This window comes from Nonomuraea sp. NPDC050783, assembly GCF_040802095.1.
GTDB lineage: Bacteria > Actinomycetota > Actinomycetes > Streptosporangiales > Streptosporangiaceae > Nonomuraea.
The window spans coordinates 363,028-587,732 of sequence record NZ_JBFAHK010000003.1 but is presented as its reverse complement, the minus strand read 5'-3'; the positions used below and the strand labels follow the sequence as shown (position 1 = coordinate 587,732).

At 73.5% G+C, this 224,705-nt stretch carries 220 protein-coding genes, 1 pseudogene and 3 riboswitches (1 of these 224 running past the window's edge); of the genes and pseudogenes, 142 read left to right on the top strand and 79 right to left on the bottom strand.

Features of this window, described 5'->3' with window-relative positions:
• Positions 1–422 precede the first annotated feature (422 nt).
• Positions 423–1,136: a PaaI family thioesterase gene (locus tag AB0H75_RS10865; RefSeq protein WP_367793893.1), complete on the top strand. Its 714-nt coding sequence runs from the start codon at positions 423–425 to the stop codon at positions 1,134–1,136.
• Positions 1,137–1,229: 93 nt separating this feature from the next.
• Here the strand turns inward: AB0H75_RS10865 and AB0H75_RS10860 are convergent, their stop codons facing one another.
• Entirely contained in the window at positions 1,230–2,084 is an 855-nt protein-coding gene (locus tag AB0H75_RS10860; protein ID WP_367793890.1) for an alpha/beta hydrolase, read from the bottom strand.
• An 87-nt stretch (positions 2,085–2,171) separates the two neighbouring features.
• Here AB0H75_RS10860 and AB0H75_RS10855 point away from each other — a divergent pair, with 87 nt between their 5' ends.
• The gene (locus AB0H75_RS10855; protein ID WP_367793887.1) at positions 2,172–2,855 is read left to right on the top strand and encodes a type 1 glutamine amidotransferase; all 684 of its coding nucleotides are present in this window, start codon (positions 2,172–2,174) and stop codon (positions 2,853–2,855) included.
• Positions 2,856–2,944: 89 nt separating this feature from the next.
• Here AB0H75_RS10855 and AB0H75_RS10850 read toward each other — a convergent pair whose 3' ends face one another.
• Positions 2,945–3,502, bottom strand: a complete 558-nt coding sequence (locus AB0H75_RS10850; RefSeq protein ID WP_367793884.1) for an HXXEE domain-containing protein — start codon at positions 3,500–3,502, stop codon at positions 2,945–2,947.
• A gap of 285 nt (positions 3,503–3,787) precedes the next feature.
• Here AB0H75_RS10850 and AB0H75_RS10845 point away from each other — a divergent pair, with 285 nt between their 5' ends.
• The 3 genes from AB0H75_RS10845 to AB0H75_RS10835 are packed head-to-tail and all read left to right on the top strand — an operon-like array spanning position 3,788 to position 8,357.
• Positions 3,788–6,736: a bifunctional [glutamine synthetase] adenylyltransferase/[glutamine synthetase]-adenylyl-L-tyrosine phosphorylase gene (locus tag AB0H75_RS10845; RefSeq protein WP_367793881.1), complete on the top strand. Its 2,949-nt coding sequence runs from the start codon at positions 3,788–3,790 to the stop codon at positions 6,734–6,736.
• A gap of 31 nt (positions 6,737–6,767) precedes the next feature.
• Positions 6,768–7,799, top strand: a complete 1,032-nt coding sequence (locus AB0H75_RS10840) for a hypothetical protein (protein WP_367793878.1) — start codon at positions 6,768–6,770, stop codon at positions 7,797–7,799.
• Between the two features lie 18 nt (positions 7,800–7,817).
• Positions 7,818–8,357, top strand: a complete 540-nt coding sequence (locus tag AB0H75_RS10835; RefSeq protein WP_367793875.1) for a GNAT family N-acetyltransferase — start codon at positions 7,818–7,820, stop codon at positions 8,355–8,357.
• Between the two features lie 113 nt (positions 8,358–8,470).
• Here the strand turns inward: AB0H75_RS10835 and AB0H75_RS10830 are convergent, their stop codons facing one another.
• On the bottom strand, positions 8,471–9,307 hold the full coding sequence (locus AB0H75_RS10830; RefSeq protein WP_367793872.1) for a LysR family transcriptional regulator: 837 nt from the start codon (positions 9,305–9,307) through the stop codon (positions 8,471–8,473).
• Positions 9,308–9,391: 84 nt separating this feature from the next.
• Here AB0H75_RS10830 and AB0H75_RS10825 point away from each other — a divergent pair, with 84 nt between their 5' ends.
• The 3 genes from AB0H75_RS10825 to AB0H75_RS10815 all read left to right on the top strand — a co-directional run bounded on the left by AB0H75_RS10825 (position 9,392) and on the right by AB0H75_RS10815 (position 11,729).
• On the top strand, positions 9,392–10,654 hold the full coding sequence (locus AB0H75_RS10825) for an MFS transporter (protein WP_367793869.1): 1,263 nt from the start codon (positions 9,392–9,394) through the stop codon (positions 10,652–10,654).
• A 33-nt stretch (positions 10,655–10,687) separates the two neighbouring features.
• A complete protein-coding gene (locus tag AB0H75_RS10820; RefSeq protein ID WP_367793866.1) occupies positions 10,688–11,404 on the top strand; it encodes a B3/4 domain-containing protein in 717 nt (238 codons plus the stop codon).
• 154 nt (positions 11,405–11,558) lie between these two features.
• Positions 11,559–11,729: a hypothetical protein gene (locus tag AB0H75_RS10815; RefSeq protein ID WP_367793864.1), complete on the top strand. Its 171-nt coding sequence runs from the start codon at positions 11,559–11,561 to the stop codon at positions 11,727–11,729.
• Positions 11,730–11,827: 98 nt separating this feature from the next.
• Here AB0H75_RS10815 and glnA read toward each other — a convergent pair whose 3' ends face one another.
• Together glnA and AB0H75_RS10805 are read right to left on the bottom strand one after the other, a co-directional pair.
• Positions 11,828–13,252 (bottom strand): type I glutamate--ammonia ligase, encoded by a 1,425-nt coding sequence (glnA, locus tag AB0H75_RS10810; RefSeq protein ID WP_367793861.1) that lies wholly within the window; start codon positions 13,250–13,252, stop codon positions 11,828–11,830.
• 94 nt (positions 13,253–13,346) lie between these two features.
• On the bottom strand, positions 13,347–13,547 hold the full coding sequence (locus AB0H75_RS10805) for a hypothetical protein (RefSeq protein ID WP_367793858.1): 201 nt from the start codon (positions 13,545–13,547) through the stop codon (positions 13,347–13,349).
• Between the two features lie 76 nt (positions 13,548–13,623).
• Between AB0H75_RS10805 and AB0H75_RS10800 the strand changes: the two genes are divergently transcribed.
• The 3 genes from AB0H75_RS10800 (at position 13,624) to AB0H75_RS10790 (ending at position 15,708) form a co-directional block, all read left to right on the top strand.
• Positions 13,624–14,085, top strand: a complete 462-nt coding sequence (locus tag AB0H75_RS10800) for an RDD family protein (RefSeq protein WP_367793855.1) — start codon at positions 13,624–13,626, stop codon at positions 14,083–14,085.
• 62 nt (positions 14,086–14,147) lie between these two features.
• Positions 14,148–14,774, top strand: coding sequence for a TetR/AcrR family transcriptional regulator (locus tag AB0H75_RS10795; RefSeq protein WP_367793852.1), 627 nt, complete (start codon positions 14,148–14,150; stop codon positions 14,772–14,774).
• Positions 14,758–15,708, top strand: coding sequence for a hypothetical protein (locus tag AB0H75_RS10790; RefSeq protein WP_367793849.1), 951 nt, complete (start codon positions 14,758–14,760; stop codon positions 15,706–15,708). The genes AB0H75_RS10795 and AB0H75_RS10790 overlap by 17 nt, the downstream gene beginning before the upstream one ends.
• On the opposite strand, the gene AB0H75_RS10785 is transcribed toward AB0H75_RS10790, so the two are convergent.
• The 14 genes from AB0H75_RS10785 to AB0H75_RS10720 form a co-directional block, all read right to left on the bottom strand.
• Entirely contained in the window at positions 15,705–16,469 is a 765-nt protein-coding gene (locus tag AB0H75_RS10785) for a class I SAM-dependent methyltransferase (protein ID WP_367793846.1), read from the bottom strand. The genes AB0H75_RS10790 and AB0H75_RS10785 overlap by 4 nt on opposite strands.
• Positions 16,469–17,149 (bottom strand): DUF4191 domain-containing protein, encoded by a 681-nt coding sequence (locus tag AB0H75_RS10780; RefSeq protein WP_367793844.1) that lies wholly within the window; start codon positions 17,147–17,149, stop codon positions 16,469–16,471. Before AB0H75_RS10780 ends, AB0H75_RS10785 begins: the two co-directional genes overlap by 1 nt.
• Positions 17,150–17,212: 63 nt before the next feature.
• Positions 17,213–19,672: a glycoside hydrolase family 3 protein gene (locus AB0H75_RS10775; RefSeq protein ID WP_367793841.1), complete on the bottom strand. Its 2,460-nt coding sequence runs from the start codon at positions 19,670–19,672 to the stop codon at positions 17,213–17,215.
• A 53-nt stretch (positions 19,673–19,725) separates the two neighbouring features.
• Positions 19,726–20,541, bottom strand: coding sequence for an alpha/beta fold hydrolase (locus tag AB0H75_RS10770; RefSeq protein ID WP_367793838.1), 816 nt, complete (start codon positions 20,539–20,541; stop codon positions 19,726–19,728).
• On the bottom strand, positions 20,517–20,903 hold the full coding sequence (locus AB0H75_RS10765; protein ID WP_367793835.1) for a VOC family protein: 387 nt from the start codon (positions 20,901–20,903) through the stop codon (positions 20,517–20,519). Before AB0H75_RS10765 ends, AB0H75_RS10770 begins: the two co-directional genes overlap by 25 nt.
• A 93-nt stretch (positions 20,904–20,996) precedes the next feature.
• Positions 20,997–21,953, bottom strand: coding sequence for a helix-turn-helix domain-containing protein (locus AB0H75_RS10760; RefSeq protein WP_367793832.1), 957 nt, complete (start codon positions 21,951–21,953; stop codon positions 20,997–20,999).
• Positions 21,954–22,058: 105 nt separating this feature from the next.
• Positions 22,059–22,988: a lipoyl synthase gene (gene lipA, locus AB0H75_RS10755; protein WP_367793829.1), complete on the bottom strand. Its 930-nt coding sequence runs from the start codon at positions 22,986–22,988 to the stop codon at positions 22,059–22,061.
• Between the two features lie 42 nt (positions 22,989–23,030).
• The gene (locus tag AB0H75_RS10750; RefSeq protein ID WP_367793826.1) at positions 23,031–24,011 is read right to left on the bottom strand and encodes a hypothetical protein; all 981 of its coding nucleotides are present in this window, start codon (positions 24,009–24,011) and stop codon (positions 23,031–23,033) included.
• Between the two features lie 77 nt (positions 24,012–24,088).
• Positions 24,089–24,781: a lipoyl(octanoyl) transferase LipB gene (lipB, locus tag AB0H75_RS10745; RefSeq protein ID WP_367793823.1), complete on the bottom strand. Its 693-nt coding sequence runs from the start codon at positions 24,779–24,781 to the stop codon at positions 24,089–24,091.
• 38 nt (positions 24,782–24,819) lie between these two features.
• Complete coding sequence (locus AB0H75_RS10740) at positions 24,820–25,557, bottom strand: Type 1 glutamine amidotransferase-like domain-containing protein (RefSeq protein WP_367793820.1); 738 nt, start codon at positions 25,555–25,557, stop codon at positions 24,820–24,822.
• A gap of 37 nt (positions 25,558–25,594) precedes the next feature.
• Positions 25,595–26,488: a TIGR01777 family oxidoreductase gene (locus AB0H75_RS10735; protein WP_367793817.1), complete on the bottom strand. Its 894-nt coding sequence runs from the start codon at positions 26,486–26,488 to the stop codon at positions 25,595–25,597.
• A gap of 155 nt (positions 26,489–26,643) precedes the next feature.
• On the bottom strand, positions 26,644–28,152 hold the full coding sequence (gene sucB, locus AB0H75_RS10730) for a 2-oxoglutarate dehydrogenase, E2 component, dihydrolipoamide succinyltransferase (RefSeq protein WP_367793814.1): 1,509 nt from the start codon (positions 28,150–28,152) through the stop codon (positions 26,644–26,646).
• Positions 28,153–28,190: 38 nt separating this feature from the next.
• Positions 28,191–29,555, bottom strand: a complete 1,365-nt coding sequence (gene lpdA / locus AB0H75_RS10725; RefSeq protein WP_367793811.1) for a dihydrolipoyl dehydrogenase — start codon at positions 29,553–29,555, stop codon at positions 28,191–28,193.
• A gap of 51 nt (positions 29,556–29,606) precedes the next feature.
• Positions 29,607–31,073: a leucyl aminopeptidase gene (locus tag AB0H75_RS10720; RefSeq protein WP_367793808.1), complete on the bottom strand. Its 1,467-nt coding sequence runs from the start codon at positions 31,071–31,073 to the stop codon at positions 29,607–29,609.
• A gap of 108 nt (positions 31,074–31,181) precedes the next feature.
• On the opposite strand from AB0H75_RS10720, the gene AB0H75_RS10715 reads away from it, so the two are divergent.
• The 3 genes from AB0H75_RS10715 to AB0H75_RS10705 are packed head-to-tail and all read left to right on the top strand — an operon-like array spanning position 31,182 to position 33,420.
• Complete coding sequence (locus tag AB0H75_RS10715) at positions 31,182–31,541, top strand: GntR family transcriptional regulator (protein ID WP_367793804.1); 360 nt, start codon at positions 31,182–31,184, stop codon at positions 31,539–31,541.
• Positions 31,538–32,509, top strand: coding sequence for a hypothetical protein (locus AB0H75_RS10710; RefSeq protein ID WP_367793801.1), 972 nt, complete (start codon positions 31,538–31,540; stop codon positions 32,507–32,509). Before AB0H75_RS10715 ends, AB0H75_RS10710 begins: the two co-directional genes overlap by 4 nt.
• On the top strand, positions 32,506–33,420 hold the full coding sequence (locus AB0H75_RS10705; RefSeq protein ID WP_367793798.1) for a lysostaphin resistance A-like protein: 915 nt from the start codon (positions 32,506–32,508) through the stop codon (positions 33,418–33,420). Before AB0H75_RS10710 ends, AB0H75_RS10705 begins: the two co-directional genes overlap by 4 nt.
• A 7-nt stretch (positions 33,421–33,427) precedes the next feature.
• On the opposite strand, the gene AB0H75_RS10700 is transcribed toward AB0H75_RS10705, so the two are convergent.
• A complete protein-coding gene (locus AB0H75_RS10700; protein ID WP_367793796.1) occupies positions 33,428–34,402 on the bottom strand; it encodes an adenosylcobinamide-GDP ribazoletransferase in 975 nt (324 codons plus the stop codon).
• A 33-nt stretch (positions 34,403–34,435) separates the two neighbouring features.
• Here AB0H75_RS10700 and AB0H75_RS10695 point away from each other — a divergent pair, with 33 nt between their 5' ends.
• Positions 34,436–35,236: an ABC transporter ATP-binding protein gene (locus tag AB0H75_RS10695; RefSeq protein ID WP_367793793.1), complete on the top strand. Its 801-nt coding sequence runs from the start codon at positions 34,436–34,438 to the stop codon at positions 35,234–35,236.
• A gap of 39 nt (positions 35,237–35,275) precedes the next feature.
• On the opposite strand, the gene AB0H75_RS10690 is transcribed toward AB0H75_RS10695, so the two are convergent.
• Positions 35,276–36,292: a bifunctional adenosylcobinamide kinase/adenosylcobinamide-phosphate guanylyltransferase gene (locus AB0H75_RS10690; protein ID WP_367793790.1), complete on the bottom strand. Its 1,017-nt coding sequence runs from the start codon at positions 36,290–36,292 to the stop codon at positions 35,276–35,278.
• 126 nt (positions 36,293–36,418) lie between these two features.
• Between AB0H75_RS10690 and AB0H75_RS10685 the strand changes: the two genes are divergently transcribed.
• Entirely contained in the window at positions 36,419–36,625 is a 207-nt protein-coding gene (locus tag AB0H75_RS10685) for a hypothetical protein (RefSeq protein ID WP_367793787.1), read from the top strand.
• 73 nt (positions 36,626–36,698) lie between these two features.
• On the opposite strand, the gene AB0H75_RS10680 is transcribed toward AB0H75_RS10685, so the two are convergent.
• Positions 36,699–37,700, bottom strand: a complete 1,002-nt coding sequence (locus AB0H75_RS10680; protein WP_367793784.1) for an aldo/keto reductase family protein — start codon at positions 37,698–37,700, stop codon at positions 36,699–36,701.
• 57 nt (positions 37,701–37,757) lie between these two features.
• Here AB0H75_RS10680 and AB0H75_RS10675 point away from each other — a divergent pair, with 57 nt between their 5' ends.
• Positions 37,758–38,687 (top strand): SMI1/KNR4 family protein, encoded by a 930-nt coding sequence (locus AB0H75_RS10675; protein ID WP_367793781.1) that lies wholly within the window; start codon positions 37,758–37,760, stop codon positions 38,685–38,687.
• Positions 38,688–38,703: 16 nt separating this feature from the next.
• Here AB0H75_RS10675 and AB0H75_RS10670 read toward each other — a convergent pair whose 3' ends face one another.
• Entirely contained in the window at positions 38,704–39,288 is a 585-nt protein-coding gene (locus AB0H75_RS10670) for a DUF3043 domain-containing protein (protein ID WP_367793778.1), read from the bottom strand.
• A gap of 152 nt (positions 39,289–39,440) precedes the next feature.
• Between AB0H75_RS10670 and AB0H75_RS10665 the strand changes: the two genes are divergently transcribed.
• From AB0H75_RS10665 to AB0H75_RS10640, 6 genes are all read left to right on the top strand, one after another.
• Positions 39,441–40,274: a PspA/IM30 family protein gene (locus tag AB0H75_RS10665; protein ID WP_367793775.1), complete on the top strand. Its 834-nt coding sequence runs from the start codon at positions 39,441–39,443 to the stop codon at positions 40,272–40,274.
• On the top strand, positions 40,271–40,549 hold the full coding sequence (locus AB0H75_RS10660) for a hypothetical protein (protein WP_367793773.1): 279 nt from the start codon (positions 40,271–40,273) through the stop codon (positions 40,547–40,549). The genes AB0H75_RS10665 and AB0H75_RS10660 overlap by 4 nt, the downstream gene beginning before the upstream one ends.
• Positions 40,550–40,554: 5 nt before the next feature.
• A complete protein-coding gene (htpX, locus tag AB0H75_RS10655) occupies positions 40,555–41,454 on the top strand; it encodes a zinc metalloprotease HtpX (protein WP_367793770.1) in 900 nt (299 codons plus the stop codon).
• A 5-nt stretch (positions 41,455–41,459) separates the two neighbouring features.
• The gene (locus tag AB0H75_RS10650; protein WP_367793767.1) at positions 41,460–42,017 is read left to right on the top strand and encodes a hypothetical protein; all 558 of its coding nucleotides are present in this window, start codon (positions 41,460–41,462) and stop codon (positions 42,015–42,017) included.
• Positions 42,018–42,042: 25 nt separating this feature from the next.
• Positions 42,043–43,449: an alpha/beta fold hydrolase gene (locus tag AB0H75_RS10645; protein WP_367793765.1), complete on the top strand. Its 1,407-nt coding sequence runs from the start codon at positions 42,043–42,045 to the stop codon at positions 43,447–43,449.
• Between the two features lie 196 nt (positions 43,450–43,645).
• Complete coding sequence (locus AB0H75_RS10640; protein ID WP_367793762.1) at positions 43,646–44,245, top strand: SIMPL domain-containing protein; 600 nt, start codon at positions 43,646–43,648, stop codon at positions 44,243–44,245.
• A gap of 29 nt (positions 44,246–44,274) precedes the next feature.
• On the opposite strand, the gene nadA is transcribed toward AB0H75_RS10640, so the two are convergent.
• Positions 44,275–45,426, bottom strand: coding sequence for a quinolinate synthase NadA (gene nadA, locus AB0H75_RS10635; RefSeq protein WP_367793759.1), 1,152 nt, complete (start codon positions 45,424–45,426; stop codon positions 44,275–44,277).
• A 177-nt stretch (positions 45,427–45,603) separates the two neighbouring features.
• Between nadA and erpA the strand changes: the two genes are divergently transcribed.
• On the top strand, positions 45,604–45,957 hold the full coding sequence (erpA, locus tag AB0H75_RS10630) for an iron-sulfur cluster insertion protein ErpA (protein WP_367793756.1): 354 nt from the start codon (positions 45,604–45,606) through the stop codon (positions 45,955–45,957).
• Positions 45,958–46,065: 108 nt separating this feature from the next.
• On the top strand, positions 46,066–47,052 hold the full coding sequence (locus AB0H75_RS10625) for a carbohydrate kinase family protein (protein ID WP_367793754.1): 987 nt from the start codon (positions 46,066–46,068) through the stop codon (positions 47,050–47,052).
• A gap of 90 nt (positions 47,053–47,142) precedes the next feature.
• Here AB0H75_RS10625 and AB0H75_RS10620 read toward each other — a convergent pair whose 3' ends face one another.
• From AB0H75_RS10620 to AB0H75_RS10610, 3 genes are all read right to left on the bottom strand, one after another.
• Complete coding sequence (locus AB0H75_RS10620; RefSeq protein ID WP_367793751.1) at positions 47,143–47,577, bottom strand: CBS domain-containing protein; 435 nt, start codon at positions 47,575–47,577, stop codon at positions 47,143–47,145.
• 61 nt (positions 47,578–47,638) lie between these two features.
• The gene (locus AB0H75_RS10615; protein ID WP_026214000.1) at positions 47,639–47,884 is read right to left on the bottom strand and encodes a sulfurtransferase TusA family protein; all 246 of its coding nucleotides are present in this window, start codon (positions 47,882–47,884) and stop codon (positions 47,639–47,641) included.
• A complete protein-coding gene (locus AB0H75_RS10610) occupies positions 47,881–49,014 on the bottom strand; it encodes a cysteine desulfurase family protein (RefSeq protein WP_367793748.1) in 1,134 nt (377 codons plus the stop codon). The genes AB0H75_RS10615 and AB0H75_RS10610 overlap by 4 nt, the downstream gene beginning before the upstream one ends.
• Positions 49,015–49,297: 283 nt before the next feature.
• Between AB0H75_RS10610 and coxB the strand changes: the two genes are divergently transcribed.
• The 4 genes from coxB to AB0H75_RS10590 all read left to right on the top strand — a co-directional run bounded on the left by coxB (position 49,298) and on the right by AB0H75_RS10590 (position 53,465).
• The gene (gene coxB, locus AB0H75_RS10605; RefSeq protein ID WP_367793745.1) at positions 49,298–49,993 is read left to right on the top strand and encodes a cytochrome c oxidase subunit II; all 696 of its coding nucleotides are present in this window, start codon (positions 49,298–49,300) and stop codon (positions 49,991–49,993) included.
• Complete coding sequence (ctaD, locus tag AB0H75_RS10600; protein WP_367793742.1) at positions 49,990–51,693, top strand: cytochrome c oxidase subunit I; 1,704 nt, start codon at positions 49,990–49,992, stop codon at positions 51,691–51,693. Before coxB ends, ctaD begins: the two co-directional genes overlap by 4 nt.
• Positions 51,693–52,106: a cytochrome c oxidase subunit 4 gene (locus AB0H75_RS10595; protein WP_367793740.1), complete on the top strand. Its 414-nt coding sequence runs from the start codon at positions 51,693–51,695 to the stop codon at positions 52,104–52,106. The genes ctaD and AB0H75_RS10595 overlap by 1 nt, the downstream gene beginning before the upstream one ends.
• A 150-nt stretch (positions 52,107–52,256) precedes the next feature.
• Entirely contained in the window at positions 52,257–53,465 is a 1,209-nt protein-coding gene (locus tag AB0H75_RS10590) for an Ig-like domain-containing protein (protein WP_367793738.1), read from the top strand.
• An 85-nt stretch (positions 53,466–53,550) separates the two neighbouring features.
• Here the strand turns inward: AB0H75_RS10590 and trpD are convergent, their stop codons facing one another.
• On the bottom strand, positions 53,551–54,588 hold the full coding sequence (gene trpD / locus AB0H75_RS10585) for an anthranilate phosphoribosyltransferase (protein WP_367793736.1): 1,038 nt from the start codon (positions 54,586–54,588) through the stop codon (positions 53,551–53,553).
• Between the two features lie 6 nt (positions 54,589–54,594).
• Positions 54,595–54,993, bottom strand: coding sequence for a hypothetical protein (locus AB0H75_RS10580; protein WP_367794228.1), 399 nt, complete (start codon positions 54,991–54,993; stop codon positions 54,595–54,597).
• A gap of 208 nt (positions 54,994–55,201) precedes the next feature.
• Between AB0H75_RS10580 and AB0H75_RS10575 the strand changes: the two genes are divergently transcribed.
• From AB0H75_RS10575 to AB0H75_RS10560, 4 genes are read left to right on the top strand one after another with little or no spacing between them, the layout of a single operon-like run.
• Positions 55,202–55,855 (top strand): heme-copper oxidase subunit III, encoded by a 654-nt coding sequence (locus AB0H75_RS10575; RefSeq protein WP_367793733.1) that lies wholly within the window; start codon positions 55,202–55,204, stop codon positions 55,853–55,855.
• A 14-nt stretch (positions 55,856–55,869) separates the two neighbouring features.
• Positions 55,870–56,679 carry a c-type cytochrome gene (locus AB0H75_RS10570; RefSeq protein WP_367793730.1) on the top strand — a complete coding sequence of 270 codons (810 nt, stop codon included), beginning with the start codon at positions 55,870–55,872 and terminating at the stop codon, positions 56,677–56,679.
• Positions 56,676–57,788, top strand: a complete 1,113-nt coding sequence (locus AB0H75_RS10565; RefSeq protein ID WP_367793727.1) for a Rieske 2Fe-2S domain-containing protein — start codon at positions 56,676–56,678, stop codon at positions 57,786–57,788. Before AB0H75_RS10570 ends, AB0H75_RS10565 begins: the two co-directional genes overlap by 4 nt.
• Positions 57,785–59,446 carry a cytochrome bc complex cytochrome b subunit gene (locus tag AB0H75_RS10560; protein WP_367793724.1) on the top strand — a complete coding sequence of 554 codons (1,662 nt, stop codon included), beginning with the start codon at positions 57,785–57,787 and terminating at the stop codon, positions 59,444–59,446. Before AB0H75_RS10565 ends, AB0H75_RS10560 begins: the two co-directional genes overlap by 4 nt.
• 230 nt (positions 59,447–59,676) lie before the next feature.
• Here the strand turns inward: AB0H75_RS10560 and AB0H75_RS10555 are convergent, their stop codons facing one another.
• Both AB0H75_RS10555 and AB0H75_RS10550 read right to left on the bottom strand, forming a co-directional pair.
• Positions 59,677–59,964 (bottom strand): Lrp/AsnC family transcriptional regulator, encoded by a 288-nt coding sequence (locus AB0H75_RS10555; RefSeq protein WP_367793721.1) that lies wholly within the window; start codon positions 59,962–59,964, stop codon positions 59,677–59,679.
• Between the two features lie 17 nt (positions 59,965–59,981).
• Positions 59,982–61,751 (bottom strand): DEDD exonuclease domain-containing protein, encoded by a 1,770-nt coding sequence (locus AB0H75_RS10550; protein ID WP_367793718.1) that lies wholly within the window; start codon positions 61,749–61,751, stop codon positions 59,982–59,984.
• A 30-nt stretch (positions 61,752–61,781) separates the two neighbouring features.
• Between AB0H75_RS10550 and AB0H75_RS10545 the strand changes: the two genes are divergently transcribed.
• The 3 genes from AB0H75_RS10545 (at position 61,782) to AB0H75_RS10535 (ending at position 67,117) form a co-directional block, all read left to right on the top strand.
• Positions 61,782–63,293 carry a serine/threonine-protein kinase gene (locus tag AB0H75_RS10545; RefSeq protein ID WP_367793715.1) on the top strand — a complete coding sequence of 504 codons (1,512 nt, stop codon included), beginning with the start codon at positions 61,782–61,784 and terminating at the stop codon, positions 63,291–63,293.
• Positions 63,283–64,719, top strand: coding sequence for a serine/threonine-protein kinase (locus tag AB0H75_RS10540; protein ID WP_367793712.1), 1,437 nt, complete (start codon positions 63,283–63,285; stop codon positions 64,717–64,719). The genes AB0H75_RS10545 and AB0H75_RS10540 overlap by 11 nt, the downstream gene beginning before the upstream one ends.
• Before the next feature lie 946 nt (positions 64,720–65,665).
• The gene (locus tag AB0H75_RS10535; protein ID WP_367793709.1) at positions 65,666–67,117 is read left to right on the top strand and encodes a hypothetical protein; all 1,452 of its coding nucleotides are present in this window, start codon (positions 65,666–65,668) and stop codon (positions 67,115–67,117) included.
• 38 nt (positions 67,118–67,155) lie between these two features.
• Here AB0H75_RS10535 and AB0H75_RS10530 read toward each other — a convergent pair whose 3' ends face one another.
• From AB0H75_RS10530 to AB0H75_RS10520, 3 genes are read right to left on the bottom strand one after another with little or no spacing between them, the layout of a single operon-like run.
• On the bottom strand, positions 67,156–70,173 hold the full coding sequence (locus AB0H75_RS10530; RefSeq protein ID WP_367794225.1) for an FtsX-like permease family protein: 3,018 nt from the start codon (positions 70,171–70,173) through the stop codon (positions 67,156–67,158).
• Complete coding sequence (locus AB0H75_RS10525; RefSeq protein ID WP_367793706.1) at positions 70,173–70,994, bottom strand: ABC transporter ATP-binding protein; 822 nt, start codon at positions 70,992–70,994, stop codon at positions 70,173–70,175. Before AB0H75_RS10525 ends, AB0H75_RS10530 begins: the two co-directional genes overlap by 1 nt.
• Before the next feature lie 53 nt (positions 70,995–71,047).
• Entirely contained in the window at positions 71,048–71,713 is a 666-nt protein-coding gene (locus AB0H75_RS10520; protein ID WP_367793703.1) for an ATP-binding cassette domain-containing protein, read from the bottom strand.
• Positions 71,714–71,995: 282 nt separating this feature from the next.
• On the opposite strand from AB0H75_RS10520, the gene AB0H75_RS10515 reads away from it, so the two are divergent.
• Both AB0H75_RS10515 and AB0H75_RS10510 read left to right on the top strand, forming a co-directional pair.
• Positions 71,996–72,565, top strand: a complete 570-nt coding sequence (locus AB0H75_RS10515; RefSeq protein ID WP_367793700.1) for an RNA polymerase sigma factor — start codon at positions 71,996–71,998, stop codon at positions 72,563–72,565.
• Entirely contained in the window at positions 72,562–73,437 is an 876-nt protein-coding gene (locus AB0H75_RS10510) for a CU044_5270 family protein (RefSeq protein WP_367793697.1), read from the top strand. The genes AB0H75_RS10515 and AB0H75_RS10510 overlap by 4 nt, the downstream gene beginning before the upstream one ends.
• Positions 73,438–73,698: 261 nt before the next feature.
• Here AB0H75_RS10510 and AB0H75_RS10505 read toward each other — a convergent pair whose 3' ends face one another.
• The 3 genes from AB0H75_RS10505 to AB0H75_RS10495 are packed head-to-tail and all read right to left on the bottom strand — an operon-like array spanning position 73,699 to position 76,216.
• On the bottom strand, positions 73,699–75,417 hold the full coding sequence (locus AB0H75_RS10505; protein ID WP_367793694.1) for a PH domain-containing protein: 1,719 nt from the start codon (positions 75,415–75,417) through the stop codon (positions 73,699–73,701).
• 59 nt (positions 75,418–75,476) lie between these two features.
• The gene (locus AB0H75_RS10500; RefSeq protein WP_367793692.1) at positions 75,477–75,992 is read right to left on the bottom strand and encodes a PH domain-containing protein; all 516 of its coding nucleotides are present in this window, start codon (positions 75,990–75,992) and stop codon (positions 75,477–75,479) included.
• The gene (locus AB0H75_RS10495; protein ID WP_367793690.1) at positions 75,989–76,216 is read right to left on the bottom strand and encodes a hypothetical protein; all 228 of its coding nucleotides are present in this window, start codon (positions 76,214–76,216) and stop codon (positions 75,989–75,991) included. The genes AB0H75_RS10500 and AB0H75_RS10495 overlap by 4 nt, the downstream gene beginning before the upstream one ends.
• A gap of 140 nt (positions 76,217–76,356) precedes the next feature.
• Between AB0H75_RS10495 and AB0H75_RS10490 the strand changes: the two genes are divergently transcribed.
• Together AB0H75_RS10490 and AB0H75_RS10485 are read left to right on the top strand one after the other, a co-directional pair.
• Complete coding sequence (locus tag AB0H75_RS10490) at positions 76,357–77,562, top strand: sensor histidine kinase (protein WP_367793688.1); 1,206 nt, start codon at positions 76,357–76,359, stop codon at positions 77,560–77,562.
• Positions 77,559–78,206, top strand: coding sequence for a response regulator (locus AB0H75_RS10485; protein ID WP_367793686.1), 648 nt, complete (start codon positions 77,559–77,561; stop codon positions 78,204–78,206). The genes AB0H75_RS10490 and AB0H75_RS10485 overlap by 4 nt, the downstream gene beginning before the upstream one ends.
• Before the next feature lies 1 nt (position 78,207).
• Here the strand turns inward: AB0H75_RS10485 and AB0H75_RS10480 are convergent, their stop codons facing one another.
• Positions 78,208–79,269: a phosphotransferase family protein gene (locus AB0H75_RS10480; protein WP_367793684.1), complete on the bottom strand. Its 1,062-nt coding sequence runs from the start codon at positions 79,267–79,269 to the stop codon at positions 78,208–78,210.
• Between the two features lie 165 nt (positions 79,270–79,434).
• On the opposite strand from AB0H75_RS10480, the gene AB0H75_RS10475 reads away from it, so the two are divergent.
• The 12 genes from AB0H75_RS10475 (at position 79,435) to AB0H75_RS10420 (ending at position 92,861) form a co-directional block, all read left to right on the top strand.
• On the top strand, positions 79,435–80,736 hold the full coding sequence (locus AB0H75_RS10475; protein ID WP_367793682.1) for an NYN domain-containing protein: 1,302 nt from the start codon (positions 79,435–79,437) through the stop codon (positions 80,734–80,736).
• Positions 80,737–80,828: 92 nt separating this feature from the next.
• Positions 80,829–81,803 carry an NlpC/P60 family protein gene (locus AB0H75_RS10470; RefSeq protein ID WP_367793680.1) on the top strand — a complete coding sequence of 325 codons (975 nt, stop codon included), beginning with the start codon at positions 80,829–80,831 and terminating at the stop codon, positions 81,801–81,803.
• A gap of 524 nt (positions 81,804–82,327) precedes the next feature.
• Entirely contained in the window at positions 82,328–83,581 is a 1,254-nt protein-coding gene (locus tag AB0H75_RS10465; protein ID WP_367793678.1) for an ATP-grasp domain-containing protein, read from the top strand.
• Positions 83,578–84,363, top strand: a complete 786-nt coding sequence (locus AB0H75_RS10460; protein ID WP_367793676.1) for a DUF364 domain-containing protein — start codon at positions 83,578–83,580, stop codon at positions 84,361–84,363. The genes AB0H75_RS10465 and AB0H75_RS10460 overlap by 4 nt, the downstream gene beginning before the upstream one ends.
• On the top strand, positions 84,360–85,403 hold the full coding sequence (locus AB0H75_RS10455) for a PLP-dependent cysteine synthase family protein (protein WP_367793674.1): 1,044 nt from the start codon (positions 84,360–84,362) through the stop codon (positions 85,401–85,403). Before AB0H75_RS10460 ends, AB0H75_RS10455 begins: the two co-directional genes overlap by 4 nt.
• Positions 85,400–86,383 (top strand): dipeptide epimerase, encoded by a 984-nt coding sequence (locus tag AB0H75_RS10450; protein WP_367793672.1) that lies wholly within the window; start codon positions 85,400–85,402, stop codon positions 86,381–86,383. The genes AB0H75_RS10455 and AB0H75_RS10450 overlap by 4 nt, the downstream gene beginning before the upstream one ends.
• Complete coding sequence (locus AB0H75_RS10445) at positions 86,380–87,522, top strand: MFS transporter (RefSeq protein WP_367793669.1); 1,143 nt, start codon at positions 86,380–86,382, stop codon at positions 87,520–87,522. The genes AB0H75_RS10450 and AB0H75_RS10445 overlap by 4 nt, the downstream gene beginning before the upstream one ends.
• Positions 87,519–88,280, top strand: coding sequence for a trans-aconitate 2-methyltransferase (locus AB0H75_RS10440; RefSeq protein WP_367793666.1), 762 nt, complete (start codon positions 87,519–87,521; stop codon positions 88,278–88,280). The genes AB0H75_RS10445 and AB0H75_RS10440 overlap by 4 nt, the downstream gene beginning before the upstream one ends.
• Positions 88,273–89,793: an ABC transporter substrate-binding protein gene (locus AB0H75_RS10435; RefSeq protein ID WP_367793663.1), complete on the top strand. Its 1,521-nt coding sequence runs from the start codon at positions 88,273–88,275 to the stop codon at positions 89,791–89,793. The genes AB0H75_RS10440 and AB0H75_RS10435 overlap by 8 nt, the downstream gene beginning before the upstream one ends.
• Positions 89,790–90,701 (top strand): ABC transporter permease, encoded by a 912-nt coding sequence (locus AB0H75_RS10430; protein WP_367793660.1) that lies wholly within the window; start codon positions 89,790–89,792, stop codon positions 90,699–90,701. The genes AB0H75_RS10435 and AB0H75_RS10430 overlap by 4 nt, the downstream gene beginning before the upstream one ends.
• Entirely contained in the window at positions 90,683–91,453 is a 771-nt protein-coding gene (locus tag AB0H75_RS10425; protein WP_367793657.1) for an ABC transporter permease, read from the top strand. The genes AB0H75_RS10430 and AB0H75_RS10425 overlap by 19 nt, the downstream gene beginning before the upstream one ends.
• Positions 91,440–92,861 carry an ABC transporter ATP-binding protein gene (locus AB0H75_RS10420; RefSeq protein ID WP_367793654.1) on the top strand — a complete coding sequence of 474 codons (1,422 nt, stop codon included), beginning with the start codon at positions 91,440–91,442 and terminating at the stop codon, positions 92,859–92,861. The genes AB0H75_RS10425 and AB0H75_RS10420 overlap by 14 nt, the downstream gene beginning before the upstream one ends.
• Positions 92,862–92,905: 44 nt before the next feature.
• Here AB0H75_RS10420 and AB0H75_RS10415 read toward each other — a convergent pair whose 3' ends face one another.
• Positions 92,906–93,793 (bottom strand): LysR family transcriptional regulator, encoded by an 888-nt coding sequence (locus AB0H75_RS10415; protein WP_367793651.1) that lies wholly within the window; start codon positions 93,791–93,793, stop codon positions 92,906–92,908.
• Positions 93,794–93,863: 70 nt separating this feature from the next.
• Here AB0H75_RS10415 and AB0H75_RS10410 point away from each other — a divergent pair, with 70 nt between their 5' ends.
• Positions 93,864–94,571, top strand: coding sequence for a class I SAM-dependent methyltransferase (locus tag AB0H75_RS10410; protein WP_367793648.1), 708 nt, complete (start codon positions 93,864–93,866; stop codon positions 94,569–94,571).
• A gap of 287 nt (positions 94,572–94,858) precedes the next feature.
• A riboswitch (cyclic di-AMP (ydaO/yuaA leader) is annotated at positions 94,859–95,016 on the top strand.
• Positions 95,017–95,133: 117 nt separating this feature from the next.
• Here the strand turns inward: AB0H75_RS10410 and AB0H75_RS10405 are convergent.
• Positions 95,134–95,298 carry a hypothetical protein gene (locus AB0H75_RS10405; protein ID WP_367793645.1) on the bottom strand — a complete coding sequence of 55 codons (165 nt, stop codon included), beginning with the start codon at positions 95,296–95,298 and terminating at the stop codon, positions 95,134–95,136.
• Between the two features lie 10 nt (positions 95,299–95,308).
• Between AB0H75_RS10405 and AB0H75_RS10400 the strand changes: the two genes are divergently transcribed.
• From AB0H75_RS10400 to AB0H75_RS10385, 4 genes are all read left to right on the top strand, one after another.
• Positions 95,309–95,644, top strand: coding sequence for a C40 family peptidase (locus AB0H75_RS10400; protein ID WP_367793642.1), 336 nt, complete (start codon positions 95,309–95,311; stop codon positions 95,642–95,644).
• 123 nt (positions 95,645–95,767) lie between these two features.
• Positions 95,768–96,595: a hypothetical protein gene (locus AB0H75_RS10395; RefSeq protein ID WP_367793639.1), complete on the top strand. Its 828-nt coding sequence runs from the start codon at positions 95,768–95,770 to the stop codon at positions 96,593–96,595.
• A 13-nt stretch (positions 96,596–96,608) separates the two neighbouring features.
• The gene (locus AB0H75_RS10390; protein ID WP_367793637.1) at positions 96,609–98,444 is read left to right on the top strand and encodes a M48 family metalloprotease; all 1,836 of its coding nucleotides are present in this window, start codon (positions 96,609–96,611) and stop codon (positions 98,442–98,444) included.
• 107 nt (positions 98,445–98,551) lie between these two features.
• The gene (locus AB0H75_RS10385) at positions 98,552–99,628 is read left to right on the top strand and encodes a glycosyltransferase family 4 protein (RefSeq protein WP_367794222.1); all 1,077 of its coding nucleotides are present in this window, start codon (positions 98,552–98,554) and stop codon (positions 99,626–99,628) included.
• 86 nt (positions 99,629–99,714) lie between these two features.
• Here the strand turns inward: AB0H75_RS10385 and AB0H75_RS10380 are convergent, their stop codons facing one another.
• The 4 genes from AB0H75_RS10380 to AB0H75_RS10365 all read right to left on the bottom strand — a co-directional run bounded on the left by AB0H75_RS10380 (position 99,715) and on the right by AB0H75_RS10365 (position 104,816).
• Positions 99,715–100,605, bottom strand: a complete 891-nt coding sequence (locus AB0H75_RS10380) for a carbohydrate ABC transporter permease (RefSeq protein WP_367793634.1) — start codon at positions 100,603–100,605, stop codon at positions 99,715–99,717.
• Positions 100,602–101,477 carry a carbohydrate ABC transporter permease gene (locus AB0H75_RS10375; RefSeq protein WP_367793631.1) on the bottom strand — a complete coding sequence of 292 codons (876 nt, stop codon included), beginning with the start codon at positions 101,475–101,477 and terminating at the stop codon, positions 100,602–100,604. The genes AB0H75_RS10380 and AB0H75_RS10375 overlap by 4 nt, the downstream gene beginning before the upstream one ends.
• Positions 101,477–102,835, bottom strand: coding sequence for an ABC transporter substrate-binding protein (locus tag AB0H75_RS10370; protein WP_367793629.1), 1,359 nt, complete (start codon positions 102,833–102,835; stop codon positions 101,477–101,479). Before AB0H75_RS10370 ends, AB0H75_RS10375 begins: the two co-directional genes overlap by 1 nt.
• A 232-nt stretch (positions 102,836–103,067) precedes the next feature.
• The gene (locus AB0H75_RS10365; protein WP_367793626.1) at positions 103,068–104,816 is read right to left on the bottom strand and encodes a long-chain fatty acid--CoA ligase; all 1,749 of its coding nucleotides are present in this window, start codon (positions 104,814–104,816) and stop codon (positions 103,068–103,070) included.
• A 138-nt stretch (positions 104,817–104,954) separates the two neighbouring features.
• Between AB0H75_RS10365 and AB0H75_RS10360 the strand changes: the two genes are divergently transcribed.
• The 7 genes from AB0H75_RS10360 (at position 104,955) to AB0H75_RS10330 (ending at position 110,795) form a co-directional block, all read left to right on the top strand.
• Entirely contained in the window at positions 104,955–105,722 is a 768-nt protein-coding gene (locus AB0H75_RS10360; RefSeq protein ID WP_367793623.1) for a metallophosphoesterase, read from the top strand.
• Between the two features lie 21 nt (positions 105,723–105,743).
• The gene (locus AB0H75_RS10355; protein WP_367793620.1) at positions 105,744–106,181 is read left to right on the top strand and encodes an SRPBCC family protein; all 438 of its coding nucleotides are present in this window, start codon (positions 105,744–105,746) and stop codon (positions 106,179–106,181) included.
• A 1-nt stretch (position 106,182) separates the two neighbouring features.
• On the top strand, positions 106,183–107,343 hold the full coding sequence (locus tag AB0H75_RS10350) for an ArsA family ATPase (protein WP_367793617.1): 1,161 nt from the start codon (positions 106,183–106,185) through the stop codon (positions 107,341–107,343).
• 57 nt (positions 107,344–107,400) lie between these two features.
• Positions 107,401–107,865: a DUF5304 family protein gene (locus AB0H75_RS10345; RefSeq protein ID WP_367793614.1), complete on the top strand. Its 465-nt coding sequence runs from the start codon at positions 107,401–107,403 to the stop codon at positions 107,863–107,865.
• A 14-nt stretch (positions 107,866–107,879) separates the two neighbouring features.
• A complete protein-coding gene (locus AB0H75_RS10340; protein WP_367793611.1) occupies positions 107,880–108,812 on the top strand; it encodes an ROK family glucokinase in 933 nt (310 codons plus the stop codon).
• 102 nt (positions 108,813–108,914) lie between these two features.
• Complete coding sequence (locus AB0H75_RS10335; protein WP_367793609.1) at positions 108,915–109,658, top strand: endonuclease/exonuclease/phosphatase family protein; 744 nt, start codon at positions 108,915–108,917, stop codon at positions 109,656–109,658.
• A 48-nt stretch (positions 109,659–109,706) separates the two neighbouring features.
• On the top strand, positions 109,707–110,795 hold the full coding sequence (locus tag AB0H75_RS10330) for a hypothetical protein (protein ID WP_367793607.1): 1,089 nt from the start codon (positions 109,707–109,709) through the stop codon (positions 110,793–110,795).
• A 36-nt stretch (positions 110,796–110,831) separates the two neighbouring features.
• Here AB0H75_RS10330 and AB0H75_RS10325 read toward each other — a convergent pair whose 3' ends face one another.
• Entirely contained in the window at positions 110,832–111,308 is a 477-nt protein-coding gene (locus AB0H75_RS10325; RefSeq protein WP_367793604.1) for a hypothetical protein, read from the bottom strand.
• A gap of 46 nt (positions 111,309–111,354) precedes the next feature.
• Positions 111,355–112,113 (bottom strand): alpha/beta hydrolase, encoded by a 759-nt coding sequence (locus tag AB0H75_RS10320; RefSeq protein ID WP_367793602.1) that lies wholly within the window; start codon positions 112,111–112,113, stop codon positions 111,355–111,357.
• Between the two features lie 161 nt (positions 112,114–112,274).
• Here AB0H75_RS10320 and AB0H75_RS10315 point away from each other — a divergent pair, with 161 nt between their 5' ends.
• The gene (locus AB0H75_RS10315; RefSeq protein ID WP_367793599.1) at positions 112,275–112,985 is read left to right on the top strand and encodes a lysophospholipid acyltransferase family protein; all 711 of its coding nucleotides are present in this window, start codon (positions 112,275–112,277) and stop codon (positions 112,983–112,985) included.
• A 76-nt stretch (positions 112,986–113,061) separates the two neighbouring features.
• Here AB0H75_RS10315 and AB0H75_RS10310 read toward each other — a convergent pair whose 3' ends face one another.
• Positions 113,062–113,523, bottom strand: a complete 462-nt coding sequence (locus tag AB0H75_RS10310; RefSeq protein ID WP_367793596.1) for a MarR family winged helix-turn-helix transcriptional regulator — start codon at positions 113,521–113,523, stop codon at positions 113,062–113,064.
• Between the two features lie 81 nt (positions 113,524–113,604).
• Here AB0H75_RS10310 and AB0H75_RS10305 point away from each other — a divergent pair, with 81 nt between their 5' ends.
• Complete coding sequence (locus tag AB0H75_RS10305; RefSeq protein WP_367793593.1) at positions 113,605–114,051, top strand: DoxX family protein; 447 nt, start codon at positions 113,605–113,607, stop codon at positions 114,049–114,051.
• A gap of 186 nt (positions 114,052–114,237) precedes the next feature.
• Here the strand turns inward: AB0H75_RS10305 and AB0H75_RS10300 are convergent, their stop codons facing one another.
• Positions 114,238–115,149: a LysR family transcriptional regulator gene (locus tag AB0H75_RS10300; protein ID WP_367793590.1), complete on the bottom strand. Its 912-nt coding sequence runs from the start codon at positions 115,147–115,149 to the stop codon at positions 114,238–114,240.
• Positions 115,150–115,263: 114 nt separating this feature from the next.
• On the opposite strand from AB0H75_RS10300, the gene AB0H75_RS10295 reads away from it, so the two are divergent.
• Positions 115,264–116,619: an MFS transporter gene (locus tag AB0H75_RS10295; RefSeq protein ID WP_367793587.1), complete on the top strand. Its 1,356-nt coding sequence runs from the start codon at positions 115,264–115,266 to the stop codon at positions 116,617–116,619.
• Here the strand turns inward: AB0H75_RS10295 and mmuM are convergent.
• Entirely contained in the window at positions 116,591–117,469 is an 879-nt protein-coding gene (mmuM, locus tag AB0H75_RS10290) for a homocysteine S-methyltransferase (protein ID WP_367793584.1), read from the bottom strand. The genes AB0H75_RS10295 and mmuM overlap by 29 nt on opposite strands.
• A gap of 155 nt (positions 117,470–117,624) precedes the next feature.
• Positions 117,625–118,293, bottom strand: a complete 669-nt coding sequence (locus AB0H75_RS10285) for a Crp/Fnr family transcriptional regulator (protein ID WP_367793581.1) — start codon at positions 118,291–118,293, stop codon at positions 117,625–117,627.
• Between the two features lie 74 nt (positions 118,294–118,367).
• Between AB0H75_RS10285 and AB0H75_RS10280 the strand changes: the two genes are divergently transcribed.
• Positions 118,368–118,634: a YciI family protein gene (locus AB0H75_RS10280; protein WP_367793578.1), complete on the top strand. Its 267-nt coding sequence runs from the start codon at positions 118,368–118,370 to the stop codon at positions 118,632–118,634.
• A 155-nt stretch (positions 118,635–118,789) separates the two neighbouring features.
• Here the strand turns inward: AB0H75_RS10280 and AB0H75_RS10275 are convergent, their stop codons facing one another.
• Complete coding sequence (locus tag AB0H75_RS10275) at positions 118,790–121,528, bottom strand: VIT domain-containing protein (protein WP_367793575.1); 2,739 nt, start codon at positions 121,526–121,528, stop codon at positions 118,790–118,792.
• Positions 121,525–122,253 carry a MerR family transcriptional regulator gene (locus AB0H75_RS10270; protein ID WP_367793572.1) on the bottom strand — a complete coding sequence of 243 codons (729 nt, stop codon included), beginning with the start codon at positions 122,251–122,253 and terminating at the stop codon, positions 121,525–121,527. The genes AB0H75_RS10275 and AB0H75_RS10270 overlap by 4 nt, the downstream gene beginning before the upstream one ends.
• Before the next feature lie 127 nt (positions 122,254–122,380).
• Here AB0H75_RS10270 and AB0H75_RS10265 point away from each other — a divergent pair, with 127 nt between their 5' ends.
• Positions 122,381–122,848: a Dps family protein gene (locus AB0H75_RS10265; protein WP_367793569.1), complete on the top strand. Its 468-nt coding sequence runs from the start codon at positions 122,381–122,383 to the stop codon at positions 122,846–122,848.
• Positions 122,849–123,006: 158 nt separating this feature from the next.
• A complete protein-coding gene (locus tag AB0H75_RS10260; protein WP_367793566.1) occupies positions 123,007–124,029 on the top strand; it encodes an alkaline phosphatase PhoX in 1,023 nt (340 codons plus the stop codon).
• A gap of 165 nt (positions 124,030–124,194) precedes the next feature.
• Here the strand turns inward: AB0H75_RS10260 and AB0H75_RS10255 are convergent, their stop codons facing one another.
• Positions 124,195–125,109, bottom strand: a complete 915-nt coding sequence (locus AB0H75_RS10255; protein ID WP_367793563.1) for a GNAT family N-acetyltransferase — start codon at positions 125,107–125,109, stop codon at positions 124,195–124,197.
• A 22-nt stretch (positions 125,110–125,131) separates the two neighbouring features.
• On the opposite strand from AB0H75_RS10255, the gene AB0H75_RS10250 reads away from it, so the two are divergent.
• Entirely contained in the window at positions 125,132–126,091 is a 960-nt protein-coding gene (locus AB0H75_RS10250; RefSeq protein WP_367793560.1) for a lactonase family protein, read from the top strand.
• Here the strand turns inward: AB0H75_RS10250 and AB0H75_RS10245 are convergent.
• Positions 126,084–127,640 (bottom strand): FGGY family carbohydrate kinase, encoded by a 1,557-nt coding sequence (locus AB0H75_RS10245; protein WP_367794219.1) that lies wholly within the window; start codon positions 127,638–127,640, stop codon positions 126,084–126,086. The genes AB0H75_RS10250 and AB0H75_RS10245 overlap by 8 nt on opposite strands.
• Positions 127,641–127,778: 138 nt before the next feature.
• Here AB0H75_RS10245 and AB0H75_RS10240 point away from each other — a divergent pair, with 138 nt between their 5' ends.
• Entirely contained in the window at positions 127,779–128,804 is a 1,026-nt protein-coding gene (locus tag AB0H75_RS10240) for a 6-phosphofructokinase (RefSeq protein WP_367793557.1), read from the top strand.
• A gap of 216 nt (positions 128,805–129,020) precedes the next feature.
• On the opposite strand, the gene AB0H75_RS10235 is transcribed toward AB0H75_RS10240, so the two are convergent.
• Entirely contained in the window at positions 129,021–129,896 is an 876-nt protein-coding gene (locus tag AB0H75_RS10235) for an MHYT domain-containing protein (protein ID WP_367793554.1), read from the bottom strand.
• A gap of 217 nt (positions 129,897–130,113) precedes the next feature.
• On the opposite strand from AB0H75_RS10235, the gene thiI reads away from it, so the two are divergent.
• Positions 130,114–131,313, top strand: a complete 1,200-nt coding sequence (gene thiI, locus AB0H75_RS10230) for a tRNA uracil 4-sulfurtransferase ThiI (RefSeq protein WP_367793551.1) — start codon at positions 130,114–130,116, stop codon at positions 131,311–131,313.
• Between the two features lie 200 nt (positions 131,314–131,513).
• On the opposite strand, the pseudogene AB0H75_RS10225 reads toward thiI, so the two are convergent.
• Positions 131,514–131,726, bottom strand: a pseudogene (locus tag AB0H75_RS10225) (sigma factor); the annotation flags it as partial.
• A gap of 255 nt (positions 131,727–131,981) precedes the next feature.
• The gene (gene aroF / locus AB0H75_RS10220) at positions 131,982–133,013 is read right to left on the bottom strand and encodes a 3-deoxy-7-phosphoheptulonate synthase (RefSeq protein WP_367793548.1); all 1,032 of its coding nucleotides are present in this window, start codon (positions 133,011–133,013) and stop codon (positions 131,982–131,984) included.
• A gap of 236 nt (positions 133,014–133,249) precedes the next feature.
• On the opposite strand from aroF, the gene AB0H75_RS10215 reads away from it, so the two are divergent.
• The 3 genes from AB0H75_RS10215 to AB0H75_RS10205 all read left to right on the top strand — a co-directional run bounded on the left by AB0H75_RS10215 (position 133,250) and on the right by AB0H75_RS10205 (position 135,864).
• The gene (locus AB0H75_RS10215; RefSeq protein ID WP_367793546.1) at positions 133,250–133,846 is read left to right on the top strand and encodes a molybdopterin-dependent oxidoreductase; all 597 of its coding nucleotides are present in this window, start codon (positions 133,250–133,252) and stop codon (positions 133,844–133,846) included.
• 54 nt (positions 133,847–133,900) lie between these two features.
• Complete coding sequence (locus AB0H75_RS10210) at positions 133,901–135,058, top strand: sensor histidine kinase (protein WP_367793543.1); 1,158 nt, start codon at positions 133,901–133,903, stop codon at positions 135,056–135,058.
• Positions 135,059–135,123: 65 nt separating this feature from the next.
• Entirely contained in the window at positions 135,124–135,864 is a 741-nt protein-coding gene (locus tag AB0H75_RS10205; RefSeq protein ID WP_367793540.1) for a LytR/AlgR family response regulator transcription factor, read from the top strand.
• Between the two features lie 634 nt (positions 135,865–136,498).
• Here AB0H75_RS10205 and AB0H75_RS10200 read toward each other — a convergent pair.
• On the bottom strand, positions 136,499–137,341 hold the full coding sequence (locus AB0H75_RS10200; RefSeq protein ID WP_367793538.1) for a deoxyribonuclease IV: 843 nt from the start codon (positions 137,339–137,341) through the stop codon (positions 136,499–136,501).
• Positions 137,342–137,505: 164 nt separating this feature from the next.
• Between AB0H75_RS10200 and uraD the strand changes: the two genes are divergently transcribed.
• Genes uraD through AB0H75_RS10165 form a run of 7 tightly spaced genes read left to right on the top strand, consistent with a single transcriptional unit; the run spans position 137,506 to position 142,246 of the window.
• Entirely contained in the window at positions 137,506–138,108 is a 603-nt protein-coding gene (gene uraD, locus AB0H75_RS10195) for a 2-oxo-4-hydroxy-4-carboxy-5-ureidoimidazoline decarboxylase (RefSeq protein WP_367793535.1), read from the top strand.
• The gene (gene uraH, locus AB0H75_RS10190) at positions 138,105–138,410 is read left to right on the top strand and encodes a hydroxyisourate hydrolase (RefSeq protein ID WP_367793532.1); all 306 of its coding nucleotides are present in this window, start codon (positions 138,105–138,107) and stop codon (positions 138,408–138,410) included. Before uraD ends, uraH begins: the two co-directional genes overlap by 4 nt.
• Positions 138,410–139,270, top strand: a complete 861-nt coding sequence (pucL, locus tag AB0H75_RS10185) for a factor-independent urate hydroxylase (protein ID WP_367793529.1) — start codon at positions 138,410–138,412, stop codon at positions 139,268–139,270. Before uraH ends, pucL begins: the two co-directional genes overlap by 1 nt.
• 5 nt (positions 139,271–139,275) lie before the next feature.
• The gene (locus AB0H75_RS10180; RefSeq protein WP_367793526.1) at positions 139,276–140,139 is read left to right on the top strand and encodes a xanthine dehydrogenase family protein subunit M; all 864 of its coding nucleotides are present in this window, start codon (positions 139,276–139,278) and stop codon (positions 140,137–140,139) included.
• Positions 140,139–140,612, top strand: a complete 474-nt coding sequence (locus tag AB0H75_RS10175) for a (2Fe-2S)-binding protein (RefSeq protein WP_367793523.1) — start codon at positions 140,139–140,141, stop codon at positions 140,610–140,612. The genes AB0H75_RS10180 and AB0H75_RS10175 overlap by 1 nt, the downstream gene beginning before the upstream one ends.
• Positions 140,609–141,985, top strand: coding sequence for an 8-oxoguanine deaminase (locus AB0H75_RS10170; protein WP_367793520.1), 1,377 nt, complete (start codon positions 140,609–140,611; stop codon positions 141,983–141,985). Before AB0H75_RS10175 ends, AB0H75_RS10170 begins: the two co-directional genes overlap by 4 nt.
• A 42-nt stretch (positions 141,986–142,027) precedes the next feature.
• Positions 142,028–142,246 carry an EF-hand domain-containing protein gene (locus tag AB0H75_RS10165; protein WP_367793517.1) on the top strand — a complete coding sequence of 73 codons (219 nt, stop codon included), beginning with the start codon at positions 142,028–142,030 and terminating at the stop codon, positions 142,244–142,246.
• Between the two features lie 15 nt (positions 142,247–142,261).
• Here AB0H75_RS10165 and AB0H75_RS10160 read toward each other — a convergent pair whose 3' ends face one another.
• A complete protein-coding gene (locus tag AB0H75_RS10160; protein WP_367793514.1) occupies positions 142,262–143,425 on the bottom strand; it encodes a winged helix DNA-binding domain-containing protein in 1,164 nt (387 codons plus the stop codon).
• Positions 143,426–143,796: 371 nt separating this feature from the next.
• On the opposite strand from AB0H75_RS10160, the gene AB0H75_RS10155 reads away from it, so the two are divergent.
• The 3 genes from AB0H75_RS10155 to alc are packed head-to-tail and all read left to right on the top strand — an operon-like array spanning position 143,797 to position 147,209.
• Positions 143,797–144,933 carry a glycerate kinase gene (locus AB0H75_RS10155; RefSeq protein ID WP_367793511.1) on the top strand — a complete coding sequence of 379 codons (1,137 nt, stop codon included), beginning with the start codon at positions 143,797–143,799 and terminating at the stop codon, positions 144,931–144,933.
• Between the two features lie 2 nt (positions 144,934–144,935).
• Positions 144,936–146,246: an allantoinase AllB gene (gene allB, locus AB0H75_RS10150; RefSeq protein WP_367793508.1), complete on the top strand. Its 1,311-nt coding sequence runs from the start codon at positions 144,936–144,938 to the stop codon at positions 146,244–146,246.
• Positions 146,247–147,209 (top strand): allantoicase, encoded by a 963-nt coding sequence (alc, locus tag AB0H75_RS10145; protein WP_367793505.1) that lies wholly within the window; start codon positions 146,247–146,249, stop codon positions 147,207–147,209.
• A 42-nt stretch (positions 147,210–147,251) separates the two neighbouring features.
• Here the strand turns inward: alc and AB0H75_RS10140 are convergent, their stop codons facing one another.
• From AB0H75_RS10140 to AB0H75_RS10125, 4 genes are all read right to left on the bottom strand, one after another.
• A complete protein-coding gene (locus AB0H75_RS10140; protein WP_367793502.1) occupies positions 147,252–149,342 on the bottom strand; it encodes a PASTA domain-containing protein in 2,091 nt (696 codons plus the stop codon).
• Between the two features lie 207 nt (positions 149,343–149,549).
• The gene (locus AB0H75_RS10135) at positions 149,550–150,305 is read right to left on the bottom strand and encodes a thiazole synthase (protein WP_367793499.1); all 756 of its coding nucleotides are present in this window, start codon (positions 150,303–150,305) and stop codon (positions 149,550–149,552) included.
• On the bottom strand, positions 150,298–150,498 hold the full coding sequence (gene thiS, locus AB0H75_RS10130; RefSeq protein WP_367793496.1) for a sulfur carrier protein ThiS: 201 nt from the start codon (positions 150,496–150,498) through the stop codon (positions 150,298–150,300). The genes AB0H75_RS10135 and thiS overlap by 8 nt, the downstream gene beginning before the upstream one ends.
• Positions 150,495–151,859: an FAD-dependent oxidoreductase gene (locus tag AB0H75_RS10125; RefSeq protein ID WP_367793493.1), complete on the bottom strand. Its 1,365-nt coding sequence runs from the start codon at positions 151,857–151,859 to the stop codon at positions 150,495–150,497. The genes thiS and AB0H75_RS10125 overlap by 4 nt, the downstream gene beginning before the upstream one ends.
• 2 nt (positions 151,860–151,861) lie before the next feature.
• Positions 151,862–151,977, bottom strand: a riboswitch (TPP riboswitch).
• An 83-nt stretch (positions 151,978–152,060) separates the two neighbouring features.
• Between AB0H75_RS10125 and AB0H75_RS10120 the strand changes: the two genes are divergently transcribed.
• The 3 genes from AB0H75_RS10120 to thiE are packed head-to-tail and all read left to right on the top strand — an operon-like array spanning position 152,061 to position 154,251.
• On the top strand, positions 152,061–153,224 hold the full coding sequence (locus tag AB0H75_RS10120) for an NAD(P)/FAD-dependent oxidoreductase (protein WP_367793490.1): 1,164 nt from the start codon (positions 152,061–152,063) through the stop codon (positions 153,222–153,224).
• 30 nt (positions 153,225–153,254) lie between these two features.
• Positions 153,255–153,632: an Rv2175c family DNA-binding protein gene (locus AB0H75_RS10115; RefSeq protein ID WP_367793488.1), complete on the top strand. Its 378-nt coding sequence runs from the start codon at positions 153,255–153,257 to the stop codon at positions 153,630–153,632.
• Positions 153,610–154,251 (top strand): thiamine phosphate synthase, encoded by a 642-nt coding sequence (thiE, locus tag AB0H75_RS10110; RefSeq protein WP_367793485.1) that lies wholly within the window; start codon positions 153,610–153,612, stop codon positions 154,249–154,251. Before AB0H75_RS10115 ends, thiE begins: the two co-directional genes overlap by 23 nt.
• Before the next feature lie 179 nt (positions 154,252–154,430).
• On the opposite strand, the gene AB0H75_RS10105 is transcribed toward thiE, so the two are convergent.
• On the bottom strand, positions 154,431–155,498 hold the full coding sequence (locus AB0H75_RS10105; protein ID WP_367793482.1) for a polyprenyl synthetase family protein: 1,068 nt from the start codon (positions 155,496–155,498) through the stop codon (positions 154,431–154,433).
• Positions 155,499–155,618: 120 nt separating this feature from the next.
• On the opposite strand from AB0H75_RS10105, the gene metF reads away from it, so the two are divergent.
• Positions 155,619–156,539 (top strand): methylenetetrahydrofolate reductase [NAD(P)H], encoded by a 921-nt coding sequence (gene metF / locus AB0H75_RS10100; protein WP_367793479.1) that lies wholly within the window; start codon positions 155,619–155,621, stop codon positions 156,537–156,539.
• Between the two features lie 115 nt (positions 156,540–156,654).
• Here metF and AB0H75_RS10095 read toward each other — a convergent pair whose 3' ends face one another.
• Both AB0H75_RS10095 and AB0H75_RS10090 read right to left on the bottom strand, forming a co-directional pair.
• Positions 156,655–157,230, bottom strand: a complete 576-nt coding sequence (locus tag AB0H75_RS10095; protein ID WP_367793477.1) for a GNAT family N-acetyltransferase — start codon at positions 157,228–157,230, stop codon at positions 156,655–156,657.
• 10 nt (positions 157,231–157,240) lie between these two features.
• Positions 157,241–157,717, bottom strand: a complete 477-nt coding sequence (locus tag AB0H75_RS10090) for a YbaK/EbsC family protein (RefSeq protein ID WP_367793474.1) — start codon at positions 157,715–157,717, stop codon at positions 157,241–157,243.
• A gap of 97 nt (positions 157,718–157,814) precedes the next feature.
• Here AB0H75_RS10090 and AB0H75_RS10085 point away from each other — a divergent pair, with 97 nt between their 5' ends.
• Positions 157,815–158,693, top strand: a complete 879-nt coding sequence (locus tag AB0H75_RS10085) for a L,D-transpeptidase family protein (protein ID WP_367793471.1) — start codon at positions 157,815–157,817, stop codon at positions 158,691–158,693.
• A 5-nt stretch (positions 158,694–158,698) separates the two neighbouring features.
• On the opposite strand, the gene AB0H75_RS10080 is transcribed toward AB0H75_RS10085, so the two are convergent.
• Complete coding sequence (locus AB0H75_RS10080) at positions 158,699–159,103, bottom strand: winged helix-turn-helix transcriptional regulator (RefSeq protein ID WP_367793468.1); 405 nt, start codon at positions 159,101–159,103, stop codon at positions 158,699–158,701.
• An 80-nt stretch (positions 159,104–159,183) separates the two neighbouring features.
• Here AB0H75_RS10080 and AB0H75_RS10075 point away from each other — a divergent pair, with 80 nt between their 5' ends.
• Complete coding sequence (locus tag AB0H75_RS10075; protein WP_367793465.1) at positions 159,184–160,068, top strand: NmrA family NAD(P)-binding protein; 885 nt, start codon at positions 159,184–159,186, stop codon at positions 160,066–160,068.
• Positions 160,069–160,111: 43 nt separating this feature from the next.
• On the opposite strand, the gene AB0H75_RS10070 is transcribed toward AB0H75_RS10075, so the two are convergent.
• The gene (locus AB0H75_RS10070; protein ID WP_367793462.1) at positions 160,112–160,669 is read right to left on the bottom strand and encodes a hypothetical protein; all 558 of its coding nucleotides are present in this window, start codon (positions 160,667–160,669) and stop codon (positions 160,112–160,114) included.
• 24 nt (positions 160,670–160,693) lie between these two features.
• On the bottom strand, positions 160,694–161,350 hold the full coding sequence (locus AB0H75_RS10065; RefSeq protein WP_367793459.1) for a TetR/AcrR family transcriptional regulator: 657 nt from the start codon (positions 161,348–161,350) through the stop codon (positions 160,694–160,696).
• Between the two features lie 94 nt (positions 161,351–161,444).
• On the opposite strand from AB0H75_RS10065, the gene AB0H75_RS10060 reads away from it, so the two are divergent.
• The 6 genes from AB0H75_RS10060 (at position 161,445) to AB0H75_RS10035 (ending at position 166,361) form a co-directional block, all read left to right on the top strand.
• Complete coding sequence (locus tag AB0H75_RS10060; RefSeq protein WP_367793456.1) at positions 161,445–162,635, top strand: cytochrome P450; 1,191 nt, start codon at positions 161,445–161,447, stop codon at positions 162,633–162,635.
• Between the two features lie 11 nt (positions 162,636–162,646).
• Positions 162,647–162,838 (top strand): ferredoxin, encoded by a 192-nt coding sequence (locus tag AB0H75_RS10055; protein WP_367793453.1) that lies wholly within the window; start codon positions 162,647–162,649, stop codon positions 162,836–162,838.
• A 506-nt stretch (positions 162,839–163,344) separates the two neighbouring features.
• Positions 163,345–163,731, top strand: a complete 387-nt coding sequence (locus tag AB0H75_RS10050; protein ID WP_367793450.1) for an SAV_6107 family HEPN domain-containing protein — start codon at positions 163,345–163,347, stop codon at positions 163,729–163,731.
• 265 nt (positions 163,732–163,996) lie between these two features.
• Positions 163,997–164,614, top strand: a complete 618-nt coding sequence (locus AB0H75_RS10045; RefSeq protein WP_367793447.1) for a dihydrofolate reductase family protein — start codon at positions 163,997–163,999, stop codon at positions 164,612–164,614.
• Positions 164,615–164,628: 14 nt separating this feature from the next.
• Positions 164,629–165,006, top strand: coding sequence for a YciI family protein (locus AB0H75_RS10040; RefSeq protein ID WP_367793444.1), 378 nt, complete (start codon positions 164,629–164,631; stop codon positions 165,004–165,006).
• A 23-nt stretch (positions 165,007–165,029) separates the two neighbouring features.
• Positions 165,030–166,361: an RNA polymerase sigma factor gene (locus AB0H75_RS10035; RefSeq protein ID WP_367793441.1), complete on the top strand. Its 1,332-nt coding sequence runs from the start codon at positions 165,030–165,032 to the stop codon at positions 166,359–166,361.
• 323 nt (positions 166,362–166,684) lie between these two features.
• On the opposite strand, the gene AB0H75_RS10030 is transcribed toward AB0H75_RS10035, so the two are convergent.
• The 4 genes from AB0H75_RS10030 to AB0H75_RS10015 all read right to left on the bottom strand — a co-directional run bounded on the left by AB0H75_RS10030 (position 166,685) and on the right by AB0H75_RS10015 (position 171,159).
• Complete coding sequence (locus AB0H75_RS10030; RefSeq protein WP_026214021.1) at positions 166,685–167,179, bottom strand: transcriptional regulator; 495 nt, start codon at positions 167,177–167,179, stop codon at positions 166,685–166,687.
• A 301-nt stretch (positions 167,180–167,480) separates the two neighbouring features.
• Positions 167,481–168,347 (bottom strand): universal stress protein, encoded by an 867-nt coding sequence (locus AB0H75_RS10025; protein ID WP_367793437.1) that lies wholly within the window; start codon positions 168,345–168,347, stop codon positions 167,481–167,483.
• Positions 168,348–168,387: 40 nt separating this feature from the next.
• Positions 168,388–169,812: an amino acid permease gene (locus AB0H75_RS10020; protein ID WP_367793434.1), complete on the bottom strand. Its 1,425-nt coding sequence runs from the start codon at positions 169,810–169,812 to the stop codon at positions 168,388–168,390.
• Positions 169,813–169,914: 102 nt separating this feature from the next.
• Complete coding sequence (locus AB0H75_RS10015; protein WP_367793431.1) at positions 169,915–171,159, bottom strand: arginine deiminase; 1,245 nt, start codon at positions 171,157–171,159, stop codon at positions 169,915–169,917.
• Positions 171,160–171,319: 160 nt separating this feature from the next.
• On the opposite strand from AB0H75_RS10015, the gene pyrR reads away from it, so the two are divergent.
• The 32 genes from pyrR to AB0H75_RS09855 all read left to right on the top strand — a co-directional run bounded on the left by pyrR (position 171,320) and on the right by AB0H75_RS09855 (position 205,525).
• Positions 171,320–171,901 (top strand): bifunctional pyr operon transcriptional regulator/uracil phosphoribosyltransferase PyrR, encoded by a 582-nt coding sequence (gene pyrR, locus AB0H75_RS10010; RefSeq protein WP_367793428.1) that lies wholly within the window; start codon positions 171,320–171,322, stop codon positions 171,899–171,901.
• Positions 171,898–172,815 (top strand): aspartate carbamoyltransferase catalytic subunit, encoded by a 918-nt coding sequence (locus AB0H75_RS10005; RefSeq protein ID WP_367793425.1) that lies wholly within the window; start codon positions 171,898–171,900, stop codon positions 172,813–172,815. Before pyrR ends, AB0H75_RS10005 begins: the two co-directional genes overlap by 4 nt.
• Entirely contained in the window at positions 172,812–174,098 is a 1,287-nt protein-coding gene (locus AB0H75_RS10000; protein WP_367793422.1) for a dihydroorotase, read from the top strand. Before AB0H75_RS10005 ends, AB0H75_RS10000 begins: the two co-directional genes overlap by 4 nt.
• Positions 174,095–175,204 (top strand): glutamine-hydrolyzing carbamoyl-phosphate synthase small subunit, encoded by a 1,110-nt coding sequence (gene carA, locus AB0H75_RS09995; protein ID WP_367793420.1) that lies wholly within the window; start codon positions 174,095–174,097, stop codon positions 175,202–175,204. Before AB0H75_RS10000 ends, carA begins: the two co-directional genes overlap by 4 nt.
• Positions 175,191–178,478 carry a carbamoyl-phosphate synthase large subunit gene (carB, locus tag AB0H75_RS09990; RefSeq protein WP_367793418.1) on the top strand — a complete coding sequence of 1,096 codons (3,288 nt, stop codon included), beginning with the start codon at positions 175,191–175,193 and terminating at the stop codon, positions 178,476–178,478. Before carA ends, carB begins: the two co-directional genes overlap by 14 nt.
• Before the next feature lie 52 nt (positions 178,479–178,530).
• Complete coding sequence (locus AB0H75_RS09985; RefSeq protein WP_367793415.1) at positions 178,531–179,382, top strand: dihydroorotate dehydrogenase electron transfer subunit; 852 nt, start codon at positions 178,531–178,533, stop codon at positions 179,380–179,382.
• Positions 179,372–180,349, top strand: coding sequence for a dihydroorotate dehydrogenase (locus AB0H75_RS09980; RefSeq protein ID WP_367793412.1), 978 nt, complete (start codon positions 179,372–179,374; stop codon positions 180,347–180,349). The genes AB0H75_RS09985 and AB0H75_RS09980 overlap by 11 nt, the downstream gene beginning before the upstream one ends.
• A gap of 75 nt (positions 180,350–180,424) precedes the next feature.
• The gene (gene pyrF, locus AB0H75_RS09975) at positions 180,425–181,117 is read left to right on the top strand and encodes an orotidine-5'-phosphate decarboxylase (RefSeq protein WP_367793409.1); all 693 of its coding nucleotides are present in this window, start codon (positions 180,425–180,427) and stop codon (positions 181,115–181,117) included.
• A 376-nt stretch (positions 181,118–181,493) separates the two neighbouring features.
• The gene (gene mihF, locus AB0H75_RS09970; RefSeq protein WP_020541698.1) at positions 181,494–181,817 is read left to right on the top strand and encodes an integration host factor, actinobacterial type; all 324 of its coding nucleotides are present in this window, start codon (positions 181,494–181,496) and stop codon (positions 181,815–181,817) included.
• 122 nt (positions 181,818–181,939) lie between these two features.
• Positions 181,940–182,527 (top strand): guanylate kinase, encoded by a 588-nt coding sequence (gmk, locus tag AB0H75_RS09965; protein ID WP_367793404.1) that lies wholly within the window; start codon positions 181,940–181,942, stop codon positions 182,525–182,527.
• 4 nt (positions 182,528–182,531) lie between these two features.
• On the top strand, positions 182,532–182,801 hold the full coding sequence (rpoZ, locus tag AB0H75_RS09960) for a DNA-directed RNA polymerase subunit omega (protein WP_367793401.1): 270 nt from the start codon (positions 182,532–182,534) through the stop codon (positions 182,799–182,801).
• A gap of 7 nt (positions 182,802–182,808) precedes the next feature.
• Positions 182,809–184,005, top strand: a complete 1,197-nt coding sequence (gene coaBC / locus AB0H75_RS09955) for a bifunctional phosphopantothenoylcysteine decarboxylase/phosphopantothenate--cysteine ligase CoaBC (protein WP_367793398.1) — start codon at positions 182,809–182,811, stop codon at positions 184,003–184,005.
• 149 nt (positions 184,006–184,154) lie between these two features.
• Positions 184,155–184,478, top strand: coding sequence for a hypothetical protein (locus AB0H75_RS09950; RefSeq protein ID WP_367793395.1), 324 nt, complete (start codon positions 184,155–184,157; stop codon positions 184,476–184,478).
• A gap of 132 nt (positions 184,479–184,610) precedes the next feature.
• Positions 184,611–185,798 carry a methionine adenosyltransferase gene (gene metK / locus AB0H75_RS09945; protein ID WP_367793392.1) on the top strand — a complete coding sequence of 396 codons (1,188 nt, stop codon included), beginning with the start codon at positions 184,611–184,613 and terminating at the stop codon, positions 185,796–185,798.
• 1,239 nt (positions 185,799–187,037) lie between these two features.
• On the top strand, positions 187,038–189,383 hold the full coding sequence (locus AB0H75_RS09940; protein WP_367793389.1) for a primosomal protein N': 2,346 nt from the start codon (positions 187,038–187,040) through the stop codon (positions 189,381–189,383).
• 49 nt (positions 189,384–189,432) lie between these two features.
• Positions 189,433–190,902 carry a hypothetical protein gene (locus tag AB0H75_RS09935; protein ID WP_367793386.1) on the top strand — a complete coding sequence of 490 codons (1,470 nt, stop codon included), beginning with the start codon at positions 189,433–189,435 and terminating at the stop codon, positions 190,900–190,902.
• 37 nt (positions 190,903–190,939) lie between these two features.
• Complete coding sequence (locus tag AB0H75_RS09930; RefSeq protein WP_367793384.1) at positions 190,940–192,295, top strand: hypothetical protein; 1,356 nt, start codon at positions 190,940–190,942, stop codon at positions 192,293–192,295.
• Positions 192,296–192,323: 28 nt separating this feature from the next.
• The gene (gene def, locus AB0H75_RS09925; protein ID WP_367793381.1) at positions 192,324–192,872 is read left to right on the top strand and encodes a peptide deformylase; all 549 of its coding nucleotides are present in this window, start codon (positions 192,324–192,326) and stop codon (positions 192,870–192,872) included.
• Between the two features lie 5 nt (positions 192,873–192,877).
• On the top strand, positions 192,878–193,804 hold the full coding sequence (fmt, locus tag AB0H75_RS09920; protein WP_367793378.1) for a methionyl-tRNA formyltransferase: 927 nt from the start codon (positions 192,878–192,880) through the stop codon (positions 193,802–193,804).
• A gap of 23 nt (positions 193,805–193,827) precedes the next feature.
• Positions 193,828–195,324 carry an RsmB/NOP family class I SAM-dependent RNA methyltransferase gene (locus AB0H75_RS09915; protein WP_367793376.1) on the top strand — a complete coding sequence of 499 codons (1,497 nt, stop codon included), beginning with the start codon at positions 193,828–193,830 and terminating at the stop codon, positions 195,322–195,324.
• Positions 195,325–195,404: 80 nt separating this feature from the next.
• Positions 195,405–196,064, top strand: a complete 660-nt coding sequence (rpe, locus tag AB0H75_RS09910) for a ribulose-phosphate 3-epimerase (RefSeq protein WP_367793373.1) — start codon at positions 195,405–195,407, stop codon at positions 196,062–196,064.
• A gap of 35 nt (positions 196,065–196,099) precedes the next feature.
• Complete coding sequence (locus tag AB0H75_RS09905) at positions 196,100–196,909, top strand: oxygenase MpaB family protein (protein ID WP_367793370.1); 810 nt, start codon at positions 196,100–196,102, stop codon at positions 196,907–196,909.
• A 65-nt stretch (positions 196,910–196,974) separates the two neighbouring features.
• Positions 196,975–197,105: riboswitch (FMN riboswitch) on the top strand.
• Between the two features lie 105 nt (positions 197,106–197,210).
• Positions 197,211–198,440 carry a bifunctional diaminohydroxyphosphoribosylaminopyrimidine deaminase/5-amino-6-(5-phosphoribosylamino)uracil reductase RibD gene (gene ribD / locus AB0H75_RS09900; RefSeq protein ID WP_367793367.1) on the top strand — a complete coding sequence of 410 codons (1,230 nt, stop codon included), beginning with the start codon at positions 197,211–197,213 and terminating at the stop codon, positions 198,438–198,440.
• A gap of 3 nt (positions 198,441–198,443) precedes the next feature.
• Complete coding sequence (locus AB0H75_RS09895) at positions 198,444–199,034, top strand: riboflavin synthase (RefSeq protein ID WP_367793364.1); 591 nt, start codon at positions 198,444–198,446, stop codon at positions 199,032–199,034.
• Positions 199,031–199,696, top strand: coding sequence for a nicotinamide riboside transporter PnuC (locus AB0H75_RS09890; RefSeq protein ID WP_367793361.1), 666 nt, complete (start codon positions 199,031–199,033; stop codon positions 199,694–199,696). The genes AB0H75_RS09895 and AB0H75_RS09890 overlap by 4 nt, the downstream gene beginning before the upstream one ends.
• The gene (locus AB0H75_RS09885) at positions 199,693–200,928 is read left to right on the top strand and encodes a bifunctional 3,4-dihydroxy-2-butanone-4-phosphate synthase/GTP cyclohydrolase II (RefSeq protein WP_367793358.1); all 1,236 of its coding nucleotides are present in this window, start codon (positions 199,693–199,695) and stop codon (positions 200,926–200,928) included. Before AB0H75_RS09890 ends, AB0H75_RS09885 begins: the two co-directional genes overlap by 4 nt.
• Complete coding sequence (gene ribH, locus AB0H75_RS09880) at positions 200,925–201,392, top strand: 6,7-dimethyl-8-ribityllumazine synthase (RefSeq protein WP_367793355.1); 468 nt, start codon at positions 200,925–200,927, stop codon at positions 201,390–201,392. Before AB0H75_RS09885 ends, ribH begins: the two co-directional genes overlap by 4 nt.
• Positions 201,393–201,411: 19 nt before the next feature.
• Positions 201,412–201,867, top strand: coding sequence for a PH domain-containing protein (locus tag AB0H75_RS09875; protein ID WP_367793352.1), 456 nt, complete (start codon positions 201,412–201,414; stop codon positions 201,865–201,867).
• A 33-nt stretch (positions 201,868–201,900) separates the two neighbouring features.
• A complete protein-coding gene (locus tag AB0H75_RS09870) occupies positions 201,901–202,767 on the top strand; it encodes an AAA family ATPase (RefSeq protein WP_367793349.1) in 867 nt (288 codons plus the stop codon).
• Complete coding sequence (locus AB0H75_RS09865) at positions 202,760–203,878, top strand: VWA domain-containing protein (RefSeq protein WP_367793346.1); 1,119 nt, start codon at positions 202,760–202,762, stop codon at positions 203,876–203,878. Before AB0H75_RS09870 ends, AB0H75_RS09865 begins: the two co-directional genes overlap by 8 nt.
• Complete coding sequence (locus AB0H75_RS09860; protein WP_367793343.1) at positions 203,871–204,962, top strand: XdhC family protein; 1,092 nt, start codon at positions 203,871–203,873, stop codon at positions 204,960–204,962. The genes AB0H75_RS09865 and AB0H75_RS09860 overlap by 8 nt, the downstream gene beginning before the upstream one ends.
• A complete protein-coding gene (locus AB0H75_RS09855) occupies positions 204,959–205,525 on the top strand; it encodes an NTP transferase domain-containing protein (protein WP_367793340.1) in 567 nt (188 codons plus the stop codon). Before AB0H75_RS09860 ends, AB0H75_RS09855 begins: the two co-directional genes overlap by 4 nt.
• On the opposite strand, the gene AB0H75_RS09850 is transcribed toward AB0H75_RS09855, so the two are convergent.
• Positions 205,511–206,398, bottom strand: coding sequence for an endonuclease/exonuclease/phosphatase family protein (locus AB0H75_RS09850; RefSeq protein WP_367793337.1), 888 nt, complete (start codon positions 206,396–206,398; stop codon positions 205,511–205,513). The genes AB0H75_RS09855 and AB0H75_RS09850 overlap by 15 nt on opposite strands.
• Positions 206,399–206,491: 93 nt before the next feature.
• On the opposite strand from AB0H75_RS09850, the gene AB0H75_RS09845 reads away from it, so the two are divergent.
• Positions 206,492–207,532: an LLM class F420-dependent oxidoreductase gene (locus AB0H75_RS09845; RefSeq protein ID WP_367793334.1), complete on the top strand. Its 1,041-nt coding sequence runs from the start codon at positions 206,492–206,494 to the stop codon at positions 207,530–207,532.
• A 205-nt stretch (positions 207,533–207,737) separates the two neighbouring features.
• Positions 207,738–209,027 (top strand): dicarboxylate/amino acid:cation symporter, encoded by a 1,290-nt coding sequence (locus tag AB0H75_RS09840; protein ID WP_367793331.1) that lies wholly within the window; start codon positions 207,738–207,740, stop codon positions 209,025–209,027.
• A gap of 279 nt (positions 209,028–209,306) precedes the next feature.
• On the opposite strand, the gene AB0H75_RS09835 is transcribed toward AB0H75_RS09840, so the two are convergent.
• Entirely contained in the window at positions 209,307–209,474 is a 168-nt protein-coding gene (locus AB0H75_RS09835; protein ID WP_367793328.1) for a hypothetical protein, read from the bottom strand.
• Between the two features lie 440 nt (positions 209,475–209,914).
• Entirely contained in the window at positions 209,915–210,547 is a 633-nt protein-coding gene (locus AB0H75_RS09830; protein WP_367793325.1) for an HAD family hydrolase, read from the bottom strand.
• Positions 210,548–210,592: 45 nt separating this feature from the next.
• Between AB0H75_RS09830 and AB0H75_RS09825 the strand changes: the two genes are divergently transcribed.
• The 8 genes from AB0H75_RS09825 (at position 210,593) to AB0H75_RS09790 (ending at position 217,717) form a co-directional block, all read left to right on the top strand.
• Complete coding sequence (locus AB0H75_RS09825; protein WP_367793322.1) at positions 210,593–210,724, top strand: hypothetical protein; 132 nt, start codon at positions 210,593–210,595, stop codon at positions 210,722–210,724.
• 165 nt (positions 210,725–210,889) lie between these two features.
• Positions 210,890–212,641 carry a serine/threonine-protein kinase gene (locus AB0H75_RS09820; protein ID WP_367793319.1) on the top strand — a complete coding sequence of 584 codons (1,752 nt, stop codon included), beginning with the start codon at positions 210,890–210,892 and terminating at the stop codon, positions 212,639–212,641.
• A 25-nt stretch (positions 212,642–212,666) separates the two neighbouring features.
• Positions 212,667–213,704, top strand: coding sequence for a M24 family metallopeptidase (locus AB0H75_RS09815; RefSeq protein ID WP_367793316.1), 1,038 nt, complete (start codon positions 212,667–212,669; stop codon positions 213,702–213,704).
• A gap of 26 nt (positions 213,705–213,730) precedes the next feature.
• On the top strand, positions 213,731–214,291 hold the full coding sequence (gene efp, locus AB0H75_RS09810; RefSeq protein ID WP_367793313.1) for an elongation factor P: 561 nt from the start codon (positions 213,731–213,733) through the stop codon (positions 214,289–214,291).
• A gap of 1 nt (position 214,292) precedes the next feature.
• Positions 214,293–214,703 carry a transcription antitermination factor NusB gene (gene nusB, locus AB0H75_RS09805; protein WP_367793310.1) on the top strand — a complete coding sequence of 137 codons (411 nt, stop codon included), beginning with the start codon at positions 214,293–214,295 and terminating at the stop codon, positions 214,701–214,703.
• 367 nt (positions 214,704–215,070) lie between these two features.
• The gene (locus tag AB0H75_RS09800; protein WP_367793307.1) at positions 215,071–215,790 is read left to right on the top strand and encodes a methyltransferase domain-containing protein; all 720 of its coding nucleotides are present in this window, start codon (positions 215,071–215,073) and stop codon (positions 215,788–215,790) included.
• 49 nt (positions 215,791–215,839) lie between these two features.
• A complete protein-coding gene (locus AB0H75_RS09795; protein ID WP_367793304.1) occupies positions 215,840–217,081 on the top strand; it encodes a DNA polymerase IV in 1,242 nt (413 codons plus the stop codon).
• Positions 217,082–217,309: 228 nt separating this feature from the next.
• Positions 217,310–217,717 (top strand): DUF3040 domain-containing protein, encoded by a 408-nt coding sequence (locus AB0H75_RS09790; RefSeq protein ID WP_367793301.1) that lies wholly within the window; start codon positions 217,310–217,312, stop codon positions 217,715–217,717.
• A 319-nt stretch (positions 217,718–218,036) separates the two neighbouring features.
• Here the strand turns inward: AB0H75_RS09790 and AB0H75_RS09785 are convergent, their stop codons facing one another.
• From AB0H75_RS09785 to AB0H75_RS09775, 3 genes are read right to left on the bottom strand one after another with little or no spacing between them, the layout of a single operon-like run.
• Entirely contained in the window at positions 218,037–220,511 is a 2,475-nt protein-coding gene (locus tag AB0H75_RS09785) for a transglutaminaseTgpA domain-containing protein (RefSeq protein ID WP_367793298.1), read from the bottom strand.
• Positions 220,508–221,770: a DUF58 domain-containing protein gene (locus tag AB0H75_RS09780; RefSeq protein ID WP_367793295.1), complete on the bottom strand. Its 1,263-nt coding sequence runs from the start codon at positions 221,768–221,770 to the stop codon at positions 220,508–220,510. The genes AB0H75_RS09785 and AB0H75_RS09780 overlap by 4 nt, the downstream gene beginning before the upstream one ends.
• Entirely contained in the window at positions 221,767–222,744 is a 978-nt protein-coding gene (locus AB0H75_RS09775; RefSeq protein WP_367793292.1) for an AAA family ATPase, read from the bottom strand. The genes AB0H75_RS09780 and AB0H75_RS09775 overlap by 4 nt, the downstream gene beginning before the upstream one ends.
• A 467-nt stretch (positions 222,745–223,211) precedes the next feature.
• On the opposite strand from AB0H75_RS09775, the gene mraZ reads away from it, so the two are divergent.
• Both mraZ and rsmH read left to right on the top strand, forming a co-directional pair.
• Complete coding sequence (mraZ, locus tag AB0H75_RS09770) at positions 223,212–223,643, top strand: division/cell wall cluster transcriptional repressor MraZ (protein ID WP_367793289.1); 432 nt, start codon at positions 223,212–223,214, stop codon at positions 223,641–223,643.
• A gap of 256 nt (positions 223,644–223,899) precedes the next feature.
• Positions 223,900–224,705, top strand: the 5' portion of a protein-coding gene (gene rsmH, locus AB0H75_RS09765; RefSeq protein ID WP_367793286.1) for a 16S rRNA (cytosine(1402)-N(4))-methyltransferase RsmH. Its footprint extends 121 nt past the window's final position; only the first 806 of its 927 coding nucleotides appear in the window; the start codon lies at positions 223,900–223,902; its stop codon lies off the right edge, out of view.

Genomic DNA, 224,705 nt, shown 5'->3' with positions numbered 1-224,705 from the left:
GGTTCGTACCGGCTCATCCCACACGTTTCCTCCCCCGCCTCGTCCCCGTGGACGTCTCCAGCCTCGCCGAGGAAGCCGCTCGGCGCGCGCCTCGCATCCTACGAATCCGAAGGTTCCTCGTATCAGCCGATTGGTGTGCGGGACGCCGGAAACCCGGGCTAAAGTACTGACGGACGCCTTGATCGGCCTCATTCCGGGCGCGTCCCCGGAGTGAGGCCGATTTTCGTTCTTCCTGACCCCGGAATCTGACGCCTCCGAACGGGTGGGGAAGTTTCGGACCCCTTCGGGGCGTTATGGCGTGATACGAGCCGGACGTTAGGACCCCCCGACCTTCGGGTAAAGGGGGAGTCCAGTAAAATCGGCCTGCTCTTTACGGTATTTCAGGACTTTCGTGCCCTAGTGGCGATAGTGGAGGGTGTGGCATGACGACGGCTGCCCTGCAGACGGTGTTGACCGTTCCCCGGCGTTTCCGCGGACCGGAGGGCGTGGCCAACGGCGGCTGGATCGCGGGCACGATGGCGGAGACGCTCAACGGCGGCCGGTCGGCCGTCGAGGTGACCCTCCATGCCCCCACCCCGCTGGAGACCGAGCTGCGGCTGGAGCACGTCGCCAACACCGCCTCCCTCTCGCACGGGGAGGAGCTGCTGGTGGAGGCCATCCCGGTGGCCGAGGACCTTGAGGGGCCCGGGTTCGTGCCGTTCAACGACGCCGCCCGCGCCGAGGCCGGGTTCGCCGGGCTCCAGGCGCACCCCTTCGCCGAGTGCTTCGCCTGCGGCCTGCGCGAGCCGGGCGACGGCCTGCGCATCTTCCCCGGCCCGGTGGCCGGCACCGACCTGGTGGCGGCCGGCTGGCGGGTGCCGTTCACGGTGGCCGGCGAGGACGGCGTGCCGGCCTCGATCATCGGCGCGGTGCTCGACTGCATCACCGGCTGGGCCCACTTCGGCCCCGGCGAGAGCGCGCTGCTCGGCCGCCTGGCCGTGCAGATCCACGGCCAGGTGCACCCCGGCGGACGGTACTCCGTGGTGGCCCGCCCGACCGGCCGCGACGGGCGCAAGATGTTCGGCCAGAGCGCCATCTACGAGGTGGACGGCACGCTGGTGGCAGCCGGTCGCGCCACCTGGATCGCTCCACGCTGACCCACGAGATTCGGCCGGAAAGCCCCGGCCGCGAACGCGCCGCCCATCCCGCCACGAACGGGGTGGGCGGCGCTCTTCTCTCCCCCCGTCGGCTCAGCCGGTGAGCCGGTCCGCGACGGTCGCCGCGCAGCGCTCGTCGAACAGGATCGTGTAGTGGTTGCAGTCCGGCACCACCTCCTCGCGCAGCCCGGGCAGCCGCGCCGTCCAGGGGGCGGTCAGGTCGTCGGGGAGCATGCCGGTGTCCTGGTTCAGCAACCCGCGCGGCGCCCGCAGCAGGCGCAGCGGCGCCTTGACCGCCTCCAGCGCGGCCCCGGCCGCCGCCTGCTCGGTGTGCAGCCAGCGGCCGTCCTCCAGCACCGCCCCGGGCACCGCGCGCGAGCGCAGCGCGCCCTCGGGACCGGTGAGGTCGTAGCGCACGTACGCCTCGACGTCCTCGCTCCAGTGGCCGGCGAAGGCAGGATGGCCGCGGAAGAAGTCCACGTACGCCTCCGCCGACGGGTACGTCCGCCGCAGCCGGGCCAGCGCCGGGCCCAGGGCGGCCGCCAGCGCCTCGTCCGGGTCCACGCCCTCGGGCAGCGGCGGGAACGGGATGCCGCCGTCCACCAGCACCACGCGGGCGAAGTCGCGCCGGGCCGCGGCCAGGACGGCCACGTATGCGCCCATCGAGTGCCCGGCCAGCACGGTGTCGCCGCCCGCGCCCACGTGGTCGGCGATCCGCAGGACGTCCTCGGCGTGCCGGGGCAGGCCGTACGGGCCGGGCAGGCCGGCGCTGTGGCCCCGGCCGCGCAGGTCCATGGCGACCAGGGTCCAGCCGTCGGGCAGGTGGCGGGCCACCGTGCTCCAGGCCATGAGGGAGGCGGTGATGCCGTGGATCGCGATGACCAGGCGGGGGCCGGTCCCGGCGCGGGCGATGCGGAGGCCGTCCACGTCGTCGAAGTGGAAGTTCATGACCGGATCCTAAGAAGCCGGGGCCGGTCTGTCGCCGGTAGGGCGGCGGAGCTACTGGCCGGGTGATTTTTCCGGATAATTGCCCATATGCGGATTACCGTCATCGAGCACGAGGCCGAGGCCGGGCTCGGCTACCTGGCCGGCTGGCTCGGCATCGCCTGCGACGTCGTGCGGCCGTACCTGGGGGAGGAGGTCCCGGCGCGGGCCGCGGACGGGCTCATCGTGCTCGGCGGCGCCGCGGCCGCCTGGGAGGACGAGCGCAGCCCCTGGCAGCCCGCCACCCGCGACCTGCTGCGCCGCGCCGTGGACGAGGCCACGCCCACGCTCGGCATCTGCCTGGGCGCCCAGCTCCTCACCCTGGCCTGCGGCGGCACCGTGGAGCGCGGCGCGAACGGCCTGGAGGTGGGCGCCCGCGAGGTCGTCGCCCTGCCCGCCGCCCGCGAGGACCGGCTGCTGGCGGGCGTGGGGACGGCGCTCGCCGTCCAGTACCACCAGGACGCCATGACCGGCCTGCCCGCCGGCGCGGTGCCGCTGATGACCGGCGGCCAGTACCCGAACCAGGCGTACCGGCTGGGCGAGGCCGCCTGGGCCGTGCAGTTCCACCCCGAGGCCACCCCGGAGATCTTCGCCTCCTGGACCCACGGCTCCGACCTGGACGCGGCCGAGGACCTGAACCGCGAGGTCAAGTCCGCCGAGCCGGCCCTCGTCGCGACCTGGCGCCCGGTGGCCCGCGCCTTCGCCGAGGTGATCAGAGCCACCGCCCGCCCCTGACCCGCGCCGCCCCCGCCGCGCCGCCCCCGCCGGGCCGTCCCGCCGCGCCGCCCCCGCCGGGCCGTCCGGATGTGCCTGCGCTGGACCGTTCAGCCGCGTCCGGGCCGGGCCGTCCGGTCGCGTCCGGGCCGGGCGGCTCGCCTGGTCCTCCGGCCGGTCAGGACGTGTGCCAGTGCGTGCACGCCGCCCAGCACCACGGGGAGCGCCGCGAGCCCCGCCACGGCCGTGCGGCCGCCGCCGTCCAGGGGCACTCCGGCCGCCCTGAGCCGCCGCCACGCCCACAGTGTGAACGGGATCACCACCACCGGCGCGGTCACCACGCCCGGCGTGTAGCCGCGCGCCACGGCCGCCTGGGCCAGGTGGCCCACGCCGTGCGCGCCGAACCCGGCGAGCACCGTCCGGAAGACGGCGCTGCGGCCGCCCGTACGCGCTCCCAGCGCCGCCGCCCCCGCCATGACCCCGCCCATGAGACCGATGGCCACGGTGACGTGCGCCTGCGACACCTCCAGCCGCCGCCACGGCACCGCCGGGAAGCGCTCCTCCAGCCCCGGCCGCGCCGCCCGCAACCACCGCGCCATCGTGACCAGCTCCTCGGCGTCGTGCACGGCCCACGCCGCCAGCAACCCCCACGTCATGGCCCCCGTCACGCTTCCCGCCGCGCCTTCGACCGCGTTACCGGCACCACCCGCAGCGCCACCCGCCGTGTCACCCGCAATGCCGCCCATAGCGCCACCCGCAGCGCCACTCGCAGCGCCACCCGCCGTGCCACCCGCCGTGCCACCCGCCGTGCCTTCGGTCGCGCCCGCCGTCGCCGCCGGGCGCCTCCCGTCCCGTGCCATCCCGTGCCCCCTCCCGTCCCCTCGTCGCGAAACACAACGCAACGTTGCGTTCTATGCTACGGCGGGACGCCGGACGCCTGTCAAGATGGAGGGGTGCCCAGGATCGAATCCACCGCCGCGCGGCTCGCCAAGCTCGGCTTCGCCGACGGCGCCAGGGCCGCCCAGCTCGTCCAGCAGGCGGGCCCCGGCCTCGACGACCTGCTGGAGTCGCTGGTCACCGTCGCCGACCCCGACCTGGCCCTGGTCTCGCTGACCCGCCTGGCCGAGCGCGACCCCGCCGTTCTCGACCTCCTGCGCCGCGACGGCGCCCTCAGGGCCAGGCTGCTGGCCGTGCTCGGCGTCAGCGACGCCCTGGGCGAGCACCTGGTCCGCCACCCCGGCCAGGTCGCCCGCCTGGCCGAGCCGCGCCCGGGCGAGCCAAGGGCCGAGCTGCTGAGCGCGGTCGGCGCCGACCCGGCCGCGCCGGAGCCGGTGGCCACCGCCGACGACGCCCTGGTGGCGCTGCGGGTGGCGTACCGGGGCAGGCTCATGCACCTGGCCGCCCGCGACCTCACCGGCGAGACCTCGCTCCAGGACGTCATGGGCGAGCTGTCCGACCTCGCCGCGGCCGCGCTGGAGGCCGCGCTCGCGATCGCCCGCGCCGAGCTGGACGCCTCCGGGGCGGACGTCTCCGAGGTGAGCCTCGCGGTCATCGGCATGGGCAAGTGCGGCGCCCGCGAGCTCAACTACATCAGCGACGTGGACGTCGTCTTCGTCGCCGAGCCGCGCGAGGGCGCCGACGAGACCAAGGCCCTGCGCACCGCCACCCGCCTGGCCCAGGCCATGATGCGGGCCTGCACCGCGACCACCCCCGAGGGCGCGCTGTGGGAGGTGGACGCGGCCCTGCGCCCCGAGGGCCGCTCCGGCCCGCTGGTGCGCACGCTCGCCAGCCACTTGGCCTACTACCGCCGCTGGGCCAAGACGTGGGAGTTCCAGGCGCTGCTCAAGGCCCGCCCGGTGGCGGGCGACCTGGAGCTGGGCGAGTCCTACGTGCAGGCGGTCAACGACCTGGTGTGGACGGCCGCCACCCGCGAGCACTTCGTCGAGGACGTGCAGGCCATGCGCCGCCGGGTCGAGGCGCACGTGCGCGCCGAGGGCGAGCGCCAGCTCAAGCTGGGCCCCGGCGGGCTGCGTGACATCGAGTTCGCCGTCCAGCTCCTGCAGCTCGTCCACGGGCGGCTCGACCCGCTGCTGCGCCGCCGCGCCACGCTGCCGGCGCTGGCCGCCCTGGCCCGCGGCGGCTACGTCGGCCGTGACGACTCCCGCGGCCTGGCCGAGGCCTACTCCTTCCTGCGCCAGGTCGAGCACCTGTTGCAGTTGCACCGGCTGCGCCGCACCCACATCGTCCCCACCGACGACGACGACCTGCGCAGGCTGGGCCGCGCGCTCGGCATGCAGGCCGACCCGGTGGGGGAGTTCACCCGCCGGTGGCGGCGGCACGCCAGGGAGGCGCGGCGGCTGCACGAGAAGCTGTTCTACCGGCCGCTGCTCCAGGCCGTCTCCCGGCTGCGGGAGTCGGAGGCCCGGCTGTCCCCGGCCGCCGCGGTGGCCCGGCTGGAGGCGCTCGGCTACGTCGATCCCCACGGCGCGCTGCGCCACATCGCCGCGCTCACCTCGGGCGTGTCGCGGCGGGCCGCGATCCAGCGCACGCTGCTGCCGGTCATGCTGGGCTGGTTCGCCGACACGCCCGACCCCGACGCGGGCCTGCTCGGCTTCCGCCAGGTCAGCGACAAGCTCGGCAGCACCCCTTGGTACCTCCGGCTGCTGCGCGACGAGACCGCGGTGGCGGCGCGGATGGCCCGGGTGCTCGGCACCAGCCGCTACGCCACCGGCCTGCTCATGCACGCGCCCGAGGCGGTCGCCATGCTCGGCTCGGACGAGGAGCTGGCGCCGCGCACCCCGGAGGCGCTGGCCGGCGAGGCGTCGGCGGCGGTCTCCCGCTACGTCGCGGGCGGCGACGGCGACCCGGAGACCGCCGTGGCCGCCGTGCGGGCGCTGCGGCGCAGGGAGCTGTTCCGCACCGCCGTGGCCGACCTGTCGGGCCTGGCCGACATCGAGGTGGTGGGCTGCGCGCTGTCGGCGCTCAACGACGTCACCCTCCAGGCCGCCCTGGACGCCGCGCTCGGCAAGGCCGCCGACGTCACGTCGTTCGCGATCATCGCGATGGGCCGGCTGGGCGGCATGGAGTGCTCCTACGCCAGCGACGCCGACGTCATGTTCGTCCACCGGCCGCGGCCCGGGGTGGACGAGCGGGAGGCCACGGACGCCGCGTTCGCCGTCGCCAACGAGCTGCGCAGGCTGCTGTCGCTGCCCGCGCCCGACCCGCCCCTGCTCATCGACCCCGACCTGCGCCCCGAGGGCCGGCAGGGCCCGCTGGTGCGCACGCTGGCCTCCTACCGCGCCTACTACGCGCGCTGGTCGTCGCCGTGGGAGTCGCAGGCGCTGCTGCGCGCCCGGTTCTCGGCCGGCGACGCGGAGCTGGGGGCGGAGTTCACGACCATGATCGACGAGCTGCGCTACCCGCAGGACGGCCTGCCCGACGACGCGGTGCGCGAGATCAGGCGGCTGAAGGCCCGCATGGAGGCCGAGCGGCTGCCGCGCGGCGCCGATCCGGCCCTGCACACCAAGCTCGGGCCCGGCGGCCTGTCCGACGTGGAGTGGGTCGCCCAGCTCCTGCAGCTCCGCTACGCGGGCACGCGGCCGGCGCTGCGCACCACCCGCACCCTCGACGCGCTGCGCGCCGCCGTGGCCGAGGGCCTGCTCGACCCGGCCGACGAGGACGTGCTGGCCGAGTCCTGGCGCTTCGCCTCCCGCGTCCGCGACGCCGTCATGCTGGTCAAGGGCCGTCCCGGCGACAGCGTGCCGCGCGAGGCGGTCGAGCGCCGGCTCATCGCCCAGACCCTCGGCTACCCTCCCGACGGCTCCGAGGACTTCCTGGACGACTACCGCCGCGTCACCCGCCGCGCCCGCCAGGTGGTGGAACGGGTCTTCTACGGGGGTTGATCGGCCGGCCGGGCGGGTGTATCAAGGCGCGGTGCTGTCCGTCTACGTGGACCTGGCCCTCGGCCTGGTGGTCTCATTCCTGCTGCTGTCGCTGCTGGTGAGCGGCCTCAACGAGGCTTTCGTCCGGGTGCTGGCCATCCGCAGCAAGTTCCTGTGGGCCTACCTCAGGGACACGATGGACGGCGCAGGCGCGGCCGGCTCGTGGCTGCCCGCCCGCGTCCGCGACGTCTTCACCCGGCTGCCGTTCCTGCACGACCCGCGGCCCCGCTACAACGCGCTGCCCGCCCCGGCGGAGGCCGGCGATCTGCCCGAGCCCCAGGGCAAGGCCGACGACTCCATGATCAACCTGCTGTACGAGCGGGTGCGCGAGATCGACCACGCCAAGCGCGGCCGCACCAGCATCGCCGACATCCCGCCCGGCCGCTTCGCGGTCGCGCTCATGGAGCTGGCGGCGGGCGAGGACGGCGACGTGGAGCGCTTCCTGGCCAAGCTCAAGGCCATGAACAGCCCCCTGTACGGCCCGCTCAAGGGCGTCTGGGAGAGCGCCCAGCGCGACCTCGACCGCTTCCGCCAGGGCGTGGAGACCTGGTTCGACGGCGAGATGCAGCGGCTGTCGATGTTGTACAGGCGCTACGTCAAGTGGGTCATCGCCGTGCTGGGCCTGCTGGTGACGCTGCTGTTCACGATGGACGGCTTCGAGTACGCCAAGACGCTGCTGCGCGACAACGCCTTCCGCGCCTCGGTGACCGCCGTGTCCGAGGCCGGCCCGGACGCCTACAGCGAGCTGAAGGCCCGCTGCACCGGAGCCGACCCGGTGCACTGCGTGAGCGAGACGATGAGCCAGCCCGCCCTGGTGAAGATGCTGGGCCACGCCCTGGTCAGCGTGTCGATCCCGGAGCAGGGCGACCCGGGCGTGGAGTGGAACGGCGGCGTGTGGTGGGACCGCCTGGTCACGCCCAGCCACTGGCCCGGCTTCCTGCTGACGTACGTGGCGCTGCTGTTCGGCGCGCCGTTCTGGTGGGACGTGCTGCGCCGCCTCACGGGCATCAGGTCCCGGCGCTGATCGCCTATCGTGGGCCGGATGGAGACCGAACGGCTGATCATGCGCAGATGGCGCGAAGAGGACCGCGAGCCCTTCGCCGCCATGAACGCCGACCCCGAGGTGATGGAGCACTTCCCCGCGCCGCTCACGCGCGAGCAGAGCGACCGCATGGTGGACAGGATCGAGCAGCAGTTCGACGAGCACGGCTACGGCCTGTGGGCGCTGGAGGTCATCGGCACCGGCGAGTTCATCGGCTTCACCGGCCTGGCCCGGCAGACCTTCGACGCGCCGTTCCTGCCCGCCGTCGAGATCGGCTGGCGGCTGGCCCGCCCCGCCTGGGGCCACGGCTTCGCCGTCGAGGCGGCCAGGCGCGCGGCCGAGTACGCCTTCGACGAGGCCGGCCTGGACGAGCTGATCTCCATGACCGCCGCCACGAACCTGCGCTCGCAGGCCGTGATGCGCCGCCTCGGCATGACCAGGGACCCGGCCGAGGACTTCGACCACCCGTCGGTGCCCGAGGGCAGCCCGCTGCGGCGGCACGTCCTCTACCGGCTCAGGGCCGGCAACCACGGAAGCTGATCTCCAAGGTGCGCTCCCGCAGCTCCGCGACCGTCCTGCGCTCCCCGGCACCGGCGAGCGGCGCCCAGGACGCCGCTCAGGGCAAGCGCCCAGGACGCCGCTCAGGACGCCGCTCAGGACGCCATGGCGTAGAGCACGTCCCGCAGGGCGGGCTCCCGCCCGCGCATCCACACCAGCCGCAGCGCCAGCCCGGCCTCCGGCTCCCGGCCGCCGACGGGCACCAGGGTGCCGGCGGCCAGGTCGGCGTCCACGGCGAAGTCCGGCAGCAGCGCGCTGCCGAGCCCCTGCCTGGCCCACTCGCGGGCGGTGGCGATGCTGGTCAGCTCACGGCGCGGCGTGCGGTCCGTGCCGGGCAGCCGGTCGGCGGCCAGCCGGATCGAGCAGCCGCGCGGGCTCACCAGCAGCGGCTCGGTGTCGCCGTCCGGCGCCGCGACCAGCGACAGCCGTACCTCGCCCACGTCCAGGAAGTCCAGCCCGGCCGGCGGGTCGAAGCCGAGCCCGCCGATCCGCGTCCCGGCGTCCAGCAGCAGCGCCGCGTCCAGCCGGCCGCCGGCCACCTCGGTCAGCAGGTCCTGCCGGGTCAGCGAGCGCACGTCCACGTCCAGGTCGGGGCGGCGCTGCGACAGGCGGCGGATCACGGCCGGCAGCCTGGCCGCGGCCAGCATCTCCAGCGCGCCGATCCGCACCCGGCGCCGCCCGCCCGCCACCGCCCGGCGTACCTCGTCGGCGTGGTCCAGCAGCCCCCGCGCCCGCTCCAGCAGCACCGTGCCCGGCTCGGTCAGCCGCATCCCGCGGGGCGTGCGCTCGAAGAGCGCCACGCCGAGGCTGCTCTCCAGCCGGCGCACCTGCTCCGACACCGACGCCGGGGCGAGCCCGAGCGTGTTGGCGGCCTCGGTGACCGACCCGGCCCCCGCCACCGCCACGAAACCCCGCAACTGTCGCAGATCCACGTATGCCAGCATACGGTTTTCCCGAACGCCGCCTGCGGCCCTCCCTGTTGAGGGGAAACGCCGGATTTCCGCAGGCTGGAGCACATGCGAATGCTCGGCTTCTCCCTCGCCTACTTCCTGGTGATCCTCGACACCACGGTGCTCACGATCGCCCTGCCCGACCTGCGGGCCTCGCTCGGCGGCTCCCTCGCCGGCCAGCAGTGGGCCGTGAACGCCTACACCGTGGCCTTCGCCGCCGCCCTGCTCACCGGCGGCGCGGTGGCCGACCGCTACGGCGCGGCCCGCGTCTTCAAGCTGGGCGTGGCGGCGTTCGGCGCGATCTCGCTGCTGTGCGCCGCCGCGCCGCACCTCGGCGTGCTGATCGCGCTGCGGGCGCTGCTCGGCGTGGCCGCCGCGCTGTGCACCGGCGGCTCGCTCGGGCTGCTGGCCGAGCTGTTCCCCGAGCCGGCCGCCCGCGCCCGCGCCACCGGCCTGTGGGCCGCGATCACCGGCAGCGCGCTCGCGGCCGGGCCGCTGCTCGGCGGCCTGCTGGTGGACCTGTCCGGCTGGCGCGCCGTCTTCCTCATCAACCCGCCCCTCGCCCTGGTCAGCCTGCTCATCATGCGCAAGGTCGGCTCCCCGCGCGGCGTGCGCGGCATCGACTGGCAGGTGCAGGTCCTGGCGTGCGCGTTCCTGGGGCTGCTGGCCGAGGCCCTGATCGACGCCTCGGCGCTCACCGGCCTGCTCGCCGGCCTGCTCGCGCTGGTGGCTCTGGCCGCCCTGGTGGCCGTCGAGCGCCGCAGCCACGCCCCTGCGCTGCCCGGCGGCCTGCTCGCCGCCACCTGGCCCGAGCTGATGGCCGGCACGGTGGCCAACTTCGCCTTCTCCGGCGCGCTGTTCGTCCTCACCCTGCTGTTCCAGGACACCGACCACCTCACCCCCGCCGCCGCCGGGCTGGCCTTCCTGCCGCTCACGCTGCCCATGACCGTCAACCCGCTGCTCACCGGCCGCCTCGTCGCCCGCCACGGGCCGCGCCCGCCCATCCTCGGCGGCCTCGCCCTCATCGCCGCCGGGCTGGTGGGCCTGGCGCTGACCAGCCTGACCGTGCCGTGGCTGGTGGTGATGGGGTTCGGGCTGTCGTTCGTGCTGCCCGCGCTCATGGCCGGCATGGTGAGCAGCGCCCCGCCAGGGACGGCGGGCACGGCGGGCGGCGTACTCAACGCCTTCCGCCAGGTCGGCGCCACGCTCGGCGTCGCCGTCATGGGCACGATCGGCCGTCCCCTCCTGGCGGCGGCGGTCCTGACCGCCCTCACCTGCGCCTGCTACGGCCTGGCGAGCGCCCGGGCCCGGCGGATCCCGGTATCGTGAGCGGTCACGCCAGCCCTCGACCCGGGAGACACCGTGCGATTCCAGCATTCCGCGGACCTGTGGCGCGACTTCCCCGAGCTGGTCCCCGGGGTCTTCACCGCGCACGGCATCACCGCGCACCACCTCACGGGTGACGCCTCCGTGAGCGACCGGATGGTCCCGTACACCGAGACCGCCGCCAAGCGCCTGGCCGCCGCCGGCACCGAGAGCGAGCTGCCGGAGATCCAGGCCTGGCGGCGGGCGTTCGCCCGGATGGGCCTCAAGCCCACCCAGTACCGGTGCGCCTCGGAGTCGCTGCTGCGCCGCTTCCGCAAGGAGGGCGCCCTGCCCTGCCTGCACCCGCTGATCGACCTGTGCAACGCGGTCTCCATCGCGTACGCGATCCCGGTCGCGGTCTTCGACCTGTCCCGGATCTCCGGCGACCTGGAGGTGCGGCGGGCGACGGGCGAGGAGACCTACCTGACCTTCTCCGGGGAGACCGAGCACCCGGCCCCCGGCGAGGTCGTCTTCGCCGACAGCGAGGGCCGCGCCCACGCCCGCCGCTGGACCAACCGCCAGAGCGGCCTGTCGGCCGTCCGCCCGGACACCACCGACGTCCTGATCGTCGCCGAAGCCCTCCACGACACGGCCCGCGCCGACGTCGAGTCCCTGGTGTCCCAGCTCTCGGCCGAGCTGTCCGTCTTCTGGAGGGCGACCTCAAGCCCTGCCGTCCTCACCCCGTCCGCCCCCCGCTTCGAGGTCGCGTCCTGACCCCTGAGGACGACCGCCTCCGGCGCACAGCTCGTAGGAGCGTGCCCGGCAGTGGCAGGTGTGCTTGATGACGCGGATCCGGGGAAAACGCTTGTCCGGCTGTCGCCAGGCGGTTCGCTGTAGATCCTTGAGCATGCACGTCTACGGTTGAGCAATGATCGAGTTCGCTGCGGATCGTCCTATTCCGAGCGAGACCCTGCTCGTGGGGGAGTTCGGCATCGCGCGGGGGACGGCCCGCAAGATCGTGGCGGCGCTCCGGGACGAAGGGCTGATCTACACGGTGCCCCAGATGGGCTCGTTCGTCTCGCCCCCGGAGGGGGAGTAGGCGTCCGGGGCGGACGGCGGCACGGGAAAGGCCGTCGGCGATGCTCCCTGGCGGAGCGGCCGACGGCCTTTCCCGGCGCGCGTACGAGCGCTACGTGATCACACGTCGTAGTAGAGCTCGAACTCGTGCGGGTGCGGGCGCAGGCGGATCGGGTCGACCTCGTTCTCGCGCTTGTAGGACAGCCACGTCTCGATCAGGTCGGGCGTGAAGACGCCGCCCTCGAGCAGGTAGTCGTGGTCGGCCTCCAGCGCGCTGAGCACGTCGGTGAGGGAGCCGGGCACCTGCGGGATGTTGCGGGCCTCCTCGGGCGGCAGCTCGTAGAGGTCCTTGTCGACCGGCTCCGGCGGCTCGATCTTGTTGCGGATGCCGTCGATGCCCGCCATGAGCATCGCCGAGAAGGCGAAGTACGGGTTGCAGGACGGGTCGGGGACGCGGAACTCGATGCGCTTGGCCTTCGGGTTGGAGCCCGTGATCGGGATGCGCACGCAGGCCGACCGGTTGCGCTGCGAGTAGACCAGGTTGACCGGCGCCTCGTAGCCCGGCACCAGGCGGTGGTAGGAGTTGACCGTCGGGTTGGTGAAGGCCAGCAGCGACGGGGCGTGCTTGAGCAGGCCGCCGATGTAGTAGCGGGCGGTGTCGGACAGGCCCGCGTAGCCGACCTCGTCGTAGAACAGCGGCGAGCCGTCCTTCCACAACGACTGGTGGCAGTGCATGCCGGAGCCGTTGTCACCGAAGATCGGCTTGGGCATGAACGTGACCGTGTGGCCGAACTCCAGTGCCGTGCTCTTGATGATGTACTTGTACAGCATCAGGTTGTCGGCGGTCTTGAGCAGCGTGCCGAACTTGAAGTCGATCTCGGCCTGGCCGGCGGTGCCGACCTCGTGGTGCTGCATCTCGACCTCGATGCCGGCCTCGATGAGGTTGCGGACCATCTCCGAGCGCAGGTCGGTGAAGTGGTCCATCGGCGGCACCGGGAAGTAGCCGCCCTTGTAGCGCGGCTTGTAGCCGAGGTTGCCGCCCTCGGTGGCCTTGCCGGTGTTCCAGGCGCCCTCGATCGAGTCGATGTAGTAGTAGCCGGCGTTCTGCCGCGTCTCGAACCGCACGTCGTCGAAGATGTAGAACTCGGCCTCCGGGCCGAAGTAGACCGTGTCGGCGATGCCGGTGCCCTTGAGGTATTCCTCCGCCTTGCGCGCGACGTTGCGCGGGTCGCGGCTGTAGGCCTCGCCGGTGAGCGGGTCGTGCACGAAGAAGTTGACGTTGAGCGTCTTGTGCTGCCGGAACGGGTCCAGGACGGCGCTGGACGGGTCGGGCAGCAGCAGCATGTCCGACTCGTGGATCTGCTGGAAGCCGCGGATCGACGAGCCGTCGAACATGAGCCCGTCGGTGAAGACGCTCGCGCCGAAGTTCTCTACCGGGAAGGTGAAGTGGTGCGTCGTCCCCGGCAGGTCGGTGAACCTGACATCGACGAACTGCACCCCTTCGTCACTGATGAACTTCAGGACGTCGTCGGCGGAGTTGAACACTCTCGAACCTCCCTGGGGACTGGCCATCATGGCGACGCTAGGGCTACGCGGTTTCCGTACGGTGTCCCAATTGTTTCGCACATGTTACGCAGCGTCAGGTGTCCCGTGAGGCCGCGCAACCGCCGTCGGGGCCTTCCTCGTCCAGGACGTAGGGGTCGGCGGGAAGGCCCGTGGGCGCGACCCTGCCCGGCGTGGCGGCTTTGGTGGCGGCGGCGCGCATGCGGCGCTGCTCGTCCGCGTCGATCTGCCCGGCCAGGGCGTTGAAGCGCTCGTCAAGATCATCCCCGTGCGACATGTGATCCATGTGGCGTGGCCATGACGCGGTTGGGTCACGACGCGGACCGGCCACCGCGCCGGATACCGTGGAGGACATGAGCAGCAAGCAGCCCCGGTGGACGCAGACGTGGCTCGGCGGGGTCAGGTCCGCCGGCATCGACCTCGGATACCCGGGGGAGCGCCTGGGGCTGCCCGAGGAGGGCAGCGGCTCGGTCGCCGGCTGGGGCCGCAGGATCGCGGCGCTGGTCATCGACTGGCTGATCTGCACGTGGGCCGTCGTGCAGCTGCTGCTGGGCATGAACCCGGCCGAGGCCCCGTGGGCGCCGGTGGCCGTGTTCGCCCTCCAGTACCTCCTGCTGGTCGGGACGATGGGGCAGACCTTCGGGCACCGGCTCATGGGCGTCCGGGTCGCCGCGATGGACGGCGGCAACCCCCGCCTGTTGCCCGTGGTGGTGCGTACGGTGCTGCTCTGCCTGGCCGTGCCCCCGCTGATCTGGGACCGCGACCACCGCGGCGTGCACGACCGGGTGTCCAACACCGTGGTCGTCCGCATGTGACGTCCCCGCAATAAATCCATACCGGGTTCAGAAATGTACCCGGTATGGATTAGGCTGCCCTCATGATGATGGCGGGTCTGCGGGAGCGGAAGAAGGAGCAGACGCGGCGGCGCATCGCCGAGACCGCGCTGCGCCTGTTCGACGAGCGCGGTTACGACGCGGTGACCGTCAACGAGGTCGCCGAGGCGGCCGGCGTCGCCAAGGTGACCCTGTTCGCCTACTTCCCGAGCAAGGAGTCCCTGGTCCTCGACGGGATCAAGGACGACACCGCCGCCATCGTGGACGGCCGGGAGGAGGGGCAGTCGCCCTTGGACGCGCTGCACGCCCACTACCGGGAGACGGCCCGGCGGGGGAGCGGCGCGATCGACATGGACGGCCTGCTGCTCAGGGTCCGGGTGATCACCGCGAGCCCGGCGCTGCTGGCGAGCGTCCACCAGGCCCGCATGGAGCAGCGCCACGAGCTGGCCGCCGCGCTGGCCCGGGCCCTGCCGGGGCGCGGGCCGGCTGCCCAGCTCATGGCCGCGCAGATCACCGCCGCCGTCACGACGTTGCAGGAGGTCTTCTTCTGGCGCCTGTCGCAGGGCGTGCCGCCGGAGGAGGCGGCGCGCTCCCTGGGCGAGGACGTCGAGCTGGCCTTCGATCTCCTGAGACACGGCCTCGAAGGGGGAAATCATGAAAAAGGGCATTAACTACGACACGGGCTTCCTGCCGGGCGATGACCTGTCCAGGAAGGCGTTCGACGCGGACGTGGTGGCCCGCGAGATGCGGGTCATCGCGGAGGAGCTGCACTGCGACGCGGTGCGGATCTCCGGCCGCGACCCGGAGCGGATCGCCGTCGCGGCGGGGCACGCCGCCGAGGCCGGCCTGGAGGTGTGGTTCGCGCCGCTGCCCGTGGACCTCGACGGGGACGGCACGCTGGAGGTCCTCGCCGACTCGGCCGGGCGCGCGGAGTCCCTGCGCCGGGCCGGCGCCGAGGTCGTCCTGGTCACCGGCTGCGAGCTGACGGCGTTCGGCCGCGGTTACATCGACGGCGACGGCTACCGCGAGCGGCTCGGCACGATGATGCGCGGGGACCTGGCGTGGTGGACGGAGTTCGTGAAGACGGCGGCGCCGCGGCTCAACGCCTACCTGGCGCGCGTCGCCGCGACCGTGCGGCCGCTGTTCGGCGGCCCGCTCACCTACGCCTCGGGCGGGTGGGAGCCGGTCGACTGGACGCCGTTCGACCTCGTCGGCGTCAACCACTACCGCGCCGCCCACAACGCCCACGACCACGTCGAGGAGCTGCGCGCCCGCTTCGCCGCCGGCAAGCCGGTCGCGGTGACCGAGTTCGGCACCTGCGCCTACGAGGGCGCGGGCGAGCGGGGCGGCGCGGCCTGGGTCGTGCCCGAGGGCGCGGTGCGCGACGAGGGCGAGCAGGTGCGGTACTTCACCGAGCTCATGGACGTCTTCGAGCGGGAGGGCGTGGCGGCGGCCTTCTGGTTCGCCTACGCCGCCTACAACCGTCCCGGCGACCTCGACCTCGGCTCCTACGGGGTGGTGCGGATGCTCGACGACGTGCGCTGGGAGCCCAAGGAGGTCTTCCACGTCATGGCGGCCAGGTACGGGCGCGGCCGGGAAGCCTAGGGACGCGCGCAGCTGAAGATCGCCGTGCCGGGCAGGTGCCGGCCCCGCAGCGGGCTCCAGCCGCCCCACACCCGGTCGTGCCCCTCGGGCCACTCGGGCTCCAGCAGCCCGGTGATCGTCAGCCCCGAGGCCACCAGCAGGCCAACCCAGTCGCCCATCGTGCGGTGGTGCTCGACGTACGTGGGCGTGCCGCCGTCGTCGCGCTCCACGTAGGGGGAGCGGTCGAAGTAGGACCGGTCGGAGGTCAGCCCGCGCGGCCCGGGATCGTCGGGGAAGGCCCAGCGCACCGGATGGCTCACCGAGAACACGAACCGCCCGCCCGGCCGCAGCACCCGGCGCACCTCGCGCAGGACGGCCAGCGGATCGGCCACGAACGGCAGCGCCCCGAACGCCGAGCACGCCAGGTCGAAGGCGCCCGCGGCGAACGGCAGCGCCTCGGCGTCGGCCTGCACCACCGGGACGCGCAGCCCGGTGCCGAGGTCGATGCGCCGGGAGTGCTGGAGCTGCCGGTGCGACACGTCGAAGGCCGCCACCTCGGCCCCCTGCGTGACCAGCCATCGCGCGCACTGCGCGGCGCCGCAGCCGATCTCCAGCACCCGCCGCCCGCGTACCTCGCCCAGCAGGCGCGCGTCGGCCTCGTCCACGCCCTCGGGGCACCACACGAACCCGGTGTCACGCAGGAAGTCGCCGTGCTCGACCTGGTAGTCGTCGGCGTTGCCGTCCCACCACCAGCGGTTGGCGCGGGAGGAAGGCGACAGCACTAGCGCATCTTGGGGCCGCGCGGCATGCGCGCCCCGCGGGGCATCGGGCCCTTGGGCATCGGCATGTTGCGCGGCAGCGAGCGCAGGCGGTCCTTCACCTCGTTGACGGACGGCTTCTTCAGGTTGCGCGGCAGCTTCATCAGGTGGCGCTGCAGCTTGCCGAGCGGCACCTGGCCCTCGCCGTCACCGCACTGCACGTCGTAGATCTCGACGCCCAGCGCCACCCGCGCGATCCGCTTCTTCTCGGCGGCGAGCATCTTCGCCACGCGGTTGCCCGGCCCCTCGGACACCAGCACCACGCCCGGGTAGCCCACCACGAGGTGCACGAGGTCCTGGTCGCGGTTGACCGCGATGGCCGGGGTGACCTGCCAGTTGCCCCGCATGCCCTGCAGCACGGCGGCGGCCGCGCCGGTCTGGCCGTGCAGGATCGAGTATTGGGCCCGCTGCGCGAGCTGCCCGAACACCACCAGGCCGACCGTGAGCGCGGCCAGCACGCCGATGAAGATCGAATACCACAGGTAGCCCGTGACCAGACCGATCACGACGATCACCGCCAGCGTGCCCACCGCGGAGAGGAAGACGATCGGCATCCCCTTGGGGTTGGCCTGCTTGATGATCTGCGCGATCATGCGGAGCTGCTTGATACGCCCCGGCTTCTCTGAGTCCTCGGACTTTGCCATGCTCTGAAGGATACAAACCAACTGGTGGAGTATGGAAAACGCGGCCGCCGATTTCGCCGTCGGCTAGACCGTCACCGTCACCGACAGCCGCGGATCGGCCACCCCGCGCGCCGCGGTGACCACGTGCTCGCCCCCGGCCGCGCGCCAGCCGCCGTCCTCCCACACCTGGAAGGCCCGCTCGTCGAGGAAGACGGTGGCCAGCACGCTCTGCCCCGGCTCGGCCTCGACCACGTCGAACCCGGCCAGGCGCACGTCCCCGCCCGGCGGGCTCACGTAGAGCTGCACGACCTCGCGGCCCGGCCGGTCGCCGGTGTTGGTGACGGCCACGGTGACCGCCGTGCCCTCGGCGGCGATCTGGTCGTACGACCACGTCGTGTACCCCAGGCCGTGCCCGAACCAGAACGCCGGCTCCGCCCGCGCCCGCAGCCAGGCCCGGTAGCCGATGTGCACGCCCTCGTCGTAGGCCACCACGCCGTCCACGGGCGTCACGGCGGACACGGGCGCGTCGGCGAGGCGGCGCGGCCAGGTCGTCGGCAGCCGCCCGCCCGGCTCGGCGTCCCCGAACAGCACCTCGGCCAGCGCCGTCCCCGCCTCCTGCCCGGGGAACCAGGTGAGCAGCACCGCCGCCGCCTCGTCCGCCCACGGCATCTCGACCGGCGAGCCCGCGTTGACCACGACCACCGTGCGCGGGTTGGCGGCGATCACCGCGCGGATCAGCTCGTCCTGGCGGCCGGGCAGCGCGAGGCTCGTCCGGTCGAAGCCCTCGCTCTCCACCTCCGGCGTGGTGCCGGCCACCACCACCGCCACGTCGCAGGCGGCGGCCACCCGCGCCGCCTCGGCCAGCAGCTCCTCCTCGCCGGGGCCGGGGGCGGCGTGGCCGAGCGTGAACGACACGAACGCCATGCCGCCGAACGCCCCGGCGGGCGAGGTCAGCGCCAGCTCGTACGTCCGGCCGGCCGTCATCGGCACGCTCACCCGCCGCTCGGGCGGCGACAGGAACGCGACCGCGGGATCGCCGGGCGCCTCGACGCTCCCGTCGAAGACGGTCTCGCCGTCCACGGTCAGGGTGAAGGAGCCCACGCCCGCGATCGCGAGCAGGTGCTCGCCCGAGACCTCCGGCGTGTACGCCGTCAGCAGCCGCACCGCGCGCAGCCGCTCGCCGTCCACGTCGCGCGGGAGCTGCCCGACCCAGCGGGCCTCGGCGGCCGGCAGCGGGTGCTCGGCCAGCACGGCCCCGTCGCCGTCCAGGAAGCGGGCCCTGGCGGGGGAGGGGATCGGCGACAGGCGGACGCGGGGGTCGGTCCCCACGGCGTGGCGGACCTCGGTGCGGGCGCGCAGCCCGGCCAGCGGGGAGACGACCCGCTCGGGGTAGACCTGGGCGCTGCCGCCGCCCATGACCCGCGCCTCGGCGGCGGCGCCGATCACGGCGAGCGTCGGCGTGCCCCGCAGCGGCAGGACGCCGTCGTTGGTCAGCAGCGTGAACCCGCGCACGGCCACCTCCCGCGCCAGCGCCACCCCGTCGATGCCCTCGGGAGCGGCGGGCGCCGGGGTCCCGGCGGCGGGGGTCCCGGTGGCGGGGGTCCCGGGCACAGCGGTCCCGGTGGCGGGGGTCTCGAGCGCGGGCGCGATGGCCTCCGCGATGGCTTCCGCGGTGGCCTCCGGGGAGGCCGGCGGGTGCAGGGCGCCGACGCGCCCGGCCAGCCGCAGGATGCGGCGGACCCGGTCGTCGATCGCCGACTCGGGCACCCGCCCCGCGCGCACCGCCGCCTCCAGCTTCGCGCCCCACGGCCCGTACGGCCCCGGCATGGCCACGTCGGTCCCGCCGAGCGCGGCGGCCTCGGTGGAGCGCACCGCCGTCCAGTCGGACACCACGAACCCGTCGAACCCCCACTCGCCCTTCAGCACCCCGCCGACCAGCTCGGCGTGCTCGGTCATGGTGGTGCCGTTGACCGCGTTGTAGGCGGTCATCACGCCCCACGCCCCGGCCCGCACCACCCGCTCGAACGGCCGCAGGTACACCTCACGCAGCGCCTTCTCCCCGACCCGCACGTCCACGGTGAACCGGTCGGTCTCGAAGTCGTTGGCCACGAAGTGCTTGGGCGTGGTGGCCACGCCGCCCTCCTGCACGCCCTCCACGTAGGCGGCCCCGACCTCGCCCGTCAGGTACGGGTCCTCGGAGTAGCACTCGAAGTGCCGGCCGCCGAGCGGCGAGCGGTGCAGGTTGAGCGTCGGCGCCAGCAGCACGTGCACGCCCTTGCGCCGGGCCTCCTGGGCCAGCAGCCGCCCGGCCCGCCGCACCAGGCCGAGGTCCCAGGTGGCGGCGAGCGCGGTGGGGCTGGGCAGCGCGATCGACGGGTCGGCCGGGCTCCACTGCTCGCCGCGGACGCCGATGGGGCCGTCGCTCATGACGAGCCGGTCCAGGCCGATCTCGGGGATCGGGGGGAGCGACCACATGTCCGCTCCGGTGAGCAGCCGGATCTTGGCGGGCAGGTCAAGGCGGGCGATGAGTGCGTCGAAGTCCACCCCGCCAGTCTTCACCAGGAAACTGACCGGCTACTAGGTTTGTCACCTTAGCGTTACCTTTGCGCGAAGAACTCCAGCAACTCGGGCGCCAGCGCCTCCACCGTCACCGCGTGCGTCTGCTCCTCCAGCACCCGGTGCAGCGCGCCCGGCACCGCGGCGGCCACGGCCGCCCCCGCCTCGCGCATCCAGGCCGGGCTCCGCTCGCCGTTGAGCACCAGCGCCGGCCGGTCGAGCGCGGCCAGGCGCGCGGCGGGCAGCGCGTTGCCCGGCCCCAGCACGGCCGCCTCGTACGCCAGCGTGTGCGCCACCGCCTCGCTCTCCGCCCAGAACGGCTGCGCCCGCATCCCGGCCACCGCCTCGGCGGGCAGCTCGGCGGCCTCCACCAGGAAGCGCTCCACGGCCTCGCCCCGCCGTCCCGCCGCCACCAGCGCGGCGAGCTGCCCGGCGAAGTCGTCCGGCAGCGGCGGCGCCGAGCCGCCCACGTGGTACGGCGGCTCCCACAGCGCCACCTCGCTCACCTGCGGCAGCCGCAGCGCCGCCTCCAGGGCCAGCGCCGCCCCCGACGAGCCGCCGAACACCTTCGCCCGCCCGCCGGCCGCCGCCACGACCGCCGCCAGGTCCTCCACCTCGCGCTCGACGGCGTAGGGCGCGGTGTCGCCGCTGCCGCCCCGGCCCCGGCGGTCGTAGCTGACGACCGTGAACCAGGGGGACAGGGCGCGCGCCAGCCCTTCCAGGGTCGGGTGCGCGCGCTCCATCATGGCCCCGGCCACCAGCACCACCGCCGGGCCTGAGCCGTAGCGGTCGTAGGCGATGGGGGTGCCGTCCGCCGAGACGGCCGTGGCGCTCAGGACGCCGGCTGCACCAGGCACAGCGCCTCCCAGTGGTGGCCGTCGAGGTCGGCGAAGCCGCGCTGGTAGCGCACGCCGTCCTCCTGCTTGACGCCCGCCGGGGTCGCGCCGGCCGCCAGCGCCTTGTCCACCAGCGCGTCCACCTGCTCGGGGTTCTCCAGACCGAGCACCAGGATCGCCTCGGTGGCCCTGCCCGCGTCGGCGATCTCCTTGGCCACGTACGAGGCGAACACCGGCTCGGTCAGCAGCATCACCTGCGTCTCCTGGTTGATGGCGACCGAGGCCATGCCCTCGGCCATGCCGTAGAACGTGAAGCCGAGCTCGGTGAAGAACGTCTTCGACCGGTCGAGGTCCTTGACCGGCAGGTTCACAAAGAGCTGCATTTCCGGATCCCTTCTACGAATCGGGCGAACACCCATGATTCTGTCGGGCGGCGGGATGCCGGTCTTGCGTTCCCGTGCCGGGCCGGTTGACGTTCAGCGCACCAGCGCGGCGCGGCGGTACTCCGCGGGCGGCATGCCGTACGCGCGCCGGAACAACCGGCTGAAGTGCGCCGAGTCGGGCAGCCCGTAGCGGGAGGCGATCGCGCCGACCGGCTCCGTGCCGCCCTTGGCCAGCTCCGCGCGGCAGCGCTCCAGCCGCCGCTGCCGGATCCAGGCGGCGACCGTCGTCTGCTCGGACTCGAACAGCCGGTGCAGGTAGCGCACCGACACGTGGTGGGCGGCCGCGATCGTGGCCGGGTCGAGCTCGGCGTCCCCCAGGTGCTCCTCGATGAAGGAGTGGACGCGCAGCAGCAGCGTGCGCCGGCGGGAGTCCTCGGGCAGCGTCCGGGTCAGCTCCAGCCGCTCGGCGACCGCCGCGCCGACGAGGTCCGTCACCACGGCCGACAGGCGCGCGGCGCTGGCCGGCGCGTAGGTCTCGTGGTCGGCGGCCACCCGCCGCAGCAGCGGCACCGCGAGCGCCCCCGCGCCCGACCCGCCGCCGATCGGCGCCGCGGCCAGCCGGGCCACGGCGTCCACCGGCAGCGCCAGCAGGTCGCGCGGGAAGCTGAAGACCGCCAGCCGCACCGCGCTGTCGTAGGCCAGCTCGTAGGGGCGGGTGAAGTCGTAGATCGCGAACTCGCCCCGGCCGAGCTGGGTGGCCCGGCCGTCCTGGGCCAGGCGGGGGCTGCCGGACAGGGCCAGCACCACGCGGTAGATCTCGGGGTTGTCGCGGCCGATCAACCCGGGGGTGCGGTGCACGCTGTGCGGCGTGGACGTGCGCACGCTGCCCACCGCCACGGGGCCGAGCCGGTCCACCTCGATCTCGCCCCGCAGCGGGGCGTCGGGATCGATGCGCAGATCGAGCGGCCCCAGCGTGTCGCACACGACGCCGCGCCACACCTCGTGGCGGCGCGCGGCCGGTAACTCGCTGGTGCGAACCAGGACACCCATGTCGTTCGGCCCCCCGTCGTCGGCAGTGCCGTCATCGTAACGAGGAAGGGCGACAGGGAAGACAACGAAGGAGGGCCCGGGACGCGGACCCTCCTTCCGGCGTGCTCAGGCGCTCTGACGCGCCGCGATGGCCTGCTGGTAGAGCCGGCCCGCCCGGTACGACGAGCGCACCAGCGGCCCCGACATGACCCCGGCGAAGCCGATGGCCTCGGCCTCGGCCTGCAGCTCGACGAACTCCTCCGGCTTGACCCAGCGCTCCACCGGGTGGTGGCGCGGAGTCGGCCGCAGGTATTGGGTGATCGTCAGCAGGTCGGTGCCGGCCTCGTGGAGGTCGCGCATGGCCTCGACGACCTCCTCGCGGGTCTCGCCCATGCCGAGGATGAGGTTGGACTTGGTGACCAGCCCGGCCTCGCGGGCCATCGTGATCACCTTGAGGGAGCGCTCGTAGCGGAACGCCGGGCGGATGCGCTTGAAGATGCGCGGCACCGTCTCGACGTTGTGGGCGAACACCTCGGGCCTGCTGGAGAAGACCTCCTCGAGCTGGGCGCGGTCGCCGTTGAAGTCGGGCACCAGCAGCTCGACGCCGCAGCCGGGCAGCAGCGCGTGGATCTGGCGCGCGGTCTCGGCGTAGAGCCAGGCGCCGCCGTCGGGCAGGTCGTCGCGGGCGACGCCGGTCACGGTCGCGTACTTCAGGCCCATCTGCTGGACGGACTCGGCGACCCGGCGCGGCTCGTCGCGGTCGTACTCCTTCGGCTTGCCCGTGTCGATCTGGCAGAAGTCGCAGCGGCGCGTGCACTGGTCGCCGCCGATGAGGAACGTCGCCTCGCGATCTTCCCAGCACTCGTAGATATTGGGACAGCCCGCCTCTTCACAGACCGTGTGCAGGCCCTCGCGGCGCACGAGCGATTTCAGCTCGCTGTATTCGGGGCCCGTCTTCAGCTTGGTCTTGATCCACGGGGGCTTGCGCTCGATAGGGGTCTCGGCGTTGCGCACCTCCAGGCGGAGGAGCTTTCGGCCTTCAGGAGCAACGGTCACCTTCTCAGCTTACGTCCGCCCGGTCACCTGCCCGGCCGCGGGTCAGCAGATCAGCCCGAAGGCGCGGATCGCGCGCGCGTAGTGGGCCCGCAGCTCCTCGTCGATGCGCTCGGAGGCGGTGCCGGCCAGCAGCTCGCTGTCCGGGGGAGCGGCCAGCACGCCGTCGTCGGTGATCAGGTAGCGGGTCAGCGCGGCCTGCCGGATGGCGGTCACGCTCTCGCCGCGCAGCGCCGCCGCCTGCAACGGCGCCAGGTGGCCGCGGCCGGACACCAGCTCCGCCAGCTCGGCCAGCTCCGCCGCGGAGGACACGCGCAGCGCCAGCCGCCGCTGCCGCCGCGACGCGGCCGCCGTGCTCGCCCGGGCCAGCCGGATCAGGACGTAACGCGCCAGCAGCACGGGCCCGCCGAGCACCCGGCCGACCAGGCGGCCGACGAACCCCATCACCTCGTACGTGGCGCCCGGCGGGGCGGTGAAGCTGCCCACCGTCGCGATCCGCACCTGGGCCTCCTGCCTGACCCGCAGCGGCGCGGCCTCCACGAGCGCGTCGCGCCACGCCTCCAGCGTCTCCAGCGCCCCGCCGACCACCAGCTCCTCCCCGGTCGGGACGCGCGCGTACGCCGCCGCCAGCAGCGTCACCCGCTGCCGGGCCGGCAACGCCAGCCACAGCGGCAGCCCCACCACCAGGACCGGCCGGCGCGCCGCCCCCACCCGGCCGTACCAGGTGTCCACGGCCACGTCGCGCACCGCCACCACGCGCGGCCGGGCCACGCCGATCCGGTCGGCCACCCGGTCGGCCAGCGCGTGCAGCTCGGGCGCCGCGGCCCGATCCAGCGTCTCGGCGTCGGCGGGCATCGCGGGCCGCCGCGGCCGCAGCACCCAGGCCACGGCCAGGCACAGCCCGCCCAGCGGCCAGGCGAGCGCCGATCCCGCGTGGGCGGCGATCACCCACGCGCCCAGCACGGCGAACCCGAGCGTCATCAGGTGCACCAGCAGCGCGAGGACGACGGCGAGAAGGCGCTTCACACGGGCGATGCTAGGCCGACTCCGCCCCGATCCGGCCGCTTACCCGATGCCGATCGGATAACCGGCCCCCTTTGCGGTCACCGGCGCATCAGGTCTTCCTCGTGCAGCTCGAAGCCCTCCTTGCCCAGCGCCTCGGCCAGCCGCTTCTCCGCGATGGGCAGGACCTCCTCCGCCACGATCCGGCGGCCGGTCTCCGCCGACAGCGACGAGACGCCCACGTCGGGCAGCCCGCACGGCGCGATCCGGTTGAACCAGCGGGGGTCGTTGGCGCAGTTGAGCGCGAAGCCGTGCATGGCGACGCCGCGCGTCACCCGCAGGCCGACCGCGCCGAGCTGGCGGTCGGGCAACCCCAGCGCGGGATCGCCGATCGCCCACACCCCCGCCCGGCCCGCCACCCGGCGGGCCGAGACGCCGAAGTCGGCGCACACCTGGATCATCGTCTCCTCCAGGCGGCAGATGTAGGAGACCACGTCGGTGACGGCCACGATCGGGTACGCGACGAGCTGGCCGGGGCCGTGCCAGGTGAGGCGGCCGCCCCGGTCGACGTCGACGACGGGGGTGCCGTCGGAGGGCCGCTCGGCGGGCGCGGTGCGCCTGCCCGCGGTGTAGACGGGCGCGTGCTCCAGGAACAGGACGGTGTCGGGCAGCTCGCCCGCCACCCGTTTCCCGTGCGCCCAGCGCTGCAGCGACCAGGCCTGCTCGTAGGGGACGTCGACGCCGAGTCGGACGATGGCCAGTGCGTGGGGATCGTCCCCGGGGATGGGGCGCATGAGCCTATTGTGCCGTTCCCTCACCCTTGAAGGGTAATTCAGGGGGTCAGCATCCGGGGCTCGATCCGGAACTCCTTGACCCCGGAGGCCCCGTCGTGCTCCAGCCGGTAGGCGTAGCCGCCCGGCGCGACGCTCACCGCCTGGATGAACTCGGTGCCCACGTAGTGCAGGCCGACGCCCTCGTCGGCGGCGTAGCCGCCGGGCAGCTCGCCGTCGGCCACCGACTGCTGCAGCAGCGGGCGGCGCTGCGGGTCGGAGTCGTAGTGGACGCCGCACGAGTAGGGCAGCAGGCCCATCCCGTCGGCCCACACCCGCAGCTCGGGGCCGAAGGAGTCGGTGTTGCCGCCCACGTGCCAGCACAGCGCGCCCGCGCTCTGCCCCGACAGCACCACCCCGGCCCGCCACGCCTCGGCCAGCGCCTCGTCCAGGCCGTGCAGCCGCCACAGCGCCATCAGGTTGGCCACGCTGCCGCCGCTCACGTAGATCATGTCCTGCTCCAGGATCCACGCTCGCGGATCGGGCACGTTGGGCATCGGGAACACCGTCAGGTGGCTCAGCTCGACGTCCCAGCCCGCGAACGCCCCGTACATCTTCAGGATCCAGTCGGCGTCGTCACCCACCGCGGTCGCCATCAGGCCCAGCTTGGGACGGTCCTGGCCGGTCAGGTCGAGCCCGTAGCGCAACAGGCCGGAGGCCTCGACGAACGAGTAGCGCGGGCTCGGACGGAACGAGCCGCCCCCGATCGCGAGGACGTGCGACTGGCCTGACCGTGTCATGGCGGGAACTCCCTGCTTGCCGAGGACCGAACGGCCACTAGAGTACGGCGCGCAGCGCCTCGTCGAGCCGGGTATGGGCGAAGCGGTAGCCGCTGCTCACCAGCGCGCCCGGCATGACGCGGTGGCTGGGCAGCAGCCCCGCGCGGGCGAACTCGCCCAGGCCGAGGGAGAGCGCGAACGCCGGCACCGGGACCGGCATCGCGCTCCTGCGCACGGCCCGCGCCAGCGTGCGGGTGAACTCGGTGTTGGTGACGGGCGAGGGCGAGGTCAGGTTCACCGGCCCGCGCACCTCCCGCTCGCGCAGCAGGTGCCGCACGGCCCCCACCCAGTCGGCCACGGTGATCCACGACCACCACTGCCGGCCCGACCCCAGCGGAGCGCCCAGGCCCATCCTGAACAGCGGCACCATCCGGCCGAGCGCGCCGCCCCGCCCGCTCAGCGCCAGGCCGGTACGCAGGAACACGGTCCGGACGCCGGCCTCCTCGGCCCGCCCGGCCTCGCCCTCCCAACGCTCGCACAGGTCGGCCAGGAAGCCGGTGCCCTTGCCCTGGCCCTCGTCGATCTCCCGGTCGCCGGTGTCGCCGTAGAAGTCCACCCCGGAGGCCGACACCAGCACCTCGGGCGGCCTGGACAGCTCGCGCAGCGCCTCCACCAGCGTGCGGGTGCCGGCCACCCGGCTGGCGACCAGCTCGCGCTTGTAGGCCGCGCTCCACCGCCTGTCGCCGATCGGGGCGCCGGCCAGGTGCACCACGGCCTCGGCGCCCTCCAGCGCGGACGGGTCGGCGAGCCTGTCACCGGGCCGCCAGGACACCTCCCCGGGGCCGCGGGCCTCCCGGCGCACCAGGCGCACGACCTGCCGGCCCTCGTCGCGCAGCGCCTCGACCAGCGCCGTCCCGAGCAGCCCCGACGCTCCCGTCACGATGATCGCCATACGCCCACCGTACGCCGCCCCGCCCCGGGCCGCCGTGACCCGGGCCGCCGTGACCCGGGCCGCCGTGACCCGGTCGCCGTGACCCGGGCAGGGGGAAACGCGCCGGCCGGGCGCCCCCGCGAGGGGACGCCCGGCCGGGACGCGGAACGCGAGCCTTACGCGAGGCCGAGCTGGGCCTCGAAGCGGCCCTCCTCCAGCCGGCGCTTGATCGTCGTGAGGAAGCGGGCGGCGTCGGCGCCGTCGACCAGGCGGTGGTCGTAGGTCAGCGCCAGGTAGACCATCGACCGCACCGCGATGACCTCGCCCTCGGGCGTGTCGAGCACGACCGGCCGCTTGACCACGGCACCGGTGCCGAGCATGCCGACCTGCGGCTGGTTGAGGATCGGCGTGTCGAACAGCGCGCCGCGGCTGCCGGTGTTGGTCAGCGTGAACGTGCCGCCGGTGATCTCGTCGGGCGTCACCTGGTTGTTGCGGGTGCGCTCGGCCAGATCGGTGATCTTGCGGGCGAGGCCGGCGAGGTTGAGGTCACCGGCGTTCTTGACGACCGCCGCGAGCAGGCCGCGCTCGGTGTCGACCGCGATGCCGAGGTTCTCGACGTCGAAGTAGGTGACCTCGTTGGTCTCGTTGTTGATCGTGGCGTTGAGCTTGGGGTGCTGCTTGAGCGCCTCGACCGTGGCCATCGCGAAGAACGGGGTGAAGGTCAGCTTCACGCCCTCGCGGCGGAAGAAGTCGTCCTTCGCCCGCGCCCGGAGCTGCGCGATCTTGGTGACGTCGACCTCGACGACCGAGGTGAGCTGCGCGGCGGTCTGCAGCGACTCGACCATGCGCTTGGCGATCGTCTGGCGCAGCCGGGTCATCTTCTCCGTGCGGCCCCGCAGCGTCGTGTCGACCTCGACCGGCTCGGGCGCGGCGGCCGGGGCCTGCGCGGCCAGGGCCTGGGCGGCCGGAGCGGCCTGCGCGGCGGGGGCCGGGGCGGACTGGGCCGCGGCGGCCTTGTCGCGCTGGGCCTTGGCGGCCTCCAGGACGTCCTGCTTGCGGATGCGGCCGCCCACGCCGGTGCCGGTGATCGAGTCGAGGTCGACGCCGTGCTCGTTGGCGAGCTTGCGCACCAGCGGCGTGACGTAGGGGCTCTCGCCCGAGGAGGAGCCCGAGGAGGCCGGGGCCTGGGCGGGCTGCGCGGCCGGCTGCGCGGGAGCGGCCTGCGGAGCCGGGGCGGGCGCCGGAGCGGGGGCCGGGGGCGGGGTCTGCTGCGCGGGCTGCGCGGGCTGCGCCTGCTGGGCCTGCTGCGCGGGCTGGGCGGGGACCGGCTGCGGGATGGAGGAGGCCGGGGGAGCCGGGGCGGGCTCCGGCTCGGGCTCGGGCTCCGGCTCGGGCTGGGCCTCGGGGGCCGGCGCCTCGGCGGCCGGGGCGGCCGCGCCCTCCTGGGCGTTCTCGTCGATGACGGCCAGCTCGGCGCCGACCTCGACGGTCTCGTCCTCGGCGACGACGATCTTCGTCAGGACGCCCGCGGACGGCGACGGGATCTCGGTGTCGACCTTGTCCGTGGAGACCTCGAGGAGCGGCTCGTCGGCCTCGACGCGCTCGCCCTCCTTCTTCAGCCAACGGGTTACGGTGCCCTCGGTCACGCTCTCGCCGAGCTGGGGCATCTGTACGGAGACCGGCATCGTTATTCTTCTCTCGCGTTCTGATCTCGAGGGCTGGACTAGTTGTGTACGTGCAACGGCTTGCCGGCCAGGGCCAGCATCGCCTCACCCATCGCCTCGGACTGGGTCGGGTGTGCGTGGACGAGCTGGGCGACCTCTGCGGGCAGCGCCTCCCAGTTGTAGATCAGCTGGCCCTCCGTGACGAGCTCGCCGATGCGCCGGCCCACCATGTGGACACCGACGACGGGGCCGTCCTTCTGGGCGATGACCTTCACCGCGCCGGAGGTGCCGAGGATCTGGCTCTTGGGGTTTCCCGCGAGGTCGTAGACCTGCTCGACGATCTCGATGCCGCGCTCGGCGGCCTGGGCCGAGGTGAGGCCGACCGAGGCCACCTCGGGGTCGGAGTAGGTGATGCGGGGCACGCCGGCGTAGTCGATGGGCGGCGGGTTGAGGCCGGCGATGTGCTCGGCCACCATGATCCCCTCGGCGAACCCGGCGTGGGCGAGCTGCGGCGTCGGGATCAGGTCGCCGATGGCGTAGATCCCGGGCACCGAGGTGCGGCAGTGCTCGTCGACCACGACCGCGCCGCGCTCGACGGCGACGCCCTGCTCCTCGAAGCCCATGCCGGCGGAGACCGGGCCGCGGCCGACCGCGACCAGCAGCAGCTCGGCGTCGAGCGTCTTGCCGTTGGCGAGGGTCACCACGACACCCGTCTCGGTGGTCTTGGCGCCGTCGAAGAAGACGCCCAGCTCGTACTTGATGCCGCGGCGGCGGAAGGCCCGCTCCAGCAGCTTCGAGCTGGACTCCTCCTCGGTGGGCAGCAGGTGCGGCAGCGCCTCGACGATCGTCACCTCGGCGCCGAACGAGCGGTAGACGCTGGCCAGCTCCACGCCGATCACGCCACCGCCCAGGACGATCACCGAGCTGGGCACGCGGTCCATCCGCAGCGTGTGCTCGCTGGTGATGATCCGCTCGCCGTCGATCTCCAGGCCGGGCAGCGACCGGGGAGCCGACCCGGTGGCCAGGACGAGGTTGCGGCCCTCGTAGACCTCCTGGCCGACCTGGACCCGGTCGGTGCCGACCAGGCGGCCCTCACCCTCGACGACCGTCACGCCCGCGCCCCTGAGCAGGCCCTGCACGCCCTTCCAGGCCCGCGTGACGATCTTGTCCTTGAAGGCGTGCACACCCTGGACGTCGATGCCCTCGAAGCGGGCCTTGACGCCGTAGGACTCGCTCTCGCGGGTCTCGTCGGCGATCTCGGCCGAGTGCAGCAGCGCCTTCGTGGGGATGCACCCCCGGTGCAGGCAGGTGCCGCCGATCTTGTCCTTCTCGATGAGGGCGACCGACTTGCCCAGCTCGGCGGCCCGCAGCGCGCAGGCGTAGCCGCCGCTGCCGCCACCTAGGACGACGATGTCGTAGGCCACAGGAAGGCTCCTTGGTCGGGGTGTTCGTGATGGCTCATCTTTTCATCTGTTTCAGATGCTCGCGTGCCGCTCGGCGAGTCCGATCAGCGTGCGCGTGATCGCGCCCGTGCCGCCCTTCGGGATGTATCCGTACGGCTCGCCCTTGTTGAACGCGGGCCCGGCCATGTCGATGTGCGCCCAGCGGACGCCCTCGGGCACGAACTCCTTGAGGAAGATGCCCGCGGTCAGCATGCCGCCCCAGCGCTCGGGGTGGAGGTTGGCGATGTCGGCGACCGGGGAGTCGAGGCCCTTGCGCAGCTCCTCGGGCAGCGGCATGCCCCAGGCGTTCTCGCCGGCGGCGTTGGCGGCCTCGACGACCAGCTCCCTGACGGCGTCGTCGTTGGACATGACGCCGGCGGTGCGCCAGCCCAGCGCGACGATCTGCGCGCCGGTGAGGGTGGCGACGTCGACGATCACGTCGGGGTGGTCCTCGGCGGCCCTGGCGATGCCGTCCATGAGCACCAGGCGGCCCTCGGCGTCGGTGTCGAGCACCTCGACGGTCTTGCCGCTGTAGCTGTGGATGACGTCGGAGGGGCGCTGCGCGGTGCCGCTCGGGAGGTTCTCGGCCAGGCAGAGGTAGCCGACGGCGTTGACGGGCAGGCCGAGCCTGGCGATGCCGACCAGCGCGCCGAACACGGCGCCCGCGCCGCCCATGTCGGACTTCATCCAGTCCATGGACGCCGACGGCTTCAGCGACAGGCCGCCGGAGTCGAAGGTGATGCCCTTGCCGACGAAGGCGAGGGTCTTGGTGGCCTCGGGGTGGCTGTAGGCCAGGCGGACCAGGCGCGGCGGGTTGACCGAGCCCTGGCCGACGCCGATGAGGCCGCCGTAGCCGCCGTCCTTGAGCTGCTTGTCGTCGAGCACCTCGACGCTCAGCCCCGCCTCGCCGCCCACCTGCTCGGCGATCTCGGCGAACTTGGCCGGCCACAGGTCGGAGGGCGGCGTGTTGACCAGGTCGCGCACGAGCGCGACGGACTCGGCCAGCACGCCGGCGCGCTCGGCCACGGACGCGGGCTGCGCGGACAGCACGGTCAGCTCGGACACCGGGGGCTTCCGCTCGCCGGTGGTGCGGTAGCGGTCGAAGGCGTAGGCGCCCAGCAGGCCGCCGAGGGCGACCGCCTCGGCCTCCTCCGGGGTGCCCGCGGGCAGGGCGAGCGCGGCGCGGGCGGTGCCGGCGAGCGAGCGCACGGCGGTGCCGGCGGCACGGCGCAGCCCCTCGGCGTCGTGGGAGTCACCGAGGCCGACCGCGACCAGCAGCGGGGCGGTGACGGCCCCGAACGTGGGCAGCTTGGCCAGCTCGCCGCTCTTGCCGGAGAAGCCGACCGCGGCGAGCGAGGCGGCCAGCTTGCCGCCGAAGGCCGCGTCGAGGGAACCGGCGCCCGCGGCGGCGGGACCGTCCTGACCCGGCGTGAAACCGACGACCAGCGCGTCGGTGTCGAGGGAGACGGGATCTGCTGAGTTCAGCCGCACAGTGGTCACGTAGACCGATGCTATCCACGTCTTCTGGCTACTCACAAACAGGGGTTCATCCTACAAATCGTCCGTTCTTGTCCGGTTCTGCGACATGGTGCTAGCGTCATTAGCATCATGCTGCTGACGCTCGACCTCAACGACGCCCGGCCCCTGCACGAGCAGGTCGCCGGCGCCATCCGGCGCGCCATCGGCGACGGCTCCTACGCGCCCGGCGACCGGCTGCCCCCCGCCCGCGACCTCGCCGGGGCACTCGGCATCAATTCCAACACCGTGCTGCGCGCGCTGCGCGACCTGCGCGACGAGGGGCTGCTGGAGTTCCGGCGCGGGCGGGGCGTCACCGTCGCCGGCCGCCCCGCCGGCCAGGTCGCCGGCCGCGCGCTGCTCGTCCAGCGGACACGCGAGCTGCTGGAGGAGGCGGCAAGGTACGGCTACGGCCGTGACGACCTCATCACCATCCTGGAGGAACTGCCATGAACCCCCGCGTGACGGCATCCGTCTGGGGCCTGCTCGTGACCGCCGTCCAGATCGGGCTCCCGCTGGCGCTCCGCGACCGGCTGCCGGACCCGATGGCCACGCACTGGACCGTGGGCGACCGGCCCGACGGCTCGATGTCCTTCACCGGCGACGTGCTCGCGGTGACCCTGTTCTGGGTGGTCCCCTGGATCGTGGCGCTGGTCACGGCCGTCGAGGGGCGCACGCTGTCGCGCCGGCAGGGCCGCATGGTGTGGTGGGGCGGGCTGTTCGGGATGGGCGTGTTCGCCGTCGGCATGAACGCCGGCATCGTCATGGCCAACCTCGACGTGGCCGACTGGACGCGGGCCAGGCTGGGCGGCCTGCACCCGCTCGTGGTCGTCGTCCTCGCCTGCGGGGTCGCCGCGCTGGCGGGATACCTCGGCAGGGGCGAGCGGGACGCGGCCCCCAACGGGCACCGGGAGCCGCCGCGGCTGCGCCTGCGGGCGGGGGAGCGGGCCGTCTGGGTCGGCCACGTCTCCAACCCCTGGCTGGTCCTGGCCACCGCCGTCGCCGGCGGCGGGCTCGTCGTGCTCCTCGCCCTCTACCTGGTGGGCGTGGTCCAGGGCGGGACGGTGGCCGGGGCCCTGCCCGGGCTGCTCGTCGTCCTGGTGGCCGGGCTGCTGACCTCGACCGTCTCGGTCCGCGTGAGCGACGGCCGCGTGGTGATCGGCCTCGGGCCGCTGCGCGTGCCGGCCCGCCGCATCCCGCTGTCGAGGATCAGCTCGGCGTGGTCGGAGGACCGCTACCCGAGCCAGGTGAGCGGGTGGGGCATCCGCGGCCTGCCCGGCGGCGCCACCATCATGCTGCGCGGCGGCCAGTGCCTGGTCGTCGAGTACCGGTCCGGCGGCCGGCTGGCGGTCAGCGTGGACGACGCCGCGCGTGGCGCCTCCCTCATCAACGCCCTTCTCGCGGAGCGGGTGGAACCATGACCAGACCCCTCGTCGTCTTCCTCGCCCTGGCCTTCGGGCTGTCCTGGGCGGTGGCGCTGCCGCTCTGGCTCGGCGGCGGGCTCGGCTCGCCGCTGCTGATCGCGCTGGCCTCGCTGATGATGTTCACGCCCAGCGTGGGCGTGCTCGGGGTGTGGGCGCTCGGGCGCGCCCCGTTCCGGCAGTGGGCCCGCGAGAGCGGGCTGACGCTCGGCGAGCGCAAGGGCCGCACCGGCCGGTACGTGCTCGGCGCCTGGATCGGCATCCCCCTGCTGGTGTTCCTGGCCCTGGGGCTCAGCGTCGCCGCCGGGCTCGCGTCGCTGGACCTCGGCGGGCTGGGCATGATGCGGGCGCTGTACGAGTCGCGCGGCGTGCCGGTGCCCGCCGACCTCGGGCGGGTGTTCGCGCTGCAGCTCGTGCTCGGCGTGGTCGCCGGCCCTCTGCTGAAGGCGATCCCCGCGCTCGGCGAGGAGTGGGGGTGGCGCGGCTGGCTGCTGCCCCGGCTGGTCTCCGCCCACGGCGTCCTGGCCGGGCTGCTGCTGTCGGGGGCGATCTGGGGGCTGTGGCACGCGCCGCTCACCCTGCTCGGCTACAACTACCCGCGGCTCGGGTCCTGGGCGGCGCTGTTCTTCACCGGGTTCTGCGTGCTGGCCGGGGTGCTGTTCGGCTGGCTGCGGCTGCGGACCGGGAGCGTGTGGCCGGCCGTGGTGGCGCACGGCTCGCTGAACACCGTCGGCCCGGCCGCCCTCATGCTGGGCGACCCCGCCGCGCCCCCCAACGAGGTGCTGGCCGGGCTCACCGGCCTGGTGGGCTGGGCGCTGCTCGCGGTCGTCGGCGCGGCCCTGCTCCGCTTCGCCCCGGCCCGCCCGCCCGCCCCGCACGCGCCCGCCCCCGCGGGCGAACCCGTCGCCTGAGGCGGGCTCAGCCCAGGACGGCGCAGGCCACCAGCGCCGCCGCCGTGGCGGTCTCCACCAGGGCGCCCAGGACGTCCCCGGTGATCCCGCCGAGGCGGCGGCGGGCCCGCCGGAGCAGGGCCAGCGCGGCCAGCAGCCCGGCGAGCAGCGCGGCGGGCAGCGCGAGGGCGGCGCCCAGCCCCAGCCCGCACCCCACTCTCACCAGGCCCGCCGTCGCGTCGCCGGGCAAGTCGCCGTTGTAGGTGCCGAGCCCGTAGCCCTCCTCCTCGCCCGGCTGGTCGAGGTAGGCGTCGACCCCGCCCCACGTGCCGTTGTAGGCGAGGCCCGGGTCCCGTGGGTCCGAGCCGGTCACCCACGTGGCCGCCGCCGACGCCCAGGCGCGCGGCCCGCCGTCCCACATCCCCAGGTCGGCGCTGAGCCCGAGGCCCGCGAGGGCGAGCAGGGCGGCCAGGGTGGCGAGCCAGGGCGCGGCGGGGCGCACCGAGCCGGCCACCGCCGCCCCCAGCCCCTCCGGCCGGGCGGCGGGCACGCTCGGCCGGCAGGCCCAGGTCAGCGCCAGCCGCCCGGCCACGCACGCCGTCACCAGGGCCGCGAGCCCGGTCGCCGACAGCGCCGCCACCTGCACGAGCAACGTGAACACCAGGGCCATCACCCCGAACGGCCCGATGTCCGACTTTTTCATGATCGCGAGTGCCTGGTCGGCGGGCTTGCCGCTGCCGAGCCCGTCCGCCAGGTCGGCCAGCCCGTCCAGGTGCAGGCCGCGGGTCAGCAGAGCGAGCAGCCCGAGCGCCAGCGCGGCGGCCAGCAGCGGCGGCGCCGGCAGCAGTAGCGGCAGCCCGGCGACCGCGCCGAGCACCAGCCCGACGGCCGGGGCCAGCGTCATCGCCTGCCCCGCGACCCGCCGGTCCACCCGCTCGACCCGGACGGGGAAGACGCTGAGCGTGCCGGTCGCGAACCGCAAGCCGTCCATGAGGCTCCGCATAGCGGACGATCCTAGGGCCACTAGTGTGGCGGGATGCACGTGGTTGAACTCGAAGGCGTAGCGGTCCGGGTCACCGGCAAGACGCTGCTGGACGGCGTGAACTGGCAGGTGGACTACGGCGACCACTGGGTGATCCTCGGCCCCAACGGCGCGGGCAAGACGACGCTGCTGTCGCTGGCCGGCGCCGTGCGGCACCCCAGCGAGGGCGCGGTGAGGGTGCTCGGCCACCGGCTCGGCCGGGTCGATCTGCGCGAGTTGCGCCGCCACCTCGGCCTGGTCGCCGCCAGCCAGCGGCTCATCGACGAGGAGCTGATGGAGGAGGAGGGCGCGACCGCGCTCACCGTGGTGCTCACCGGGCACACGGGGACGAGCGCCCCCCTGTGGGACAAGTACGGCGACCCCGAGCGCGACCGGGCCCACCGCCTGCTCGCCGACCTGGGCTGCAAGGACCTCGCCGACCGGCCGTTCCGGGTGTGCTCCCAGGGCGAGCGGGCCCGGATCCGGGTGGCCAGGGCGCTCATGGCCGACCCGGCCGTGCTGCTGCTCGACGAGCCGTTCGCCGGGCTCGACCTGCCGGCCCGCGAGGACCTCATCACCGCCGTCGAGGACCTGGCCGCCACCCGGCCCGTCCTGACCACCGTCACCGTCACCCACCACCTGGAGGAGGTGCCGGCGACCACCACGCACGCCATGCTCATGCGCGACGCCCGGGTGCTGGCCGCCGGGCCGGTGGCCGACGTCCTCACCCCGGCTGCCCTGTCCGACTGCTTCGGCCGCGCCCTGCACGTGGACCGGCTCGACGGCCGCTGGTACGCCCGCGCCGCCCGCCCCTGACCGCCCTCTCCAGCCTCTCCAGTCTCTCCAGGCGGGGTCTCACAACTCCAGGACGCGGCCCGCGACCACGAGGGCCACGTACTCGGACTCGGCCGCGACGCGCTCGTTCAGCAGGCCGAGCGCGTCCCGGAAGGCGCGCCCGCTGGCCGTGGCGGGCACCACGCCCATCCCCACCTCGTCGGAGACCGCCACCACCGGCCGCGGCGCCTGCCGCCACGCCGCCACGAGCTCGTCGCAGCGCCGCAGGACCGGCGCGCGGTCGCCCTCCCACGCCCCGTGCTCGTCGAACACCGCCGCCAGCCAGGTGCCGAGGCCGTCGATGAGGAGCGGCGCGGTGGCCTTCCCGATGACGCCGGCCAGGTCGGTGGTCTCGACGGTGTCCCAGTGGGCGGGGCGGCGCTCCCGGTGCGCCCGCACCCGGGCGGCCCACTCGCCGTCGCCCGCGCCGCTGGGGCCGGTGGCGACGTAGGTCACGTACGGCTCGGCCGCCAGCCGCGACTCGGCCTCCCCCGACTTCCCCGACCGCGACCCGCCCAGCAACAACGCCCGCCGCACCTGCCCGCCCGCCCCCAGGACACCCGCGCCCGTGAGGGGCGTTCCCCGGGCGGGGACCTCCAGCTCGGTCCCGTCCGGCACGGCGGCCGCGCCCCACAGCCGCAGCCGCCTGTCCAGCTCCGCCTCCGACCGGACCCGGTGGTCGAGCCCGATCGCCACGGCCGGGACCGACGGGTGCGCCCGGCGCAGGAGGCCCAGTCGCTCGGGCCGGTCGAGCAGGTCGATGAGCACCAGCCCGAGCCGGTCGGGCAGGTCGGCGGGCGGCTCCCGCCCGGGCGGCACGCACAGCAGCGTCCCGCCGTCGGGGCCGGTCAGCCCGAGCCCGCCGCCCCAGGCCAGGTAGCCGGGCGGCACGTCGGCGAAGGGGAAGCGGACGGTCCCGTCCACCAGCAGCTCGAAGGGCCGGCGGCGGCCGGCGGGCGGCTCGGCGCAGGACGCGCAGCGGCAGCCGGGCGCGGGCCGGCCCGGCCCGCCCGCCGTTCCGGGGAGAAGCACTTTCACCGGCCCGAGCGTACAAAGGCCCGCCGCGGCACGCGCGCGCGGCATCGATCGGCCTCCGGGCTCGGGAGTAGGGTTCCAATGCCGTCGGAAGGGCGCCGGCGAACCCGCGGAGAAGGAGCGTATGGCATGACATGGCGGTGGCGTTATGAGAACGCAAACGGTGGTGAGGTGACGGACCGCCCTTTGCCGCGAGAGGTCTTCCCGAGCCAGGCGGACGCCGAGTCCTGGCTCGGCGAGAACTGGCGTGAGCTGCTCGAATCGGGAGTGGAGCAGGTGGCGTTGCTGGAGGAGGACCGCGTCGAGTACGGGGGGTTGTCCCTGCGCCAGGAGTGATCGCGGGGCGGACGGGCGAACCCCTTGAGCCGGCGGCGGCTCAAGGGGTTCCGTCACCTGGCGGCGCCGGGGGCTACGGCCGGGTGCGCGGGCTCACGGTCTTGGCCGGGTCGCGCTCGACGATCGGGCCGAGCACGTCGTCGATCCGCCGCAGGACGTCCTGCTCCAGCTTGACGCCGGCCGCCTTGACGTTGTCGCGCACCTGCTCGGGACGGCTCGCGCCGATGATGGCGCTGGAGACGTTGGGGTTCTGCAGCACCCAGGCGATCGCCAGCTGCGCCATGCTGAGACCCAGGTCGGCGGCGATGGGCTTGAGCTCCTGGACGCGGGTCAGCACCTCGTCGTCCATGAACCGGGCGATCATCGCGCTGCCGCCGGCCGCGTCGGTGGCCCGGGAGCCCTCCGGGGGCTGCTGGCCGGGCAGGTACTTGCCGGTGAGCACGCCCTGGGCGATCGGCGACCAGACGATCTGGCCCACGCCCTCCTTCTCGCTGAGCGGCACGACCTCGGCCTCGATGACCCGCCACAACATCGAGTACTGGGGCTGGTTGGAGACGATCCGGTCGAAGCCCATCTCGTCGGCGATCTTCAGCGCCTGGGCGATCTGGTCGGCGCTCCACTCGCTGACGCCGACGTAGAGGACCTTGCCCTGGCGGACGAGGTCGTCGAACGTCTTGAGCGTCTCCTCCAGCGGCGTCTCGTGGTCGTAGCGGTGCGCCTGGTACAGGTCCACGTAGTCGGTCTGCAGGCGGCGCAGCGAGCCGTGGATGGACTCGGTGATGTGCTTGCGGGACAGGCCGCGGTCGTTCTGGCCGGGACCGGTCGGCCAGTAGACCTTGGTGAAGATCTCCAGGGACTCCCTGCGCAGGCCCTTCAGTGCCCGGCCGAGCACCTCCTCCGCCTTCGTGCCGGCGTAGACGTCCGCGGTGTCGAACGTGGTGATGCCCTCGTCGAGGGCCGCCTGCACGCACTGCTTGGCGGCGTCCTCCTCGACCTGGGAGCCGTGGGTGAGCCAGTTGCCGTAGCTGATCTCACTGACTTTGAGACCGCTGCGGCCGAGGTGTCGGAATTCCATGCATCCGACCTTAATCCCGCCACATGGGGTGATCTGTTTCGGGATAGGGTGCGCGACGTGCTGAAGCTCGTACGGATGGCGCTGACGGCGGCGGTCCTGACCGCGATCGCGATCCGGCTGCGCCGCCGCGCCCGCCTGCCCGCCCGGCCGGCGGCACCCGCCCGGCCGGCGCGGCCCGCGAGGAACGCCCGCATGGGCGTGGTCTGGGCGGGCATCGCGGCGATCGTGGCGGTGGTCCTGGCCATCGCGCTGGTGCCCCGGCAGACGGTGGGCGCGGCGGCCGCCCCGGCCCCGGGCCCGGCGGCTCCGGCGACCCCGCCCACGGTCGGCTGGACCCCGCCCCCGCCGGTGCCCGACCCCAACTGCTCGCCCGCCCCCCGCCCGGTCGCCGTCCGGCCGATCGACCCGAAGGTCAGGCGGGCGGTGAACGTGCAGTGGCGGCGCATCGAGCGGTGGCTCAGGGCGAACGCGCCCCGCACCTACCGCACGCTCGCCGGGCCGGGCCGGGCGGGCACGATCGCGGTCGCCGAGTCGCAGATGGGCGTGGACTTCCCCGACGACCTGCGTGCCTCGCTCCTGCGCCACAACGGCTCGCGCGGGCCCTCGGTGTTCGGCTTCTGGTTCGACGGCGCCGCGGCCCTCAGCATCAGGCAGATCAGGGACACCTGGCGCGATTACTGCGAGTGGAACGACACCGACCTCGGGGACGACCCCGCCACCGAGTACTGGAACGGGCGGATGATCCCGTTCCTCTACTTCTACGGGCGCGACTCGGAGGACATGGAGTACGCCGTGGTGGACTCCGCCGGCGGCGCCGTCGGCTGGGACGACACGATCGGGGGCATGGCGCCGCGCCTGCCGTCCACGTACGCGCTGCTGAGGGTCGTGGCCGACACCCTGCAACGCCGCACCCACCTCGACGGCCGGCGGCCCGTGGTCGTGCGCGGCGAGCTGCGCTGGAAGCTGGACGAGCGCCTGAGCGAGTAGCCGACTCCCCGGCCGGCTACTTCTTCGGCGGGACCGGCCGGCCGCCCGGCAGCACCGAGGGCGGCGGGAAGCGCAGCTTGCGGATCTGCAGCGCCCGCATGGCCGCGTAGAAGCCCACGCCCTTGACGCTCTCGCCGGGCAGCTTCGCCGCGGCCTCCCGCTTGACCTTCCACGCCACGTAGACGCCGGTGACCACCACGCCGACCATCATGATCGGCCAGCCGACCGCGATCACGATGTTGAGCACCGCCGCGCGGATGTCGACCGGCCACGGGATCCACGTGGCCAGCAGGATCAGTAGCGAGAACGGCAGGAAATACTGGCTCGGCAGCCGCCGCGAGTCGACCCAGTCACGCGCGAACTTCTTCACCGGCCCCTTGTCACGCGCGGGGAAGTAGCGCTCCTCACCTGCGAGCATGCCCTTGCGGGCGCGGTCGCGCTCGGCGGCCTGCTTGGCCCGCATCTGGCGGTAGGCCTCCTTGCGATCCCGTGGCGCGTGGACGGGCTGGCGCCGGCGGCTCTCCTGCTCGCGGCGCTTGGGTGTGGGACGACCTTTACCCTGGGGCTTAGGATCGTCAACGGGGACGGGGGTGTCGTCCACTGAAGTCTGGGAACGGCGTCGCAACACGACGTCAACCCTACCTGGACTGCAACTTAGTGACGCCCCCGTGCGTTATGCGTAGGGTAATCCCAAGGCGGCTGCGCTGCATTGGGTGAACACCAGCACGACCTAGAAGGGGACGGCCGACGCGCATGAGCGTGATGAAGAGACTTTCGATGATCTTCAGGTCCAAGGCCAACAAGGCCTTGGACAAGATGGAGGATCCGCGCGAGACCCTTGACTACTCCTATCAGCGGCAGCTGGAGCTGCTGCAGAAGGTGCGCAGGGGGGTGGCCGACGTGGCCACGTCGCGCAAGCGGGTGGAGCTGCAGCTCAACGGTCTTGAGCAGTCCGCCAGGCGGCTGGAGGAGCAGGGGCGCAAGGCGCTGTCGGTCGGGCGCGAGGACCTCGCGCGCGAGGCGCTGCAGCGGCGCTCCAGCATCCAGACCCAGATGGCCGACCTCAAGGTCCAGCACGACAACCTCCAGGCCGAGGAGGAGAAGCTGACCACGGCTTCCCAGCGGCTGCAGGCCAAGGTCGACGCCTTCCGCACCAAGAAGGAGACCATCAAGGCCACCTACACCGCCGCCGAGGCCCAGACGCGCATCAACGAGGCCTTCTCCGGCATCTCCGAGGAGATGGGCGACGTCGGCCTGGCGATCCAGCGCGCCGAGGACAAGACGGCGCAGATGCAGGCCCGCGCCGGCGCCATCGACGAGCTGCTGGCCAGCGGCGCGCTCGACGACTTCACCGGCAGCCGCGGCGACGACATCCAGGCCGAGCTCGACCGCATGGGCGGCGGCATGGACGTCGAGCTGGAGCTGGCCAGGATGAAGGCCGAGCTCGGCCAGGGCCCGGCCCCGCAGAGCGCGATCGAGCAGGGGCAGCCGCAGCAGCAGGCCCAGCCCCAGCAGCAGGCGGCCCCGCAGCAGCAGGGCCAGGGCGGTCCGACCCAGCAGTACCGTCAGCCGGGGGAGGGCGCATGATCGTCAGAATCATGGGCGAGGGCCAGGTGGAGATCTCCGCCGACGACATCGTGGTGCTCAACGAGCTCGACGGCGAGCTCGAGGCCGCCATCGAGGCCGGCGAGGAGAAGGACTTCCGGGTCAAGCTGCACGCGCTGCTCGACAAGGTCCGCCACGTCGGCAAGGCGCTTCCCGACGACAGCCTTGAGCCGTCAGAGCTGATCCTTCCCCCCGCGGACGCCTCGATCGAGGAGGTCCGGGAGATGCTGGGCGACCAGGGCCTCATCCCCGGCTGAGCGCCGTGCGCACGCGGTTCGCGGCCGACCGGGGCCTGACCGGCCGCATGGTCGTGACGATGGTGCTGCTCGGGTTGCTCTACGTGGTGTTCGTCGGCGTCCTGATCGCCCTGGGGGTCCGGGCGCTGACCGTGCTGGTGGTGGCCGGGGTGCTGCTGCTGGCCCAGTACTTCCTGTCCGACCGCGTCGCCCTGTTCGCGATGCACGGGCGGGAGGTCTCGCCGCAGGAGGCTCCTGAGCTGCACGGCCTCGTCGACCGGCTGTGCGCGCTGGCCGACATGCCCAAACCGCGGGTGGCGATCGCGGATTCCGACGTCCCCAACGCGTTCGCCACCGGCCGCAACCAGAACAACGCCGTGATCTGCGTGACGACCGGCCTGCTGCGCCGCCTGGAGCCGCAGGAGCTCGAAGGGGTGCTGTCGCACGAGCTGTCGCACGTCGCGCACCGCGACGTGGCGGTGATGACGATCGCCTCGTTCCTCGGGATCGTGGCCGGGCTCATGACCCGCTTCGCGCTCTACAGCGGGCTCGGCGGCCGCCGCAACGGCGGCCAGGGCGGCCTGCCGGTCGGGGCGATCATCCTGCTCGTCTCGGCCCTCGTGTACGCGGTCAGCTTCCTGCTCACCCGTGCCCTGTCGCGCTACCGCGAGCTGGCCGCCGACCGCGCCGGCGCGCTGCTCACCCAGCGCCCGTCCGCGCTGGCCGGCGCATTGGCCAAGGTGAGCGGCGACATGGCCAGGATCCCGACCCGCGACCTGCGCGAGGCGGCGCCGTTCAACGCCTTCTACTTCGCCCCGGCGCTGTCCGGCGGCCGGCCGGTCGCGAGCCTGTTCTCCACGCACCCGCCGCTGGAGCGGCGGCTGGACCAGCTCGCCGCCATCTCGCGGCAGCTCGGAAGGGGCTGAGCCGCATGGGCTGGCTCGACGCGCTGCTGGGCCGGTCGAAGCCGGCGGAGCCCGATCTCGACGCCCTGTTCGCGCTGCCGTCGGCGGCCGTGACGCTCCAGGCCGCCACCGGGCTGGAGCCCACCGGACTCGGCTCGGTGGCCTTCCGCGCCGCCGAGGGCGCTGCCTTCGCCGCGCTCGAACGCGACGTCGCGGCGCTGCTCGGCGAGCGCGTGACGCGCAGCGACGACGACTACGGCTACACCTGGCTGCTGGTCAGCCGCCCGCCGGACGCGCTCGCCGACCTGGTCACCGAGCTGCACGCGGTCAACTCCTCACTGGAGGGCGCCGGGTTCGGCGCGTCGCTGCTGTGCTCGCTGGTGTCCTTCGCCGATCCCGGCGGGCGCCGGCTCGCGGTGGTCTACCTCTACAAGCGGGGGACGTTCTACCCGTTCGCGCCGCTGCCCGGGCAGAAGCGCGACAACGCGCTGGAGCTGCAGGTCCGGGGGGCGCTGAGCGGCGAGCTGCCGCTGGAGGGCGATCTCGGGCGATGGTTCCCGGTATGGGGCGCCCCTGGGGTGTGATCGCCCACGGTGCTCTAATTGTCACGTGGAGCGACGATTGTACGTGCTCGCGGCGGCGGCGTTCATCATGGCGGCCGTCCTGGGCAGCGCCTGGATCACCGGCCAGTTCACCACGCCCGCCGTGGACCGCGCCAACGGCTACGTCAGCGAGCTGGCCGCCCGCGACCAGCCGTGGGCGTACCTGTTCCGGGTGAGCGACGCCCTGGCGGGGCTGGCCTGCGTGCTGGGCGTCGCCCTGACGCCCCGGGTGGCGGGGGAGGGGCCCGGCTGGGCGGCGCTGGCCGCGTACGGGCTGCTGCTGGCCGCCGGGGCGGCCTTCCCGCTGGACTGCGCGTTCCTGAGCGATCCGGTGTGCGGCGGGCGCGGGCTGACGGCGGGCCGCCTGGCGCACCTGGTGGCCGGGGCGCTGTGCACGGCCGCCGTGCTGGCCGCGATGGCGCTGCTGGCGGCGCGCTGGCGGTCGCGGGCGGCGTGGCTGCTGGCCGGCCTGGCGGCCGCCGCCACGGCGCTCATCGGGGCCGCGCTCGCCGCCGGGCGCGGCGCGGGCCTCGCCGACCGGGTGCAGCTCACGCTCGTCGCCGTCTGGCTGGTGTACGTGGCGCTGCGCCTGCTGGTCGCCGACCGGCCGCCCGCCGGGGACGGCGCCCCGCACGTGGTCGAGACGGGCGAGGGGCCGGCCGTGCTGGTCACGGCGGGCTCCGGGGGCGCCTGGTTCCACTGGGACGCGGTGGCGCGCGAGCTGGCCGCCGCCCGCCGGGTGATCCGCTTCGACCGGCCCGGCCTCGGGCTGAGCCCGCGCCCGCCGGCCCCGGCCGGCGACGGGCTGCCCAGCCTGTACGCCGAGGTCGCCCGCCTGGCCGCGCTCGCGCCCGCGCATCCCGAGCGGGTCACGGTCGTCGCCCAGGGGGTGGCGTGCTGGCACGCGGAGGCGTTCGCGCGGCTGCACCCGCTGCGCGTGGCGGGGCTCGTCCTGGTCGAGCCGGTCTGCTCCGACGGGCGGCGGGAGCCGCCGCCGGCCGCCCTGGCGCTGGGGCGGTGGCTGCCGGCGCTCGGCGGCACGTGGGGCGCCGCCGCGCTGGCCCGCCTGGCCGGCCCGGCCGCGCACCGGCGGCTGACCGGGGTGCCGGACCCGTACGAGGTGTACCGCATGGGCAAGGTGCCCGCGGCGGTCGCGGGGGAGTGGCTGGCCCGCCGCGGCATGGCCGCCGACCTGCGCCGCATCCGCGAGGCCAAGCCCCTGCCCGAGGTCCCGGTGACCGTCGTGGCGGCCGGGGAGGGCGCGGCGGGCACCGGGGCTGTGGGGGACGGCGGGTGCGCGGGGCGGCTGGCGGCCGAGCTGGGGGGCCGCCTCGTCCGGGTGCCGCACGCCCGGCACCAGGTCCAGCTCCGCGATCCGCGCGCCGTCGTGGACGCCGTCCTGGCCACGGGATGACGGCACGGCGGGATGACGGCACGGCGGGATGACGGCACGGCGGCACGGCGGGACGGCGGGACGGCGGCGCGGGGACGGTGGCGGGGAACGGCGGCGCGGGCGCGATTGACGGCCGCGTCCGGCGCGTGAGAATGAGCGGTGGGCCCGGCCGCCCGTCCCGGGGGCCGTGCCACGGAGCCCTGGGAGGATCGCGATCGTGGACATCACCGTCGTCGGGGAGGGCGCGGTCTCGGCCGCGCCGGACGTCCTGCGCCTGTACGCGGGCGTGGAGGCCCGCAGGCCGTCGGCCGCGGAGGCCTTCACCGCGGCCCGGGCCGCCGCCGCCCGCCTGGCCGGAGCGCTGCGCGAGGAGGGCGTCGCGGACGAGGACGTGCGCACCGTCGAGCTGTCGCTCGGCCCCGAGTACGAGGCCTACCCCAAGGTCTCGGCCTACCGGGCGGCCCAGGGCGTCGAGGTCGTGGTGCGCGACCTGGCGCGGGCCGACCGCGTGATCGACACGATCGCGGGGGTCGGCGAGGAGGCCCGGCTCAACGGGGTGGCGTTCGAGCTGTCCGACCCGGCGGCGGCCCTGCGCGAGGCCAGGGAGAGGGCCTTCCGCGACGCCGCCGCCAAGGCCGCCCAGTACGCGGGCCTGGCCGGCCGCCCGCTGGGCCGGGTGGTGTCGGTCACCGAGGACGTCAGGGGCGGCCCGCAGCCGCTGGCCGTGACCGCCACGATGGCCGAGAGCAAGGCGTCGCTCGCTCCCGGCCGCCAGACCGTCGCGGTGACCGTCCAGGTCGGCTACGACTTCGCCTGAGCCGCGCCCCGCCGGTCCCCGGAGCGGGGTCAGGGCAGGGCGAGCATGCGGTCCAGCGCGACCTTCGCCCAGTGGGTGGTGTCGGGGTCCACCGTGATCTGGTTGACCACCTCGCCCAGCGCCAGCGACTCCAGCGCCCACACCAGGTGGGGCAGGTCGATCCGGTTCATGGTCGAGCAGTAGCAGACCGTCCGGTCCAGGAACGAGACGTTCTTGTCGGGGAACATCTGGGCCAGCCGCTTGACCAGGTTGAGCTCGGTGCCGACGGCCCAGCTCGACCCGGCGGGGGCGGCCTCCAGGGTCTTGATGATGTACTCGGTGGAGCCCACCTGGTCGGCCTTGAGCACGACCTCGTGCCGGCACTCGGGGTGGACGAGCACGTTCACGCCGGGGATGCGGGCGCGCACGTCGTCCACGGACTCGGCGGTGAAGCGGCCGTGCACCGAGCAGTGGCCGCGCCACAGGATCATCCTGGCCCGCTCCAGCTGCTCGCGGGTCAGGCCGCCGTCCGGCCGGTGCGGGTTCCACACCACGCAGTCGTCCAGCGTCATGCCCATCTCCAGCACCGCGGTGTTGCGTCCCAGGTGCTGGTCGGGCAGGAACAGCACCTTCTCGCCCCGCTGGAAGGCCCACTCCAGGGCCCGGCGGGCGTTGGAGGAGGTGCACACCACGCCGCCGTTGCGGCCGCAGAAGGCCTTGATGTCAGCGCTGGAGTTCATGTACGTGACGGGCACCACGCGGTCGGCGAGGCCCGCGTCCTCCAGCGCCTCCCAGCACTCCTCGACCTGGTCGAAGGTGGCCATGTCGGCCATCGAGCAGCCGGCGGCCAGGTCCGGCAGCACCACCTTCTGCCCGTCGCCGGTCAGGATGTCGGCCGACTCGGCCATGAAGTGCACGCCGCAGAAGACGATGTACTCCGCCTCCGGCCGCGCGGCCGCCTGCTGGGCGAGCTTGAAGGAGTCGCCGGTCACGTCGGCGAACTGGATGACCTCGTCGCGCTGGTAGTGGTGGCCGAGCACGAACAGCCGCTCGCCCAGCGCCTCCTTGGCCTTGCGGGCGCGTTCCACCAGGTCGGGGTCGGAGGCCGGCGGCAGCTCGCCCGGGCAGTCCACCCCCCGCTCGCTGTGCGGATCGGCGCCCCGGCCGAGGACGAAGAGCGGCAGCCCAGTCTGGGTGGCCATGGCCACACCCCCCTAATGAGGCACTTATCGTCAGAAAGACGATACTCATGATGACATACGGAGTGGGCCGGTTTGTTCCCGAGGTCGTCGCCCCGGGAATGTGTGGCACGGGCCAGGTGTTGGTAGCGTCATTAGTAGGACGTCGAGAACAGACAGCCCAGTTAGGGAGTCAGCGAGATGACGGTTGAGAGCAGCGAGACCACGACGCAGGGCCTGATCCTGACCGACGCGGCCGCCGCGAAGGTCAAGAGCCTGCTCGAGCAGCAGGGCGAGGAGGGTCTGCAGCTGCGGGTCGCGGTGCAGCCGGGTGGTTGTTCCGGCCTGCGTTACCAGCTCTTCTTCGACGATCGTTCGATGGACGGCGACGTCGTGTCGGACTTCGGCGGCGTCAGCGTGGTCACCGACCGGATGAGTGCTCCCTACCTCATGGGCGCCACCATCGACTTCGTCGACACGATCGAGAAGTCGGGGTTCACCATCGACAACCCCAACGCCACCGGCTCCTGCGCCTGCGGCGACTCGTTCAACTAAGCGGTCACCGGCCGCCGGCGGCAGGTCCCGCTCGCCTTTGTGCGGGCGGGACCTTCGCGTATCCTCGTGAGGCTCATTGGCCTGCTGACAACGAGGAAGAAGAATCCCGTGCGCATCGCCGTAACCGGCTCCATCGCGACAGACCACCTCATGACCTTCCCGGGAAGCTTCGGCGACCAGCTCATCGCCGAGCAGCTCGACCGGGTGTCACTGTCGTTCCTGGTCGACGACCTGCAGATCCGGCGCGGTGGTTGCGCCGCGAACATCGCGTTCGGCATGGGCTGTCTCGGCCTGCGGCCGATCCTGGTGGGAGCCGTCGGCAACGACTTCGCCGACTACCGGTCCTGGCTGGAGCGCCACGGCGTCGACTGCGACTCCGTGCACGTCTCCGAGACCCGGCACACGGCGCGTTTCCTGTGCACCACCGACGAGCACCACAACCAGATCGCCTCGTTCTACACCGGCGCCATGGCCGAGGCGCGGCTGATCGAGCTCAAGCCGGTCGCCGACCGCGTGGGCGGTCTCGACCTGGTGCTCATCAGCCCCAACGACCCCGACGCCATGCTCCGCCACACCGACGAGTGCCGCCAGCGCGGCATCCCGTTCGCGGCCGACATCTCCCAGCAGCTCGCCCGCATGGCCGACGAGCAGATCCGCCAGCTCGTGGACGGCGCGGCCTACCTGTTCTCCAACGACTACGAGAAGGGCCTCATCGAGCAGAAGACCGGCTGGTCGGACGCCGAGATCCTCGACCGGGTCGGCGTCCGGGTCACCACGCTCGGGCCCAAGGGCGCCGTCATCGACCGCAAGGGCGAGCCCTCCATCCAGGTCGCGCCCGCGCCCGAGCGCGGCAAGGCCGACCCCACGGGCGTCGGCGACGCCTTCCGCGCCGGGTTCCTGTCCGCGCTGGCCTGGGGGCTGCCGCTGGAGCGCTGCGGCCAGGTGGGCAACCTCACCGCCACCCACGTGCTGGAGCGGGTGGGCGGCCAGGAGTACGAGCTGGGCCAGGCCGCCTTCATGGAGCGCTTCGCCGCCGCCTACGGCCCGGAGGCCGCGGCCGAGGTCGGCGAGCACGTCCGCTGCCACCACCCCTGACGCGCCCCGGCACGGCGGCGCCCCCGCCACGCTCACCGGCGGCGGGGGCGCGACGCGCGTGCGTTCCCTCAGTCCTGGGCGTGCGCCCGGTCAGTCCTGGGCGTAGACCCGGTGCACGAACTCGGCGAGCTGGTCGTCCGGCAGGTTCCTGGCCAGGTCGGCCTCGCTGATCATGCCGACGATCCGGTCGCCCTCCATGACCGGCAGGCGCTTGATCTGGTGCTCCTCCATCCGCGCCAGCGCCTCCTGGACGCTGGTGTCCGCGGTCACCCAGACCAGGCCCGTGGCCAGCTCGCCGGCCGTCACGCGGGCCGGGTCGTGGCCCGCCGCGACGCACTTCACGACGATGTCGCGGTCGGTGATGATGCCCGTGACGCGGTCACCGGGCCCGCACACCGGCAGCGCGCCCACGCCGTTCGAGCGCATGAGCTGCGCCGCGCGGTCGAGGGTCTCGTGCGCGCCGATGCACTCGGCTCCGGTGCTCATCACGTCGCGGGCGGTCTCGTGCGATCGTCCGCCGTTCATGGCTCACCCCCGAAGGTCGATGACTCCTTACGGGGACCTCTACCCTCCCAATTCGGATAAATCAGTAGTTTCGTCTCACATGTATCGCCCAGCCGCCGCCGGGCAGCTCGTACGAGCCGACGTGCCGGTGCGACTTCAGCCGGCACCAGGCCGGCACGTCGTTGTAGGCCGCCGGGTCGTCGGCCAGCACGGCGACCACCGCGTTCAGCGGCACGGCGTTGATCTGCTCGGCGAGCATGATGATCGGGATCGGGCACTTCTTGCCGAGCGCGTCGATCGTCAAAGCCGGCTGAGTAACCTCGGTCATGCGACTCCTGCGTCCTGGCGGATGCGGCGCACCAGCTCGGGCAGCACGGCGAGGAACCTGTCGACCTCGGCCGCGGACGCGCCCCTGGGCAGCGACACCCGCACATTCCCGTGCGTGAGCACGCCCATCGCTTCGAGGACGTGTGATGGACGAAGCGTACTAGCGGTGCACGAGCTCCCGGACGACACGGCGAAGCCCGCCTTGTCGAGCTCGGTGAGCAGCGCCTCCCCGTCCACGTAGAGGCACGAGAAGGTCACGATGTGCGGCGCCCGCTCGACGGGGTCGCCGATCACCTCCACGTCGGGGACGATCTCCGGCACGGTCTCCCTGATGCGGGCCACGAGCGCGGAGATGCGCGCCTGCTCCAGCGCCGCCTCGGCGGTCATCGCGCGCAGCGCCGCCGCCGCGGCCACCACGGCAGGGACGTTCTCGAAGCCCGGCACCCGGCGCCGCTCCCGCTCGTCCTCCGGCAGGAACGAGCGGAACCTGGTGCCCTTGCGCACCGCCAGCACGCCCACCCCGGCCGGGCCGCCCCACTTGTGGGCGCTGGCGGTCAGCACCGACCAGCCCGGCGGCACCGGCATCCGGCCGGCCGTCTGCGCGGCGTCCACCAGCAGCGGCACGCCGTGCTCGCGGCAGGCCGCGGCCACCTCGGCCACCGGCTGCACCGTGCCGACCTCGTGGTTGGCCGTCTGCAGGCAGGCCAGCGCGGTGCCCGGCCGCGCCACCGCGGCGGCGAAGCGGGCCGGATCGACCCGGCCGGTGAGGCCCACGCCCACCGTCTCCACCGTGCCGCCGTCGCGCTCGTGCAGGCCCGCCGCGTGCAGCACGCTGGAGTGCTCCACCGCCGAGGTCACCAGATGGCGCCCGGCCCTGCGCCTTCCGTGTAGGGTGCCGAGGACGCCGAGATGCACGGCCTGCGTGCCCGAGGAGGTGAACGACACCTCGTCCGGGCGCGCGCCGAGCGCCTCGGCCACCTCCGTGCGGGCCTGCTCCAGCAGCAGGTGCGCGCGGCGGGCCTCGCCGTACAGTCTCGCGGGGTCGGCCCAGCCGACGTCGATCGCCGCCAGCAGCGCCTCGCGCGCCTGCGGGTGGAGCGGCTCGCTGGAGGCCGCGTCGAAATACGCCACGAGACTTATCGTCCCACTTGCGGCGCCACCGAGGGGTCGCGCGGTGGGGCGAGGCACCTGCACGCTAATGTGTCTGCAATCAAGCTGTGCATGGGAAATACGAGCACCCGAGGGAAAGACCCTTGGGCTTCATCTGTGGGGTAGGCGATCCGTGAGTCCGACTCGCCGTACGCGGCGTTCGTTGGCCCGGCGCAGGGTGCCACGCGCCGCCGCTCTGGCGTTGCTGCTGGCCACTGCTACGGCGTGTGCTAATGACGTGCCCGAGGCCGACTGGTCTCGTGGCTTGCTTCCTGACCACGTCACCGAGCAGGGCAACGTGGTCCAGTCCCTGTGGAACGGGGCCTGGGTCGCCGCCCTCGCCACGGGTGCCGTCGTCATCGTCCTGATCCTCTGGGCGTCGTTCTTCCACCGCAAGCGCCGTGCGAAGGCCGACCTGCCCCCGCAGGTGCGCTACAACCTGCCGATCGAGATGCTCTACACCCTGATCCCGCTGGTCATGGTGTCGGTGTTCTTCTTCTTCACCGCCCGTGACAGCGAGCGGCTGACCCGGGTGGACGGCGACGCGCCTGTCAAGGTCAAGGTCGAGGCCTACCAGTGGAGCTGGCGCTTCACCACGACCTACAACGGCAAGACCCTGCCGACGGTGGCCGGCACGCCGGTGCACGACTACCACCAGGGCCCGCAGCTCGTCCTGCCGGTCAACCAGAAGGTCGAGTTCACCCTGACCACCGACGACGTCATCCACTCGTTCTGGGTGCCGGAGTTCCTGTTCAAGCGTGACGTCATCCCCGGCATCCCCGAGAGCAACCCGGGCCGGAAGTTCCAGATCCAGACCCTGAACAAGCCGGGCGTCTACGCCGGCCGCTGCGCCGAGCTGTGCGGTGTCGACCACAGCCGCATGTTGTTCAACGTCAAGCTCGTCTCGCAGCAAGAGTTCGACCAGTACATCGCGACACAACAGGCTGGGAGCGCCCAGTGACCGCCATCCAAGAGCCACTCGTCCGCACACCGGTCATCCGGCCCGTCACCAAGGGCCAGGTGATCGCGAAGTGGATGTCGTCCACTGATCACAAGATCATTGGGCACATGTACCTCATCACGTCGTTCATGTTCTTCCTGATCGGCGGCGTGATGGCGCTGATCATGCGGGCGGAGCTGGCCCAGCCGGGCCTGCAGTTCACCAGCAACGAGCAGTTCAACCAGCTGTTCACCATGCACGGCACGATCATGCTGCTCATGTTCGCGACGCCGCTGTTCGCCGGCTTCGCCAACGAGCTCATGCCGCTGCAGATCGGCGCTCCCGACGTGGCCTTCCCGCGCCTCAACATGGTGAGCTACTGGCTCTACCTGTTCGGCAGCATCATCGCGGTGTCCGGCTTCTTCACCCCGGGCGGCGCGGCCTCGTTCGGCTGGTTCGCCTACACGCCGCTGTCGGACGCGATCTACTCGCCCGGCGTCGGCGGCGACCTGTGGCTCATGGGCCTGGCGCTGTCCGGCCTGGGCACCATCCTCGGCGCGGTCAACTTCATCACCACGATCATCTGCATGCGCGCGCCCGGCATGACGATGTTCCGCATGCCGATCTTCACCTGGAACGTCCTGCTCACCAGCATGCTCGTGCTGATGGCCTTCCCGGTGCTGGCCGCCGCGCTGCTGGCGCTGGAGGCCGACCGCAAGCTCGGCACGCACATCTTCGACGCCGGCAACGGCGGGGCGATGCTCTGGCAGCACCTGTTCTGGTTCTTCGGCCATCCCGAGGTCTACATCATCGCGCTGCCGTTCTTCGGCATCGTGACCGAGATCCTGCCGGTCTTCAGCCGCAAGCCGATCTTCGGTTACATCAGCCTCGTGGCCGCGACCATCTCGATCGCGGGTCTGTCCATCACGGTCTGGGCGCACCACATGTTCCCGACCGGACAGGTCCTGTTGCCGTTCTTCTCGTTCATGACGTTCCTCATCGCGGTGCCGACGGGCGTGAAGTTCTTCAACTGGATCGGCACGATGTGGCGGGGGCACCTGAGCTTCGAGTCGCCGATGTTGTTCTCGGTCGGCTTCCTCATCACGTTCCTGCTGGGCGGCCTGACCGGCGTCATCCTGGCCTCGCCGCCGCTCGACTTCCACATCAGCGACACCTACTTCGTCGTCGCCCACTTCCACTACGTGGTCTTCGGCACCGTCGTGTTCGCCATGTTCGCGGGCTTCTACTTCTGGTGGCCCAAGTTCACCGGCAAGATGCTCAACGACAAGCTGGGCAAGCTGCACTTCTGGCTGCTGTTCATCGGCTTCCACACCACGTTCCTGGTGCAGCACTGGCTCGGCGTGGCGGGCTTCCCGCGCCGCTACGCCGACTACAGCGCGGCCGACAACTTCACCGACCTCAACATGATCTCGTCGGTGGGCGCGTTCGTGCTGGGCCTGTCCACGCTGCCGTTCTTCTACAACGTCTGGAAGACCGCGCGCACCGCGCCCAAGGTCACCGTGGACGACCCGTGGGGCTACGGCGGCTCGCTGGAATGGGCCACCTCCTGCCCGCCGCCGCGCCACAACTTCACCAAGCTGCCGCCCATCCGCTCCGAGCGGCCCGCGTTCGACCTGCACTACCCGCACACGTCCGCGGGCAGCACGTCCCACAAGTCCGTCACCAAGTCCGACACGCCGGCCGGGGAGGTCGAGGCCTGATGAGGGTCCAGGGTTGGCTGTTCCTGCTGTGCGGCCTGTTCTTCGCCGGGGTCGACGTCGCCTACTGGTTCTGGACCAAGGCGGCGACCGGCCAGGGTGAGCCGGTCGGCACCACGGCCATGGCGATCTCGGTCGGGTTCGCGTTCATGGTCGGCTACTACCTGATGTTCACCGCGCGGCGCATCGGCGCCCAGCCGGAGGACAACAAGCAGGCCGACATCAGCGACGGCGCGGGCGAGATCGGCTTCTTCAGCCCGAGCAGCTGGTGGCCGCTGTTCCTGTGCCTGGCGGCGGCCTTCGCCTTCGCCGGGTTCGTGATCGGCTTCTGGATGTTCCTGATCGGGATCTTCCTGGTGATCATGGCGATGATCGGGTTCGTGTTCCAGTACTACCGGGGCCACTTCTCGCACTGAGGCCCCCGGCCGCCGGAGCGGGCGTCATCCTCCTTGAGGGGACGACGTCCGCTTTTTGGCGTTCTTTACGAGTGTCCGGATGCGGTTATTCGGTCACTCACGGTAATAAAGGAGGCAGAAGCGGACCGATCTTGGGCGGGGGAGTCACTGGTGGAGCGCGGAGCGTATGGATTGGCCGGCCTGCCGGCCCTGGCCCTGCTGGTGGCGTGCTCGGCGTGCTCCGCGGGCGGCGACGGGACGGACGGCACCGCCATGGCCGGCGGCGCCCATGCGGCCTCGGTGGTGTTCTCGCCACTGGACAGGAGCACGAACGTCCCCACCGACCAGCCCGTGGTCGTGTCGGTCCACGGCGGGCGGCTGACCGGCGTACGGGTGGACGGCGGCGGCAAGCAGGGCCTGCCGGGGGTGCTGAGCTCCGACGGCACCCGCTGGCGCAGCACCGTCACCGCCCGCCCCGGCACCGCCTACACGGTCACCGCCGTCTCCGTGGACCCGGCGGGCAAGCAGAGCCGCTCCACCAGCACGTTCACGACCGTCAAGGGCCAGGCCGCGTTCGACGTCAAGACCGTCACCCCGAACAGGGACGACACGGGCCTGACGGTCGGCGTCGGCATGCCCATCATGGTCACCTTCGACAAGCCGATCGCCGACCGCGTGGCGGTCGAGCGCAACCTCATCGTCCGCAGCACCAAGCCGGTCGAGGGCGCCTGGCACTGGTTCGACGACACGCACGTGGACTTCCGGCCCCAGCAGTACTGGCCGGCCCACACCCGGGTGCGCCTGGAGGCCCGGCTGGCGGGCGTGCGCGGCGGCCCCGGCCTGTACGGCAAGCGCGACGTCAAGCTGGACTTCAGGATCGGCCGCGCCCAGATCACCAGGGGCAGCACCGACGAGCACGTGCTCGTCGTGCGGCGCGACGGCCGGCGCATCCGCACCATGCCGATGAGCGCAGGCCAGGGCGGCCAGTGGAAGTACTACACCACCTCGGGCATCCACCTGGCGATGTCCCGTGAGCCGGTCACCGTCATGACCTCGCCGGGCATCGGCCCGGGTCAGGCGGGCTACTACCAGCTCACCGTCTACAACACGGTGCGCATCTCCAACAGCGGCGAGTACGTCCACAGCGCCCCGTGGTCGGTCGGCTCGCAGGGCAACTCCAACGTCAGCCACGGCTGCGTGAACGTCAGCCCCGAGAACGCCGCCTGGTTCATCAAGAACACCCTGATCGGCGACCCGATCATCATCACCGGCAGCCCGCGCAAGCTGGAGCCCACGAACGGCTGGGGGCACTGGCAGGAGAACTGGCACCAGTGGCAGCGGTGGAGCTCGCTCAAGGCGGGCCCGACCCTCACGTTCTGATCACGAAGAAAGGCGCGCCCTCCTCCGGGGAGTGCGCGCCTTCGCGTGCCGCGCGCCGGGCCGGCCCCCGGCGCGTCAGGGGAGGTCAGCAGGAGCCGCTGACCTCGACCCAGCGCTCCAGGATGGCCCTGGCGGCCCCTGAGTCCACCGCCTGGGCCGCGCGCTCGTAGCCGGCGTGCATGGAGGCGTCGAGGTCGTCACCGGGCCCCTCGTGGGCCACCAGGGCCGCGGCGGCGTTGAGCAGGACGGCGTCGCGCACCGGGCCGGTCTTGCCGCCCAGCAGGTCGTGCACGGCCTGGGCGTTGAACGCCACGTCGCCGCCGCGCAGGGCGCCCACGTCGGCGCGCGGGATGCCGAGGACCTGGGGGTCGAAGGTGGCCTGCGTGGCGGTGCCGTCCTTGACCACCCAGACCGTCGAGGTGCCGGCGATGGTCAGCTCGTCGAGGCCGTCGTCGCCGCGGAAGACCAGGGCGGACACGCCCCGCTCGGCGAAGACGCCGGCCAGCACGGGCAGCATGCGGGCGTCGTAGACGCCGATGGCCTGGGCGGTGGGCCGGGCCGGGTTGGTGAGCGGGCCGAGGAAGTTGAAGATCGTCGGGATGCCGATCTCCCTGCGGGTGGGCCCGGCGAAGCGCAGCGCGGGGTGGTAGACCGGGGCGAAGCAGAACGCGATGCCCGCCTCGCGGGCCACCCGCGCCGTCTGCTCGGGCGTGAGGTCGAGGCGGATGCCCAGGTGCTCCAGGACGTCGGCGGCCCCGCACGAGGAGGAGGCGGCCCGGTTGCCGTGCTTGACCACCCGCGCGCCGGTCGCGGCCGTGACGATGGCGGCCATCGTGGAGACGTTGACCGTGTGGGCGCGGTCGCCGCCGGTGCCGACGATGTCGACCACGGGGCCCTCGACGTGCAGCGGGGTGGCGAAGTCGAGCATGGTGCGGGCCAGGCCCACGACCTCCGACACCGACTCGCCCTTGGCCCGCAGGGCGATGACGAACCCGGCGATCTGGGAGGGCGTCGCGGAGCCGGACATGATCTCCCGCATCGCCCAGGCCGTCTCGTCCGCGGTGAGGTGCTCTCCGGCCAGGAGGGCGGAGAGCAGGGCGGGCCAGGTCGTCCGGGAGTCCATGGGCACCTACTTCGCGTTGAGACGGGTGGAGAAGCGGCGGCGCATGAGGTCGGCCACCGTGTCGGCCAGCACCATGGGCTCCAGGGGCTGGGGGACCACGGCGTCGGCCTTGGACCACTCGGCCAGCCAACGGTCGTCGCGCCGGGCGATGAGCAGGCAGATCGGCGGGCAGTCGTAGACCTCGTCCTTGGCCTGGCGGGAGACGCCCATGCCGCCGGCGGGCTGGGTCTCGCCGTCGAGGACGGCCACGTCGATCTCCCCGGAGCCCAGCCACTGGTGGACCTTGGGCTCGGTGGCGCACTCCACGATCTCGACGAAGGGCACGTCCGCCGCGGGCCGCCTGCCGATGGCCTGGATCACCTCAGCCCTCGTGGCGGCGTCGTCGCTGTAGACGAGGACCTTCATCGTGTCGTCGGTGCTGCCGGATGACGTCACTGTCGCGCTCACTATCGGTCGTAGCGGTATGGTCACCCTGGATCGTACCGGTGTGCCGGCGTGCAGACCCAGGCCACCGCCCCTGGCGGGCGTTTTGCGGCAATTATCCCAGGTTGGTCACCGGTTTGTACCGGCTAACGGGGGGTCGTGCGCCGGACCGACCACCAGAGCCGCAATAATGCTGCCCGTGGCGACAGCATCCGCAATAACTTCGACGACGACAGCACAGCCGTTCCGCAGACCCAACCTGGTCAGCGTCGGGACGATCGTCTGGCTGTCCTCCGAGCTCATGTTCTTCGCGGCGCTGTTCGCGATGTACTTCACCATCCGGTCGGTGAGCGTCGGCAAGGGGCTCGAATGGGCCCCCACGCTCGTTCCCGCAGGCGCGCACGCCGCCGAAGGCGCTCACCTGAACATCCCGTTCGCGACGGTCAACACGATCATCCTGGTGCTGTCGAGTGTGACGTGCCAGCTCGGTGTGTGGGCCGCTGAGAAGGGGCAGGTCGGCAAGCTCCGCTTCTGGTACATCGTCAGCTTCCTCATGGGCGCGGTCTTCATCGCCGGACAGCTGTACGAGTACTCGGAGCTGGCGGCGGAGGGCGCGACGCTGTCCGCTAACGCCTACACCTCGGTGTTCTACCTGACGACGGGCTTCCACGGCCTGCACGTGACCGGTGGCCTGATCGCGTTCCTGTTCATGCTGGGACGCACGTACGCCGCGAAGCGCTTCACGCATGAGCAGGCCACCAGCGCGATCGTCGTGTCCTACTACTGGCACTTCGTCGACGTCGTCTGGATTGGTCTTTTCGCGACCATCTACATCATTCGGTAAGGAACGGGATCTCTGTGACTAGGATCACCGCTTGGCGGCGGCATCCCCTCGCGAGATACGCCGTCCTGATTTTGGCGTTGGCGCTGGTCGGGATGGTATATGCCGCCTTTTTCCAGGCGGGTAGGCCTGCCGACGCGTCCCTCGCGGCGGGCAAGGTCGACGACGTGGCCGAGGGCAGGAGCCTGTTCGTCCAGCACTGCTCCAGCTGCCACGGCCTCAACGGCGAGGGCACCAACACCGCGCCCACGGTCATCGGCGTCGGCGCCGCCGCCGTCGACTTCCAGGTGAGCACCGGCCGTATGCCCGCGGCCAACCCCGGCCCCCAGGCCCCGCGCAAGCCGCAGGCGCCCTGGGTCACCGAGGACGCCATCCGCCAGCTCGGCGCCTACGTGCAGTCGCTCGGCGGCGGCCCGCAGGCGCCCGCGGCCGAGCAGGTCGACCCCAAGCAGGGCGACCCCGGCCGGGGTGGCGAGCTGTTCCGCGCCAACTGCATCCAGTGCCACAACTGGGCGGGTGCCGGCGGTGCCCTGACCCAGGGCAAGTACGCACCCAACCTCAACTCGGCGTCCCCGACGCAGATCTACGAGGCGATGGCCACCGGCCCGCAGGCGATGCCCGTCTTCAACGACACCACGATCACGCCGGAAGAGAAGCGTGACATGATCGCCTACATCACGCACGTCCGCGACCAGCAGGACCCGGGAGGTTTCGGCCTCGGGCGTATTGGCCCGGTCACCGAAGGTCTCGTAGCGTGGGTGGCGGGTCTCAGCGCCCTCGTACTCGCCGCCATCTGGATCACCGCGAAGAAGCGACAGAAGTCATGACAGACAACGAGCACGAGATCGAGCAGCCGGACGAGCGCGTACCCAAGCGCGTCATCGGCACCCCCGCGCCGGGCACCTCGATGCTCGGCGCCGCGGAAGCGGACGACGCCGGCAAGGACGTGCCCGGTGTGACGCTCCAGGACGAGGCGAAGGCCCGCAAGGCGGAGAAGATCGTGGCGCTCTGCTTCACGATCACCTTCCTCGCGGCCGTCGCGTTCATCATCTCCTACGTGGTGTTCCAGGTGGGCACCACCAGCTCGACGGGGACGTCCAACCTCGCGCTGGGCAGCTCGCTCACCATCGCCATCATGGCGCTGGCGATCGGCATCACGGTCTGGGTCCGCCAGATCATGCCCAAGTACGCGCTCATCCAGCAGCGCCACGAGATGGCCTCCGCCGAGCCCGACCGCGAGATCGTCGCCGACACCTTCGTGCAGGGCGCCAACGAGAGCGGCTTCGTCAAGCGCAAGCTGCTGCGCCGCACCCTGCTGCTCGCCGCGGCCCCGCTGGGCCTGGTGCCGCTGGTGCTGCTGCGCGACCTCGACAACAGCAAGATGCCGGGCGCGAAGTTCAACAAGATGCTGCGCCACACGGTCTGGGGCGAGAAGACCAAGGAGGGCAAGCCGCTCAGGCTCGTCGTCGAGGGCACCGGCCAGCCCATCAGGGCCGCCGACTTCAACTCGCCCGGCGGCATCCTGTCGGTGGTCCCCGAGGGCTACGAGCACGACCTCAACGCCCTGGCCAAGGCCACGCTGATCCTGATCAAGTTCCGCCCGGAGGAGATCAAGGACGGCGTCAACAAGAACTGGACGCACGACAGCATCGTCGCGTACTCCAAGATCTGCACCCACGTGGGTTGCCCGGCGGCCCTGTACGAGCAGACCACGCACCACATTCTCTGCCCGTGCCACCAGTCGACGTTCGACGCCTCCGACGGCGCCAAGGTCGTCTTCGGCCCGGCCGCTCGGCCGCTGCCGCAGCTGCCGATCACCGTCGACGAGCAGGGCTACCTGATCGCCCAGGGCGACTTCAAGGTGCCCGTCGGCCCGAGCTACTGGGAACGCGGTGACGCCGAGGCCGAGGCCAGGATGAACGGAGGCCAGCCGTGAGCGGCGAACTGAACCAGGTGCCCAAGGCCATCGGAGGCCCGTCGAGCTGGCTCGACGACCGGCTGGGCGGGGCCAACTTCCTCAAGCGCAACCTGCGCAAGATCTTCCCCGACCACTGGTCGTTCCTGCTGGGCGAGATCGCGCTCTACTCGTTCGTCATCCTGCTGCTGACCGGCACGTTCCTGACGCTCTGGTTCAAGCCCAGCATGATGGAGGTCGCCTACGACGGCCCGTACGCGCCGCTCAAGGGCGTCATGATGTCCCAGGCCTACGCCTCGTCGCTGGAGATCAGCTTCGAGGTCCGGGGTGGTCTGCTGATCCGGCAGATGCACCACTGGGCGGCCCTGCTCTTCGTGGGCGGCATGATGATCCACATGCTCCGGGTGTTCTTCACCGGCGCCTACCGCAAGCCGCGTGAGATCAACTGGCTGATCGGCGTGCTGCTGCTGACGCTGGCCCTGGTCGAGGGCCTCACCGGCTACTCCCTGCCCGACGACCTGCTGTCGGGCGCGGGCCTGCGCATCACCGAGGGCGTGGCGATCTCGCTGCCGCTGGTCGGCACGTACGTCACGTTCTTCCTGTTCGGCGGCGAGTATCCGGGCGAGGACGTCATCCCGAGGTTCTACTCGCTGCACATCCTGCTCATCCCGGGCATCCTGCTGGCGCTGGTCTCGGCCCATCTGGTGCTCATGTGGGTGCAGAAGCACACCCAGATGCCGGGCAAGGGCCGCACCAACACCAACGTGGTCGGCGGGCCGTTCTACCCGGCCTTCATGGCCAAGGCCGGCGCGTACTTCCTGTTCACGCTGGGTGTCGTGGCGGGCCTGGCGACCTTCGCCCAGATCAACCCGATCTGGCTGTTCGGTCCCTACACCCCGGCCGACATCTCGGCCGGTTCGCAGCCCGACTGGTACATGGGCTTCCTGGAAGGCTCGCTGCGGCTCATGCCGCCGTGGGAGTGGAACCTGTTCGGCACGGCCCACGCGGGCACGCTGCCGATGAGCGTCATCATCCCGGCGCTGGTGCCGCTCGGCCTCGTCATGACGGGCCTGGCGCTCTACCCGTTCCTCGAACAGTGGATCACCGGCGACCGGCGCGAGCACCACGTCGCCGACCGCCCGCGCAACAACCCGCACCGCACCTCGATCGGCATCGCGGCCATCACGTTCTACGGCGTGCTGTGGCTGCTCGGCGCCAACGACGAGATCGCGGCCAACTTCCACATCAGCCTCAACTGGACGACCTACATCGGCCGGGCGCTGATCTTCGTCGCTCCGGCGCTGGCGTACGTGATCACCTACCGCATGTGCCTCGGCCTGCAGCGCTCCGACGCCGCGGTCATCTCGCACGGCGTGGAGTCGGGCGTCATCAAGCGGCTGCCGCACGGCGAGTTCATCGAGGTCCACACGCCGCCGGCCGACGACATCGAGGCCCACGTGCGCGGCAAGCAGCCGGTGCTGATGCTGCCGGTGGAGGAGGACGCCGCCGGCATCCCGCCGAAGGGCATGCGCGGGCCGCTCGGCCGGCTGCGCGCGCGGATGTCCCGGGCGTACGGCGGGGAGAAGATCCCGCTGGACGACGGGCACGGACACGGTCACGGCGAGGACGAGCACGCCGCCATCGGCTCCGGTGGCGACGACCGCAGCCTCACCCACTGATCACCGCACCGCCACACCGCGCGGGCCCGGACGACCACACGGCCGTCCGGGCCCGCCGGTTTTCGGGGTCTGTCGGTTTCGGGGTCTGTCGGTTTTTTCGAGGGTCCGCCACGCGAGCGGGCAGGCCACGGTGAGCGGGCAGGCGAAGTCGTCCGGGCGGCTTCGCGGCGAACCGCCGCCCGGGAGCCGGCGGAGGGGCCGGCCGGCGGAGGGGCTAGTCGGCGGAGGGGCTAGTCGGCCTCGGGGAAGCCGATGGAGAAGGCGGCGTCCAGGTCGTGCTTGGAGTAGGCGCGGAAGGCGATGTGCGTCTCGGTGTGCAGCACGCCCTCGACCTTGTTGATCCGCCCGGGGACGACCTCGGCGATCTGCTCGTAGACCGGCACTCTGACCATGGCGAGCAGGTCGTACTCGCCGGTGATGGAGTAGACCTCGCTGACGCCCTCGATCTCGGCGATCGTCTCGGCGACCTCCGTGATCCGGTCTACCTCGGCATTGATGTGGACGATAGCCGTGACCATGGATCAACTCTATCGGTTCACCGCAAGGGCCGCCCCTCCCGCCCGCGTGCCTCGTCGAGCCCGCGGTAGGCCAGGTCGATGCGGGCCTTGTGCCGGGCGGCCCCGTGGGCGGGCAGGCTCCACTCGCCGTCGACCTCCACCAGCCGCACCCCCGGCGACTCCAGCCAGCGCAGGATGCACTCGGTCTCCTCGGCGCTGGCGGCGTGCACCGGCCCGGGCCCGGGCAGGACGACCTCCGCCGCGGCCGTCAGGGCCGCCACGAACGGCGTGGGATGGGCGCCCTTGGGCATGACCCCGGCCGCGGCCAGCCGCCCGTAGCGGATGACGTGGATGTCCCAGCCGCCGCCGAAGGCCGGGCTGGCGGCCACGAGCTGCGGGATGCGGGTGAGGGCGCTCAGCCGCTGCATGCGGGCCGCCGTGCGGACGAACGAGGCCAGCCGGTCGCGGTCGACCGACGCCTCCTCGTAGCGCTGCTCCGCCGACAGCCGCTCCATGCGCGCGAGGACGGCGGTCAGGACCGGCGTGGCGTCGAGGGTCATGGCCCGGCGGGCCGCCTCGACGTGCACGGCGTACTCCTGCGGGCTCTGCCGCCCCTCGCACGGCGCGCCGCAGCGGCCCATCTCGTGCAGCACGCAGGCCGGGCGCCGGGTGCGCGGCCCGATCGCCTGCGTGCACTGGCGCAGCGGCACCGCCTCGTGCAGCGCGATGCGCGCGTCGTCGGCCAGGCGGGCGCTGGTGAACGGCCCCAGATAGGTGGCCTCGTCGTCCTTCAGCTCGCGCACGATCGACAGCCGGGGGAACGGCTCGGCCGTCAGCTTGAGCCACACCACCTTCTCCGGGAAGCGGGAGCGCCGGTTGTAGCGGGGCTTGGCGCCGCCGATCAGGCGCAGCTCCCTGACCTCGGCCTCCAGCCCGGTGGCGCAGACGATGTGGCGCACCCGCTCGGCGATGCCGATCATTTCCCGGATGCGTGGCCGGGTCTCGCTGGCGGTGAAGTAGGAGCGTACGCGGTTGCGCAGGTTGCCGCTCTTGCCGATGTAGAGCACCTCGCCCCGTTCGTCCTCGAACAGGTAGACGCCCGGCGCGTGCGGCACCGAGTCGGCCAGGTGGCGCTTGCGCTGCTGCTCGGGCGTGGGCGCGCGGACGAACGACTTGAGCTCCTCCAGCGTGTGCACCTGGAACGACCCGGCCCGCTCGATGAGCCCGTGCAGCACGTCGACGGTCGCCCTGGCGTCCTGCAGCGCCCGGTGGCACGGCTCGGCCGTGCTGCGGAAGAACCGGGCCAGCGTGGCCAGCTTGGCGTTGGGCGTCTCGTCGCGGGTCAGCACGCGCCGGGCCAGATCGACGGTGTCGAGCACCGGGTTGGCCGGGGCGGGATGGCCGTGCGCGGCGCAGGCGGCCTTGACGAAGCGCGTGTCGAAGCCGGCGTTGTGCGCCACCAGCACGGACCCGCGGATGAACTCCAGGAAGCTCGGCAGCACCGCCTCGATCCGCGGCGCCGCCACCACCATGGCGTCGGTGATGCCGGTCAGCACCGAGATGAACGGCGGGATCGGCCCGCCGGGATCGACCAGCGTGGAGAACTCGCCCAGCACCTCGCCCGCCCGCACCTTGACCGCCCCGATCTCGGTGATCGCGTCCTCGGCGGGCGAGCCGCCGGTCGTCTCCAGGTCGAACACGACGAAGGTGACCTCGCTGAGCGGGGTGCCGAGCTCGTCGAGAGTGCCTTGTACCGCTTCCACGTTCAAAGACCATAGAGAGAACGACCGACAGGATCGAATAACCATCCCTCTTGATCGTTGGTTACCCTTCCCTTTATGTCGGCGGCAAGACTCGCCGGCCGCTACTCCCTGCTGCGCCCGCTGGGCGCGGGCGGCATGGGGAAGGTGTGGCTGGCCAGGGACGAGATGCTCGACCGCGACGTCGCGGTCAAGGAGCTCACGCTGCCCGAGGGCATGGGCCCGAAGGAGCGGGCCGCATCGGTCAAGCGGGCCGTGCGCGAGGCGCAGGCCACCGCGCGGCTGCGCCATCCCGGCATCGTCGCCCTGCACGACGTGGTGGTCGAGAACGAGCGGCCGTGGCTGGTCATGGAGCTGCTGCGGGGCCGCACGCTCGGCGACACCGTCCGCGAGCTCGGCCCCATGCCGCCCGCCCACGCCGCCCGCGTCGGCGCCGACGTGCTGGAGGCGCTGTCGGCCGCGCACGCCCTCGGCATGCAGCACCGCGACGTCAAGCCGGGCAACGTGTTCCTCACCGACAGCGGCCGGGTCGTGCTCACCGACTTCGGCATCGCCCGGCAGGAGGGCCAGGCCACCCTCACCGAGCAGGGGCTGATGATCGGCTCGCCCGGGTTCATCGCGCCCGAGCGGCTGGAGGGCGGCCCCGGCGGCCCGGCCAGCGACCTGTGGTCGCTCGGCGCCACCCTCTACCTCGCGGTGACCGGCGTGCTCGCCTACGAGGGGTCGGCGGCCGAGCGGGTGCGGGCCACGCTGCTGGCGCCGCCGCCGGTCGCGCCGGGGCCGCTCGGCCCGCTGATCGCCGCGATGATGGCGCGCCACCCGGCCACCCGCCCCGACCCGCGCGTGATCGTGCCCGCGCTCCGGCAGGTCGCCGCCGGCGGCCCCGCCCCGCGGCTCCCGGCCGACCACAGCCTGACGGCGCCCGGCCGGGTCAGGCGGCGCGGCCGGGTCGCGTTGTGGATCTCGGCGGGGGTGGCGCTCGTGGCCGTGCTGGGCGCCGGCGGCTTCTTCGCGCTGCGCGGCCTCGGCGCCGGCGGCGACGCCGTCCCCGCGGCCTTCACCGTCCCCATGAACGTGTGCACGCTGATCGGCTCCGAGGAGGTGGGCAGGCTGCTGCGCACCGCCAGCCCGCCCAGGCCGCAGCCCGGTTCCGACGAGGTGGGGCCCAAGTGCGGCTGGCCGATCTCCGGCACCGGCGTGGGCCTGCAGGTGCAGAAGGACTCCGACACGGTGGACCCGTGGTCGATGACCCCGGTCTCGGCCCGCACCCTGTTCCAGAACCAGAAGCGCTACTGGGGCAAGTACACCAGCGTCGACTGGACCTGGCCCGAGATCGGCGTCAAGACCTCCAGGAAGGCCACGCTGACCCCGGTGCGCGCGATCGCCGGCCTCGGTGAGGAGGCGTTCGGCTTCGAGCTGAAGGGGCCCACCGGCCGGGTGCACTCCGCGCACGTCTACTACCGGCTGGCCAACCTCGTGGTCAGCGTCGAGTACTCCACCCTCTCCGACCGGCCCACCGACGAGGACGTCAAGCAGGCGGCGCTGAAGGCCGCCCGGGCGAGCGAGCAGGCGTTGCGCCATGCCGCATGACCTCTACCTGCTGGCCGGCCGCTACCGGCTGATCGAGCGGCTCGGCCAGGGCGGCGCCGGCACCGTGTGGCGGGCCATCGACGAGATGCTCGACCGGCAGGTCGCGGTCAAGCAGGTCCGCGTGCCCGAGGGCCTGACCCCGCACGAGCGGGCGCGCTTCACCGACCACGCCATCCACGAGGCCCGCTCCGCCGGGCGGCTGCGCGACCCGGCCATCGTGCTCGTGCATGACGTCGTGATGGAGGGCCAGCAGCCGTGGATCATCATGGACCTGGTCACCGGCCGCTCGCTGGACAAGCTGATCAGCGAACGGGGGCCGCTGCCGCCGGCGGCGGTGGCCGCGATCGGGCTGCGGGTGCTGTCGGCGCTGGAGGCCGCCCACGCCCACGGCGTGCTCCACCAGGACGTCAAGCCGGCCAACATCCTGCTCGACGCCGACGGCACGGCCATGCTCACCGACTTCGGCATCGCGGCCCCCATGGGCCTGCCGGGCGACCGGGCCGGCACCGCGGGCTCGCCCGGCTACATGGCCCCCGAGCGCCTCAACGAGCAGCCCTCCGGCCCCGCCTCCGACCTGTGGTCGCTCGGCGCGAGCCTGTACACGGCGGTGGAGGGGCGGGCGCCGTTCGAGCGCGACCTGCCCGCCGCGGTGGCGGCGGCGGTGCTGCTGCACGAGCCGCCGTTCCCGGCCAGGGCCGGGCGGCGGCTCGGCAGCCTGCTCATGGCCATGCTCGCCAAGGACCCGGCGCTCCGGCCGACCACGCCGCAGGTCAGGCAGGCGCTCACCGCCCTGCTCGACGCGGGCCCCGAGCCGCGGGGCCGCCGCGGGTGGCTGCTGCCCGCGGCCGTCGCCACCGCCGTCGCGGTGCTGGGCGCGGGCATCTGGTACGCCGCCGCGGCGCTCGGCGGCCAGGCCGAGACCGGCCGGTACGCCGCCGCGCCCGACCCGTGCACGCTCCTCACCGATGCCCAGGCGGGGCAGCTCATGAAGGTCCCGCCGGTACGCAGCGCGAGCCGGCCGGGGGAGTGCCAGTGGATCGTCCGCGACCAGCCGGGCCGTACGCTGACCGTCCGCGCCTGGGCCGAGAAGCCCGACGCCGACCTCGGCGGGCCGCAGGTGGCGCAGCGGCGCTTCGCCAGCGAGAGGGCCACCAGGGCCGCGGGCAAGGGCACCGAGGGGCGGGTCACGCGCGGCTCGGTGGCCGACGTGGCGGGGGTCGGGGAGGCGGCCATCCTCCAGAACAGCTTTACGTTCTACATCAACACCAACAAAAGCGGCAGATCCGACAGCGTGCTGCTCTTCCGGACGAGTAACCTGCTCGGCGAAGTGGTCTGGCACCGTGACGACGTGCCGGCCTCCGAGCCGGCGGACAAGGAGACGGCCGTCGCGGCGGCACGCCTGGTCGCCGCGGCCCTGAGCAGGTGACCGTCCCGAGGCCGCAGGATCATCTTGCAAGGGGTGTGACCAGCATGACCTCCCGCACGTCAGGGCGATCGCAGGAGTCCCGCCAGTGAATCCCGGAAGCGAGCACGAGCCGCCGACCACCCCGTACCCATACCCCGCCCAGGACGGGTGGGACGAGTGGGACGAGCGGGACGGGGGCCAGGGCGGTCCCGGCGGCCAAGGCGGTCCCGGCGGCCAGGGCGGTCCCGGCGGCCAGGGCGGTCCCGGCGGCCAGGGCGGTCCCGGCGGCCAGGGCGAGGGCTATGGGCCGCGCCCCGCGCCGCCGGCCGGCGGACCGGCGGGATCGCCGGGCGTGCCGTCCCCGCCCGGACCGGGTATGCGCCCCTACCCGGCTCCCGCTCCGTCTCCGGGCACGCCCCCGCAGGGCCCGCCCTTCCCGGCCGGGCCCCACTCCGACCGGGTGTCCCACCCCGGTGCGGTATCCCACCCCAACCCGGCGCCCCATCCCGGCATGGCGTCGCACCCCGGCCCGTTTCCCGCCGACGTGCCCCCGCAGGGGCCCGGGGTGCCGGCCCCGGGCATGGCCTCGTACGGCCCGTTGCTCCCTCCTGACGCGCCTCCGCCGGGTGCTGGGGTGCCACCCGCGCACGGACCGCTGCCTTCTGAAGCGCGCCGTCCGGGCCCGGCCCAGCCCCCGGGGATGCCCCACACCGGTGCGTGGCTTCCCGGCGCGCCTGCTCCGGGGGCGCCCTACCTGGGCCCGCCGCTTCCGCAAGGCCCGCCCCCTCAGGGCCCGCCTCCTCAAGGACCACCGCCTCCGGGCATGCCGCCTCCGGGCATGCCGCCTCAGGGGTTTCCCCCGGTGGGGGAGGAGGCGCCGGCGGGGTGGCGGCCGGGGCCGCCGTCCGCCGTCACGCCTGCCGTCCTGCCCCCCGCCCCACCCGCCGTCCCGCCCCACGGGACCACCGTGCCGCACGTTCCGCCGCCGGGGTCGGCCGGGCGGCCGGGGTGGCTGATGCCCGCGCTGGCCGCAGGCGTGGTGGTCCTGGTCGCGGCCGGCGGCGTCGGCGCGTTCGCGCTGTACGGGAACGACGCCCCGGCGGACCCGCCGGCGAGCAGCAGCAGCGGCAGGCCGTCGTCGTCCTCGTCCGCCCCCGCCGCGGCCGGCGCGAAGGGCCCCGACGTGTGCGCGATGTTGCCCAAGGAGGAGGCCGACCGCCTGGTGCCCGACGCCACGGTCGCCAAGAGCTCCAGGGACGGCGAGTTCACGGTCGACTTCGGCTGCAACTGGTCCAACCGCCGCATCTCCTTCGGCGACTACTGGCGCAGCAGGGAGATCGACGTCAAGGTCGCCCAGTACAAGGGCGAGGGCGCCAGGACCGGCCGCTCGCTCGCGCAGAACTCCTACGAGATGGAGTACCGCGGCGGCAAGTACGCCGCCACCGCCAAGCCGTCCCTCGACCCGGACGAGAAGGAGTACATCTCCCCGCTCAAGGACGTCCCCGGCGTCGGCGACGGCGCGTTCGCCCAGTACACCTGGCGTCGCGACAAGCTGCTGTGGTACTCCTTCGGCACCGCGCACGCCCGGGTCGGCGACTTCACCATCGAGGTCAAGTTCCAGGCCGACCAGCAGAAGAAGGACGCGGAGATCCTCTCCAACGAGACCCGCCAGTCGATCACCGAGGAGAACGCGCTGCGCGAGGTGAGCGGCCTGGTCGCGCACTTCGCCAAGGGCGTGGCCACCTGGCGGGCCAGCAACCCCGACGTGCTGGCCAAGGCCGACCAGCCCGCGGCCACCGCCTCGCCGACCCCCAAGGCGTCGGCCTCGCCCACCGTCCTGGCCGCCTTCCCCGCCGCCTGCCAGGCCGTCGGCGCCAAGGCCACCGAGCTGGTGCCGGACCCGACCACGCGGGCCCGCGGCCTGGAGGACGGCGGCGACTCCCAGACCGAGTGCCGCTGGCTCAACCTCGACCTGCCGGGCGACGGCGCGGACACGAAGAAGATCCGCAGCGTGCTGATCACCGTCCACCGCTTCAGCGACCGGACGGGCGCGGCCGACGAGACCGGCGCCAAGTCGTACTACGCCACCCAGCGCGGCAGCGACAAGAACATGGCCGGTTCGTCCATGGGCGGCATCACCTGGGGCGAGCTGGTCGATCTCAAGGACCTCGGCGACCAGGCATACCAGCAGTTCGTGCAGACCCGGCACGGCGATGTGGCGGCCTCCAGCGGCTCGGTGCTCATGCGCAAGGGCGCGGTCGTGGTGCGCGTCGACTACTCCGGTCACCAGCGGCCGCGGGACGCGGCGACCAACTCGCCCGAGGTGCGGCTCATGCCGGAGAAGGAGGCGATGGGCGGGGTGCTGCCGATGGCCAGGGCGTTCATGGCGGAGATGACCAGGCAGCCCGCCGGGAGCTAGGCAGGCGGCCTCAGGCGGGCGGCCTCAGGCGGGCGGCCTCAGGCGGGGGCTTCGCGGAGGCGTTCGACGCGGATGCCGCGCAGCAGCAGCTCCGCCACGGTCACGGCGGCCAGCAGGCTGACCAGCAGGGCGGCGCCCACGACGAGCGCGACGGGCGCCGCCGCCACCTCGTGCGGCAGCGGCGGCGTCACCGGCGCCGCGGCGAACTGCGGGATCCGGCCCAGCGCCGCCCACGCCGCCAGCAGCCCGGCCGCCAGCCCCGCCAGCGTGCCCGTGGCCACCGTGATGACCTGCTCCAGCAGGAGCGCGACCCGCAGCGCGGCCACCCGGGCGCCCGCGGCCTCCAGCGCGGCCAGCTCGTACCCGCGCCTCCTGGCCGCCGTGTGCAGGGCGAGGACGGTCCGCCCGAGCGCCAGCGCGGCGGCCGCCAGCGCGGCGGCCAGCAGCAGCAACAGCGCCAGCCCCGGCCCCTGCCCCGCGTAGGAGGCGGCCAGGTCCGCCACGTGCCGCCGCGACACCACCGACAACCCCTGGCGCTCCAGCTCCCGCTCCAGCGCGGCGGTGTCGGCCAGCCTGGTCCACACCTGGTGGACGGCCTTGTCGTGCACCCCGTACGCGATCCGGTCGGCCTGCTCCAGGTCCATCAGCACGCCCGCGTCGGTCAGGCCGGGCGCGGCGGACGCGCTCACCACGGCCCGCACCGGCCCGGCGTAGCTCTGGTCCAGGCCCGGCACCGCCTTCCTGCCGACCGGCCCGACGGCCACGGCGGCCGGCTCGGGGTCGTAGGTGGCCGGGCGCATCGTCTGGTTGCCGGTCATGGTGATCGCGAACGTGCCGGCGCGGGCGTCCGGGTCCTCGTCCACCCGCCAGGCGGGCGTTCCCAGGGCGCGCCAGCGGCCCTTCTCACGTACGGCCATGCCGGTGACGGACACCCGCACGTACGCGGGGTCGTCGAACTGCGGCGGCGGCACCGGCTCGCCGCGGAAGGCCCGCAGCTCGCACGCCTCCTGGGCGCAGGCCGCCGGCAGGTTCCAGGCGTGCGTGCCCGACTCGCCGGACAGCTCGCCGAGGGGAAGCTGCGCGGGCCGCAGCGTCCCCGGCACGCGGATCACCGCCGACAGCCGGATCCGCCAGCCCTCCGGCGGCCGGTCGTGCTCGACCTCGACCCGGAACCGGTCGCCACGCAGCCACACGCGCGGCGTCCGCGGCCCCTCCAGCGCGGCGGCGGCCCGCTCCAGCGACGTGCCGCCGGCCAGACCAGGCCGCCAGGCCGCGCCGATCGCGGCCAGCCGCGCCGGGTCGGCGGCGACGAGCTGGGGCGGGCCCGGCAGCACGACCACGGGAGCGGCGGTCCGGCCGCCGGGGTCGGCGGCGGCCACGGCGGCGGCCAGCCGGCTCGGCTCGACCGGCCGCACGGTGATCGCGGTGGCCGCGCCGTTGTGGAACCTGGCCGCCTCCGCGTAGTCGCCCGACGTGGCGCTCCACGCCGACACCGCGAACGTGGCCAGCCCGAACGCGGCCCCCAGCACGACCACGCTGCCCACCGTGACCGGCCCCCTCGCGACCTGCCGCAGCGCCAGGAACGGCCCGAGCCCGCCACGCCGCCGGGTCACCCCGAACAGCCGCCGGGTGAGCACCGGCAACGTCCGGCTCGCCAGCAGCGCCACGCCCAGCGCGATCAGGCCGGGCACCGCCATCGCGCCGGAGCTGCGCCCCGACACGTCGGCGAGCACCCCGGTGGCCAGCAGCTCGACCAGCCCCAGCGCGGTGACCGCCAGCACCACGGCGTCCAGCACCCAGCCACGCGCCGACCTGCGCGGCGTGCGCCGCCACTCCTCGGTGACCGGCCGCGTCGTCACGCGCCAGGCGACCGGCGCGGCGGCCAGCACCCCGCCCAGCATGGCCGCGATCCCGGCCAGGGCCGCCTCCGGCGGGAAGGACACCGGGATGCCGGGCGGCAGCAGCGCGCCGATCATCGCGCCCGCCGCCGCGCGCCCCGCCAGCAGCCCGAGCGGCACCGCGGCGGCCAGCAGCAGCAGCGGCTCGGCCAGGGCGAACAGCCACACCCGCGCCCGGCCGAGCCCGCGCAGCCGGGCCAGCGCGATCTCCGCGCCGCGGGCCCGTACCAGGTCGCCGACGGTCTGGAAGAGCAACATCCAGCCGAGCCCGACGAGCTGCGCGATCACCAGCAGCGTCGGCACGCCGAGCGAGTCGGTGCCGGCGGTCATGACCTTGAGCGTGTCGGCGACCCGGGAGAAGACGATGTCCCTGCTGGTGCGGCCCGCGTTCTCGGCGGCGGCCTGCATGGCGGCCAGCCGGTCCACGTCCGCGCCGTCGAGCCGGGCGGGGTCGATGGAGACGATCGCGTAGTCCGTCCAGCCGCTCGTCTCGTCGTGGGCGCCGACGACGACGCCGCCGCCGATGACGTACGTGTCCCACCGGGTCTGCGGCACGGTGAACAGGGCATCCGCCTTGTCCTGGCCCGGCTCGCCGGTGGGGGAGAACAACGTCCGGCCGAACCAGAAGGGGTCGTCCGCCTGGCCGGGCCGGTAGACGCCGACGACGGTGAGCGGCGCCGGGTCGCGCCCGGTGGCGCCGGCCCCGGTCTTCATGATCGAGCTCAGCTCGACGGTCCGGCCCACCTCGAACCCGGTTGCCTGGCTGGCCATCACCTCGCCGCCCGCGCGGGGGCAGCGGCCCGCGACGAGCGTCAGGTGCGCGCACTGCCCGTCCTGCCAGACCAGCGAGAACGCGCGCCGGTCGGCACCCCCGGCGCCGCGCCGGCCGCTGGTGATCTCCATGCCGAGGATCGGCCTCGTGGTGAAGTCCGCGCCCGCCGTGAACGCCGCGACCTTCGCCTCGACGTCGCCCTGGGGCGTGGTGTAGCGCCAGCCGCGCCCCTCCACGGGGGCCGCCGTCACGGCGTCCCTGGCGATGGTGGTGCGGGCGGCGGCGGAGTAGATCGGGCCGACGGCGGCCGAGGCGATCGGCACGACCGCGATGAGCAGCACGACCAGCGAGAGCGTACGGCGTTCCCAGAGGCCGCGCAGGATCATCACGGCTCGGCCCTCCGCAGCGCGATGCCGTCCTCCAGCTCCTCGATCCTGGCCATGGAGCCGGGCGGCAGCAGCCGGTGGTACTCGGGCGGCACCTGCACGGCGCCCTCGCGGCCGACGACCACGAAGTCCTCGCCGCGCCGGCCCTCCGCGCCGACCCGGCCGTCCCTGATCGTCACGGTACGGCTCATCGCCTCGCCCACCGAGGGGTCATGGGTGACCACGACCGCGGTGGTGCCGTCGGCGGCGACGTCCTGGACGAGCTCGATCACCCGCCGGCCCGACTCCTCGTCGAGCTGGCTGGTGGGCTCGTCGGCCAGCAGCAGCCGGGGGGCGTTGGCGAGCGCCACGGCCAGCGCCAGGCGCTGCTGCTCGCCGCCCGACATCCGCCCGGCCGGGCGGTCGGCCTCGGCCGCCAGGCCGACCCTGGCCAGCAGCTCGCGCGCCCGCGTGCGGCTCCCGCGGCGGGCCCTGGGCGCCGCGCGCTGGGCGAAGGCGATGTTCTGGGCGGCGGACAGGTGGCCGATGAGGTTGCGTGCCGGGTTCTGCAGCACCATGCCGATGTGCGTGGCCCGCAGCCGGTCCAGCCCGCGCTGGTCGAGCCGGCCGAGGTCGGTGCCGTCCAGCCACAGGCGGCCCGCGCTGGGCCGCAGCAGCCCCGCCAGCAGCCACAGCAGGGTCGACTTGCCCGCGCCGGACGGGCCGAGCAGCGCCACCGTCTCGCCCGCGTCGATGACCAGGTCCACGTCGCGCAGGGCGACGACCTCGACGTCCTGCGCCCGGTAGATCTGCACGACGCCGTCGCACCTGACGAGGCTCACCGCCCTCTCACCGCCCTTTTCACCGGCCCCTCACCGCCTCCTCACCACTTTTCTCACCGGCCCCTCCTTGCCTGCCGGTCGGCCGCCAGCGCCCGCAGCTCGATCACCCGGTCGCAGCGCTCGGCCACCTCCGGGTCGTGGGTGGCGATCACCAGCGTGGTGCCCTCGGCCGCGACGGCGATCAGCTCGTCCAGGACGAGCGCGCGGTGCGCGGCGTCCTGCTCGGCCGTGGGCTCGTCGGCCAGCAGCACCCGGGGCCGCAGCGCCAGCGCCCTGGCCACCGCGACCCGCTGCTGCTGCCCGCCCGACAGCTCCTCCACCAGGTGGTCGGCGAACCTCGCCACCCGCAGCCGCTCCAGCGCCCGCGCGGCCAGCCGCACCGCCTCGCGCGGCGGGCGGTCCGCCGCGCGCAGCGCGACCTCGACGTTCTCGGCCGCCGTGAGCAGGCTCAGCAGCCCGTACGACTGGAACACCAGCGCCAGGCCGGAACGCAGCTCCGGCTGCTCGTCGAGGGGCACGCCCCCGGCCAGCACCCGGCCCGCCGCGGGCGGCAGCAGGCCGGCGAGCGTGGTGAGCAGGGTCGTCTTCCCGGAGCCCGAGGGACCCATGAGCGCCACGCGCTCGCCCGGCTCGAACTCCAGGGTGAGATTCTCGATGATCGTGCGCCCGCCGGCCAGGCAGCTCAGCGCGCGGCAGGCGAGCGCCGGTCCAGACGCCACGCGCGGATCATCCCCCTGACTCGTGATCTAGGTCAACGGTTAATACGGCTGCAACTAGGTTGCAAGTGAGCCAAATAGCGTTATGACTGCAAGCACTTGAGCCGCGGGATCGGATTTGTCCAGTACAGGGGCATGGGCAAATCGTGGGAGATCACGCGGCTCTTTTTCTTTCCCGGGCGGCGCCGGCCCGCCGGCCGGGAAGAGGATTCCGGACTCCGGCGAAGGATGGGCGTAAGCACTGTTCACCGTTCCGGAAGGCACACTCATGACGGAGACGGGCACGTGACCGCCGACGTGGGCGAGCAGGCGACCGACGCCGATCTCGTGGCCGGTTACCGGCGTGACCCCGAGCTGTTCACCGCCGTACATGACCGATATTTCCGAGACATCTACCTGTACGTCGCGGGCCGGCTGGACACGCAGGTGGCCGAGGACATCGCGGCGGAGACGTTCCTGCTGGCCTTCGACCGGCGCGACCGGTTCGACCCGGACAAAGGGGGCCTGCGGCCGTGGCTGTTCGGGTTCGCCACGAACCTGGTGGCCCGGCACCGCCGCAAGGAGGCCCGCCACTACCGGGCGCTGGCCCGGCTGGATCCCGCCCCGGTCGTGGAAGGACCCGAGAACCAGGTGGTCACCGCGGTGGCCGCCCAGCGCATGCAACCGCGCCTGGCCCTGGCGCTCGCCTCGCTGAACGGCGGCGAGCGCGACGTGCTGCTGCTCCTGGCGCTGGGCCAGCTCAGCTACGAGGAGATCGGCCAGGCGCTCGGCATCTCCACCGGCACGGTGGGCTCGCGGCTCAGCCGGGCCCGCGCCAAGATCCACGCCCTCATGGACAAGGAGCTCACCCGATGAACGACCTCGACGAGATCGCCGCCCTGCTGGCCAAGCCGCAGCCGTCCGCCGCGGCCGCCGAGCGCAGCCGGGCCCACCTGCTGCGACGGGCCCGCGGCGCCGGGCACGGGCGCAGGCGCTGGTTCGTGCCGGGCGCCGCCCTGGTCGCCACCGCCGCCGCCACCGCCGCCGCCGCGGTCGTGATCGCCACCGGGACGTCCTCCGGTGACGGCGCGCCCGTCGCGGGAGGGCGGATCACCGGCAAGGACGTCCTGCTCATGGCCGCCGCCAGCGCGGAACGCGCTCCCCAGGACTCGGGCACGTACTGGCACGTCACCATCCGGTACCAGCCGGCGGACATCCCCCCGATCGAGAGCTGGACCAGGCGTGACGGCAAGCGCTGGACCAGGAACGAGCCGCAGGATCCCCCCGCCGCGGTCGTGGCCACCCGGAACACCCTGCGTCTCAAAGGCGCCGAGGTGAGCTTCGAGGAGCTGGAGAAGCTGCCGACGGAGCCGGAGGCGCTGAAGGCGTGGCTCGTCGAGCGGGAGGGCGTGGAGAGCGGCATGCTCGAGTCCGAGAAACGAGGAGACCCCACGTACAGCCTGATCGCGCTGATCACCGAGCTGCCGGCGCCCGCGGAGGTGCGCGCGGCGGCGTTCGAGGCGCTGGCCGCCACGCCCGGGGTCGAGAACGAGGGGCCGGTCGAAGGCGGCCAGCACCTGCGCCTGCCCGGCCCGGGGGACAACGGGAGGCCCATCGAGCTGGTCGTGGACCCGGCCGCTGCCCGGGTCACCCGCGCCAACCTGGTCCTCGGCGCCGACGGGGGCTCGGCGATGAGCAACGGCTACATCTCGGTGGAGACCGAGTGGACCGATCGGCTTCCTCGGTGAGGGGCAGCCGTCCGCCTTCCCTCCGGTGGACCGCGACCGGCGCGGCACCGCGTCCCGCTCGCGCGGCACCGCGTCCCGCTCGCGCGGCACCGCGTCCCGCTTCCGCTTCCGCTTCCGCTTCCGGTCGCGGTCGCGGGTGGGATCGGGGGCGCGGGGTCGCGGGTGGGACCGGGTCACGGGGCCACGGGACCAGCCGCGGGGTCGCGGGCGGGCCGGGGGATGGGGTCGCGGGACCGGTCGTGGGGTCGCGGGCGGGGCCGGTCAGCGGAGCAGGAACGGCTCCAGCAGGCCCGGGGCCGCTCGGGCGGCCAGGTCCAGGCCGTCGCCGCGGCCCACGTCCAGGATCTCGTAGTGACCGTCGCCCGCCGCCGTGACGGCCGAGACGGTTACCAGGCCGGCGCGGCGCTGGAAGAACGACTCGGTGACCGTCCAGCCCGAGATGCCCGCCCGTTCCAGCACGACCGTCCGCCGGACCACCGCGCCGCTCCTGGCGACCAGGTGCCGCCGGCCGAGGGCGTGCCCGAGGTTGTGGGCGCCCGCCACGGCCGCCCACAGCGCCACCGGCAGCGTCACCACCGGCACCGCCCAGACCCAGGCCCGCAGCCACGGCAGCGGCACCAGCCAGGACACCGCCCCCGCCAGGACGGCCAGCACCACTGTGACCGCCACCGCCCGCACCAGCCGCCGCCTCCGCGCGGCGGGCGGATGCGGCACCAGCCCCGCCCCGCCGAGCCCCGCATCCACGTCCGCGCCTGGGCCCGCGCCTGGGCCCGCGCCTGGGCCCGCGCCTGGGCCCGCGCCTGAGCCCGCGCCTGAGCCCGCGCCTGAGCCCGCGTCTGTGTCCGCGTCTGTGTCCGCGCCTGGGCCCGCGGCTGGGCGCGTGTCCGGGCCGGGGGCCGGGTGCATGGTGGCGATGGTGGTGGCCAGGCGGTGGGCCAGGGGGCGGGGGAGGGGCGGGGTGAGGGCGCCGACGTCCTCGGTCTCGTTCTCGGCCGCCTTGCCGAGGCCCGTGGCGACCGCCTTGACCCGCGCCCCGCCACCCAGCCGGAGCAGCAGCGGCTCGCTCAGCTCCACGCCGCGCAGCCGCCGCTCCTCCAGCGTCAGCGACCGGGACGTCAGCAGGCCGCGCCGCAGGCGGAGCCGGCCCGGCTCGCGTTCCAGCCGGTAGTGCCCCCACGACTCGGCGAACAGCAGCGTCGCTCCCAGCGCCCCCACGACGAGGTTGGCCGCCAGCAGCAGCGTCACCGCGGGCAGCGGGTGGTCGGCCACCCAGTCCCACACCGGGCCGACCGCCTGCTCGGCCAGGTCCTCCAGCCCCAGGTTGTCCACCGCCTTCCACACCACGCCCGCCAGCGCCGCCGTGCCGGCGAACGTCCACGCCGACAGCGGGGCGTACCGGATCCACGACCATCGCAGCTCGGCCAGCGGCGCGTCCCCGCCGTCCCCGCTGTCCTCGCCGCTCCCGCCGTTCCCGGCGTGGTCCTGGTGACCCCGGCCCCCGCCCCGCGCGGGCCGGAGCAGCAGCGCGTGGCGCAGGGACTCGGCGTCGTCCCTGGTGAGAGGGTCGAGGGTCAGCTCGTCGCCGTCGGCGGCGTGCTCGCCCGTGCCCACCTTGACCACGGTCAGCCCGAGCAGGCGCAGCACCGGGTCGGCCCGCAGGTCCACGCTGCGCACCCGGTCGCGCGGGATCGACCGGACCCGCCGAACGGTCATCCCTGCGTGCAGCTCCAGCCGGTCGGCGGTCAGCCGCCACCGGGTCGCCCTCAGCCGCGCGACGTCGTAGGCCGCCACGCCGCCGACGATGAGCACCGTGGCCCCGGCACAGGCCGCCACCAGCCCGCCCATCGGCCAGCCCGAGCCGGTGAAGATGCGGATCAACGCGATCACGGCGGGCCCGGCGAGCGCCAGCGACTTGACCGCCGACGCCGCGACCGAACGCCCGGCCAGCCCCCGCCAGCCGATCTCGACCACCCCCGCCATACCGCCGTGCCTCCCCACGGTGCCGTCGGTCGGTCCCGCCGCGTCGCGGGTCGGGCCCGTCATGTCGCGTCGCCGGGGGTGGCCTGGGTGCGGGTGGTCAGGCGTTCGGCCAGGTCGGCGGCGAGCCGGTGGTCGAGGGCCGCGATGGTGACCGCGCCCGCCGAGGACGCCGTGGTGACCTTGACGTCCGCCAGCCCGAACAACCGCTGCACCGGCCCCCGCGCGGTGTCGATCCGCTGGATGCGCGACATCGGCGCCACCTGCCAGGTGTGGGTGATCCACCCCTTGCGCGTGTAGACCGCCTCGTCGGTGACCTCCCACCGCTCGGTCCGGTAGTACGCCCGGGGCGCCCCCACCGCCAGCGCCAGGCAGCCCGCCACGAACGCCGCCGTGACCACCCCCAGCCACGGCGGACGCTCGGTGAGCACCCAGTAAGCCGCGGCCCCCGCGGCGGCGACCGGCACCAGGAGGATCAGCCACTGCACCGTCCACCAGGAGACCGCCCGCGGATCGACCCGGTGGCGCGGCGGCCGCAACGACACCCCGCTCACCTGCTCGCTCACCTGCTCGCTCATCCGCCCTCCTCCGTCCTGCCGACCGAGTGCGCGACGGCGAGCAGCACGAAGCCGAGCACGCCGATCACGATGGCCGCGAACACCTCGTGCCCGTCGAGGAACCCCACGTGATGGGCCACGAGCAGCCGCCCGGCCCACGGCCACAGGCCGAGCAGGGCATTTCCCAGGCCGGCCACGCCCTGGAGGAGCAGCAGCCAGCCGAGCACCGTCAGCACCGTTCTCACCCGCCCAGGCTGGCCCGCCGCGCGTCCCGCGCGCATCGTCCGCAGGTCTCGAACGGCATCGACTTTGGTCGCTGTCGCCGCGACCCCGGTAGGGCCTAACCTCGATGAACGTGAGGAACGCGCGGGGGACGGACACTCCGGTGCCCGAATACCGATGGGCGCTGCCGTCGGTGTTGCTGGGCGACGGCGGCGAGGGCCGCCCGGTGCGCCGCTCCACCCGCGACTGGCTGGTCGACATCGCCGTCTTCCTGGTGGCCTGCGGCATCACGCTGCTCGGCCTGCCCGAGCTCCAGGACGTCCCCGAGCCGCTGCTGCTGACCGAGCAGGTCGTGGGCGCGCTGTCGTGCGTGTCGGTGTGGCTGCGCCGCCGCTGGCCGGTCGGGCTGGCGATGGTCCTGCTCGTGCTGTCCACGTTCCTGGAGCTGGCAGGCGGGGCCTCGCTCGTGGCGCTGTTCACCGTGGCGGTGCACCGGCCGTTCAGGGTCTCGGGGCCGATCGCGCTGCTCTACCTCGCCACGATCCCGCCCTACATGCTCATCAGGCCGCAGGACGAGATGCCGCCGCTGCTGTGGGCCGCGTTCGTCACGGCGCTGCTGCTGACCACCTACGCCTGGGGCATCGTGGTCAGGGCCAGGCGCCAGCTCATCTGGTCGCTGCGGCAGCGCGCCGACGGCGCCGCCGAGGAGGCCAAGCGGCTCGAACGCGAGCGCATCGCCAGGGAGATGCACGACGTGCTCGCCCACCGCATCTCCATGCTGAGCCTGCACGCGGGCGCGCTGGAGTTCCGCCCCGACGCGCCCGCCTCGGACATCGCCAGGGCCGCCGGCGCGATCCGGGCCAACGCCCACCTGGCCCTGGAGGACCTGCGCCAGGTGATCGGCGTGCTGCGGCACGCGGCGCCGGGCGGGCCCGGCGACGACCCGGTGCCCGACCGGCCGCAGCCCACCCTCGCCGACCTGCCGTCGCTGGTCGAGGAGTGCCGGCAGGCCGGCATGGACGTACGGCTGGAGCAGCGGGCGGGCGACGCCCCGGAGGGCCTGGGCCGCAACCTCTACCGCATCGTGCAGGAGGCGCTGACCAACGCGCGCAAGCACGCCTCCGGCCAGCCGGTCACCGTCACCGTGACCGGCGGGCCAGGCGCGGAGCTGTCGGCCGAGGTCCGCAACCCGCTCGGCGCCCGCCACCCCCTGCGCCTCCCGGGCGCAGGGGCGGGCCTGATCGGGCTGGCCGAGCGGGCCGAGCTGGCCGGCGGCCGGCTGGAGCACGGCCCGACGGCGGCGGGGGAGTTCGTGGTGCGCGCCCGGCTGCCGTGGCCGCCGCAGGAGACGATCGGGGAGAACACGTGATCAGGGTGCTGGTGGTCGACGACGACGCGATGGTGCGGGCCGGGCTGTCGATGATCCTGGGCGGCGCCGGTGACATCGCCGTCGTGGCCGAGGCCGGCGACGGCTCCGAGGTGCCGCCCCTGGTCGCCGAGCACCGGCCCGACGTCGTGCTGATGGACATCCGCATGCCGACGGTCGACGGTCTCACCGCCACCGAGACGCTGCGCGCCGCCGCCGCGCCGCCCGAGGTGGTGGTGCTGACCACGTTCCACGCCGACGCGCAGGTGCTGCGGGCGCTGCGCGCGGGGGCGGCCGGGTTCCTGCTCAAGGACATCCCGCCGGGCGACCTCGTGCAGGCCGTCAGGAAGGTGGCGGCGGGCGAGCCGATCCTGTCGCCGGTGGTGACCCGGCAGCTCATCGCGCACGTCGCGGACGGCGGCGCGGGGGAGCGCACCGAGCGCGCCAGGCGGCTGCTGGCCCGGCTCAGCGAGCGCGAGCGGGAGGTGGCGCTGGCCGTGGGGCGGGGCCGGTCCAACGCGGAGATCGCGCGCGAGCTGTTCATGAGCGTGCCCACGGTCAAGGCGCACGTCTCGCGCATCCTCACCAAGCTGGGCCTCAACAACCGGGTCCAGGTGGCGCTGCTGGTCTACGACGCCGGCTCGTGACTCATCCGGCCAGCAGCCGCTCGATCGTCGCCCGGTGCAGCACGAGGTCGTCGGGGTCGTCCGGGTCGGGCTGCTCGCCGAAGTGGATCCTGCGCTGCCAGACCCGGGCCATGATGATGCCGTGGCGCAGGGCGGCGTACACCTCGTAGAAGCCCATGTCGCGCGGCTCGTACCCGGTCAGCTCGCGGTAGGTGCGGCAGACGTCGGCGGCGCGCATGAAGCCGGGCATGCCGGGCAGGCCCGTGGCGACGGTGAGGTCCTGGAAGAAGCGGTGCAGGAAGATCATCCAGGAGAGGTCCAGCTCGCGCGGGCCCACGGCGGCCATCTCCCAGTCGAGCACCGCCACCGGGACGAAGTCGCGGAACATCAGGTTGCCGACGCGGGCGTCGCCCCAGCACAGCACGTCCGGGCCCGGATGTTCCGGCCAGTGCGCCTCCAGCCAGGCGAAGGCCCGCTCCAGCAGCGGGATGGGCCGCTTGCCGTGCGCCCACGCGTAGTAGGCGTACTGGGCGTCCACGTGCGCCCGCAGGCCCGCCGCCCCGAACCGGCCCAGCTCGGCCGCGTCGAACGGGGCGCGGTGCAGCGCCGCCAGGACGCCCACGCTGGACTCCTGGAGCCTGCGCTGCTCCTCGGGGGACGCCTCGCACAACCAGCCGCCGAAGGTGTACGGCACCACGTCCGGGGGCACCAGGCCGTCGGCCCGCTCCATGACGAAGAACGGCGTGCCGAGCGGAGCCGGGTCGGGCTCGAACCACAGGGTCCTGGGCGCTGGGATCCCAGCTTTTTCCCTGGCCAGGCGCATCACCTCGAACTGCGACGCCAGATCGTAGGCGGGGAAGACCGGGACCGCTTCCCCCGCAGGTGCGAGCCGTGCCACGCAGCGGGTCGGCCGCCCGCCCCAGGTCGCGGTGAGGAACAGGGTCTCGCTCGACATGCCGTTGTCGGTCGGCCTGGACAGTTCGGACACCGAGGCGTCCGCGCCGACCCTGCCACGCAGCCAGGCGGTCATCCGGTCGCGTAGTTCTTCCAGGTCACGGGTGGAGGTACGCATCTGCTCCGCCACGGTGGGCCTCCCGGGTGAACACCTGCCGTTCACCTGTCGTACACCTCTGACCAAGCGCTCGTCCATACACGGGTGGCCGTTACGGTCAGGTACGCGGCAGCCGTACCCTTGTCTGAAAGGGCATGTCACGAAGGGACAAGTGGGATGAGTTCAGCGGGTGAAGGCTTGTCCCGCCCGCTTCCCGAGCAGGTGCGGCTCAATGTCGTCGACCTGGCGGCCACGGTTCTCGGGACGATGCCCGCTGCCTCCATCCCGCCGCCCCTGCGCGGCATCGCCAAGTTCGACCCGCGCAAGAGGGCCAAGCTCGGCAGCGCCCCCATAGCCGCGCAGCTGGAGAACGACAAGAAGTTCCGCGAGCTGGTCGCCGAGTCGGTGGCCGCCGGCTGGCCCGAGCTGGCGGCCTCGCTGGCCGAGGGCGTCATCCCGCCCGCCGCCGATCCCGTGCTGGTGGCCGCGGCCGCCTACCTCACCCGGCCGCCCGGGTGGGAGGAGATGATCGAGCTCGCCCGCAGCGACCTGGCGCAGTCCGCGCTGGCGGCCGAGGGGTCGGAGCGGGAGGAGGCGGTCTCCCGGCTGCGCGAGCAGCTCGCCGCGCAGAAGACCGCGGCCAAGGAGGAGTCCGACCGGCTGCGCGAGCAGCTCAAGGCCGCCCGCGCCGAGAACTCCGACCTGCGGCGCAAGCTGCACGACGCCCGCGAGCGGGCCAAGGCCGCGCTCGCCCGCGCCGAGGAGATGGAGCGCGTGGCCGAGGACGCCCGCACGGCCGCGGTGGCCGCGGGCAGCGCCGGCGAGTCCGAGCTGCGGCGGCTGCGCGAGCGCCTGTCCGACGTGGAGAAGCAGCTCGAAGCCTCCCGCCGGGCCGCCCGCGAGGGCCGCAGCCTGGAGGACGCCCGCATCCGGGTGCTGCTCGACGCCCTGCAGGACGCCTCGGCCGGGCTGCGCAGGGAGCTGGGCCTGCCCACGACCATCAGCCGGCCCGCCGACTCAGTCACCGCCCACACCGGCGAGCGGCCGGGCGTGCGCGGCGTGCCCGCGCGGGCGCTGGCCGACGACGATCCGCAGCTCCTCGACCAGCTCCTGGGCGTGCCGCAGATCCACCTCATCATCGACGGCTACAACGTCACCAAGACCGGCTACGGCACGCTCACGCTCGCCGACCAGCGCAACCGGCTCATGACCGGGCTCGGCGGGCTGGCCGCGCAGACCCGGGTCGAGGTGACCGTGGTCTTCGACGGGGCCGAGCTCAACGCGCCCGTGCAGGTGGTGGCGCCGCGCGGGGTGCGGGTGCTGTTCAGCGACCCGGGGGAGATCGCCGACGACCTCATCCGGCAGCTCGTCCGGGCCGAGCCGCCCGGGCGGGCCATCGCCGTGGTGTCCTCCGACCGCGAGGTGGCCGAATCGGTGCGGCGGATGGGCGCCAGACCGGTTCCGTCTTCCTTGCTGCTGCGCCGCTTGGGTCGCGCCTAGATTACGACTTGCTCGTTTTTGACGTTCGGGTGAGACCCCACCCACCACTTCTGTACTATTCGCCCCAGATGTTTACCCTGGGAGGCGACGCAGTGAGGTTTGGCCAGGTACCGGTGGCCGCGGGGATCGCGTTCGGGCTGGTGCTTGCCCCTGGGGGAGCCGCGGTCGCCGACCCCAAGCCCACCCTGGCCCAGGCCAAGGCGAAGCTGGCCAAGCTCAACGACAAGGCCGACAAGGTCGTCGATCGCTACAACACGGCCACCGAGCGCTACAAGAAGGCCAAGTCCACCTACACCGAGCTGAACGACAGCTACAAGCGCAAGCTGGCCACCGTCGCCGACCTGCGCTCCGAGGTGATCAACATGGCCGTCGACAGCTACCAGCTCGGCGGCGACGTCACCTCCCTGCCCGGCTTCCTCGGCTCCGACGACCCCGACGACTTCCTCGCCCGGCTGGCGCTGGCCGGCCAGGTCTCCAAGGAGCGGGCTGAGAAGCTGAACGCCTTCGACCGGGAGAACCGCGGCCTGAAGACCGAGCGCGACAAGGCGGAGGAGGCCCTGGAGGCGGCCGACAAGGAGCGCGACGGGGTCGAGAAGGAGCGCTCGGAGATCCTCAAGCTGATCGCCGAGCAGAAGAAGCTGCTGAACAAGCTGAACGCCTACAACCCCGGCAACCCCAACAGCACCGGCATGAAGTACACCGGCTCGGCCTCGGGGAACGCGGCCTCGGTGCTGCGCTTCGCCTTCGCCCAGATCGGCAAGCCGTACGTGTTCGGCGGGACGGGCCCGGGCGGCTGGGACTGCTCGGGGCTCACGCAGGCGAGCTGGCGGGCCGCGGGCGTGTCGCTGCCCCGGACGACCTGGCAGCAGTGGGCCTGGGGGCAGAACCGCCGGGTGAGCCTGGACGCGCTCCAGCCCGGGGACCTGATCTTCAGCCGGGGGCTGGGGCACGTCAGCATCTACGTGGGCAACGGGCAGATCGTGCACGCGCCGCAGACCGGCGACGTCGTCAAGGTCGTCAAGCTCTCCTCCTACGGCGGAACGCTGGTCGGCGCCATCCGTCCCTGACGGGCCGCGCTCCCCGCCGCCAGGCGGGGCATCGGCCGCTCCAGGTGGCTGACAGCGCCTGGAGCAGATGCGAGGTCTTGCAGAAGGTCGACCCACGTGAGCCGCTTTTGGGCTGGTCGGCCGTAGCCCGGCCGTCTCGGGAACGACGGCGGCGGTGCCGCTGGTCGTCGGGGATGCGGCAGGAACAACCGCCGGTTCGACGCGGCCGGGCAGGTGTCGGTGACCGCTGCACGCTGAGGGCGATCCGGCAGGTGGTCACCTCGCCCGCGAAATCCTCGAGACGGCCACCAGCGGCGCCATCCCGGCCGGCGCGCGCCGGAGCCGGCACCCATGAGGCCGTGGAAGCGGACCTGCGCCGCCCTTCGCGGTGAACACTCGCCCAGGCTGAGCAATGACCACCATTGTCGCATGCGCCATGCCGTGCCGCGGCGACCGGCCTTGAGGCAAGAGCGTCTGGTGCCCGGATTGCAGTGCCATGCCAGAAATGGTAATCATTTTCACGAGATGAGGCCAGAGGAGATGGCATGGCACACCTGTTAATGATCGAAAGCTGGGTCGGGGCGATGAGCACGCTGCTGCCACGCGCCATCCGCGACGCGGGGCACCGCTTCACCTTCCTCACCCGCGACCTGCACCACTACCTGCGCGCCTCGCCCAGCCCCCGGGCGCATCCACTGCTGGCCGCCGACCATGTAGTGACCGCGGAGACCAACGACCTCACGAAGCTGCCCGCCCAGGTGGAGCGGCTGCACGGCGCGCTCGGCTTCGACGGCGTGTTGACCTCGTGCGACTACTACCTGCCTGCGGTGGCCGAGGTCGCGGCACGCCTGGACCTGCCGGGCCCCTCCCCGGAGTCGATACGCCGGGCCTGCCGGAAGGACCTCGCCCGGGCCGCGTTCTGGGAAGCCGGGCTCCCCGGCCCCCGGTTCAGCACGGCCGCCTCCTGGGAGGAGGCCGTGGCAGCAGCGAACGGTCTGGGCTATCCCCTGGTCGTCAAGCCGGTCGATCTGTGCGCCGGCATGTACGTACGCAAGGTCCAGGACCAAGCTGAGCTGCGGACGGCCTTCCTCGATCTTGAGGGGTTCCCCGTCAACGCGCGCGGCCAGCGGCGGGTGCCGATCGTCCTGCTGGAGCAGTTGCTCACCGGGCCGGAGGTGAGCGTCGAGACGGTCGGCTTCGGCGGCGAGGTCCACGTGGTGGGGGTGACCGGCAAGAGCTTGGGCGGCGAGCCGTGGTTCGTCGAGAGCGGCCACGTCTTCCCCGCCGCCCTCGACCCGGGCCTGGTTCGCCAGGCGGAGCAGACCGCGGTGGCCGCGGTCAAGGCGTTGGGCCTGGAACTGGGGGTGGCGCACACCGAACTGCGCCTCACGCCGGCCGGTCCGGCGCTGATCGAGGTCAACCCGCGCCCGGCGGGCAATCAGATCACCGAGCTGGTCCGCCGGGTCACCGGCATCGACCTGCCGATGATCCACGCCGGACTGGCCGCGGGGGAGCGGCCCGTCCTCACTCCCGCCGAGACCGGGGTGCGCAGCGCCGCCGTCGCCTTCCTCCTGCCCGAGCGTGCCGGACGGATCGCCGCCGTGCACGGGACCGGCGAGCTCGCCGCCGCCCCGGACGTCGTCGACTGGTCGGTCAGGCCGGCGGGGCACCAGGCGGGCGAGCCCACGAGCAACAACGGCTACCTCGGCCACGTCATGGTGACCGACCTCGTGGGCGGCGACGCGGGTACGAGGGCGGAGGCGCTGGTCGCGGCGCTGAAGGTCGAGTACGAGCGATGAACCTGACGGCACTGACCGAGCGGGCGCTCGCCGGCGAGCTGGGGCCGGAGCCCGCGAAGGAACGGGTCAGCACCGCCTTCACCACCCGCCAGGGGGTACGGCACGACTCACGTGGCCACGCCTACCGCAACCACGTCGTCAGCCTGCGGGTGGGCCGCGCCGTGGGCTCCTGCGCCGTTGAGCCGGACGAGATCGCGGACGTGACCGTCGAGAAGTGCGTCGGCGCGTCCGTCGCCGACCTGCTGACCCACCCGGCGGCGGCGATCCGCGTGGCCGCGCTCGACGCTTACCTGATGGCGTCCCGTCCCCACTGGGGCGAGCGGGTCACCCTGCCGGCGGGAACGTCGCTGGACAAGTCCCTGGCGCGGGCGTCGGCCGTGGCGGACCTGCTGCCCGGTCACGTCGAACGGGTCCTCGTGGTCGGCGTGGTCAACTCGTTGCTGCAGCGCCTGCACGAGCGGGGCGTGCGCTACGTGCCGTGCGACCTGAAGGGCGGCTCCACCGAGTGGGGCGACCCGGTGATCACTGACGTCACGGAGGCCCTGGACGACTGCGACTGCGTGCTCGCCTCGGGGATGACCCTGGGCAACGGGAGTTTCCCCGTCCTTCTCGACCATGCCCGCGCCCGGTGCAAGCCGTTGGTGATGTTCGCCCAGACGGGCAGCGCGATCCTGCCGCACTTCCTCGGCGCGGGAGTCACGGCGGTGTCGGCTGAGCCGTACCCGTTCTTCTGGCTCGACGGTGGCGACACCGTCGTGTTCCGTTACCGGGAGCGGCCATGAACGACCTGCTGTCCCTCGCCGGCAACACGCCCCTGGCCAGGATCACCGTCCCTCTCCCGCATGCGCACGGCGGGTTCTGGGCGAAGCTGGAGGGGCTGGGCGTGGGCGGGATGAAGGCCCGCGCCGCCGTGTCCATGCTCACCGCCGCCCGCGCGCGAGGCGAGCTGGCTCCCGGCGCCCCCGTCGTGGAGTCGACCAGCGGGACGCTCGGGATCGGCCTGGCCTTCGCGGGGCAGTGCCTCGGACATCCGGTCGTCCTGGTGGTGGACGACGAGCTCGAACCGGGGATGCGCGCTCTCCTGCGCGCGTACGGGGTGCGCCTGGAGATCGTGGACCGGCCCCATCCGCAGGGCGGCTGGCAGCGGGCACGGCTGGAGCGGGTGCGCGAGGTGCTGGAGCGGACGCCGGGCGCGTACTGGCCCGATCAGTACAACAATCCCGACAACCCTGGCGGTTACGCCTCGCTGGCGCGGGAACTGGCGGAGCGGCTGGAGCACGCCGACGTGCTGGTGTGCAGCGTGGGAACCGGCGGGCACAGCGCCGGGGTCTTCCGCGGCCTGCGCCGCTACTGGCCGGGCCTGCGCCTGGTCGGGGTGGACACCGTGGGCTCCACCGTGTTCGGCCAGCCCGCGCGGCTCAGGATCATGCGCGGCCTGGGGAGCAGCATCCATCCGCGCAACGTGGCGTACGAGCTGTTCGACGAGGTGCACTGGCTGGGTCCGACCGAGGTCGTGGACGCCTGCCGCAGGCTGGCCCGAGGCTCCTTCGTGACCGGCGGGTGGAGCACCGGCGCGGTCGCCAGGGTCGCCGCCTGGACGGCACGCAGGGAGCCCGGCGCCACAGTGGTGGCGATCTTCCCCGACGGGCCCGACCGGTACCTGGGGTCGATCTTCGACGACGACTACTGCCGGGACCGGGGCCTGCTGGAGAGGCCGCACGACCAACCCGTGGAGATCGCGCATCCGCGCGCGGTCGAGGTGTCCGGCTGGGCCCGCTGCCGCACCGTCGCCGACCCCCTGCTCGCGGAGGTGCCGGCGTGAGGCTCACCTGGACGGTCACCGCGCTGAGACTGCTGGAGCCGTTGCGGATCTCCCGGTCGGTGATGTCCGGCCGCGACGCCGTCCGGCTCACGATCGAGCACGACGGCCTGCGCGGGCACGGCGAGGCGGTGACCAGCGTCCGTCACCGGCTCGACGTCGAGCGCATCACGGACCTGCTGCTGCGGCTGCGCCCGGAGCTGGCCGGGCTGCCCGGTCCGGAGGAGGCGCTGGCCGCCGTGCCCGAGCTCCTGGCCGGCGCGCCGGGCGTGCTCGCGGCGGTGGACGCGGCCCTGTACGACCTGGCGGGCAAGCGGCGCGGCCTGCCGGTCCATGCGCTGTTCGGGATGCGGTGGCGCGACACCGTGACGGCGTTCACCGTGGGGCTGGGCGGCGAACCCCGCCCCGGTCTTCCCCAGCTCAAGATCAAACTAGGTGGCGAGGACGACGTCGCCCGGGTACGGGACGTCCGCGCCGCCGCGCCCGATGCGCGCCTGCTGCTGGACCCCAACGGCGCGTGGACGGCCGAGGAGGCCGTGCGGATCCTGGACGCGGTCTCGCCGCTGGGGATCGAGGCCGTCGAGCAGCCGGTCGCCCCCGGGGCGCTGGACGATCTGGCCTGGGTGGCCGAACGTTCGCCGATCCCGGTCCTGGCCGACGAGGACGCCCAGACCCTCGCCGACGTCACGAACCTGCCGGACGCCGTCCACGGCGTCAACGTCAAGCTCGCCGAGTGCGGAGGGCTGACGGCGGCCCGGCGGATCATCGCCTATGCCTCCGGCCGCGGCTGGGAGGTCATGCTCGGCTGCCAGGTGGCCAGCAGCCTGGGCATCGCACCCGCCGTCCACCTGACGCCGTCGGCGCGCTGGGCCGATCTCGACGGGCACCTGCTGCTGGCCGAGGACCCCTGGACCGGCATCGGCGGGCACGACGGCGTGCTGCGGCTGAGCGGCGAGCCCGGGCTGGGGGTGCGGGCGTCGTGAAGGAGCTCTCCTGGGCCGTACGGCTCCTGCTGGTCAACCAGTTCGGCGTCAACACCGGCTTCTACCTGCTGGTTCCCTACCTGGCCGGCCACCTCACCAAGGACCTCGGCCTGTCGGCCGCGCTGACCGGCGTCATCCTCGGCGTCCGCAACCTCAGCCAGCAGGGCCTGTTCCTCGTCGGCGGCTCGGCCTCCGACCGGCTGGGGGCCCGCCGGGTGATCATCGCGGGGTGCGCGTTGCGTGCCGTCGGGTTCGGGCTGTTCGCGTTCGGTGTCACGGTGCCGCTGCTGCTGGCGGCGGCCGTGCTCAGCGGGCTGGCCGGCGCGCTGTTCAACCCGGCCGTGCGCGGCTACGTCGCGGTGGCGGCCCCCGACAGGGCCAGGGCGTTCGCGTTGTTCAACGTGTTCGCTCAGGCAGGGGCGTTGTGCGGGCCGGTGCTCGGTGGCGTGCTGCTGCTGGTGGACTTCCGCGCCGCCGCGCTCACCGCCGCGTCGATCTTCGCGGTGCTGACCGTCGCGCAGGCCTGCGTGCTGCCCGGACGCGAAGTGACGCCCAGCGGCTCGTCGGTGCTCGGGGACTGGCGGCGCTGCCTGGCCGACCGGCGCTTCATGGCCTTCACGCTGGCGCTCAGCGGCATGTACGCCCTGCAGAACCAGCTCTACCTGGTCCTGCCGCTCGCCGCCGAGCAGGCGACCGGCACGGCAGGCTCGGTGGCGCTGCTGTTCCTGGTGTCCACCGTGGCGACCCTGCTCTTCCAGGTGCCCATCACCACCTGGCTGAAGGCGGCCACCAGCCGGGACCGCGCGATGGCGTACGGGCTGGTCGTCATGGGCGCGGGCTTCCTCGTGCCCGCGCTGTCGCCGGGCATCGTCCCGGTGCTGGCCGCGGTGCTGGCCCTGGCCTTCGGCGTGATGATGACCCACCCGTTCGTGTACGAGCGCATCAGCGATTTCGGCGGCGAGTCGCTGGCCGGCACCTACTTCGGCGTCTTCTACCTGGTGTCGGGGACGGTCGCGGCGGCGAGCACCGCGCTGGTGGGCTGGGCCGGCACGGCCGGGTTCGCGGTGTGCGCGGCGACCGGCCTGGCCTGCGCGGCCGCCGTGCTGATCCTCGAACGCCGTACGGCGGTGCCCGCATGAACTTCCTGACCGACAACCCCGCCCTGTACGAGGCCCAGTTCCCCGACCCCGGCCACCGGGCCGCCCGCTTCGTCGACGGCCAGGTGCGGCGCTTCGGCGGCGGGAACACCCTGCTGGACGTCGGCTGCGGCACCGGCCGCGACGCCGGTTACCTGGACCGGCTGGGCTACGACGTGACGGGCATCGACGTGTCCGAGCCGATGCTGGCCCACGCGCGCGAGCGACACCCCCGGGTACGGTTCGCCCGCGCCGACATGCGCGCCTTCGCGCTCGGCCGCCGGTTCGACGTGGTGACGTGCCTGGACAGCGCCTTGCTGTACTGCCATGACAATGGCGACCTGGCCGCGTTCCTGGAGCGTTCCCGCGACCATCTGCGGCCCGGCGGGCTGCTGATCGCCGAGATGCGCAACGGGGCCCACTTCCTCACCCACCCGCTTCCGGCGCCGTTCACCCGTACGGTCACCCACGCCGGGATCACCTACACCTCCCGCACGGAGTTGTGGCTCGACCACGCCGCGCAGCTCCTGCGCCGCCGCCGTACCTGGACCTGGCCGGGCGGCGGTCCGCTGGAGCAGCGCTCGGCCTGGCGGCTGCTCTTCCCGCGGGAGCTCGCCTACTTCCTGACCGTCGCCGGGTTCGAGGTCCTCGACCTGTTCGACCAGCCAGGCCCCCGGGCGGAGCCGCACGACGGCCCGCCTCTGTCCGCCGACCGGCTCCACGTCGTCGCCCGCCTCGTAAAGGACCCTGATCATGCGTGACCACCTCAGCCGCCGCGGCTTCCTCGGCCTGACCGCCGGAGCCGCCCTGCTCGCCGGATGCGGCACCGGCGCGTCCTCCTCCTCTTCCTCCTCCGGCGGCGGGAGGCTGCGTGCCGTGTTCGCCGGCGGCGGCGCCACCGAGGTGCTCGACCCGCACCTGGCCAACCTGTTCAACGAGGCCGCCCGCGCCAAAGCCCTGTACGACAAACTCGCTGACCTCGGCCCGGACGTCTCGCCTCAGCCCCGCCTGGCCCAGAGCTGGGAGCCGAACGCCGACTTCTCCCTCTGGCGCGTCACCCTCCGGGAGGCGACCTTCCACGACGGCCGCCCGGTACGCGCGCAGGATGTCCTGGCCAGTTATGCCAGGATCACCGACCCGGGCAAGACGTTCCGCGCCAAGTCCAGCCTCGCCCTCATCGACCTGCCGAACAGCCGGGCCGTCGGCGACCGCGCGGTCGAGTTCAGGCTGAGGCGGCCGTTCGCGGAGTTCCCGAACGTGCTGGCCGCCTTCGGCGCCTACATCGTCCCGGAGGGGACCACGGACTTCAGCAGGCCGGTGGGGTCCGGGCCGTTCTCCTTCGTGTCCTGGAAGCCGGGCCGGTCCGTGCTGCTCAAGCGTTACCCCGGCTACTGGGAGGGCGCTCCGCTCATCGAGGAGCTGGAGTTCCTCATCGCCAACGAGGAGTCCGCGCGGGTGAACGCCCTGCTCGGTGGCCAGGTCGAGTACGCCCACGACCTCACTCCGTCCTCCGCCCGCCGCCACGAGGGCCGCGTCGCGATCGTCCGTGCGCCGGGCAGCTCGATGAACGCGTTCGCGATGAAGGTGGACCGCGCGCCCTTCGACGACCCGGACCTGCGAGAGGCGTTGTTCCTGCTCACCGACCGGCGGCAACTCGTCGACACCGTCATGCCCGGGGCCGGGCAGATCGGCAACGACCTGTTCGGCAAGGGCTACCTGCATTACGCCGAGAGCATCCCCCAGCGCGCGTACGACCTCGACCGGGCCAGGGCCCTGATCAAGAAGGCGGGCGCGGACGGGCTCCCGATCGAGCTGACCACCTCCACGGCCGCGGCCGGTTTCGTCGAGGCGGCCACGGTCTTCGCCGACCAGCTGCGCGCCGCCGGGCTGAAGGCCACGATCGTGAACGGCAGCAAGGACACGTACTGGTCGGACATCCTCACCAAGGGCTCCCTCGTCAGCTTCCGCTCCGGGGCGATGCCGATCGAGACCCACATCGCGCAGCGGTTGCTGTCCACCTCGACCACGAACGCCACCAAGTGGGCCAGGCCGGAGTTCGACGCCCTCTACGACAAGGCCGTCTCCGCGCCGTCCGCCGCCGACCGGGAGGCCGCCTACCTGAGCATGCAGCGGATGCTGCACGCCGAGGGCGGGCTCCTGGTGTGGGGGTTCGCCGACTGGATCGTCGCCACCTCGCCCCACGTGACCGGCGTACGCCCCGCGCCCGCCAACACGCTGGACTGGGCCAGGTTCGACAAGGTGAGACTGGCTTGAACCTGACCCGTTACGCCGCTCGTCGGCTGGCCGTCGGCGTCCTTCAGGTCGCCGGGGTCGCCTGCCTGGTGTTCCTGATGGTGGAGTCCCTGCCCGGCGACGCCGCGGTGGTGCTGGCCGGCGACCAGCCCGACCCGGCCAGGATCGCGGCCATCCGCGCCGCCCTCGGCCTGGACCGTCCCCTCGCCGAGCGTCTCACCACCTGGGCCTCGGCCCTGGCACGGGGGGACTTCGGAACCTCGCTCGTCTCCGGCCGTCCGGTCACCGGCATCGTCCTGGACGCGCTGGCCCCCACAGCCGTGCTGGCCGGCCTCACCGCGCTGATCCTGGTGCCGCTCTCGGTCGCGCTCGGGGTCGCCGCCGCCCGGCGCGAGGGCGGCCGGTTCGACCGGGCGCTGACCACGGTGAGCGCCGCGCTCTACGCCGTGCCGGAGTTCGCGCTGGCCATCGTGCTGGTGGCGGTCTTCGGCGTGACGCTGGCGTGGCTGCCGCCGACCGGTCTCGGTGGGCTCAGCGCCGCTGCCCTGGTGCTGCCGGTGTCGGTGCTGCTGGTCCGGCCCCTCTGCTCCACCGGGCGGCTGGTCCGCTCCGCGATGATCGACGTCCTGGCCTCGCCGTACGTGCGGCACGCCCGCCGCCTGGGGCTCGGCTGGTTCGCGCACGCGCTGCCCAACGCGCTCGCGCCCGCCGTGCAGCACCTGGCCCGCACCGTCGACTGGCTGCTCGGCGGTGTCATCGTGGTGGAGGCCGTGTTCGTGATCCCCGGGCTCGGCAGCACCCTCGCCGACGCGGTCGGCCACCGGGACCTTCCCGTGTTACAAGGGCTCGCGCTCCTGTTCGCCGTCACGACCGTCGTGGTGAACCTGCTCGCCGACGTCGTGTCCTTCCGATGGGCGCCACGCGCGTGAGGTACCTGCTGCTCGCCGTGCCGCTGATCGTGGCCGTCGCGGGGCCGCTGATCCCGTACGAGCTCGTACGTTCCGCCTCCTTCGCCGACGTGGGCCTGCTCGGCACCGACTTCGCCGGGCGCGACGTCTGGCACCAGGTGCTCGTGGGCGGGCGGACCCTGGTCCTGACCGCCCTGCTGGCCACCGCGGGCGCGTACCTGCTGGGCACTCTGTGGGGTCTGGCCGCGGCGAGTGCGCCCAGGATGCTCGACGAGGCCCTGATGCGGCCGCTCGACGTGCTCATGGCGGTGCCCTCCCTGCTGCTCCTCCTGGTGGTGGCGGCCCTGGCCCCCGAAGGCGTGCTCGTCTGGACCGTCATGCTGGTCCACCTGCCCGACATCGCCCGCCTGGTACGCGCCTGCGCCCTGGAGGCCGGCAGCCGCCCGGCCGTGGAGGCCATGCGGTTGCAGGGCGAGGGCTGGTGGCGGATCAACGTCGGGTTCGTCGCCCGGTCCATGGCTCGCGTGCTCGCCACCGACGCGGGCAGCAGGCTGACCGGCTCGCTCTACCTCATCGCCGCCGCGAGTTTCCTCGGCGTAGGAGTGGCGCCGGACGCGGACGACTGGGCGGTGATGGTCGACCGCAACCGGGGCGGGCTCTTCCTCAACCCGTGGGCCGTACTCGCCCCCTCCCTGATGATCGTCATGCTCGCCGTGGGGCTGAACCTCACGGTGGACCGCGTACTGAAGAGAGCCCGTCATGCTCCACGTTGACGATCTGACGGTCACCGTGCCCGGACGGACCCTGGTGGACGGAGTCAGCTTCACCCTGCCCGCCGCGAGCACGCTGGCCCTGGTCGGCGCCTCCGGCAGTGGCAAGACCACCACGGCGCTCGCCCTGCTCGGCGAGTACCCGCCCGGCGCCCGCGTCACCGGCCGCGTCACCGTGGCCGGACGCCACATCGACAGCGTTCAGCCTCCGCCGCCCGGAACCGTCGGATTCATCCCGCAACACCCCGCGACCGCGCTCAATCCGGTGTTGCGCATCGGGACCGTGCTCCGCCAGATCGCGGCGCGCCACGGCACCGCCGTGCACGAGGCCCTGCGCAAGGCGCGCCTTCCTGGCGACCGGGACTTCCTCCGCCGTTTCCCGCACCAGTTGTCCGGCGGGCAGCAACAGCGACTCGTCCTGGCCCACGCCCTGCTGGCCGACCCTTCTGTCATCGTCGCCGACGAACCCACCACCGGCCAGGACGCGGTCACCCGGGCCGAGGTCGCCGCCGAACTGTCCGGGCTCGGCATCGCCGTCGTGCTGCTCAGCCACGACCTCGAACTGGTACGAGAACTGGCCGACCAGGTCGTCGTGCTCAAGGACGGCCGCGTCGTCGAGTTCGGGCCCGCGGTCCTGGACTCCCCGCGCACCGAGTACGCCAAGGCCCTGGTCACCGCGCAACCCCGCGAGCCGGAGCCCCGCGCGGAACCGGATGTTCTCCTGGAGATCGAAGACCTCGGCGCCGGGATCCTGCGCGAGGTGACACTTGACGTCACCCGCGGCGAACGCCTGGCGGTCGTCGGCCGCTCAGGCAGCGGAAAGACGACGCTCGCCCGCTGCGTCGCCGGCCTGCGCCCTTGGTCCGGCGGCGCCATCCGCCTGGCCGGCCGCCCCCTGCCTCAGCGGCGCGACCGCACCGACCTGACCCGCATCCAGTACGTCTTCCAGAACGCCCTGGCCTCGTTCGACCCCCACCGCGCCGTCGTGGACCAGGTCGCCAGAACCGCCGTACGCCTGCGTGCCCTGCCCGCGCCCACCGCCCGCGAAGAGGCCGCCGAGACCCTCGCCGCGCTCGGCCTGAACCGCGACGCCGCCCGACGACGCCCCCACGCGCTCTCCGGCGGCGAACTCCAGCGCGCCGCCCTGGCACGCGCCCTTCTCGCCCGCCCCGACGTACTGGTCTGCGACGAGATCACCTCCGGCCTCGACCCCGTCACGCAGGCCGAGGTACTCGACCTGCTCACCGACCTCGACGTGACCCTGATCGTCATCAGCCACGACCTCCCCTTGGTCGCGCGGATCGCGGACCGGGTCGCGGTCATCCACGACGGCCGTCTGGTCGAGCACGGCCCCGCCCGAATGCTCGGCCGCCCCGCCCGCCGAGTGCTCCTCCCGGCCCCTGACCAGTAAGGCACTGCTTTCGGCGCCCGCCCCAACGAGCCGGCAAAGCACTGTCAGGCGGAGCGCAGGGTGGTGAGGAAGGTGGAGACGGCCGGGGGGCGGTCGGTCGGGGGGAGGGTGGCGGCGAGGACGGTGCGGCGGGGGAGGGCCGGCACGGGGCGCAGGAGCCGGATGTCGGACCGCGCGGCGCCGTATCCCGCGATCGACGGATAGAGCATGACCCCCACCCCGGCCGCCACCAGCCCTTGCCGGCCGTTCCAGTCGTCGCAGACGTGGCTGATGCGCGGCGGCCCGCCCAGCGCCGCCGCCAGCGGGGCGAGCGGCCCGAGGCAGTCGGGATGCGTGCCGTCGATCCAGGGCTCCCCGGCCAGCTCCCGCAGCCGCACCCGCCCGCCCGCCGACGCCAGCGGGTGCGCGGCCGGCAGGGCGACCAGGAGCTCGTCCTCGTGCAGCGGGGTCAGGGTGACGCCCGGGGTGTCCGCCATGTCCCAGGAGGTGAGCAGTGCGAGGTCGGCGGTGCCTTCCAGCACGGCCTCGCACGGGTCGTGCTCGCCGGAGCGCACGGTCAGCGACAGCTCCACCCCGGGATGCCTGGCGGTGAACGCGCGGAAGCGCTCCGGCAGGTACGTCGTCACCGCGCTCGGGAACGCCGACACCCGCACCCGTCCCGCCTCGGCCGTCGCGAAGGCCCGCATCCGGGTCTCGAACAGCCGCACCCCGCGCAGCACCTCCCCGGCCTGCTCCAGCGCCGCCCGTCCGGCGTCGGTCGCCCGGACGCCGCGCGGCAGCCGCTCGAACAGCCGCACCCCCGCACGCCGCTCCAGCGTGGCGATCTGCCGGGACACGGCCGGCTGCGTCATGGACAGCTCCTCGGCCGCCGCCGAGAACGAGCCGAGCCTGCCGACCTCCACCAGAACCCGCAACGACCACAGATCAACCATGCGCCCAGCTTATGGGTTCCATGCCAGACCCGCAGTGGTGCGCATGGGAGCGAACCCGCATGCTCGACGCATGGAGAACCTGGACAACCACCAGCAGGCATGGCTCGACGAGGAGCTGCCGCCGGGCCCGCAACGCGTCCTGGACGCCGGTTGCGGGCGTGGCGAGCTGGCCGCGGCACTCATCCGGCGCGGCCACGAGGTCACCGCGATCGACAGCGCGGCGGAGGCCGTGGCGGCGGCCCGCGCGGCCGGGGTGCCCGCCCTGCGTGCCGACCTGACCGTCCGCGACGGCGCGCCCTTCTACGACGGCGGATCGTACGAAGTGATCGTCATGTCGCTCTCGCTGCACCACATGCACCCGCTCGGCGCGGCACTCGACCACGCGTACGACCTGCTGATACCGGGCGGGACGTTGCTGGTGGACGAGTTCGCGTGGGACTGGGCGGACGCGGCCACCGCCGCCTGGTTCTACGATGCCGGATCGTTGCTGGCCGCCGCCGGCGTGGCGGACTTCCCGCGGGAGGGTGGCGATCCGGCTGGGCGGTGGCGCGCGGCGCACCACGACCATCATCCGGCGGCGGACATGCTGACGGCGCTCGGCGAGCGGTTCGAGGTGGTCAGCCTGCGCCGTGAACCGTACATAACCCGATATATCGGCGGAAAGGTCGTGAACGGTCACACCAAGGTCGTCGAGGAGCTGTGGCGCATCGAGCGTGACCGGCTCGCCGCCGGCGCCCTCGCGGCGACGGGGTTCCGGATGAAGGCGAGAAAGGTGTGACAAAAGTGACGAATGGGACCTTACACCGGGCTGTGCCGCGAATTGTGAGCAGGGTCACATTCGGGTAACAGCGTCTGGTGTTCCAGCAGGGGTTTCGATCCTGACTGGACTTCCTTTCTGATCTTTACAACCTGCCGTTCCCTTTGCCGATCCGTGACCTTTCGGCGTAACTTCTGGCGTCGCGACGGCACGCCATGTCGCCGCGAACCTCCATCGGTCCCCCCGATGTGTGCCAGATACCAATCCGCCGGTCGCGCCCGTACGTCCCCATGCGAACAACCTCAACGGGCGGCGACCTGCCGAATCCGTGCAGCCAGGAGCACGGAGCCGGGGAACCACCGATCCCGTCCCCGGGATCAGGGGTGAATCGGCGCGTATCGCGCCGTAGGGCTACTTCCAGGCCCGAATCCGTCAGCTAACCCGGTAGGCGTTCGTGGAAGCTCCAAGGAGAAATCCTGTCTACCTCCCCGCAGAACCCCCGTCTGTCCCGCCTTGCCCTGAGTGGCGCGGCGCTCACGATGACCGTGACGGCCGGAGGGACGATCCTCCATGCCCCAGCGGCTCAGGCGGCGACGACGAGCGGCTCGGCCGCGGCCTCCACCGTCACCACCACCACCGCCACCACGACCTCCGTGGCCAGGGCCGGCACCGCCGCCAGGTCGGCGAAGGCCAAGGTGAGGTCGGCGAGGACCGCCAGGGCCGCTCGGCAGAAAGCGAGGGCCTTCAAGGCCGTCGCCGTGGCCAAGAAGCAGATCGGTGACCCGTACCGCTACGGCGGCACCGGGCCCGGCTCGTTCGACTGCTCCGGACTCGTCCAGTACGCCTGGAAGAAGGCCGGGGTGAGGCTCCCGCGCGTGGCGAGCAGCCAGTTCGCCCGTATCAGGACGAAGGTCTCCTGGAAGAGGCTCAAGCCGGGTGACCTGATGTTCTTCAGCGGTCTCGGCCACGTCGGCATGTACGTCGGCAAGGGCAAGATGATCCACTCGCCCAGGACGGGCGAGCGGGTACGCATCGACAAGCTGAGCGGATGGCGCAGGTCGTCGTTCGTGGGCGCGGCCCGTCCCGGCGCGTGACAGCGGCCCCGCCACGGCCCCGGAAGGGACCGTGGCGGGGCCGCCCGTCTTCGTCCCCTTTGTCTTCGTCCCCTCTGTCTTCGCCTCTGTCTTCGCCCGGCGCGACTACTACTATCGGGCATCGTGTCCGAGCAGGTGAGCCGACGGGGTGCGGTGACCGCCCTCCTGCTCCTCGCCACCGCCCTCGCCCCGGCCGCGGACGCCCCTCTCACCGGCCCCTCCTCGCCGGTCCCCGGAGCGCGCGGCCTCTGGCCGGGGGAGTCCGTCACCGTCAGGGGAGCGCGGGCCGTGGTCGTCGGGCACGGGACGCCGCCCGCCACGCTCGGCGAGCTGGCGCGCCGGGCCGACACCGCCGCCCTCCGGGTCGCCGACGTCCTCGGCGGGCCGGTGCGTCCGCTGATCGTCGTCCCGCGCTCCGCCGCCGAGGCGGCCCGGCTGGCCGGTACGGGCCCGATCGACGGCCTGGCCGCCCTGGCCGACGGCGACCGGGTGATCGTCGTCCCCGAGGTCTTCGCCCGGCTCAACCCCACCGGCAGGGACGTCGTGCTCGCCCACGAGCTCACCCACGTCGCCGCCGGCACCGACCGGCTGCCGGTCTGGCTCTACGAGGGGTTCGCCGACTACGTCGGCTACCGCGACTCGGGACTGCCCGTACGGGTCGCCGCCGCCGAGCTGGCCGATGAGGTGCGAGCCGGACGCCTGCCCAGCGAATTGCCCGGACCTGCGGCTTTCGCGGCGGACGGGCGGGACCCGGCGCGGCTCGCGCGGGCGTACCAGGAGGCCTGGCTGGCGTGTCGATTCATCGCTGACCGGCTCGGTGAGGGGACCCTGGTACGGCTCTACCGTGCGGCCCAGGTGGTCGGCGTCCATCGGGCGCTCGCCTCGCTGGGGCTCTCCGCGGCCACGCTGACGGCACGGTGGCGCGCGTACATGCGAGAGCAGCTCGCGTAGGAGGGGGAGGCAGATGAGCGAACGGCAGGAGACGGACGACTCCGCGCCCGAGGCGGGCACGCCCGCCGGCGGTGACCGGGCGGACGGCCTGGAACAGGGTCATGGTGGAACCATGGCCGCGACGAAGGACGACGACCACCAAGGGCCCGGCGACGCCCCCGGGTTCGGCGGCGACCCCCGACCGGGCGACCACCTCCGCCCCGGCGACCGCCTCCAACCCGGCGTGCTGCCCGCAGCCGACGCGAAACGGCCCTCCAGCACGGACGGGCCCTCCGGCGCGGAACCCGCTGGGACCGGCGAAAGGGCCGGGACCGAGCAACCCACCGTGACCGGCGACCGAGCCCGGACCGCACAACCCACCCAGGACGGCGACCGGGCCGAGCAGGGCGACCCGGCCGAGGGTGACCGGGCCGAGGGCGACAATCGGGCCGTGGGCAGCGATCGGGCCGGGGGCGGAGAACGAACTGCTGAAGGCGGGGAGCGGGCTGAGAGCGGGGAGCCGGGTGAGGGAGCCGCCGGAGAAGGGCGGCGGACGGACGGGAGCGGGGACCGGGCGGTCAGCGGCGGTCCCGCGTACGACGAGAAGGCCGGCCCGCGCCACCTGCCCGGCGATGCCCGGCTGCGCCGCCAGGCCGCGCTCGCCCTGGCTGCGCTGGCCGCCGTCATCCTGGCGGTGGTCGCGTTCAGCACCCCCTGGCACCTGCTGGACACGGGCCCGCCCGACCCGGCCCGCGACTTCAGGGCCGCCGAGATCGCCCGCTCGCAGGCGTTCGACGCCGCGACGAGCCTGCCGAGCTACATCGCGCTGGCCCTGTCGGTCCTCCTCGCGGCCCTCCTGGTCGCCACCCCGCTCGGCGCCCGGCTGACGGCCTGGCTGCGCGGCCCGTGGTGGCTGCGGGTGATCCTGGGCGTGGTGGTCGTCGTCGCGGTCACCGAGGCGATCCGCTGGCCTCTCGGCATGTGGTTCGAGACGGTCATGCGCGAGTACGGCCTGTCCACCCAGGGCTGGGCGTCGTGGACCGGCGACCGGCTCAAGAACGCGGGGGTGGAGACGTTCCTGCTCGCCCTGATGCTGGTCGTCCTGGTGGCGCTGGCGCGCAGGCTCCGGCGCTGGTGGATCCCGGCGGCGGTGGGGGCGTTCATGCTGACGGTGGCGGCCTCGTTCGTCTACCCCGTGGTGTTCGAGCCGATGTTCAACGACTTCACGCCCATGCGCGAGGGGTCCCTGCGCACGAACCTGCTGGCCATGGCCGAGCGGGACGGCGTCCCGGTCGAGGACGTGCTGGTGGCCGACGCCTCGCGCCGCACGACCGCGCTCAACGCCTACGTCTCCGGCTTCGGGGCCACCCGCCGCATCGTCGTCTTCGACACGCTGCTGCGGGCTCCCCAGCCGGAGGTGGAGCTGGTGGTCGCGCACGAGCTGGGCCACGCCAAGCGCGACGACGTCCTGTACGGCACGCTCATCGGCGGGCTGGGCTCGGCGCTGGGGGCGGTCCTGCTGTTCCTGGTCTTCGGCCCGGTACGCCGCCGCACCGGCGTCACCTCGATCGCCGACCCGCGCGCGGTCGGGGTGGTCATGGGCCTGATGAGCCTGGGCTCCCTGCTCTTCGGCCCCGCCCAGAACGTGGTCAGCCGGCGCATCGAGGCCAGGGCCGACTTCCACTCGCTGGAGCTGACCAGGGATCCGGCGACGTTCGTGGCCATGCAGAAACACCTGGCTGCGGTAAATATTTCCGACTTGTCGCCGGATGCGGTGGAATATGTGCTCTATGCCTCTCATCCCTCCGGTCCCGAGCGCATCGCCATGGCCCGCTCGTGGGCGAGACTGAACGGCGTCCCCGTGCCGTGACCCGTGCCGTGAACCGTGCCGTGACCCGTGCCGTGACCCGTGCCGTGCCCCGTGTCGCGACCGGCGCGGCGGCAGGCGCGGAGACCGACACGGGGGCGGCGGCCAGGGTGGTCGTCGTCACCAACGACTTCCCGCCCAGGCCGGGCGGGATCCAGTCGTTCGTGCACGGGCTCGCGCTCCGCACGCCGGGCGTGGCGGTCTACGCCCCGGCCTGGCCGGGGTGCGAGGAGTTCGACCGGCGCCAGCCGTACCCGGTGGTGCGGCACCCGACCCGGCTCATGCTGCCGACCCCCGACGTGGCGCGCCGCGCCGCCCGGCTGGTGGCCGAGCACGGCGCGCGGACCGTCGTCTTCGGGGCGGCGGCGCCGCTCGGCCTGCTCGCGCCGCACCTGCGCCGGGCCGGCGCGCGGCGGGTGGTGATGCTCACCCACGGCCACGAGGCGTCGTGGGCGAGCGCGCCGGGCTTCCGCGCCGTGCTGCGCAGGATCGGCGAGCACGCGGACGTGGTGACCTACCTCGGCGACTACACCCGCCGCCGCCTGGAGGCCGCCGTCGCGCCGGGCAAGCTGGTCCGGCTGGCCCCGGGCGTGGACGCCGGGCAGTTCCATCCCGGCGTTCCCCCGGCCGAGCCGGAGCTGGCGGGCCGCCCGGTGGTGGCCTGCGTGTCGCGGCTGGTGCCGCGCAAGGGCCAGGACCAGCTCATCAGGGCCTGGCCCCGGGTGCTGCGGGCGGTGCCCGACGCCGTCCTGCTGCTCGTGGGCGGCGGCCCGTACCGGAAGAAGCTGGAGCGGCTGGCCGGCGGGCACCCCTCCATCCGCTTCACCGGGACCGTCCCGGCGGCGAGCCTGCCGGGCTACTACGCCGCCGCCGACGTGTTCGCGATGCCGTGCCGCACCCGCTGGAACGGCGTGGACGTCGAAGGGCTCGGTATCGTGTTCCTGGAGGCGTCGGCCACGGGGCTGCCCGTGATCGCCGGGGCGTCGGGCGGCGCGCCGGACGCCGTCCGTCCCGGCGAGACCGGCCTGCTGGTGGACGGCGAGAGCCCCGGCGACATCGCCCAGGCCGTCATCGAGCTGCTGACCGACCCGGACAAGGCGCGCAAGATGGGCGCGAGCGGCCGCGACTGGATCACCCGCGCATGGACGTGGGACCAGGTGGCCGCCCGCTTCCGTGCCCTCCTCTGACCGTGCCCTCCTCTGACCGTGCCCTCCTCTGACCGTGCCTTCTTCTGACCGTGCCTTCTTCTGATCGGCTCGCCCTCCTCCGGCGGTTACCCCTTCGTCGCGCCCAGCGTCAGCCCGGCCACGAACTGCTTGTGCAGGAGCTGGAAGACGACCAGCGTCGGCAGCGCCACCAGCACCGCCCCGGCGGCCAGCAGGTTGTAGTCGGTGAAGAACTGGCCGCGCAGGTTGTTCAGCGCCGAGGTCACGGGCAGCTTGTCGCCCGAGGACATCAGCACCAGCGCCCACAGGAAGTCGTTGTACATCCAGGTGAACTGCAGCGTGGCCAGCGCCGCCAGCACCGGCCGGCACAGCGGCAGCGTCAGCCGCCAGTAGCGTTTCCACACCCCGGCCCCGTCCACCAGCGCCGCCTCGGTGATCTCCTCCGGGATCGTGCGCATGAAGTTGGCCAGCACGAAGACGCAGAAGCCGAACTGGAACGCCACGTGGATGAGGATCAGCCCCAGGTAGGAGTCGTACAGCGACTGCGAGTCCGACAGCCAGGCCGGCAGCGGGATCAGCGTGTAGAGGGTGTAGAGCGGGGTGATGAGCACCTGCGGCGGCAGCAGGTTGCCGGCGGTGAACACGATCAGCAGCGCCCGGCGGCCGGGGATGCGCAGCCGCGCGATCGCGAACGCCGTGAACGAGGCCAGCAGCAGCGTGACCACCAGCGCGGGAGCCACGATGATCAGCGTGTTGAGGTAGTAGCGGGGCAGCTCGGCCTGGCTCCACGCCTCGCCGTAGTAGTCGAGCGTCAGGTGCTCGGGCAGCGAGAGGTAGCCGAGGCGGGCGGTCTCGTCGTACGGCCGCAGCGACGCGTACACCGCCAGGGCGAGCGGCAGCAGCCACCCCAGCGCCACCAGCGCGAGGAACGCGTGCAGCAGCACCCGCAGCGGTCGTACCCGCGCCCGTGCCCGGGGCGGGGCCGTGCCGGCCGTCATCGCTCCTCCCCGCGGAAGAGCTGCGACAGGTACGTCACGATGAACCCCAGCGAGATCGCCAGCAGGATCACCGCGATCGCCGAGCCGAACCCGATCCGGCTCGCCTCGCCCACGATGTTCTCGGTGACCAGCACCGACAGCAGCTCCAGCCCGTTCCTGCCCTTGTTGATGGCGTAGACGATGTCGAAGGCCCGCAGCGCCTCGATCACCGTGATCACCAGCACGATCACGTTGACCGGCCGCAGCGTCGGGAAGACCACCCGGAAGAACGTCTGCCGCTCGTCGGCGCCGTCGATGGCCGCCGCCTCCTTCAGCGCCGGATCGACGGCCTTGAGCCCGGCCAGGTAGATGATCATGACGTAGCCGACGTGCCGCCAGCCCGCCGCGACCATCACCACCCAGATGTTGACGGCCCGGTCGCCGAGCCAGTCCACGTGCAGCCCGGTCACCGCGTTGAGCACGCCGTAGTCGGAGGACAGGACGAGCTGGGCGATGAACCCCACGACGGCCAGCGACAGCACGACCGGCATGTAGAGCGCGCTCTGGTAGAAGCGCGACATCCGCAGTCGCCGGTCCAGCAGCACCGCGCAGAACAGCCCGAACGGCGTGGCGATCAGCCCGAGGAAGCCCAGCCACAACACGTTGTTGCGGACGGCCGACCAGAACGGCGGGTACGTGGTGGCCAGATCGTGGTAGTTCCGGCCGCCGATCCACTCGATCGGGCCGATGCCGTTCCAGTCGGTGGCCGACAGGCCGATGCTGGCCAGCGTGGGCCCCCAGACGAGGCCCACGTTGACGACGATGGCCACCCCCAGCCCGGCGACCAGGATGGTCACGTCGCGGGCGGAGTAGCGACGGGTCTTGACGGCCATCAGCGGAAGATGGTGGCCTTCTGCTTCTCGATGCCGGCCAGTAACGAGTCGATCTCGTCCGGTTTGCCGACGAACGACTGCAGCGACGGGATCATCACGGTGGAGGCGAAGTCGGGGCGCGTGTCGCGGTCGAGGAACTGGGCGATGTGCGTGGCCTGCGATACCAGCTCCGCGCCGCGCTTCTGCAGGGCGCTGTAGCCGGAGGTGTCGGCCTTGGAGTTGGAGGCCAGCGTGCCTGGGTCCAGCTTGGTGGCGATGTTCTGGGAGGCGGCCTGGGCCAGGTGCTTCAGCAGCGCCTTGGCGCCGTCCACGTTCCTGGCCTTGGCCGAGATCATGTAGCCGTCGATGGGGGCGTCGATCGAGTCGGTGCCGAAGGCCGGGTTGATCTCGGGGAAGGTGAAGAAGTCGAGGTCGTCGCGGTCGGCCTCGGGGAACTGCTGGGCGACGAACATGCCGAGCAGGTACATCCCGGTCTTCTTCTGCGCCAGCGACTGCGCGGCCTCCTGCCAGGTGCGGCCCAGCGCCGCCGGCTGGTGGTACTCCATCAGCCCCCGCCAGGTGTCGAACACCTGCCGGACCTTCGGGTCGGTCCACGACTGCTTGCCCTGCATGAGCTGGATGTGGAAGTCGTAGCCGTTCGTGCGCATGTTGAGGATGTCGAACGTGCCCATGGCCGGCCAGCCGTCCTTGTCGGCGAAGGCGATCGGGATCAGCCCGTCGGCCTTCATCTTCCTGGCCAGCGCGGTGAACTCGTCCAGCGTCCTCGGCGGCTGGTAGCCCTTCTCCTGCCAGACGCTCTTGCGGTAGAAGACCGCCCACGGGTAGTAGGTGGACGGGACGAAGTACTGCTTGCCGTCCACACCGGTCGACTGGTCCCTGAACGCCTTCGTGTAGTCGCCGCCGATCTCGCGCCACACGTCGGAGACGTCGAGCGCGAGGCCCTGCTCGGCGAAGAACTGCATGCGGTAGCCCGCGAACCAGGAGAACACGTCGTCCGGCGTGCCCCTGAGGTAGCGGTTGATGTTCTCCTGGAACGTGTTGTGGTCCACAGTGTTGATCTTGACCGTGGCCTGCGTGAACGTCTTGACCTGGGCTTCCAGGGACTTCTTCGGGACCTCGTCGGAGGCGTTCGAGCCGAAGGTCACCGTCCCGAGGCCGCCGGAGGACGAGCCGCCGGTGGCGGGGGCGTCCTGGCCGGAACCGCATCCGGCCAGAACGGCGGGCACGCCGAACGCGGCGGCTCCGAGGAAGAGGGAACGGCGCGACAGCGGCGGCAGGGCGCGGGGCGGGACGGCACGGGGCGGCAGGGCGCGGGGCGGGACTGGGGTGGGGCGGGGCGACGGCGACCGTTGGTCCATGGGAGGTTCCTCCTACTGAAACCTTCAGATTCCCCCGACTTCGCTCACTTTCATTCATCGAAAAGCCAAAATTTCCGACTTGTCAAAGCACGGTTTCGTGACGAAGCCCCGGCACCGCAGCTCGCGGCCGCCCGCCGTCAGGGGCGACCGCTGTCGGAACGTGTTCGACTGCCGCCCGTCCCAGGGCGGCGCTCCCGGCCGCTCCCGGCCGCTCCCGGCCCTCCCGCCCCGGTCAGCGGGCGGCGTAGAGCTGCTCGATCTGGTCGGCGAAGTCCCGCAGGACGAGGTTGCGCTTGACCTTGAGCGTCGGCGTCAGGTGGCCGCTCTCCTCGGTGATGTCCCGGTCGAGGATCACGAACTTCTTGATCTGCTCGGCCTTGGACACCGACAGGTTCGCCCTGTCCACCGCCGCCTGCACCCCCGCCCGCACCTCGGGGTCGTCGCGCAGCTCGGCGAGGGTGCGCCCGGCGGGCACGGCCTCCGGGTCCAGGGTGACGAGCGCGGCCACGAACGGCCGCCCGTCGCCGATGACCATCGCCTGGGAGACGAGCGGGTGGGCGCGCAGGAGGTCCTCCAGGGGGCCGGGCGCGACGTTCTTGCCGGCGGCCGTCACCAGGATCTCCTTCTTGCGCCCGGTGATCCGCAGGTAGCCGTCGGAGTCCAGCTCGCCGACGTCGCCGGTGTGGTAGAAGCCCTCGGAGTCGACGGCGTCGGCGGTGGCGGCGTCGTTCTTCCAGTAGCCGGCGAAGACGTTGCGGCCCCTGGCCAGGACCTCGCCGTCCGCGCCGATGCGCAGCGTGACGCCGGGCAGCGGCTTGCCCACGGTGCCGATCTTGTTGGCGCCCGGCATGTTGACCGAGCACGGCGCGGAGGTCTCGGTCAGGCCGTAGCCCTCGAAGACCTCGATGCCGACGCCCCTGAAGAAGTGGCCCAGCCGCTCGCCCAGCGCCGAGCCGCCGGACACGGCGGCCGTCAGCCGCCCGCCGGTCGCGGCCCGCAGCTTGGCGTAGACCAGCCGGTCGAAGACGGCCTTCTGCAGCCGCAGCTTCAGCGGCGCGCCCCCCGAGCTCTCGGCGCGGCTCCAGGCCACGGCCACCTCCACCGCGCGGGCGAAGATCCTGCCCTTGCCGCCCGCGATGGCCTTCTGCTCGGCCCCGTTGTAGACCTTCTCGAACACGCGCGGCACGCCCAGCAGGAACGTCGGCCGGAAGTCCTGGAGGTCGGGGGCGACGTTCTTCATGTTGGGGGTGTGCGCCATGACCGCGCCGGCCTCGATGAGCACGACCTGGATCATCCGCGCGAAGATGTGCGCCAGCGGCAGGAACAGCAGCGCCGCCGGGTCCTTGCGGGAGAACAGCGGCTCCAGCGGCCCCCGCAGCACGTTGAGCGCGGTGAACAGCAGGTTGTCGTGGGTGATCCTGCAGCCCTTGGGGCGGCCCGTGGTGCCGGAGGTGTAGACGACCGTGGCCAGGTCGGCGGCGCAGACCCGGCCGCGCCGCTCGTCCACCTCGGCGGCGGGCACGTCGCCGCCCTCCGGCGGGGCGTCGATGCGCCAGACGGCCTTCAGCTCGGGCGCCGCCTCGCGCACGGTCTCCTCGTGCGCGTCCAGCTCCACGAACGCGGCCTTGGCCTCGCTGTCGGACAGGATCCAGCGCACCTGGTCGGCCGAGGAGGTCTCGTAGATCGGCACGGTGACCGCGCCGATCGACCAGAGGGCGTAGTCGACGAGCGTCCACTCGTAGCGGGTGCGCGACATCAGCGCCACCCGGTCGCCGTGCTCCACGCCCGCCGCGATCAGCCCCCTGGCCACCGACACGACCTGGTCGCGGAAGTCCGCGGCGGTGACCGCCGGCCACCCGGCGCCGGTCCTGCGGCGCATGACGACCGCGCCTGGCTCCTGCTCGGCCCGCCGGAAGACGGTGTCGGCCAGGCAGGCCGAGGCAGGCACGTCGACCAGGACCGGGACGCTGTACTCGCGCACGAATCAACTCCTCTTCGAAGGACGCCTGGACGTTACCGCGTTAAGTTACCTACCGGTAGCCGACCGGGCACCGTCGTCATTGAGGCGTTATGAAGGGCGTTCACCACGCTAGCAGCCACCACTCGTAGGATTTCCTCCATGCGGGTCCATGTGGTGAGCGACGTCCACGGCAGGGCCGACGCCCTGGCGACGGCGGGGGCGGGCGCCGACGCGCTGATCTGCCTCGGCGACCTGATCCTGTTCATCGACTACGACGACCACGCGCAGGGCATCTTCGCCGACCTGTTCGGCCCGGAGAAGGCCGCCGAGTTCATCGGCCTGCGCACGGCCAAGCGGTTCGACGAGGCCAGGGCCATGTCGGCGGCGTTGTGGGCCACGCTCGGCGGCGACCCGCGCGAGCACATCGAGCGCAACGTCCGCGCCCAGTACGCCGCCCTGTTCGCCGCCATGCCCACCCCCGCCTACCTCACCTACGGCAACGTCGACCTGCCCGGCCTGTGGGCCGACTACCTGCGCCCCGGCCACCGAGTGCTCGACGGGGAGAGCGTGGAGATCGGCGGGCTGCGGTTCGGGTTCGTGGGCGGCGGGCTCAGGACGCCCTACCGCACGCCGTACGAGATCAGCGACGAGGAGTACGCCGCCAAGGTCGAGGCCGTCGGCGAGGTGGACGTGCTGTGCTGCCACATCCCGCCGGCCGTGCCCGAGCTGCTCTACGACGTCGTGGCCAGGCGCTTCGAGCGCGGCAGCGAGGCCACGCTGGAGGCCATCAGGCGCACCCAGCCCCGCTACGCCCTCTTCGGCCACGTGCACAACCCGCTGCACTCCCGTGCGCGCGTGGGACGTACTGAATGTGTGAACGTGGGCCATTTCCGGGGGAAGGGTGTTCCGTTCATCCTCGAATGGTGAACTGCCCGGTACGGTATCCCCATGGCTGATCGCACCACTTCGAGCATCACCATCGACGCCGATCGCGCCGACGTCATGGCGGTCATCGCCGACTTCCCCGCCTACCCGGAGTGGGCCGGGTCCATCAAGAGCGCGGAGGTCCTCGGCGCCGGCGACGACGGCCGGGCGCGTACCGTCCGCTTCGTCCTGGACGCCGGGATGATCAGCGACACCTACACCCTCGGCTACACCTGGGACGGCGACGACGGCGTGAGCTGGGAGGTGACCGAGCCGGGCAAGATGGTCTCCCAGCTGCGCGGGAGTTACCGCCTGGCCGCCGCGGGCAGGGGCACCGGCGTGACGTACGAGCTGGCCGTCGATCTCAGCGTGCCGATGATCGGCATGATCAAGCGCAAGGCCGAGAAGGTGATCGTGGACACCGCGCTCAAGGGCCTCAAGAAGCGCGTCGAAGGCCGCTGAGATGAGCCCCCGGGTCCTGCTGTTCACCGGCAAGGGCGGCGTGGGCAAGACCACCGCCGCGGCGGCCACCGCCACGCTGGCCGCCGGCCGTGGCCTCAAGACGCTCGTCGTCTCCACCGACACCGCCCACTCGCTGGCCGACGCGCTCGCCGCCGAGCCCGGCGAGGTGGCCCCCGGCCTGCACCTGCACCAGGTCGACACGCAGCGGACGCTGGAGCGCCACTGGGGCGAGCTGCAGGACTACGCCAGAGGCGTGCTGACCGAGCTGGGCCTGGACGAGATCACCTCCGAGGAGATCACCGTCCTGCCCGGCGCCGAGGAGGTCATCGCCCTGCTGGAGCTGCGCGAGCACGCCCGCTCCGGCCGCTGGGACGTCATCGTCGTCGACTGCGCGCCCACCGCCGAGACGCTGCGGCTGCTGGCCCTGCCCGAGGCGCTCGACTGGCACGTCAGCAGGCTCATGCCGGTCGGCCGCCGGCTGGTGCGGCTGGTCGCGCCGTTCACCCGGGCCGTGGCCAGGATCAGCGCGCCCGGAGAGGACGTGCTGAGCGCCGGCGAGCGCTTCCACCGCGGCCTCAAGCAGGTGCGCGAGCTGCTCACCGGCGACCACGCCTCCGTCCGGCTCGTGCTCACCCCCGAGTCGGTGGTGCTGGCCGAGGCCCGCCGCACCCTCACCTCGCTCAACCTGTACGGCTACCGCGTGGACGCGGTGATCGCCAACCGCGTCTTCCCGCCCGGCGGCGCCGACGAGTGGCGCGCCCAATGGGTGGCGGCGCAGTCGCGGCTGTTGGCCGAGGCGGAGCAGTCGTTCGCGCCGCTGCCCGTCCACGTCGTCCCCTACCTGCCCGCCGAGCCCGTCGGCAGGGACGCGCTGGCCGGGCTGGGCTCGCGGCTCTACGGCGAGGCCGACCCGTTCGCGCCGCCCGCCGCCCCGCCGCCGCTGCGGATGAGCGCCGACGAGCTGAGCCTCGACCTGCCCGGCGCCGACCGCGGCGACGTGGACCTGGCCCGCAAGGGCGACGAGCTGATCGTCACCGCGGGCCCGTACCGCAGGATCCTGGCCCTGCCCGTGGCGCTGGCCCGCAGGAAGATCAGCGGGGCGTCGCTGCGCGACGGCGTCCTGCGGGTAGCGTTCAGCCCGGGGAGCGAATCCGGCAGCTGAGGAGTTGAGGAGGATGAGCGACCCCGAAGGCAGGGCCGCCGGTACAGGGAGGGCCAGATGACCGAGAGCAACCACGACAGGGATCCGATCGGCAGCGTCGCCGACGAGGCGCGCAAGCTGTTCGAGTCCATCCAGGGGCGGGCCACGCGCCAGGTCGGCCGGACGGTGTTCAACTCGTTCACCGGCGGGCCGCGCCGGGAGCGCGACGTGTGGGAGGAGGCGGTGTCCGACCACCACGACGAGTACGTCTGCCGGGCCTGCCCCCTCTGCCGGGCGATCGCGGCGCAGCGCGAGTCGGGCCGGGAGGCCGGCGCCGACGTGACCGGCCACCTGGTGGCCGCCGGCGGCGAGCTGTTCGCGGCCTTCCGGGGCGCGCTCGACGCGTTCAGCCGGCCCGCCCCCCGCGGCACCGGCTCCCATGACACCGGCTCCCGTGACACCGGCTCCCGTGACACCGGTGCTGAGAGGCGGCCGGACGACGGCGCCCGCCGCGACGGCGTGGAACACATAGATCTGGGATAGGGAGAACGAGGGGCATGCTCACGATCGGTGTCGACATCGGCGGGACCAAGGTCGCCGCGGGTGTGGTCGACGACCAGGGAAAGATCGTCGAACACACGCTGCGGCCCACCGCCGCCGACCGTCCGGACGTGGTGGCCGAGACGGTGGCCGACGTCGTTCGCGAGCTGTCCGAGGGCCGGCGGATCGAGGCGGTCGGGGTGGGCGCGGCCGGGTTCGTGGATGAGACCCGCTCGATCGTGCGCTTCGCCCCCAACCTCGCCTGGCGCGAGGAGCCGCTGCAGAAGAAGATCAGCGACCTGGTCGGCCTGCCCGTCGTGATCGAGAACGACGCCAACGCCATGGCCTGGGGCGAGACCAGGTTCGGCGCCGGGCGCGGCCAGTCCCACGTGGTCTGCGTGACGCTCGGCACCGGCATCGGCGGCGGCCTGGTCTTCGACGGCGCGCTCTACCGGGGCCGCTGGGGCATGGGCGCCGAGCTGGGCCACATGCAGGTGGTGCCGGGCGGCCGCCCGTGCGGCTGCGGCAACATCGGCTGCTGGGAGCAGTACGCCAGCGGCCAGGCCCTGGTCAAGGAGGCCAGGGAGCGGGCCGAGGCCGAGCCGGAGCGGGCCTCGATCCTGCTCGGGCTGGCCGGCGGCCGGATCGAGGGCGAGGAGGTCACCGAGGCCGCCCGCCGCGGCGACGAGGTGTCGCTGGCCGCCTTCGCCTCCTTCGCCGAATGGCTCGGCCAGGGCATGGCCGACCTGGTCGCGGTGCTCGACCCCGGCTGCTTCATCGTCGGCGGCGGCGTCTCCAGGGCCGCCGACCTGTTCATCGACCGCGCCCGCGAGGTTTTCGCGAGCCGGCTCACCGGCCACGGGCACCGGCCGGTCGCCGAGATCCGCCTGGCCGAGCTGGGCGCCTCGGCCGGCGTGGTGGGCGCCGCCGACCTGGCCCGGCAGCGCTAGCGGCCGGCACGGGGACGCGGGCAAGACACGGACACGGACACGGACACGGACACGGACACGGACACGGAAACGGGCACGGACACGGGGGCGCGGGGGCGGCACGTGAGCGTTCGGATCGGCACGTACAACCTGCACGGGCTGCGCGACAGCCGGCCCGAGCTCATCAAGACGATCACCGCCCTGCGGGCCGACGTGCTGTGCGTGCAGGAGATGCCGAAGTTCGGCCGGTGGCGGGCCAGGCGCCGCGCGCTGGCCGACGCGGCCGGGATGCGGCTGGCCACGCCCGGCCGGATCGGCGGCGTGGCCGTGCTGACCGGGCCGGGCGTGCGGGTGCTGGAGGCGCGCGGCCACGCGTTGCGGGTCTTCCTCGGGCTGGAGGCGCGCGGGCTGGCGGTTGCCGTGGTGGAGGCCGGCGGGACGCGGCTGGCGGTCGGCTCTCTCCACCTCGACCTCAGCCATCCGGCCCGGATGTACCACGTGGCCGAGGCGATGGCGCTGATGGAGCGGGCGGCGGCCCCGTACGGGGCGGCGATCGTGCTCGGCGGCGACCTCAACGAGCAGCCGCACCAGCCGGTCTGGCGCTACCTGACCCGGCGGCTGGCCGACGCCTGCGCGCCGGGCCCGGGGGAGGGCGGGCCGACGTTCCCGGCCGGGCGGCCCTCGGCGCGCATCGACGGGCTGTTCGTCACGCCGGGGACGCGGGTGGTCTCGTGCGGGACGGCGGCCGGCGTCGCCGACCCGGCCGCGGCCAGCGACCACCTGCCCGTGCTGGCGGAGCTGCGGTTCGGGCGGGCCGCCGGGCCGGAGTCGGGCACCGGCGGGCGGGCGGGGCCGATCAGCCCGTAGCATTTGCTCATGACCCGTCGCTCTCAGCGGCGTGCGCTCTGTCTGATCTTGGCGACGTCCGTGGCCCTGTCGCAGGGCACGCCCGCCGCGCATGCCGATCCTCGCAGCCCCGCCGCGATCGAGGCGTGGCAGCAGTCGACCAGCGTGCGCCTGCAGGCCGACGGCTCCCTGTCCGACGTGCTCGCCGTCTCCTCCGGCGACGTGTGGGCGGTCGGCCAGCAGCAGATCTGGGACGTGTGGAAGAACCGCGGCACGATCCGCCACTGGGACGGCTCGCGCTGGAGCGAGGTGGCCGTCCGCGACGCCACGGCGGCGGGCAACCTGCGCAGCCTGGCCGCGGCCGGCCCGTCCGACGTGTGGGCGGTGGGCGACGGCCACGACGGGCTGCCCTACCTCGCGCACGGCGACGTCACCGGCTTCGACCGGGTGCGCCCGCAGGAGCTGCGGGCCGGCGACTGGCTCGGCGGCGTCGACGCCAAGGGCGGCAGGATCGTCGCGGTCGGCAGCCGCGAGAAGCAGGGCCTGATCCTCACCGGCCAGGGAAACGACTGGACGGCGCAGCAGATCAAGGACGAGGGCGCGCTGTACGCGGTGGCGGGCGGCTTCGCCGTCGGCGACACCGGTGCCGAGCCGCTGATCGTCCACTACGCGGGCGGCGCGTGGAGGTCCATGCCGCTGCCCTCGATCCCCGGCGGCTACCTGCGCGACGTCCAGACCGACAACGCCAGGCGGGCGGTCGCGGTCGGCGGCGTCTACCGCGGCCCCGGCGACATCGCGCCGCTCGTGCTCGTCTGGAACGGCAGGCGCTGGAAGCAGCAGGAGGTGCCCGTCCCCGGCGCCCGCCTCTACGGCGTGACCGGCGACGGCAAGGGCCGCTACTGGATGACCGGCTACGACCCGGCGCGCGCGGCCGAGGCGTTCGTGGCCCGCTGCGAGAAGGGCTCCTGCGAGGTCATCCGCGGCGCCGCCGACAAGGGCCGCAGCAGCGTGCGCCTGCAGGCGGTGACCTACATCGCGGGCAAGGGCGCGGTGTGGGCGGTCGGGCACGCGGTCGACACCTCCGACCGCTACACCGACGTCGTGGAGTCCTTCGCGCCCAGCACGGCCGTGGCCTCCAGCACCCAGTCGAGGTCCTGACCGCCGGCCGGGGTCCGGCCCCGGGCGCCGGCGGGGTCAGAGCACGGCGCCGTCGTCCCAGCCGGAGTCGTTGGACGGCGGGCCGTCGCCCATGCGCACGACCAGCGCCACGAACCCGCCGATGAACGCCGCCACCGCCGTGAACAGCGCCCAGCCCTCCATGTGCCAGCTCGCCATGGCGGCGACCAGGAGGTAGGCGGGGCCGCCGAACAGCGCCACCCACGCCAGCTTGGTCGCCAGGTCGAGCTTGGGGAGCGGCGGGGGCGGCGGCGGCACGTAGTGCCCCTCGTCCGGCTCCGGCTCCGGCTCCGTGTCGGCGTCGTCGTGCCGGGCCCCGGGGTCGTCGAGGTCCTCCTCGAGCTCCTCCGAGGGCTTCACCACCCGCCGGGCGGGCTCGGCCGGGACGTTCTCGCTGTCCGGCCACGGCTGGTCGGCCGGATCCCGCTCGGCGGTGTCGTTGAAGGACGCGACGATCTGCCGCCAGACCTCGTCCTCGTCACTCTGGGGCGTCACCTAGATGGGCCTCTCCGCAGCGATCGCGACTTCCCCCTGGGTGCGATCAGTCCCTCTGCAAGGGTACCGAGGCATGTGTCCGGATGAAGTCGAGGCTGCCGGCAAAGATCGTGTCGGCGTCGTTGTCGAGCGTCGCAACATGGTAGCTATCGGTAAGCTCCTCGATCGTGGCCTGCGGGACCTTCCTGCGGATGATCGCCACACTCGTCGGCTTCACCACGTGGTCGTCCACGCTGTGGTAGACGAGCAGCGGCTGCGTCACCTTCGCCAGGTCGGCCTGCACCAGCGCCCACAGGCCGGGCAGCGACGCGGCGGCCTTGACCGGGGTGCGGGCGTAGGCCAGCTCGGTCACGCCGGCCTTCTTGACGTCGTTGGCGACGCCGGGCACCGACGGCACGAACCACTTCAGCAGCGGCGCCAGCCGCAGCAGCGGCACGTCGTTGGCGATGCTGGGGTTGACCACCACCACGCCCCTGATGGCCTGGCCGTGCACCTCGGCGAGCCGCAGCGCCAGGCAGCCGCCGAGCGACAGCCCCGCCACGAACACCTCGGCGCAGCGGCCCTGGAGGTCCTCGAACGCCTTCTCCACCTCGGCGTACCAGTCCTCCCAGCGGGTGCGGTTCATCTCCTGCCACCGCGTGCCGTGCCCCGGCTGGCGGGGCAGGGAGACGCTCAGCCCGTGCCGCGCCAGGAACTCCGCCCACGGCCGCAGCGACTGCGGCGTGCCGGTGAACCCGTGGCAGAGCAGCACGCCGATCTGGCCTGCCTCGTGGTGGTAGGGCTCCGCGCCTGGCATGAGCGGCATAACAGCTCCTCCATGCAGTTTCATTCCAGCAATTCATCCTGGAACGGCCCGATCGTCGCACGTTCGGGGGTGTTTGTGCGAGAGCTGGTGTAGTTGCAGGGCCCTCGGGATGGGAAGATGACTCTGCCCGCCGACGAACGTGCTGGAGAAGAGGTGCCGGAGTGTTCTACTGGGTGGTCAAGGCCATCTTGGGGCCGTTCCTCCACCTTGTGTTCAGGCCCTGGACGGAGGGCGCCGACAACGTTCCCAAGGAGGGGCCGGCGATCCTGGCCGGCAACCACCTGTCCTTCGCCGACCACTTCTTCGGCCCGCTCCAGCTCAAGCGCAAGGTGATCTCGCTCGGCAAGTCCGACTACTTCACCGGGCGCGGGATCAAGGGCTTCTTCACCCGGCTGTTCTTCAGCGGCGTCGGCACCGTGCCCATCGACCGCTCGGGCGGCAAGGCCAGCGAGGCCGCGCTCCGCACCGGCCTGCGCATCCTGCGCGAGGGCCACATCCTCGGCATCTACCCCGAGGGCACGCGCTCGCCCGACGGCCGCCTCTACAAGGGCAAGACCGGCGTGGCCCGGCTCGCGCTGGAGTCGCGGGCGCCGGTCATCCCCTGGGCGATGGTCAACACCTACGAGATGATGCCGCCGGGGCGGCCGCTGCCCAAGCTCGGCATCCGGCCGGGCGTCAGGTTCGGCAAGCCGCTCGACTTCTCCCGCTACTACGGCATGGAGGACGACCGGCTCGTGCTGCGCGCGGTGACCGACGAGATCATGTACGCGCTGATGGAGCTGTCCGGCCAGGAGTACGTCGACAAGTACGCCGCCAGCGCCCGGGTCGAGATGGAGCGCGCCGCCCGCGCCGCCGCCACGAAGAAGCCGTGAACTGACAGTAGCCGCTCGGTGTCGTAGAGTAACCTACGATGCTTCGAGCGTGCGCGTTCCCGCCGCCCGGCAGGCGTCAGGGCGCGGCCCTCAACGCCTGCTCGGTCTTCCGCATGGCCGCGCCCACCGTGCGCAGCTCCTCGGGGCTGAGCCGGTCGATCAGATACGCCCGCACGACCTCCAGGTGGCCGGGCGCCACCTTCTCCAGGCAGTGCCGGCCCGCCTCGGTGAGCACCGCCAGCACGCCGCGCTCGTCCGACGGGCAGGACGCCCGCTCCACCAGGCCCACCTTCTCCAGCTGGGTGATCTGGTATGTCAGGGCGCTCTTCGACACCACGCAGCCGCGGGCCAGCTCGGTCATCCGCATCCGCCCGCCGGGGGCGCCCGAGAGCCGCACCAGGATCTCGTACTGCGGGTGCGTCAGCCCGGCCGCGGCCTTGAGCTGCTCCTCGATGCGCCGTTCGAGCAGGTGCGCGGTCGACAGGAAGGCGCTCCATGCGGCCATCTCCGTCGCGTCGAGCCATCGGGTGTCCGTCACGGCCTCAGTGTATATGTTGTTCAATTTTGAACTTCCAGGCTAGGCTCTTGTTCGAATTCAAACGATCTTCGAGGAGGCCGCATGTTCGACCAAGCCCGTCCCATCGTCCTGCTGTTGTCCCGGATCGCGGTGGGGGTGATCTTCCTGGTGCACGGCTACCAGAAGTTCGCCACCATGGGGATCGCGGGCACGACCCGGTTCTTCGAGTCCGCCGGCATCCCGCTGCCCGGCCTGGCCGCGCCCGCCGTGGCGGTGCTGGAGGTGGCCGGCGGCCTGGCGCTCGTGCTCGGCGCGGCGCTGCCGATCGTGGGCACGCTGCTGGCCCTCGACATGTTCGGCGCGATCGCCTTCGTCCACGGGGCCAACGGGCTGACCGGCGAGGGCGGCTACGAACTCGTCCTGGCGCTGGCCGCGGCGAGCCTGGCGGTCGGCTTCACCGGCGGCGGGGCGCTGTCCCTCGACGGCTTCCTCGCCCGCCGCCGCGCCGCCGCTGCCGCCGCTGCCGCCACCCAGCCCGCCTCCGCCTGACCCGCCCACCCGCCCCGATCCCGCCCGCCCCGATCCCGCCCGCCCTGATCCGGCTTGCCCGGGTCCGGCTCGCCTGATCCGGCTTGCCCGGGTCCGGCTCGCCTGATCCGGCTTGCCCGGGTCCGGGCTGCCTGGTCGGGGCCGTCCGGTCCGGGTCGCCTGGCCGGGGCCGTTCGGTCGGCTCGTTCAGCGGGGCGGAGGGCCGGTGAGGACCTCGCGCACCCGCTCCCTGAGCCAGGCGTGCGCGGGGTCGGCGTCGTGGCGCGGGTGCCACGCCTGCGACAGCGCCATCTCCGGCAGCTCCAGCGGGATCGGGAACGTCACCAGCCCCAGCGCCCGCACCAGCGGCGCGGTCAGTCGCTCCGGCGTCATCCCCACCAGGTCGGAGTCCCGCACCGCCAGCAGCGACGCCCCGAACGTCGGCACCGACCCCGCGATCCGCCGCTCCAGCCCCCGGGCGGCCAGCGCCTCGTCCACCGGCCCCCGCGTACGGCCCCTGCGGGTGGCGATCACGTGCTCGGCCGCCGCCAGCCGCTCCGCCGTGACCGGCCCGTTGAGCAGCGGATGGCCGGGCCGCACGACGCCGATCGCCCGGTCGGCCATCAGCGGCTCGACCCGCGTCTCCGGCGCCGGGTTCTCGATCACCGTCACCTCCAGGTCGGCGCTGCCCTCGCGCAGCGCGTGCTGGTCGCCGTGGCCCTCGGGCAGGAAGTGGAACGTCACCCCGGGCGCCGACCGGGCCGCCTCGGCCATCAGCGGCAGGCTCACCGCCGTGATCACCGCGTCCGAGGCCAGGATCACGAACCGGCGCACCAGCGTCGCCGGGTCCAGCCGCCCCGGCGGCGTGAACACCCGTCGGGCCGCCTCCACCAGCCCCCGTACCTCCTCCCGCACGGCCAGGGCGCGCGGCGTCGGCACCATCTGCCGTCCCGACCGCACCAGCACCGGATCGCCCATCGCCTTCCTGATCCGGCCGAGCGTGCGGCTCATGGCGGGCTCCGACAGGTGCAGCCGGCGCGCGGCGGCCGACACGCTGCCCTCCTCCAGCAGCACGTCCAGCGCGATCAGCAGGTCCAGGCTCGGTTGCGTCTGACGCATATATCACCTGAAAAAGATGCATTTGAGGTCAAGTCACCTCCGAGTCTACGGTGAGATCCGCGGGAGGCCTCCGCCGCGACATCCATCCACACCCACCTGCTCGGGGGTTCACCCATGCCTGTCACCGTCCGGGAAGAGACCGGGCATCCCGCCAGGACACGCGTCATGGCCCTCATGGCCGCCACCGTGGTCCTCGCCGTCGCCCTGGTCGCCGCCGTCAACCTCGCCATCCCCACGCTCGCCGCGAGCGAGCTGCGGCCCTCGCCGTCGCAGATCCTGTGGATCGTCGACGCGTACGTCATCGTCTTCGCCTGCCTGCTCATCCCCGCCGGCGCGGCCGGCGACCGCTTCGGCCACAAGGGCACGCTGCTGGCCGGGCTGGGCGTGTTCGCCGCGGGCTGCCTGGCCGCGTCCCTGGCGCCGGACGTCACCACGCTCGTCGCCGCCCGCGCGCTCAGCGGCGCCGGGGCCGCCCTGGTCATGCCCGCCTCGCTGGCCCTGACCGTCGGCGCCTACCCGCCGGCCGAGCGCGGGCGGGCGGTCGCCGCCTGGACCGCCGCCACCGGCGTGGCGGGCGTGCTCGGCAACCTGGGCGGCGGGCTGGTCATGCAGTACCTGCCGTGGCGGGCGCTGTTCGCCGTGCCGGTCGCGCTTGCCCTGGTACTGGCGCCGCTGGTGGCCGTCACCGTGCCGCGCGCGCCCCGGCACCCCGCCTTCCTCGACCTGCCCGGCGCGGGGCTGCTGACGGCCGCGTCCGTGGCGCTGCTCGTCGGGATCATCGAGGGGCCGGAGGCCGGATGGGGGAGCGGGCTCGTGCTCGGCTCGTTCGCGCTGGCGGCCGTGGTGTTCGCCGCCTTCACCGCGTACCAGCTCCGCACGGCCCGGCCGCTGCTCGACCCCCGGCTGTTCCGGGTGCGGCGGCTGCGGGCCGGGACGCTCGGGGTGGGGCTCACGTTCTTCGGGCTGTTCGCGCTGTTCTTCATGAACGCCCGCTTCCTGCAGGAGGTCATGGGCTACTCGCCGCTGCTGACCGGCGTGGCCATCGTGCCGCTGACCGTTCCCATGATCGTGCTGTCGCGGATGTCGGCCCGCTTCTCCACGCGGGCGGCCGTGCCCGCCGGGCTCGCCGGGAACGTGGCCGGGCTGGTGCTGCTGTCGTTCGCCGGCGCCGGGACGCCGTACCCGGTCTACGCCCTCGGGCTGCTCGTCATGGGCGCGGCGATGGGGGTGTGCCTGCCGGTGCTGTCGCACGAGATCATGGCGGCGCTGCCGCGCGAGCGGGCCGGGCTCGGCTCCGGGCTCAACAGCGCCACCCGGGAGCTGGGCAGCGCGGTCGGGGTGGCCGTCATGGGCACGGTGGCCGCCACGCACGGCATGGCCGCCGGCTACCGGGTGGTGGCCGCGGTCGTCCTGGCCGGCGGGCTGCTCGTCACCTGGTGGCTCACCCCAGGTGGGCGCGGATCTGCCTGATGTGCTCGGGGGTCGTCCGGCAGCAGCCGCCCACCATCGAGGCGCCCGCCCGCCGCCACTCCGCCGCCGCCCGGCCGAAGTCCACCGGGTCGGCCAGGCCCAGCCAGCGCCGGTGACCGGCGTCCCAGCTCTCGCCCGAGTTGGGGTAGACCACGATCGGCAGCCCCCCGGCCGGGCCGCCGGACAGGCGGGCGATCAGCGCGGGGATGTGGCGGGGCGCGGTGCAGTTGGCGCCCACGGCCACCACGCGCGGGTCGCCCGCGAACAGGGCCGCGGCCGCCAGGATCGGGGTGCCGTCGTTGATGCGCTCGCCGTCGCGGCAGGAGAAGCTGATCCACGCCCTGGCGCCGGGAGTGTCGCGCAGCAGCCGGGCCAGGGCCCGCGCCTCGGGGTAGGAGGGGACGGTCTCGCAGGCCAGCAGGTCGGCGCCGGCGGCGGCCAGGGCCTCCCAGCGGGGGCGGTGCCAGGCGTACAGGGCCTCCTCGTCGAGGTCGTAGTCGCCGGTGTACTCGGCGCCGTTGGCCAGGAAGGCGCCGTACGGGCCGACCGAGGCCGCCACCAGCCCGTGACCGGCCTCGTCGCGTGCCTGCGCGGCCAGCTCCACCGACAACCTGAGCAGCGCCTCCGCCTGCCGTGCGTCGAGGCCGCGCCGCGCGAAGCCCTCGAACGTGGCCTGATAGCTGGCCGTCGTGGCCACGTCGGCGCCCGCCGCGAAGTAGTCGGCGTGCGCCTGCCGGACCAGCTCGGGCCGCTCCAGCAGCAGGCGGGCCGACCAGAGCTCGTCGCTGAGGTCGGCGCCGAGGCGTTCGAGGTGGGTGGACAGGCCGCCGTCCAGGACAAGTGTGCTCACCCGTCCAGGGTAAGAGCGCCGCGAACGCCCCGCCGCCCGCTCGGGGAAGCCCGCCACCCGCTCCGGGAGTTCCGCCGTCCTGTCCAGAAGGCGGGCCTGTCCGGAAGGCGGGGCCTGTCCAGAAGGCGGGCCTGTCCGGAAGGCGGGGTCGCGGGTCAGCGACCGGCCAGGCGGGCCAGGGCCCGCCGATCGAGGACGACGACCTCGCCCGGAGCCAGCTCGATCACGCCCCGGCGGGCCAGCGAGCGCAACGCCCGGTTCACGCTCACCCGGGTCGCGCCGATCTCCGCGCCCAGGCCCGCCTGGCCCGCGTGCAGCGGCACCCTCCCGTCCGCACTCCCGCCGTCCGCGCACCGGCGGGCCAGCCAGCTCGCCACCCGGGCGGGCACGTCCCTGACGGCCGCGTCGGTCAGGCGCTCGTCGAGGTCGCGTACGGTGGCCGCCAGGGTACGCAGCAGCCGGGCCGCGACGGACGGATCGCCGCCGACCAGCTCCAGCACCGCCGCGCGCGGCAGGTAGGCCACCTCCACCGCGGTCACCGCCGTCCTGGTCGCGCGGTGCGAGCCGTCCACCAGCAGCGCCGTCTTGTCGAACGCCACCGGCGCCGCCTCCACCGCCAGCACCACCTCCCTGCCCTCCGCGCTCACCCGCCCGGCCTTGACCCGCCCGGCGAGCAGCACGATCAGCTCCCCGGCCGGGTCGCCCTCGGTGCACAACACCTGCCCGGACGGGTAACGCCGGTGCCGGGCCAGGGCGGCCAGGCCGCGCAGCCGCTCCTCCTCCAGCCCGGCGAGCATCGGCAGGTCGGCCAGCGTGTACGTCATGTATCCCGCTATACACCCCACCCGTGCCGGACGAGGCTGACCGGCACCGGCCCCGCCGCCTACCGTTCCCTGGCATGACGAGATACGTGGTGCACCTGACCTTCGGCGACGACCCCCGGCGGCTGACCGCGCGGCCCGCGCACCGGGAGCACCTGCGGCGCCTCCAGGAGGAGGGGCGGCTGGTGACCGCCGGGCCGTGGGCGGACGACAGCGGGGCCATGCACGTGTACGAGGCGGCGGACGCGGACGAGGTGCGGGAGATCCTGCGGCGGGACCCGTACACGGAGGTGCCGGGGTGCCACGAGGTCACGCTGCTGAAGGAATGGACCCCGATCATGTGACCCGCCACGCCGGGACCTGAGTCGTGTCCGGGGCTCGTGTCCGGGGTCCGTCCCTGTGGCCTGTGCCCGGAGTCCGTGCCCGAGGCCCGTGCCTGGGGGCGGGACCCCAGGCACGGGCCGGGAGCGGGGGTGTGGGCTCGGCCTGGGGCGACCGGTCAGGTGCGCTTCCAGAAGGGGGTGCGACGGGGGCCGCCCGCGCGGCCGCCGCCGTCGCCCGCGGGGCCGTCCGCGAGGCCACCATCGCCCGCGGGGCCGTCCGCGAGGCCGCCGTCGCCCGCGGGACCGCCGTCGCCTGCGGGGCCGGTGGCCGGGTCGCTGTCCGGGGGGTCGCCGGCCGCGCCCGGCGGGGGAGCGGAGGGCGCGGGGGCGCCGGTCAGGGTGGTGAGGGTGGCGACGGCGTGGGCGTACAGGGCGTGGGCGTCGGCGCCCGGGTGCTCGGCCGCCTCCAGGTCGCGGGCCAGCGCCTCCAGCCGTTCCTCGCCGCCCAGGTACTCGGCCAGCGCCGACAGCCGGGTGCCGAGGTCGGCGAGGTAGGCCAGGTCGGGCGCGGGCAGGGCCTTCAGCCGGTCCAGCTCGGCGAGGAGCTGCGGGCGTACCGACTCCAGCCCGCGCGCCGGTCGCGGCGCGAAGCGGGACTTCCCGCGCCCGCGCAGCCCCTTGCCGGGCGCGGAGGGCGCGGAGGGCGCGGAGGGCGCGGAGGGCACGGAGGGCACGGAGGGCACGGAGGGCACGGAGGGCACGGAGGGCGCGGAGGGCGCGGGTGGTGCGAGCGGCGCGGAGGGCGCGGGCATCGGTGGCCGCCGCCCGGCGAGATCCGCCCCGCTCTCGGGAAGGCCGGGCCCGCCACCGGCAGGCGAGCCGGGGCCCCCGCTCGCGGGCGAGCCGGCCCCGCTGCCCGCAGGGGGGCGAGGCCCGCCTGCGGGAGTGGCCGGGCCGCCGGTCAGGAAGTCCGGGATGTCGGCGGCGAAGCTCTCGGACGGCTCCATCCGCGCCCGGGGTGCGCGCATGCGGGGGGCGGCCGCCGGCATGGCCATCATCCGGGCCGCGCCGAAGGCCCCGCCCGCCGCCGCCGGCGGGACCGGCAGCTCCCACCCGCTCGGCGGCTCGACCGGCTGGAGGACGTGGTGCTCGGGCTCGCCGCCCGCGACCTGCCGGGTGTCCACCGCCACGTACGCCGTGAAGCGGCACAACACGCCGTTCTCCAGCGAGACCCGCACGATGCGCGACTCCAGGTCGTGCTCGCCCATCGCGTACCGGTCCTCCAGCTCCCGCAGGTGGGCGCGGGCCCAGACGGCGCGCAGGGCCGGGGTGTCCACGGCGACGCCCTCGACCCGCTCCTCCCACGGCCCGCCCGCGCCCCGGCCACGGACGGTCACCGCGGAGCCGTCGCGGCACCGCCCGTACACGCGCAGCGGCACGCCGGGGAAGATCGAGCCGAGGTGGGTGACGGTCTCCGGCTCGACGTCCAGGCCGTCCAGTGACAGGTCGGTCACCAGGGGGGCGCCGATCCTGCGGTGGATGTGCTCCATGGCGGCGTCCAGGCGGTCCTCCGACTCGACCAGCTCGCACCGGCCCGCGCCGAGCCCGGCCAGGCGGCCGAGGAAGCCGGCGTTGACGGCCCTGTCGATGCCGACCGTGTGCACCCGCATGGCCGACAGCGCGCCGCCCGCCTGCTCCAGGATCTGGTCCTCGTTGCCCACCTGGCCGTCGGTGACCAGCACCACGACCCGCTCGCGCCCGGCCTCGCCGCCGCCCAGCAGCGCGACGGCCTGGCGCAGCGGCTCCAGCAGCTCGGTGCCGCCGCGGGCGTCCACGCGGGCCAGGTGCTCGACGGCCCGGTAACGGTTGCGGTCGGACGCCTCCGCCAGGCCCTCGAAGGCCGGCTCCACCACCGAGTCGAACGTCAGCACCGCGAAGCGGTCCTGCGGCGTCAGCGTGTCGACGATGCGGGCGGCGGCCCGGCGCGCGGCGACCATCTTCCAGCCGCCCATGCTGCCCGAGCGGTCGAGCAGCAGCACCAGGTCGCGCGACGCGCGGGCGGGCCGCAAGGGCGGCGGCACGACGGTCAGCGCGAACGTCCTGCCGCCCCCCTCCGTAGCGGTGTCGAGCTGCAGGGACGTGGACGCCTCGAACGACAGCCGCAGGATGAAGTCCCGGTCCAGCCGCTCGCCGGGGCGCAGCCGCACGGTGTGGCCGTCCTCCTCGACGACGTGCAGGCTGGAGGCCAGCTCGCGCAGCTCCAGCCCGGCGCCATCCACCGTGGCGGCCAGCGACAGGCGTACCGGGCTGGGGAAGCCGGGCAGCAGCACCGGCGGGGTGATCCTGGAGGCGTCCGGCACGGCCCCGGTGTCGGGCGCGACGCCGCCGCCCGCGGGCGGGCCGTCGATCGGGTCGCCGGGGATGTAGCGCGGCGCCACCACCAGCGGGAAGCGGAAGGTGGCCGCGCCGTCCTCGTACGGCAGCGGCTGGCTCATCGTCAGCCGCACCGAGACGTGCTCGCCGGGCAGGATGTTGCCCACCCGGATGGTGAACACGTCCGGGCGGTCCTCCTCGGCGATGGCCGCCCGCCTGCCCTCGCGCAGCGCGCGGTCGTAGTCGGCCCTGGCCTCGGCGCGCTCCTTGAGCAGGCCCTCGATCACGCGGTCGTCGGCCTCCATCCGGAAGCCGGTCACCGCGGCGCGGTCGGGCAGCGGGAAGACGTAGGTGGCCTCCAGCGTGACGTCGAACGGGTTGCGGAAGCCCTGGGTGACCTCCACGCCCGCGATCAGGCCCGAGATGTCGGCCGTGACGTCGACGCTCTCCAGCGGCAGGTTGCCGCGACCGGTCAGCAGCGCGCCGAACCCGGCGTCCGGCACCGGCAGGCACCGCGCGGGCTCCAGCGAAGTGATCTTCAAAGCAGCTCCCTCTCTTCGAGCACCGCGAGCAGCGGACCCGCCGCCGCCAGCACCGCTTGGACGTCCTCCTCGGACGGGACGCGGCCGCCGTCCCACACGAGCCGCACCCCGTTCCCCAGGCCGATCCCCGTCACCACGTCGGGCCGATCCAGGGCCGGGCCGCCGTGACCGGCGGGGGCGGCGGGCCGCTGCGCCCAGAACCGCGCCCGCCCGGCCGCCCCGTCCGGCGCCGGCGCGAGGTCGGCACGCGCCGCCGGAGCACCCGCCCGCGGCGGTACGCCGGCCGGGACGCTCGGCCGCGGCGGCGCGGCCGCCGGGCCGCCCGGCCGCGGAGGCGCGGGCGCCGAGGCGCCGGGCCGCGACGGTGCGGGCGCCGGGGTGTCCGGCCGGGTCAGCGCGGAGGCCGGGACGGCGGCCGTCTCCTCCAGCGTGCGGTCGGTCGCGCCCGCCAGGGCCGCCTGGATGTCGGCGATCGACAGGCCCGCCGCCTGGAGGCGCTTGACGGCGACCAGTTGCAGCAGGTGCCGGCGGCCGTAGCGGGCGACGCGTCCGCGGCGGGCCAGCGGCGGGTCGAGCAGCCCGATGGTCGTGTACCACCGGATGAGGCGCTCCCCGGGCACGTCGCGGACCCGCCCGTTGGGCGGCCCGCCGGCCGGGGCGGCGCCCTCGCGCAGCGCCCGGGCCGCGTGCTCGGCCAGCTCGCCGATGGTCCAGGTCTCGCTCATGCCCCCACCATGACACTGTCACTATTACAGTGTCAACGTTAGGCCGCCGAAAGCCTGGGCAGGGGGACGAAAGTCGCCAAATGACGGCAAGAAGGACGAAATCTGACGGACGGGGAGGAATCTCTAGATGGCCACGATCAAAGGTCCGCTCTCGGACGACGCCAGGAACACGGTCGCCGAGTGCCTGCAGGGCGCCCTGGTCGATCTGATCGATCTGTCGCTGGTCGCCAAGCAGGCCCACTGGAACCTCGTCGGCAGCCACTTCCGCTCGGTCCACCTCCAGCTCGACCAGGTCGTCCAGCTGGCCAGGACGCACATGGACACCCTCGCCGAGCGCGCCGTCGCCATCGGGGCCAACCCCGACGGCCGGGCCGCCACCATCGCCAAGTCCACCAAGCTGGCCCAGCTGGAGAGCGGCTGGCTGGAGGACGGCAAGGTCGTCGCGACCATCACCGACGTGCTGGGCGGGATCAGCAAGCGCCTGTACGAGCGCATCCAGCAGACCGAAGAGGCCGATCCGGTCACCCAGGACCTGCTCATCGCCGTGGCGCAGGACGTCGACAAGCAGCACTGGATGTTCCAGGCCATGAGCTGACCGGACCCGTGCCAGAGCCCGGGGCCCCGCGCGGCCCCGGGCTCTCGCCTGCCCGGCGCGAGCGGCGCCCACGGGGTTTGCGCAGAGTTTGAACGCGCGAGCCCTTGTCATTCATGTCGGTGCGGTCGACTAGCGTGGCACCTAGAGGGAGGCCCACGATGTCCCACAAGACTCTCCTCCGTACGGGCCCGCTCTTGCCGGGCGGCGCCAGTCCGTACGGGCCACTCGGCCCGCCTGACGCCGAAGGGCTCGCGTTGCCCTCGGGGTTCACCGGCCGGGTGGTGGCCCGCTCCGGCCACAAGGTCGCCGGGCTGACCTGGCACGCCGCGCCCGACGGCGGTGCCTGCTTCCCCGACGGCGACGGCTGGATCTACGTCTCCAACTCCGAGCTGCCGCTGCTCGGCGGCGCGTCCGCGCTGCGCTTCCGCCCCGACGGCGCGATCGGCGACGCCTACCGCATCCTGTCGGGCACCGATCTCAACTGCGCGGGCGGCGCCACGCCGTGGCACACCTGGCTGTCGTGCGAGCTCGGCCACCGCGGCCGCGTCTTCGAGTGCGACCCCTACGGCGTGCGGGCCGCCCGGCCCCGCCTGGCCATGGGCCGCTTCAAGCACGAGGCCGCCGCCTGCGACCCGGAGCGCCGGGTGGTCTACATGACCGAGGACGAGCCCGACAGCTGCTTCTACCGCTTCAGCCCGGGCGACTGGGGCGACCTGACCGAGGGCACGCTGGAGGTGCTGTGCGTGTCGGGGCGCTGGAGGGTGGTGCCGTCGCCGGCCGGGCTGCTGCAGGAGACCCGCCACCAGGTGGCCGACGCCCGCCGCTTCGACGGCGGCGACGCCTGCCACTACGCGGGCGGGGTCTGCTACTTCACCACGAAGGGCGACAGCGGCCTGTGGGCGTACGACGCGCAGGCCGGCACGCTGGAGCGGCTGTGCGCGGGCGTGCGGGCGATCACCGCCGCGCCCTCCGGTGACCTCTACGCGGCCCGGCAGGCCACGCAGATCGACGTGATCGCGCCCGACCGGGCGGTCACGCCGTTCCTGCGGCTGGAGGGGCACGGCGGGGTGGAGCTGACCGGCCTGGCGTTCTCGCCGCGCGGCGACCGGCTCTACTTCTCGGCCAGGCGCGGCCGCGCCGAGGGCCGCACGTTCGAGGTGAGCGGGCCGTTCCGCGGCTGACCCCGGCGCCGCGCCACGGCCGGTGCCGCGTCACGGCCCCGGGGCGGGGCCGCGGCCGGACCGGTGTCGCGGCCGGACCGGTGTCACGGCCGGTGTCGGCAGCGGTGTCGGCTGTCGCGGCCGGTGTCGACGGCGGTGTCGGCGGGGTCGGCGGCGCGGCCGGGGTCACAGGTCGAGCGTCCACCACTGCTCGGTGACCGCGACCCCGTTCTCCGTGCCCGGCTCCTCGGTCTCCAGCCGGAACCCGGCCGCCTCGTAGATGCGGCGGGCGCTGGCCAGGCAGTCGCGCGTCCACAGCGTGATCCGCTTGCGGCCGTCGGCGCGGGCGTGGCGCAGGCACTCCTCGACCAGCCGCCGCCCGATGCCCCTGCCGCGCGCGGACGGCTCGACCAGCAACATCCGCAGCTTGGCCTGCTCGCCGTCCTCGCGCACGTAGAAGACGCAGCCGACGCGCTCGCCGCCGGACTCGGCGATCCAGCCGGCGTCCTTGGTGAAGTCGAGGCCCGAGACGATGCCGGCCACGGTCCGCTCGAAGTCGGTGCCCCAGCCGTACTCGCGGCTGTAGAGCTCGCCGTGGCGCTGGACGACCCAGCCCAGGTCGCCGGTGCGCGGCGGCCTGATCACGTACGGCTCCGGCCCCGCCTGCCCACCCGCCAGCAGCGACCTGATCGTCGCCATGCTGCCGACCAGCCGGCCCTGGTCGGCCTCCGGCAGCCCGGACAGCAGCCTCTCGATCAGCTCCGCCGAGCGCCGGTCGAGGTCGGCGAAGGTGGCCGACCCCTTGGGGGTGAGCCGGACGACCTGCTTGCGCGCGTCGGCGGCCGAGCGCTCGCGCCGGATCAGGCCGTCGGCGTCGAAGCGGGTCAGGATCCTGCTGAGGTAGCCGGCGTCCAGGTCGAGCAGCGCCCGCAGCTCCCCGGTCTCCATCGGCTCGGCGTGCGCCAGCTCGAACAGCACCCTGACCTCGGTCAGCGAGTACGGCGAGTCCAGCATGCCGGCCTGGAGCACGCCGATGACCTTGGTGTAGAACCGGTTGAAGGCCCGGACCTCAGAAACCCTTGCTTCCGTCAACGAACTCATTGCCTTAGTCAACCATGAGAGGATGGCGGCTGTGAAGCACCTGCGCATAGGCGGTTACGGCCCGGGCATCGTCACGTTCACCGGTGCGGCCGCCGGCACCGGCGGAGGCGAGCTGACCCGGGTGGCGGCGCCGTCGTTCCTCGCCGCCCATCCCACGCTGCCGGTGCTCTACGCCGCCGGCGAGCTCGAACGCGGCTGGCTGACGGCCTTCTCCGTCCGCGACGACGGTGATCTCGCGCCCCTCGACGAGCGGCCGAGCGAGGGCTCCAGCCCCTGCCACGTGGCCGTGGACCCGTCCGGCACCCTGCTGGCCGCGGCCAACTACGGCGACGGCACCGCGGTGCTCTACCGGCTCGACGCCCGGGGCGCGTTCGAGGGCGACCCCGTCGTGCTGCGCCACGAGGGCTCGGGCCCCGACCCGGAGCGCCAGGAGGGCCCGCACGCCCACCAGGCCGTCTTCCACGACGGCGTCCTGCACGTCTCCGACCTCGGCACCGACGAGATCCGCCGCTACCGGCCCGACGGCTCCGCGCTGGAGCCGTGGACGCTGCACCCGGGCACCGGCCCCCGCCACTTCGCCTTCGACGCCCCGGGCGCCGGCGCCCGGCTCTACGTCGCGGGCGAGCTCGACGGCACGGTCACCATGATCGAGCCCGACGGGCGGCGCACGATCGCGCCGGCCTCCCGCGCCGAGGGCGTCCCCAACCACCCCTCCCACCTCCAGCTCGACGGCGCGTTCGTCTACGTCGCCAACCGCGGCCCCAACACCGTGGCCGTGCTGCGCGCCGCCGACCTGTCACCGGTGGCCGAGGTGCCCTGCGGCGGCGACTGGCCGCGCCACTTCGCCATCGACGGCGACCGGCTCTACGTCGCCAACCAGCGCTCGGGGCAGGTGGCGGTCCTCGCGCTCGGCGGCGGGAAGCCCGTGCCCACGGGGGAGTCGTACGAGGTGGAGAGCCCGTCCTGCGTGCTGGTCAGCTGAGCCGGGCGGCGGCCAGGCGGACGGCCGCCCGCCAGCGCTCGTAGGCGGCGTCGTCGCGGGCGCCGGGCTCGAAGCGCCGGTCCAGCCGCCAGGTCTCGCGCAGCTCGGCCCGCGAGCCCCACACCCCCGACCCCAGCCCGGCCAGGAACGCCGCGCCCAGCGCCGTCGTCTCCCGCACCACCGGCCGCTCCACGGGCACGCCGAGCTGGTCGGCCTGGAGCTGCATGAGCAGGTCGTTCGCGCTGGCCCCGCCGTCGGCCTTGAGGACCGGCACCGCCGCGGCGCCCGCCCCCGCCGTCCCCTCGCCCGCCGTCCCCCCGCTCGCCGTCCCCCCGCTCGCCGTCCCCTCGCCCGCCGCTTCCCGGCCGGTGGTGATCTCGCCGGCCATCGCCTCGGTGACGTCCCTGACCTCGAACGCGATCGCCTCCAGCGTCGCCCGCACCAGGTGCGCCCGCGTGGTGCCCCGGGTGATGCCGGCGATCAGCCCGCGCGCCTCCGGATCCCAGTACGGCGCGCCCAGCCCGGTCAGCGCGGGCACGAACACCACGCCGCCGCTGTCGGGCACCGAGCGCGCCAGCGCCTCCGACTCCGGCGCGGTCCCGATCACTCCGAGCCCGTCGCGCAGCCACTGCACGGCCGCGCCGGTCACGAAGATCGACCCCTCCAGCGCGAACGCGCGCTCCCCGGACGGCTCCTGCCAGGCCACCGTGGTCAGCAGCCCCGCGCGCGAGCGCACCAGCTCGGTGCCGGTGCCGGCGAGCACGAACGAGCCGGTCCCGTAGGTGCACTTCACCTCGCCGGCCGCGAAGCACGTCTGCCCGAACAGCGCCGCCTGCTGGTCGCCGGCCAGGCCGCTGATCGGCAGCTCCAGCCCCAGGAACGCCGCCGGGTCCGTCCGCCCGACCGGCCCGTGGCTGGGCACGATCTCCGGCAGCGCCCGCCCGGGCACCCCGAACAGCTCGCACAGCTCCGGCTCCCACCGGCCGGAGGCGAGCCCGTACAGCAGGGTGCGGGAGGCGTTGGACGGGTCGGTCACGTGCCGCGCGCCCGCCGTGAGCCTGGCGACGAGGTACGAATCCACTGTCCCCACCGCCACGTTCCCGGACTCCACGCCCGCCCACGCGCGCGGGTCGTTCGCGGCCAGCCAGGCCAGCTTCGTGGCCGTGAAGTAGGGGTCGAGGCGCAGGCCGGTCAGCTCCGCCACGCGCTCCTCGTGCCCGGCCGCGCGCAGCCGCTCGCACATCCCGGACGTGCGCCGGTCCTGCCAGACGATCGCCCTGCGGGGTGCGGCCAGCGTGCGCCGGTCCCAGAGCACGGCGGTCTCACGCTGGTTGGTGATGCCCAGGCAGGAGGGCGGGTCGCCGGCGTCGCGCAGGGCCGTGGCGCAGGCCGCGAGAGTGGCCTGCCAGATGTCCTCGGGGTTGTGCTCCACCCAGCCGGGCCGGGGGAAGTGCTGCGCGAATTCCTCGTACCCTTTCGCCGCTACCTGCCCGTTTTCGGTCACTAAAAGGGCTGTTACCCCGGTTGTCCCGGCATCGATGGCGAGCACACTCACGGAAATTCACTCCCGGCGCGGGTTTAGTTCGCGGACCTGGCGTTTGGTCTAGACCACTGCCCGCGCAGGCGGGCACAATGCGAGTCTGAATACAGAGGTCAGGTTCGTGAACCCCAACGGGAGGAACCCGCCATGCGTATCGGAGTGCTCACAGGGGGCGGCGACTGCCCCGGGCTCAACGCCGTCATCAGGGCAGTGGTGCGTAAGGGGGTGAGCGTTTACGGTCATGAGTTCGTGGGCTTCCGCGACGGCTGGCGCGGACCCTTGGAGGGCGACACCCAGCCGCTCGACATCCAGGCCGTACGCGGCATCCTCCCGCGTGGCGGCACCATCCTGGGCTCCTCCCGTACCAACCCGCTGAAGATCGAGGGCGGCGTCGACCGCATCAAGGAGAATCTGGCCGCCGGCGGCGTGGACGCGCTGATCGCCATCGGCGGCGAGGACACCCTCGGTGTGGCCAGGCAGCTCTACGACCGCCAGGTCAACGTCGTGGGCGTGCCCAAGACGATCGACAACGACCTGTCCGGCACCGACTACACCTTCGGCTTCGACACCGCCGTCAACATCGCCACCGAGGCCATCGACCGCCTCCACACCACCGCCGAGTCCCACCACCGGGCGCTCATCTGCGAGGTCATGGGCCGCCACGCCGGCTGGATCGCGCTGCACGCGGGCATGGCGGGCGGGGCCAACGTCATCCTCATCCCCGAGAAGCCGTTCGACATCGAGCGGGTCTGCGAGTACGTCGAGTCCCGCTTCCGCACCCGCTACTCGCCGATCATCGTGGTCGCCGAGGGCGCCCACCCGATCGAGGGGCAGATGGAGCTGCAGGCGAGCGAGCTGGACGCGTTCGGGCACGTCCGGCTCGGCGGCATCGGCGAGACGCTGGCCAAGGAGATCGAGAAGCGCACCGGCAAGGAGGCCCGCACGACGGTGCTCGGCCACATCCAGCGCGGCGGCACGCCCACGGCCTACGACCGGGTGCTGGCCACCCGGTTCGGCCTCCAGGCCATCGACGCCGTCCACGACGGCGACTACGGCAAGATGGTCGCGCTGCGCGGCACCGACATCGTCCGGGTCGGCCTGGACGAGGCGACGGCCGAGCTGAAGACCGTGCCGGTGGAGCGGTACGCCGAGGCCGAGGTGTTCTTCGGCTAGTTGCAAGTGCCCTGCAAGCAGCGGTCGTACCTTTGAGCCAGCGGGGTTTCCGCTACAACCCGCTCAAGGGTACGGCCTGCGCCGCGGAGAGTCGGCGGCCCACCACGTGTCGCAGGCCGTACCCCCGCCATATCGGGGGCGAGACGTCACCTCCGGGGCGTGCCGGGCACAGTTCGGCCTTTCCGGCACGCCCCTCGCCCGTGCCCGGCGGTCCCGCTACCTGTCGCGCGTCCAGGTCGGCTGCGGATGGGCACGCCTGGACGGCGCCGGCACCGCGGACCCGGGGTAGGCGAGGTGCCGCTCCTGCTGCGCGGCGCGCCGGCGCAGCTCCAGCCTGGCCACCAGCTCGGCGTCCTCGTGCAGCTCCTCCTCCGACGGTGACAGGATCACCATGAGCAGCATGGTCAGCGTGATCAGGCTGATCACGGTCATGAGCGGGACGAGGAAGTCGAGGGCGTCGGCGCCGGCCACCGCGCCGGCCTCGGCGTCCACGGTGACGTGCATGGCGGCCATGCCGGTGTAGTGCATGCCGGACACCGCGACGCCCATGACGAGGGCGGCGCCGGTGATCCAGACGGGCTTCTTGACCCGCAGGGTGAACCAGAGCGCGGCCGTCGCGGCGACCACGGCGATGGCCACCGAGCCGGCCACGGTCAGGCGGTCGTAGGAGACGTGGGCGGACATGTTCATGGCGTACATGCCCAGGTAGTGCATGGAGGCCACGCCCAGGCCGGTGAGCAGGCCGCCGCCGAGCAGGGCGGGCAGGCGGCCGCGGCCGTAGGAGACGAGGAACAGGCCGGTGCCGACGACCACGATCGCCACGATCGCCGAGGCCGCGGTGAGCGGCACGTCGTAGCGGATCTGCGTGCCCTTGACGTCGAAGCCCATCATCGCGATGAAGTGCATCACCCAGATGCCGGTGCCGCCGATGGACACGGCCGCGCCGAGCAGCCAGCGCGCCCGCGCGGCGCCGCGCGAGGCGTGGGCCTGGGCGGTGAGCCGCAGCCCGAGCATCGACCCGAGGCAGGACATCACGTAGGCGAGCAGCGGCGTGAGGGGTCCGTGGGTGAAGTGGTTCACAGCAGATGTCATGGGGCGAAATTCCTTGAGTTAGGGGTGCACGGATTCTGCCATCCGGGCCGTCCCTTTCGCACGGATATTTCGACTATCTGTCAAAGCGCGTGTCGGAAACATGAGAAGGGCTCATGCCGTTGGACGGGTGGGTGCCCGCCCGGCTCGGACTAAACTCGATGGGGCTCGGCGTTGCCAACAAGGCGTGCCGTATCCCCACTTCCCCGGAGGTTCCACCATGACGATGTCCGCCCTGGGCGAGCCGTGCGTTCTGCTCAAGCTGGGCGAGATCGTCCTCAAGGGCAAGAACCGCGAGCTGTTCGAGCGCCGCCTGATCGCCAACATCCGCCACGCGCTGGAGACCGGCGTCGACCTCAAGGTCGACGTACGCAAGCGGCACGGCGTGATCGCGATCTTCCTGCCCGAGGGCACGACCGCCGAGCAGGCCGAGACCGTGGCGCAGCGCGTCGCCGACGTGCCCGGGCTGGTCTGGATCCACCGGGCCTGGCGGGTCGCCAAGGATCCGGAAGCCGTGCTCAAGGCCGGCCTGGAGCTGGTCGGCGAGAGCGAGGAGGCCAAGCGCGGCGCCCGCTTCGCGGTCCGCTCGCGCCGCCGCGACAAGCGCTTCCCGCTGCGCTCCAACGAGCTCGACCGGCTGGTCGGCGGGGCCATCAACGACGAGTACGGCCTCCCGGTCGACCTCAAGCACCCCGAGCTGACCGTCCACATCGAGGTGGACCGCGACGAGGTCTTCGTCTTCACCGGCGGCATCCCCGGCCAGGGCGGCCTGCCGGTCGGCAGCAGCGGCCGGGCGCTGGCCCTCATGTCGGGCGGCATCGACTCCCCGGTGGCCGCCTACCGGATGATGCGGCGCGGCCTGCACGTCGACTTCCTGCACTTCTCCGGCATCCCGTTCACCACCTCGGAGTCGATCTACAAGGCGTACGCGCTGGTGCGCAAGCTCGACCGGTTCCAGGGGCACTCGCGGCTGTGGGTGGTGCCGTTCGGCAAGGCGCAGCAGTCGATCCGCACCTCCGGCCAGGACCGCCTGGCGGTCATCGCGCAGCGGCGGCTCATGCTCAAGACCGCCGAGGAGGTCGCCCACCGCATCAAGGCCGCCGCGCTGGTCACCGGCGACGCGCTCGGGCAGGTCTCCTCGCAGACCCTGACCAACATCACCGCCCAGGACAACGCGGTCGACCTGCCGATCCTGCGCCCCCTCGTCGGCTGGGACAAGACCGAGATCATGGCCGAGGCGCGGCGCATCGGCACCCTGGAGATCTCCGAGCTGCCCGACGAGGACTGCTGCTCGCTGCTGGCCCCCAAGCGCGCCGAGACCCGCGCCAAGATCGAGGACCTCAAGCAGATCGAGCGGCGGCTGGACGCCGAGGAGCTGTGCGTGCAGCTCGCCGACTCCATCCAGGAGTACACCCTCTGAGAGGGCGTCGCGCGGGTTGGCGTCCCTTCGTCGTCCGCGGTTGGGATGGGCGTGCCGGTCGGAGGCTCACCGCCTCGCCGCCCTGCCCGTAGTGGTGATACTCGAACATGGTGGGGTGCTCGGCCGGCCCGGTGCCACCTCCGCTCGACGTCGGCGCTGTCGGGCAGCTCACCCGTGGCCACCTCGCCACGCCGGCGCCGCCGCCATAAGGAGGCGGGGGTGTTGGTCAGGATGCGGTAGACGTACGGGTCGGGGTCGGCACCCACCCGGCGCCATGCCGGCCAGGTCTTGGCCGGCGCCGTCTGCAGCAGATCTTCGGCGGTGGCCCAGTCGCGGCACAGGAGGTACGCCATCCTGAGCAGCCGGGTCGAGCGCTGCTCGACGTCATGCTCGAAGTCGGCTCGATCCCGCACCGAAGGTCCTTACTGTCCGGTGACGGTCACCTCGGATGGAGTGCGGTGTCGCCGCAGGTCGCCGGTTTCTGACGCGCGGGGACGGCCGCGTGGCCGGGCGCAAGGCCCACACCCGCGACCACGAACCGCGCGAGAGCGTGAACGCCCCCTGAGGTGAGGACCGCGGGGCACGACCGGCGGGCGGGTGGCGGCGGCCGGTCGTGCCCGAGTGCTCGTGGCGTGCGGTCATGTCAGGTCACGTGCGCGGGGGCGGGATCAGCGCGCGAGCGCGGCCGCGGCCGACTTGCCCAGCAGCGCCGGCAGGTCGGTCATGATCTGGGCCAGCTCGCCCAGGTCGGTGTCCACCAGCGCCTGCGGGCCGTCGCAGAGCGCCTGCTCGGGCTGCGGGTGCACGTCGATGATCACGCCGTCCGCGCCGACCGCCACGGCCGCCCTGGTCAGCGGCAGCACCAGGTCGCGCCGGCCGCCCGAGTGCGACGGGTCCACGATCACCGGCAGGTGCGACAGCCGTTGGGCCACCGGCACCGCCGAGACGTCGAGCGTGTTGCGGGTCGCCTTCTCGAAGGTCCTGATGCCGCGCTCGCACAGCACGATGTCCAGGTTGCCGCGCTGGGCGACGTACTCGGCGGCCATCAGCCACTCCTCGATGGTGGCGCTCATGCCGCGCTTGAGCATCACCGGCCGGCCGGCCGACCCGACGGCCTGCAGCAGCGCGAAGTTCTGCATGTTGCGGGTGCCGACCTGCAGCATGTCCGCGTACGAGGCCACCAGCTCCACGTCGTGGGCGTCCACCACCTCGGTCACGATCGGCAGGCCCGTCTCCTCGCGTACGTCCGCCAGGATGCGCAGGCCCGCCTCGCCCAGCCCCTGGAAGGCGTACGGCGAGGTGCGCGGCTTGAACGCCCCGCCGCGCAGCAGGGTCGCCCCGGCCGCCTGCGCCATCCTGGCCGCGTCGAGGGTCTGCCGGTGCGTCTCCACCGCGCACGGCCCCGCGATCAGCGTCACGGTGCCGGGGCCGATCGGCACGCCGCCCACGTGGACCGTGGAGCGTTCCGGATGGTTCTCCCGGCTCACCAGCTTGTACGGCGTGGAGATGCGCATGACGTCGCGTACCCCGCCCATGCCGCGCAGGCCCGCCTCGTCGAGCTGGGCCACGTCGCCGACCAGGCCGACGATCGTGCGCCGCACGCCCTTGCTGACGAACGCCTCCACCCCCGCCGCCTGCGCGACGGCCACGATCGCGTCGAGATCGCCGGACGTGGCCTCGGGCCCCATCACGATCACCATCTGAAGTTCTCCTCCCGGAAAAAACAGAAGGCCCCGGGTCCTCACGGACCCGGGGCCTTCGTTCGCCTGTCTGCTAGCGCAGCGTCAGATGGCGAACGGACTCGGGTCCGTCGCCATACCAAAACAGGAACGCGGTGCGCATAGGGCGTAATGGTAGCGCATGAGACCCGGGCGCGAGCCGCCCCCGCGGCGATGGCAGGATGTCCCAAGACACGAGTCAGGGGAGGGGAGTGATCGTGGAGGAGTCGCGCCTGCCTCCAGGCCAGTACGTCCCGCGCGGCCGACCCGTGATCCACTACGGCAGGGTCCCGCGGTTCGACCCGGAGACCTGGGACTTCCGGGTGTCCGGCGCCACCGCCTCGGGCGAGGAGCACCGCTTCACCTGGGCCGAGTTCGAGGCCCTGCCCCGCACCACGCGCCTGGCCGACTTCCACTGCGTCACCAAGTTCTCCCTCATGGGCAACGAGTGGCGCGGCGTCGCCCCGGCGACCCTCCTGGCGGCCGCCCCGCCCGACCCCGGCGTCCGGCACGTCATGATCTGGGCCGAGTACGGCTACAGCGCCAACCTCCGCATGTCCGACTTCACGGCCCCCGACACGCTGTTCGCCCTGGAACTGGACGAGAAGCCGCTCAGCGCCGAGCGCGGCCACCCGGTCCGCATCGTGGTGCCCCACCTGTACGCCTGGAAGAGCGTCAAGTGGGTGCGCGCCGTCGAATACCTCCTGGAGGACCGCCGCGGCTTCTGGGAGGAGCGCGGCTACCACAACATCGCCGACCCCTGGCGCGAGCAGCGCTACTCCTACCAGGAAGAACCCGGGGAAGGGCCACCCTGACTTCACCGCGCGTTATGCCGCGGGCACGGCCGGTCGTCAACTAGCGTTTCCCGCATGCTGACCACCGCGTGCGTGGCGCTGTGCTGCCTGGCCACGGTCCTCGGTTTCGCCGCCGGCCGCCGCTCCTTCCCGGGGCCGCGCCGCGCTGCCGGGCGGCCGCGGCCCCGGCGCGCGGACGAGGCGACCTACGCCGCCCTGCACCTGGCCGCGATGGCCGCCCCCGCCCTGCGTGCCGGGCTCGACCGCGACTCCGCCCGCAAGGCCGTCCGCCACCTGCGCGCCCTGCTCGGCACGCACGCCGTCGCCATCACCTCCACCGAGGCGGCGCTCGCCTGGGACGGGCCGTGCACCGACGACGTGCTCACCTACGCCCGCGCCGCGCTGGCCGCCGGGCAGGCGCAGGTGTTCGCGGGCGAGCCGCACGGGGCCGTCGCGGTGCCGCTCACCGTGGACGGCACGGTCGTGGGCGCGCTGGCGGCCTTCGACGACGAGCTGAGCGCCGGGCTCGTGCGCACCGTCACCGAGGTCGCCGGCTGGGTGTCGGGCCAGCTCGAACTGGCCGAGCTGGACGCCTCGCGGCGGCGGGCGCTGGAGGCCGAGATGCGCGCGCTGCGCGCCCAGATCTCCCCGCACTTCGTCTACAACGCGCTGACCACGATCGCCTCGTTCGTGCGTACCGACCCCCAGCGCGCCCGCGAGCTGCTGCTCGACTTCGCCGACTTCTCCCGGTACGCGCTGCGCCGCGCCCACGACTTCACCACCCTGGCCGACGAGCTGACCTGCGTCGACCGCTACCTGCTGCTGGAGCGCGCCCGCTTCGGCGACAAGCTGCGCTTCAGCATGCAGGTGGCCCCGGAGGTGCTGCCGGTGCCGGTGCCGTTCCTGTGCCTGCAACCCCTGGTGGAGAACGCGATCAAGCACGGCATGCGCGGCCGTCGCGGCGGCGGCGAGGTGCGGGTGGTGGTGCGCGACGCCGGCCCCGAGGCGCACATCACGGTCGAGGACGACGGCGCCGGCATGGACCCCGAGCGCGCCCGCCGCGTGCTGGACGAGAACCCGGCCCGCGAGGGCAACGGCATCGGCCTGGCCAACGTGGACCTGCGGATGCGCCAGATCTACGGCGACTCCTACGGCCTGGTCGTGGAGACGGCGCTCGGCATCGGGACCAAGGTGCGGCTGCGGGTGCCCAAGACCCAGCTCGGCTCGCTGTAGTCATTTACTTACGCGCTGTTGGCGTGTCGCTTGTGACCGCTGCTCGCATGCGGCAGCGTGTCAGCATGCTGAGAGTGCTGGCCGTGGACGACGAGGTGCCCGCTCTGGAGGAGCTGGCCTACCTGCTGCGCCAGGACGAGCGGATCGAGCACGTCTCCACCGCCGCCGACGGCGTCACCGCGTTGCAGGACATGGTCCAGATGATCGGCGCCGGCGAGCGGCTCGACGGGGTGTTCCTCGACATCCGCATGCCGGGGCTGGACGGGCTCGACCTGGCCCGGCTGGTCGGCGGTTTCCCCAGTCCGCCCCGGCTGGTCTTCGTCACGGCCCACGAGGAGTGCGCGGTGCAGGCGTTCGAGCTGGAGGCGGTCGACTACCTGCTCAAGCCGGTGCGGGCCGAGCGGCTGTCGGAGGCCGTGCGCCGGCTGGAGGCCGCCTCCGCGCCGCCCGCCGAGCCCGGCCAGGACGACGTGATCCCGGTCGAGCTGGGCGGGCGCACCCGGTTCGTGCCGCAGCAGGCCGTCCGCTACGCCGAGGCCAAGGGCGACTACGTGCGGCTGCACACCGTCGACGGCAGCTACCTCGTGCGCATGTCCCTGGCCGCGCTGGAGCGGCGCTGGTCGGAGGCGGGGTTCCTGCGCATCCACCGCAGCACGCTGGTGTCGGCGCGGCACGTCAGCGAGCTGCGGTTCGAGGGCGGGCGGGTCACGCTCACCGTCGGCTCCGAGACGCTCCGGGTCAGCAGGCGGCACAGCAGGCAGGTCCGCGAACAGCTCGTCCGCCAGCACCGGGGGCTGATCTCCTGACCTCGTGACACCCCGGCCGGACGGGGGCCGCCGCGTCGTCCGGGGGCGTGCGGGTGGGCGTGAAAGGGGGTGCGCCCGCTTCCCTCCGGCGCCGGGCGCGGCGCCGCCGCTCTCGCCACGGCGGCGGTGATTTCCCAGGTCACGCCCCCTGGAGGGGCGCGGACGGTCCGGACGGCGGCGCGGGCGCGGACGGTGGGGGTGTCGCGCAAGCCCCCTGGCCTGCCGCTCGTCGCTGACAGGCGACCGCTCGTCGCATGCCTACTCTCCGTATGGCGCTGACTACACACCGTTCAACGCGCTGGGTCTGAACAGGGTTTCCCCAGCAAGATCGCAACCGTAGTGTCGTGGCATCGGGAAGCCGCTCCGGCGCATCGGGGGGGACGAGCCGGGGGGCTCACCGCAGGTCTGATGCGCCGGGAACACCGGTGGCCATCGCAGGTCACCGCGGCGGTCGGGCCCTTGACCGGGGGGTGGGGCCCGCCACGCCGGCTCGTGTGGGGGCGCCCGCCGTGGCCGGTTCGCCGGCCCCGCGATCCGGCCACGGGGGCGGCCGGATCGCGCGTGCGGGCGTCCCCGTCACGGTGCGCGGCCGGGGGCCGGGGGCCCGATCAGGCCCGGGGCCGCGAGGGCCCGATCAGAGGGTGTCGCGTAGTTTCTTCAGCAGCGCGATGTCCTCGGCGTGCTGAGCCACCTTGCCCGGCGTCTCGATGCAGATGGGCACGCCCGCCGCCGCCGGATGCCGCATGATCTCGGCGAACGGCTCCGCGCCGATGTGCCCCGCGCCGATGTTCTCGTGCCGGTCCTTCTTGGACCCGCACACGTCCTTGGAGTCGTTGGCGTGCACCAGCTTGAGCCGGCCGGGCGCGAGGCGGTGCAGCTCGTCGAGCATCTCGGCCACCCCGCCCTCGGCCGCCAGGTCGTGGCCCGCGGCGAAGGCGTGGCAGGTGTCGAGGCAGACGCCGGCACGCGGGTGCCACTCCAGCGCCGCCAGATAGGGCTCCAGGTCCTGGACGGTGGCGCACAACATCGCGCCCTGCCCGGCCATCGGCTCCAGCAGCAGGTCGGGGCCGTCGTCCGGGATCTCCTCCAGCAGCGGCAGCAGGCTCTCGTGGAGCTGGCGCATGGCGTCGTCGCGGTGCTGCGTCACCGCCGAGCCGGTGTGCACCACGACGCCCTTGGCGGCGATCTGCACGCCGCGCCGCAGCGCGTGGCGGACCACGGCGATCGAGCTGGCCAGCGTCTCGGGGCTCGGCGAGCCGAAGTTGACGAGGTAGGGCACGTGGATGAAGGTCTCGACCCCCGACTCGGCCAGCTTGGCGTCCTGGTCGGGCTTGCCGTCGTTCAGCGCCCAGCCGCGCGGGTTGGTGACGAAGACCTGGATCATCTCGGCGCCGATCTCGGCCATGCTCTTGAGGCCGCCCGTCGCCAGGCCGCCCGTCACGGACACGTGTCCGCCGATCAGGGATGTCGCGCTCATGATGGCCCAAGTGTAGGCGCCCGGCACGATGATCAGGCCGCGCGAGCGGCCCGGCGGGGCGCGGCCCGGTTGGAGCATGACACGAAAACAGGGGCGGCGCGGGGGCGGGAGTTGGGAGTTCTCGCGGATGGACCGGGCACGAAGGGCCTGTGTGTACTTCTGACATGTCCGAGACGCGCACCGTGCCCGCCGACGGGCCGCCTGACGGGCCGCCCGACGGGCCGCCTGACGGGTCGCCTGACGGGCCGCCCGCTGGGCCCGGCGGGCCCGCCGCGCTCGCCGCGTTCAACGCCCGCCCGCCCGGCGAGGCCGAGCAGGCGCTGCTCGCCTGCTGCGCCGCCACGGCCTTCGCCGCGCGGGTGGCCGCGCGGCGGCCGTACGGGAACCTCGCTGGGCTGCTGGCCGAGGCCGAGGCGGCGGTCGCCGGCCTCGCCTGGCCGGACGTGCTGGAGGCGCTGGCCGCCCACCCCAGGATCGGGGAGCGGCCCGGCGGCGCCGGCCGGGAGGCGGCCTGGTCGCGGCAGGAGCAGTCCGGCGTCGAGGACGGCCTGCGAGCGGCCCTGGCCGAGGGCAACCGGGCGTACGAGGCCCGGTTCGGGCATGTGTACCTGGTCTGCGCCACCGGCCTCGGCGGCGCCGAGCTGCTGGCCCGGCTGCGCGAGCGGCTGGGCAACGACGAGGAGCGCGAGCGGGCGGTCGTCCGCGGCGAGCTGGCCGCGATCGCCCGGCTGCGGCTGGTGAAGCTGCTGGGAGGGGAGGAGACGTGAGCTTCTCGACGCACGTGCTCGACGCGGTGGCCGGACGGCCCGCCGCCGGCGTGCGGGTGCGGCTGGAGGACGACGCAGGGCGCGTCCTGGCCGAGGGCCGCACCGACGACGACGGCCGGATCAAGGGATGGGACACCGCCGGGGCCGGGGTCCGCCGCGTCGTCTTCGACACCGGCGCCTACCTCGCCGAGACCTTCTACCCCGAGGTCGTCATCGCCTTCACCGTCACCGACCCCGCCGGGCACCACCACGTGCCGCTGCTGCTCAGCCCGTACGCCTACTCCACCTATCGAGGGAGCTAATGACCGTCAAGCTCGGCCCCAACCGCTACGGCAAGGCGGAGGTCAGGCTCGTCCGCGTCGTCAGGGACGGGCCCGTCCACCACCTCAAGGACCTGTGCGTCAGCACCGCGCTCTCCGGCGACATGGAGGCCGTCCACCTGACCGGCGACAACGCCGCCGTGCTGCCGACCGACAGCCAGAAGAACACCGTCTACGCCTTCGCCAAGAAGCACGGCGTCGGCCAGATCGAGGAGTTCGCGCTGCTGCTGGCCCGGCACTTCGTCGCCACGCAGCCGGCGGTCCACCACGCGCGGGTGGAGATCGAGGAGTACGCCTGGCGCCGCGGCGGGCCGCACTCGTTCGTACGCGACGGCGGCGAGGTGCGCGTCTGCGTCGTCCACCACGACCGCGACGGGCGTGACACGGTGGTGTCCGGGCTCAAGGACCTGGTGGTGCTCAACTCGACCGGCTCGGAGTTCCACGGGTTCGCCGTGGACGAGTACACGACGCTGCCGCCTACCACCGACCGCGTCCTGGCCACCGCCGTCACCGCCCGCTGGCGGCACGCGGGGCCGGGCGCCGACCACGGCGAGTCGTACGAGCAGGCCCGCCACCACCTGCTGGAGGCGTTCGCGGGCACCCACAGCCGCTCGCTCCAGCAGACCTTGTACGCCATGGGCGAGCGCGTCCTGGCCAACCGGCCCGAGATCTGCGAGGTCCGGCTGGCCATGCCCAACAAGCACCACTTCCTCGTGGACCTGTCGCCGTTCGGGCTGGACAACGACAACGAGGTCTACCACGCGGCCGACCGCCCCTACGGCCTCATCGAGGGCGGCGTGCTGCGCGAGGACGCGCCCGACGCCGGATTCGCCTGGGAGTGACGACGATGGACTTCCTGCGGCCCACGACGTGGGCGGAGGCGCTGGCCGCCAAGGCGGACCAGCCGGAGGCGGTGCCCCTCCAGGGCGGCACCGACGTGATGGTGGAGATCAACTTCGACGTGCGCAGGCCGCCGGCGCTGCTCGACCTCACGCGGGTGGCCGAGCTGCGCGAGTGGACGGTGACCGGCGGCAGGTGCCGGATCGGGGCCGGGGTGCCGTACCGCGTGGTCGTCGAGGAGCTGGGCGGCGTGCTGCCGGGGCTGGCCCAGGCGGCCAGGACGGTCGGCTCGCCGCAGATCCGCAACCGCGGCACGGTCGGCGGCAACCTCGGCGCGGCCTCGCCCGCCGGCGACAGCCACCCGCCGCTGCTGGCCGGCGAGGCGGTGATCGAGGTGGAGTCGCGGGAGCGCGGCGTGCGGATGATCCCGGCCGCCGAGTTCTACCTCGGCGTCAAGCGCAGCGCGCTGCGGCCCGACGAGCTGACCAGGGCCGTGCACGCCGAGGCCGCGGCGGGGCCCCAGTACTTCTCCAAGGTCGGCACCCGCAACGCCATGGTGATCGCGGTGTGCTCGTTCGCGATCGCGCTCGACCCGGTGCGGCGGCGGGTGGGCACCGGGATCGGCTCGGCCGCCCCCACCCCGCGCCGCGCCGAGGAGGCCGAGGACCTGCTGGCCCGCGAGCTCGACTGGGACGCCCGCACGCTGGACCCGTCGCTGCTGAAGTGGTTCGGGCGGCTGTGCGCGGAGGCCGCCGCGCCCATCGACGACGTACGCGGCACCGCCGCCTACCGCCTGCACGCCATCGACGTCATGGCCCGGCGCACGCTGACCTGGGCCTGGAACGACCACATCGGAAGGAGGGCGGCCTGATGCGCGTCACCTTCACCGTCAACGGCCGCGAGGAGAGCGCGGAGGGGGTGTGGGAGGGCGAGAGCCTGCTGTACGTGCTGCGCGAGCGCCTCGGCCTGCCCGGCTCCAAGAACGCCTGCGAGCAGGGCGAGTGCGGCTCGTGCACCGTCTACCTGGACGGCGAGCCGGTCTGCTCCTGCCTGGTCGCCGCCGGGCAGGCCGAGGGCCGGCAGGTGCGCACCGTGGAGGGCCTGGCCGAAGGGGGCGGGCTCGACCCGGTGCAGGAGGCGTTCGTGGAGTGCGGGGCCGTGCAGTGCGGCTTCTGCACGCCCGGGCTGCTCGTGCAGGCGCACGCCCTGCTGGAGCGGGTCGCCGAGCCGTCCGACGCGGAGATCCGCGAAGCCCTCGCGGGCAACCTGTGCCGGTGCACCGGCTACGAGAAGATCCTCGACGCGGTGCGCCTGGCGGCCGCGCGGAAGGCGGCCGCCGGATGAGCCTGATCATCGAGAACGTCCACCTCGCGCCGGTCTCCGGGCCCGAGATCCCCTCGGGCTGGCTCAGGGTCGAGGGCGACCGCATCGCCGGGCTGGGCGCCGGCCCCGCCCCGGACGCGCCCGGCGCCGAGCGCCTCGACGGCACCGGCTGCCTGCTGACCCCCGGGCTGGTCAACACCCACCACCACCTCTACCAGTGGGCGTCCCAGGGCCTGGCGCAGGACGCGACGCTGTTCGAGTGGCTGGTGGCGCTCTACCGGGTGTGGGCCGCGATGGACGCCGAGATCGTCAGGGGCGCGGCGGCGGCCGGGCTCGGCTGGCTGGCGCTGTCGGGCTGCACCACCTCCAGCGACCACCACTATCTGTTCCCCAAGGGGAGGGGCGACCTGTTCGCGGCCGGGATCGAGGCGGCCCGCGAGGTCGGCCTGCGCTTCCACCCGGCCCGCGGCTCGATGGACCGGGGCGAGTCGCGCGGCGGGCTGCCGCCGGACGAGGTGGTGGAGGACCTGGAGGAGATCCTGGGCGCCACCGCCGAGGCCGTGGACGCCTACCACGACCCGTCGCCGTCGTCGATGCTGCGCGTGGCGGTCGCGCCGTGCTCGCCGTTCTCCGCCAGCGGCGCGCTGATGACCGAGTCCGCCGCGCTGGCCAGGGACAGGGGCGTGCGGCTGCACACGCACCTGGCCGAGACCCTCGACGAGGACGAGCACTGCCTGGCGCAGTTCGGCGTGCGCCCGGTGGACTACCTGGAGAAGCTGAGCTGGCTCGGGCCGGACGTGTGGCTCGCGCACGCGGTGCACCTGAGCGACGCCGACCTCGGCAAGCTCGCCCTCGCCGGCACCGGCGTCGCCCACTGCCCCTCCTCCAACGGGCGGCTCGGCGCCGGGATCGCCCGCGTCTCGGAGATGCTGCGGCGCGGGGTGAACGTCGGGCTCGGCGTGGACGGCGCCGCCTCCTCCGAGCTGACGCCGCTGGCCGGCGAGATGCGGCAGGCGCTGCTGTTCCAGCGTGCCCGCTACGGGCCCACGGCGCTCACCGCCCGGCAGGCCCTGGAGCTGGCGACCCTCGGCGGGGCACGCAACCTCGGGCGGCAGGACGAACTGGGCTCGCTGGAGCCGGGCAAGCTCGCCGACCTCGCCCTGTGGCGGGTGGACGGGCCGTACGCGGCGGCCGTCGCCGACCCGGTCTGCGCGCTGGTCTTCGGCCCGGCGCTGCCGCTGGCCCGCCTGCTGGTGGGCGGGCGGACGGTGGTGGACGGCGGCGAGCTGAGGACCGCTCCGCAGGACGCGCTCGGGCGGGCGGGCGCCGACGCGGCCCGCCGGCTGCTCCGGCTGGCCGAGGAGCGCGGCGTGGCCGTCGAGCCTGACCATTAAGGTGTGGATGTCCGGAAAAGCGCATCCCCGAAAGGCGGCCCCGTGACCGCGGAACTCCCCCAGGAGCGGCTGGCGCAGCTCAAGAGCACCTTCACCGCGATCGACACCGACGGTGACGGCTACATCAGCGAGACCGAGCTGAAGACCCACTTCCCCGACCTGCCCGCCGAGGCGCTCGGCGCGATGAGCCAGAGCGCCGACTCCGACCAGGACGGCCGCTACTCCCTGGAGGAGTTCATCAGGACGGTCTCGGCCTCCTGACCGGCCTCCCGCTCCTCAGGGGGACGACAGCTCGCGCTCCAGCGGGGTGCGGAAGCGCGGCGTCACCCTGACCCCGCCGAGCCAGGCGGCCAGCCCGGCCGCCTCGGCCTCGACGGCCGCCCGGCCCTGCGCGCCCACGTCGTCCAGCAGCCGCCAGACGATCTCGCCGTCCGGCCGCTGCGCCCAGCCGCCCACCACCCGGCCGTTCCACCAGACGGTCGGCCCCACGTTGCCGTTGCGGTCGAACAGCCCGGCCCGGTGCTCGGGCGGCAGGTACCAGTCGCGGGACTGCCAGCCCATCGGGGTCGGGTCGAGAGCCGGCAGCAGCGCCGCCCACGGCTCGGGCTCGGGCACCTCCTCCAGGTCGTCCGGCAGCACCAGGCCCGGGCCCTCGTCCAGCTCCACCTCCACCGCGCCCACCGCGGACACGGCCCTGCGCACCTCGGACAGCGTCCAGCCGGTCCACCACTTCAGGTCCGCCTCCGTGCCGGGGCCGAACGCCGCCAGCCACCGGCGCGCCAGCTCCGCCTGCGCCTCGGGCACCGCCATCGCGGGCAGCTCGGGGGCCGCGCCCCACAGGTGTTTCCCGCTCACCCACGTGCCGCCCGCGCGGCGGCCGCGTACCAGCAGGCCGTCCATCGCCATCAGCGGCAGCAGCCGCGAGCCCAGGCTGACCAGCGCCTCGTACGGCTTGCCCGCCGCCACCTTGACCTGCTCGCGCAGCTCCGGCACCAGCGCGCCCAGCTCCTCGGCGGACGCCTCGCCCGCCCGCGCCAGCGCCCGCAGTACCGCCGCCTCGGCCGCCGCGATCCTGGTCTCGTCCCAGCCGCCCTCGCCGAACGTCCTCATCAGCGAGCGCCGCTCCCGGCGCGCGACCGGCGCCATCGTGGACCAGTGGACCATCGGCACCAGCTCCGCCGGGACCACGAACACCGTCCGCCGCATCCCGGTCATCCGCACCAGCGTGCGATCGTCGTACAGCGCCCGCTCCACCGGCCCGGGACCGGGCGCCGCCAGCCGCGCGCCCGCCGACAGGAACACGGTCGGCGGATCGGTGCCGTGCAGCGCCACCACGGACGCCGCCGCCTCCTCCGGAGTGGCCGCCTTGACCGCCAGCCGGTGCCGCACGCCCAGCCGGGCCCGCCGCTGCCGCCCCGAAATATGACCAGAACTCCGCACAGATGCTCCCTTCCCGGAGGGAGCGTAGTTGACGGGCGGGCGTCCACAGGCGGCCGGTGCTGGGGACGGCAGCCGGACATGCGCGCACCGTCCCTCGCCCGGCGGGGAAGTGGTGGGGCGGGGGTCGTCGTGGTCTGTCTGGTCATGGGCATGGGGCGCACATACGCTGAGGGCATGTCACGTCCCGGACGTCCCTGGGTCCCCGCGGACCCGTGCCCCGGACCGGCGTAGATGTACCGGCGTGATTCCCCGTAACACCCCAATGTCAGGATGATGAGTCACGCCCTCCCGCCCGCTCGCACCGGGCAGGAAGGCGTGTCCGGCCATTGTTCACCATCGTGTGGGAGTTCGTAGTGGTTCAGCATGTTCTGGTGGCCCCTGACAAGTTCAAGGGCTCGCTGACGGCGGCGGAGGTGGCGGCGCGGGTGAGCGCCGGGCTCGGCGTGCCCGCCGTGGAGCTGCCGGTGGCCGACGGCGGCGACGGCACCGTGGACGCCGCCGTGGCCTGCGGGTTCGAGCGGGTCACCGCCGAGGTCGCCGGCCCGACCGGCGAGCGCGTCGCGGCCTCCTACGCCTGGCACCCCGGCGACGGCACGGCCGTGGTCGAGCTGGCCGAGGCGTCCGGGCTGCGCCGGCTGCCCGGCGGGCCGGAGCCGCTGACCGCCGGCAGCCACGGCACCGGCGAGCTGATCGCCCACGCGGTGCGGCGCGGGGCCAAGCGCGTGGTGCTGGGGCTGGGCGGCAGCGCCTGCACCGACGGGGGAGCGGGCATGGCGCAGGCGCTCGGCGCGCGGCTGCTGGACGCCGCCGGCGACGAGCTGCCCAGGGGCGGGGCCGCGCTGGCGGCGCTGGAGCGCATCGACATGTCCGGCTTCCTCGACCTGGCCGGGATCGAGGTCGTGGTGGCCAGCGACGTGGACAACCCGCTGCTCGGCCCGCACGGCGCCGCCGCCGTCTACGCCCCCCAGAAGGGCGCCGGCCCGGAGGACGTACGGACCCTGGAGGCAGGGCTGAGCCGCCTGGCCGCCGTGGCCACCCGCACCCACGGCCTGATGGGCGCGGTCGAGCACGACGACGTCGTCCGCGTCATGGGGGTGGCCGGAGCGCCCGGCGCAGGCGCGGCCGGCGGGGTCGGCTTCGCGGCGATGGCGTTCCTGCACGCCGAGATCCGCCCCGGCATCGACTACCTGCTCGGGCTGCTCGGCTTCGGCGCCCAGGTCGCCGGCGCGCGGCTGGTGATCACCGGCGAGGGCTCGCTGGACGAGCAGTCGCTGCGCGGCAAGGCCCCCGTCGGGGTCGCGCAGGCCGCGGCCAGGGCCGGCGTCCCCGTCGTCGCCGTGTGCGGGCGGCGCTCGCTCACCGACGCCGAGCTGAAGGCCGCCGGCATCGAGGCGGCCTACGCCCTCACCGACCTGGAGCCCGACCCGGCGCGCTGCATGGCCGAGGCCGGCCCCCTGCTGGAGCGCCTGGCCGCCAGGATCGCCGCCGACCACCTCGCGGAGGGATGACGATGACCCGGCTCGACCTCGTGGTCCGCTCCCGCCGGACCGTCACGCCCGAGGGGGAGCGGCCCGCCGCGGTGGCCGTGCGGGGGGAGCGGATCGAGGCCCTGCACCCCTACGACGCGCCGCTCGACGCCGCCGAGGACGTCGACCTGCGCGAGCTGGCGCTGCTGCCCGGCCTGGTGGACACGCACGTCCACGTCAACGAGCCCGGGCGGGAGCACTGGGAGGGCTTCGCCTCGGCCACCAGGGCGGCGGCCGCGGGCGGCGTCACGACCGTCGTCGACATGCCGCTCAACTCGCTGCCGCCCACCGTGAGCGTGACCGCGCTGGAGGCCAAGCTGGCCGCCGCGCGCGGGCGGTGCCACGTGGACGTCGCCTTCTGGGGCGGAGCCGTGCCGGGCAACCTCAAGGAGCTGGCCCCGCTGCACGAGCGCGGCGTGCGCGGCTTCAAGTGCTTCATGTCGCCGTCCGGGGTCGAGGAGTTCCCGCCGCTGGCGGGCGGCGAGCTGCGGCGGGCGCTGGAGGAGGTGGCCGGGCTGGGCGCGCTCATGGTGGTGCACGCCGAGGACCCGGCGCTGCTGCGGGAGCCGGCCGGGCCGACGTACCCGGAGTTCCTGGCCTCGCGGCCGGACGCGGCCGAGCACAGCGCCGTACGGCGGATCGTGGAGCTGGCGGAGCGGACCGGCGCGCGGGTGCACGTCCTGCACGTCTCCAGCGCCGGCTGCCTGGACGTGCTGGCCGACGCCCGGGCCCGCGGCCTGCCGGTCACGGCCGAGACCTGCCCCCACTACCTGACGCTGGCGGCCGAGCAGGTGCCCGAAGGGGACACCGCGTTCAAGTGCTGCCCGCCGATCCGCTCCCGCGCCAACCGGGACCTGCTGTGGGAAGGGCTGGCCGCGGGCGTGCTGAGCTGCGTGGTGTCGGACCACTCGCCGTCCACCGCCGACCTCAAGACCCCCGACTTCGCCGCGGCGTGGGGCGGGATCTCCTCGCTGCAGCTCGGCCTGCCCGCCGTGTGGACGGAGGCGGCGCGCCGGGGGCACCGGCTGGCCGACGTGGCGCGGTGGATGGCCGCCGCCCCCGCCGAGCTGGCCGGCCTGACCGGCAAGGGCGCGATCGCGCCGGGCAACGACGCCGACCTCGTCGCCTTCGACCCGGCCGCCGACCACCCCGTGGACGCCGCCCGCCTGCACCACAAGAACCCCGTCACCCCGTACCACGGGAGCGTGCTCAAGGGCGCGGTCCTGACCACCTGGCTGCGCGGCCGGCCCGTGGACGGCCTGCCGCACGGACGGCTGCTGCTGGAGGAGCGTTAGATGCCCGACTTCACCTGGCTGCCCGATCTGGCCCTGCGCACCCTCGGCGGCGCGGTCGTGGCCGCCAGCGACGAGTCCTTCGCCGAGAAGGAGAGCCTGCTCCGGCCCGGCCGGCCCGACTTCCTGGCCGGGACGTTCGGCTCCAAGGGGCAGGTGTACGACGGCTGGGAGACCCGGCGGCGGCGCGGGCCCGGCCACGACTGGGCGCTGGTGCGGCTCGGCGTGCCCGGCGTGATCCACGGGGTGGTGATCGACACCGCCTGGTTCAAGGGCAACTTCCCGCCGTACGCCGCCGTCGAGGCCACCGCCGTCGAGGGATACCCGTCGCCCGAGGAGCTGCTGGCGGCCCCGTGGACGCCGATCGTGCCCCGGACGGCGCTCGGCGGGGACGCCGAGCACCACTTCAAGGTCGCGGCCGGGGAACGTCACACGCACGTGCGGCTCAGCATCTTCCCCGACGGCGGCGTCGCCCGGCTGCGCGTGCACGGCGAGCCCCGCCCCGACCTGTCCTGGTACGACGGGCTCGGCCTCGACCTGGCCGCCCTGCACAACGGCGGCCTCGTCACCGCCTGCTCCGACGACTTCTACTCCGCCCCCGGCAACGTCATCGCCCCCGGCCTGGCCCGCCACCAGGCGGAGGGCTGGGAGACCGCGCGGCGGCGGGACGGCGGCAACGACTGGCTGGTCATCCGGCTGGCCGGGCGCGGCGTGATCCGCCTGGCCGAGATCGACACGACGAACCTGCTCTTCAACGCCCCCGCCGCGGTCTCGCTGACCGGCTTCGACGGCGAGCCCGGCGTGGCGGCCCCGGTGGAGCTGCTGCCCCGCACCCGCCTCCAGCCCGACACCGCGCACCGCTTCCGCCCGGACCCGGCCGCCGGCCCGGTCACCCACGTCCGGGTGGACATCCACCCGGACGGCGGCCTGGCCCGGGTACGCCTGCACGGCCACCTGGCCCCCTGATCGCCCCCCGCCCGGCGGCCGGTCACCGCCGGGCGGGACGGGTCACTGCCAGAGGTAGACGGTGCTGCCGGGCGGGCGCTCGCTGCTGGGCAGCGGACGCTGGAACTGCACCACGCCCCGGTTGCCCAGCCGGTTGACCCGCACCTTGAAGCCCAGCGCCTCCAGCTCGCGCCGGGCGTCGTTGACGTTCTTGCCGATCACCTGGGGCACCATGACGAACTGCTGGTCGTCGCGGGCCTCGTTGTCGCCGTGGCGGAACCAGTCCCAGAAGTCGGTCTGGCAGCGCGACACCGTCACCATGACCTGCGCGCCCTGGTCGACCTCGGACTTGGCCTTGGGCACCTGGGCGATGACCGTGCACGGCTCGGCGTCGTCGTCGACCTCCTGGACCTGCACGTTGAAGCCCTGCTGCCCGAGGTAGCCGGCGGCCTCGTCCTTCGGCATGCCGCCGACGTCGGGCATCACCAGGCCGGCGCTGACGAAGATGGAGATCCGCGCGCCCTCCTTGACCTTCTCGCCCACCTGCGGCGAGGTGCGGATCACCTTGTCGCGCTCGACCGCGGTGTTGGGCAGGCGCTTGACCGAGCCGACGGTGAGCCCCTCCTTGGCGATCGCGGCACGGGCGGCGTTGCTCGTCATCCCGGCCACGTCGGGCACGACCACGCGCTTGGGGCCGAGGGAGGGCGTCAGCGTGATCGTACTGCCCTCCTCGACCTCGGTTTCGGCGACCGGGTCGGTGGACAGGACGAGGCCCTCGGCGGTCTTCTCGTCGTACCGGCCCGGAGCCATCTTGATCTTGAAGCCGCTCTTGACGGCGCTCTGCTCGGCCAGCTCCACGCTCTGGCCCACCAGCTTCGGGACGCGGACGTAGTCGGGCTGGGCGAAGAACCAGCCGGTCAGCGCGACGGCGGCGACCATGATCACGGCCAGCCCCATCAGGAACCAGTTGGGACGGAACCCGCGCCGGCGCTCGGGCACCTCGGCGCGCGGCTGGATCAGCGTGTGCGAGGGCGCCGCCTGGGGCATCGAGGGGGAGGCGTGCACGGCCGTGCGGTCGTTCGGCTGGGACGGCGGCTGCGGCCGCACCGGCCCGGAACCCGTCATCGGCCCCGAACCCGTCATCGGCCCCGAACCGGTCATCGGCCCCGAACCCGTCATGGGGCCCGCCATCGATCCGGCCATCGACCCGGCCGTCGAGCCCGGCATCGGCAGCGGCGCCGGCATCGGGCCGGAGCCCTGCTGCGGCCCGTACGGCTGGGAGTGCGACAGCGGCGGGATCGTGGTGCGCGGCAGCATGCGGTGCGCGTCCACGGCCGCCACCAGCATGGCCGTGGCGTCCTTGGGCCGGTCGTGGGGCTCGCGCGCCGTCGCCTGCGCCACCAGCGTGTCGATCAGCGGCGGCACCTCGGGGACCAGCGACGACGGCGCGGGCACGGTGTCGTGGACGTGCCGGTAGGCGATCGACATGGGCGTCTCGCCGTCGTAGGGCTGCTGCCCGGTGACCAGCTCGAACAGCATGATGCCGGCCGCGTAGACGTCGCTGCGCACGTCGGCCGCGCCCGTGAGCACCTGCTCGGGCGCCATGTAGCCGATCGTGCCGATCATCACGCCGGTGCGGGTCTGGTTGGTCGCCTCGATGGCCTTGGCCAGGCCGAAGTCGACGACCTTGACCCGGCCGTCGTCGGTCATCAGGACGTTCTCGGGCTTGACGTCGCGGTGCACCATGCCGGCCTGGTGGGCCGCGCCGAGGGCGGCCAGCACCGGGATCAGGATCTCCAGCGCCTCGCGGGCGGGCAGCCGGCCGCGCTCGCGCAGGACGTCGCGGAGCGTGCGGCCGGGGACGTACTCCATCGACAGGTAGACGACGTCGTTGTCGGTGCCCTGGTCGAAGACGTGCACGACGTTGGGGTGGGAGAGACTGGCCACCGACTTCGCCTCGCCGATGAACCTCCTGACGAACGCGGGGTCCTCGGCGAGCGAGCGGTGCATGACCTTCAGCGCGACCGTCCGGTCGAGCCGGACGTCGAGCGCCAGGTAGACGGTCGCCATACCGCCCCGGGCGATCCGGCTCTCGATGCGATAGCGTCCATCGAGGAGCCGCCCGACCAGAGGGTCCGCAGTCGTCGTATCCACCCGGCTGAGTTTACGGGCGTTTTGGCACCGGCAGGGCCCGGCCGCCCGAAACCGATGCCGAGACGTGCTCGCCGCCACGCACCAGCGGCTCCGCCCGCCCGAGCGACCCCAGAGCCCCCAGAAGCCTCACGACAGCCCGGCCGCGACGGCCCGGCCGCGACGGCCCGGCCGCGACGGCCGGGCGGCGGCGCGGTCACGGCAGCGCGGTCACGGTGTCATGGGGGAGGACGCCTCGGCGTGGCGGCGGCGCGGGATGCGGCCCGCCTGGCGGGCCAGCCGCCCGGCCGTGACCGCCGCCTTCATGGCCGCGGCCATCAGGTCCGGCCGCTGCGCCCGGGTGACCGCGGTGGCCAGCAGCACCGCGTCGCAGCCCAGCTCCATCGCCAGCGCGGCGTCGCTGGCCGTGCCGATGCCCGCGTCGAGGATCACCGGCACCCCGGCGGCCTCCACGATCAGCTCGATGCTGTGCGGGTTGCGGATGCCGAGGCCCGACCCGATCGGCGCGCCCAGGGGCATCACGGCCGCGCAGCCGGCCTGCTCCAGCCGCCGGGCCAGCGCCGGGTCGTCGCCGATGTACGGCAGCACCACGAACCCGTCGGCCACCAGCCGCTCGGCCGCGTCGAACGTCTCGATCGGGTCCGGCAGCAGCGTCCGCTCGTCGGCGATGACCTCCAGCTTGACCCAGTTGGTGCCCAGCGCCTCGCGGGCCAGCCGGGCCGTCAGCACGGCATCGCCCGCGGTGAAGCAGCCGGCCGTGTTGGGCAGCACCTTGATGCCGCGCTCGCGCAGGACGTCCAGCACCGAGCCCCGCGCGTGCGGGTCGAGCCGCCGCATGGCGACCGTGGTCAGCTCGGTGCCGGAGGCCGCCAGCGCCTGGTCCAGCACCTCCAGGGAGGGGGCGCCGCCGGTGCCCATGATGAGCCGGGAGGAGAACTTCTCCCCGGCGATGATCAGATCATCCACCTTGCACCGCCGTCAGCACCTCCACGCGGTCGCTGTCGCGCAGCGCCGTGGTCTCCCAGGCGCCGCGCGTGACCACCTCGTCGTTCAGCGCCACGGCCACCCCGGTGGTCGCCGTGGTCAGGGTCCGCACGGCCTGCGCGACGGTCGTGCCGTCGGGGACCTCGTGCGCGGCCCCGTTGATCTGCACCTTCATGAGATCTCCCGAAATCTCGCCGGCGAGCACAGCGCCGCCAGCTCGCCCTCCTCGGCGCTCGTCTCCCCGGCGACCAGGGCCGCCGTGAGGGGCGCGAGCAGCACGCCTCCCCGGTGGTGGCCGGTGGCCAGGACGAGCCTCGCCGCGCCGTCCGGCCCAGTGAGTGAGCCAGTGAGTGAGCCAGTGAGCGGGCCGATGAGCGGCAGGTTGTCCGGCGTGCCGGGGCGCAGGCCCGCCACCACGTCGGCCAGCTCCAGCTCGGTCACGCCGGGCACCAGCTCCCTGGCGTCGCGCAGCAGCTCGTACAGGCCGCCGGCGGTCACCCGGGTGTCGAAGCCCAGCTCCTCCTGGGTCGCGCCGACCACCAGCTCGCCGTCGCCCCGGGGGACGAGGTAGACGGACGAGCCGTGGACGGTGCCGCGTACGCACCGGCTCAGCAGCGGCTGCGGCGAGCGCAGGCGCAGGATCTGCCCCTTGACCGGGCGCACCGGCACCCCGGCCAGCCCGGCGCTCCAGGCACCGGCCGCCAGCACCACCCGCCCGGCCCGCAGCTCGCCCGGCCCGCCCGCCGCGCCCCGGCCCGCCGCGCCTTGGCGCGCCGCGCCTTGGCGCGCCGCGCCTTGGCCCGTCACGCCTTGGCCCGTCACGCCTTGGTCTGCCGCGCCTTGGTCTGCCGCGTCCTGGCCCGCTGCGCCCCGGCCCGCCTCCAGGCGTACGCCGGTGACCACGCCGTTCTCCCGCAGCAGCTCGGTGGCGCGGGCGCGCACCAGCGGCACCCCCAGCCGCTCCAGCGCGGCCAGCAGCGCCGCCGTCACGCGGCGCGGATCCACCCAGGCGTCGCCCGAGGCCAGCAGCCCGCCGCGCACCGACGGCGCCAGCATCGGCTCCAGGCGGCGGCACTCGCGCCCGGTCAGCCGCTCGACCGGCAGCCCCAGCTTCTCCATGAACGCGGCCAGCTCGTCCAGCGCCGCGAGGTCGTCGGCGCCGAAGGCCACGTCGAGCGTGCCCTCCGCGCGCAGGTCCACGGTGTCGGCACCGGGCAGGCCCGCGTCGGCGGCCAGCTCGGCGGCGAAGGCCGGCCAGCGCCGCAGCGACGCCATGCCCAGCCGCAGCAGCGGCTCCTCGGTGTAGGTCACCTCGCTGACGGGCGCCAGCATCCCGGCCGCCGCGTGCGAGGCGCCTCCGGCGGGGTGCGGATCGACCACGGTGACCGGCCGCTCCGCCCGCGCCAGCCGCCACGCCACGGACAGCCCGACGATCCCGCCGCCGACGACCAGGACCGCGTCGGGGGGCACCTCCGCCGGCACGCCGGCGGGCACCTCCGCTGTGACATCCGCCGCGACATCCGCTGTGACATCCACCGGCACGTCCACTGGGCGCTCCCTTCGCCGGCATGATCCGGATCAGGTGTCTTGCGGTCGAAGGCCCGTCACAGCCTTCCTCTCAGCCCGGTGCGGCCGGACTCCCGCGCGTCTTACGCTCTCCAGCCTACGGCCTCGCCGCCATGCCCGGACACGCCCCCCTTGCACCCTCCGGCCCGGCCTCCGTCTATGGTCTTGCTCGTGGACCATGTCGTGGTGGTGGGAGCGGGCCTGGCGGGCGTGCGCACGGCCGAGGCGCTGCGCGCGCGGGGGTTCGGCGGCGAGATCACCCTGGTGGGGCGGGAGCGCCACCGCCCCTACGACCGCCCGCCGCTGACCAAGAGCGTGCTGCTCGGCGAGTCCGACACCACGTTCGTCGAGACGGACCTGGCCGCGCTGCGCGTCACGTTCCGCCCCGGCGTGTCCGCCGTCGCGCTGCGCTCAGGGGTCGTCGAGACCACCGAGGGCGAGCTGCGCCACGACGGCCTGGTCATCGCCACCGGGGCCGAGCCGGTCCGGTTGCCCGGCGACGGCCCGCAGTACGTCCTGCGCACCCTCGACGACGCCCACGAGCTGCGGGCCGCGCTCGTCCCCGGCGCCCGGGTCGCGATCATCGGGGCCGGCTGGATCGGCGCCGAGGTGGCCACCGCCGCCCGCCGCGCCGGCTGCGCGGTCACCGTGATCGAGGCCGGCCCCGCCCCGCTGGCCACCGCCGTCGGCGCGGAGATCGGCGCCCGCACCGAGCGCTGGTACGAGGGCATCGACCTGCGCCTGGAGACGATGGTCCACGCCGTCGAGGAGGGCGGCGTGGAGCTGGTCGGCGGCGAGTTCGTGGACGCGCACGTGGTCGTCGCCGGCATCGGCGTGCGCCCGGCCGTCGAGTGGCTGGCCGACGCCGACCTCGACCTGCACAACGGCGTCGTCGTGGACGAGCGCCTGCGTGCCTCCCTGCCCGGCACGGTCGCGGTCGGCGACTGCGCCGCCTGGTGGTCGCGCCGCTTCGGGACCAGGCTCCGGGTCGAGCACTGGGACACCGCGCTCAACGCCCCCGAGGTCGCCGCCGCGACCCTGCTCGGCGAGGACGCCGTCTACGACCCGGTGCCGTACTTCTGGTCGGAGCAGTTCGGGCACATGGTCCAGTACGCCGGCCACCACCCGGCGGGCGAGCGCCTGCTCTACCGCGGCGGCCCGGAGGGCAAGTGGTCGGCCGTCTGGCTGAAGGGCGACGGCACGATCGCCGCGGTGTTCGCCGTCGATCGCCCGCGGGATCTCGTCCAGGGCCGCCGGCTCATCGACGCGGGCTCCCGGCTGGACGCGGAACGCCTGGTAGATCCAGAAGTGCCCCTACGGGATTGTGTTGTTTGAGCAAGCACGCCATGTGGTAGTTGTGGTTCCGTGACGCTTTCTGTTGCGCAGATCGACCGGGAGACCGACCAACTCGTCAACGAGTGGCTCACGCTCCCCGAAGTGGCCCGGCGCCTCGACCTCTCGATCGGGCGGGCCAAGCAACTCCTCAAGGACCACAAGCTCCTCGGCGTGCGCCGGGAGGGCAGCGGTGCGCCGCAGGTGCCCGCGGTGTTCCTCGACGGGAAGGACGTGATGAAGGGCCTGCCCGGCACGCTGACCGTGCTGCAGGACGCCGGCTACGACGACGTCGAGTCCCTGCGCTGGCTCTTCACCCCCGACGACTCCCTGCCCGGCTCGCCCATCGAGGCGATCAGGGCCGGCCGTCACACGGAGGTCAAGCGGCGTGCCCAAGCCCTCGCTTTCTGAGGCCCGCCTCTATCTCTGCACCGACGGCCGCCGCGACCGCGGCGACCTGGCGCAGTTCCTCGACACGGTGCTGGCAGGCGGCGTGGACATCATCCAGCTGCGGGAGAAGGGCCTGGAGGCACGCGACGAACTCGCCCTCCTGGAGGTCTTCCGCGACGCCTGCGACCGGCACGGCAAGCTGCTGGCGGTCAACGACCGGGCGGACATCGCCTACGCCGCCCGTCCCGACGTGCTCCACCTGGGGCAGGACGACCTTCCCTTGACGGTCGCGCGAGAGATACTCGGCGACGACATCGTCATCGGACGGTCCACCCACTCCGCCGCCGAGGCGTCCGCCGCGGCCGTGGAGGAGGGCGTCGACTACTTCTGCTGCGGGCCCGTCTGGCCCACGCCCACCAAGCCCGGCCGCCCCGCGCCCGGCCCGTCGCTGCTGCGGCACGCGGCGTCGCTGGACACCTCGCGGCCGTGGTTCGGGATCGGCGGCATCGACCTCGCCAACCTGGACGAGGTCCTGTCGTACGGCGTGCGCCGGGTCGTGGTCGTGCGGGCGATCACCGACGCCGACGACCCCGGCGCGGCGGCGGCCGAGTTCGCCAAGCGCCTGGCCGCAGCGGCCTGACCCGTCACCCGACCACCGACGCCGCCCTCCCCGCACGGGGGAGGGCGGCGTCGTCGCGCCGGGGGCCGTCGGGCCGCGCGGTCGGGCCCGGCGCGGTCGGGCCACACGCGGTCAGGCCCGGCGCCGTTGGATCGGGAGCCGCCGGATCGGGAGCCGTCGGATCGGGAGCCGCCGGGTCGTCAGGTGCTGCGGGAGGTGGCGGCGACCGCCAGCTCCTTCAGCGCCGCGCGGGCCTCCTCGGTGACCGGAGCCCGGTCCAGCGCGGACAGCGCCTCGCCCAGGTAGTCGCCGATCAGACGCTCGCACTCGTCCAGCGCGCCCGTGCCCTCGATGACGCGGCGCAGCGTGGCCACCCCGCCCTCGTCCAGCCCGGGGTCGCCGAGCAGCCGCCGCACGGTCGCGGCGTCACCGGGGGAGGCGGCGGCCAGCGTGCGGGCCACCAGCATGGTGCGCTTGCCCTCGCGCAGGTCGTCGCCGGCGGGCTTGCCGGTCTGCGCCGGGTCGCCGAAGACGCCCAGGATGTCGTCGCGCAGCTGGAAGGCGATGCCGACCGCCTGGCCGTAGCCGGTGCACAGCTCGTCCATCCAGGGGGTGAGCTTGCGCGCGGCCAGCGCCAGGCCGAGCCGCAGCGGCTGCTCCACCGAGTACTTGCCGCTCTTGAACAGCGCCACCCGCAGCGCCGACTCGAAGGTGTTCTCCCCGTGCGCCTGCTCCAGCAGGTCGAGGTACTGGCCGCACATCAGCTCGGTGCGCATGTGGTCGTGCACCGGCTGGGCCGCCTCCAGCGACTCGCGCGGCAGGCCGCTGGTGCGCCACATCTCGCCCGACCAGATCAGCAGCAGGTTGCCCAGCAGGATCGCCGCGCCCTCGCCGAACTGCTCGGCCGAGCCGTGCCAGCCGGCCTTCTCGTGCAGGGTCTCGAAGCGGCGGTGCGCCGACGGCATGCCCCTGCGCAGGTCGCTCTTGTCCATCACGTCGTCATGGACGAGCGCGCTGGCCTGCAGCAGCTCCAGCGAGGCCGCCGCGGTGAAGATGGCGGGGTCGTCCGCGCCGCCCGCGCCGCGCCACCCCCAGTAGCAGAACGCGGGCCGCAGCCGCTTGCCGCCGGCCAGCAGGTCCTCGGCTGCCGCGCGCAGCGGCCGGAAATCGGGGTCGCCGGAGGCGGGCAGCTGGCGTTCGACGAAGGCGCCCAGGGCACGCTCCACGCGCGTGCGCAGGACGTCCATGCTCGCGGCGTCAGTGGTCATGTCTCCGAGACTAGTGGCCGGTCGGAGCGGTTCCGATCCGGGCCGGGGTGAGGTCCGCGAGCCGCCGGGGTGACGGCCGGGGGCCTCCGTGCCCGGCCCGGCTGCCTGTAGCCTTGGACCATGGCGCTCGGACGACCCTCCATCCTGCCGGGACGTGTCCCCACCGTCCGCGACATGCTCGCCGCCGGCGGCCGCACGTTCTCCTTCGAGTTCTTCCCGCCCAAGACCGACGAGGGCGAGCGGCAGCTCTGGAAGGCGATCAGGGAGCTGGAGTCGTTGCGGCCGACGTTCGTGTCGGTCACCTACGGCGCCGGCGGCTCCACCCGCGACCGCACCGTCGACATCGTCGAGCGCATCGCCCACGACACCACGCTCACCCCGGTGGCCCACTTCACCGCGGTCAACCACTCCGTCCGCGAGCTGCGCCACCTGGTCGGGCGCTTCGCCGACGCCGGGGTGCGCAACATCCTGGCCGTGCGCGGCGACCCGCCCGGCGACCCCACCGGCGAGTGGGTGCGGCACCCGGAGGGCGTGCTCTACGCCGAGGAGCTGGTGCGGCTGATCCGGCAGGCGGGCGACTTCTGCGTGGGCGTGGCGGCCTTCCCCTTCAAGCATCCGCGCTCGCCGTCCATCGAGTCCGACACCGAATACTTCGTGCGCAAGTGCCGGGCCGGCGCCGACTACGCGATCACGCAGATGTTCTTCCAGGCCGACGACTACCTGCGGCTGCGCGACCGGGTGGCGGCCCGGGGCTGCGACACGCCGATCATCCCGTGCATCATGCCGGTGACGCAGATGAGCACGATCGCGCGCTCCGAGCAGCTGTCGGGGGCGCCGTTCCCGCCCGACGTGGCGGCGCGCTTCGAGGCGGTCAAGGACGACCCGGCGGCGGTGCGGCGGCTCGGCATCGACCACGGCGCCGAGTTGTGCCAGCGGCTGCTGGACGAGGGCGCGCCGGGCATCCACTTCATCACCTTCAACCGCTCCAGCGCCTCGCGGGAGGTCTTCCAGCGCCTCGCGCCGGCTTCCTTGCCCGCCTGACATCCGCCCGCAGGGGGATCGGGCGGATGGCGGCGGGGAACTCCCATCGGACGGTAACGGAACGGTCACTCTCCGCCATCGTCATGCCCCGGCCCATGACACGGCAAACCCTGGTCTAGGAAAGGGGCAGCGGGCGGCCCGCGACGGCGTACTCCTCGTAGCCGCCGGGGAAGACGAACCCGCTGAGCAGGTCGGTGAAGCCGAGGCTGGCGTACAGATGGCGGGCCGCGGTCGGCCGGTCGTGGGTGGACAGCACGGCCGAGCGCTCGGGGCGGCCCGCGCAGAGCGTCCTGATCATGGCGCGGCCGATGCCCTTGCCCTGGTGGTCGGGGTGGACGTGGATCTCGGCCAGCTCGAAGGCGTGGCCCAGCCAGGCGTGGGCGACCTCGCGGCCCGACCGCTCGGCGAGCGCCCTGAACACCACGTCGTGCCACCACTGCCCGGGCGCGCCGCGGAAGCCGTAGGCGAAGCCCGCGACCACCGGCTCCCCGCGCCCGCCCGGCGCCGACGGTGAGTCGCGCAACTCCGCGAAATAGCACTGGAAATAGGGATATGACGCGTGGTTGCGCATGATGGCCTTGCGGCCGGTGATCTGGTCCGCGGGCGGGTTCATCGCGTCCGCGTAGATGCCGATCACCGTCTCCAGCCGCTCGGTGAACTCGGCCGGCCCCGCCCCGCGAAACTCGATCACCCGTCGCACCTTACTCGACGTCCACCGGAGTGCCCCCGGTGATCCGTACGAGCTCGTCGAACGTGGTCGGGAAGACCGTCAGCGGATGGCCGCCGGCCGCCCACACCACCTCGTGCTTGCTCAGCCAGTTGTCCACCAGGGTGCGCACCGGCGCCGGGTGCCCGACCGGGGCCACGCCGCCGATGGGCTGGCCGGTCGCCGCCCGGACGAACTCCGGGGTGGCCCGGCGCACGCTCGTCGCGCCCGCCGTACGCGCGACGAGCGCGGTGTCCACGCGGTGCGCGCCGCTCGTCAGCACCAGCAGCGGCGCGCCGTCGGCGTCGAAGATCAGGCTGTTGGCGATCGCCCCGACCTCGCAGCCGAGCTGCGCCGCGGCGCTCGCCGCGGTCGGCGCCTTCTCCGGCAGCACGATGACCTCGCCGCCCGCGCCCAGCTCCCGCAGTGCGGACTGCACGACGACGGCGTTGGGAGGCAACTTCTCAGACATGGGGACACTCTAAACAGGTTGACGGCTTCATTACCGGTTCATGGTGACTGGTGTAGGGTCCTTTGATCCGCTGTTCACGGCAGGAGAGGTGATACAGGTGGGGGTCGCACGGCTGTCCGGGACGGCTGCTCTGCTGACGGCGGGGGCCGTCGCGCTGGCGGGATGCGGAGCGACGGCGGCGCGCCCGGCACCCGCCCACTCGTCCGCCCACTCGTCCGCCCACTCGTCCACACGGTCGCCTGCTCCGGCGCCCGTCCAGGCCCGGCCGGGCGGGGGCGCCGCCGCGCAGGCCGGCCCCGCCGCCACCACCTCGGCCGCCACCCCGGCCGCCGCCCCGCGCAAGACGCTGCGGCTGGGCGCCAAGGGCAAGGCCGTCACCTGGATGCAGCGGCGGCTCGCCGACCTGGGCTACCGCCCCGGCAGCGCCGACGGCCGGTACGGCGGCACCACGCTGGCGGCCGTCTGGGCGTTCCAGAAGGTCAACGGCATCAGGCCGACCAGCACGATCGCCAGGCGCACCTGGGAGGCCCTGGAGAGCCCGAGGGCTCCCAAGGTCCTGGTGCCCCGCGGCCGGCCGACCCGCGCCGAGGTCAACCTCACCAAGCAGATCATGGTCCTGTACGTCGGCGGGCAGCCGAAGCTCATCACCCACATCTCCTCCGGCAGCGGCGTCCCGTACTGCGAGACCGCGGTGTGGCAGGGCAAGGAGCAGCGCTTCTGCGGCTCGGCCAGGACGCCCACCGGCGACTACCGGACCACCTGGCGCGCGAGCGGCTGGCACAGGTCCTACCTCGGCGAGCTGTACAACCCGATCTTCTTCAACGGCGGCATCGCCTTCCACGGCGCGCTGTCGGTGCCGCTCTCGCCGGCCTCCCACGGCTGCGTGCGCATGCCGATGAACGTGGCCGAAGTGCTGCCCGGCCTGCTCGGCAAGGGCGTGCCGGTGCACGTGCGCGGCCGGTTCGCGGGCCTGTGAGCTAGCTAGCCCGCCTCTCCCGGGTGGGCGGCGTCCCAGCGGCTCCTGGCCGCCTCCATCGCGTCCTTGTGCTCCCTCGACCAGCCGGCCAGGCCCTCGATCGCCGTGGCCAGGCTCAGGCCGATCGGGGTCAGGCGGTACTCGACCTGCGGCGGGATCGTCGGGTAGGCCGTCCGCTCGACCAGGCCGTCCCGGCACAGCCGCCGCGTGGTCAGCGTCAGCATGCGCTGCGAGATGCCGGGGATCGCCCGGTGCAGCTCCCTGAACCGCCGCACCCCCTTGGCCAGCTCCACCATCACCAGCACCGTCCACTTGTCGCCGAGCCGGTCGAGCACGTCCCGGATCCCGCAGTCGTCGTCCCCGCACGGCCCGCTGAGCTGGGGGGTTACGCCGGTGTGCGCGACTGACATGAAAGTGCCTCCTTACGGCGGGCGCCCGGGCGCGCCCATGCTGGACCCGGTCCGACCGGAACAACAACAGGAGGGGACCGATGATTCTCGTCACCGGCGTGTCGGGACGGCTGGGCGGGGCGATCCTCGCCGGGCTGCGGGCTCTGGACGGGGTGGAGGTGGCCGGGGCGAGCAGCTCCGGCGGCGGGACGGCGGGCGTCCGGCTCGCCGACTTCGACCGGCCGCGGACGCTGGAGCCGGCGTTCGCGGGCGTGGACGTGCTGGTGTTCGTCTCGGCCGGGTACGCCGAGGACGACGTCGTCCTGGCCCGCCACGGGGCGGTGGTGCGGGCGGCCGCCGCGGCGGGCGTGCGGCACGTCGTCTACACGAGCCTGGCGGGGTCGGGGGAGCTGCTGACGATCGCGCTCGCGCACCGCTGGACCGAGGCGTGCCTGGCCGGGGCGCCCTTCGCCGTCACGGTCCTGCGCAACGGCCTGTACGCCGAGCTGGCGGCCGGGCTGGCGCTCGCCGGAGCCGCCGGGGCGGCCGGGAGCGGGACGTTCGCCGCGCCGCTCGGCGGCGGGCGGCTGCCGGTGGTGGCCCGCGACGACCTGGCGGCCGCGGCCGTGCGGGTGGCGGCCGAGGCGCAGGCGGACCTGGCGGCGGCCGGGGAGCCGGGGCGGCACGCGGGGCGGACGTACGAGCTGGAGGGCGTGGCCGCGGTGGGCGGGCGGGACCTCGCCGGGGCACTGGCGGGCGTCCTCGGCAGGCCCGTGGTGTATCGGCCGGTGCCGCTGGGCGAGGCGCGGACCGCGCTGGCGGGGCTGATGGAGCCGTACCAGGTGGGGCACAGCATGTCCACCTACGCGAACGTCGTCGCCGGGCTGATGGAAGGGCGGGGCGGCGACCTGACAACGCTCGTGCCCGAGCCGCGGCCGGTCCTGGACGTCATCACGGCCACGCTGAAGGCGGCCCTGGCGGGCTGAGCCAGGGGCTCAGGGGGAAGCGGGGTTCACGAGGAGGCTGGGCTCAGGGGGAGGCGGGGCGGGCCCGTTCCGGCTCGGCGGGGGACCCGGGGGCGGGCGGCGCGCCGCGGCTGGCGGCCAGGGCGAGCCCGGCGGCCTGCGCGAGCCCCGCGACGGGCAGCAGGAACGCCGTCGCCGGATGCCAGGCGGGCAGCCCGGCCACGAAGTCGGGCACCTGGGTGAGGCCGGCCAGCAGGCGCGGCGGGTCGATGAGGGCCACCACGCAGCCCAGCGCGTACGGCACGATGAGGAAGCCCGACAGCACCAGCAGGAACGTCCGCCCCCGGCGCCGCCGCCCCAGCAGCCACCCGATGACCAGGTAGGCCAGCGCGGTCGCCCCCACCACGAGGGCCGTGCCGGCCACCACGTGCCAGGCGCCCACGCCGAGCGTCGTCAGCCCGTCGGCCCCGATCCGGCCGCCCTCCCAGCCGGGGCCGCGCACCTGCGCCTCGGCGGCCTGCCCGACGGCGATCCGCCCGGCCAGCGCGTACGCCGCCACCAGCACCGGCCCGAGCGCCAGCAGCGCCGCGCCGATCCGCCGCCCCCGGCCGCCGCCCCCCATGCGCAATCCCTTCCTTGATCGCTCTCAGCTTGCCATCCCCGGCGGCCCGGCGTGAATCCTGGCGACGGCCCGCGTCTCCAGCGTGCGCAGCCCCTCCAGGGCGATCCCGGCCGCGCGGCGGGCGATCACCTGGATCCGCTGCAGCGACCGGTCGCCGCAGAGGTGCGTCATCACGGCCAGCTTGACCGCGCCGAACAGCGCGCCCACCGCGGCCGCCGCCTCCAGCTCGTCCAGCTCGTCCGGGCACACCTCGTGCAGCGCCCTGGCCAGCCTGAGCTGGCTGTCGTAGAGCAGCAGCAGCGCCCGCCCCTGCAGGGCCGGCTCGGTCATGATGAGCCGCATCCGCAGCTCGGCCTCCTCGAACGTGACCAGCTCGCCGGACTCCCTCGCCTGCTCGAAGCCCTCGTCGATGAGCCGCAGCAGCAGCGCCACGACCGACTCCCCGGGCCGCCGGCCGGCCAGCAGCTCCAGCGCCCGCTCCACGCGGCCCTCGGCGTCGTGGAAGACCAGGTCCTCCTTGCCGTTGAAGTAACTGAAGAAGGTCCGGGTGGACACCTCCGCCCCGGCGGCGATCTCCGCGAGGGTGGTGTCGGCGTAGCCCTTCTCCGCGAACAGCCGGAGCGCGGCCTCGATCAGCGCCCGGCGCGTGCGCTGTTTCTTGCGCTCCCGCAGTCCTGCCATGGGCGAACTGTACTGCATGTCCTTTATTTTTTCACCCATTGCAAAATTTCAATCGGTGAGGTCTTCTGGAGGCACGATCGAGAGGAGCCGAGGCATGTCCGATCTGACCCTTCCCATGGTCCGGCAACGCCCGCTGGACCCGCCCGACGAGCTCGGCGAGCTGCGGCGGCAGGCGTCCATGCACCACCTGACCTTCGCCGACGGCCACGTCGGCTGGCTCGTCACCGGCTACGCCGCCGCCCGCGCCGTGCTGGCCGACCCGGCCTTCTCCAACCGCCCCGAGCACATGCACCCGCCCATCCCCAGCAGGATGCAGCTGATGAGGCGGGAGGACCTCAAGGTGTTGCCCGGCATGTTCCTGCGTACCGACCCGCCCGAGCACACCCGCTACCGCAAGCTGCTGACCGGGCAGTTCACCGTGCGCAGGATGAAGACGCTGGAGCCCAGGATCGCCGAGATCACCGAGGACCGGCTGGACGCCATGGAGGCCGCGGGGCCGCCCGCCGACCTGGTGCGGGACTTCGCGCTGCCCATCCCGTCCCTGGTGATCTGCGAGCTGCTCGGGGTGCCGTACGAGGACCGCTCCCGCTTCCAGGAGGACGCCCGGGTCCTGTTCAACCTGGAGAGCAAGGCGGAGGACGCGCTGGCCGCCGTGGGCAGCACGCTGGCGTACCTGCACGGGCTCATCCGGCGCAAGCGCGAGGAGCCGGGCGACGACCTGCTCGGCGGGCTCGTCGAGGGCGGCGAGCTGAACGACGAGGAGCTGGCCGGGGTCGGGTTCCTGCTGCTGATCGCGGGGCACGAGACCACCGCCAACATGCTGGGGCTCGGGACGTACGCGCTGCTCACCAACCCCGGCCAGCTCGCCGCCATGCGCGACGACCCCGGCGTCGTGGACAACGGCGTCGAGGAGTTGCTGCGCTACCTCACGATCATCCACCTGGGGCCGATCCGGGTGGCGGAGCGGGACGTCGAGATCGAGGGCAACCTCATCAGGAAGGGGGAGAACGTCGTGCTCAGCCTGGGGACGGCCAACCGCGACCCGGCCCGCTTCCCCGGCGGCGACACGCTCGACGTCACCCGGCCCGCGGGCGGCCACCTCACCTTCGGCCACGGCATCCACCAGTGCCTGGGCCAGCAGCTCGCCCGCGCCGAGATGCGCATCGCCTACCCCGCGCTGCTCAGGCGCCTGCCTGGCCTACGCTTGGCCGTGAGGCCGGAGGAGGTGCCGATGCGCTCGGACATGAGCATCTACGGAGTGCACCGCCTCCCTGTCACCTGGTAGAGGTCATCACCATGGAAATCAAGGCAGACACGACCGTGTGCATCGGCGCCGGTATGTGCGCGCTCACCGCGCCGCAGTTGTTCGACCAGAGCGAGGACGAGGGCACGGTGCTGGTGTTGCAGCGCGAGGTGCCCGCGGAGCTGGAGGACACCGTGCGGCGTGCCGTCAACCTGTGCCCCTCGGGAGCCATCTCGGCCACCTGACCGCGCCCGGGGGCACCCGGGCCGTCTGGGGACAGTCGTCAGCCCGCCGCCAGGGGGCCGTCCGCCGCCGCGACACGCCGTCGCGGCGGCGGATCGCCCTGCTGGGGCGGGCTTTTTCAAGGTCATCGAACCTGTGTTCGTGGAATCGGTTGACACCGCAGGGTGATCGAAATTATGTTCGACCTAGTGACGGTGAGGCTCGCGGCTCAACGTCACCCGGACCTGGTCGCGGAGATCGCTCTCCGAGCGGGACCCGCGGCCAGGCTCCACGGGCGAAGGACGCGTCCTCGTCGTCGGCGGAGACGAGTGGGCGTGTCCTGGCCGGACGGGGAGAGGGGAAGCTCCTCGTCCGGCCAGCCCGGCGGAAATGTCGGTGGCGTCTGAGAGTGTTGACATCACCGGTGAGGAAGCCGGCAGCCGCCCACGATTCCAAGGAGGCGCGCAAGATGGCACCAAGGCCCAGAGACACGCCCGGGCCCCGGCTGTCGCCTGCGGTTCGGGCACATTTGGCCGACGCACGTTCCAGCCTGGCGGAGGCGAGCGCCGCTCGCACCCCGGCGTCCCGATATGTGGCCGCGCACCTGGCGGCCCTGAGAGCGGCCGCGGCGATGCTGGCGGCCCGTCCCCGTCCCGGCGAGAGCCGCAGGCGCAAGCTGCGCAGCGCCTGGGAGCTGCTGCCCGAGGCCGAGCCGCACCTGGCCGAGTGGGCCGCCTACTTCTCGGTGACCGCCGCCAAGCGGGCCGCCGCGGAGGCGGGCATGGTCAGCCGCATCAACGCGGCCGAGGCCGACGAGATCCTGGCGGAGGCCCAGACCTTCGTCTCCACGGTCGAAGACCTGCTGGGGGTTCCCGTCCAGCCCCAACTACCACTCAACGTCCCCCTCGCCGGTTGAATCCCCGATCCGGCCGTCCCGACAAGGACGAGGGGACGCCTGAAACCGCCTGACCGACAGGCGGTCCAGCGGCCTGGCACGCCCGGCCGCCCTTCCGCGGGCGCAGCATGCCCCGAGAACGATCCGCCGCGGCCCCAGTGATTTCTCCGGTCACTTCCGCCCATCGCGGCGTCACCTGTCTGTCCGACCCTCCGGTCCTCGTCATACCTGTGCCGGGCCGCTCGCGGCGGCTCCACCACCGGCATGAGACGAGGAGAGCGACAGCATGGGCACCATCAGCGCCTTCGAGAGCGTCACCCTGGACGGGGTCATGCAGGGCCCGGGGCGGCCCGACGAGGACACCCGGGGCGGTTTCCGCCACGGCGGCTGGGGCGTGGGCCACGCCGACGAGGTGACCGGGCGGTTCGCCGGATCGGGCATGGCGCGCACCAGGGCGCTGCTGTTCGGCCACCGGACCTACGACGACCTGCTGCGGCACTGGACGTCGGTCGCCGGGCCCAACCCGTTCACCGAGGCGCTGCTCAACCAGCGCAAGTACGTCGCCACCCGCGACGGCGGCGCCCGCCTGGCCTACCCCAACTCCATCCCGCTGGCGGGCGAGGCCACCGAGACCGTGGCGCGGCTGAAGACGGAGATCGACGGGGTGATCACCGTGATCGGGAGCGGCGAGCTGGTCCGCGCGCTCCACCGGGCCGGGCTGGTCGACGAGTACGTCCTGCTGATCCACCCGATCGTGCTCGGCTCGGGCACCCGGCTGTTCGGCGACGGCGACGGCGACGGCGACGGTGGCGGCGACGGTGGCGGCGGCCGGGCCGACCTCGTGCTGGAAGAGTCGGTCACCTCCACCACCGGCGTCGTCGTCGCCCGCTACCAGGTCAAGTGAGAGAGGATCACGTCATGCGGTACATGTTGCTGTTCCACTACGGAGAGGCGAGCGAGGAGACGATCGGGCCCGAGCAGATGGCGGCCGGCATGCGGGCGTTCGCCAGCTACGCCGCGACGCTGGAGCAGGCCGGCGTCCTGGTGAGCGGGCAGGTGCTGCAGCCGTCGTCCGCCTCCACCACGCTCACCTGCGCGGACGGGGAGCCGCGCATCCAGGACGGGCCGTTCGCCGACACCAAGGAGCAGCTCGGCGGGGTGATCGTCATCGACGTGCCGGACCTCGACGCGGCCCTGGAATGGGCGCGGCAGGCGCCGCCGGCCTCCTGGGGCACGGTCGAGATCCGGCCGGGCGCGGTGCACATCGAGGCCGGCGCGTGGGTCCCGTCCTCGTGACCGGGAAACCACCGGAGACCGCTGTGGGGCCGTGGAAGGTGCCGGAGACCGTCGCGGGGCCGGCGGAGGCGGCGGAGGCTGTGGTGGGGCCGGAGGCCGTCGCGGGGCCGGGGGCTGTGGCGGGGCCGGGGGAGGCGGCGGAGGTCGCGGCGGAGGCGGCGGAGCGCGCGGCGCGGGCGTCCTTCGGCCGGCTGGTCGCGCTGCTGGCCGAGCCCACCGGCGACCTGCAGCTCGCCGAGGACACCCTGGCGCAGGCGTTCGAGCAGGCGCTGACCAGGTGGCCGCGCGACGGGGTGCCGGACAACCCGGAGGGCTGGCTGCTGACGGTCGCGCGCAACCGCCAGCGGGACTTCTGGAAGTCCGCCGCGCACCGCCGCTCCGCTCCGCTGGAGGAGGCCGCGGGCCGCGGGGACGACGCCGACCCGCTGGACGGCATCGGCACCGACCCGATCCCGGAGCGGCGGCTGGCCCTGCTGTTCGTCTGCGCGCACCCGGCGATCGCCGCGAACGCCCGCACGCCGCTCATGCTGCAGACCGTGCTCGGCTTCGACTCCGCCGAGATCGCGCGGGCGTTCGCCGTGCCCGCCACGGCGATGTCGCAGCGGCTCGTACGCGCCAAGCGGCGGATCCGCGACGCCAGGATCCCCTTCGCCGTCCCCGGCCGGCAGGCGATGCCCGAGCGGCTGGCGCCGGTGCTGGAGGCGGTGTACGGCTGCTACGCCCTGGCCTGGCCGGAGCGCGGCGACGGCGGCTCGCTCGCCGGCGAGGCCCGCTACCTCGCCACCACCGCGGCGACCCTGCTGGAGGACCAGCCGGAGGCGTGGGGGCTGGCCGCGCTGCTCACCCTGGCCTCGGCGCGGGCGCGGCGGCCCGGCCTGCCGTTCCTGCCGCTGGAGGAGCAGGACCCGTCGAGCTGGGACCGGCGGCTCATCGCCGAGGGCGAAGGGTACCTGCGCAGGGCCGAGCGTCCCGGCCAGGCGCCCGGGAGGTTCCAGCTGGAGGCGGCGATCCAGGCCGTCCACTGCGACCGCGCCAGGACCGGCAGGACGGACTGGCACGCGCTCCGGGTGCTCTACACCGCGCTGGTCGCCGTCGCACCCAGCCTGGGCAGCCGGGTCGCGCGCGCGGCCGTCGTGGGGCGCACCGAGTCGCCCGAGCACGGGCTCGCGCTGCTCGACGCCCTTCCTCCCGAGCGGGAGCGGTTCCAGCCGTACCACGCGACCCGGGGGGACCTGCTGGCCCGGCTCGGGCGGCACGAGGCGGCGTCGACGGCGTACGCCGAGGCCGCCGCGCTCGCGAGCGACCCGGAGGTGCGGGCCTTCCTGCACCGCCGCGCCACCGCACCCGCCCGCTAAGGCCCGCCCGCCAGGGCCGCCCGCGCCCGTCCGCTAAGGCCCGCCCGCGCCCGCGCGCGCCCACTAAGGCCGGCCCGCGCCCGCCCGCGCCCACTAAGGCCGTCCGCGCCCGCGCGCCAGGGGCCGCCCGCGCGCGCCAAGGTGCGCGTTCCGGTCCCTGCCGGGTCGGTCGCCGGGGCCGGGAACGCGAAAGAGCCCGCCGCTACGGCGGGCTCTTTCGTGGTCCGGCGGCGGACGGCCGGACGCGACCGGCCGGCTCGATCGGCCTACCCGATCGGCCCGCCCGATCGGCGCGGTGGCCGGTCGGGCGGGATCGCCTCGGGTCAGAAGGACTCGACGGCCCGGCGGGCCTCGGCGTCCAGGACGCCCCAGCTGATGAGCTCCTCGGTCAGCTCGCTCGGCGACTTGTCATAGATCACGGCCAGGGAGCGCAGGTCCTCCTGGCGGATCGACAACACCTTGCCGTTGTAGTCGCCACGCTGGCTCTGGATGGTGGCGGCGTAACGCGCGAGCGCCCCCGCCTTCTCCTTCGGCAGCGTCGCCAGCCGCTCCAGGTCGATCACAAGCTTCGGCGTCGGCCCGAGCGGGCTCGGCGCGGCTCCGCCCGGCAGCAGCTCCGAGACGGGCACCCCGTAGAAGTCGGCAAGCTCGGCAAGCTTCTGCACCGTGACGGCGCGGTCGCCACGCTCGTACGAGCCCACGACCACGGCTTTCCACCGGCCACGCGACTTCTCCTCGACTCCATGCAGGGACAGGCCCTGCTGGGTGCGGATGGCGCGAAGTCGTGCACCCAGCGACTTTGCGTACTCAGACGGCATCGTGTGGCCCCCCGGCTCTCGTATGTGTAGCTCTTAGTAGATTGTGCTCCCTTGCGGCATATGCCCCGGCCACCGGGGGGTCTGGTGCCGCGCTCGGCACCATCGGTAGCCGTGGCTCTGGGTTTACCCCAGGAGCCCACAAGGTGTGGTTACGCACAGTGACGGTAAAGGGGCGGACGCCTAAGGTCAAGCTGATTGGAAAAAAGATGTCGAATCCGGTGCGGTAGGGATCGCCACAATCGCCCCTCATGTCCCAGAGGGAACGTTACTTCGTTACGGTATGTCCATTCATGTCCCCCTGTCAGGGACGTCGCGGCAGAATCAGCACCGGCCGGACCGCCGCCCGGACGATCTTCAGCGAGGTGTCCCCGAGGAAGACCCGGCGAAGTGGCCCGGTGTCGCTGGAAGCGCATATGATCATCTCGCCGGGGAGCCACGACGCCGTGCCGAGCGCCTGCCCGACGCTGCGGCCCTCCAGCAGCTCGACCTCCACGCGCGTGCGCCGCGCCTGCCCGCGTGCCGCCGTCCGCAGGTCGGCAGCGGCCTGCGCGCGCAGCCTGGCGAGCATGTCCTGCTCGGCCCTGGCCGGCCGGCCGGCGCTGACCACCAGCGTGACCAGCCGCAGCGGCAGGCCGAGCGCCACCGCGGCCCTGGCGGCGTCCTTGACCGCGGCGTCGCAGCCGGGGCCGCGCCGGTAGGCGACGGTGAGGCGGTCGAAGGCGGGCGGCGGGTCCTCGCCGAACCCGCGCGGGGCGAGCAGCACGGGGACGGAGGAGGCGTGCAGGAGCTGGTCGGCCGTGCTGCCGACGGAGATGCGCCCCCGCGCGCCGCCCGGGGCCGAGCCGATCACCACGACGCCGGCCGCCCGCCGGCGCGCCAGCTCCACCAGCGCGCGCCCGCTGTGCCTGCCGGTGTGGACGACGTACTCGGCCTCCTCGCCCGCCAGCTCGCGGGCCCGGGCGAGCGCCGCGGCGGCCTGCTCGGCCAGGTACGCCCGCCAGGCGCCGTCCTCAGCCCTGGCGGGGCCCGGCGTGGGCCAGGCGGGCGGGCGCACGTGCGCCACCGTCAGCCGGGCGCCGGCCGCGCGCCGCAGCAGCAGCGCCAGCTCCAGGCCGTCCCGGCCGCGCGGCCCCGGCACGTAGCCGGCCAGCACCTCGTCGAGCCTCACCGGGCCGCCCCGCGATCCCCGGGGCGGGCCGTTCCCGCCCTCATCCCGGCGGCCCGGCGTTCAGGCGGGAGTGGCGGTAGCCGTAGAGGAAGTAGCAGGCCAGGCCCGCCAGCATCCACGACCCGAACGCCACCCAGGTCGGCCTCGACAGCCCCGCCATCACCAGCACGCACATGGCCGCCCCCAGCACCGGCGTGAGCGGGTAGAGCGGGACGCGGAAGCCGCGCCGCAGGTCGGGGCGGCGCCGCCGCAGCACCAGCACGCCCACGTTGACCAGGGCGAAGGCGAACAGGGTGCCGATGCTGGTGGCCTCGGCGAGCTGCCCCAGCGGCACCAGCCCGGCCAGCGCCGAGACGAACCCGGCCACGATGAGGGTGTTGGCGACCGGCACCTGCCGGCGCGGGTCGACCCGCTGGAACACGCGCGGGACGAGCCCGTCGCGGGACATCGCGAACAGGATGCGGGTCTGGCCGTACATGACGGTCAGCACGACGCTGGCGATGGCCACCGCCGCGCCGGCCGCCACGACCAGCCCCGGCCAGGCGGCCCCGGTGGCCTGGACGGCGATGGCCGACAGGCTCGCCTCGGAGGCGCCGGGGTCGAACTCCGTCCACGGCCGGGCGCCCACGGCGGCCACCGCCACCAGCACGTACACGGCGGTCACGACGGCCAGCGACAGGATGATGGCCCGCGGCAGGTCGCGCCGCGGGTCGCCGGCCTCCTCGCCGGCCGTGGAGGCCGCGTCGAAGCCGATGTAGGAGAAGAACACCTGCGAGGCCGCCGCGCCCACCCCCGCCACGCCGAGCGGCGCGAACGGCGCCAGGTTGCCCGACCGGAAGGCGGTGAACGCCACCACGCAGAAGAACAGCAGCACCGCCACCTTGACGAGCACGAACAGGGCGTTGGCCCGCGCGCTCTCGGAGGCGCCGCGCAGCAGCAGCCAGGTGGCCAGCGCCACGACCACGACCGCGGTGAGGTTGACCACGCCGCCGTCCTGCCCGGGGGAGCGGGTGATCGCCGCTGGCAGCCCGTCGCCGCCCAGCGCGCGCAGGAACGCGTTGAGGTACTCGCCCCACCCGACGGCCACGGCCGCCACGGACACGGCGTACTCCAGCATGAGGCACCAGCCGCACACCCAGGCCACCAGCTCGCCCAGCGTCGCGTACGCGTAGGAGTAGGAGGAGCCGGACACCGGGATCGTGCCGGCCAGCTCCGCGTACGACAGGGCCGACAGCAGCGCCGTGACCGCCGCCAGCACGAACGACAGCACCACGGCCGGCCCGGCCTTGGGCACCGCCTGCCCGAGGATGACGAAGATGCCGGTGCCCAGCGTGGCGCCCACGCTGAACAGCGTGAGCTGCCACAGCGACATCGTGCGCCGCAGCTCGCCGCCCTCGCCCGCGCCGCCCTCGGCCACCAGGCGCTCGGCGGGTTTGGTACGGAACAGCCGCGCGGCCGGAGTCATCCGCCCCACCCCCTGCGAACGTGCTCGTCGGCGGCCCCCGCCGCGTCGCTTGACGATCGTGCCCCCAGCCGCGCCGAGTATGCGCGCACCCAGGCACGGCCCTCAGATGCCGTCCCGTTCCAGGGGGCAGCTCATGCAGCGCGGCCCGCCGCGGCCCCGGCCCAGCTCGCTGCCGCGGATGGTGATCACCTCGATGCCGTGGTCGCGCAGGTAGGCGTTCGTGGTCGTGTTGCGCTCGTAGGCGACGACCACGCCGGGCTCCAGGGCCAGGCCGTTGCAGCCGTCGTCCCACTGCTCGCGGGCGGCCGCCCGGACGTCCTGCGCCGGGGTCAGCACGGTGATCTCCGGCAGGTCGAGCGCGTGCGCGATGGCCCGGTGCATGTCCTCGGGCGGGTGGTCGGTGAAGCGCAGCTCCTTGGCGGTGCGGCCGGGCTCGATGGTGTACGCCGGCAGCATGCCGAGCCCCGCGTACTTGGTGAACACGCCCACGTCGAGCATGGTCATCACCGTGTCGAGGTGCATGAACGCCCGCGCCTTCGGCAGGTCCAGCGCCACGATCCGGTGCGCCGAGCCGGCCAGGAACAGCCGCCGCGCCAGCATCTCCACCGCCTGCGGCGTGGTGCGCTCGCTCATCCCGACCAGGACCGCGCCGCGCCCGATGACCAGCACGTCGCCGCCCTCCATGGTGGCGGGCGCGCTGGGGTGCCCCGGCATCCAGCAGTGGAAGCCGCCCTGCCCCGGCCGGCCGAAGCCGCCGGCGAACATCGGGTGGTACATGTAGACGGCCTCCATGTTGACCGTCTCGCGCATGCGGGCCTTCTTGCGCATGGCGTTGATCGCCACGCCGTCGTACACCCAGCAGGACGGGTCGCGGGTGAACAGGTGGTTCGGCAGCGGCGGCAGGATGAAGTCGTGCTCGCCCATGGCGTGGAAGGTCACCGACTGCGGCGCGCAGCCCAGCTCGGCCAGCTCGCCCTTGGTGATGCCGCCGGTCAGGTAGACCTGCAGCGTGGCCGAGTCCATCGCGTCCAGGGTGTTGCGGATGTCGTCGATCGCCACCGGCCCCAGCCAGCGCTCGTCCACCACCGCGTCGAGGATGTGCTTGCGCGCCTCGGGGATCTCGACCGTTTCCCGCAGCAGGTCGTCGAGCATGTGGATGACGACGCCGCGCGAGCGCAGCACCTGCTGGAACTCCTCGTGCTCCTCCATCGCCCGCTGCACCCAGAGAACGTCGTCGAACAGGAACGCGTCCTTGTTGGCCGGGGTGAGCCGCCTGAGCGCGAGGTCGGGCTTGTGCAGGAGGACCTGGCGCAGCCGCCCTACCTCCGAATCGACGTGGAATGTCATTTTTGCCATATCCCCGGCAGGCAGCCCAATATCACTCGCCATCACTCCTCGTGTCGGCCGGGGCGTTCACGTCGTACCTGGTAGCCCCTGGTACTGTGTGTCGCGACCAACACCCTTTTAAGCCCCGTCCCGTGAGGCGGGAAAGGCGGTGAGCTTCGTCATGTCCGAATCCCGGCCCCCATCCCGGCCCGAGTCGCGGGCCGACGCGAGGGCCGTGCTGGAGGCCCCCGACGTCCACCGGGCGCTGACCCGGATCGCCCACGAGATCCTCGAACGCACCAAGGGCGGCGACGACGTCGTCCTGCTCGGCATCCCCACCCGCGGCGCCACCCTCGCCCGCCGGCTCGGCGACCGCATCGAGCAGTTCGAGGGCGTCAAGATCCCCGTCGGCTCGATCGACGTCACCATGTACCGCGACGACCTGCGGCTGCGGCCCGCCCGGCCGCTCGGCCGCACCGAGCTGCCGCCCGACGGCATCGACGGCAGGATCGTCGTGCTCGTCGACGACGTCCTCTACTCCGGGCGCACGGTCAGGGCCGCCCTCGACGCGCTCGGCGACCTCGGCCGCCCCACCGCCGTCCAGCTCGCCACGCTGGTCGACCGCGGCCACCGCGAGCTGCCCATCCGCGCCGACTACGTCGGCAAGAACCTCCCCACCGCCAAGAGCGAGAAGGTCAAGGTCTACCTCCAGGAGACCGACGGGCGCGACGCCGTCGTCCTGATGAAGGAGGAGCCCAGGTGAACCGGCATCTCATCTCCGCGGGCGACCTGTCCAAGGACGACGCCCTGCTCATCCTCGACACCGCCGAGGAGCTGACGAGGGTCTCGGAACGTTCCATCAAGAAGCTGCCGACGCTGCGCGGCCGCACGGTGGTCAACCTGTTCTTCGAGGACTCCACGCGCACCCGCATCTCGTTCGAGGCGGCGGCCAAGCGGCTCTCGGCCGACGTCATCAACTTCTCGGCCAAGGGGTCGAGCGTGTCCAAGGGCGAGTCGCTCAAGGACACCGCGCTCACCCTGGAGGCCATGGGCGCCGACGCCGTGGTCATCCGCCACGGCTCCTCAGGAGCGCCGCACCGCCTGGCCACCTGGGTGCGCGGCAGCGTCGTCAACGCCGGCGACGGCACCCACGAGCACCCCACGCAGGCGCTGCTCGACGCCTTCTCCATGCGCCGCCGCCTCGGCGGGCTGGAGGGGCGCAAGGTCACCATCGTCGGCGACGTGCTGCACAGCCGGGTCGCCCGCTCCAACGTGCTGCTGCTGCACACCCTCGGCGCCGAGGTCACCCTGGTCGCGCCGCCCACGCTGCTGCCGGTCGCGGTCGGCAGCTGGCCCTGCGAGGTCTCCTACGACCTCGACGCGGTGCTGCCCAAGTCCGACGCGGTCATGATGCTGCGGGTGCAGAAGGAGCGGATGAACGCCGCGTACTTCCCGAGCGAGCGGGAGTACTCCCGCCGGTACGGCCTCGACCGCGACCGCTTCGCCAAGATGCCCGACCAGGCCATCGTCATGCACCCCGGGCCGATGAACCGGGGCATGGAGATCGCCGCCGAGGTCGCCGACTCGGCCCGCTCCACCATCGTGGAGCAGGTCGCCAACGGCGTGACCATCCGGATGGCCGTCCTGTACCTGCTGCTCGGGGGAGAGATCGCGTGATCATCAAGAACGTCAGGATCCTGGGCGGCGAGCCCGTCGACATCCGCACCGACGGCGGCATGATCGCCGAGATCGGCCCCGGGCTGAGCGGCCCCGAGGAGGTCGACGGGGGCGGCGCGATCGCGCTGCCCGGCCTGGTCGACCTGCACACGCACCTGCGCGAGCCCGGCCGCGAGGACGCCGAGACCGTCCAGACCGGCACCCAGTCCGCGGCCCGCGGCGGCTACACCGCCGTGCACGCGATGGCCAACACCTCGCCGGTCGCCGACACCGCCGGCGTGGTCGAGCAGGTGTGGCGGCTGGGCCGCGAGTTCGGCCACTGCGACGTGCACCCGGTCGGCGCCGTCACCGTGGGCCTGGAGGGCCGCCAGCTCGCCGAGCTGGGCGCGATGGCCGACTCCGCGGCCCGGGTGCGGGTCTTCTCCGACGACGGCCGCTGCGTGGACGACGCGGTGCTGATGCGCCGCGCCCTGGAGTACGTCAAGGCCTTCGACGGCGTCGTGGCCCAGCACGCCCAGGAGCCCCGCCTCACCGAGGGCGCCCAGATGAACGAGGGCGTCGTCTCCGGCAGGCTCGGCCTGACCGGCTGGCCCGCGGTCGCCGAGGAGGCGATCATCGCCCGCGACTGCCTGCTGGCCGCCCACGTCGGCTCCCGGCTGCACGTCTGCCACGTCTCCACGGCCGGCTCGGTGGAGATCATCCGCTGGGCCAAGTCCAAGGGCTGGAACATCACCGCCGAGGTGACCCCGCACCACCTGCTGCTCACCGACGACCTGGTCGAGAGCTCCCCGGTGGGCGCCTACAACCCCATCTACAAGGTCAACCCGCCGCTGCGCACCCGCGCCGACGTCGAGGCGCTGCGCGCCGCGCTGGCCGACGGCACGATCGACATCGTGGCCACCGACCACGCTCCCCACCCGGTCGAGGACAAGGAGAGCGAGTGGTCGGCCGCGGCCATGGGCATGATCGGCCTGGAGACCGCGCTCAGCGTGGTCCAGGAGGCCATGGTCGAGACCGGGCTGCTCGACTGGGCGGGCGTCGCCCGGCGCATGTCCGTCGTGCCGGCGCGCATCGGCCGCCTCGCCGGGCAGGGGCAGCCGCTGGAGGCGGGCGCCCCGGCCAACATCACGCTGTACGACCCGTCCGCGCGCACCCGGGTGGACCCCTCCGCCTTCGCGTCCAAGAGCAGGAACACCCCCTACGAGGGCATGACGCTGCCCGGCCGGGTGGTGGCCACGTTCCTGCGGGGCAGGCCGACCGTACTCGAAGGGAAGCTGGTTTGAACACTCCTGCCGTGCTCGTGCTGGAAGACGGCCGCGTCTTCCACGGAACCGCCTACGGCGCCGAGGGCGAGACGTTCGGCGAGATGGTCTTCAACACCGGCATGACCGGTTACCAGGAGACCCTCACCGACCCCTCCTACCACCGGCAGATCGTCGCCATGACCGCGCCGCACATCGGCAACACCGGCGTCAACGACGAGGACCCCGAGTCCCGCCGCGTCTGGGTCGCCGGCTACGTCGTGCGCGAGCCGTCCCGCGTCGTGTCGAGCTGGCGGGCCAACCGCTCGCTCGACGACTACCTCAAGGAGCAGGGCGTCGTCGGCATCGCCATCCCCGGCACCCGCGCCCTGACCCGCCACCTGCGCGAGCGCGGCGCCATGCGGGCCGGCATCTTCACCGCGCCCGCCGCGCCGGTCGAGGAGCTGGTCGAGAGGGTGCGGCGCTCGCCCGGCATGGAGGGCGCCGCCCTGGCCTCCGAGGTCGCCACCGCCGAGCCGTACGTGGTGCCCGCCATCGGGGCCAAGCGGTACACGGTCGCGGCCGTGGACCTCGGCATCAAGGGCATGACGCCGCACCGCATGGCCGAGCGCGGCTGCGAGGTGCACGTGCTGCCCGCCGACGCCACCTACGAGCAGATCATGGCCGTCGGGCCCGACGGGGTGTTCCTGTCCAACGGGCCCGGCGACCCCGCCACCGTGGACGTCACGCCCCTGCGGCGGGTGCTGGAGGCCGAGGTGCCGTTCTTCGGCATCTGCTTCGGCAACCAGATCTTCGGCCGGGCGCTCGGGCTGTCGACCTACAAGCTGCGCTACGGCCACCGCGGCGTCAACCAGCCGGTCCAGGACGTGCGCACCGGCAAGGTGGAGATCTCCGCGCACAACCACGGGTTCGCGGTGGAAGCGCCGCTCGACGGGCCGTTCGAGACCCCCTTCGGGCGGGCCGAGGTCAGCCACGTCAACCTCAACGACCGGTGCGTGGAGGGCCTGCGGCTGCTCGACGGCCGGGCCTTCAGCGTCCAGTACCACCCGGAGGCCGCGGCCGGGCCGCACGACGCCGCCTACCTGTTCGACGAGTTCTGTGAGGTCATGAACCGTGCCCAAGCGTGAGGACATCAGGTCGGTCCTGGTGATCGGCTCCGGGCCGATCGTGATCGGCCAGGCGTGCGAGTTCGACTACTCGGGCACGCAGGCGTGCCGGGTGCTGCGGGCCGAGGGCTTCCGCGTCATCCTGGTCAACAGCAACCCCGCCACGATCATGACGGACCCGGAGTTCGCCGACGCCACCTACGTCGAGCCGATCACCCCCGAGTTCGTCGAGAAGATCATCGCCAAGGAGCGGCCCGACGCGCTGCTGCCCACCCTGGGCGGCCAGACCGCGCTCAACACGGCGGTCGCGCTGCACGAGGCGGGCGTCCTGGACAAGTACGAGGTCGAGCTGATCGGCGCCGACTTCGACGCCATCCAGGCGGGCGAGAACCGCGAGCGGTTCAAGGAGATCGTCGCCAAGGTCGCCCGCGAGCACGGGCTCAACGCCGAGTCCGCCCGCTCGGTCATCTGCCACACCATGGACGAGGTCCTGGCGGGGGCGGCCGAGCTGGGCTACCCGCTGGTCGTGCGGCCGTCGTTCACGATGGGCGGCGCCGGGTCCGGCTTCGCGTACACCGAGGAGGACCTGCACCGCATCGCCGGGGCCGGCCTCGACGCCTCGCCGACCACCGAGGTGCTCCTGGAGGAGTCCATCCTCGGCTGGAAGGAGTACGAGCTGGAGGTCATGCGCGACAAGGCCGACAACGTCGTCATCGTGTGCTCCATCGAGAACATCGACCCGATGGGCGTCCACACCGGCGACAGCGTCACCGTCGCGCCCGCGCTGACCCTGACCGACCGCGAATACCAGAACATGCGCGACGTGGCCATCGCGGTCATCCGCGAGGTCGGCGTGGACACCGGCGGCTGCAACATCCAGTTCGCGGTCGACCCGCGCACCGGGCGCATGATCGTCATCGAGATGAACCCGCGCGTGTCGCGCTCGTCGGCGCTGGCGTCCAAGGCCACCGGCTTCCCCATCGCGAAGATCGCGGCCAAGCTCGCCATCGGCTACACCCTCGACGAGATCCCCAACGACATCACCAAGGAGACCCCGGCCTCCTTCGAGCCGACCCTCGACTACATCGTGGTCAAGGTGCCGCGCTTCGCCTTCGAGAAGTTCCGCGGCGCCGACCGCACGCTCACCACGCACATGAAGTCGGTGGGCGAGGCGATGGCCATCGGCCGTTCCTTCCCCGAGGCGCTGCAGAAGGCGCTGCGCTCGCTGGAGAAGAAGAACTCCTCCTTCACCTGGGCCGGCCACGTCGGCGACAAGGAGGAGCTGCTGGAGTCCTGCCGCACCCCGCACGACGGCCGGCTGCGCACGATGCAGCAGGCCATCAGGGCCGGCGCCACGCCCGACGAGCTGTACGCCGCCACGAGCGTCGATCCCTGGTTCATCGACCAGCTCTTCCTGCTGCACGAGGAGGCCCAGGCCGTCGCGGAGGCCGACGACCTGACCGCCGAGGTGCTGCGGCGGGCCAAGCACCACGGCTTCAGCGACGCCCAGATCGGCGAGATCCGCGGCATCGACGAGGCGCGGGTGCGCGACCTGCGCCACGCGCTCGGGTTGCGGCCGGTCTACAACACCGTCGACACCTGCGCCGCCGAGTTCGCCGCCAGGACGCCCTACCTCTACTCGACCTACGACGAGGAGAACGAGGTCCCGCGGGGCGAGCGGCGGAAGGTCATCATCCTCGGCTCCGGGCCCAACCGCATCGGGCAGGGCATCGAGTTCGACTACGCGTGCGTGCACGCCTCGTTCGAGCTGTCGCGGGCCGGGTTCGAGACCGTCATGGTCAACTGCAACCCCGAGACCGTCTCCACCGACTACGACACCTCCGACCGGCTCTACTTCGAGCCGCTGACGCTGGAGGACGTCCTGGAGGTGGTCCACGCCGAGCAGCAGACCGGGCCGGTCGTGGGCGTCATCGTGCAGCTCGGCGGGCAGACCCCGCTGGGCCTGGCGCAGGCGCTCAAGGACGCCGGCGTGCCCGTCGTGGGCACCTCGCCGGAGTCCATCCACCTGGCCGAGGAGCGCGGCGCGTTCGGGCGGGTGCTGGCCGAGGCCGGGCTGCCCGCGCCCAAGCACGGCACCGCGCTGACCGTGGCCGAGGCCAGGGAGATCGCCGAGGAGATCGGCTACCCCGTGCTGGTGCGGCCCTCGTACGTGCTGGGCGGGGCCGGCATGGCCATCGTCTACGACGAGGAGACGCTGAGCACCTACATGGCGGCCCAGGAGGGCGGCCACCCGGTGCTCGTCGACAAGTTCCTCGACGAGGCCATCGAGATCGACGTGGACGCCCTCTACGACGGCGAGGAGCTCTACCTCGGCGGCGTCATGGAGCACATCGAGGAGGCCGGCATCCACTCCGGCGACTCGGCGTGCGCGCTGCCGCCGATCACGCTCGGCGGCTTCGACATCAAGCGCATCCGCGCCGCCACCGAGGCCATCGCGCGGGGCGTGGGCGTGCGCGGGCTGCTCAACGTCCAGTACGCGATGTCGGCCGGCGTCCTGTACGTCCTGGAGGCCAACCCGCGGGCCTCGCGCACGGTGCCGTTCGTGTCCAAGGCCACCGCCGTGCCGCTGGCCAAGGCGGCGGCCCGGGTGATGCTCGGCGCGTCCATCGCCTCGCTGCGCGAGGAGGGCATGCTGCCCGCCGAGGGCGACGGCGGCACGCTGCCCCTGGACGCCGCGATCGCGGTCAAGGAGGCGGTTCTGCCGTTCAACCGCTTCCGCGGCGTGGACATCGTCCTGGGGCCGGAGATGCGCTCCACGGGCGAGGTCATGGGCATCGACGGGTTCTTCGGCATCGCCTACGCCAAGTCGCAGGCCGCCGCGTACGGGCAGCTCCCGACCGGCGGGCGCGCGTTCGTGTCGATGGCCAACCGCGACAAGCGTGCGATGATCTTCCCGGTGAAGGCGCTGGCGGACCTCGGCTTCGAGATCCTCGCCACCGAGGGCACCGCCGAGGTGCTGCGCCGCAACGGCGTCCATGCCAAGATCGTGCGCAAGCACAGCGAGGGGCCGGGGCCGGGAGGTGAGCCGACGAGCGTGCAAGCCATCCTCGACGGCGAGGTCGACCTCATCGTCAACACGCCCTTCGGCAGTCCCGGGCAGTCCGGGCCGCGGCTCGACGGCTACGAGATCCGCACCGCCGCGGTGCTGCGCGGGGTCCCGTGCATCACCACGGTGGCCGGGCTCGCGGCCGCGGCGGCGGGCATCCAGGCGATCGTGCGCGGCGACGTGGGCGTACGGTCTCTCCAGGAGCACGCGCGGGCGCTGCGGGGCTGAGCCCGCGGCCGAGCCCCGCCACGGGAGGTGAAGACGACTGGCCGGCACTCCGGTGCAGGTGACGGGCACGGTGCTGACGACGCGCCGGGTCGACGCCTACCATGCGCTGACGGTGGTGGCGCCCGGCATCGCCGAGCGCTTCCGCCCCGGTCACTTCGTCTCCGTGGCCGTCGGTGGGGGGCACACCTCGATGGTGACGCGGCGCGCGTTCTCGGTGCACGACGTCAAGTCCGACTACGGCGGCACGGTGGAGCTGGTCTTCACCGTGCGCGGCCGGGGCACGGCCTGGCTCGCCGAGCGGCGCGCCCGCGACACGCTCGACCTGGTGGGGCCGCTCGGCCGGCCCTTCCCGCTGCCCCGCGACCCGGCCCACTGCGTGCTGGTCGGTGCCGAGTACGGCTCGGCCGTGCTGTTCCCGCTGGCCGACGCGCTGCTGGCGCGGGGCTGCCGGGTCGACTTCGTGCTGGGCGGGGCGGGGGCCGAGCGGGTCTTCGGGGCGATGCGGGCCCGCCGCATCGCCGAGACGACCACGCTGACCACCGAGGACGGCTCGCTGGGGCTGCGCGGCAAGGTCACCGACGCGCTGCCCTCGGTGATCGCCGACACCCGGGCCGACGCCGTCTACGCCTGCGGGCCGATGGAGACGCTGCGGGCCGTGACGGCGGTGGCGATGGAGTTCGACATCCCGGTGCAGGTGGCCGTCGAGGAGCGGATGGCCTGCGGCATCGGGATCTGCATGACGTGCGTGATCCCGGTCATCGGGGACGACGGGGCGACCAGGATGGTCCGGGCGTGCGCCGAGGGGCCGGTGTTCCGGGGGGAGCGGGTGCGGTTCGAGGACGTGGGAACGATCCCGTTCGACGCGCTCGGCGCCCCCGGAGGCGGTGCGCGACATGTCAGTTGATATGCGGACATTTCTGGCGCACGTTGAGCTCGCCAACCCGATCACCACGGCCGCCGGCTGCGCCTCCTCCGGGCGGGAGCTGGCCCAGTTCTTCGACCTGCACCGGCTCGGCGCCCTCACCACCCGCTCCATCACCATGGCGCCGCGCGCCGGGCGGCCCACGCCCCGCATGGCCGAGACGCCCTCGGGCATGCTCAACGCCGTGGGGCTGCAGGGGCCGGGCATCGAGGCGTTCCTGGAGCGGGAGCTGCCCTGGCTGGCCCAGCGCGGCATCAGGACCATCGTCTCCATCGGCGGCGGCACCGTCGCCGAGTACTCCGAGCTGGCCCGCAGGCTCGCCGACGCGCCCGGGGTCACCGCGCTGGAGGTCAACCTCTCCTGCCCCAACATGGAGGACCGCGGCCGCATCTTCGCCCGCGAGGGCAGCGCCGCCGCCGAGGTCATCGCCTCCGTGCGCTCGGTCATGCGCTACGACGTGCCGGTCGTGGCCAAGCTCGCCCCCGACGTGGCCGACATCGTCGCCGTCGCCCGGGCCTGCGTGGACGCCGGAGCCGACGCGCTGTCCATGATCAACAACCCGCTCGGCATGGCCATCGACACCGAGGCGCTGCGGCCCTCGCTGGCCGCCGTCACCGGCGGGCTGTCCGGGCCGGCCATCCTGCCGCTGGCCGTGCGCTGCGTGTGGCAGGTCCACGCCGCGCTGCCCGGGGTGCCGCTCATCGGCATCGGCGGCGTCACGACCGGCCGGGACGCCTTCCAACTCGTCCTGGCGGGTGCCTGCGTGGTCGGGGTGGGCACGGCCCTGTTCAACGACCCGTACGCCTGCCTGCGCATCGAGCGCGAGCTGGAGGACCTGCTGCGGGCACGCGGGCTCCAGCGGCTCGCCGACGCCGTCGGGCTCGCGCACCGGCCGCCGGGCAGCGCCCCCCGGCACCTGCTCCTCGACGCCGAGGAGAGCACGCCGTGACGCGCCCCGGGCCTGTCCGCGCCGTGCCCGCCTCCTCAGCACCACGACCCTTGAACGACCGAGAGAGAGCACGTCTTGACACCCGCACCCATCGCCGTCGCCCTCGACGCCCCTGACCTGGAGACCGCCGCCCGATGGGCGGCCCTGGTGACCCCGCACGTCAGCACCGTCAAGGTCGGCCTGGAGCTGTACATGCGCTACGGACCCGACGTCATCGCCTCGGTGCGCGGCGCCAGCGGCGTGCAGGTGTTCCTCGACCTGAAGCTGCACGACATCCCCAACACCGTCTCCGGCGCCGCCCGCGCCGTCGCCCGCCTGCGGCCGGCCATCCTGACCGTGCACGCCGCCGGCGGGCCCGCCATGATCCGCGCCGCGGTCGAGGCCGCGCCGCACACCATGATCGCCGCGGTCACCGTCCTGACCTCGCTCAGGGAGGCCGACCTGGAGCGCATCGGGCTGCTCGGGCCCGCCGACGACGCCGTGCGCCGCCTGGCCGCCCTGTCGGTGGAGGCGGGGGCCACCGCGCTGGTGTGCTCGCCCCACGAGGTGTCGGCCGTGCGGCGGGAGGTGGGGGAGTCCATCACCCTCATCACGCCCGGCGTGCGGCCCGCCGGGGCCGACACGCAGGACCAGATGCGGGTGGCGACGCCCGAGCGGGCGCTCGCCGACGGCGCGGACCTGCTCGTCATCGGCCGGCCCATCACCGGCTCCCCGGACCCGGGCGCGGCCGCCGCCGCCATCGCCGCCTCCCTGCGCCGCGCGTCCTGAGCGGACGCGCGGGAGGGCGGCCCCGGTGCGGGGACGGGGCCGCCGCGGAAGGTGTTCGGCAAGATCATAGCGGGGCTTCCCTGCAAGATCAAAGAGGTGGTGACCCCAGGTTTCGGGCCTGGTGAGGACCGGGTTTCGGACACCGGCGGCGGGCGGGGCCGTGATCGTCGTTGCGTTTCGCGACATCGTCGCGACCCGACGCGCGAACGCGGATGTGAGGACGATTTGATCAGCAGTGGGTGATTTTACGATCACGGACAGTGATGAAGTGGATTTTGTGACGAGAGAAACCGCTCTTGGCGTTGCCTAGGGGGCGATGACCAGCTAGTTTCCCTTCCCGTCCGAGTACATCGACAGAAATTCGAGGTGACCCGGCGTGGCTCTTCCTCCCCTGACCCCTGAGCAGCGCGCCGCAGCCCTGGAGAAGGCTGCCAAGGCCCGTAAAGAGCGTGCCGAGGTCAAGAACCGGCTCAAGCATGGCGCGGTTTCTCTGGCTGAGGTGCTCAAGGATGGGCAGACCGACGACGTCATCGGCAAGATGAAGGTGTCGGCTTTGTTGGAATCGCTCCCCGGCGTGGGCAAGGTCCGCGCCAAGCAGCTCATGGAGCGGCTTGCGATCGCCGAGTCGCGTCGCGTACGCGGCCTCGGCGCGAACCAGAGGGCCTCCCTCGAGCGCGAGTTCGGTGGCAACGAGAGCTAATCTCTGTTCCACACGGAAACGCGGGTTCAGCAGGGGGTAGGAAAGTGACCGACAGGTCCTGGTCCGGCGGTGTCAGTGCCCACGAGGCGGTCGGACCGGGGGCGGAGGTCGGCTTCCCGCCCATGAACGAACGACGGCTGACGGTCCTGTCAGGGCCGTCGGGCGTCGGCAAGTCCACGGTCGTCGCCGAGCTCCGGCGGGCACACCCCGAGGTGTGGCTGTCGGTCTCGGTGACCACCAGGAGGCCCCGGCCCGGCGAGGTCAACGGGGTCCACTACTTCTTCGTCGACGACGAGGGGTTCGACCGGCTGGTGGAGTCGGGCGAGCTGCTGGAGTGGGCGGAGTTCGCGGGCAACCGCTACGGCACGCCACGCGAGCCGGTGCTGGAGAAGCTCGCCGCGGGCGTCCCCACGCTGCTCGAGATCGACCTGGAGGGCGCCAGGCAGGTGCGCGGCACCATGCCCGACGCCCTGCTGGTGTTCCTGGCCCCGCCCACCTGGGAGGAGCTGGAGAAGCGGCTGCGCGGCCGCGGCACCGAGCCCGAGGACGTCATCGCCCGCCGCCTGGAGATGGGGCGCGTCGAGATGGCCGCCGAGCCCGAGTTCGACCTGACTCTGATCAACACGAGCGTCCAGGACGTGTGCGACCGGCTGATAGCCTTGATGACTGACCCTCAGGGGGTCACGACAACCGCCAAACGAGAGGTCTGACATCGTGGCAGGCACCACTGCGGCCGCGGAGGGCATCACCAACCCGCCGATCGACGCGCTGCTCGACATCGTCGACAGCAAATACTCCCTGGTGATCATGGGCGCCAAGCGTGCTCGTCAGATCAACGCCTACTACTCCCAGCTCGGCGAGGGCCTGCTGGAGTACGTCGGGCCGCTGGTCGAGACGCACGCCCAGGAGAAGCCGCTGTCCATCGCGCTGCGCGAGGTCTCCGAGGGGCTGCTGACCTCCGAGCCCATCGAGGGCGCGGCCTGACCCTTCGATGAAGGTCGTCCTGGGCGTCAGCGGCGGCATCGCCGCTTACAAGGCGTGCGAGCTGCTGCGGCTGTTCACCGAGTCCGGGCACGAGGTGCGGGTCGTCCCGACCCGCGAGGCCCTGAAGTTCGTGGGCGCGCCCACCTGGGCCGCCCTGTCGGGCAACCCCGTGTCCGCCGAGGTGTGGGACGACGTTCACCAGGTGCCCCACGTACGCATCGGCAAGGGCGCCGATCTCGTCGTGGTGGCCCCGGCGACCGCCGACCTGCTCGCCAGGGCGGCGCACGGGCTGGCCGGCGACCTGCTCACCAACACGCTGCTCACCGCGACGTGCCCAGTCGTGTTCGCGCCCGCGATGCACACCGAGATGTGGCAGCACCCCGCCACCCGCGCCAACGTCGCCACGCTGCGCGAGCGCGGCGCGATCGTCATCGACCCGGCCGTCGGGCGGCTCACCGGCGCCGACACCGGCCCCGGGCGCCTGCCTGACCCCGCCGAGATCTTCCAGGTCTGCCTGCGCGTGCTGCGCGGCAGGCCGCTCGACCTGGCCGGGCGCAAGGTCGTGGTGTCCGCCGGCGGCACCCGCGAGGCGCTCGACCCGGTCCGCTACCTCGGCAACCGCTCGTCCGGCCTGCAGGGCTACGCCCTGGCCCGCACGGCGGTCGCGCGTGGCGCCGAGGTCACGCTCGTGGCCGCCAACGTCGCGCTGCCCGACCCGGCCGGGGCCTCGATCGTCCGGGTGGAGTCGGCGGCGCAGCTGCGCGAGGCGGTGCTGGCCGCCACCGCGAGCGCCGACGTGGTCGTCATGGCCGCCGCCGTGGCCGACTTCCGGCCCGCCGACCGCCATGACGCCAAGATCAAGAAGACCGACGGCGAGCCCGAGCCGATCCGCCTGGTCAAGAACCCCGACATCCTCGCCGAGCTGGGCGAGCTGCGCCGCCGGGAGCCCGGCGCGAGCCCTCGCGTGATCGTCGGCTTCGCGGCGGAGACCCACGACGTGCTCGCCAACGGCCAGGCCAAGCTCGCCCGCAAGGGCTGCGACCTGCTGGTGGTCAACCAGGTGGGGGAGGGGCTGGCCTTCGGCACCCCCGACAACGCGGCCACCGTGCTGGTGGCGGGTGGCGAGCCGGTGGAGGTGCCGCGCGGGCCCAAGGAGGACGTGGCGGACGCCGTCTGGGACCTGGTGGCCGCCCGCCTTTCGTGACCTACGTCACAAAAGCGGGTAAATCGTACAAAGCGTGTAAGACCGATTACCCAATCACCTGTTGCGACACTCCCGTACGCCTGCGGATACTTGGGGCGAAGGGGGACGGAATGCCGCTGGGTACTGCTGTCAGGGATCGGTGTAGGACGTTGCTCGGCGACCAGGGGGACATCCGTTACGTGTTCCCCGCGTCCGCGACCGGACCGGCCGGCACCGGCCACTTCCTCGTCGTGGTCACCGACACCGCCATCGCGGTGCTCGCCACCAGGACGCTGAGGACCGACCGCCCCGTCGGCGTGTACGCCGAGTTCCCGCGCCGCACCCGCCTCGGCCCCATCCTGCCCGGGCCGCGGATCGAGCTGGGCTCGCTCGCCTTCGACTTCGACGAGGAGTACGCCGCGGTGGTGGCCGCCGCCGACGCGGAGGCGTTCGCGCCGGAGACGCTGCCGCCCGACCCGCTGCCACACCTGTGACTGCCGGGACGCGTGGGCGCGGTTTCGCGACCCGGCACCGGGTGGGGCTAGACTTCGGCGAGGCCCCGGCGAGCGTCCCGATGTCCCGGGCCGTCGATTCGTCAGCAGCCGCTGCATTGAGGAGCCACTGAGTTGTCACGTCGCCTGTTCACCTCCGAGTCGGTCACCGAGGGCCACCCGGACAAGATCGCCGACCAGATCAGTGACGCGATTCTCGACGCCATGCTCAAGGACGACCCCAAGAGCCGGGTCGCCGTCGAGACGCTCATCACTACCGGCCAGGTTCACGTCGCAGGCGAGGTCACGACCGAGACCTACGTCGACATCCCCGGCGTCATCCGCGAGAAGATCCTGGAGATCGGCTACGACGCCTCCCACAAGGGCTTCGACGGCGCCTCGTGCGGCGTGTCGGTGTCCATCGGCGCCCAGTCGCCCGACATCGCGCAGGGCGTGGACGACGCCTACGAGCACCGCGTCGAGGGTGACGGCGACGAGCTCGACCGCCAGGGGGCGGGCGACCAGGGCCTCATGTTCGGCTACGCCTGCCGCGAGACCCCCGAGCTGATGCCGCTGCCGATCACGCTGGCCCACCGCCTGGCCCACCGCCTGTCGCAGGTCCGCAAGAACGGCACCGTCCCCTACCTGCGGCCCGACGGCAAGACCCAGGTCACCATCGAGTACGACGGCGACCGACCGGTCCGCCTCGACACCGTGGTCGTCTCGACCCAGCACGCGGCCGAGATCGACCTCAAGGAGATGCTGACCCCCGACATCAAGGAGCACGTGGTCGACCCCGTGCTCGCCGACCTCGACCTCGACATCGAGGGCTACCGGCTGCTGGTCAACCCGACCGGCCGCTTCGAGATCGGCGGCCCCATGGGCGACGCCGGGCTGACCGGTCGCAAGATCATCATCGACACGTACGGCGGCATGGCCCGCCACGGCGGTGGCGCGTTCTCCGGCAAGGACCCGTCCAAGGTCGACCGCTCGGCCGCGTACGCCATGCGCTGGGTGGCCAAGAACGTCGTCGCGGCCGGGCTCGCCGACCGGTGCGAGGTGCAGGTGGCGTACGCGATCGGCAAGGCGCAGCCGGTCGGCCTGTTCGTCGAGTGCTTCGGCACCGAGAAGCTGCCGGTGGAGCAGATCCAGAGCGCCGTGCTGCAGGTGTTCGACCTGCGCCCGGCCGCGATCATCCGCGACCTCGACCTGCTGCGGCCGATCTACTCCGAGACCGCCGCCTACGGGCACTTCGGCCGCGAGGGCTTCTCCTGGGAGTCCACCGACCGCGCCGAGTCCCTCCGCACGGCCGCCGGCCTCTGACCACCCGGCCGCCCGCCCTTTCCCTCCTGACGGGCCTCAGGCCCTGGTCGGCCTCGGGTCCTGACGGGGCTTGGCTCGTGATGGGGCTTGGGTTCTGATGGGGCTTGGGTCCTGACGGGGCTTGGCTCGTGATGGGGCTTGGGTTCTGATGGGGCTTTGGGCCTTGGCGGGGCTTGGCTCGTGATCGGGCTTCGGTCCTGATAGGGCTTTGGGCCTTGACGGGGCTTGGCTCGTGACGGGGCTTTGGTTTCTTTCGCGCGGCCGCCGTTTTCCGGCGGCTGCGCGGCTTTGATCGGGCGGGCCCCGATCGGCGGTGCGGCTTTCGGGCCGTGCGGTCTCCGATCGGGAGCCCGGCCTCTTGGTCGCGCTGCCTGGGCGGTGGTGCGGTCTCGGGGGTTGCGCGAACCCTAGAGGCCGCCATCCCCGAGGGCCGCGAACTCCGGTGGCCCCATCCTTGATGGTCGCGAGCTCCGGGTGGCCCAGCCCTGGTGCTGCGAGTCCTGGTGGTCGCGCGCGTGCCGAGCCGCCGGTTCCGATGACCGCCGGTTCCGATGACCGTTGGTCCAGATGATCGTTGGTCCAGGTGGCCGTTGGTCCGGATGCTCCGCCGTCCGGTCGGCGGTCCGACGGCGGCGCGAACGGCCGGCGTCCGACGAGCCGCCGGGCACCCGCCGAACTGCCGGACGCCCGATGCGCCGGTGCATCCCGGCGAATCGCCGAGCCCCTGAGGGCACTCCGGCGTTTGGCGGGCTCAGGGGCCTGAGGGCCGCCGGATACCCGATGGGCGTCAGGCGTTCGCGGAGTCGTCGGGCGTTCGAGGGGCGTCAAGCGTGTGAAGGGCCTACGCATGCCCTGCCCGGCCGGCACCTGGCCGCTCGTCCGACGCCTGGCCGCTCGTCCGACGCGTGGCCGTCCATCCAACGGCTGCCCATCCAACGGCTGCCCATCCAACGGCTGCCCATCCAACGGGCGGGTCGTGCAACGGGCGGGTCGTGCAACGGACTGTTCGTCCGATGGACGGACCTGCCGTTGACGGGCCTTCGTCCGTGGGACTTGCTGCCCGTGCGGTCCTTCGTCTGGCCGGGGGTCCCTCTGGCGGTGGGTCGGTGTTGTGGCCGTTCGGGTGTTTACGGGGGCTCGGTTGGGCGGTCCTCTTCAGCTGAGCGGTGGATTCGTTCGTTCGGGCGAGGGGATCGGGGGTGGGCGTCCGGGGTCGGCCCGGTCTGGTAGACGTAGTGCGTGACCGACTCCGACGACGCCCTCCTGCCGCTCGACGCCGTGCGGCCCCCGGCCTCGTCCAAGGAGTCGGCGAAGGACACCAAGGGCGCCGTCGTCCCCGCCCCCGAGCGGCCCGTGGCCAGGATCGCCGTGGACAACCCCCTGCCCCACCTCGACCGCCCCTTCGACTACCTGGTGCCCGCCGCCATGCACGAGACGGCCGAGCCGGGGGTGCGGGTGCGGGTGCGGTTCGCGGGCAAGCTGGTGGACGGCTTCCTGCTGGAGCGGGTGGACGAGAGCGACCACGAGGGCCGCCTGACGCCGCTCGAACGCGTGGTGTCCCCCGAGCGGGTGCTGACCCCCGAGATCGCCGGGCTGGCCAGGGCGGTCGCCGACCGCTACGCGGGCACCCTCATCGACGTGCTCCGCCTCGCCGTACCGCCCCGCCACGCCAGGGCCGAGGCCGAGACGCCCGGCCCGCCCCAGGACGAGGACCGGGGCCAGGACGAGCCGGAGAGCCCCCGGGAAGGGGCGCAGACGCCCGAGGACGCCCCCGGGAGTGCCTGGGACGCCTACCCCACCGGCCCGTCCTTCCTGGACGCCCTGCGCGGCGGCAGGGCGCCGCGCGCCGTCTGGTCCGCGCTGCCCGGCGCGCGCGGATGGACCAGGCCGATGGCCGAGGCCGTGCGGGCCACCCTGGACGGCGGCAGGGGAGCGGTGGTCGTGGTCCCCGACGGCAAGGACGTGGCGCTGGCCGACGCCGAGTTCGCCCGCGTGCTGGGCCCCGGCAGGCACGTCGCGCTCACCGCGGACCTCGGCCCGGCCGAGCGCTACCGCCGCTGGCTGCGGGTGCTGCGCGGCCAGGTGCGGGCCGTGGTCGGCACCCGGGCGGCCATGTTCGCCCCGGTCGCCGAGCTGGGGCTGGTGGCGATCTGGGACGACGGCGACGACCTGCACGCCGAGCGGCTGGCCCCGTACCCGCACGCCCGCGAGGTCCTCGGCCTGCGCGCGCACCGCACCGGCGCGGCCATGCTGATCGGCGGATACGCCCGTACCGCCGAGGCCACCCAGCTCGTCGCCGGGCGCTGGGCCCGGCCCATCGTGGCCGCCCGCACCACGATCAGGAGCCTCGCCCCCAGGGTCAGGCCCGCGGGGGAGGACGCCGAGTTGGCCAAGGACCAGGCCGCCCGGCAGGCCCGGCTGCCCAGCCTCGCCTGGCGTGCCCTGCGGCACGGGCTGGACGGCGGCGGGCCGGTGCTGGTGCAGGTGCCGAGGCGCGGCTACCTGCCCGCCCTCGCCTGCCACCACTGCCGGACCCCGGCCCGTTGCGTCCTGCCGCCCACCCGCACCCTGCTCGTCCCGCCCGCCGTCCCGCCGTCCGGCGGGCCCGCCCCGGACGGCCCGGGCCCGATCGCCATCCCGCTCCTCGCCCCGGCCGGATCATTGTCCGGTGCCCCGGGCCGCTCGCCGTCCGGTGCCCACTCCCGCGCGTCGTCCGGCTCCGCGGCCCGGTGGCCGGACGAGAGGCCCCTCCCCGGCGAGCCGGGGCAGGGCGATCCGGCCGGGCTCCCGCTGGAGGCCGGTGGGGCGCCGGCCGCGTCGTGCCACGGCCCGCTGGCCCTGCGTGGCGGCCACGCCGCCCCCTACTGCCGCTGGTGCGGCCGGGTGGACGCCGCCTGGCGCTGCCCCTCGTGCGGCAGCCCCCGCCTGCGGGCCGTGGTCATCGGTGCCCGCCGCACCGCCGAGGAGCTGGGCCGGGCCTTCCCGTCGGTCCCGGTGCGCACGTCCGGCCGCGACGGGGTGCTGGCCACCGTGCCCGCCACCCGCGCCCTGGTCGTCGCCACGCCCGGCGCCGAGCCGGTGGCCGAGGGCGGGTACGCGGCGGCCGTGCTGCTGGACGGCTGGGCGCTGCTCGGCCGGGCCGACCTGCGGGCCGCCGAGGAGGCCGTGCGCCGCTGGATGAACGCCGCCGCCCTGTTGCGCCCCGCCGCCGAGTTGGTGGTGCTGGCCGACGCCGCGCTGCCCGCCGTCCAGGCCCTGGTGCGCTGGGACCCGATCACCCACGCCGAGCGCGAGCTGGCCGACCGGGCCGAGCTGGGGTTCCCGCCCGCCGTGCGGATGGCCACGCTCACCGGCCCGGCCGCCGCCGTCCGGCAGATGCTGGACGAGGCCCACCTGCCGGCCGACGCGCAGGTGCTCGGCCCCGTCCCCGTGGACGACGCAGGCCAGGAGCGGGCCATGATCCGCGTGCGCAGGAACGGTGGCGCGGCGCTGGCGACGGCCCTCAAGGGGGCGAGCGGGGTCCGGGCGGCGCGTAAGACACCAGATGTCGTGAGGGTGAGTGTCGACCCGCTCGACCTGATTTAGGTTGTTTCCCCGATTCGCTCATCTGGGGACCAGCCGTTAGCGTGCCCATGTGTCGATCGAATGGGTGAACCAAGCCATCGACGACCTGCGCGCCTGGGGGCGCGCGCGGGAAGTCGAGGTGGACGCGGACGAGGTCCGCCTGCTCTGCGACTACGCCAGCGACTACCTCAACGTCAACGAACTCGGTGATTTCACTCCCGAAACCTTCGACGAGCTGCTTCTGTCCATCTACCCGCGCAAGGTCATCGCACCTCCGGAGAGCGCCCCTGAGACCATCGCCGCCGCCCGCACCCTGGTCGCCTATCTCAGCGAGACCGGCGCCGTCCCCGAGGAGCGGGCCGCCCGCATGCGCGAGCGCATCGCCGACATCGAGCCGCGCCTGCCCGAGGCGCTCGCCGATACCTCCAACTTCGGCATGGCCAAGAGCCTGTTCAGCTCCATCGGCCCCGAGTCGCTGGAGCAGTCGGTCGCCATCCCGTCCGGCGAGGTGCCCGACCTCGGCGAGGCGCCCTGCGACTGTCCCGGCTGCACCCCGCTGCCCGCCGCCCGGCTGGCTCCGCCGGGCGAGCTGGCCGCCGCCCTGGGCGCCGTCCCCATGCTGCGCGAGCGGCCACTGCCCGGCGCGGACGAGCCGCTGCGCGAGTGGGCCGAGGCCGTCGCCGGCATCGTCGAGCGCGACCCGCGCGGCTCGGTCACCGGCTCCGCCGAGATCGACGAGGGCCTGTACGACCTGTTCGACATGCTCTACCGGCTGCAGGTGCCGGTGCCGGTCGGCGTCATCGGCGACTACCTCGACGACCTGTCCGGCGACGGCCACGGCGACCTCGACGCCGTGCTCGCCCGCCTGTCCTGGTGCGGCCTGATCGAGGTCCGGGACGGCGAGGCGGAGCTCACCCCGCTGGCCGTCTGGGGCCTGCGCGAGCACTACCTGTCGCTCGGCCTCGACGCCCCGCAGGCCCCCGACCTGGCCGAGGCCGACGCGTTCGGCCTGATCCAGGGGCTGCTCGAAGGCGTGCCCGCCGAGCTGGCCGAGAGCGACATCGACCGCTGGCTCAGCGGCAGGACGCCCGGCGAGGCCGCGGGCGAGCTGCTGTCGGCCGCCTCCGGCGCGCCCGCGGTGGCGCGCGGCATCGCCGTCACCATCGTCGACCGGCTCGGCCCCGAGGCCGAGCCCCAGGTGCGCGAGCACCTCGACGACCCCGAGCTGCGCCCGCACGCCATCCACTGGCTGGCCACCCGGGGCCTGCCCGCCCCGCAGCTCACCCAGGACGAGCTGCTGTGGGTCAGCGTCGACATGCTCGCCCTGGCCATGCCGGCCGCCGAGGAGGACCCGGAGATCTTCGCCGAGAACATGGCGGCCTCCGGCCCGCCCGCCCATATGATCGAGGAGATGTGGCGGGTCGACCACCCCGACGTCGTGGACGTCCTGGAGCTGCTGGGACGTTCCATTCCCGATGGCACGGTCGCCAAGGCGGCCCGCAAGGCGGCCTTCAAAGCCCGCTCCAGGACGATCCATTGAGTACGCTGATGTGACTGCTGTGCAGTAAGTTTCGTGAGTGGCCAACAACGTCTTCGACCTCGCCGAGCTGCGCAAGCTGATCGATGAGCAGGCCGCCGTGCCCCCACGGCAGCCCGAGGCGCCTCCCGCTGAGGAGCACGAAGCGCTGACCTTCCCGCCGGTGCTGCTGGCGTCCGACGCCGAGCTGGCCCGGGCGGTGCCCGAGGTGCCGCTCGTCGCCGACGCCGTCCGGCTGACCGCCTGGACGGGCGAGCGTGCGGTGGGCGCCGACGGGCACCTGAGCGAGGCCGACACCGCGATCGCGGCCGCCAGGCTCGGCCTGACCGCCGACCGGTTGCGCCTGGTCTGGGTCGTCGCCGTCAACACCGGGCTGCTGCGGATCGTGGCCGGGCGCGCCTCCAGGGGGCCGCTGTCGATGCAGCTCACCGTCGAGGCCGCGCTGGAGTTCTGGGACGGCGTGGTGATGGACGTCCTCGACCGGGCCGACCAGGGCCTGACCGGCTCGGCCGTGGTGGACGGCCACCTGGCCGAGATGCTGGCCACCATCTACTCCGTGCGCTCCGGCGTCGCCACGGCCAACCTCGCCCGCGGCATCCTGCAGTCCCACGAGGTCGCCTGCGACCCCGGGCAGGCCGAGATGCGCAGGCTCGCCGCCGCGCTGCCGGCCGAGCTGCTGCAGGCGCTGTCGCTGCTGACGTACTGCGGGCTGGTCGAGCAGACGCCCGCCGGGCGCACCGCGCTCACCCCGCTCGGGGTGTGGGCCGTCCGCCGCGACCTGCTGCGCGAGGGCCACGACGCGCCGACCACGGAAGAGGTGGAGGTCTTCGCCGACCTGTCGGCGGCCGAGCTGGTCGAGGCGCTGGTCAGGGGCACCGCCACGCAGAGCGCCGTGGCCGGGTGGCTGGAGCGCCGCCCGCCCGAGTCGGCCGCGCGCGACCTCGTCGCCATCGCCGCCACCGGCACCGCCGGGCAGCGCGGCGCGGTGGGCGCCATCCTGGAGGAGCTGGGGCCCGAGGCCGAGGCGCCCCTCAGGGAGGCGCTCGACCAGCCGCTCGTACGCCGCTACGCCGCCTCCTGGCTGCACATCCGCGACCTGCCCGCCCCGGCGCTCAGCCCCGAGGACCACACCTGGCTCGCGGTCGACTCGCTGGCCGCGCTCCTGCACCTGTCGGGGTCGCAGCCGTCCGGAGACCGGCTCTCCGGGCCCGCCGCCCGGCTCGACCCGCCTGAGGACCTCGTCAAGCTCATCGGCGAGATGCCTGCCGTCGGCCACCCCGACACCCTCGCGGTGCTCGACCTGCTGGCCGCCCGCCACGACGACGGGTCGGTGGCCAAGGCGGCGCGCAAGGCGGCCATGAAGGCACGCTCGCTGGAGCACACTAAACTGGGCTGATCCCTCATCGACGAAACGGAGTGACCCTTTGGCGATCCAGCCGATCCGGCTGTTCGGAGATCCGGTGCTGCGCACCCCGGCGGCCCCGGTCGTCGACTTCGACAAGGAGCTCCGCAAGCTGGTCAAAGACCTCACCGACACGATGATGGACGCGCCGGGCGCGGGCCTGGCGGCCCCCCAGATCGGCGTCGGCCTGCGGGTGTTCACCTACTACGTGGACGACCAGCTCGGCCATCTCGTCAACCCCGACCTCGACCTGTCGTCCGAGCTGGACGAGGAGGGCGAGGAGGGCTGCCTGTCCTTCCCCGGGCTGTCGTTCCCCACGCCGCGCGCCGTGCGCGCCGTGGCCAAGGGCTTCGACATGCACGGCGAGCCGGTCACGCTGGAGGGCACCGACCTCATGGCGCGCTGCTTCCAGCACGAGACCGACCACCTCGACGGCATCCTGTTCATCGACCGCATGGACCCCAAGCAGCGCAAGCTCGCCATGCGGGCGGTCCGCGAGGCCGAGTGGAGCGGGCTGTCCGCGCCGGTCGTCAAGTTCTCGCCGCACGCCACCGGCGGAAAGGCGCTCTGACAGGCATGCGTCTGGTCTTCGCGGGCACGCCGGGCACGGCGCTGCCGTCGCTGCGCACCCTGATCGACTCGCCCCGGCACGAGGTGGTGGCGGTCGTCACCCGTCCCGACGCCCAGTCCGGGCGCGGGCGCCAGGTCCATCGCTCGCCGGTGGCCGAGCTCGCCGAGGAGGCGGGCATCGAGGTGCTGCGCCCGCGCAAGGCCGGCGACCCCGACTTCCTCGACCGGCTGCGGGCGCTGGAGCCCGACTGCTGCCCCGTGGTCGCCTACGGCGCGCTGCTGCCGCAGTCCGCGCTCGACGTGCCCCGGCACGGCTGGGTCAACCTGCACTTCTCGATCCTGCCCGCCTGGCGCGGCGCGGCGCCCGTCCAGCACGCCGTCCTGCACGGCGACGAGATCACCGGCGCGACCACGTTCCGGATCGTCAAGGAGCTGGACGCCGGGCCGGTCTACGGCGTCGTCACCGAGGAGATCCGCCCCGGCGACACCAGCGGCACGCTGCTGGAGCGGCTGTCGGTGTCCGGGGCCGGGCTGCTGGCCGCCACGCTCGACGGCATCGAGGACGGCACGCTGGAGGCCCGCCCGCAGCCCGCCGACGGCGTCACCATCGCCCCCAAGATCAACGTCGAGGACGCCCGGGTCGCCTGGGACAAACCCGCCATGCACGTCGACCGGCTGATCCGGGCCTGCACGCCCAACCCGGGGGCGTGGGCCACGTTCCGGGGCCAGCGGGTCAAGCTCGGCCCGGTGCGGCCGGTGCCGGGGGAGCGGCTGGCTCCCGGCGAGATCGCCGCCACCAAGGCGCGGGTGCTCGTCGGCACCGCCACCGACGCGGTGGAGCTGGGTGAGGTGCAGCCGCAGGGCAAGCGGCTCATGGAAGCCGTGGAGTGGGCTCGCGGAGTCCGCCCGGAAGGCAGCGAGATCTTCGAGTGAGCCGGCGGGGGAAGTTCGACGGCATGAGCGGCGCGGACGGCCAAGGACAGGGACAGGGCCGTGGCGGCCAGGCGCGTGGCCGTGGCGGTCAGGGCCAGGGGCGCGGCGGGCAGGGGCGCGGCGGGCGGCGGGTGCCGAGGGACGAGGCCAGGATCGCCGCCTTCGACGTCATCCGCGCCGTGGACGAGCGCGACTCGTACGCGAACCTGCTGCTCCCGCGCGTCCTGCGCGAGCGCGGCATCAAGGGCCGCGACGCCGCGCTGGCCACCGAGCTGGCCTACGGGACGCTGCGCGGCCTCGGCACCTACGACGCGATCATCGAGGTGTGCAGCGACCGCGCGCCCGACCCCGACGTGCGCGACGCGCTGCGGCTCGGCGCCCACCAGCTCCTGCGCATGCGCGTCCCGCCGCACGCCGCCGTCGGCACCACGGTCGACCTGGTACGCCTGCGCGTGGGCCCCGGCGCGGCCAAGTTCGCCAACGCCGTGCTGCGCAAGATCGCGTCCAGGACGATCGACGAGTGGCTGCCCATCGTCGCGCCCGACCCCGTCACGGACCCCGTCGGCCACCTGGCCGTCGCGCACGCCCACCCCCGCTGGATCGTCTCCTCCTTCCGCGACGCGCTGGGCGGCGACGACGAGCTGCCCGACCTGCTGGCCGCCGACAACGCCCGCCCCCTGGTGACCCTGGTCGCCCGGCCTGGGCGCAGCTCGGTCAAGGAGCTGGAGGAGGCCGGGGCCACGCCGGGCCGCTACTCGCCGTACGCGGCGTACCTGGGCGAGGGCGACCCCGGGCAGATCGAGGCCGTGGCGGATACCCGCGCGGCCGTCCAGGACGAGGCCAGCCAGCTCGTCGCCCTCGCCCTGACCCGCGTCCCGCTCGCCGGCGCACCGGCCGCGGGGCGGGCCGAGGGGGAGGCGGGGGAGCTGTGGCTGGACATGTGCGCCGGCCCCGGCGGCAAGGCGGGCCTCCTGGACGCCATCGCCACCCACGGCGACGAGGCCGGCGGGCGGTCGGCGTTCCCCGGCGGGGCGCGCCTGCTGGCGGCCGACGTCCAGTACCACCGGGCGCGGCTGGTCTGGCAGACCACCCGGCGGGCGGCCGTCGTCACCGCCGACGGCACCGAGCCCGCCTGGCGTCCCGGCGGCTTCGACCGGGTGATGCTCGACGCGCCCTGCACCGGGCTGGGCGCGCTGCGCCGGCGGCCCGAGGCCCGGTGGCGGCGCGACCCGGCGGGCATCGCCGAGCTGGGCAGGTTGCAGCGGCGGCTGCTCGGCACCGCTCTTGACGCGGTCCGGCCGGGCGGGGTCGTCGCGTACGTCACCTGCTCGCCGCACCTGGCCGAGACCCGGGTCGTGGTGGGGGACGCCGTCGCCGGCCGGCCCGACGTGGAGCAGCTCGACGCCCGCTCCTACCTGCCCGAGGTCGACGGTCTCGGCGCCGGCCCGCACGCCCAGTTCTGGCCCCACCGCCACGGCACCGACGCCATGTTCCTGGCCCTGCTCCGCAAACGCCCCTGACGCTCCGGCGCCCGGCGGGGACGGGGGCCGGGCGGGCCGCGGGGAGCGGGCGGCGGCCGTTCACTAGACTGGGCGGAATCATGGCCGTACAGATCTCGCCCAGCATCCTCGCCGCCGACTTCGCCCGCCTCGCCGACGAGGCCGCCGCCGTGCCCAACGCCGACTGGCTGCACGTCGACGTCATGGACTACCACTTCGTGCCCAACCTGACGCTCGGGCTGCCCGTGGTCGAGGCGCTGCGCAAGGCGACCCCGACGCCGCTCGACTGCCACCTCATGATCGCCGATCCCGATCGCTGGGCGCCCCAGTACGCCGAGGCGGGCGCGGGCAGCGTCACCGTCCACGCCGAGGCCGCCAAGGCGCCGGTCCGCACGCTGCGCGAGATCCGCTCCCAGGGCGCGCGGGCCGGGCTCGCGCTCAACCCGGCCACGCCGGTCGAGCCGTACGAGGACCTGCTGCCCGAGCTCGACATGCTGCTGCTGATGACCGTCGAGCCGGGCTTCGGCGGGCAGAAGTTCCTCGATGTGGTGCTGCCGAAGATCCGGCGGGCGCGGGCGCTGGTGGAGCGGCATGGCGGCTCGATCTGGGTGCAGGTCGACGGCGGCGTGGACGCCGGCACGATCGGGCGTTGCGCCGAGGCGGGCGCCGACGTCTTCGTGGCGGGCAGCGCCGTCTACGGCGCCTCCGACCCGTCCGCGGCGGTGGACGAGCTGCGGGCGGCCGCCGCGCGCGCCTCTTGACATGAACGACCGGCCGGCTGGGTAATTATTCACTTATGAGCGACCTTGGCATCTTCGGTCCCACTTCGGTGACCTGGCGGGTGATGGGCGAGCCCATCCTCCTGGTCGGCGGCTTCCGCGCGCTGCTGATGCAGGGGCTGCACCCGAGGGCGATGCGCGGCGTGCTGCAGAACTCCGCGCTCATGGACCCGGCCGAGGCCTGGTCGCGCTTCCAGCGCACCACCGAGTTCGTCCGCGTCCGCACGTACGGCAGCACCGAGGAGGTCGAGCGGGCCGGGCGCCGGGTCCGCAAGATCCATGCCACGCTGACCGCCCACGACCCCGACACCGGCGCCACCTTCCGGCTCGACGACCCGGCCGCCCTGCGCTGGGTGCACGTCGGCGAGGTCGACTCCTACCTGTCGGTCGCGCGGCGGGCGGGCGTGCGGCTGAGCGACGCCGACGCCGACGCGTTCGTGGCCGAGTGGCGGCGCGCCGCCGAGGTGGTCGGGCTCAAGCCCGAGGACGTGCCCGGCTCGGTCGGCGAGCTGCGCGACTACATCGAGGCCGAGCGGCCGGGCCTGCGCTTCGTCCCGGAGGCCGCCCACCCGCTGCGCCTGTCGCTCAACGCCCCGCTGCCGCTCCTGCTGGCCCCGCTCAAGCCCGCCCTGCCCGCGCTCACGCTACTGGCCTTCGCCACGCTGCCGCGCTGGGCCAGGCGCCTGTACGGGCTGCCCGCCACGCCCGTCGGCGACCTGTGGGCGACGGCGGCCCTGCGTACCCTGCACACCGGCATCGGGCTGGTCCCGCCGCAGGTCCGCTACGCCCCGGCGGCCCGCAGGGCGCGCCGGATGATGGCCGCCTGAATTCCGGTACGGGGGGCGGTCGCGCCCGACGTTTCGGACATGGCACACTGATGGGAGAAGAGAGCTAGCGTGCTCCGGGGTCGGTGAAATTCCGAACCGGCGGTGATAGTCCGCGACCCGGCCGATGCCATCGGCCGGTTGACCCGGTGGAACTCCGGGACCGACGGTCAAAGTCCGGATGGGAGGTAGCGCGCGAGGTGTCCGGCGTATCCGCCGGATGCCTTCTGTGGTGCATCACCGCATCACGTGAGTCCCCCGGGGCCCGCCGTGGCTGGAAGCTACTGGCGAGTAGGAGACCCGGGTGGAGGTACCCGAGCAGGACGCCCTGCACGATGCCGGGCACGATGCTGGGCACATGGCGCGCGCCGTCGCGCTGGCCGCGCGCGGCCACGGCACCACCAGCCCCAACCCGGTCGTGGGCTGCGTCGTGCTGGACGCGGGCGGAGCGGTCGCCGGCGAGGGGTTCCACGCGTACGCGGGCGGGCCGCACGCCGAGGTCGTGGCCCTGGCCCAGGCGGGCGAGCGGGCCAGGGGCGGCACCGCGTACGTGACGCTGGAGCCCTGCGACCACACCGGGCGCACGGGGCCGTGCAGCCGGGCGCTGCTCGACGCCGGGATCGCCCGCGTGGTGGTCGCCGTCGCCGACCCCAACCCCCGGGCGGCGGGCGGCGCGGCGCGGCTGCGGGCCGCCGGGGTCGCCGTGACGACGGGCGTGCTGGCGGCGGAGGCCGAGCGGGTCAACGAGGAGTGGCTGACGTACGCGCGGCTCGGCCGGGCCCACGTCACCTGGAAGTTCGCCGCCACGCTGGACGGCAGGTCGGCCGCCGAGGACGGCACCAGCAAGTGGATCACCTCGCCGCAGGCGCGGGCCGACGTCCACCGGCTGCGGGCGGCCGCCGACGCGATCGTCGCCGGCGTCGGCACCGTCCTCGCCGACGACCCCCACCTGACCGCCCGCCCCGCCCCCGCACCCGATGCCGCGCCCGATGCCGCGCCCGGGGCCGTCGTTTCCGGTGCCGCCCTACCCGATGCCGCCGCACCCGGAACCGCCGGGACCGCCGGGACCGCCGGGGCCGGTGGCGGGCCGCTGCGGGTCGTGGTGGACAGCGACGCGCGCACGCCCCCGGACGCCCGCGTGCTCGACGACGAGGCCCCCACGCTCCTCGCCGTGGCCGCCGACGCCGGCACCGGCCATCTCCCGCCGAAGACCGACGTCCTGCGCCTGCCCCGCTACGGGAGCGGCCTCGACCTGCGGGCCCTGCTGACGGAGCTGGCCGCGCGCGAGGTCGTCAGCGTGTTCCTGGAGGGCGGCCCCACGCTCGCCGGAGCGTTCCTGCGCGAGGGCCTGATCGACCGCGTGGTCGCGTACGTGGCCCCCGCGCTGCTCGGCTCCGGCCGCGCCGCGCTCGGCCCGGCCGGGGTGAGCACGATCGGCGCCCTTCACCGCCTGACTTTTGAGGAGATTTCCCCGATCGGGCCGGACATCCGGCTGATCGCCCGCCCCATCGCACAACCCAGCAGGGAGCAATGATCGATGTTCACCGGAATCATTGAGGAAAAGGGCGAGGTCGTCGCCGTCGAGCAGGACGGCGGCGGCGCCCGGCTGTCCGTGCGCGGCCCGCTGGTCACCTCCGACGCCCGCCACGGCGACTCGATCGCGGTCAACGGCGTCTGCCTGACGGTGGTCGAGACCGCGGACGACGTCTTCGGCGTGGACGTCATGAGGGAGACGCTCGAACGCAGCTCCCTCGGCGCGCTGACCCCCGGCGCGGCGGTCAACCTGGAGCGGGCCGTACGCGCCGACCAGCGCCTCGGCGGCCACATCGTGCAGGGCCACGTGGACGGCACCGCCGTGCTGCTGTCCCGCGCTCCCGGGGACAACTGGGACGACCTGCGCTTCTCCCTGCCCGGGACGCTGAGCCGGTACGTCGCGGAGAAGGGCTCGATCGCGATCGACGGAATCAGCCTGACGGTCACCACGGTTGACGACGACGGCTTCGGCGTGAGCCTCATCCCGACCACGCTGCGGCTGACCACTCTGGGCGAGCGCCGGGTGGGCGACCTGGTCAACCTTGAGGTCGATGTGATCGCGAAGTATGTGGAAAGGCTGGTGGTCAAGCAGTGAACTGGGCAAACGCCGGATTCACGATATTCGGCACACATGTGCTCTGGACGGACCTGGTCGGCAACATCGCCGCGCTCTCCACGGTGCTGCTGGCCATGCGCAAGTCGATGTGGACCTGGCCGGTGCAGTTCGCCGGCGCGGTGTTGCTGTTCATCGCCTCGATCAGCGTGCACATCACCGGCAACGCGCTCAAGCAGGCGCTGTTCGCGGGCCTGGCGGTCTACGGCTGGTGGGCGTGGCGGCGCGGCACGCAGGACGGCAGGCAGCTGCCCATCAGGCCGGCCGTCTGGTGGGAGCGGTCGCTGCTGATCGGCGGCCTGCTGGTGGGCACCGCCCTGGTCGGGCTGCTGTTCTGGTTCACCAAGCTGTCGTGGGGCGCGCAGGTGCCGCTGCCGAAGGGCGCGTTCCTGGTGGCCGCCGACGCCTACATCTTCGTCGGCAGCGCGATGGCCACCTGGGCGCAGGGGCGGGCGCTGACCGACTTCTGGATCGTGTGGGTGGCCGTGGACCTCGTCGGGGTGCCGCTGGCGTTCAGCTCCGGGCTGGTCGTCTCCGGATGGGTGTACGGGGTGTTCTTCGTGCTGGTAGTCATCGGGTTCGTCAAGTGGCTGCGGGAGTACCGGGAACGGACGGCCCCGCCGCAGGTGGCGGTGGCCCGATGAATAAGCCCGTGAGCGAGGACAGGATCGAGCTCGACCCGATCGAGCGCGCCATCGAGGACATCCGCAACGGCAGGCCCGTCGTGGTCGTGGACGACGAGAGCCGGGAGAACGAGGGCGACCTCATCTTCGCCGCCGTCAAGGCCACGCCCGAGCTGTGCACGTTCGCGATCCGGCACACCAGCGGCGTGATCTGCGTGGCGATGGAGGGCAAGGAGCTCGACCGGCTCGGGCTGCCGCTCATGGTCGTCCACAACAAGGAGCGCATGCGCACGGCGTACACGATCACTGTGGACGCCCGCGACGGCGTCACCACCGGGATCTCCGCCGCCGACCGGGCCAGGACCATCCGCACGCTGGCCGACTCCGCGACCGAGCCCAACGAGCTGGTCCGCCCGGGGCACGTCTTCCCGCTGCGCTACCACGAGGGCGGCGTGCTGGCCCGGCGCGGCCACACCGAGGCCGCCGTGGACCTGGCCCGCCTGGCCGGCCTGTCGGGGGCCGGGGCGCTGGCCGAGATCGTCAACGACGACGGCAGCATGGCCCGCCTGCCCGAGCTGCGCCGCTTCGCCGACGAGCACGACCTGGCCCTGGTCTCCATCGAGCAGCTCGTCGACTACCGGCGGCGGGCCGAGAGCATGGTCACCCGGGTCGCCGAGACGCGCCTGCCCAACGTCTACGGCGTGTGGCGCGGCTACGGCTACGCCAGCGCCCTGGACGGCGGCGAGCACATGGCGCTGGTCTACGGCGACCTCGGCGACGGCGAGAACGTCCTGGTGCGGGCGCACTCCGAGTGCCTGACCGGCGACGTGTTCGGCTCGCTGCGCTGCGACTGCGGGGTGCAGCTCGACAACGCGATGTCGGCCATCGCCCAGGAGGGCCGCGGCGTGATCGTCTACCTGCGCGGGCACGAGGGCCGGGGCATCGGCCTGCTGGCCAAGCTCAAGGCGTACAGCCTGCAGGACAACGGCTCCGACACCGTGGACGCCAACCTGGAGCTGGGGCTGCCGGTGGACGCGCGGGAGTTCTCCAACGCCGGGCAGATCCTCGCCGACCTCGGCGTCAGGTCGGTGCGGCTGCTCACCAACAACCCGGCCAAGCTCAAGGGCATGGACGGGTACGGCATCAAGGTCCTCGGCCGCGAGCCCATGCCCGTGGCCATGAACCCCTACAACGAGCGATACCTCAAGGCCAAGCGCGACCGCCTCGGCCACGACATCTCGGAGGCTTCATGAGCGGGCAGGGACGGCCGGCGGCCACGGCGCCGGACGCCGCGGGCCTGACGGTGGGCGTGGTGGCGGCGAGCTGGCACGCCGAGATCACCGACCAGCTCGTGGCGCGGGCGGTGCAGGCCTGCGACGACAGCGGCGCCCTGGCCACCGTGGTGCGGGTGCCGGGGTCGCTGGAGATCCCGGTGGTGGCCCAGGCGCTGGCCCGCCGCTGCGACGCGGTGGTCGCGCTGGGCGCGGTGATCCGCGGCGAGACCGCCCACTTCGACTACGTCTGCGACTCGGTGACCTCCGGCCTGACCCGGATCTCGCTGGACGAGCGGACCCCGGTCGGCAACGGCGTGCTCACCTGCGACACGCTCGACCAGGCCCTTGAGCGCTCGGGCCGGCCCGGCAGCAAGGAGGACAAGGGCTACGAGTCGGCCGTGGCCGCGCTGGAGACCGCCCTCCTGCTGAGGGACCTGGCCTGACCTGCGGTAGGTTCTCCTCGTGCCCGAGCCCGCCGTCCCGCCGCCGCCCCTGCCCGTCACCTGGCGTCCGCGTGTCCCGCGCCTGGTCGCCTACGGCTTCGCCGCGCTGGTCGTGGCGGGGGCGGTGGTCATGGCGATCCTCATCGCCGAGCCGTTCAAGCTGCCTGACCGGATCGCGATCGTGGCGTTCGGCGGCGCGGTGGCGTACGTGCTGCACCTGCTGGGGCGGGTGCGGGTGCGGGCCGACGCCGACGGCCTCACCGTCGTCAACGCCGTCCGCACCCACCGCTACGCCTGGGCGCAGGTGCTGGACGTCACGCTGGCGGAGGGCGACCCCTGGCCGCGCGTCGACTTCTCCGACGGCCGCTCCATCGGCGCGATGGGCATCCAGGGCTCGGAGAAGGAGCGCGCCCGCCGGGCCACGGCCGAGCTGTCGGCCCTGATCCACGAGCGCGGCGAGGCGCCCGAGAGCTAGCCTGAAAGCGTGCTGCGGCCGACAATCAGGACAATGGACATCCAGTCGCCGGGAAAGCTCGTCGAGCTGCTCGACCGGCACGCCTATCTGGCCGACGAGGGGCTGGCGACGGCCGCGTTCCTGGCGCTGCGGATGGGGCGGCCGCTGTTCCTGGAGGGCGAGGCCGGGGTCGGCAAGACCGAGCTGGCCAAGACCCTGGCGGCGCTGCTCAAGGCGCCGCTGATCCGGCTCCAGTGCTACGAGGGGCTGGACGCCGCCCAGGCCCTGTACGACTGGGACTTCGCCCGCCAGCTCCTGCACCTCAAGGCCGCCGAGGCGGCCGGGGTCACCGACGCCGCCCGGCTGGAGGGCGAGATCTACGACCGGCGTTTCCTCATCGCCCGCCCGCTGCTGAAGGCCGTCGAGACGCAGCCCAGCGTGCTGCTGGTGGACGAGATCGACCGGGCCGACGACGAGTTCGAGGCGTTCCTGCTGGAGGTCCTGTCCGACTTCACGATCTCCATCCCCGAGCTGGGCACGATCAGGGCGAAGAAGCCGCCGGTGGTCGTGGTGACCTCCAACCGCACCCGCGAGGTCCACGACGCGCTCAAGCGGCGCTGCCTCTACCACTGGCTGGAGCACCCGAGCTTCGACCGCGAGGTGGCCATCCTGCTGCGGCGGCTGCCCGCCTGCACCGAGACCCTCGCCCTCCAGGTGGCCAGGGCGGCCGAGCGGCTGCGGCAGGCCGACCTGGTCAAGCCGCCGGGGGTGGCCGAGACCCTCGACTGGACGGAGGCCCTGCTCACCCTGGGCGCCAGGGAGCTGGACCCCGGGCTGGCCGCCGCCACGCTCGGCGCGGCGCTGAAGTACCGGGAGGACGTGGCCAACGTGCTCGGCAACGGGCTGCTCCAGCATGGCTGACCGCGGGGCCGGCGACCCTCTGGAAGGGCTGGCCGCCACCCTGACCGGGTTCGCCAGGACGTTGCGGGCGGCCGGCGTCGGCGCCGACCACGACCGCACGCGGAGCCTGCTGGCGGCGCTGGACCACCTCGACGTCACCGACCGCGCCGGCCTCTACTGGGCCGGCCGCGCCACGCTGTGCGCCACCCCCGACGACCTGCCCCGCTACGACCGCTGCTTCGCCGCCTACTTCGGCGGGCAGCGCGCCACGCTCGCCCGCGCCGCCGTCACGAGCGTCACCCGCCACCTGGCCGCCCGCGAGGACGCGGACGGGCAGGAGGAAGGCCGCGACGGCCGCGACGACCCGTCGGCCGCGCCCGCGACCGCGAGCCGCGCCGAGATCCTGCGCCACCGGGACGTGGCCAGGCTGACCGAGGCCGAGCGGGCCGAGGTGCACCGCATGCTGGCCCTGCTGCGCACGGGCCGGGCGCGGCGCCGCTCGCGCCGCTTCGCCGAGGCCCCGCGCGGCGCGCTGGACCGGCGCCGCACGATCCGCGAGGCGCTGCGCACGGGCGAGGTGGCCGGGCTGCGCCACCGCAGGCACGCCACCCGGCCCCGCGCGGTGGTGCTGTTCGTGGACGTCAGCGGATCGATGGCCCCGTACGCCGAGACCCTGCTGCGCTTCGCCCACGCGCTGGTCAGGAGCGAGCCGCGGGCCACCCGCGTCTACTCGGTCGGCACCCGGCTCACGCCGATCACCGCCGAGCTGCGCCACCGCGACCCGGGCACCGCGCTCGACGAGGTGTCCAGGGCCATCCCCGACTGGAGCGGCGGCACCCGGCTCGGCGCGGAACTCAAGGAGTTCCTCGCCCGTTTCAGCGCACGGGGCGCGATCGTGGTGATCGCCTCGGACGGATGGGAACGCGGCGACCCCGGGCTGCTGGCCACGCAGCTGGCCCGGCTGTCCAGGCAGGCGTACCGGATGATCTGGGTCAACCCCCACAAGGGGTACGAGGACTACCAGCCGCTCACGGGCGGCATGCGGGCCGCCCTGCCGTACCTCGACGACCTGGTGGCCGGGCACAGCCTGGCCGCCTTCGAGCGACTCAGCGAAAGGCTCGCCCATGCGTGACGTGCTGCCGGAGATCATGCGCTGGTGGAGGTCGGGGCTGAAGTTCGGGCTGGCGACGGTGGTGAGCACGTTCAGCAGCGCGCCGCGCCCGCCGGGCGCGGCGATGGCGGTGCGCGGCGACGAGGTGGTCGGCAGCGTCTCCGGCGGCTGCGTCGAGGGCGCGGTGTTCGAGCTGGCCACCGACATCGACGCGCCGGTGCTGCAGCGGTACGGGGTCAGCGACGACGACGCCTTCGCCGTCGGGCTCACCTGCGGCGGCATCATCGACATCCTCGTCGAGCCCGTCTCCCTGGAGACCTTTCCGCAGCTCGGCGAGGTGGCCGCGTCGATCGGGGCGCACGAGCCGGTCGCCGTCGCCACCGTGGTGTCCGGCCCCGGCCGGGTGGGCGCGCGCCGCGTCATCTGGCCCGGCCGCGCCTCGGGCAGCCTCGGCCCGCGCCGCCTGGACGAGGCCGTGGACGACGACGCCCGCGGCATGCTCGCCCAGGGCGCGACCGGCGTCAGGCGCTACGGCGCGGAGGGGGAGCGGCGGCTGGACGACCTGGCGGTGTTCGTGCACTCGTTCGCGCCGCCGCCGCGGATGCTGGTGTTCGGGGCGATCGACTTCGCCGCGGCGGTGGCCAGGGTCGGCAAGTTCCTCGGCTACCACGTCACCGTCTGCGACGCCCGGCCCGTCTTCGCCACCGCCAAGCGCTTCCCCGACGCCGACGAGGTCGTGGTCAAGTGGCCGCACGACTACCTGGCCTCGGTCCAGGTGGACGAGCGCACCGTGATCTGCGTGCTCACCCACGACCCGAAGTTCGACGTCCCGCTGCTGGAGGTGGCGCTGCGCACCGGCGCCGGCTACATCGGCGCCATGGGCTCGCGCCGCACCCACGAGGACCGCCTGGAGCGGCTGCGCGAGGCCGGGCTCACCGGGGAGGAGCTGGCCCGGCTGCGCTCGCCCATCGGGCTGGACCTCGGCGCGCGCACCCCCGAGGAGACGGCCGTGTCGATCGCCGCCGAGCTGATCCAGCTCCGCTGGGGCGGCACCGGCCGCCCGCTGTCCACGACCGAGGGCCGCATCCACCACGAGAACGCATGATCGCCGGGCTGCTCCTGGCCGCCGGCCGGGGTGCGCGGCTCGGCACGCCCAAGGCGCTGGTCGGGTACGCGGGCGAGCGCCTGGTGGACCGGGGCGTGCGCCTGCTGGCCGAGGGCGGCTGCCACCCGGTCGTGGTGGTGCTGGGCGCGGCCGACGCGCAGGTACGCGGCGCGGTCACCGTGCGCAACCCCGACTGGGCCTCCGGCATGGGCTCCTCCCTGCGCGCGGGCCTGGCCGCGCTGCCCGCCGAGGCGGCGGCCGTCGTGGTGGCGCTGGTCGACCAGCCGCTGATCCGGCCAGGGGCGGTACGCGCGCTGATCGCCGCGCGCGCCGGGCTGGCGGTCGCCACGTACGGGGGCCGGCCCAGGAACCCGGTGCTCATCGCCCGCGAGCACTTCGCCGGGGTGGCCGAGCGGGCGGTGGGCGACGTCGGCGCCCGCGCGTTCCTGCGGGCCCATCCCGAGCTGGTCACCGAGGTGCCGTGCGACGCCCACGGCGACCCCGCCGACATCGACACCCCGCAGGACCTCGAAGCCCTCCGGGCGGGCCTACAGGCGGAATGAGGCGACGGCGGCGCGGTGGTCGCTGCCGGTGGCCGGGGCCACGCCCGCCCTGGTGGCCGTCATGCCCTTGAACAGGATGTGGTCGGGCCGGGTGACGGGGAACTCGGCCGGCCAGGTGAAGCCGAACCCGTCGCCGGCGACGCTCTGCGCGTCGGTCAGCGGCGGGGTGAGGCCGCGCATGCCGCGGTCGGTGGTGGCGGTGTTGAGGTCGCCGAGCAGCAGGATGCGCTTGCCGGGGTCGGCGTCGACGAGCTCGCGGGCCCGGGCCAGCGAGGCGTCGCGGGAGGCGGTGTGGCCGGGGCGGGCCGAGGCCAGGTGCATGACGTAGACGGTGACCTTGCCCTTGGGGGTGGCGGCCACGGCGCGCAGGGCGCGCGGCCAGCCCATGCCGACGTCGAGCGGCGCGGTGCCGGTGAGCGGGTAGCGGCTCCACAGGCCGACCGTGCTGACCGCGTAGTGGTACTTGAACATCTTGTTGAGCTGCTTGGCGGCCGGGCCGCCGGGCGTCAGCTCCTGCGCGGCCAGCAGGTCGAGGTCCTTGGCGATGGCCCGGACGGCCTCGCCCGAGGCGTCGTTGCGCACGCCGACGTTGACCGTGCCCACCGACAGGTCGCCGGCGCCGCCCGGTGACGTGCGCAGCAGCGTCGAGCCGAACATGGCCGCCCACACCACCCCGGGCACCAGCGCGGCCGCGGCGGCCACCGTGGAGCGGGCCAGCGCGGCGGCGAGCAGCAGCGCGGGCACCGCCAGCCCGATCCAGGGCAGCAGGCTCTCCAGCACCGGGGTGAACCCGCCGAGCGTGGGGATCAGCCCATGACCCGCCAGGGCCGCGGTCACGACCGCCGACAGCACCACGACAACCCGACTCAGCACCCGTCACAGGCTAGCCGCTCCACCACCGGCATCCGACGCGATAGCCTGGTCGCGTCGAAACGGAACATCATTCGGTTCATGGGGAGCCCCGGCATGCGCATCGGTATGGCACTCAACTACTCGGGCGGCTTCAAGGAGACCGTCGCCGAGCTGGCGGACTACGAGAAGGCCGGGCTGGACATCGTGTTCGTGGCCGAGGCCTACTCCTTCGACGCGGTCAGCCAGATGGGCTACATCGCGGCCAGGACCGAGCGGCTGGAGATCGCCTCCGGCATCCTGCAGATCTACTCGCGCACGCCGACGCTCATGGCCATGACGGCCGCCGGGCTGGACTTCGTCTCCGACGGGCGCTTCACGCTGGGCATCGGCGCGTCGGGGCCGCAGGTGATCGAGGGGTTCCACGGGGTGCCGTACACCGCGCCGATCGGGCGTACCAGGGAGATCATCGAGATCTGCCGCAAGGTGTGGCGGCGCGAGCGCCTGGAGCACCAGGGACGCTACTACCAGGTGCCGCTCCCGCCCGGCCAGGGCACCGGCCTGGGCAAGGCCCTGAAGATCATCAACCACCCGGTGCGCCCCCGCATCCCCATCGTGGTCGCCGCCATCGGGCCCAAGAACGTCGAGCTGGCCGCCGAGCTGGCCGAGGGCTGGGAGCCGATCTTCTACGTGCCGGAGAAGGCCGGCGAGGTGTGGGGGGAGGCCCTGGCCGCCGGCAGGGCCAAGCGCGACCCCGAGCTGGGCGAGCTGGACGTGATCGCCCAGGCGTCCCTGGCGATCGGCGACGACGTGACCGGGCTGCGCGAGTTCGGCCGGCCGATGGCGGCCCTCTACATCGGCGGCATGGGCGCCAAGGGCAAGAACTTCTACAACGACCTGGCCCGCCGCTACGGCTACGAGAAGCAGGCCGAGCTGATCCAGGACCTCTACCTCGCGGGCAAGAAGGAGGAGGCCGCCGCCCAGGTGCCGGCCGAGCTGCTGGAGAAGATGTCGCTGATCGGCAGCGAGGGGTTCGTGCGCGACCGGGTGCAGGCGTTCAAGGAGTCGGGGGTGACCACGCTCAACGTGGCGCCGCTCGGGCGTACGCACGAGGAGCGGGTGCGGCTCATCGAGCGCATCAAGGACATCGCCGGCTGATCCAGCGAGTGGGATGAATCACTCTTTTCGGGAGGAATGCTCCGGGTCTCACCGGTGTTGAAGCGCCTCGTGAGGTTCTCCGTGGTGATCGTGCTGCTCGTGGAGCGGCTGCACGTCGACCTGTGCCGGCTGCACACGTCGCTGTGTCGCTGACCCCGCGACCCGTCGATCCATCCCACCCCTCACCTATCGGAGCTTTTCTCCCGTGAAGAGATTCTCTTTCTCGCTCCAGCTCCTCGTCGGCCTCGCCGCCGGCGTGGCGCTGGGCTTCGCCGCCCGCGTCTGGGACGTGGCCTGGCTGGCCGAGACCCTCAGCAGGGTCGGCCAGATCTTCGTCCAGCTCCTCAAGCTCGCCGTGCCGCCGCTGGTCTTCACCGCCGTGCTGGTCAGCGTGGCCAACCTGCGCAACGTCAACGGCGCGGCCAGGCTCGCCACCAAGACCCTGATGTGGTTCTTGATCACCGCCGCGGTCTCGGTGACCCTCGCCATCGGGCTCGGCCTGCTCATCGCCCCCGGGCGCGGCGTCACCCTCGACACCGGCGCCGCCAAGGCCCCCGACCACGCGGGCACCTGGCTCGACTTCGTCACCGGCATCCTGCCCACGAACGTCGTCACCGCCTTCACCGAGGTGAACGTCCTGCAGATCGTCTTCCTCGGCGCCGTGCTCGGCGCGGCCGCCCTGGCGGTCGGCGAGAAGGCCGAGCCGCTGCTCGCCCTCGGCCGTTCCGTGCTGGAGCTGGTCCAGAAGGCGCTGTGGTGGGTCATCAGGCTCGCCCCCATCGGCACGGCGGGCCTGATCGGCAAGGCCGTGGCCACCTACGGGTGGGACCTGCTGGCGCCGCTGGCCAAGTTCAGCGCCGGGGTCTACATCGGCTGCCTGCTGGTGCTGCTGGCCGTCTACCCGACCGTGCTGGCCGTCTGGGGCAAGGTCAACCCCGTGCAGTTCTTCCGCAACGCCTGGCCCGCGATCGAGCTGGCGTTCGTCTCCCGCTCGTCGGTCGGCACGCTGCCGCTGACGCAGCGGGTCACCGTCGAGCGCAACGGCGTGGACCGCGACTACGCCTCCTTCGCCGTGCCGTTCGGCGCCACGACCAAGATGGACGGCTGCGCCTCGGTCTACCCGGCGCTGGCCGCGATCTTCGTGGCCCAGGTCTTCGGCGTGCCGCTGGGCCTCGGCGACTACCTGCTGATCGCGTTCGTCTCGGTCGTCGGCTCCGCCGCCACCGCCGGGCTGACCGGCGCGACCGTCATGCTGACGCTCACCCTCAGCACGCTGGGCCTGCCGCTGGAGGGCGTCGGCCTGCTGCTGGCCATCGACCCGATCCTCGACATGATGCGCACCGCCACCAACGTCGCCGGCCAGATGGTCGTGCCCGTGGTGGTGGCCCGCTCGGAGGGCCGCCTCGACACGGCCGTCTTCAACGCGCCGCCGCAGTCCCTCGACGACGCCCCGGCCACCGGGCGGCCGCGCGTCCCTGAGCCGGCCGCGGCCTGACCGCGACGCGAAGGGCGGGAAGCTCCGTGCTTCCCGCCCTTCGCGCTGTCTGGAGGAGCCCCGTGCCGACCGCTCCGGATTTACGCCCGGAGGAGAAGCGCCGGTGCCGTCGCGACGCCCCGCGTTTCTCGGATCGTTCGTCAGCGTGCGGCTGGATCGGGCGCGATGACTTCGAGCGCCTGGGTCCGGCGCTGTCGTCATCCGCCGCGAGTCGTTCCTTCCGGCGAGTGACATGGACGGTTCTCCCCGGGGGTCGGGCTGTGCCCGTCGAGGCGCCGGTCATCCAAGATCGAATTGAATGCCGGCGTCGGCGCGCTTCAGGCGGCGCAGCGTGGCCGCGTCCTCGCGCACCCAGCGGTGGTCCCGTGTGTGCTGCGGCGCGATCTTCCGGGCGACCTCCAGGGCCCGGTGCACGTGGTCGCCGCCGAGGCTGACCGCGACGGACACTTCGTGGATGCGTACCGAGTGCGGGCCGAGTGCGGGCCGAACGCGGTGCCCGCGTACACGCCCTCGGGCACCTGGACGCCGAGACGGCGTGCCTCGGCGAGGTGGGTGTCGGTCCCGGCCACGTCACCGGCGCGGCCGGCGATGACCGCTGCCCGCATGTGCAGGGCTCCGCGGGCGGCGGCTGTTCCGTTGTCGTCCGGCGACGGGGCGGCGTCGAGGGCGTGCTCCAGTGCGCGCAGGCCCGCCGCGTGGGCGCCGGCGGCGAAGAAGGTCTCCGTGCGGACGTAGGCGATGAGGCGGGCGGTAGTAGGCGACCCGCCGCCCGATGCCGCCGTGCGGCGCCGCTGGCATGGGGAGCTCCGGTCCGAGACGTTCGTCTCGGACTGTAGCGGCCTGGTGACGGCCCTGCCCAGGTGTTGGGCGGTCGCTGCACCCCCGATCTACCGGACGAGGGTGACCAACTCGCTGAGGGAGTTGATCCGCCAGTCTGCGGCGGCGGCTTCGGGCTGGTTCGCCCAGAGGTGTCCCCACGGGCCGCGCCGGATGTGCGCGGTCTGGAGTCCTGCCGCCTGTGCCGGGGCGATGTCGTTGGCGGGGTGGTCGCCCACGTACACGATCTGGTCAGGTGTGGTCCCGGCGAAGTGGACGAGCCGGGTGAAGAAGTGCCGGGAGGGCTTGGCCACGCTCCATTCACCGGACGTGGCGATGCCGTCCGCTGGGAGATCGAGCGCGCGGAGCAGCTCGGCGACGCGTCTGGTCTGGTTGCCGACGATGAGGACCTGGTGGCCGGCGGCACGGAGGGCGGTCAGTGCCGGACGCACGTCGGGGTAGAGGTCGTCTTCGTCGATGTGTTCGCCGCGTCCGGTGGCTTCGCGGGCGTCGTATTCGGCGTTGAGGTCGATGCCGGGACGGAGCAGACGGAGGGCGTCGGCGTTGTCGCGGCCTTGGGCGACGACGGCTCCGACGAGGGCGGAGAGGGTGTGGCGTGGTATGTCGAGCCAGTCGGCCCAGGAGTTCCAGTAGCGGTCGTCGCGGAGGATGGTCTCTCCGATGTCGAGGGCGAAGGTCAGCACGGTGCTGAGCGTAGACCCAGCGTCCTCACCAACGTCGCCGGCCAGATGGTCGTGCCCGTGGTGGTGGCCCGCTCGGAGGGCCGCCTCGACACGGCCGTCTTCGACGCGCCGCCGCAGTCCCTCGACGACGCCCTGGCCGCCGGGCAGCCGCGCGTCCCGGAGCCGGCCGCGGCCTGACCGCGACGCGAAGGGCGGGAAGCTCCGTGCTTCCCGCCCTTCGCGCATGTCCGGACCCGGCGTACGGTGCCGCGACCGCCGCCGGTGGGGGCGATCGGGAGGCCGGCGGGGCGCGTGGGGCCTATGGTGGGTCGGAAATCATGATTTCCGAGTTTTGGCGGGGATATGTCCGACGCGACGACGCCGGCGCTGATAGCCGACCGGTACCGGCTGGAGGAGCGCATCGGCGGCGGGCCGGTGGGCGAGCTGTGGCGCGGGTACGACACGCGCGCCGACTGGGTCGTGGCCGTGAGGGTGCTGAGCGGCACCGGGTCCCGGGAGCTGCTCAGGCAGCACGCCCAGGCCGTGGCCAAGGTCATCCATCCGAACGTGGCCATGGTGCTGGACATCGGCGAGCACGACGGGGCGCCGTTCCTGGTGATGGAGTACCTCACGGGGCTCAGCCTCGGGGAGGAGCGCGAGGCCGCGGGCGGCGTCCTGGGCGTGGTGGAGACCTGCGACCTCGTCGGGCAGGCGGCGGCCGGGCTCGACGCGGCGCACCGGGCCGGGGTGGTGCACGGGGAGATCGGCCCCGACAGCTTCCGGCGGGCCGGCAGCGGCGGGCTCAAGGTCGTCGGGTTCGGGCTCGGCGACCGGGATGCCCCCGGCGGTGACCGGCGGTACCTGGCACCCGAGCGGGCCGCCGGCGGCGAGGCGACGCCCGCCGGGGACGTGTACGCGCTGGGATGCGTCTGCTACGAGCTGCTGTGCGGCCGCCTCCCCTTCGACGGCGGTTCAGAGGGCGACGGCCCGGGGAGCGGTGGCTCAGGGGGCGACGGTCCGGAAAGCGACGGCCCTGGGAGCGGGGAGGCGGGGAGCCGCGGACCGGGGAGCGGGGAGCCGGAGGAGGACGTGCCGCCGCCCAGCGCGTTCAGGGCCGGGGTGCCCGCCGAGCTGGACCGGCTGGTGCTGGCGATGGTCGCGCGGGACCCGGCGCGCCGCCCGGCCGGCGGCGAGGCCATCCGCCGCGCGCTGGTGGCCATCGCCCACCCGCGCGCCAACCCCGACGCGCCCACTCCCGTCCCGCCCCCGCCGCCCGGCGCCGTGCCCGTCACCGGCGCCCTGCTGAGGGACGGCGGCCTCGCGGCCGGCCCCGCCGGACCGGCCGGCCACCCGGGCCTTCACGGACCGGGCGGCCACCCGGGTGCCGCCGGACCGATCGGCCACCCCGGACCGGCCGGCCACACGGGCCTTCACGGGCCGGCCGGGGGTGCCGGGGCGCGGGCCGGGGACACCGCCGTCTACCAGGCAGGGGACCTGCCGCCCGACCCCCCGCCCGGCAACCGCAAGCTGTTCGTCCAGCTCGGCGTGGCCCTGGCGGCCATCGTCGTGGTGACCCTGGGCATGGTCCTGTGGGCCGGCACGCGCGGCGGCGACGAGCCGGTGGCCGAGCACACGCCCGCCGCGACGTCCAGCGCGCCGGAGACCACGGACGCCGTGCCGGGCCGGACGCCGACCACCACGTCCGACTGGCCCACCGGCGAGCCCACGCGCGGCCCCGAGCCGTCCCCGGGCGTCGTGGCCACGCTCGGACCGGACATCGGCCCCCCGGACGTGCTGCGCGAGACGCCCCCCGTCCGCGGCACGCTCAGCGCCGGGCAGGGCCCGCCGGGTGGCTGGGACAGGTGGCTGGCCGCGTTCGACGAGGCGATGACGCACCAGGTCGGCTCGGGCGGTATGAACCCGCGGGTCGCGGACAAGGCCCGCAAGGAGCTCAGGAAGGCGGCCAGGAAGTCCGCCGAGGGCCGCCCCGACTCCGCGATGGGCCACGTCGCCGGGGTCTACCGCGACCTGCTGCGCGCCCAGGAGAAGGGCGACATGGAGCGGGCCGGGCCGCTGGCGCAGTTCATCCGCGAGTGGGCCGTCCAGGGCGGATGACGCGGCTTGGCCGTACATTGGCGGGATGACCGTCGATCACGCCGCGCGCCGGGCCCGGCTGGCCGCGCTGCTGCCCGCCCGCGAGGTCCCGGCCCTGCTCGTCACCTCACCCGTCAACGTCCGCTACCTGACGGGCCTGGACAGCTCGAACGCCGCCGTCCTGGTCAGGGCGGACGGCAGCGCGCTGCTGGCCACGGACAACCGCTACATCGGCACGGCCCGTGCGCTGGACGTCCCGGTGGTCGAGGCGACGGACGTGGCGGGCCGGCTGGCCGAGCCGGGCGCGGGCATCGAGGCGGCGAGCATGAGCGTGGCCACCTACCGGCGGCTCGGCGACGGGCTGGTGCCGCTCGGGCCGGTCGTGGAGGAGCTGCGGGCGGTCAAGGACGAGGCCGAGCTGGAGCTGCTGCGCACCGCCTGCGCGATCACCGACCAGACCTTCGCCGACGTGGCGGGGCGGATCGTCCCCGGCATGACCGAGCGCGAGCTGGCCCGGCTGCTGGAGAGCCGCATGGCCGAGCTGGGCGCCGACAAGCCCGCGTTCGACTCGATCGTGGCCGCGGGCGAGAACGGCGCCGTCCCGCACCACGCGCCCACCGACCGGGAGCTGCGCCGCGGCGACCTGGTGACGATGGACTTCGGCGCCCGCCACCAGGGCTACCACGCGGACATGACCAGGACCGTCAGCCTCGGCCCGCCCGCGGGCTGGCAGCGCGAGCTGTACGACCTGGTGGCGGCGGCCCAGCGGGCGGGCCGGCACGCGCTCGCCCCCGGCGCCGCCGTCGAGGAGGTGGACCGGGCGGCCCGCTCGGTCATCGAGGCCGCGGGCCACGGCGGCCACTTCCGGCACGGCCTGGGACACGGCGTGGGCCTGGAGATCCACGAGGAGCCGTTCCTGGGCCCTTCGCGGACCGGTAGACTAGAGGATCGAGTTCCGATCACCGTCGAGCCCGGGGTCTACCTCCCCGGCCGGGGCGGCGTCCGGATCGAGGACACCCTTGTGACCCGTGAGGGCGGGCCGGAACTTTTCACCAAGACGACCAAGGAGCTGCTCGTCCTTTAGAGCGGCCGCACGCGGGAGAAGAACGAGTGGCGACGACCAACGACCTCAAGAACGGCATGGTGCTGAGGCTCGAGGGCGGTGACCTCTGGAGCGTTGTCGAGTTCCAGCACGTCAAGCCGGGCAAGGGCGGCGCGTTCGTCCGCACCAAGCTCAAGAACGTCCTCTCCGGAAAGGTCGTCGACAAGACCTTCAACGCCGGCGTGAAGGTCGACGTGGCCAACGTCGACAAGCGCGAGATGCAGTACTCCTACCGCGACGGCGACGACTTCGTGTTCATGGACACCGAGACCTACGACATGGTCAACGTGCCCGCCGCCACGGTCGGCACCGCCGCCAACTACATGCTGGAGAACACCACGGCCACGGTGGCCTTCAACGAGGGCGCCGCGCTCTACGTCGACCTGCCCGCCGCCGCCGAGCTGACCATCGCCGAGACCGAGCCCGGCCTGCAGGGCGACCGCTCCACCGGCGGCACCAAGCCCGCCAAGCTGGAGACCGGCGCGGAGATCAAGGTGCCGCTGTTCATCACGACCGGCGAGAAGGTGAAGGTCGACACCCGCACCGGCGAGTACCTCGGCCGGGCCTGAGGTGTCGGCACGCGGCAAGGCGCGCAGGCGTGCGCTCGACATCCTCTTCGAGGCGGAGCTGCGCGGCGAGGATCCGCTGAAGATCCTCGCCGAGCGCGTGGAGCGGCAGGAGCCCCCGGTCAACGAGTACACCTCGGCGATCGTCGAGGGCGTGGCCCGGCACCTGGCCCGCATCGACGAGCTGATCACCACCTACGCCGAGGGCTGGACCCTCGACCGCATGCCCGCGGTCGACCGCAACCTGCTGCGCGGCGGCACGTACGAGCTGCTGTGGATGCCCGACGTCCCCGAGGGCGTGGTGATCAGCGAGTGGGTGCACCTGGCCGGCGAGCTGTCCACCGACGAGTCCCCCCACTTCGTCAACGGCCTGCTGGCCCGCTTCAAGCAACTCAAGCCAAGCCTCACCCTTTAGACACCGTCGCGACCGCCCGTTCGGGGTAGCCTCCAACCACGCCTGCCTTCAGGGCGCGCGAGGCGAGGGGCGCGTCCGTCACGGCGGGGGCCGACCGCCTGGCTGTGTGGGGTGCGGGCGGCTGAGAGCGTACGGAGATGTGGCGCGTCACCAGCCGCGACGCGCCCTTCTCTGTACCCGGGGCCCCTTTCCCCGCGTTCTTCTCGTGTTCCCGCAGTCCTGTCGCGCACACCGGGAGCGGGCCGACGCCCGTACGGCGTAGGCTGGGCGCGTCCGCGAAGGAGCCGGCCGCGAAGCAGCAGTTCGCGGGGGCGAGAGGGAGGCGAGCCGAACGTTGCGTGCTGAAAGCGTCACGAGGACCCCGGCGGTGCGCACCGCCGTCGTCTGGGACGCGCTGCGGTCGGTCCTGGCCGAGCGGGCCGCGGCCACCGGCCGCGAGGCGCTCGACATCGTCGACGCCGGCGGGGGCACCGGCGGTTTCGCCGTTCCGCTGGCCGCGCTGGGCCATGCCGTCACCGTCGTCGATCCCAGCCCCGACTCGCTGGCCGCGCTGGAGCGCCGGGCCAAGGAGAAGGGCGTGGGCGTGCGCTCGTTGCAGGGCGACGCCGACGGCCTGGGCGAGCTGCTCGACCGCGACAGCGCCGACCTGGTGCTGTGCCACAGCGTCCTGGAGTACGTCGAGGACCCCCTCAGCGCGCTGACCGCCGTCGCGGGCGTGCTGCGCCGGGGCGGCGCGGTGAGCGTGCTGGCCGCCAACCCCGTCGCCAGCGCCATCCACCGCGCGCTGGCCGGTCAGTTCGACGAGGCCCGGGCCGTGCTGGGCGACCCGTCCGGCACCTGGGGCGAGCGCGACCCCACGCCCCGCCGCTTCACCGCCGCGGCGCTCGCCGAGCTGCTGGGCGCCACCGGGTTCACCGTGGGCCCGGTCCACGGCGTGCGGGTCTTCGCCGACCTGGTGCCGAGCCGGCTCGTGGACGGCGAGCCCGGCGCCGCCGAGTCCCTGGTGGCGCTGGAGCAGGCCGCCGCCGCGCATCCGGTGCTGCGTGACATCGCGACCCAGCTGCACGTGCTCGGGCACCGTGCCTGAGCGCCCGCCTCCCCCTGTTGTCGAATTGGTGTTCGGATAGAATCGACGCGTGTCCCGCAAGCAGATCACCGGCATCGGCCCCGCTCCGCGCACCGGGGCCGATGACAGCGGCTGCCCGATCCTCCACGTCGACATGGACGCCTTCTTCGCCAGCGTCGAGCTGCTCGACCGTCCCGAGCTGCGCGGCCGTCCGGTGATCGTGGGCTCGCCCGCCGGGCGCGGCGTCGTGCTGAGCGCCACCTACGAGGCCCGCGCCTACGGCGTGCACTCGGCGATGCCGATGAGCCGGGCCCGCCGGCTCTGCCCGCAGGCGGTGATCATCCCGCCCAGCCACGGGAAGTACTCCGAGGTCTCCAAGGGCGTCATGGAGATCTTCCACGCGATCACCCCGCTGGTCGAGCCCATCGCCTCCGACGAGGCGTTCCTCGACGTCGGCGGCGCCCGGCGGCGGCTCGGCCCGCCCGCGGCCGTCGCCGCGCTGATCAGGGAGCAGGTCCTGGAGCGCTACGGCATCACGTGCTCCGTGGGCGTGGCCGCCAGCAAATTCGTGGCAAAGCTCGCCTCCAAGCAGTGCAAGCCCGACGGGCTGCTGGTGGTCCCCGCCGGCGAGGTGGTGGCCTTCCTGCACCCGCTGCCGGTCTCGGCCCTGTGGGGCGTCGGCGAGCGCACCGAGCAGTCCCTGGTCCGCCTCGGCATCCGCACCGTCGGCGACCTCGCCAGAGTGCCGTTGGACACGCTCCAGCGCGAGCTGGGGCAGGCGGTGGGCGCCCACCTGGCGGCGCTGGCCTGGGGCCGCGACGAGCGGCCCGTGAGCCCCCACGTCCCCGACAAGAGCATCGGCGGCGAGGAGACCTTCGCCACCGACGTCGAGGACCCCGAGGTCATCAAGCGCGAGCTGCTGCGCCTGTCGGAGCGGGTGGCGGCCAGGATGCGTAAGGGCGGTCAGGTGGGAAGAACGGTAAGTGTGAAGCTTCGCCGAGCCGATTTCACGACGATCAACCGCTCGCGCACGCTGCGGGAGCCCACCGACGTGGCCCAGGTCATCTACGCCACCGCCTGCGAGCTGTACGACGCCGCCGGGCTGGAGCGGGTGCGGTTGCGCCTGGTGGGGGTGCGGATGGAGAACCTCCGCCCCGCCGGGGAGGCCACCCGGCAGCTCACCCTGGGCGAGCGGGAGACCGGCTGGCGCGAGGCCGAGCAGGCGATGGACAAGGCGATCCGGAGATTTGGTCCCGATGCGGTGGTCCCAGCATCGCTCGTACGTGGCAAGCTTGATGAAATAGAGACATGACGCCGATGTCCCTACTTTGTGGTGCGCCGGAGTCGCGATTTTGGGGGAAGGGGGGCGAGATGGGCCACAATGGAGCCATGACGTCACCTCCGGTTTGGTCTGCGTTGGACGTTTGCTTTCGCCTACGTCTACAGCCTCGTATTCTGGGGATAACCGACCGCGAGGTCCGGACACCCCGTGTCGTCCGTTGCCGTTCTCCCCGTCCTGGGGCTGTCCTTGGGAGGCGCCGTGCCGCTCTCTGAGCACGAGCAGCGCTTGCTCGACCAGATCGAGCAGGCCCTCTACGCCGAGGACCCGAAGTGGGCCAACACCGTAAGGATCAGTGACCCCCGCCGTCACTACAGGCGCCGCCTCGTCAAGGCCACCATCGGCTTCGCCCTCGGCGTCGTCGTCATGATGGTCGGCGTCGTCCTGAGCGGCGCCGCTCTGATCCCGCTCGGCGTCGGCGGTTTCGTGGTCATGCTCGCGGCGTGTCTGTGGGGCCTGTCCAGCTGGAAACGCATGAACGGGTTCGGCGACTCCCCACCGGCCGGCGGCCAGGCCGCGGCGCCGGGCAAGCAGGTCCGCCGCGGCAACCGGGGCACCTTCATGGAGCGCATGGAAGAGCGCTGGCGCCGCCGCCACGACGAGCGCTGAGCCTGCCGCACCCCGCACTCCGGCCGGGTCGGTGACGACCGGGGTTCCGGGCCGGGGCAGGGAGACGGCAGCAGCGGCACCGGCGTCCGGCTCCGTGAACGGGCCGGACGCGCGACCGCCGGCCCCCCGCCGGCCGGGCGCGCCGCGAACGAAAAGGCCGCGAACGAAAAGGCCGCGAACGGAAGAGCGTGCGACCCCTCCCTCACGGGGAGGAGCCGCACGCTCTTCGCGTTCCACGACTTCCGACGACGACCCGGCCCGCCCCGGCGAGGGCGCTCCCGGCCCGTGGGCCGTCAGGGGCCGGGAGTTCCCCGCCGGGTCAGGAGCCCTTCTGGGCCGCCGTGCGCCGCAGCCGGATCGTCTCCAGCAGGTCGAACCCGTCCAGCAGCCGCTCGCCGAGCCCGCGCAGCCGCCGCAGCGTGGACGGCGGCATCAGCACCGCCCGGATCCGCCGCCCCCGCGACACCGTGGCCGCCAGCGCCTGGCGCACCGTGCGCAGCTCCTTCCGCAGCGGCCCGACCCGGCCCGGGTCGCGGGCGAACAGCACCCGCTCCACGGTCGCGGCGATGGCCGACAGCGCCGCCGCCGCCTCCGCGTCGAACTCGTACTGCTGGACCAGCCGCCGGGCCAGCGCCCGCGGGGTCTCGCTGGACTGGCGGGCCAGGCCGTAGTCGTACAGGACGTCGTCCAGCTCGGCCCAGACCGCCGCGACCGACGGATGCCGGTCGGCGCGGCCCTCGCCGGCGGCGGCCCTGGCGGCGGGCCCGTCCGGAGGGCCCGCCGCAGCCGCCGGGCGGCCGCCCAGCGCGCGCACCCGCCGGTTCCTGGTGACCAGCCGCATCGCGGCGGGGACCAGCAGGAGGAGCAGCAGCGCGCCGAGCCCGACGCCGACCTTGGCGATCAGCGGCGTCGACTCCTCCTGCGGCAGCGAGCCGGTCGGCAGGAGCCGGCTCTCCCGGTCCACGGCGCGCGGGTTCTGCCGCGCGCCCGGGTCGATCGGCTCGTCGGCCGCGGAGCTGCTGGAGCCCGGCGTCGGCGTCGTGGCCCGGCCCGTCGTCTCGGGCGCGGGCACCGAGTACGCCGGCACGCGCGCGCTGCCCTGCCCCAGCGCCCCGGCGGGCGTCGGCTCGAACGGCAGCCAGCCCACGCCGTCGAAGTACAGCTCCGGCCAGGAGTGGGAGTCGTTGGTCCCCACCTGCCACCGGCCGCCGACGGCCGTCCCGCCGGTGTAGCCGATCGCCACCCGCGACGGGATGCCGACCAGCCGGGCCAGCACCGCCATCGACGCGGCGAACTGCTCGCAGTAGCCGGCCCGGGTGTGCAGCAGGAAGTCGGCCAGCGCGGAGTTGCTGTGCCCCTGGGTACGCAGGTTGTAGGTGAAGCCGCCGTCCTGGGTGAACCACTTCTGCAGCTTCACCGCCGCCTCGTACGGCGAGGACACGCCGTCCCCGAGGATCTGCCGGGGCAGCCGCCTGATCTCCGGCGGCAGGTTGCCCGGCAGCCGCAGGAAGCGGGGGTCCACCGCGTCCCGGTCGTAGGGCAGCGACTCCAGCAGCTCGCGGGTCGGCGCCGGCTCGGTGGTGGCCACCTGGTAGTCCAGCCCGGCCGCCTCGTCGCCGATGGAGAAGACCATCAGCGTGTCGGCGTCGGCCCGCCAGTCGCCGTCCACCTGGATCTCCCGCGGCGGGTACGGCAGCGGCAGGAACTTCAGCTCCTCGATCTCGTCGCTGATCTGGACGTCGGTCACCACGTTGGTGACCTTCGTCCGCTCGGTGAGCCCGGGCGGCACCGGCAGCGGGCCGTTGTCCGTCCGGTCCTCGGCCAGGCCCCGCGGCTTGGTCATGCCGAACTGCTGGCCGTCGAAGGTGTCGAGCGCGTAGATCCGCAGGTAGCGGGGCTGGTTGTCGTTGTTGGCGTAGGTCAGGACCACGCGCCGCTCGGGGAGTTCGAGCTGGCCCTTCAGGTTCGCGATCGGGTTGGGGATGCTGATGGAGCTGCCGCGCCCGCCGGTCCCGCTGCCGCCCACGCCGAACTGGAAGAACGACACCGGCTCCATCGACGGCAGCAGCGCCGGCAGCAGCACGGCCAGCGCGATCGCGGCGAACCCGATCCGCTTGCCCGACAGCCGCAGCCCGCTGGTGTCGGCCGTGCCCCGCGGCGCGGAGGAGCGGGAGGCGCCGGAGGACGGCGTCACCGCCATGCGGGTCCGGCGCACCAGCACCGCCCGCCCCCAGTGGCCCACCCGCTCGTGCCCGTCGGCGATGAGCAGGCCGACGAAGCCGAGCGCGGCGACGATGAACGCCGGCCAGCTGATCGGGTCGGGCAGGATCGTCGCCGGGACGGTGGCCAGGGCCAGCAGCGGCAGCCCGGCCAGCGCCGCCCGCCGCAGCCGCGCCGCGAACAGGTCCACGGTGACCGCGATGAGCGCCACCCCGCCGGTGGTGAGCAGCACGATGCCCTCCGTGGCGGGCACCGGGGCGGCGAAGCGCTGGATGTCGGCCCAGCCGACGCCGAGCAGCCGGCCCAGCTCCAGCACCGACGCCTTGGTCGGCACCAGCAGCCCCCACGCCTCCTCGGCGGCGAAGGACATGGTCAGGTAGATCCACACCGCGGCCAGGGCGAGCAGCGGCGCCGCCCACGCCGGCAGCGACAGGCGGCTGCTCACCAGGCCGGCCCCCACCACGGCCAGCACCACACCCAGCGACGACCAGAACCAGGTCCCGCCCTCGAAGAGGGGGTAGAGCAGCACGGCGGCGGTGAACGCGGCCACTCCGGAGGCGATGGTCAGTCTCATACCGCACCTCCGGCGGGGTTGAGCACGTACCTGCCGCGATGCGCGGCGTCCTGCCAGACCGACGCGATCGAGGCGCCCGCGGGCAGCCGGACGATGCGCCAGCCGTAACCGGCCAGCACGGTCTGCACGGCCTCGTGGTTCTCCGTCGAGCCCGGCGCGCCGCCGTCCCAGGTGCTCACGTCGAGCAGCACCGCGACGCCGGTGATGCCGCTGTGCCGCAGCCGGGCCAGCTCCCTCGCCTCCTCCGGCTCCAGCGCGCCGAGCACCGCCACGATCAGGCCGTCGCCGCCGCCTTGCCGCAGGGCGGCGACGCCCATCTCCAGGGAGCGGGCCGGGCTGTGCCGGATGACGGCGAGGGTGTCGAGCAGCGAGTAGCTGAGCCCGCTGTCGGTCAGGTGCTCGGGCCCCTGGTCGGTGACCAGGCGCAGGCCCAGGCCCTCGCGGGCGAGGTGCACGCCGATGGAGGCCGCGGCCGAGACCGCCACCTCGAACGACGAGCGCGGCCCCTCGCCGCGGTGGGCGTGCCGGCGGGTGTCGAGCAGGAGCGCGCCGCGGCTCTGCCACTGCTGCTCCTCCCGGCGCACCATCAGCTCGCCGCGGCGGGCGGTGGAGCGCCAGTGGACCCGGCGCAGGTCGTCGCCCTGCCGGTACTCGCGCGGCGCCACGTCGTCGTCGCCGGCCGCCGCCACGCTGCGGGTACGGCTCTCGCCGCCGCCCGACCACTCGCCCGACAGCCGTACGTGCGGCAGCGCCGCCACGTGCGGGGTCACCACGAGCGTGTCGCTGATGGTGAACGAGCGGCTCAGCTCCACCAGCCCGAACGGGTCGGCGATGCGGATGGACAGCGGCCCGATCGGGTAGCGGCCCCGCAGGTCGGAGCGCACCCGGTAGTCGATCTCCCGCACGCCGCGCGGCTCGACCCGGTCCAGCACGAACCGGGGCCGCACGCCCAGCGCGTACGGGACGGTGTCCTCGATGAGCAGCAGCCCGGTGGGCAGCCGGGTGACGTTCTCCAGCCGCAGGGTCACGGTGGCCTCGCCGCCCACCTCCGCCCTCGGCGGGTCCAGCCGGCGGGCGCAGCTCAGCCGGTAGCGGGTGCGTGCCACCACCATCGCGGCCAGCAGCGGCAGCGCCGTCACCAGCACCCCGATCCTGAACAGGTCGTTCTCGCCCAGGATGACGGCCATCAGCATCGCCGCGATCCCGGAGGCCAGGAACGACCTGCCCCTGCTGGTCAGCGCCCGCAGTCCGGCTCTCACGACGCTCGCGTCTCCGGCACCGGCACGCGCCTGATCAGGTCGGTGACCACCTGCTCCGGCAGCCGGCGCTGCCCCTGGGCCTCGACGCTGGGCAGCAGCCGGTGCGCCAGCACGGGGACCGCCAGGTCCTGCAGGTCGTCGGGGATGACGTAGTCGCGGCCGGCCAGCGCGGCGTGCGCCCTGGCGGCCCGCACGAGCTGCAGCGTGGACCGGGGCGAGGCGCCCAGCCGCAGGTCGGGGGAGTGGCGGGTGGCCACCACGAGGTCGATGGCGTACTTCTTGACGGGCTGGGAGACGTAGACGCCGCGCACGGCCTCGATGAGCGCGCGCACCTCCGACGTCGTCGCCACCGGCTCCAGCTTGTCCAGCGGCGAGGTGCCGCCGTGCACGTCGAGCATCTCCAGCTCGGCCTTGGGCTCCGGGTAGCCCATGGCGACGCGGGCGGTGAAGCGGTCGCGCTGCGCCTCGGGGAGGGGATAGGTGCCCTCCATCTCGATGGGGTTCTGGGTGGCGATCACCATGAACGGCGCGTCGAGCTGGTAGGTCACGCCGTCCACCGTCACCTGGTGCTCCTCCATGCACTCCAGGAGGGCGGACTGCGTCTTGGGGGAGGCGCGGTTGATCTCGTCGCCCACCACGATGTTGGCGAAGACGGGCCCCGGCTTGAACTCGAACTCCCGGGTCTGCTGGTTGTAGGCGCTCACGCCGGTGATGTCGCTCGGCAGCAGGTCGGGGGTGAACTGCACCCGCCGGACGGGACAGTCGATGGAACGCGCCAGCGCCTTGGCCAGCATGGTCTTGCCGACGCCGGGGACGTCCTCGATGAGGAGGTGCCCTTCGGCCAGCAGGACGGTGAGCGTGAGGCGGACCGCGTCGCTCTTGCCCTCGATCACCGATTCGATCGCCTCGCGGATCCGGTGGGCTACGGTGACCAGCTCGTCGAGCTGGGGAGGGACGTCATGGGTTACTGCCACCAGGCCTCCATGAGAAGTGCGACGGCTGTCCCGGCGGTGCCATTGCGGGAGCCATGCCATTCCTTTTCCATTGTGTGTACGACCCTACGACGCTGTGGGTTCGCGAGCGACATTTGTGGATATTCCAGGGAACCTGGGCGATGTTCCCGATTAGGTGGCATGTGGGTCCGTATCCCGTGACACTGACCCCCGCGCGCCGCCCCCCATTCCTCCACCCGGCTCTTCGTCCGGCCCTGGGCGGCTATTTCCCGGTGCTGGCAAATGTTCGACACGCCCGTGCGAGGTGATCGGCCGCGTGCCCCCCACCACTCCGCCCCATCGCTCTGACCTGCGGTAACGCAAGGGAAAGCGCGGATGAAGAGCGTTCGAATCAGTTGACGGTGGGGAGAAGTGGAGTATGGTGGTGCGCAGTGGAGAGCACGGTGCGCCAGCGCTGTGCGCTTCGCTAGGCACGGGAGGTGGCGCCGGTGTTCCTCGGCACCCACCACCCGCGCCTGGACGACAAGGGACGGCTGTTCCTGCCGGCTAAGTACCGTGAGGAGCTGGCGGAGGGTCTTGTGATCACCAAAGGCCAGGAGCGATGCCTCTACGTCTTTCCCGTGGAGGAGTTCCAGCGCATTACCGAGGCTCTCCGTACCGCCCCGGTCACCGCCAAGGCGGTGCGTGACTACAGCCGCGTCTTCTTCGCCAGCGCGTCCGACGAGAAACCAGACAAGCAGGGGCGCGTCACGATCCCGCAGGGCCTGCGCCAGTACGCGGGGCTGCGGCGTGACTGCGTCGTCATCGGGGCCAACACCCGGCTGGAGATCTGGGACGCCCAGGCGTGGGACACCTACCTCAGCGAACAGGAGCAGGCGTTCGCCGATCTGTCGGAGGAGGTGCTGCCAGGGATCTTGTGAGAACCACGGTCGATCCGTCGGTGTTGTCGTTCGGCGAGGTCTCCACCCGCAACCACTGTCTGTCAACTGATGCACCTTCCCCGGTGTCAGTGGGCAGACGCCCACGAAGAGGGTGCGGATGGGGACCTGGCCGGGCGGCACCGGGTGGGGACCCAGGACGATCCGGATCGATCAGTACGCGTCATCCGCGAGCAAGGACGCGAGAGGGGGGTTGGAGTTGCAGGGCGACGTCGGCACGAGCGGTCACGTTCCGGTGATGCTGGAGCGCGTACTGGAGTTGCTGGGCCCGGCGCTGACCGGCCCCCGTCCCGTCGTGGTCGACGCCAACCTCGGCCTCGGCGGGCATTCCGAGGCCCTGCTCGCGGCCTTCCCCGCACTGCGTCTGATCGGCATCGACCGCGACCCCTTCGCCATCGAGCACTCCACCCGCAGGCTCGGCCCGTACGCGGAGCGGATCACCCTGGTGCACGCCTCCTCCGACGACCTGGAGGGGGTGCTCGCCCGCGCCGGGCACACCACGGTCGACGGGGTGCTGTTCGACCTCGGGGTGTCCTCGCCCCAGCTCGACGAGGCCGGCCGCGGGTTCGCCTACTCCTACGACGCGCCCCTCGACATGCGCATGGACACGCAGCAGGAGCTGACGGCCGAGAAGGTGGTCAACACCTACAGCGCCGCCGAGCTGACCCGCGTCCTGCGCGTCTACGGCGAGGAACGATTCGCCCCGCGTGTCGCGAGCCTCATCCTCAAGGAACGGGCCAAAGAGGCCATAACCTCGACCAAGCGGCTGGCGGACATCGTGCGCGATGCGATTCCCGCCGCTACCCGGCGCACCGGGGGAAACCCCGCCAAAAGAACCTTTCAGGCGCTACGCATCGAGGTGAACGCGGAGCTGTCCGCCCTGGAGGCGGCGCTGCCCGCGGCGCTCGACGCGCTGGCGCTGGGTGGGCGAGTCGTCGTGCTCTCCTACCACTCACTGGAGGACCGGCTCACCAAGCAGGCCCTCACGGCGCGAACCAGGGACACCAGCCCCCCCGGGCTGCCCGTCCCGCTGGAGGCTCACCA

Coding starts and splice junctions, on each gene's coding strand:
- AB0H75_RS10865 (WP_367793893.1), top strand. CDS start 423: ATGACGACGGCTGCCCTGCAGACGGTGTTGACCGTTCCCCGGCGTTTC.
- AB0H75_RS10860 (WP_367793890.1), bottom strand. CDS start 2,084: ATGAACTTCCACTTCGACGACGTGGACGGCCTCCGCATCGCCCGCGCC.
- AB0H75_RS10855 (WP_367793887.1), top strand. CDS start 2,172: ATGCGGATTACCGTCATCGAGCACGAGGCCGAGGCCGGGCTCGGCTAC.
- AB0H75_RS10835 (WP_367793875.1), top strand. CDS start 7,818: ATGGAGACCGAACGGCTGATCATGCGCAGATGGCGCGAAGAGGACCGC.
- AB0H75_RS10825 (WP_367793869.1), top strand. CDS start 9,392: ATGCGAATGCTCGGCTTCTCCCTCGCCTACTTCCTGGTGATCCTCGAC.
- AB0H75_RS10815 (WP_367793864.1), top strand. CDS start 11,559: ATGATCGAGTTCGCTGCGGATCGTCCTATTCCGAGCGAGACCCTGCTC.
- AB0H75_RS10805 (WP_367793858.1), bottom strand. CDS start 13,547: ATGTCGCACGGGGATGATCTTGACGAGCGCTTCAACGCCCTGGCCGGG.
- AB0H75_RS10800 (WP_367793855.1), top strand. CDS start 13,624: ATGAGCAGCAAGCAGCCCCGGTGGACGCAGACGTGGCTCGGCGGGGTC.
- AB0H75_RS10795 (WP_367793852.1), top strand. CDS start 14,148: ATGATGATGGCGGGTCTGCGGGAGCGGAAGAAGGAGCAGACGCGGCGG.
- AB0H75_RS10790 (WP_367793849.1), top strand. CDS start 14,758: ATGAAAAAGGGCATTAACTACGACACGGGCTTCCTGCCGGGCGATGAC.
- AB0H75_RS10780 (WP_367793844.1), bottom strand. CDS start 17,149: ATGGCAAAGTCCGAGGACTCAGAGAAGCCGGGGCGTATCAAGCAGCTC.
- AB0H75_RS10765 (WP_367793835.1), bottom strand. CDS start 20,903: ATGCAGCTCTTTGTGAACCTGCCGGTCAAGGACCTCGACCGGTCGAAG.
- AB0H75_RS10760 (WP_367793832.1), bottom strand. CDS start 21,953: ATGGGTGTCCTGGTTCGCACCAGCGAGTTACCGGCCGCGCGCCGCCAC.
- lipB (WP_367793823.1), bottom strand. CDS start 24,781: ATGCGCCCCATCCCCGGGGACGATCCCCACGCACTGGCCATCGTCCGA.
- AB0H75_RS10740 (WP_367793820.1), bottom strand. CDS start 25,557: ATGACACGGTCAGGCCAGTCGCACGTCCTCGCGATCGGGGGCGGCTCG.
- AB0H75_RS10735 (WP_367793817.1), bottom strand. CDS start 26,488: ATGGCGATCATCGTGACGGGAGCGTCGGGGCTGCTCGGGACGGCGCTG.
- sucB (WP_367793814.1), bottom strand. CDS start 28,152: ATGCCGGTCTCCGTACAGATGCCCCAGCTCGGCGAGAGCGTGACCGAG.
- AB0H75_RS10715 (WP_367793804.1), top strand. CDS start 31,182: ATGCTGCTGACGCTCGACCTCAACGACGCCCGGCCCCTGCACGAGCAG.
- AB0H75_RS10710 (WP_367793801.1), top strand. CDS start 31,538: ATGAACCCCCGCGTGACGGCATCCGTCTGGGGCCTGCTCGTGACCGCC.
- AB0H75_RS10705 (WP_367793798.1), top strand. CDS start 32,506: ATGACCAGACCCCTCGTCGTCTTCCTCGCCCTGGCCTTCGGGCTGTCC.
- AB0H75_RS10700 (WP_367793796.1), bottom strand. CDS start 34,402: ATGCGGAGCCTCATGGACGGCTTGCGGTTCGCGACCGGCACGCTCAGC.
- AB0H75_RS10695 (WP_367793793.1), top strand. CDS start 34,436: ATGCACGTGGTTGAACTCGAAGGCGTAGCGGTCCGGGTCACCGGCAAG.
- AB0H75_RS10685 (WP_367793787.1), top strand. CDS start 36,419: ATGACATGGCGGTGGCGTTATGAGAACGCAAACGGTGGTGAGGTGACG.
- AB0H75_RS10680 (WP_367793784.1), bottom strand. CDS start 37,700: ATGGAATTCCGACACCTCGGCCGCAGCGGTCTCAAAGTCAGTGAGATC.
- AB0H75_RS10665 (WP_367793775.1), top strand. CDS start 39,441: ATGAGCGTGATGAAGAGACTTTCGATGATCTTCAGGTCCAAGGCCAAC.
- AB0H75_RS10660 (WP_367793773.1), top strand. CDS start 40,271: ATGATCGTCAGAATCATGGGCGAGGGCCAGGTGGAGATCTCCGCCGAC.
- AB0H75_RS10650 (WP_367793767.1), top strand. CDS start 41,460: ATGGGCTGGCTCGACGCGCTGCTGGGCCGGTCGAAGCCGGCGGAGCCC.
- nadA (WP_367793759.1), bottom strand. CDS start 45,426: ATGGCCACCCAGACTGGGCTGCCGCTCTTCGTCCTCGGCCGGGGCGCC.
- erpA (WP_367793756.1), top strand. CDS start 45,604: ATGACGGTTGAGAGCAGCGAGACCACGACGCAGGGCCTGATCCTGACC.
- AB0H75_RS10620 (WP_367793751.1), bottom strand. CDS start 47,577: ATGAACGGCGGACGATCGCACGAGACCGCCCGCGACGTGATGAGCACC.
- AB0H75_RS10615 (WP_026214000.1), bottom strand. CDS start 47,884: ATGACCGAGGTTACTCAGCCGGCTTTGACGATCGACGCGCTCGGCAAG.
- AB0H75_RS10595 (WP_367793740.1), top strand. CDS start 51,693: ATGAGGGTCCAGGGTTGGCTGTTCCTGCTGTGCGGCCTGTTCTTCGCC.
- trpD (WP_367793736.1), bottom strand. CDS start 54,588: ATGGACTCCCGGACGACCTGGCCCGCCCTGCTCTCCGCCCTCCTGGCC.
- AB0H75_RS10580 (WP_367794228.1), bottom strand. CDS start 54,993: ATGAAGGTCCTCGTCTACAGCGACGACGCCGCCACGAGGGCTGAGGTG.
- AB0H75_RS10575 (WP_367793733.1), top strand. CDS start 55,202: ATGCTGCCCGTGGCGACAGCATCCGCAATAACTTCGACGACGACAGCA.
- AB0H75_RS10565 (WP_367793727.1), top strand. CDS start 56,676: ATGACAGACAACGAGCACGAGATCGAGCAGCCGGACGAGCGCGTACCC.
- AB0H75_RS10555 (WP_367793721.1), bottom strand. CDS start 59,964: ATGGTCACGGCTATCGTCCACATCAATGCCGAGGTAGACCGGATCACG.
- AB0H75_RS10550 (WP_367793718.1), bottom strand. CDS start 61,751: ATGGTTATTCGATCCTGTCGGTCGTTCTCTCTATGGTCTTTGAACGTG.
- AB0H75_RS10545 (WP_367793715.1), top strand. CDS start 61,782: ATGTCGGCGGCAAGACTCGCCGGCCGCTACTCCCTGCTGCGCCCGCTG.
- AB0H75_RS10540 (WP_367793712.1), top strand. CDS start 63,283: ATGCCGCATGACCTCTACCTGCTGGCCGGCCGCTACCGGCTGATCGAG.
- AB0H75_RS10530 (WP_367794225.1), bottom strand. CDS start 70,173: ATGATCCTGCGCGGCCTCTGGGAACGCCGTACGCTCTCGCTGGTCGTG.
- AB0H75_RS10510 (WP_367793697.1), top strand. CDS start 72,562: ATGAACGACCTCGACGAGATCGCCGCCCTGCTGGCCAAGCCGCAGCCG.
- AB0H75_RS10505 (WP_367793694.1), bottom strand. CDS start 75,417: ATGGCGGGGGTGGTCGAGATCGGCTGGCGGGGGCTGGCCGGGCGTTCG.
- AB0H75_RS10500 (WP_367793692.1), bottom strand. CDS start 75,992: ATGAGCGAGCAGGTGAGCGAGCAGGTGAGCGGGGTGTCGTTGCGGCCG.
- AB0H75_RS10465 (WP_367793678.1), top strand. CDS start 82,328: ATGGCACACCTGTTAATGATCGAAAGCTGGGTCGGGGCGATGAGCACG.
- AB0H75_RS10460 (WP_367793676.1), top strand. CDS start 83,578: ATGAACCTGACGGCACTGACCGAGCGGGCGCTCGCCGGCGAGCTGGGG.
- AB0H75_RS10455 (WP_367793674.1), top strand. CDS start 84,360: ATGAACGACCTGCTGTCCCTCGCCGGCAACACGCCCCTGGCCAGGATC.
- AB0H75_RS10440 (WP_367793666.1), top strand. CDS start 87,519: ATGAACTTCCTGACCGACAACCCCGCCCTGTACGAGGCCCAGTTCCCC.
- AB0H75_RS10435 (WP_367793663.1), top strand. CDS start 88,273: ATGCGTGACCACCTCAGCCGCCGCGGCTTCCTCGGCCTGACCGCCGGA.
- AB0H75_RS10425 (WP_367793657.1), top strand. CDS start 90,683: ATGGGCGCCACGCGCGTGAGGTACCTGCTGCTCGCCGTGCCGCTGATC.
- AB0H75_RS10420 (WP_367793654.1), top strand. CDS start 91,440: ATGCTCCACGTTGACGATCTGACGGTCACCGTGCCCGGACGGACCCTG.
- AB0H75_RS10415 (WP_367793651.1), bottom strand. CDS start 93,793: ATGGTTGATCTGTGGTCGTTGCGGGTTCTGGTGGAGGTCGGCAGGCTC.
- AB0H75_RS10410 (WP_367793648.1), top strand. CDS start 93,864: ATGGAGAACCTGGACAACCACCAGCAGGCATGGCTCGACGAGGAGCTG.
- AB0H75_RS10390 (WP_367793637.1), top strand. CDS start 96,609: ATGAGCGAACGGCAGGAGACGGACGACTCCGCGCCCGAGGCGGGCACG.
- AB0H75_RS10380 (WP_367793634.1), bottom strand. CDS start 100,605: ATGACGGCCGGCACGGCCCCGCCCCGGGCACGGGCGCGGGTACGACCG.
- AB0H75_RS10375 (WP_367793631.1), bottom strand. CDS start 101,477: ATGGCCGTCAAGACCCGTCGCTACTCCGCCCGCGACGTGACCATCCTG.
- AB0H75_RS10370 (WP_367793629.1), bottom strand. CDS start 102,835: ATGGACCAACGGTCGCCGTCGCCCCGCCCCACCCCAGTCCCGCCCCGC.
- AB0H75_RS10360 (WP_367793623.1), top strand. CDS start 104,955: ATGCGGGTCCATGTGGTGAGCGACGTCCACGGCAGGGCCGACGCCCTG.
- AB0H75_RS10355 (WP_367793620.1), top strand. CDS start 105,744: ATGGCTGATCGCACCACTTCGAGCATCACCATCGACGCCGATCGCGCC.
- AB0H75_RS10350 (WP_367793617.1), top strand. CDS start 106,183: ATGAGCCCCCGGGTCCTGCTGTTCACCGGCAAGGGCGGCGTGGGCAAG.
- AB0H75_RS10345 (WP_367793614.1), top strand. CDS start 107,401: ATGACCGAGAGCAACCACGACAGGGATCCGATCGGCAGCGTCGCCGAC.
- AB0H75_RS10340 (WP_367793611.1), top strand. CDS start 107,880: ATGCTCACGATCGGTGTCGACATCGGCGGGACCAAGGTCGCCGCGGGT.
- AB0H75_RS10320 (WP_367793602.1), bottom strand. CDS start 112,113: ATGCCGCTCATGCCAGGCGCGGAGCCCTACCACCACGAGGCAGGCCAG.
- AB0H75_RS10305 (WP_367793593.1), top strand. CDS start 113,605: ATGTTCGACCAAGCCCGTCCCATCGTCCTGCTGTTGTCCCGGATCGCG.
- AB0H75_RS10300 (WP_367793590.1), bottom strand. CDS start 115,149: ATGCGTCAGACGCAACCGAGCCTGGACCTGCTGATCGCGCTGGACGTG.
- AB0H75_RS10295 (WP_367793587.1), top strand. CDS start 115,264: ATGCCTGTCACCGTCCGGGAAGAGACCGGGCATCCCGCCAGGACACGC.
- AB0H75_RS10285 (WP_367793581.1), bottom strand. CDS start 118,293: ATGACGTACACGCTGGCCGACCTGCCGATGCTCGCCGGGCTGGAGGAG.
- AB0H75_RS10280 (WP_367793578.1), top strand. CDS start 118,368: ATGACGAGATACGTGGTGCACCTGACCTTCGGCGACGACCCCCGGCGG.
- AB0H75_RS10270 (WP_367793572.1), bottom strand. CDS start 122,253: ATGAGCGAGACCTGGACCATCGGCGAGCTGGCCGAGCACGCGGCCCGG.
- AB0H75_RS10265 (WP_367793569.1), top strand. CDS start 122,381: ATGGCCACGATCAAAGGTCCGCTCTCGGACGACGCCAGGAACACGGTC.
- AB0H75_RS10260 (WP_367793566.1), top strand. CDS start 123,007: ATGTCCCACAAGACTCTCCTCCGTACGGGCCCGCTCTTGCCGGGCGGC.
- AB0H75_RS10255 (WP_367793563.1), bottom strand. CDS start 125,109: ATGAGTTCGTTGACGGAAGCAAGGGTTTCTGAGGTCCGGGCCTTCAAC.
- AB0H75_RS10250 (WP_367793560.1), top strand. CDS start 125,132: ATGGCGGCTGTGAAGCACCTGCGCATAGGCGGTTACGGCCCGGGCATC.
- AB0H75_RS10240 (WP_367793557.1), top strand. CDS start 127,779: ATGCGTATCGGAGTGCTCACAGGGGGCGGCGACTGCCCCGGGCTCAAC.
- AB0H75_RS10235 (WP_367793554.1), bottom strand. CDS start 129,896: ATGACATCTGCTGTGAACCACTTCACCCACGGACCCCTCACGCCGCTG.
- thiI (WP_367793551.1), top strand. CDS start 130,114: ATGACGATGTCCGCCCTGGGCGAGCCGTGCGTTCTGCTCAAGCTGGGC.
- aroF (WP_367793548.1), bottom strand. CDS start 133,013: ATGGTGATCGTGATGGGGCCCGAGGCCACGTCCGGCGATCTCGACGCG.
- AB0H75_RS10210 (WP_367793543.1), top strand. CDS start 133,901: ATGCTGACCACCGCGTGCGTGGCGCTGTGCTGCCTGGCCACGGTCCTC.
- AB0H75_RS10205 (WP_367793540.1), top strand. CDS start 135,124: ATGCTGAGAGTGCTGGCCGTGGACGACGAGGTGCCCGCTCTGGAGGAG.
- AB0H75_RS10200 (WP_367793538.1), bottom strand. CDS start 137,341: ATGAGCGCGACATCCCTGATCGGCGGACACGTGTCCGTGACGGGCGGC.
- uraD (WP_367793535.1), top strand. CDS start 137,506: ATGTCCGAGACGCGCACCGTGCCCGCCGACGGGCCGCCTGACGGGCCG.
- pucL (WP_367793529.1), top strand. CDS start 138,410: ATGACCGTCAAGCTCGGCCCCAACCGCTACGGCAAGGCGGAGGTCAGG.
- AB0H75_RS10180 (WP_367793526.1), top strand. CDS start 139,276: ATGGACTTCCTGCGGCCCACGACGTGGGCGGAGGCGCTGGCCGCCAAG.
- AB0H75_RS10175 (WP_367793523.1), top strand. CDS start 140,139: ATGCGCGTCACCTTCACCGTCAACGGCCGCGAGGAGAGCGCGGAGGGG.
- AB0H75_RS10170 (WP_367793520.1), top strand. CDS start 140,609: ATGAGCCTGATCATCGAGAACGTCCACCTCGCGCCGGTCTCCGGGCCC.
- allB (WP_367793508.1), top strand. CDS start 144,936: ATGACCCGGCTCGACCTCGTGGTCCGCTCCCGCCGGACCGTCACGCCC.
- alc (WP_367793505.1), top strand. CDS start 146,247: ATGCCCGACTTCACCTGGCTGCCCGATCTGGCCCTGCGCACCCTCGGC.
- thiS (WP_367793496.1), bottom strand. CDS start 150,498: ATGAAGGTGCAGATCAACGGGGCCGCGCACGAGGTCCCCGACGGCACG.
- AB0H75_RS10105 (WP_367793482.1), bottom strand. CDS start 155,498: ATGACCACTGACGCCGCGAGCATGGACGTCCTGCGCACGCGCGTGGAG.
- metF (WP_367793479.1), top strand. CDS start 155,619: ATGGCGCTCGGACGACCCTCCATCCTGCCGGGACGTGTCCCCACCGTC.
- AB0H75_RS10090 (WP_367793474.1), bottom strand. CDS start 157,717: ATGTCTGAGAAGTTGCCTCCCAACGCCGTCGTCGTGCAGTCCGCACTG.
- AB0H75_RS10080 (WP_367793468.1), bottom strand. CDS start 159,103: ATGTCAGTCGCGCACACCGGCGTAACCCCCCAGCTCAGCGGGCCGTGC.
- AB0H75_RS10075 (WP_367793465.1), top strand. CDS start 159,184: ATGATTCTCGTCACCGGCGTGTCGGGACGGCTGGGCGGGGCGATCCTC.
- AB0H75_RS10070 (WP_367793462.1), bottom strand. CDS start 160,669: ATGGGGGGCGGCGGCCGGGGGCGGCGGATCGGCGCGGCGCTGCTGGCG.
- AB0H75_RS10065 (WP_367793459.1), bottom strand. CDS start 161,350: ATGGCAGGACTGCGGGAGCGCAAGAAACAGCGCACGCGCCGGGCGCTG.
- AB0H75_RS10060 (WP_367793456.1), top strand. CDS start 161,445: ATGTCCGATCTGACCCTTCCCATGGTCCGGCAACGCCCGCTGGACCCG.
- AB0H75_RS10055 (WP_367793453.1), top strand. CDS start 162,647: ATGGAAATCAAGGCAGACACGACCGTGTGCATCGGCGCCGGTATGTGC.
- AB0H75_RS10045 (WP_367793447.1), top strand. CDS start 163,997: ATGGGCACCATCAGCGCCTTCGAGAGCGTCACCCTGGACGGGGTCATG.
- AB0H75_RS10040 (WP_367793444.1), top strand. CDS start 164,629: ATGCGGTACATGTTGCTGTTCCACTACGGAGAGGCGAGCGAGGAGACG.
- AB0H75_RS10030 (WP_026214021.1), bottom strand. CDS start 167,179: ATGCCGTCTGAGTACGCAAAGTCGCTGGGTGCACGACTTCGCGCCATC.
- AB0H75_RS10020 (WP_367793434.1), bottom strand. CDS start 169,812: ATGACTCCGGCCGCGCGGCTGTTCCGTACCAAACCCGCCGAGCGCCTG.
- AB0H75_RS10015 (WP_367793431.1), bottom strand. CDS start 171,159: ATGACATTCCACGTCGATTCGGAGGTAGGGCGGCTGCGCCAGGTCCTC.
- pyrR (WP_367793428.1), top strand. CDS start 171,320: ATGTCCGAATCCCGGCCCCCATCCCGGCCCGAGTCGCGGGCCGACGCG.
- AB0H75_RS09980 (WP_367793412.1), top strand. CDS start 179,372: ATGTCAGTTGATATGCGGACATTTCTGGCGCACGTTGAGCTCGCCAAC.
- gmk (WP_367793404.1), top strand. CDS start 181,940: ATGAACGAACGACGGCTGACGGTCCTGTCAGGGCCGTCGGGCGTCGGC.
- coaBC (WP_367793398.1), top strand. CDS start 182,809: ATGAAGGTCGTCCTGGGCGTCAGCGGCGGCATCGCCGCTTACAAGGCG.
- fmt (WP_367793378.1), top strand. CDS start 192,878: ATGCGTCTGGTCTTCGCGGGCACGCCGGGCACGGCGCTGCCGTCGCTG.
- AB0H75_RS09915 (WP_367793376.1), top strand. CDS start 193,828: ATGAGCGGCGCGGACGGCCAAGGACAGGGACAGGGCCGTGGCGGCCAG.
- rpe (WP_367793373.1), top strand. CDS start 195,405: ATGGCCGTACAGATCTCGCCCAGCATCCTCGCCGCCGACTTCGCCCGC.
- AB0H75_RS09905 (WP_367793370.1), top strand. CDS start 196,100: ATGAGCGACCTTGGCATCTTCGGTCCCACTTCGGTGACCTGGCGGGTG.
- AB0H75_RS09895 (WP_367793364.1), top strand. CDS start 198,444: ATGTTCACCGGAATCATTGAGGAAAAGGGCGAGGTCGTCGCCGTCGAG.
- AB0H75_RS09885 (WP_367793358.1), top strand. CDS start 199,693: ATGAATAAGCCCGTGAGCGAGGACAGGATCGAGCTCGACCCGATCGAG.
- ribH (WP_367793355.1), top strand. CDS start 200,925: ATGAGCGGGCAGGGACGGCCGGCGGCCACGGCGCCGGACGCCGCGGGC.
- AB0H75_RS09870 (WP_367793349.1), top strand. CDS start 201,901: ATGGACATCCAGTCGCCGGGAAAGCTCGTCGAGCTGCTCGACCGGCAC.
- AB0H75_RS09865 (WP_367793346.1), top strand. CDS start 202,760: ATGGCTGACCGCGGGGCCGGCGACCCTCTGGAAGGGCTGGCCGCCACC.
- AB0H75_RS09860 (WP_367793343.1), top strand. CDS start 203,871: ATGCGTGACGTGCTGCCGGAGATCATGCGCTGGTGGAGGTCGGGGCTG.
- AB0H75_RS09855 (WP_367793340.1), top strand. CDS start 204,959: ATGATCGCCGGGCTGCTCCTGGCCGCCGGCCGGGGTGCGCGGCTCGGC.
- AB0H75_RS09845 (WP_367793334.1), top strand. CDS start 206,492: ATGCGCATCGGTATGGCACTCAACTACTCGGGCGGCTTCAAGGAGACC.
- AB0H75_RS09825 (WP_367793322.1), top strand. CDS start 210,593: ATGGTCGTGCCCGTGGTGGTGGCCCGCTCGGAGGGCCGCCTCGACACG.
- AB0H75_RS09820 (WP_367793319.1), top strand. CDS start 210,890: ATGTCCGACGCGACGACGCCGGCGCTGATAGCCGACCGGTACCGGCTG.
- AB0H75_RS09815 (WP_367793316.1), top strand. CDS start 212,667: ATGACCGTCGATCACGCCGCGCGCCGGGCCCGGCTGGCCGCGCTGCTG.
- AB0H75_RS09785 (WP_367793298.1), bottom strand. CDS start 220,511: ATGAGACTGACCATCGCCTCCGGAGTGGCCGCGTTCACCGCCGCCGTG.